The 230,686-nt window shown below is 40.2% G+C and carries 230 protein-coding genes, 1 pseudogene and 2 riboswitches (2 of these 233 running past the window's edge); of the genes and pseudogenes, 159 read left to right on the top strand and 72 right to left on the bottom strand.

Features of this window, described 5'->3' with window-relative positions; all coding sequences use genetic code 11:
• Both E2L03_RS09525 and E2L03_RS09530 read right to left on the bottom strand, forming a co-directional pair.
• A protein-coding gene (locus E2L03_RS09525; protein WP_038477149.1) for an amino acid ABC transporter substrate-binding protein crosses the window boundary here: on the bottom strand, positions 1–723 show its 5' portion. The gene continues 324 nt to the left of window position 1, outside the view; only the first 723 of its 1,047 coding nucleotides appear in the window; it begins with the start codon at positions 721–723; its stop codon lies off the left edge, out of view.
• 284 nt (positions 724–1,007) lie between these two features.
• Complete coding sequence (locus E2L03_RS09530; protein WP_038477154.1) at positions 1,008–1,862, bottom strand: glycoside hydrolase family 16 protein; 855 nt, start codon at positions 1,860–1,862, stop codon at positions 1,008–1,010.
• Between the two features lie 341 nt (positions 1,863–2,203).
• On the opposite strand from E2L03_RS09530, the gene E2L03_RS09535 reads away from it, so the two are divergent.
• From E2L03_RS09535 to E2L03_RS09570, 8 genes are read left to right on the top strand one after another with little or no spacing between them, the layout of a single operon-like run.
• A complete protein-coding gene (locus tag E2L03_RS09535) occupies positions 2,204–3,247 on the top strand; it encodes a ring-opening amidohydrolase (RefSeq protein ID WP_134259065.1) in 1,044 nt (347 codons plus the stop codon).
• On the top strand, positions 3,244–4,257 hold the full coding sequence (locus E2L03_RS09540; protein WP_055736669.1) for an amidohydrolase family protein: 1,014 nt from the start codon (positions 3,244–3,246) through the stop codon (positions 4,255–4,257). The genes E2L03_RS09535 and E2L03_RS09540 overlap by 4 nt, the downstream gene beginning before the upstream one ends.
• A 14-nt stretch (positions 4,258–4,271) precedes the next feature.
• A complete protein-coding gene (locus tag E2L03_RS09545) occupies positions 4,272–5,102 on the top strand; it encodes an ABC transporter permease (protein ID WP_055736670.1) in 831 nt (276 codons plus the stop codon).
• On the top strand, positions 5,099–5,881 hold the full coding sequence (locus E2L03_RS09550) for an ABC transporter ATP-binding protein (RefSeq protein WP_134259066.1): 783 nt from the start codon (positions 5,099–5,101) through the stop codon (positions 5,879–5,881). Before E2L03_RS09545 ends, E2L03_RS09550 begins: the two co-directional genes overlap by 4 nt.
• A gap of 20 nt (positions 5,882–5,901) precedes the next feature.
• On the top strand, positions 5,902–6,942 hold the full coding sequence (locus tag E2L03_RS09555) for an ABC transporter substrate-binding protein (RefSeq protein WP_134259067.1): 1,041 nt from the start codon (positions 5,902–5,904) through the stop codon (positions 6,940–6,942).
• Positions 6,943–6,956: 14 nt separating this feature from the next.
• The gene (locus E2L03_RS09560; RefSeq protein ID WP_134259068.1) at positions 6,957–8,582 is read left to right on the top strand and encodes a PucR family transcriptional regulator; all 1,626 of its coding nucleotides are present in this window, start codon (positions 6,957–6,959) and stop codon (positions 8,580–8,582) included.
• A gap of 4 nt (positions 8,583–8,586) precedes the next feature.
• Positions 8,587–9,771 (top strand): amidase, encoded by a 1,185-nt coding sequence (locus E2L03_RS09565; protein WP_241741815.1) that lies wholly within the window; start codon positions 8,587–8,589, stop codon positions 9,769–9,771.
• Positions 9,768–10,643 carry a fumarylacetoacetate hydrolase family protein gene (locus E2L03_RS09570; protein ID WP_124741438.1) on the top strand — a complete coding sequence of 292 codons (876 nt, stop codon included), beginning with the start codon at positions 9,768–9,770 and terminating at the stop codon, positions 10,641–10,643. The genes E2L03_RS09565 and E2L03_RS09570 overlap by 4 nt, the downstream gene beginning before the upstream one ends.
• A gap of 181 nt (positions 10,644–10,824) precedes the next feature.
• Here E2L03_RS09570 and folE2 read toward each other — a convergent pair whose 3' ends face one another.
• Positions 10,825–11,715 (bottom strand): GTP cyclohydrolase FolE2, encoded by an 891-nt coding sequence (gene folE2, locus E2L03_RS09575; RefSeq protein ID WP_134259069.1) that lies wholly within the window; start codon positions 11,713–11,715, stop codon positions 10,825–10,827.
• A gap of 530 nt (positions 11,716–12,245) precedes the next feature.
• On the opposite strand from folE2, the gene E2L03_RS09580 reads away from it, so the two are divergent.
• The 9 genes from E2L03_RS09580 (at position 12,246) to E2L03_RS09620 (ending at position 22,664) form a co-directional block, all read left to right on the top strand.
• Positions 12,246–13,235 carry a ZinT family metal-binding protein gene (locus E2L03_RS09580; protein WP_134259070.1) on the top strand — a complete coding sequence of 330 codons (990 nt, stop codon included), beginning with the start codon at positions 12,246–12,248 and terminating at the stop codon, positions 13,233–13,235.
• A gap of 63 nt (positions 13,236–13,298) precedes the next feature.
• On the top strand, positions 13,299–14,852 hold the full coding sequence (locus E2L03_RS09585) for a metal ABC transporter solute-binding protein, Zn/Mn family (RefSeq protein ID WP_134259071.1): 1,554 nt from the start codon (positions 13,299–13,301) through the stop codon (positions 14,850–14,852).
• A gap of 158 nt (positions 14,853–15,010) precedes the next feature.
• Positions 15,011–15,727 (top strand): metal ABC transporter ATP-binding protein, encoded by a 717-nt coding sequence (locus tag E2L03_RS09590; protein WP_038477179.1) that lies wholly within the window; start codon positions 15,011–15,013, stop codon positions 15,725–15,727.
• Positions 15,664–16,500, top strand: a complete 837-nt coding sequence (locus E2L03_RS09595) for a metal ABC transporter permease (protein ID WP_166740259.1) — start codon at positions 15,664–15,666, stop codon at positions 16,498–16,500. Before E2L03_RS09590 ends, E2L03_RS09595 begins: the two co-directional genes overlap by 64 nt.
• A gap of 151 nt (positions 16,501–16,651) precedes the next feature.
• Positions 16,652–17,098, top strand: a complete 447-nt coding sequence (locus E2L03_RS09600) for a hypothetical protein (protein ID WP_055736679.1) — start codon at positions 16,652–16,654, stop codon at positions 17,096–17,098.
• 333 nt (positions 17,099–17,431) lie between these two features.
• The gene (locus tag E2L03_RS09605) at positions 17,432–18,292 is read left to right on the top strand and encodes a D-alanyl-D-alanine carboxypeptidase family protein (RefSeq protein ID WP_134259072.1); all 861 of its coding nucleotides are present in this window, start codon (positions 17,432–17,434) and stop codon (positions 18,290–18,292) included.
• 131 nt (positions 18,293–18,423) lie between these two features.
• Complete coding sequence (locus tag E2L03_RS09610) at positions 18,424–19,542, top strand: sensor histidine kinase (RefSeq protein WP_055736681.1); 1,119 nt, start codon at positions 18,424–18,426, stop codon at positions 19,540–19,542.
• A 142-nt stretch (positions 19,543–19,684) separates the two neighbouring features.
• Complete coding sequence (locus tag E2L03_RS09615; RefSeq protein WP_134259073.1) at positions 19,685–20,374, top strand: response regulator transcription factor; 690 nt, start codon at positions 19,685–19,687, stop codon at positions 20,372–20,374.
• Between the two features lie 364 nt (positions 20,375–20,738).
• Entirely contained in the window at positions 20,739–22,664 is a 1,926-nt protein-coding gene (locus E2L03_RS09620; protein WP_134259074.1) for an endonuclease MutS2, read from the top strand.
• A gap of 203 nt (positions 22,665–22,867) precedes the next feature.
• On the opposite strand, the gene E2L03_RS09625 is transcribed toward E2L03_RS09620, so the two are convergent.
• Positions 22,868–24,232 carry an FAD-dependent oxidoreductase gene (locus tag E2L03_RS09625; RefSeq protein WP_134259075.1) on the bottom strand — a complete coding sequence of 455 codons (1,365 nt, stop codon included), beginning with the start codon at positions 24,230–24,232 and terminating at the stop codon, positions 22,868–22,870.
• Between the two features lie 300 nt (positions 24,233–24,532).
• Positions 24,533–24,635, top strand: a riboswitch (TPP riboswitch).
• Positions 24,636–24,698: 63 nt separating this feature from the next.
• Between E2L03_RS09625 and E2L03_RS09630 the strand changes: the two genes are divergently transcribed.
• Complete coding sequence (locus tag E2L03_RS09630) at positions 24,699–25,964, top strand: acetylornithine deacetylase (RefSeq protein ID WP_134259076.1); 1,266 nt, start codon at positions 24,699–24,701, stop codon at positions 25,962–25,964.
• Between the two features lie 16 nt (positions 25,965–25,980).
• Here the strand turns inward: E2L03_RS09630 and E2L03_RS09635 are convergent, their stop codons facing one another.
• The 5 genes from E2L03_RS09635 to E2L03_RS09650 all read right to left on the bottom strand — a co-directional run bounded on the left by E2L03_RS09635 (position 25,981) and on the right by E2L03_RS09650 (position 28,409).
• A complete protein-coding gene (locus E2L03_RS09635; RefSeq protein WP_134259077.1) occupies positions 25,981–26,487 on the bottom strand; it encodes a cupin domain-containing protein in 507 nt (168 codons plus the stop codon).
• A gap of 108 nt (positions 26,488–26,595) precedes the next feature.
• Positions 26,596–27,099: a class I SAM-dependent methyltransferase gene (locus tag E2L03_RS09640; RefSeq protein WP_241741813.1), complete on the bottom strand. Its 504-nt coding sequence runs from the start codon at positions 27,097–27,099 to the stop codon at positions 26,596–26,598.
• Positions 27,069–27,209 carry a hypothetical protein gene (locus E2L03_RS20745; protein ID WP_241741812.1) on the bottom strand — a complete coding sequence of 47 codons (141 nt, stop codon included), beginning with the start codon at positions 27,207–27,209 and terminating at the stop codon, positions 27,069–27,071. The genes E2L03_RS09640 and E2L03_RS20745 overlap by 31 nt, the downstream gene beginning before the upstream one ends.
• Positions 27,210–27,223: 14 nt before the next feature.
• On the bottom strand, positions 27,224–27,688 hold the full coding sequence (locus E2L03_RS09645) for an HIT family protein (RefSeq protein WP_124741447.1): 465 nt from the start codon (positions 27,686–27,688) through the stop codon (positions 27,224–27,226).
• A gap of 13 nt (positions 27,689–27,701) precedes the next feature.
• On the bottom strand, positions 27,702–28,409 hold the full coding sequence (locus E2L03_RS09650; RefSeq protein WP_134259078.1) for a tubby C-terminal domain-like protein: 708 nt from the start codon (positions 28,407–28,409) through the stop codon (positions 27,702–27,704).
• Between the two features lie 116 nt (positions 28,410–28,525).
• On the opposite strand from E2L03_RS09650, the gene E2L03_RS09655 reads away from it, so the two are divergent.
• The 7 genes from E2L03_RS09655 (at position 28,526) to E2L03_RS09685 (ending at position 34,116) form a co-directional block, all read left to right on the top strand.
• Positions 28,526–29,095, top strand: coding sequence for a hypothetical protein (locus E2L03_RS09655; RefSeq protein WP_134259079.1), 570 nt, complete (start codon positions 28,526–28,528; stop codon positions 29,093–29,095).
• 19 nt (positions 29,096–29,114) lie between these two features.
• Positions 29,115–29,912 (top strand): SDR family oxidoreductase, encoded by a 798-nt coding sequence (locus E2L03_RS09660; protein WP_038477216.1) that lies wholly within the window; start codon positions 29,115–29,117, stop codon positions 29,910–29,912.
• A 77-nt stretch (positions 29,913–29,989) separates the two neighbouring features.
• Positions 29,990–30,196 carry a hypothetical protein gene (locus tag E2L03_RS09665; protein ID WP_038477219.1) on the top strand — a complete coding sequence of 69 codons (207 nt, stop codon included), beginning with the start codon at positions 29,990–29,992 and terminating at the stop codon, positions 30,194–30,196.
• A 102-nt stretch (positions 30,197–30,298) separates the two neighbouring features.
• On the top strand, positions 30,299–31,357 hold the full coding sequence (locus tag E2L03_RS09670) for a tetraprenyl-beta-curcumene synthase family protein (RefSeq protein WP_134259080.1): 1,059 nt from the start codon (positions 30,299–30,301) through the stop codon (positions 31,355–31,357).
• A gap of 53 nt (positions 31,358–31,410) precedes the next feature.
• Complete coding sequence (locus E2L03_RS09675; RefSeq protein ID WP_124741452.1) at positions 31,411–31,890, top strand: GNAT family N-acetyltransferase; 480 nt, start codon at positions 31,411–31,413, stop codon at positions 31,888–31,890.
• A 13-nt stretch (positions 31,891–31,903) separates the two neighbouring features.
• Positions 31,904–32,809 (top strand): aminoglycoside 6-adenylyltransferase, encoded by a 906-nt coding sequence (locus E2L03_RS09680; RefSeq protein WP_124741453.1) that lies wholly within the window; start codon positions 31,904–31,906, stop codon positions 32,807–32,809.
• Positions 32,810–32,898: 89 nt separating this feature from the next.
• Entirely contained in the window at positions 32,899–34,116 is a 1,218-nt protein-coding gene (locus E2L03_RS09685; RefSeq protein ID WP_134259081.1) for an MFS transporter, read from the top strand.
• A 109-nt stretch (positions 34,117–34,225) separates the two neighbouring features.
• Here the strand turns inward: E2L03_RS09685 and E2L03_RS09690 are convergent, their stop codons facing one another.
• Complete coding sequence (locus E2L03_RS09690; protein WP_134259082.1) at positions 34,226–34,984, bottom strand: methyltransferase domain-containing protein; 759 nt, start codon at positions 34,982–34,984, stop codon at positions 34,226–34,228.
• Positions 34,985–35,206: 222 nt separating this feature from the next.
• On the opposite strand from E2L03_RS09690, the gene E2L03_RS09695 reads away from it, so the two are divergent.
• From E2L03_RS09695 to E2L03_RS09705, 3 genes are all read left to right on the top strand, one after another.
• A complete protein-coding gene (locus E2L03_RS09695; protein WP_038477233.1) occupies positions 35,207–35,827 on the top strand; it encodes a DJ-1/PfpI family protein in 621 nt (206 codons plus the stop codon).
• 138 nt (positions 35,828–35,965) lie between these two features.
• Positions 35,966–36,910 (top strand): helix-turn-helix transcriptional regulator, encoded by a 945-nt coding sequence (locus E2L03_RS09700; protein ID WP_134259083.1) that lies wholly within the window; start codon positions 35,966–35,968, stop codon positions 36,908–36,910.
• 65 nt (positions 36,911–36,975) lie between these two features.
• On the top strand, positions 36,976–37,464 hold the full coding sequence (locus E2L03_RS09705; RefSeq protein WP_055736697.1) for a DinB family protein: 489 nt from the start codon (positions 36,976–36,978) through the stop codon (positions 37,462–37,464).
• Positions 37,465–37,528: 64 nt separating this feature from the next.
• On the opposite strand, the gene fosB is transcribed toward E2L03_RS09705, so the two are convergent.
• Entirely contained in the window at positions 37,529–37,978 is a 450-nt protein-coding gene (gene fosB / locus E2L03_RS09710; protein ID WP_371836655.1) for a metallothiol transferase FosB, read from the bottom strand.
• Between the two features lie 82 nt (positions 37,979–38,060).
• Here fosB and E2L03_RS09715 point away from each other — a divergent pair, with 82 nt between their 5' ends.
• From E2L03_RS09715 to E2L03_RS09725, 3 genes are all read left to right on the top strand, one after another.
• Positions 38,061–39,200 (top strand): GNAT family N-acetyltransferase, encoded by a 1,140-nt coding sequence (locus tag E2L03_RS09715; protein WP_166740260.1) that lies wholly within the window; start codon positions 38,061–38,063, stop codon positions 39,198–39,200.
• Positions 39,201–39,368: 168 nt separating this feature from the next.
• Positions 39,369–39,788: an RrF2 family transcriptional regulator gene (locus E2L03_RS09720; protein WP_038477249.1), complete on the top strand. Its 420-nt coding sequence runs from the start codon at positions 39,369–39,371 to the stop codon at positions 39,786–39,788.
• A gap of 75 nt (positions 39,789–39,863) precedes the next feature.
• Positions 39,864–40,781, top strand: coding sequence for an NAD(P)/FAD-dependent oxidoreductase (locus E2L03_RS09725; protein WP_124741457.1), 918 nt, complete (start codon positions 39,864–39,866; stop codon positions 40,779–40,781).
• Here the strand turns inward: E2L03_RS09725 and E2L03_RS09730 are convergent.
• Both E2L03_RS09730 and E2L03_RS09735 read right to left on the bottom strand, forming a co-directional pair.
• Positions 40,778–41,092, bottom strand: coding sequence for a branched-chain amino acid transport AzlD family protein (locus tag E2L03_RS09730; RefSeq protein WP_038477256.1), 315 nt, complete (start codon positions 41,090–41,092; stop codon positions 40,778–40,780). The two genes, E2L03_RS09725 and E2L03_RS09730, sit on opposite strands and share 4 nt — an antisense overlap.
• A 4-nt stretch (positions 41,093–41,096) precedes the next feature.
• Positions 41,097–41,771, bottom strand: a complete 675-nt coding sequence (locus E2L03_RS09735) for an AzlC family ABC transporter permease (protein ID WP_134259085.1) — start codon at positions 41,769–41,771, stop codon at positions 41,097–41,099.
• A 100-nt stretch (positions 41,772–41,871) separates the two neighbouring features.
• On the opposite strand from E2L03_RS09735, the gene E2L03_RS09740 reads away from it, so the two are divergent.
• The 8 genes from E2L03_RS09740 to E2L03_RS09775 all read left to right on the top strand — a co-directional run bounded on the left by E2L03_RS09740 (position 41,872) and on the right by E2L03_RS09775 (position 48,183).
• The gene (locus tag E2L03_RS09740; RefSeq protein ID WP_241741811.1) at positions 41,872–42,420 is read left to right on the top strand and encodes a helix-turn-helix domain-containing protein; all 549 of its coding nucleotides are present in this window, start codon (positions 41,872–41,874) and stop codon (positions 42,418–42,420) included.
• A 108-nt stretch (positions 42,421–42,528) separates the two neighbouring features.
• Entirely contained in the window at positions 42,529–43,104 is a 576-nt protein-coding gene (locus E2L03_RS09745) for an LOG family protein (protein WP_095149678.1), read from the top strand.
• On the top strand, positions 43,101–43,862 hold the full coding sequence (locus E2L03_RS09750; protein WP_134259087.1) for an alpha/beta fold hydrolase: 762 nt from the start codon (positions 43,101–43,103) through the stop codon (positions 43,860–43,862). Before E2L03_RS09745 ends, E2L03_RS09750 begins: the two co-directional genes overlap by 4 nt.
• Positions 43,863–44,231: 369 nt before the next feature.
• Entirely contained in the window at positions 44,232–45,308 is a 1,077-nt protein-coding gene (locus tag E2L03_RS09755; protein WP_134259088.1) for a hypothetical protein, read from the top strand.
• A 109-nt stretch (positions 45,309–45,417) separates the two neighbouring features.
• Positions 45,418–45,969: an NADPH-dependent FMN reductase gene (locus E2L03_RS09760; RefSeq protein WP_166740262.1), complete on the top strand. Its 552-nt coding sequence runs from the start codon at positions 45,418–45,420 to the stop codon at positions 45,967–45,969.
• Positions 45,970–46,109: 140 nt separating this feature from the next.
• Entirely contained in the window at positions 46,110–46,583 is a 474-nt protein-coding gene (locus tag E2L03_RS09765; protein WP_038477274.1) for a metal-dependent hydrolase, read from the top strand.
• A 131-nt stretch (positions 46,584–46,714) separates the two neighbouring features.
• A complete protein-coding gene (locus E2L03_RS09770) occupies positions 46,715–47,440 on the top strand; it encodes an ABC transporter ATP-binding protein (RefSeq protein ID WP_095149682.1) in 726 nt (241 codons plus the stop codon).
• Positions 47,437–48,183 carry an ABC transporter permease gene (locus tag E2L03_RS09775; protein ID WP_038477277.1) on the top strand — a complete coding sequence of 249 codons (747 nt, stop codon included), beginning with the start codon at positions 47,437–47,439 and terminating at the stop codon, positions 48,181–48,183. Before E2L03_RS09770 ends, E2L03_RS09775 begins: the two co-directional genes overlap by 4 nt.
• Positions 48,184–48,218: 35 nt before the next feature.
• Here E2L03_RS09775 and E2L03_RS09780 read toward each other — a convergent pair whose 3' ends face one another.
• From E2L03_RS09780 to E2L03_RS09790, 3 genes are all read right to left on the bottom strand, one after another.
• Complete coding sequence (locus tag E2L03_RS09780) at positions 48,219–48,461, bottom strand: hypothetical protein (protein WP_038477279.1); 243 nt, start codon at positions 48,459–48,461, stop codon at positions 48,219–48,221.
• Between the two features lie 66 nt (positions 48,462–48,527).
• Positions 48,528–49,262 (bottom strand): NADPH-dependent oxidoreductase, encoded by a 735-nt coding sequence (locus tag E2L03_RS09785; protein WP_038477282.1) that lies wholly within the window; start codon positions 49,260–49,262, stop codon positions 48,528–48,530.
• Between the two features lie 109 nt (positions 49,263–49,371).
• On the bottom strand, positions 49,372–50,670 hold the full coding sequence (locus tag E2L03_RS09790) for an alpha/beta hydrolase (protein ID WP_134259090.1): 1,299 nt from the start codon (positions 50,668–50,670) through the stop codon (positions 49,372–49,374).
• A gap of 183 nt (positions 50,671–50,853) precedes the next feature.
• On the opposite strand from E2L03_RS09790, the gene E2L03_RS09795 reads away from it, so the two are divergent.
• The gene (locus E2L03_RS09795) at positions 50,854–51,462 is read left to right on the top strand and encodes a DUF998 domain-containing protein (protein ID WP_134259091.1); all 609 of its coding nucleotides are present in this window, start codon (positions 50,854–50,856) and stop codon (positions 51,460–51,462) included.
• Positions 51,463–51,513: 51 nt separating this feature from the next.
• Here the strand turns inward: E2L03_RS09795 and E2L03_RS09800 are convergent, their stop codons facing one another.
• From E2L03_RS09800 to E2L03_RS09810, 3 genes are all read right to left on the bottom strand, one after another.
• Positions 51,514–52,227, bottom strand: coding sequence for a TspO-related membrane protein (locus E2L03_RS09800; protein WP_134259092.1), 714 nt, complete (start codon positions 52,225–52,227; stop codon positions 51,514–51,516).
• A 109-nt stretch (positions 52,228–52,336) separates the two neighbouring features.
• On the bottom strand, positions 52,337–53,194 hold the full coding sequence (locus E2L03_RS09805; protein WP_134259093.1) for a phosphotransferase family protein: 858 nt from the start codon (positions 53,192–53,194) through the stop codon (positions 52,337–52,339).
• A gap of 157 nt (positions 53,195–53,351) precedes the next feature.
• A complete protein-coding gene (locus E2L03_RS09810) occupies positions 53,352–54,596 on the bottom strand; it encodes a hemolysin family protein (protein ID WP_206698867.1) in 1,245 nt (414 codons plus the stop codon).
• A 222-nt stretch (positions 54,597–54,818) separates the two neighbouring features.
• Here E2L03_RS09810 and addB point away from each other — a divergent pair, with 222 nt between their 5' ends.
• Both addB and addA read left to right on the top strand, forming a co-directional pair.
• Entirely contained in the window at positions 54,819–58,265 is a 3,447-nt protein-coding gene (gene addB, locus E2L03_RS09815; RefSeq protein WP_134259094.1) for a helicase-exonuclease AddAB subunit AddB, read from the top strand.
• Positions 58,258–61,929: a helicase-exonuclease AddAB subunit AddA gene (gene addA, locus E2L03_RS09820; RefSeq protein WP_166740263.1), complete on the top strand. Its 3,672-nt coding sequence runs from the start codon at positions 58,258–58,260 to the stop codon at positions 61,927–61,929. Before addB ends, addA begins: the two co-directional genes overlap by 8 nt.
• A gap of 58 nt (positions 61,930–61,987) precedes the next feature.
• Here addA and E2L03_RS09825 read toward each other — a convergent pair whose 3' ends face one another.
• Entirely contained in the window at positions 61,988–63,205 is a 1,218-nt protein-coding gene (locus E2L03_RS09825) for a CynX/NimT family MFS transporter (protein WP_055735572.1), read from the bottom strand.
• Positions 63,206–63,548: 343 nt separating this feature from the next.
• On the opposite strand from E2L03_RS09825, the gene E2L03_RS09830 reads away from it, so the two are divergent.
• Complete coding sequence (locus E2L03_RS09830) at positions 63,549–64,025, top strand: NUDIX hydrolase (RefSeq protein WP_134259096.1); 477 nt, start codon at positions 63,549–63,551, stop codon at positions 64,023–64,025.
• On the top strand, positions 64,013–64,447 hold the full coding sequence (locus E2L03_RS09835) for an NUDIX hydrolase (protein WP_038477303.1): 435 nt from the start codon (positions 64,013–64,015) through the stop codon (positions 64,445–64,447). Before E2L03_RS09830 ends, E2L03_RS09835 begins: the two co-directional genes overlap by 13 nt.
• Before the next feature lie 69 nt (positions 64,448–64,516).
• Here the strand turns inward: E2L03_RS09835 and E2L03_RS09840 are convergent, their stop codons facing one another.
• Entirely contained in the window at positions 64,517–64,969 is a 453-nt protein-coding gene (locus tag E2L03_RS09840) for a MarR family winged helix-turn-helix transcriptional regulator (protein WP_055735575.1), read from the bottom strand.
• A 90-nt stretch (positions 64,970–65,059) separates the two neighbouring features.
• Between E2L03_RS09840 and E2L03_RS09845 the strand changes: the two genes are divergently transcribed.
• The 4 genes from E2L03_RS09845 (at position 65,060) to E2L03_RS09860 (ending at position 67,752) form a co-directional block, all read left to right on the top strand.
• The gene (locus E2L03_RS09845; RefSeq protein WP_038477309.1) at positions 65,060–65,494 is read left to right on the top strand and encodes a GNAT family N-acetyltransferase; all 435 of its coding nucleotides are present in this window, start codon (positions 65,060–65,062) and stop codon (positions 65,492–65,494) included.
• A 20-nt stretch (positions 65,495–65,514) separates the two neighbouring features.
• Complete coding sequence (locus tag E2L03_RS09850; RefSeq protein WP_134259097.1) at positions 65,515–66,921, top strand: DHA2 family efflux MFS transporter permease subunit; 1,407 nt, start codon at positions 65,515–65,517, stop codon at positions 66,919–66,921.
• Positions 66,922–67,020: 99 nt separating this feature from the next.
• Entirely contained in the window at positions 67,021–67,290 is a 270-nt protein-coding gene (locus tag E2L03_RS09855) for a hypothetical protein (RefSeq protein ID WP_055735578.1), read from the top strand.
• 279 nt (positions 67,291–67,569) lie between these two features.
• Positions 67,570–67,752, top strand: coding sequence for a hypothetical protein (locus E2L03_RS09860; RefSeq protein WP_035393082.1), 183 nt, complete (start codon positions 67,570–67,572; stop codon positions 67,750–67,752).
• A gap of 105 nt (positions 67,753–67,857) precedes the next feature.
• On the opposite strand, the gene E2L03_RS09865 is transcribed toward E2L03_RS09860, so the two are convergent.
• A complete protein-coding gene (locus E2L03_RS09865) occupies positions 67,858–68,562 on the bottom strand; it encodes a 3D domain-containing protein (protein ID WP_038477320.1) in 705 nt (234 codons plus the stop codon).
• A 544-nt stretch (positions 68,563–69,106) separates the two neighbouring features.
• Complete coding sequence (locus tag E2L03_RS09870; protein ID WP_078440232.1) at positions 69,107–69,820, bottom strand: DUF554 domain-containing protein; 714 nt, start codon at positions 69,818–69,820, stop codon at positions 69,107–69,109.
• 387 nt (positions 69,821–70,207) lie between these two features.
• On the opposite strand from E2L03_RS09870, the gene E2L03_RS09875 reads away from it, so the two are divergent.
• The 5 genes from E2L03_RS09875 (at position 70,208) to E2L03_RS09895 (ending at position 75,096) form a co-directional block, all read left to right on the top strand.
• Positions 70,208–71,515, top strand: a complete 1,308-nt coding sequence (locus tag E2L03_RS09875) for an ABC transporter substrate-binding protein (RefSeq protein WP_038477326.1) — start codon at positions 70,208–70,210, stop codon at positions 71,513–71,515.
• Between the two features lie 82 nt (positions 71,516–71,597).
• Positions 71,598–72,539 (top strand): carbohydrate ABC transporter permease, encoded by a 942-nt coding sequence (locus E2L03_RS09880; protein ID WP_206698866.1) that lies wholly within the window; start codon positions 71,598–71,600, stop codon positions 72,537–72,539.
• Positions 72,540–72,550: 11 nt separating this feature from the next.
• A complete protein-coding gene (locus E2L03_RS09885) occupies positions 72,551–73,402 on the top strand; it encodes a carbohydrate ABC transporter permease (RefSeq protein ID WP_038477329.1) in 852 nt (283 codons plus the stop codon).
• Positions 73,403–73,452: 50 nt separating this feature from the next.
• Positions 73,453–74,067 carry a YesL family protein gene (locus E2L03_RS09890; RefSeq protein ID WP_095151115.1) on the top strand — a complete coding sequence of 205 codons (615 nt, stop codon included), beginning with the start codon at positions 73,453–73,455 and terminating at the stop codon, positions 74,065–74,067.
• A 21-nt stretch (positions 74,068–74,088) separates the two neighbouring features.
• Positions 74,089–75,096, top strand: coding sequence for a LacI family DNA-binding transcriptional regulator (locus E2L03_RS09895; RefSeq protein ID WP_038477332.1), 1,008 nt, complete (start codon positions 74,089–74,091; stop codon positions 75,094–75,096).
• Between the two features lie 65 nt (positions 75,097–75,161).
• Here the strand turns inward: E2L03_RS09895 and bglS are convergent, their stop codons facing one another.
• The 6 genes from bglS to E2L03_RS09925 all read right to left on the bottom strand — a co-directional run bounded on the left by bglS (position 75,162) and on the right by E2L03_RS09925 (position 81,388).
• Positions 75,162–75,920 (bottom strand): beta-glucanase, encoded by a 759-nt coding sequence (gene bglS / locus E2L03_RS09900; protein ID WP_078440230.1) that lies wholly within the window; start codon positions 75,918–75,920, stop codon positions 75,162–75,164.
• Between the two features lie 108 nt (positions 75,921–76,028).
• Complete coding sequence (locus E2L03_RS09905) at positions 76,029–76,544, bottom strand: type 1 glutamine amidotransferase domain-containing protein (protein WP_197196494.1); 516 nt, start codon at positions 76,542–76,544, stop codon at positions 76,029–76,031.
• 77 nt (positions 76,545–76,621) lie between these two features.
• A complete protein-coding gene (locus E2L03_RS09910; protein ID WP_134259099.1) occupies positions 76,622–78,040 on the bottom strand; it encodes a sodium/glutamate symporter in 1,419 nt (472 codons plus the stop codon).
• A gap of 223 nt (positions 78,041–78,263) precedes the next feature.
• Positions 78,264–79,229: an N-acetylglucosamine kinase gene (locus E2L03_RS09915; protein ID WP_038477341.1), complete on the bottom strand. Its 966-nt coding sequence runs from the start codon at positions 79,227–79,229 to the stop codon at positions 78,264–78,266.
• 77 nt (positions 79,230–79,306) lie between these two features.
• A complete protein-coding gene (locus tag E2L03_RS09920) occupies positions 79,307–80,158 on the bottom strand; it encodes a MurR/RpiR family transcriptional regulator (protein WP_038477344.1) in 852 nt (283 codons plus the stop codon).
• Positions 80,159–80,239: 81 nt separating this feature from the next.
• Positions 80,240–81,388 carry an exo-beta-N-acetylmuramidase NamZ family protein gene (locus E2L03_RS09925; RefSeq protein ID WP_134259100.1) on the bottom strand — a complete coding sequence of 383 codons (1,149 nt, stop codon included), beginning with the start codon at positions 81,386–81,388 and terminating at the stop codon, positions 80,240–80,242.
• A gap of 188 nt (positions 81,389–81,576) precedes the next feature.
• Here E2L03_RS09925 and E2L03_RS09930 point away from each other — a divergent pair, with 188 nt between their 5' ends.
• The 14 genes from E2L03_RS09930 (at position 81,577) to E2L03_RS09995 (ending at position 96,126) form a co-directional block, all read left to right on the top strand.
• The gene (locus E2L03_RS09930) at positions 81,577–82,839 is read left to right on the top strand and encodes an AAA family ATPase (protein ID WP_134259101.1); all 1,263 of its coding nucleotides are present in this window, start codon (positions 81,577–81,579) and stop codon (positions 82,837–82,839) included.
• A gap of 118 nt (positions 82,840–82,957) precedes the next feature.
• Positions 82,958–83,332, top strand: a complete 375-nt coding sequence (locus tag E2L03_RS09935; RefSeq protein ID WP_038477350.1) for a GntR family transcriptional regulator — start codon at positions 82,958–82,960, stop codon at positions 83,330–83,332.
• 5 nt (positions 83,333–83,337) lie between these two features.
• On the top strand, positions 83,338–84,210 hold the full coding sequence (locus E2L03_RS09940) for an ATP-binding cassette domain-containing protein (RefSeq protein ID WP_134259102.1): 873 nt from the start codon (positions 83,338–83,340) through the stop codon (positions 84,208–84,210).
• A gap of 5 nt (positions 84,211–84,215) precedes the next feature.
• Positions 84,216–84,941: a hypothetical protein gene (locus tag E2L03_RS09945; RefSeq protein WP_134259103.1), complete on the top strand. Its 726-nt coding sequence runs from the start codon at positions 84,216–84,218 to the stop codon at positions 84,939–84,941.
• A 180-nt stretch (positions 84,942–85,121) separates the two neighbouring features.
• The gene (locus E2L03_RS09950) at positions 85,122–85,823 is read left to right on the top strand and encodes a GntR family transcriptional regulator (RefSeq protein ID WP_243839523.1); all 702 of its coding nucleotides are present in this window, start codon (positions 85,122–85,124) and stop codon (positions 85,821–85,823) included.
• A 57-nt stretch (positions 85,824–85,880) separates the two neighbouring features.
• On the top strand, positions 85,881–86,930 hold the full coding sequence (locus tag E2L03_RS09955) for a Gfo/Idh/MocA family protein (RefSeq protein WP_166740264.1): 1,050 nt from the start codon (positions 85,881–85,883) through the stop codon (positions 86,928–86,930).
• 22 nt (positions 86,931–86,952) lie between these two features.
• The gene (locus tag E2L03_RS09960; RefSeq protein WP_124741486.1) at positions 86,953–87,960 is read left to right on the top strand and encodes a TRAP transporter substrate-binding protein; all 1,008 of its coding nucleotides are present in this window, start codon (positions 86,953–86,955) and stop codon (positions 87,958–87,960) included.
• Positions 87,961–87,968: 8 nt separating this feature from the next.
• Positions 87,969–88,502 (top strand): TRAP transporter small permease, encoded by a 534-nt coding sequence (locus tag E2L03_RS09965; RefSeq protein WP_124741487.1) that lies wholly within the window; start codon positions 87,969–87,971, stop codon positions 88,500–88,502.
• 8 nt (positions 88,503–88,510) lie between these two features.
• The gene (locus E2L03_RS09970; RefSeq protein ID WP_206698865.1) at positions 88,511–89,791 is read left to right on the top strand and encodes a TRAP transporter large permease; all 1,281 of its coding nucleotides are present in this window, start codon (positions 88,511–88,513) and stop codon (positions 89,789–89,791) included.
• Positions 89,792–89,874: 83 nt separating this feature from the next.
• Positions 89,875–90,699: a citryl-CoA lyase gene (locus E2L03_RS09975; RefSeq protein ID WP_134259106.1), complete on the top strand. Its 825-nt coding sequence runs from the start codon at positions 89,875–89,877 to the stop codon at positions 90,697–90,699.
• Complete coding sequence (locus tag E2L03_RS09980) at positions 90,699–92,141, top strand: aldehyde dehydrogenase family protein (RefSeq protein WP_055735720.1); 1,443 nt, start codon at positions 90,699–90,701, stop codon at positions 92,139–92,141. Before E2L03_RS09975 ends, E2L03_RS09980 begins: the two co-directional genes overlap by 1 nt.
• Positions 92,142–92,154: 13 nt before the next feature.
• The gene (locus tag E2L03_RS09985) at positions 92,155–93,150 is read left to right on the top strand and encodes a zinc-dependent alcohol dehydrogenase (RefSeq protein ID WP_243839520.1); all 996 of its coding nucleotides are present in this window, start codon (positions 92,155–92,157) and stop codon (positions 93,148–93,150) included.
• On the top strand, positions 93,147–94,910 hold the full coding sequence (locus E2L03_RS09990) for a thiamine pyrophosphate-binding protein (RefSeq protein ID WP_134259107.1): 1,764 nt from the start codon (positions 93,147–93,149) through the stop codon (positions 94,908–94,910). Before E2L03_RS09985 ends, E2L03_RS09990 begins: the two co-directional genes overlap by 4 nt.
• A gap of 16 nt (positions 94,911–94,926) precedes the next feature.
• A complete protein-coding gene (locus E2L03_RS09995) occupies positions 94,927–96,126 on the top strand; it encodes a CaiB/BaiF CoA transferase family protein (protein WP_134259108.1) in 1,200 nt (399 codons plus the stop codon).
• Between the two features lie 98 nt (positions 96,127–96,224).
• On the opposite strand, the gene E2L03_RS10000 is transcribed toward E2L03_RS09995, so the two are convergent.
• Together E2L03_RS10000 and E2L03_RS10005 are read right to left on the bottom strand one after the other, a co-directional pair.
• Positions 96,225–97,508: an ArgE/DapE family deacylase gene (locus tag E2L03_RS10000; RefSeq protein ID WP_055735604.1), complete on the bottom strand. Its 1,284-nt coding sequence runs from the start codon at positions 97,506–97,508 to the stop codon at positions 96,225–96,227.
• Between the two features lie 100 nt (positions 97,509–97,608).
• Entirely contained in the window at positions 97,609–99,357 is a 1,749-nt protein-coding gene (locus tag E2L03_RS10005) for a glycoside hydrolase family 13 protein (RefSeq protein ID WP_134259109.1), read from the bottom strand.
• 208 nt (positions 99,358–99,565) lie between these two features.
• On the opposite strand from E2L03_RS10005, the gene E2L03_RS10010 reads away from it, so the two are divergent.
• The 5 genes from E2L03_RS10010 (at position 99,566) to E2L03_RS10030 (ending at position 105,754) form a co-directional block, all read left to right on the top strand.
• Positions 99,566–100,822 (top strand): sugar ABC transporter substrate-binding protein, encoded by a 1,257-nt coding sequence (locus tag E2L03_RS10010; protein WP_038477384.1) that lies wholly within the window; start codon positions 99,566–99,568, stop codon positions 100,820–100,822.
• A complete protein-coding gene (locus E2L03_RS10015) occupies positions 100,819–102,099 on the top strand; it encodes a sugar ABC transporter permease (protein ID WP_038477387.1) in 1,281 nt (426 codons plus the stop codon). Before E2L03_RS10010 ends, E2L03_RS10015 begins: the two co-directional genes overlap by 4 nt.
• A 3-nt stretch (positions 102,100–102,102) precedes the next feature.
• Complete coding sequence (locus tag E2L03_RS10020) at positions 102,103–102,945, top strand: sugar ABC transporter permease (protein ID WP_035393052.1); 843 nt, start codon at positions 102,103–102,105, stop codon at positions 102,943–102,945.
• Positions 102,946–103,022: 77 nt separating this feature from the next.
• Positions 103,023–104,675: a glycoside hydrolase family 13 protein gene (locus tag E2L03_RS10025; protein WP_134259110.1), complete on the top strand. Its 1,653-nt coding sequence runs from the start codon at positions 103,023–103,025 to the stop codon at positions 104,673–104,675.
• 38 nt (positions 104,676–104,713) lie between these two features.
• Positions 104,714–105,754, top strand: a complete 1,041-nt coding sequence (locus tag E2L03_RS10030; protein WP_038477393.1) for a LacI family DNA-binding transcriptional regulator — start codon at positions 104,714–104,716, stop codon at positions 105,752–105,754.
• A 16-nt stretch (positions 105,755–105,770) separates the two neighbouring features.
• Here the strand turns inward: E2L03_RS10030 and spoIIP are convergent, their stop codons facing one another.
• Positions 105,771–106,862: a stage II sporulation protein P gene (gene spoIIP, locus E2L03_RS10035; RefSeq protein WP_134259111.1), complete on the bottom strand. Its 1,092-nt coding sequence runs from the start codon at positions 106,860–106,862 to the stop codon at positions 105,771–105,773.
• A 158-nt stretch (positions 106,863–107,020) separates the two neighbouring features.
• On the opposite strand from spoIIP, the gene E2L03_RS10040 reads away from it, so the two are divergent.
• The 6 genes from E2L03_RS10040 to E2L03_RS10065 all read left to right on the top strand — a co-directional run bounded on the left by E2L03_RS10040 (position 107,021) and on the right by E2L03_RS10065 (position 111,845).
• Positions 107,021–108,367 (top strand): TrkH family potassium uptake protein, encoded by a 1,347-nt coding sequence (locus E2L03_RS10040; protein ID WP_124741494.1) that lies wholly within the window; start codon positions 107,021–107,023, stop codon positions 108,365–108,367.
• Between the two features lie 15 nt (positions 108,368–108,382).
• A complete protein-coding gene (locus E2L03_RS10045) occupies positions 108,383–109,048 on the top strand; it encodes a potassium channel family protein (protein ID WP_038477398.1) in 666 nt (221 codons plus the stop codon).
• 129 nt (positions 109,049–109,177) lie between these two features.
• Positions 109,178–109,444, top strand: a complete 267-nt coding sequence (locus tag E2L03_RS10050) for a hypothetical protein (protein ID WP_166740265.1) — start codon at positions 109,178–109,180, stop codon at positions 109,442–109,444.
• A 169-nt stretch (positions 109,445–109,613) separates the two neighbouring features.
• The gene (locus tag E2L03_RS10055; RefSeq protein WP_134259113.1) at positions 109,614–110,768 is read left to right on the top strand and encodes a DUF418 domain-containing protein; all 1,155 of its coding nucleotides are present in this window, start codon (positions 109,614–109,616) and stop codon (positions 110,766–110,768) included.
• A 73-nt stretch (positions 110,769–110,841) separates the two neighbouring features.
• Positions 110,842–111,333, top strand: coding sequence for a GNAT family N-acetyltransferase (locus E2L03_RS10060; protein WP_038477411.1), 492 nt, complete (start codon positions 110,842–110,844; stop codon positions 111,331–111,333).
• Between the two features lie 50 nt (positions 111,334–111,383).
• Positions 111,384–111,845 carry an NUDIX domain-containing protein gene (locus E2L03_RS10065; protein ID WP_038477414.1) on the top strand — a complete coding sequence of 154 codons (462 nt, stop codon included), beginning with the start codon at positions 111,384–111,386 and terminating at the stop codon, positions 111,843–111,845.
• Positions 111,846–111,968: 123 nt separating this feature from the next.
• On the opposite strand, the gene E2L03_RS10070 is transcribed toward E2L03_RS10065, so the two are convergent.
• Complete coding sequence (locus tag E2L03_RS10070; protein WP_134259114.1) at positions 111,969–112,535, bottom strand: flavin reductase family protein; 567 nt, start codon at positions 112,533–112,535, stop codon at positions 111,969–111,971.
• Positions 112,536–112,704: 169 nt separating this feature from the next.
• On the opposite strand from E2L03_RS10070, the gene E2L03_RS10075 reads away from it, so the two are divergent.
• Positions 112,705–114,390 (top strand): M3 family oligoendopeptidase, encoded by a 1,686-nt coding sequence (locus E2L03_RS10075; RefSeq protein ID WP_134259115.1) that lies wholly within the window; start codon positions 112,705–112,707, stop codon positions 114,388–114,390.
• A 45-nt stretch (positions 114,391–114,435) separates the two neighbouring features.
• Here E2L03_RS10075 and sda read toward each other — a convergent pair whose 3' ends face one another.
• A complete protein-coding gene (gene sda, locus E2L03_RS10080) occupies positions 114,436–114,588 on the bottom strand; it encodes a sporulation histidine kinase inhibitor Sda (RefSeq protein ID WP_078440228.1) in 153 nt (50 codons plus the stop codon).
• Between the two features lie 162 nt (positions 114,589–114,750).
• The gene (locus E2L03_RS10085; protein WP_038477423.1) at positions 114,751–115,104 is read right to left on the bottom strand and encodes a YolD-like family protein; all 354 of its coding nucleotides are present in this window, start codon (positions 115,102–115,104) and stop codon (positions 114,751–114,753) included.
• Positions 115,105–115,255: 151 nt separating this feature from the next.
• Here E2L03_RS10085 and E2L03_RS10090 point away from each other — a divergent pair, with 151 nt between their 5' ends.
• Complete coding sequence (locus E2L03_RS10090) at positions 115,256–118,300, top strand: efflux RND transporter permease subunit (RefSeq protein WP_134259116.1); 3,045 nt, start codon at positions 115,256–115,258, stop codon at positions 118,298–118,300.
• A 66-nt stretch (positions 118,301–118,366) separates the two neighbouring features.
• Here E2L03_RS10090 and E2L03_RS10095 read toward each other — a convergent pair whose 3' ends face one another.
• The gene (locus E2L03_RS10095; RefSeq protein WP_134259117.1) at positions 118,367–118,834 is read right to left on the bottom strand and encodes an Asp23/Gls24 family envelope stress response protein; all 468 of its coding nucleotides are present in this window, start codon (positions 118,832–118,834) and stop codon (positions 118,367–118,369) included.
• Positions 118,835–119,208: 374 nt separating this feature from the next.
• On the opposite strand from E2L03_RS10095, the gene E2L03_RS10100 reads away from it, so the two are divergent.
• From E2L03_RS10100 to cysI, 8 genes are read left to right on the top strand one after another with little or no spacing between them, the layout of a single operon-like run.
• Positions 119,209–119,913 carry a phosphoadenylyl-sulfate reductase gene (locus E2L03_RS10100; protein ID WP_038485278.1) on the top strand — a complete coding sequence of 235 codons (705 nt, stop codon included), beginning with the start codon at positions 119,209–119,211 and terminating at the stop codon, positions 119,911–119,913.
• Positions 119,913–121,046 (top strand): sulfate adenylyltransferase, encoded by a 1,134-nt coding sequence (sat, locus tag E2L03_RS10105; protein ID WP_055735619.1) that lies wholly within the window; start codon positions 119,913–119,915, stop codon positions 121,044–121,046. Before E2L03_RS10100 ends, sat begins: the two co-directional genes overlap by 1 nt.
• A complete protein-coding gene (gene cysC / locus E2L03_RS10110; protein ID WP_038477432.1) occupies positions 121,043–121,648 on the top strand; it encodes an adenylyl-sulfate kinase in 606 nt (201 codons plus the stop codon). The genes sat and cysC overlap by 4 nt, the downstream gene beginning before the upstream one ends.
• 10 nt (positions 121,649–121,658) lie before the next feature.
• A complete protein-coding gene (cobA, locus tag E2L03_RS10115) occupies positions 121,659–123,044 on the top strand; it encodes a uroporphyrinogen-III C-methyltransferase (protein ID WP_134259118.1) in 1,386 nt (461 codons plus the stop codon).
• Positions 122,992–123,759 carry a sirohydrochlorin chelatase gene (locus tag E2L03_RS10120; protein ID WP_236702354.1) on the top strand — a complete coding sequence of 256 codons (768 nt, stop codon included), beginning with the start codon at positions 122,992–122,994 and terminating at the stop codon, positions 123,757–123,759. Before cobA ends, E2L03_RS10120 begins: the two co-directional genes overlap by 53 nt.
• Positions 123,756–124,385, top strand: coding sequence for a precorrin-2 dehydrogenase/sirohydrochlorin ferrochelatase family protein (locus E2L03_RS10125; RefSeq protein ID WP_095149718.1), 630 nt, complete (start codon positions 123,756–123,758; stop codon positions 124,383–124,385). The genes E2L03_RS10120 and E2L03_RS10125 overlap by 4 nt, the downstream gene beginning before the upstream one ends.
• 13 nt (positions 124,386–124,398) lie before the next feature.
• The gene (locus E2L03_RS10130) at positions 124,399–126,219 is read left to right on the top strand and encodes an assimilatory sulfite reductase (NADPH) flavoprotein subunit (RefSeq protein ID WP_134259119.1); all 1,821 of its coding nucleotides are present in this window, start codon (positions 124,399–124,401) and stop codon (positions 126,217–126,219) included.
• 13 nt (positions 126,220–126,232) lie between these two features.
• On the top strand, positions 126,233–127,957 hold the full coding sequence (gene cysI, locus E2L03_RS10135; protein WP_038477444.1) for an assimilatory sulfite reductase (NADPH) hemoprotein subunit: 1,725 nt from the start codon (positions 126,233–126,235) through the stop codon (positions 127,955–127,957).
• A gap of 119 nt (positions 127,958–128,076) precedes the next feature.
• Here cysI and E2L03_RS10140 read toward each other — a convergent pair whose 3' ends face one another.
• Positions 128,077–128,217 (bottom strand): lmo0937 family membrane protein, encoded by a 141-nt coding sequence (locus E2L03_RS10140; RefSeq protein WP_124741506.1) that lies wholly within the window; start codon positions 128,215–128,217, stop codon positions 128,077–128,079.
• A gap of 220 nt (positions 128,218–128,437) precedes the next feature.
• Between E2L03_RS10140 and E2L03_RS10145 the strand changes: the two genes are divergently transcribed.
• From E2L03_RS10145 to E2L03_RS10185, 9 genes are all read left to right on the top strand, one after another.
• Complete coding sequence (locus E2L03_RS10145) at positions 128,438–128,872, top strand: stage II sporulation protein P (RefSeq protein WP_134259120.1); 435 nt, start codon at positions 128,438–128,440, stop codon at positions 128,870–128,872.
• Positions 128,873–129,017: 145 nt separating this feature from the next.
• The gene (locus E2L03_RS10150; protein ID WP_134259121.1) at positions 129,018–129,635 is read left to right on the top strand and encodes an NUDIX hydrolase; all 618 of its coding nucleotides are present in this window, start codon (positions 129,018–129,020) and stop codon (positions 129,633–129,635) included.
• Between the two features lie 123 nt (positions 129,636–129,758).
• On the top strand, positions 129,759–130,622 hold the full coding sequence (locus E2L03_RS10155) for a M23 family metallopeptidase (protein ID WP_055735628.1): 864 nt from the start codon (positions 129,759–129,761) through the stop codon (positions 130,620–130,622).
• A 74-nt stretch (positions 130,623–130,696) separates the two neighbouring features.
• A complete protein-coding gene (locus tag E2L03_RS10160; RefSeq protein ID WP_055735629.1) occupies positions 130,697–132,484 on the top strand; it encodes a S9 family peptidase in 1,788 nt (595 codons plus the stop codon).
• On the top strand, positions 132,481–133,707 hold the full coding sequence (locus E2L03_RS10165; RefSeq protein ID WP_055735630.1) for an MFS transporter: 1,227 nt from the start codon (positions 132,481–132,483) through the stop codon (positions 133,705–133,707). Before E2L03_RS10160 ends, E2L03_RS10165 begins: the two co-directional genes overlap by 4 nt.
• Positions 133,708–133,794: 87 nt before the next feature.
• A complete protein-coding gene (gene gdhA / locus E2L03_RS10170; protein ID WP_055735631.1) occupies positions 133,795–135,156 on the top strand; it encodes an NADP-specific glutamate dehydrogenase in 1,362 nt (453 codons plus the stop codon).
• 118 nt (positions 135,157–135,274) lie between these two features.
• Positions 135,275–135,808 carry a dihydrofolate reductase family protein gene (locus E2L03_RS10175; RefSeq protein WP_236702356.1) on the top strand — a complete coding sequence of 178 codons (534 nt, stop codon included), beginning with the start codon at positions 135,275–135,277 and terminating at the stop codon, positions 135,806–135,808.
• Positions 135,809–136,066: 258 nt separating this feature from the next.
• A complete protein-coding gene (locus tag E2L03_RS10180; RefSeq protein ID WP_038477462.1) occupies positions 136,067–137,434 on the top strand; it encodes a sodium-dependent transporter in 1,368 nt (455 codons plus the stop codon).
• Between the two features lie 355 nt (positions 137,435–137,789).
• Positions 137,790–138,203 (top strand): PaaI family thioesterase, encoded by a 414-nt coding sequence (locus tag E2L03_RS10185; RefSeq protein WP_038477465.1) that lies wholly within the window; start codon positions 137,790–137,792, stop codon positions 138,201–138,203.
• A 39-nt stretch (positions 138,204–138,242) separates the two neighbouring features.
• Here the strand turns inward: E2L03_RS10185 and E2L03_RS10190 are convergent, their stop codons facing one another.
• Positions 138,243–138,455, bottom strand: coding sequence for a hypothetical protein (locus tag E2L03_RS10190; RefSeq protein ID WP_038477468.1), 213 nt, complete (start codon positions 138,453–138,455; stop codon positions 138,243–138,245).
• A 132-nt stretch (positions 138,456–138,587) separates the two neighbouring features.
• Here E2L03_RS10190 and E2L03_RS10195 point away from each other — a divergent pair, with 132 nt between their 5' ends.
• The 7 genes and pseudogenes from E2L03_RS10195 to E2L03_RS10225 all read left to right on the top strand — a co-directional run bounded on the left by E2L03_RS10195 (position 138,588) and on the right by E2L03_RS10225 (position 149,703).
• Entirely contained in the window at positions 138,588–139,643 is a 1,056-nt protein-coding gene (locus tag E2L03_RS10195; RefSeq protein ID WP_055735632.1) for an MBL fold metallo-hydrolase, read from the top strand.
• A complete protein-coding gene (locus E2L03_RS10200; protein WP_166740266.1) occupies positions 139,630–139,917 on the top strand; it encodes a DUF3006 domain-containing protein in 288 nt (95 codons plus the stop codon). The genes E2L03_RS10195 and E2L03_RS10200 overlap by 14 nt, the downstream gene beginning before the upstream one ends.
• Before the next feature lie 159 nt (positions 139,918–140,076).
• The gene (locus E2L03_RS10205; protein ID WP_241741810.1) at positions 140,077–147,141 is read left to right on the top strand and encodes a DNRLRE domain-containing protein; all 7,065 of its coding nucleotides are present in this window, start codon (positions 140,077–140,079) and stop codon (positions 147,139–147,141) included.
• Between the two features lie 56 nt (positions 147,142–147,197).
• The gene (locus E2L03_RS10210; RefSeq protein WP_134259123.1) at positions 147,198–148,037 is read left to right on the top strand and encodes a YxiH-YxzG fusion protein; all 840 of its coding nucleotides are present in this window, start codon (positions 147,198–147,200) and stop codon (positions 148,035–148,037) included.
• A 583-nt stretch (positions 148,038–148,620) separates the two neighbouring features.
• Positions 148,621–148,968, top strand: coding sequence for a YcnL family membrane protein (locus tag E2L03_RS10215; RefSeq protein WP_134259124.1), 348 nt, complete (start codon positions 148,621–148,623; stop codon positions 148,966–148,968).
• Between the two features lie 193 nt (positions 148,969–149,161).
• Positions 149,162–149,269, top strand: a pseudogene (locus E2L03_RS10220) (DUF2750 domain-containing protein); the annotation flags it as partial.
• Between the two features lie 11 nt (positions 149,270–149,280).
• Positions 149,281–149,703 (top strand): hypothetical protein, encoded by a 423-nt coding sequence (locus tag E2L03_RS10225; RefSeq protein WP_134259125.1) that lies wholly within the window; start codon positions 149,281–149,283, stop codon positions 149,701–149,703.
• Positions 149,704–149,871: 168 nt separating this feature from the next.
• Here the strand turns inward: E2L03_RS10225 and E2L03_RS10230 are convergent, their stop codons facing one another.
• Entirely contained in the window at positions 149,872–151,131 is a 1,260-nt protein-coding gene (locus tag E2L03_RS10230) for an Nramp family divalent metal transporter (RefSeq protein WP_166740267.1), read from the bottom strand.
• Between the two features lie 214 nt (positions 151,132–151,345).
• On the bottom strand, positions 151,346–152,050 hold the full coding sequence (locus E2L03_RS10235) for a DUF3270 family protein (protein ID WP_055735640.1): 705 nt from the start codon (positions 152,048–152,050) through the stop codon (positions 151,346–151,348).
• A 153-nt stretch (positions 152,051–152,203) separates the two neighbouring features.
• Between E2L03_RS10235 and E2L03_RS10240 the strand changes: the two genes are divergently transcribed.
• Positions 152,204–152,881, top strand: a complete 678-nt coding sequence (locus E2L03_RS10240; protein ID WP_038477539.1) for a DUF421 domain-containing protein — start codon at positions 152,204–152,206, stop codon at positions 152,879–152,881.
• 22 nt (positions 152,882–152,903) lie between these two features.
• Here the strand turns inward: E2L03_RS10240 and E2L03_RS10245 are convergent, their stop codons facing one another.
• Together E2L03_RS10245 and E2L03_RS10250 are read right to left on the bottom strand one after the other, a co-directional pair.
• The gene (locus E2L03_RS10245; protein WP_134259127.1) at positions 152,904–153,977 is read right to left on the bottom strand and encodes a metallophosphoesterase; all 1,074 of its coding nucleotides are present in this window, start codon (positions 153,975–153,977) and stop codon (positions 152,904–152,906) included.
• Between the two features lie 97 nt (positions 153,978–154,074).
• Complete coding sequence (locus E2L03_RS10250) at positions 154,075–154,194, bottom strand: YjcZ family sporulation protein (protein WP_124741530.1); 120 nt, start codon at positions 154,192–154,194, stop codon at positions 154,075–154,077.
• Between the two features lie 166 nt (positions 154,195–154,360).
• Here E2L03_RS10250 and E2L03_RS10255 point away from each other — a divergent pair, with 166 nt between their 5' ends.
• On the top strand, positions 154,361–155,077 hold the full coding sequence (locus E2L03_RS10255; RefSeq protein ID WP_166740268.1) for a sulfite exporter TauE/SafE family protein: 717 nt from the start codon (positions 154,361–154,363) through the stop codon (positions 155,075–155,077).
• Positions 155,078–155,107: 30 nt separating this feature from the next.
• Here E2L03_RS10255 and E2L03_RS10260 read toward each other — a convergent pair whose 3' ends face one another.
• Complete coding sequence (locus E2L03_RS10260; protein WP_055735643.1) at positions 155,108–155,644, bottom strand: GNAT family N-acetyltransferase; 537 nt, start codon at positions 155,642–155,644, stop codon at positions 155,108–155,110.
• Positions 155,645–155,814: 170 nt separating this feature from the next.
• Positions 155,815–155,893: riboswitch (ZMP/ZTP riboswitch) on the top strand.
• 41 nt (positions 155,894–155,934) lie between these two features.
• Between E2L03_RS10260 and E2L03_RS10265 the strand changes: the two genes are divergently transcribed.
• Both E2L03_RS10265 and E2L03_RS10270 read left to right on the top strand, forming a co-directional pair.
• A complete protein-coding gene (locus E2L03_RS10265; protein WP_124741532.1) occupies positions 155,935–156,777 on the top strand; it encodes a bifunctional 5,10-methylenetetrahydrofolate dehydrogenase/5,10-methenyltetrahydrofolate cyclohydrolase in 843 nt (280 codons plus the stop codon).
• Positions 156,778–156,830: 53 nt separating this feature from the next.
• Complete coding sequence (locus tag E2L03_RS10270; protein ID WP_078440221.1) at positions 156,831–157,751, top strand: phosphotransferase enzyme family protein; 921 nt, start codon at positions 156,831–156,833, stop codon at positions 157,749–157,751.
• Positions 157,752–157,928: 177 nt separating this feature from the next.
• Here E2L03_RS10270 and E2L03_RS10275 read toward each other — a convergent pair whose 3' ends face one another.
• The 4 genes from E2L03_RS10275 to E2L03_RS10290 form a co-directional block, all read right to left on the bottom strand.
• Positions 157,929–159,233 carry an acyl-CoA thioesterase/bile acid-CoA:amino acid N-acyltransferase family protein gene (locus tag E2L03_RS10275; RefSeq protein ID WP_055735646.1) on the bottom strand — a complete coding sequence of 435 codons (1,305 nt, stop codon included), beginning with the start codon at positions 159,231–159,233 and terminating at the stop codon, positions 157,929–157,931.
• A gap of 107 nt (positions 159,234–159,340) precedes the next feature.
• Positions 159,341–159,640 (bottom strand): biotin protein ligase-related protein, encoded by a 300-nt coding sequence (locus tag E2L03_RS10280; RefSeq protein WP_038477557.1) that lies wholly within the window; start codon positions 159,638–159,640, stop codon positions 159,341–159,343.
• 35 nt (positions 159,641–159,675) lie between these two features.
• A complete protein-coding gene (locus tag E2L03_RS10285) occupies positions 159,676–159,987 on the bottom strand; it encodes a hypothetical protein (RefSeq protein ID WP_166740269.1) in 312 nt (103 codons plus the stop codon).
• 84 nt (positions 159,988–160,071) lie between these two features.
• Complete coding sequence (locus E2L03_RS10290) at positions 160,072–160,944, bottom strand: LysR family transcriptional regulator (protein ID WP_055735647.1); 873 nt, start codon at positions 160,942–160,944, stop codon at positions 160,072–160,074.
• 106 nt (positions 160,945–161,050) lie between these two features.
• Here E2L03_RS10290 and E2L03_RS10295 point away from each other — a divergent pair, with 106 nt between their 5' ends.
• The 6 genes from E2L03_RS10295 (at position 161,051) to E2L03_RS10320 (ending at position 165,522) form a co-directional block, all read left to right on the top strand.
• Positions 161,051–162,037, top strand: coding sequence for a YeiH family protein (locus E2L03_RS10295; RefSeq protein WP_134259129.1), 987 nt, complete (start codon positions 161,051–161,053; stop codon positions 162,035–162,037).
• Between the two features lie 137 nt (positions 162,038–162,174).
• Positions 162,175–162,474 carry a lmo0954 family membrane protein gene (locus E2L03_RS10300; RefSeq protein ID WP_038477569.1) on the top strand — a complete coding sequence of 100 codons (300 nt, stop codon included), beginning with the start codon at positions 162,175–162,177 and terminating at the stop codon, positions 162,472–162,474.
• A 19-nt stretch (positions 162,475–162,493) separates the two neighbouring features.
• A complete protein-coding gene (locus E2L03_RS10305; protein WP_035394879.1) occupies positions 162,494–163,099 on the top strand; it encodes a hypothetical protein in 606 nt (201 codons plus the stop codon).
• Positions 163,100–163,148: 49 nt separating this feature from the next.
• Positions 163,149–163,856, top strand: coding sequence for a cell wall-active antibiotics response protein LiaF (gene liaF, locus E2L03_RS10310; protein ID WP_134259130.1), 708 nt, complete (start codon positions 163,149–163,151; stop codon positions 163,854–163,856).
• Complete coding sequence (locus tag E2L03_RS10315) at positions 163,853–164,899, top strand: sensor histidine kinase (protein WP_124741536.1); 1,047 nt, start codon at positions 163,853–163,855, stop codon at positions 164,897–164,899. The genes liaF and E2L03_RS10315 overlap by 4 nt, the downstream gene beginning before the upstream one ends.
• The gene (locus E2L03_RS10320; protein WP_055735652.1) at positions 164,896–165,522 is read left to right on the top strand and encodes a response regulator; all 627 of its coding nucleotides are present in this window, start codon (positions 164,896–164,898) and stop codon (positions 165,520–165,522) included. Before E2L03_RS10315 ends, E2L03_RS10320 begins: the two co-directional genes overlap by 4 nt.
• Before the next feature lies 1 nt (position 165,523).
• Here E2L03_RS10320 and E2L03_RS10325 read toward each other — a convergent pair whose 3' ends face one another.
• The gene (locus E2L03_RS10325; protein WP_055735653.1) at positions 165,524–166,153 is read right to left on the bottom strand and encodes a copper homeostasis protein CutC; all 630 of its coding nucleotides are present in this window, start codon (positions 166,151–166,153) and stop codon (positions 165,524–165,526) included.
• A gap of 79 nt (positions 166,154–166,232) precedes the next feature.
• Here E2L03_RS10325 and E2L03_RS10330 point away from each other — a divergent pair, with 79 nt between their 5' ends.
• The 4 genes from E2L03_RS10330 (at position 166,233) to E2L03_RS10345 (ending at position 170,713) form a co-directional block, all read left to right on the top strand.
• Positions 166,233–167,033, top strand: a complete 801-nt coding sequence (locus E2L03_RS10330) for a GNAT family N-acetyltransferase (protein WP_134259131.1) — start codon at positions 166,233–166,235, stop codon at positions 167,031–167,033.
• A 177-nt stretch (positions 167,034–167,210) separates the two neighbouring features.
• On the top strand, positions 167,211–168,014 hold the full coding sequence (locus E2L03_RS10335) for an ABC transporter permease (RefSeq protein WP_055735655.1): 804 nt from the start codon (positions 167,211–167,213) through the stop codon (positions 168,012–168,014).
• A gap of 14 nt (positions 168,015–168,028) precedes the next feature.
• Positions 168,029–169,633 carry a teichoic acids export ABC transporter ATP-binding subunit TagH gene (gene tagH / locus E2L03_RS10340; protein ID WP_124741537.1) on the top strand — a complete coding sequence of 535 codons (1,605 nt, stop codon included), beginning with the start codon at positions 168,029–168,031 and terminating at the stop codon, positions 169,631–169,633.
• Between the two features lie 21 nt (positions 169,634–169,654).
• Entirely contained in the window at positions 169,655–170,713 is a 1,059-nt protein-coding gene (locus E2L03_RS10345) for a M20/M25/M40 family metallo-hydrolase (RefSeq protein ID WP_134259132.1), read from the top strand.
• A gap of 23 nt (positions 170,714–170,736) precedes the next feature.
• On the opposite strand, the gene E2L03_RS10350 is transcribed toward E2L03_RS10345, so the two are convergent.
• Complete coding sequence (locus E2L03_RS10350; protein ID WP_134259133.1) at positions 170,737–171,786, bottom strand: hypothetical protein; 1,050 nt, start codon at positions 171,784–171,786, stop codon at positions 170,737–170,739.
• A gap of 105 nt (positions 171,787–171,891) precedes the next feature.
• Between E2L03_RS10350 and E2L03_RS10355 the strand changes: the two genes are divergently transcribed.
• From E2L03_RS10355 to E2L03_RS10405, 12 genes are all read left to right on the top strand, one after another.
• Positions 171,892–172,587, top strand: coding sequence for a GNAT family N-acetyltransferase (locus tag E2L03_RS10355; RefSeq protein WP_134259134.1), 696 nt, complete (start codon positions 171,892–171,894; stop codon positions 172,585–172,587).
• A gap of 151 nt (positions 172,588–172,738) precedes the next feature.
• Positions 172,739–174,805, top strand: a complete 2,067-nt coding sequence (locus E2L03_RS10360) for a BglG family transcription antiterminator (RefSeq protein ID WP_055735659.1) — start codon at positions 172,739–172,741, stop codon at positions 174,803–174,805.
• Positions 174,806–174,825: 20 nt separating this feature from the next.
• Positions 174,826–175,302: a PTS sugar transporter subunit IIA gene (locus tag E2L03_RS10365; protein WP_038477594.1), complete on the top strand. Its 477-nt coding sequence runs from the start codon at positions 174,826–174,828 to the stop codon at positions 175,300–175,302.
• 1 nt (position 175,303) lies between these two features.
• Positions 175,304–175,588, top strand: coding sequence for a PTS sugar transporter subunit IIB (locus tag E2L03_RS10370; protein ID WP_035394863.1), 285 nt, complete (start codon positions 175,304–175,306; stop codon positions 175,586–175,588).
• Between the two features lie 67 nt (positions 175,589–175,655).
• A complete protein-coding gene (locus tag E2L03_RS10375) occupies positions 175,656–176,915 on the top strand; it encodes a galactitol-specific PTS transporter subunit IIC (RefSeq protein WP_038477596.1) in 1,260 nt (419 codons plus the stop codon).
• A gap of 33 nt (positions 176,916–176,948) precedes the next feature.
• On the top strand, positions 176,949–177,986 hold the full coding sequence (locus E2L03_RS10380; protein ID WP_134259135.1) for a zinc-binding dehydrogenase: 1,038 nt from the start codon (positions 176,949–176,951) through the stop codon (positions 177,984–177,986).
• 47 nt (positions 177,987–178,033) lie between these two features.
• Positions 178,034–178,207 carry a hypothetical protein gene (locus tag E2L03_RS20400; RefSeq protein WP_208394350.1) on the top strand — a complete coding sequence of 58 codons (174 nt, stop codon included), beginning with the start codon at positions 178,034–178,036 and terminating at the stop codon, positions 178,205–178,207.
• Positions 178,208–178,210: 3 nt separating this feature from the next.
• A complete protein-coding gene (locus E2L03_RS10385; protein ID WP_038477602.1) occupies positions 178,211–179,269 on the top strand; it encodes a galactitol-1-phosphate 5-dehydrogenase in 1,059 nt (352 codons plus the stop codon).
• 426 nt (positions 179,270–179,695) lie between these two features.
• Complete coding sequence (abc-f, locus tag E2L03_RS10390) at positions 179,696–181,288, top strand: ribosomal protection-like ABC-F family protein (protein ID WP_134259136.1); 1,593 nt, start codon at positions 179,696–179,698, stop codon at positions 181,286–181,288.
• Positions 181,289–181,631: 343 nt separating this feature from the next.
• The gene (locus tag E2L03_RS10395; RefSeq protein ID WP_095149759.1) at positions 181,632–182,639 is read left to right on the top strand and encodes an ABC transporter substrate-binding protein; all 1,008 of its coding nucleotides are present in this window, start codon (positions 181,632–181,634) and stop codon (positions 182,637–182,639) included.
• 89 nt (positions 182,640–182,728) lie between these two features.
• On the top strand, positions 182,729–183,589 hold the full coding sequence (locus E2L03_RS10400; protein WP_038485311.1) for an ABC transporter permease: 861 nt from the start codon (positions 182,729–182,731) through the stop codon (positions 183,587–183,589).
• Positions 183,586–184,815: a quaternary amine ABC transporter ATP-binding protein gene (locus E2L03_RS10405; protein ID WP_134259137.1), complete on the top strand. Its 1,230-nt coding sequence runs from the start codon at positions 183,586–183,588 to the stop codon at positions 184,813–184,815. Before E2L03_RS10400 ends, E2L03_RS10405 begins: the two co-directional genes overlap by 4 nt.
• 44 nt (positions 184,816–184,859) lie before the next feature.
• Here the strand turns inward: E2L03_RS10405 and E2L03_RS10410 are convergent, their stop codons facing one another.
• The 6 genes from E2L03_RS10410 to E2L03_RS10435 all read right to left on the bottom strand — a co-directional run bounded on the left by E2L03_RS10410 (position 184,860) and on the right by E2L03_RS10435 (position 190,132).
• Complete coding sequence (locus E2L03_RS10410; protein ID WP_051667358.1) at positions 184,860–185,288, bottom strand: PaaI family thioesterase; 429 nt, start codon at positions 185,286–185,288, stop codon at positions 184,860–184,862.
• Between the two features lie 284 nt (positions 185,289–185,572).
• Entirely contained in the window at positions 185,573–186,499 is a 927-nt protein-coding gene (locus E2L03_RS10415; RefSeq protein ID WP_134259138.1) for a S66 peptidase family protein, read from the bottom strand.
• An 80-nt stretch (positions 186,500–186,579) separates the two neighbouring features.
• Positions 186,580–187,230: a hypothetical protein gene (locus E2L03_RS10420; protein WP_134259139.1), complete on the bottom strand. Its 651-nt coding sequence runs from the start codon at positions 187,228–187,230 to the stop codon at positions 186,580–186,582.
• 16 nt (positions 187,231–187,246) lie between these two features.
• Entirely contained in the window at positions 187,247–187,858 is a 612-nt protein-coding gene (locus E2L03_RS10425; RefSeq protein ID WP_038477621.1) for a response regulator transcription factor, read from the bottom strand.
• A complete protein-coding gene (locus tag E2L03_RS10430; RefSeq protein WP_166740271.1) occupies positions 187,855–189,006 on the bottom strand; it encodes a sensor histidine kinase in 1,152 nt (383 codons plus the stop codon). Before E2L03_RS10430 ends, E2L03_RS10425 begins: the two co-directional genes overlap by 4 nt.
• Before the next feature lie 160 nt (positions 189,007–189,166).
• A complete protein-coding gene (locus E2L03_RS10435; RefSeq protein WP_038477627.1) occupies positions 189,167–190,132 on the bottom strand; it encodes an alpha/beta hydrolase in 966 nt (321 codons plus the stop codon).
• 201 nt (positions 190,133–190,333) lie between these two features.
• Between E2L03_RS10435 and E2L03_RS10440 the strand changes: the two genes are divergently transcribed.
• Positions 190,334–190,930: a GNAT family N-acetyltransferase gene (locus E2L03_RS10440; protein ID WP_134259140.1), complete on the top strand. Its 597-nt coding sequence runs from the start codon at positions 190,334–190,336 to the stop codon at positions 190,928–190,930.
• 31 nt (positions 190,931–190,961) lie between these two features.
• Here E2L03_RS10440 and E2L03_RS10445 read toward each other — a convergent pair whose 3' ends face one another.
• The 5 genes from E2L03_RS10445 to E2L03_RS10465 form a co-directional block, all read right to left on the bottom strand.
• Positions 190,962–191,348, bottom strand: a complete 387-nt coding sequence (locus tag E2L03_RS10445; RefSeq protein WP_197196477.1) for a TIR domain-containing protein — start codon at positions 191,346–191,348, stop codon at positions 190,962–190,964.
• Between the two features lie 89 nt (positions 191,349–191,437).
• A complete protein-coding gene (locus E2L03_RS10450; protein ID WP_134259141.1) occupies positions 191,438–192,589 on the bottom strand; it encodes a 2-methylaconitate cis-trans isomerase PrpF family protein in 1,152 nt (383 codons plus the stop codon).
• Between the two features lie 12 nt (positions 192,590–192,601).
• A complete protein-coding gene (locus E2L03_RS10455; RefSeq protein ID WP_134259142.1) occupies positions 192,602–193,036 on the bottom strand; it encodes a tripartite tricarboxylate transporter TctB family protein in 435 nt (144 codons plus the stop codon).
• Entirely contained in the window at positions 193,033–194,526 is a 1,494-nt protein-coding gene (locus E2L03_RS10460) for a tripartite tricarboxylate transporter permease (RefSeq protein ID WP_134259143.1), read from the bottom strand. Before E2L03_RS10460 ends, E2L03_RS10455 begins: the two co-directional genes overlap by 4 nt.
• Positions 194,527–194,540: 14 nt before the next feature.
• Positions 194,541–195,656, bottom strand: coding sequence for a Bug family tripartite tricarboxylate transporter substrate binding protein (locus E2L03_RS10465; protein ID WP_038477641.1), 1,116 nt, complete (start codon positions 195,654–195,656; stop codon positions 194,541–194,543).
• 142 nt (positions 195,657–195,798) lie between these two features.
• On the opposite strand from E2L03_RS10465, the gene E2L03_RS10470 reads away from it, so the two are divergent.
• From E2L03_RS10470 to E2L03_RS10485, 4 genes are all read left to right on the top strand, one after another.
• Complete coding sequence (locus E2L03_RS10470) at positions 195,799–196,668, top strand: LysR family transcriptional regulator (protein WP_124741549.1); 870 nt, start codon at positions 195,799–195,801, stop codon at positions 196,666–196,668.
• Positions 196,669–196,758: 90 nt separating this feature from the next.
• The gene (locus E2L03_RS10475; protein WP_134259144.1) at positions 196,759–197,835 is read left to right on the top strand and encodes an isocitrate/isopropylmalate dehydrogenase family protein; all 1,077 of its coding nucleotides are present in this window, start codon (positions 196,759–196,761) and stop codon (positions 197,833–197,835) included.
• A complete protein-coding gene (gene tcuA / locus E2L03_RS10480; RefSeq protein WP_055735676.1) occupies positions 197,832–199,340 on the top strand; it encodes an FAD-dependent tricarballylate dehydrogenase TcuA in 1,509 nt (502 codons plus the stop codon). The genes E2L03_RS10475 and tcuA overlap by 4 nt, the downstream gene beginning before the upstream one ends.
• 203 nt (positions 199,341–199,543) lie before the next feature.
• The gene (locus E2L03_RS10485; protein WP_055735677.1) at positions 199,544–200,392 is read left to right on the top strand and encodes a protein kinase domain-containing protein; all 849 of its coding nucleotides are present in this window, start codon (positions 199,544–199,546) and stop codon (positions 200,390–200,392) included.
• 14 nt (positions 200,393–200,406) lie between these two features.
• Here E2L03_RS10485 and E2L03_RS10490 read toward each other — a convergent pair whose 3' ends face one another.
• Positions 200,407–200,616: a hypothetical protein gene (locus tag E2L03_RS10490; RefSeq protein WP_038477653.1), complete on the bottom strand. Its 210-nt coding sequence runs from the start codon at positions 200,614–200,616 to the stop codon at positions 200,407–200,409.
• 56 nt (positions 200,617–200,672) lie between these two features.
• On the bottom strand, positions 200,673–201,455 hold the full coding sequence (ytvA, locus tag E2L03_RS10495; RefSeq protein ID WP_038477656.1) for a YtvA family blue-light photoreceptor: 783 nt from the start codon (positions 201,453–201,455) through the stop codon (positions 200,673–200,675).
• Positions 201,456–201,593: 138 nt separating this feature from the next.
• On the opposite strand from ytvA, the gene E2L03_RS10500 reads away from it, so the two are divergent.
• From E2L03_RS10500 to E2L03_RS10515, 4 genes are all read left to right on the top strand, one after another.
• Positions 201,594–202,088: a hypothetical protein gene (locus E2L03_RS10500; RefSeq protein ID WP_038477659.1), complete on the top strand. Its 495-nt coding sequence runs from the start codon at positions 201,594–201,596 to the stop codon at positions 202,086–202,088.
• On the top strand, positions 202,089–202,718 hold the full coding sequence (locus E2L03_RS10505; RefSeq protein ID WP_038477661.1) for an HD domain-containing protein: 630 nt from the start codon (positions 202,089–202,091) through the stop codon (positions 202,716–202,718).
• Between the two features lie 131 nt (positions 202,719–202,849).
• Entirely contained in the window at positions 202,850–203,521 is a 672-nt protein-coding gene (locus tag E2L03_RS10510) for a class I SAM-dependent methyltransferase (protein WP_124741555.1), read from the top strand.
• A gap of 4 nt (positions 203,522–203,525) precedes the next feature.
• Positions 203,526–205,616: a glycosyltransferase family 2 protein gene (locus tag E2L03_RS10515; protein WP_134259145.1), complete on the top strand. Its 2,091-nt coding sequence runs from the start codon at positions 203,526–203,528 to the stop codon at positions 205,614–205,616.
• Here the strand turns inward: E2L03_RS10515 and E2L03_RS10520 are convergent.
• Positions 205,613–206,305, bottom strand: a complete 693-nt coding sequence (locus E2L03_RS10520; RefSeq protein WP_176463598.1) for a hypothetical protein — start codon at positions 206,303–206,305, stop codon at positions 205,613–205,615. The two genes, E2L03_RS10515 and E2L03_RS10520, sit on opposite strands and share 4 nt — an antisense overlap.
• A gap of 182 nt (positions 206,306–206,487) precedes the next feature.
• Here E2L03_RS10520 and E2L03_RS10525 point away from each other — a divergent pair, with 182 nt between their 5' ends.
• Entirely contained in the window at positions 206,488–207,708 is a 1,221-nt protein-coding gene (locus E2L03_RS10525; protein WP_095149767.1) for a multidrug effflux MFS transporter, read from the top strand.
• Between the two features lie 75 nt (positions 207,709–207,783).
• On the opposite strand, the gene E2L03_RS20405 is transcribed toward E2L03_RS10525, so the two are convergent.
• A complete protein-coding gene (locus tag E2L03_RS20405) occupies positions 207,784–207,921 on the bottom strand; it encodes a hypothetical protein (RefSeq protein ID WP_158318491.1) in 138 nt (45 codons plus the stop codon).
• Between the two features lie 174 nt (positions 207,922–208,095).
• Here E2L03_RS20405 and E2L03_RS10530 point away from each other — a divergent pair, with 174 nt between their 5' ends.
• Positions 208,096–208,938, top strand: coding sequence for a methyltransferase domain-containing protein (locus E2L03_RS10530; protein WP_166740273.1), 843 nt, complete (start codon positions 208,096–208,098; stop codon positions 208,936–208,938).
• Positions 208,939–208,952: 14 nt separating this feature from the next.
• Here the strand turns inward: E2L03_RS10530 and E2L03_RS10535 are convergent, their stop codons facing one another.
• Entirely contained in the window at positions 208,953–209,423 is a 471-nt protein-coding gene (locus tag E2L03_RS10535) for an NUDIX hydrolase (RefSeq protein ID WP_055735683.1), read from the bottom strand.
• A gap of 246 nt (positions 209,424–209,669) precedes the next feature.
• On the opposite strand from E2L03_RS10535, the gene E2L03_RS10540 reads away from it, so the two are divergent.
• From E2L03_RS10540 to htpX, 3 genes are all read left to right on the top strand, one after another.
• Positions 209,670–209,873, top strand: coding sequence for a hypothetical protein (locus E2L03_RS10540; protein WP_124741557.1), 204 nt, complete (start codon positions 209,670–209,672; stop codon positions 209,871–209,873).
• Between the two features lie 69 nt (positions 209,874–209,942).
• Positions 209,943–210,584 carry a pentapeptide repeat-containing protein gene (locus E2L03_RS10545; protein WP_134259147.1) on the top strand — a complete coding sequence of 214 codons (642 nt, stop codon included), beginning with the start codon at positions 209,943–209,945 and terminating at the stop codon, positions 210,582–210,584.
• A gap of 96 nt (positions 210,585–210,680) precedes the next feature.
• Positions 210,681–211,589 (top strand): protease HtpX, encoded by a 909-nt coding sequence (htpX, locus tag E2L03_RS10550; protein WP_038477683.1) that lies wholly within the window; start codon positions 210,681–210,683, stop codon positions 211,587–211,589.
• Between the two features lie 34 nt (positions 211,590–211,623).
• Here the strand turns inward: htpX and E2L03_RS10555 are convergent, their stop codons facing one another.
• Both E2L03_RS10555 and E2L03_RS10560 read right to left on the bottom strand, forming a co-directional pair.
• On the bottom strand, positions 211,624–212,553 hold the full coding sequence (locus E2L03_RS10555) for an aldo/keto reductase (RefSeq protein ID WP_134259148.1): 930 nt from the start codon (positions 212,551–212,553) through the stop codon (positions 211,624–211,626).
• A 62-nt stretch (positions 212,554–212,615) separates the two neighbouring features.
• On the bottom strand, positions 212,616–213,446 hold the full coding sequence (locus tag E2L03_RS10560; protein WP_051667362.1) for an N-acetylmuramoyl-L-alanine amidase family protein: 831 nt from the start codon (positions 213,444–213,446) through the stop codon (positions 212,616–212,618).
• A gap of 378 nt (positions 213,447–213,824) precedes the next feature.
• Between E2L03_RS10560 and E2L03_RS10565 the strand changes: the two genes are divergently transcribed.
• The 3 genes from E2L03_RS10565 (at position 213,825) to E2L03_RS10575 (ending at position 215,944) form a co-directional block, all read left to right on the top strand.
• Positions 213,825–214,283 (top strand): GNAT family N-acetyltransferase, encoded by a 459-nt coding sequence (locus E2L03_RS10565; RefSeq protein ID WP_055735687.1) that lies wholly within the window; start codon positions 213,825–213,827, stop codon positions 214,281–214,283.
• 85 nt (positions 214,284–214,368) lie between these two features.
• Complete coding sequence (locus E2L03_RS10570; RefSeq protein ID WP_038477692.1) at positions 214,369–214,941, top strand: TetR/AcrR family transcriptional regulator; 573 nt, start codon at positions 214,369–214,371, stop codon at positions 214,939–214,941.
• A 61-nt stretch (positions 214,942–215,002) separates the two neighbouring features.
• Positions 215,003–215,944 (top strand): NAD-dependent epimerase/dehydratase family protein, encoded by a 942-nt coding sequence (locus E2L03_RS10575; protein WP_134259149.1) that lies wholly within the window; start codon positions 215,003–215,005, stop codon positions 215,942–215,944.
• Here E2L03_RS10575 and E2L03_RS10580 read toward each other — a convergent pair.
• The 4 genes from E2L03_RS10580 to E2L03_RS10595 form a co-directional block, all read right to left on the bottom strand.
• Positions 215,939–216,589 (bottom strand): DUF6944 family repetitive protein, encoded by a 651-nt coding sequence (locus tag E2L03_RS10580; RefSeq protein ID WP_095149774.1) that lies wholly within the window; start codon positions 216,587–216,589, stop codon positions 215,939–215,941. The genes E2L03_RS10575 and E2L03_RS10580 overlap by 6 nt on opposite strands.
• Before the next feature lie 105 nt (positions 216,590–216,694).
• Complete coding sequence (locus tag E2L03_RS10585; protein ID WP_038485324.1) at positions 216,695–217,078, bottom strand: thiol-disulfide oxidoreductase DCC family protein; 384 nt, start codon at positions 217,076–217,078, stop codon at positions 216,695–216,697.
• 42 nt (positions 217,079–217,120) lie between these two features.
• A complete protein-coding gene (locus E2L03_RS10590) occupies positions 217,121–218,134 on the bottom strand; it encodes a Gfo/Idh/MocA family protein (RefSeq protein ID WP_038477701.1) in 1,014 nt (337 codons plus the stop codon).
• 77 nt (positions 218,135–218,211) lie between these two features.
• Entirely contained in the window at positions 218,212–219,114 is a 903-nt protein-coding gene (locus tag E2L03_RS10595) for a helix-turn-helix domain-containing protein (RefSeq protein ID WP_051667364.1), read from the bottom strand.
• 111 nt (positions 219,115–219,225) lie between these two features.
• Between E2L03_RS10595 and E2L03_RS10600 the strand changes: the two genes are divergently transcribed.
• The 5 genes from E2L03_RS10600 to E2L03_RS20410 all read left to right on the top strand — a co-directional run bounded on the left by E2L03_RS10600 (position 219,226) and on the right by E2L03_RS20410 (position 224,218).
• Positions 219,226–219,978 (top strand): sugar phosphate isomerase/epimerase family protein, encoded by a 753-nt coding sequence (locus tag E2L03_RS10600; RefSeq protein WP_134259150.1) that lies wholly within the window; start codon positions 219,226–219,228, stop codon positions 219,976–219,978.
• 12 nt (positions 219,979–219,990) lie between these two features.
• A complete protein-coding gene (locus E2L03_RS10605) occupies positions 219,991–221,097 on the top strand; it encodes a Gfo/Idh/MocA family protein (RefSeq protein WP_055735691.1) in 1,107 nt (368 codons plus the stop codon).
• Between the two features lie 119 nt (positions 221,098–221,216).
• Positions 221,217–222,782: an acetate--CoA ligase gene (locus E2L03_RS10610; RefSeq protein ID WP_243839521.1), complete on the top strand. Its 1,566-nt coding sequence runs from the start codon at positions 221,217–221,219 to the stop codon at positions 222,780–222,782.
• Between the two features lie 263 nt (positions 222,783–223,045).
• On the top strand, positions 223,046–224,020 hold the full coding sequence (gene manA, locus E2L03_RS10615; protein ID WP_055735722.1) for a mannose-6-phosphate isomerase, class I: 975 nt from the start codon (positions 223,046–223,048) through the stop codon (positions 224,018–224,020).
• Positions 224,021–224,047: 27 nt separating this feature from the next.
• Positions 224,048–224,218: a hypothetical protein gene (locus tag E2L03_RS20410; RefSeq protein ID WP_158318492.1), complete on the top strand. Its 171-nt coding sequence runs from the start codon at positions 224,048–224,050 to the stop codon at positions 224,216–224,218.
• Positions 224,219–224,225: 7 nt separating this feature from the next.
• Here E2L03_RS20410 and E2L03_RS10620 read toward each other — a convergent pair whose 3' ends face one another.
• The gene (locus tag E2L03_RS10620; RefSeq protein ID WP_134259151.1) at positions 224,226–225,743 is read right to left on the bottom strand and encodes a BCCT family transporter; all 1,518 of its coding nucleotides are present in this window, start codon (positions 225,741–225,743) and stop codon (positions 224,226–224,228) included.
• Between the two features lie 215 nt (positions 225,744–225,958).
• Between E2L03_RS10620 and E2L03_RS10625 the strand changes: the two genes are divergently transcribed.
• The 7 genes from E2L03_RS10625 to rfbB all read left to right on the top strand — a co-directional run.
• Positions 225,959–226,801, top strand: a complete 843-nt coding sequence (locus tag E2L03_RS10625) for an ABC transporter ATP-binding protein (RefSeq protein WP_038477717.1) — start codon at positions 225,959–225,961, stop codon at positions 226,799–226,801.
• Positions 226,734–227,522, top strand: coding sequence for an ABC transporter permease (locus E2L03_RS10630; protein WP_055735695.1), 789 nt, complete (start codon positions 226,734–226,736; stop codon positions 227,520–227,522). Before E2L03_RS10625 ends, E2L03_RS10630 begins: the two co-directional genes overlap by 68 nt.
• Positions 227,523–227,537: 15 nt before the next feature.
• Positions 227,538–228,509, top strand: coding sequence for an ABC transporter substrate-binding protein (locus E2L03_RS10635; protein WP_134259152.1), 972 nt, complete (start codon positions 227,538–227,540; stop codon positions 228,507–228,509).
• A gap of 98 nt (positions 228,510–228,607) precedes the next feature.
• Entirely contained in the window at positions 228,608–229,108 is a 501-nt protein-coding gene (locus E2L03_RS10640; RefSeq protein WP_134259153.1) for a DUF1648 domain-containing protein, read from the top strand.
• 106 nt (positions 229,109–229,214) lie between these two features.
• A complete protein-coding gene (rfbA, locus tag E2L03_RS10645) occupies positions 229,215–230,084 on the top strand; it encodes a glucose-1-phosphate thymidylyltransferase RfbA (RefSeq protein WP_038485333.1) in 870 nt (289 codons plus the stop codon).
• Positions 230,085–230,087: 3 nt separating this feature from the next.
• Positions 230,088–230,633, top strand: coding sequence for a dTDP-4-dehydrorhamnose 3,5-epimerase (gene rfbC, locus E2L03_RS10650; RefSeq protein ID WP_038477729.1), 546 nt, complete (start codon positions 230,088–230,090; stop codon positions 230,631–230,633).
• Positions 230,634–230,645: 12 nt separating this feature from the next.
• A protein-coding gene (rfbB, locus tag E2L03_RS10655; RefSeq protein WP_134259154.1) for a dTDP-glucose 4,6-dehydratase crosses the window boundary here: on the top strand, positions 230,646–230,686 show its beginning. 946 nt of this gene lie beyond the right edge of the window; 41 of the gene's 987 nt are visible here — the first part of the coding sequence; the start codon lies at positions 230,646–230,648; its stop codon lies off the right edge, out of view.

Genomic DNA, 230,686 nt, shown 5'->3' on the forward strand with positions numbered 1-230,686 from the left:
TGATTTTACGACAGGTGCAAGAGGTTCCTTTGAAATGACATCTGGCAAAATAACATGATCATCTGGATTCGATAAAGTGTCTAAACGAGCAGCAAGGCCTGACCGATCTGTTGTCCATGCATCAGCACTCCCACTTTCATATGAATCCACAACTTGATCTTGTCCGTCGAAAGGAAGGGGCTCATAATCGATGCCTAATAAGCGGAATTGGTCGGCTAAATTCATTTCCGTAGTCGTACCAGTGTCAACACCAATACGGGCACCTTCAAGATCTTCTAATGACGTAATACCACTATCCGCACGCACCATGATACCTTGTCCGTCATAAAAGATCGTTGGTCCGAAGTGTAAGCCCATAGCATCTCGCTCTAACGTATTAGTAGTGTTTCGTACTAGAATATCAACTTCATCGGTTTGTACAGCAGTTAAACGATCTTGGGCAGATAATGGACGGAAAGAAACGGCGTCTGCATCCCCAAAAACTGCTGCGGCAATGACTCGTGCAAAATCAACATCAAAACCTTGGTAATCTCCACTGGAATCTAAGTACCCAAACCCAGGTAAGTCTCCGTTAACCCCGGCAATGACTTCTCCTCGGTCTTTGACACGATCAAGTATAGGCGTCCCGCCACTATTTTCATCTGCATCTGCGCCTTCGTCACTACATGCTGTAAAAGCTAGAAGAGACAGTACGGCTGCGGAGCCGATTAAATATTTTTTCATAAACATCCCCCTGATTGAATATTTTCAAAAATTAAAATAGATGGTACATACGTTTCATCATACAGAAAGTAAGAACTAAAATAGTGATGATCGTTACATTATCTGACAAATTTTTTGACTTTTCTTTGTCTGTGTTGCTTTTCAGCATCCTCCCTATGAGTTTGTCTTACTCGTATTTATGCATGTTTCGTTCGAAATATACCGTTATGATTTGTATTTTCTAGTACATAAAAAAATCGTAAATCCAAGGGTTACTTGAATTTACGATTCTATATGATTTATCGTTACCGCTCATACACACGCACATAATCAACTGCCATGGAAGATGGAAACGGTGTTGATCCGTCTGGATTTCCACCATACCAACCACCAACAGCTAGGTTGAGAATTAAATGGAAGTCTTGATCAAATGGTGCAGGGTAAGATCCACCGGTAGAATACCAGTCGTTAATCGTTTGATAGTGGTTCCCGTCAACATACCAGCGAATTTCTCCTGGCTCCCATTCTACTGCATATTCGTGATATCCCGTCGCATCGGTACCAGCAGGGAAATAGTAATCCCCAGCTTGAAATTGATTCTCCGGCCAAGGACCACCATAATGAATAGCGCCTCCTACTTTATTAGGTGTTCCCCCTGCATTCTCCATAATATCAATTTCACCAGATGCTGCCCAACCACCGTACTGGTCATTCTCAGGCATCATCCAAAAAGCTGGCCAGAAACCTTGTCCAGCCGGTAAACGCATGCGTGCTTCAAAACGGCCATAGGTTTGACTGAAACGACCTTCTGTTAACACTTTTCCTGATGTATAGCCGTATGTGCCATATTGATCAGAAACGGATTCTTGGTGCGCTTCAATAATTAATTCCCCATTTTCCACACGAACGTTCTTCGGATCATCGCTATAGTATTGTAGTTCTTCATTTCCCCAGCCAGGCAAATTCGGCTGTCCGTTGCCAATATCATGCCGCCATTTAGATGGGTCAAGCGAATTGCCGTCAAATTCATCACTCCAGACTAAGTTCCATCCTTCTTGTTCAATGGATGGTTCTCCTTGAGTCTCTTCTGCACCGGCATATGAAGTGGCGAACAAAGTGGTGCAAGCAGCTATCGATAGTGCTCCTATTACTTTCTTCATGTCATCTCCTCCTTAATGATTTAAGGTGTCTGCTTTTCGTGAGAAGTGTTTCTAGTTTTAAGTATAAAAGCTAGATGTTTCTTACACAGTTGGGAAAAAAAGAACGAGGTTGGGAAAATCCTGGCGAATCAGAATGGCTAATGTAGAAAAATGGTTTCTGTATGTTCGATCGTTAGATTTTGTAACGGACTTGTGGCTTGGATATAACAAGGTGCGCTACTATTAGTGAAACTTCCTAATAATGAATCGATAAATTTGGAAATGGTTCACCATTACTTCGTTTCCTCGTGTTGCTAGAATGAAAGAAATTCAATCAACAGCGAAAAAAAGAGGTGACTGGAATGAACTACGATATGATTCGATGTGACATGAACCATCCAGGAGATGTGACGGCTTTACAAGAGTTACTTGATACAAATCAAGTATATGCGCAGGAGATTAAAGCGATTATAGCTCAAACCGAGGGAGACGGTTATGCAAGAGGTTATGCAACGCTTGCTTTCCAACAATTATTATCAGAACGTTTAGACATTAGTCAAGAAGAGGTGTTTGCTTCCATTCCTATGATGATGATTGGAAAGACAGGCGGTTTAATGACGCCACATTTTACCCTTTTCTTAAAAAAAGAAAGTAATCAAGTAGGTGATGGCACGAAACGATTTAGCTTTGGCGTCCAGTCAACGAGACCATTACGAAAAGAAGAAATTGGAACATTAACTCAAGTCGACCTTGTACGTGAAGCAGTAGAAGTGGCTATGAAAGAAGCGAACATAGAACAGCCAGAAGATGTTAAATGTGTTGAAATAAAGTGTCCTTGGGGTGAGGGTGGAAGTTTATCAAAGGCTGCAGCTGCATTAGGCTCTGCCGTAGCACTAGGAGAAGTTGATCGCTCAAAATTAACAGAAACAAGTGTAAACCGAGATCATTCACTCTATTCTACAAAAACGAGTGTCTCTGCTGGACAGGAGCAAGTCGCAGTAAGAGTAATTGTGATGGGGAATTCAGCCACTTCTGTAAGTGAGCTAAAGATTGGTGCAGGTGTGATGGGTGATGCCCTTGATTTAGTCGGTTTGCAACAGGCATTCGAAGATGTTGGATTAAAAGCCGACGGATTTCTTACAAAAGCCCAGCAAGAAAGAGTTATACAGGTCTTTGTTAATGCTGGAGCAGATGCTCTTCCAGATATTCGTGGTCAACGTCATACCATGCATACCGATGCATTAAGTATGCATGCAGGGATTTTAGCAAAAGCCGTTGCCAATGCAGTGGTGGGAAGCTATGTTGGCGAAACAAGAATTCTTTGCTCAGCAGGTTCAGAGCATCAAGGCCCACAAGGTGCTAATCTCATTGCCCCTATCGTTCGAATTGTAGGGGGTGTAGCATGAAGACCATTCAATCAGGTTGGAAAAATTATCATGCTCACCTTGATAAAGGCTTTCTTATTCCTCCAAACCGGTACGAAGATGCGCCTGCACCGGTTCGAGCTGAGTGGACACGTGACGCGAAAGTGATGATGACGAAACAAGATATAAAACGAGCAGCAAGCCAAGCGCTAGAAAAAATGACCGTGCACGGTACTACTTACGTGCGTACCCATGTAGATGTTGATCCGTTAGTTGAGCTTCGAGGAATTGAAGCGATGCTAGAAATCAAGCAAGAATGGAAGGATCGAGTGGTTCTCGACATTGTTGCATTTAACCAAGAAGGCTTTGATCGCTTCCCAGAAACAACAGTATTGCTAGAAGAAGCCCTTAAGTTAGGTGTAAATGGCATAGGTGGTCATACGAGCATGGATAAGGATGCCAAAGCTCATATTCACAATATTTTTGCACTAGCAGAGAAGAAAAATTTAGATTGGATTGAATTTCATACTGATGAAACAGGCAATCCACAAGATTTTAATCTGCCCTACCTAGCAGATATCACGAACCGCCTCGGCTATAAACAGAAGGTAACAGCGATTCATTGTTGTTCCCTAGCGAATGTAGAGGATGAGCTGGCTGAACGAACGATTGAGAAAGTAGCACATGCTGGTATGACGGTAACAACTTGTCCAACGGCCATTGCAACGAGGAATTTAACAAGAGTAAAGGATCTGGCAAAAGCAGGGGTACCTATACAGCTTGGTTCAGACAATTTACGTGACTACTTTAATCCATTAGGTAGTGGGAACATGTTGCAATATGGACAATTGCTTGCTTACGTGCAGCGTTTCTACGAAAAAGAAGAACTCGAACAGCTGCTATCTTGGTTAAGTGCAACTCCGCTGAATCAACAGGTGGCTATAGCCATAGAGAAGCTTAATCGTAATGTGGACTACGAGGTTGATCGTCTTAGTGATTTGCTCGCAGATGTTCCGGTGATTGCGTCAACGGAAAAAACGATTTACTCATGAGAGGTGGAGGGACAATGCAAACAAAAACAGAGACAACGTGGATGAAACAAGCAAAGCAAAAAAACGTCAAACGTATACAAATACCACATTCATTGTGGGCAGGATTTACATTAATCGGTTTTTTCCTTGTTTGGCAGTTGGCAACAATGCTGTTAGCCATTCCCCAATATTTGTTGCCTTCTCCACTAATCATTTTCACACGTGTGCTAAGCGAATCACAGGTACTACTCTCTCATGCACTAACAACACTGGCAGAAGTAGGGTTAGGCTTTGCGCTAAGTGTTTCCATTGGTATCCCTCTTGCCATAGCCATTGTATACTCTCGTTATTTGGCAAACGCTCTGTACCCAATTCTAATTGCCATTCAATGTATTCCCATGGTATCGATTGCACCTATTCTGGTTATCTGGTTTGGTTATGGGTTAACAACAAAAATTTTGCTCGCTTGTTTAATCTCTTTTTTCCCTATTGTCATCAATGCTGTAACTGGTTTTCGTTCATTAGATAAAGATATGCATGATCTGGGGCGGTCAATTGGTATTTCGGAGTGGAAAAATTTCTTCTATTTACGTTTACCGAATGCTCTTCCCCATCTATTCGGAGGGATAAAGGTCGGCGTTACATTAGCAGTAGTAGGGGCAGTTGTTGGAGAGTTTGTTGCTTCAGAACGTGGTCTTGGTTATCTACAGCTCACTGCAAACGCAAGACTTGATACACCCCTTGTGTTTGCGACATTATTCACACTTGCCCTTATAGGGATGATGCTGTTTGGAGCGGTTCAATTACTTGAAAGATGGCTGATGCCTTGGTATAGCGCGAATAAAGCGGGGGGTGATCGATCGTGACAACGAGCCTCGAGCTGCAACACATCGGGAAAGTTTATCAAACAAGAACAGGTGAAGTACAAGCACTGTCTCATGTGCATCTGTCAATTGCTCCTCGTTCGTTTGTTTCCATTGTTGGTCCAAGTGGTTGTGGGAAAAGCACGGTGATGCGTATTATCGCAGGTCTTGAACAGCCTTCAACAGGATCCATTAAAAAGAATGGGGAGGATCTTAAAAACCATCGTGACGATATGGCGGTCGTGTTCCAGAAAGATGTCTTGTTAGCATGGCGGTCTGTCCTTGATAACGTGCTGTTTCCAATTGAAATAAAGCATGGGAAGAAACAAAAAAAAGCAACTGTTGATAAAGCCATGCAGCTACTGAAAAGCGTCGGGTTAGAAGGATTTGAACAGAAATACCCCCATGAATTATCTGGTGGGATGAAACAGCGAGTAGCCATTTGTCGAGCACTTATTCAAGATCCGCAGCTGCTATTAATGGATGAACCTTTTGGCGCTCTTGATGCGCTAACACGGGAGCAAATGATGTACGATTTGCTGCGCTTATCCGATACGTATCAATTTACTACCGTTTTTATTACCCACAGTATTGAGGAAGCTGTGTTTCTATCAGATAAAGTAGTTGTGATGTCAGGGCGGCCTGGTTCTATTGTAAAAGAAATTCCGTCAACACTTTCTCGCCCCCGGACTGGGGATACAAGAAAAGAATCGGAATTCACTGAACACGTCTCAGCCATCCGATCAATTTTCCAAACCCAAGGCATTTTGGCGGAAGCATAAGAAGAAGAGGAGGAAAAAGGATGAAACGGTTTATTCCTTATACAGTAGCAGGTTGCTTCCTAGGTTTTCTAGTAGGGTGTGGAAATGAAGGGGGAAGCTCTTTAGCTAAGCCTACGGTAAATGCTGACACAGGTGAAATTGGAGAGCCGGAGGTGGGAGATGTTACACTCCGCTTGAATTGGCGATTCAAAGGGGAGTTTGCTCCTTTCTATGTTGCACAAGAAAAAGGCTTCTTTGAAGATTATGGACTAAATGTCGATGTACTTGAAGGAAATGGCTCAACAAGTGTTATGCAAACAGTGGCTCAGGGGCAAGATGATTTAGGGATTACGTCTACCGTTGAACCAGCACAAGGTGTAGAAGAAGGAATGCCCATTACAATGATTGCAACATACATGAATTCTTCTCCTATAATGATTGCTTCTCACCCGGATACTCCAGTGGCAACGCCAGCCGATCTTGAAGGGAAGTCTATAGCAATGGCCATTGCTTCAACCTTCACGAATATTTTTCCTCGTTTTCTAGATCAAGAGAATGTCGATGCCACTCAAGTAGAGGCAGTGCAAGTGGAGGCTTCTGCTCGAAACGGTCTGTTTCTAGGAAAAGAAGTCGATGCTGTTGCCATCTTCTCAACAAATGAACTACCTGTATTTGAACAAGAGCTTGGCTATGAGTTGACGCCGCTTTATTTAAGTGAGTATCAATTTGATTTAGCTGGATTAACTGTGATCGGCAACAATCAGTTTTTGAATGACAATCCTAACACGGCAGCACGATTTCTTGCAGCAATGGACGAGGCATTCCGCTACACATTGGATCATGTAGACGAAGCCGTCGCCATATCTGCGGAGCGATTTCCAGATGCTGTTGATGAAGAGGTTGTGAGAAAACAATTACTGTTGCTGGAAGAGATTGCTCAGTTTGATTCCGTGCCATATGGCTGGATAGAAGAAGAAAATATTGCAGAAACATTAACGATTTTAGAGGGAAGTGGGTTAATTTCAGACAAACAGGACGCAGAAGCTTATTTTACGAATGAATTCTTTCAGCTTGATCAGTAGCGAGGTGAATAAAGTTGAGCTCCTTTCATAAAAGAGGGTTAACGATTGAGCGCCTGCTTGAGCTTGAGCCTTTGCATGGTGCTCGGTTAATAACGGGTGACCAAAATAAGCAAAAGCGCATCTCGAGAATTAACATCATGGGTTCACCAGATATTGATCAGTTTGTGCGCCCGGAAGAATTCGTAATGACAACAGGTTATTTGTTTAAGGACAATACGATTCATTTAAAAAAGCTGATCGATGCCCTTCACGACAGAGGGGTAACTGGGATGGGTATTAAAGTGGAACGGTTTATTGATGTTATTCCAGAAGATCTTTTGTGCCGTGCACGAGAGTTGTCTTTTCCAATCATTGAAATTCGACCACAAACCATTTTCTCTGATGTCGTTAGGGTAGCAATGGAAGAAGTATTTTATCAGGAATCAGAGCATCTAGTCACATTGTATCATCGCGTACAAGTCTTTATGGATCAGCTCAATCGCGATCATTCTTTACCTGATTTATTAAAAGGAATTGAACAGATGATTGGCAATCCAATTGTTGTACTCGATTTTGAGGAACAGTTTACCGCACCACTGTTTGAGCAAGTGTTAGAACCGAAAGAATGTCTCCACCTTAATCATACGTTAGAAGCAAAAGCAGGTATTGGGAAAACAACGATTTCAATAAGAGACGAATCGTTTCAATGTTACTGTGTGCCTCTTGTTTCTGAAGGTCTTATTCAATTTGTCCCTTATATAGCATGTATTGAGACGAATGTTGATCTCACTGAAGTAGATTGTATGACACTAGATAAAGTGAGTTCAATGCTGAGCATCGAGCTGACGAACCAAACAGCTAGAAAACGAATTGAACAAAAATACTTAAACCAATTTGTTAAAGAATTAGTTGTTGGAGACATTGTTTCGGATTATGACATCGACTTACGCGCCCATTCATTCGATTTAGACTTAAAAGATAAGTGGTTTCAAACGGTTATTTTAGATTTGGAGGAAGGCGTATTTTCTGATGTTACAGCATTCCAGCTTTTCTTAAAGAAAATAACGATGCAGTCGCACGGTCAAGTATTAGGTACATCCCTTGATAAAGCTTTTGTCATGCTGATCTGTGTCGATCGAAAGACAAGTATACCAATTATGCTGCAAATGATTGAAACGGCTGTACAGCGAATTGTAAAGAAAGATGGGCAGCCCCCCCTTTATCAACTTTACGGAGGAAGAGCTGTTCAATACATTGGGCACATTAAGCAAAGCTTTAATGAAGCTTACCATGTAAAGACCATCGCGAAACATAACCAGTTAACAACGTCTGTCTTGAACTATGACGACTTACATGTCTATCAGCTTTTATACCATTTGCCACAAACATCAGAAGTCGCTCATTATCTTGAAGGAATCATTGGTCCGTTACGAAGCACACGAAATGATGTGCTTTATTTCGAAACATTAGATGTGTTTTTTCAGAAAAACAAGAACGTTCGTGCCACTGCTGATGCGTTATACGCACACTACAATACAATTGTGTATCGTCTAGAGAAAATTTCAGCATTACTTGGAATCGATTTGCAAGATGCGGAAGCATGCTTAGAGCTTCAGCTCGCATTAAAACTTCGATTTACTCACTTATCTAAAGGAGGATGATGAAATGATTGAATCACGAGCATTTATGCAAAGAGGCTGGAACGTAAAGGAAAACAAAAGCGAAGGAAGAGTACATACGTATACATTTGCTGTGAAGGATGTGTTCACCATTCAAGGTCATGCGTCTAGTGCCGGGAATCCAGACTGGCTTGCTACACATGAAACAGCGACTACCCATGCTCCAGCTATTAGGCAACTCCTTCATGAAGGAGCAACCCTTGTTGGTGCGACAATAACAGATGAATTAATGTTTAGTTTAAACGGAGAAAATAGTCATTATGGAACACCCGTTAATCCTGTGGCAAATGACCGTATTCCAGGTGGGTCCTCTAGTGGATCGGCTGTTGCTGTAGCAGACGGGTCCGTTGACTTTGCACTAGGCACAGATACGGCAGGCTCGGTTCGGATTCCGGCAAGTTACTGCGGTATTTACGGTTTTCGACCTACTCATAACGCTGTTTCAATAGAAGGTGTTATTCCACTTGCTTCTCGTTTTGATACAGTTGGCTGGTTTGCCCGCTCTGCTTCTTTGCTAGAAAAAGTAGGAAGTGTCCTCTTACCTGAAAGCGATAAGCACCTAACTTCCTTTTCAACAGTATATGTTCCTGAAGAAGCATTACAACTTGTGCAGCCGAAAGTGGCGGAAGCCTTCTTAGCAGAACTAAAAGCAATGGTGGGCCATTTGCCAATCGTCTCAATCCGTTTAACAACAGATCGGTTGGACACTTACATGGAGACTTTTCGCACGTTGCAAGGCTACCAAATTTGGCAAACACATAGGGAGTGGATCGAAACGCATCAGCCAACGTTTGCTGATGATATTGCAACACGGTTTCGGTGGACTAGTACGATAACGGAAGAAGACCAAAAAAATGCAGAAAAGCAAGTAAGTACAATTAAAGCTCAGTTACAAGAACTGTTACAAAACGGTGGTTTGTTAGCAATTCCGACATCACCAGATGTGGCGCCTAAGATTGGAACGGATCCAAGTGATTTAGAAGCTCACCGCAAAAATACATTTAAATTAACGGCAATTAGTGGATTGGCCGAAATCCCACAAGTAACCATTCCTTGCTTAACCATTCATGACTTACCAGTAGGTCTGTCTTTTCTAGCAAACAAGCACAATGATTTGGCACTTTTGCAATTTGCACGAAGCGTACAAGAAAAAGAAGAGGTGTTGTTATGAAACTTGTATCTTATAAAGCGAATGATGAAGAGCAAGGAGCGATTGAAATTGGTGGAAAACTAATTCCGCTTCTTGCCTTGAACGACCACTTTCATTTTCATTATGAAACAACCGTTTTTTCCTTACTGGAAAAAGGACAATATGAGTCTCTGAAAAACTGGTATGTACATGAGGGGAAAGAAGCGCTAGCAAATCCTCATTTGCCTTTTCTAGAAGAATGGGTACCTGCCCCCCTCTATAGACACCCACGAAAAATCTGGGGAATTGGTATGAACTACAGGAAAGGTGATGAGGATCAATTTGCTTCAAATACGGTTGCTCCTGTTAGCTTTATGAAACCAGACACTAGTTTAATAGGTCCAGAAGATCTCATTCAAATACCTCCTTTATCTAATAATACGACAGCAGAAGCAGAACTGGCACTCGTCATAGGAAAAACGTGCAAAGAAGTGTCTGAAGCTGATGCACTTGACTATGTAGCTGGGGTTGCAGCCGCCCTTGACATGACTGAAGCAGACATCCACGCCGAAAACTTACGCTATCTGACTCGAGCAAAAAGCTTTAACACGTTTTTTAGCTTCGGTTCAGAACTTGTTAGTTTAGATGAATATCCATGTTTAGATGATATTTACGTTACGACACTACAGAACGGGGAGGAGCAGCATACCAATAGGATAGGAGCCATGCGATATAACCTAGCCTATATTGTTTCTTTTCATTCAGAAGTGATGACCCTTTTGCCCGGAGATATTCTCCTAACTGGTACACCTGGAGCGGTCGTCTTGCGGGATGGCGCTGTTGTAGCCTGTCGTATTAGTGGATTCAGTAAACAGTTGGAAAATAGGGCTATAAACAAAGAGGTGCATGCTTAATCTCTTATTTTTCTTAGCCATGTGTCAGAAAACAAATATGAAAAAAGACCTCATAGGAAAGCAGGTAGCTCTACTCTATGAGGTTTTTTAGAGAGAGGTTCTTCTCTGTAAGGTTGTCGGCAAAAACGTTTTTCGTTTAATTATTGACGTTTAAGAATTCGTCTTAAAAATACGTAAAGAACTATTTTTTATAGGTGATTTTTGCGACTGCATCATGCAGATGGATGGATTCTTGGTTTTGACAGGTGACCTTAAAGGCGGTTACCCAGTCATACTCATAAAGATCGGCAGCAACAAGTCTTACTAAATCTTCAACGAAGCGAGGATTCTCAAATGCTTGCTCCGTAACCACTTTTTCGTCTGGCCTCTTTAAAATGGGGTGAATCCTTGCACTAGCATTTGATTCCGCTGCTACTAACAATTCATTCTTCCAGTCTATTTTATCTTCGTCAAAGTCTTCACATAGTTCTACACTCATTTTTACTTCCCCACGCTGGTTATGAGCGCTATACTCACTGATTTCTTTTGAACAAGGGCATAGAGTCGTTACTAAACATGCTAGGGTTAATTCTGTTTTAAACCCTAGTGTTTTAGAGTAGTTAAGCGAGATCTCGATCTCAGAATGATTATGGGCTGATTGTAATGAGGTTGGCGCCTCTCTTGAATAAAACCAAGGAAAAGCAACGTGAATATGAATCATGTCTTGATTTAAACGATCAGCTAACGATCGTGCTAGATTTTTTAGTGACGCAAGAGATAAGGTTTGGTTTTGACCATTGAATTCTTCAAGGGCTGTTAGAAAACGACTCATATTTGTGCCTTTTGCATAGCGATTTAATTGTGCACCCATTGAAAAAGTTGCGACGGTTGTTTGATTGACTGGGCTTGATGTGCTTTTTATTTGTACAGGTCGTTTAACATTGGCAACCCCTACAAGATTAACGTCGAACAGAAAGTCCTTATGTGTATTTTGTAAATCCTGCATATGTTCTTTTTCAGTTGGTTTGGTTTTAACGCTTGGTGAGACTGAACCAAATAACGCATGACGCTCTGCTTTCAAAGGTATTTCCATAATAAGCGCTCAACTCACTTTCGTTCTACATTGTTTGTTTCTTAATTGTATCTACAGACATCCGTGCGTTCGAAGGTTATGTTTCTATCGTGACATTAACCATGGAGGAATCTTAATTGTTAGCCTGTCATAAGTGTATCTTACAAATCGTAAACATTACGATTTAATTATAGGATAAGTCTCTTTGGAAAAGCAAGAAAAATCTAGATTGTTCGAAGTAGAGAAAGAAATAGACTACTTGAATATGGGGAGGATATCTAGTGCTTGGATCATAACCGTTTGAAGCACAAACGGTTTTACCATTTTTTTAGCTATCTACAGGGTAAGTAGTCTGCTAATCATTCTAGAGAAACGACCATCTCAAAAAATAGTACTTCTTGCTTTCAGATGGTTTAATCCAATTCATTCAAAAGAAATAGTGAAAAAACGAGTGACAAATAAAATTAAAAAACGATCTTGACAAAGTCTATGCTAACAATATAATCTATAAAACGTAATGATTACGATTAACGTTAAAAAAGGGAAGGGTGATGAGGTTGAAGAAATCAATCATATTCGTTAGTGTTTTAGCGCTAAGCGCCACACTAGCTGCTTGTCAGGATTCAACTGAACAGACAAATAATGACACTGAATCCGAACAAGAACATACTACTGACGATTCTTCTAATGAGACTGAATCAAATGAAACAGGAGAGATTGCTATAGAAGGTTTAGGTCATCACTATCATACAGGTGACACCATCGAATTAACGGCATCAACTTCTGAAAATGTTGATTATGACCATTGGCACTGGTATACAAAAGAACCTGGTCAAACAGAATGGGAAGTAGCGTCTGGACAACAATCTGAAACATTTAGCGATGAAGCAGCGACTGATGGTTTAGAGATTAAAGCAACGCTTTATGACGATGATCACAATGTATACGCAGAGTCAGAAGTTGTAACCATCATAATTGATGATCACCACGGTCATGATGAGGAGAGTCGACAGATTTATCAAGGCTATTTTGATGATGATCAAGTGGAAGATCGTGATTTATCAGATTGGGAGGGCGATTGGCAATCCGTCTATCCATATCTTGTGAACGGTGATTTAGATGAAGTCTTTGAACATAAAGCAGAAGAAGGAAGTATGACTGCAGAAGAGTATAAAGACTACTATACAACTGGATATGAAACAGATGTAGAAAGAATTATTATTGATAATGGTCACGTTACATTCTTTGAAAACGATGAAGAATACTCTGGGGAATATGAGTATGATGGATACGAAATTTTAACTTATGAAAAAGGGAATCGTGGTGTTCGTTTTGTATACGAACTAGCTGAAGGGGATGACGAGATGCCTCAATACATTCAATTCAGTGATCATATTATTTTTCCAACACCTTCAAGTCATTTCCACTTGTATTGGGGAGATGACAAAGAGGAACTTTTCGAAGAAGTAACCCATTGGCCAACGTATTACCCGTCTGAATTAGATGCTGATGGCATTGTACGTGATCAACTAGCGCACTAATAATCTTTGAGAAGAAAAGCGTTTCGCTTTTCTTCCTATTTTTGTTTAAAAGGAGTAGCAGGGATGAATAAAAAAGTATATCGATCGATACTGGCAAGTTGCGCAGCAATAGCGGTTCTCTCCGGTTGTCAATCGCAAGACCGTCAAAACAACACTAGTGACGATTCTCAGATTTCAGTAGTAGCCTCTTTTTTACCAATGTATGAGTTTACAAAACAAGTGGCTGGTGACCGTGCGAATGTTCAATTGATGGTATCAGAAGGCCAAGATGCGCATCATTATGAACCAAGTGCTCAAGATGTTGCAACTATGAACGAAACAGATGTGTTTGTTTATAGCAGTGAGGAAATGGAATTCTGGGTTAATCGTTTATTTAATGCAATAGAAAATGATGATTTAATCGTTGCTCGTGCAGCTGATGGGCTTGATTACGGAGAGCAACATCACGAAGGGTCCGAAGAAGCTGAAGTGACGATGAACGGCATAGCAGACCACTACCATACTGGGGATAAGATCGACATCACTGCCACGCTATCGGCGGATGTAAACTTTGATCATTGGCACTGGTATCAACGAGCCAATTCTGATGAAGAATGGACAGCTTTGGCAGGGCAATATGCAGAAATATTACAGCTGGATGCTCCTGAGGAGAGTTTCGAACTAAAAGCAGTTATCTATGACAATCATCACAATGTTTATGCTGAATCAACATCTAAGGAGATTCGCATTGATAATCATGGAAGTGATGGGTCAGACCATGAAGATCATGATCATGACCACGACTATAGTGAAGAAGATAATGAGCAGGTAAATTCGAATGAAGAGATTGATATAATTGGTTTAGCAGATCATTATCATACTGGAGATGTGGTTACATTAGTTGCAGACGTAAACAATCGTACAGATTTCGATCAGTGGGAATGGTTTATAAAGGAAGAACATCACGATTGGGAAGCTGTACCAGATCAGAATACCGATCATTTTGAATACAAGACAACAGGGGAAAGTTTTGAAGTGAAAGCGGTTCTCTATGATGAGGAAGACAATGTACATTTAGAATCAGAAGCTGTTTCTGTACGAATTGATGACCACGATGATGTAGATCCTCACATTTGGCTGGATCCAGTATTGGCACAAGATCAAGTTCGCATAATTCGTGACGCATTGATTGAGGCTGATCCTGATGGTCGAAATGTTTATGAGGAAAATGCAGATGCGTTCATTGAGGAGTTAAAAAGCTTAGATGAAGAGTATCGTTCCACATTAGAAGATGCGGAAAACCGTGTATTCGTGGTACAGCATCAAGCATTTGGCTATCTTGCTGACCGCTACAATTTAGATCAAGTTGCCATAGGAGGGTTATCTACAGAAGTTGAGCCAAGCCCTTCCCGTATGTCAGAAATTGCTGATTTAGTACAAGATCATGGTGTGCCAGTTATTTATTATCAACAAGGGGCTAGCTCTGCAATTGCCCAAACTGTAGCAACTGAAACAGGAACAGATACGGCTGTACTATATGACTTAGAAGTTTTATCAGAGGAACTGCTCGAAAATGACTTAGGTTACATTGAAGCAATGCGACATAATTTAGAGTCATTGCAAATTAGTATCTACTAATCTTGTCCTAAACAGCGAGCCCATTCTAGAATAGGATTTTGGCAAATAAACTTGGTCCAGTAAATGGATAGAGTTTCTGTATCTGAATGCCTGTGTTTCACTTTTTTAACTAGAATGGTGTCCTGTACACCGTTATTGAAAAAGAAAGGTAGATAAGCATGGTCTATATTAAAGTCGAGAATCTCGCTTTTTATTATGAGAAAGAGCCCGTTTTAACAAACATTTCGTTTGAATTAAATCCAGGAGATTTCGTTATGCTTACTGGAGAGAATGGAGCTGCGAAAACAACGTTAATTCGAAACATCTTGGGTTTATTAAAACCATCAATAGGAAACGTAACGTTATCTTCTACAAACCACTTAGGCGAAAAATTACTTGTTGGGTATGTACCTCAACAAGTAGCCTCCTTTAATGTCGGATTTCCTAGTACGGTATGGGAGTTAGTTAGTTCTGGCCGTTATCAACGAGGCAAATGGTTTACAAGATTAACTAAGAATGATAAAGCCCAAGTTGAACGTTCCCTTAAATCAGTTGGAATGTGGGAAATGCGACATAAAAAGATAGGAGAGCTATCTGGGGGGCAAAAGCAACGCATATCGATCGCTCGGGTTTTTGCTACCGATCCAGATTTGTTTATTCTTGATGAACCAACAACAGGGATGGATAGTCAATCAAGAGAAGAATTTTATAAATTGCTTAAGCACAATTGTGATAAGCATGGCAAGAGTATACTAATGGTTTCACATGATCATGAGGAACTTAGGAAATATTGTAACAAACATATTGAATTAGTTCGGAAGGAGGGGTTACCTTGGAGATGTTTTTCTATGGATTCATGCAAAGAGCTTTCCAAGCCTCACTACTCATCTCATTAATCGCACCATTATTAGGTCTCTTTCTGATTTTAAGAAGACAATCTTTAATGGCAGATACGCTTGCACATGTTTCTTTAGCAGGAGTCGCGTTAGGCTTGTTGCTCAGTATTAATCCAACATGGACAAACATTTTCTTGGTAATGGTCATTGCCATTGTATTAGAGTATTTGCGAATGGTTTATCGTAGCTATTCGGAAGTCTCCATTGCGATTTTAATGTCTGCTGGAATGGCATTAGCACTATTTTTAATGAGTCTCAATCAAGGTGGTACTACACTAAACATCAATCAATTTTTGTTTGGATCGATCGTAACCATTAGTTCTCAACAAGTATGGATGCTAGTGGCATTGGCAAGTATCATTTTAATTCTATATGCTGTCCTGCGCAAAGCCATGTACGTAATGGTTTTTGACGAAGAAACCGCCTTTACAGCAGGTCTACCAGTGAAAACAATGTCTATAATGTTCAACGTATTAACTGGAGTAACGATCGCTGTTATTATGCCAATCGTTGGAGCTCTATTAGTGTCAGCAATCTTAATTTTACCAGCAGCAATTTCAATGAGGCTAAGTAAACGTTTTTCAACCACCATCTTATTAGGTATTCCTATTGCTTTAATCGGTATGCTTAGTGGTCTTTTCACTTCTTATGAATATGGAACGCCTCCAGGAGCAACCATAACGTTAATTCTCATCGTAATTTTAGGATGTGTGATTGCTTCGCAACGAGCTTTAAGATTCTTTAGATCCAGTCACAATCCACTTCGTCGTTAATTATATACGCAACCCAATGAGTTGGCGCCTATACGTCCATTCTTTGGGTTTTACTTTTTCTAAAAGCATTGTATTTTCCTATAAGGAGCAGGAGGTATTGAAACCCTTTTATGGAATTGACCGTATGAAAGGTTGAAAGAGGGTGCGATAGATGAAGCGGAATGTTGTTATTATTCTTATCATTTTTTTTATTGTTATTGGTGGCTATTCTCGTTATTTAGAGAGGGAGCCAGCACCGTCAACTGTAGGTGAAGAAATGGCTGAGCGATTTAATGAGATTACCATTGAGCAGATTGAGGTGAATCAGTACAAAGAGGGAGTCGTAAATGTAGGGTATTTACATAATCCAGATGAGATTGAGACATTGCTCCAAAAAGTCAATGCGTTAGATGTACAAAAAACGAAGCAAGTGGTGAATCAAAAAGCGAAAGACTCTTATTTGGTTTACGTAAAAGTTGATGGAGGAGGAAGTTTCTCAATGGATTTCAATGATCCGCGAGTGACGTTGCCGTCAGGTATATATACGTTACTTGGAGAGAACGAGGCGACAGCTTACATTGAAAACTTAGATTCAATTGAATGGTACCGAAATGAATAGAGGGTTAAAAGGGTCACACTGAAAAAGACAACCGGTAGGGCGTTCTTTCCAACATACGCTGTCCATATATTTTCTTATTTTAAAGAGAAAGGCCGGTCTTCTTACAAATAAAAAAAGCTTGCTCAGGGGGGAGAGCAAGCTTTATAAAGAGTAAGTATGTGGTACTATACCCATTCTGTCATGTTTTAAACCTAGAACGTTCATGTTACGTTCTTTTTTTATTTGTAGGAGTGTAGACACTCTTCCTAAAACCATTCTTTATGATTCTTAAGGTTTTCTTTTTATCTTCTTATCGTTTAGTGGGTAGACTTCTTTTTGAAGGAGTTGACGAAGATGAGAAAAAAATGGCTGGCAATTGGAATTCCTATTAGCTTAGTGTTACTAACGTATTCCTTTTTCTTTTCAACAGCTGAAAAAACATTGTTACTAGATGTAAATGAGGATAAATTAGTAATCGACTCAGGTATTGATGAGGCTGTGCCTGTTGCAAGTATATCAAAAATGATGACAGAGTATCTCATATTAGAATCAATCGAACAGGGTATTATTGATTGGAGTGACCCTGTTCAAATAAGTGGTGAGGCAGCTTCAAAAGAAGGAGCAAACATTTCTTTATCAGAAGGAGATGTTGTTCCCATTCATGATTTATATATGGCGATGCTACTCCCCTCTGCGAATAATGCAACGGTTGCGTTAGCCGAACATTTAGCCGATAGTGAAAAAGAGTTCGTGAAAAAGATGAATGAAAAGGCGGAAGAAATGGGGTTAACCAAATCTACGTTTGTTAACGCAACAGGACTAACAGAGTCAAATTCACAAAGCAATCAAATGAGTGCCCGTGATATTGCTGTGTTGGCGCAGTTGATCATTACTCGATTTCCTGAGGTTCTGCAAGATACAGCCAAGTCTTCTCATACCCTGTTATTTTCAGGTGAACGGGTTCATACAACCAATCATATGTTAACCAAATCAGACCTTGCTTTTGATGGGCTGGATGGCTTTAAGACAGGCTATACAAATGAAGCGGGATATTGCTTTGTTGGAACGGCAAGCAGAAATGGGCAACGGTTTATAACCGTTGTATTAGGAACCGAAAACGATCAGGCACGATTTGTAGAAACAAAAAAGCTCTTATCGTTTGCTTTTGGTGAGCCGTATCGTCCTCCTTTAGAAGCTTCTCTTGACAGAGAATAACCCATTTAGAAAGTGGTATGGCGTCGGTTGTTAGATGGTATGATAAAGAGAATACCAGAGCGTCGGGATCGAGTGTAAAACGATAGAGTGTTTCGGATAAGGAACAAATGGGTTAAAGGGAGGCAATGGCGTTGGATAGTCGGTATGTGGCTTTACTTTTTAAGATGGTAATGTTGTTATTTATAAGTGGGTTTATTACAAGCGTGGCTATTGCTGGACTTTACTTTACGTACCAGGTGTCGAACTTACATTATTATGTGAATGTGTTTGATCGATTTGCAGCGGCTTTTAACGCAACACTGAACTTTTATATCTATGAATTATTCAATTTAATAAATGTATTATTCTTTCTTGGAATTGTCTTATCTATAGTGGTCATTGGACACAGGTACATACATTATTTCGTGAAGATTGAAAAGGATCTTGGTCAGATGGCAAGTGGCGAGCTTTCTCAACGGATCGAGGTAAAAGAAAATCATGAATTAGGTCAATTAGCTAGGCAAGTGAACCAATTAATAGAAAGGTTAGAAACCACTGTACATGAAGAAAGAATTGCTGAGCAATCAAAAACAGAATTGATTACAAATGTATCCCATGACTTACGAACACCTCTTACTTCTATCATGGGCTACCTCGATTTAATCGAGAGAGATCAATATAAGGATGAAGTTACCTTACGCTATTTTACAGACATCGCTTATGATAAAGCGAAGCAAATGAACACAATGGTTAACGACTTATTTGAATACATTCGGACGAAAAACCCTAAGTTACTGTTAAATAAAGACTACATCGACCTGAAAGAAGTGATCAAGCAAATCGCTTCCCATTTTCATCTACAAATGGCAGAAGCGAAATTGAGCTTTAGGATGAATCTTCCGGATCAAGAAGTGAAGCAATATGTGGATGGAGAAAAGCTCTCTCGGGTATTTGAAAACATTATCGGTAATGCAATCAAGTATGGAGCGGATGCACCGTTTATTGATATTACTCTTCACCAAAGAGAGAAAGAAACAGAAATGGAAATTCGAAATTACGGGGAACCTATTGCTCAGTCTGAGATCCCATTTATTTTTGAAAGGTTTTACCGTGTGGACCAATCTCGTTCAAAAGATACTGGAGGTTCTGGATTAGGGTTAGCCATTGCAAAAAACATTGTTGAGCTACATGAAGGTGAAATTGATGTAACGAGTAATTCAGAAGGAACGGCATTTTTCATCACCTTGCCTATTATGGATAAGGAAGCGTAAAGATTCTCTCATAGACGAAGGAACACCTCCTATATGGAGAGGACAAAAATATATGAACCCTTACGAACGACCGAGTCTGTCGAATCGTATGGAGTGCTTGTAGACGATATCCATCAACTCGTAAAAAAGGATGTGAGCCGCATTGTCTAAACAAATTTTAATTGTAGATGACGACCAAGACATAGCAAACCTCATTAACTATTCTCTGAAAAATGAAGGCTTCAACACAATTATGGCTAGCAATGGTGTGGAAGCAATGAAACAACTGGAACAGCATCCTGTTGATTTAATCGTATTAGATGTGATGATGCCTGAAATGAATGGATTGGAATTTTGCCAAACCGTCAGGCGCAGCCATAGTCTGCCTATCCTGATGATTAGTGCTAAATCAGAAGATATGGATAAAATTACAGGAATTATGACAGGTGCTGATGATTATGTTATTAAACCTTTTAACATTCTTGAGCTCGTTGTTCGTGTGAAGGCGTTAGTACGAAGAGCGTACTACTATCACGGCGCTCCAAAAGAAGGTGGCATCCTTGAGTTAGGCAATTTAACCATTGATAAAAAGAAATATCAAGCTAGAGTGCATGGAAATGAACTGAAATTAACCTCTAAAGAATTTGATATATTATATCTCCTTGCTAGTCAAGCGGGACAAGTGTTTGACTCAGAGACTATTTTTCAAAGCGTTTGGAAGGAAAAGTACTATGATTCAAATAACACTGTGATGGTGCATATAAGCAACTTGCGAGACAAGCTTGAAAAAGCGTTAGGGTATAAAGTCATTCAAACCGTCTGGGGAGTCGGCTACAAAATTGAATCTGTTTAAGGCTCAATAAAAAAAGAAGTCCCTTGACTTCCACATGAGAAAAGACCTATAGTAGGTGTGTAGTAAATAATTGCACGTATAAAGGAGACAACTTTTATGTATCTGGTGGTTCTTAACTAATCCATGAATTGGATAGCTTGAAATGCGATTTTTCAGCGTACTGGTGACGCTTATTTTGTCATGGCATTTCAAGGAGTTAAGAACACGTTTACTAGTAAGAGTTGTCCTACTTGAAGTCTACCTACAATAGTTAGGTACTTTTCTAAGAGGCCGCTGTGAACGATTGTTCAGAGCGGTCTCTTTGTTGTCTCTTGAATAATCGTTCACATGGTTCCTTATACAGCAATAAAAGGAGGAAGCCTAAATGAAACAACAAACTTTAGAAGCGATAGGATTTTACGATGTCCTTAAAGACATTGCTGAACAAACCCGTATGGATCGGGCGCGTGAAACAATTCTTCGGATGACGCCCTTAGTAAATCAAAGTCAAATGACGCATAAGATGACTGAAATTGAAGAGGCTATGCGTATTCTAACACGCAGCGGCAGTGTTCCTATTCACGTTGTGGATGATATTGCCCAAATGATTATGCAAGCAAAGAAAGGATTGTTTATTCGTGCGGACCAATTTACAAGAGTGATATCGTTTTTAGAACACTGTAGCAAGTTAAAGCGGTTTATGAATGATAAACAAGAGATTGCACCACTAATTAGTAGCTATGCGTTTTCGATTGATGATCTATCATCAGTAGAGGAACAACTTACTTCTGCCATTCGTAATGGTCAAGTAGATGAGTATGCGTCAAAAGAATTGAGTTACCTTCGTCGTCAAAAGAAAGTGGCTTTAGAACGATTAAAAACGAAAGTAGAGCATCTTGCGAGTGGAGGAAAATACAAAAGCTTCTTGCAAGATAAGATGGTCTCCACACGCCAAGGGCGATACGTTCTTTCAATAAAAAAAGAATACCGTAATAAAGTAAACGGTACAGTTCTGGACACATCCGCTTCTGGTTCAACTTTGTTTATTGAACCGGCTGAAGTGAGTGATATCCAAGAAGAAGTAAGTATGTACACGTATGCAGAAGAGGCAGAAGTAGAACGAATCCTATTTGAACTAACAGAAGCGTTACTAGCACAAGAACAGACCATTTCAATTGCAATGGATGTCATGCATGAGTATGATGTGTTGTTCGCTAAAGCAAAATATTGTCGGGAAATAGAAGGAATAAAACCTTCTTTATCCAACGATCGAACCATTAAGCTCGTACGTGCTAGACACCCAGCCTTAGGACAGAAAGCAGTGCCGTTGACGTTAACCTTTGGTGGAGCAGTTGATCGAGCGTTAGTAATAACTGGACCGAATACAGGTGGGAAAACCGTCACGTTGAAAACCGTTGGGTTATTGACTGCAATGGCTCAGGCAGGGCTGCTGATTCCTGCAGAAAAAGGTAGTCAGATCGGTATTTTCCAATCCATTTTTGTGGATATTGGTGATGGGCAAAGTATTGAGGATAATTTAAGCACATTTAGTTCAAGAATGGTTTCCATTATAGAGATATTACGAGAAGCCAATGATCGATCTCTTGTCTTGCTTGACGAACTTGGTTCTGGTACTGATCCAAATGAAGGAATGGGTTTAGCCATTACGATTCTAAACCAGTTATATAAAAAGGGTTCAACACTTTTCGCTACGACCCACTATAGCGAAATGAAAACTTTTGCCGATGATACAGATGGCTTCATTAACGGCTCAATGGAATTTGATGTAGAAAGCTTACAACCAACGTATCGATTATTAATCGGTGAAAGTGGGAAGAGTCAGGCTTTTGAAATCGCACTTAAATTAGGCTTACATCCAAGTATCGTTGAGGAAGCACATCAACTCTCATATGGACAGAAGCGTTCCTATCAAGATCGTTTTTCTGCTGAGGCCCTTCAAAGCGATGCGTTTCGTAAACAAGTTATTTTCAATCGTCACGCAAACAAACAAAAGAAAACCCTCTCTTCTGATGTGGAAGCATTCCAACAAGGGGACAATGTAACGATTCAAGCAACGAATGAAACGGCAATCGTTTATAAAGGCCCTGATGAAAAAGGAAACTATATCGTGCAAGTGAAGGACGACAAGCGAATCATTAACCATAAGCGCTTAACGTTGCATATTTCAGCGGAAGAGCTGTACCCTGCAGACTATGACTTCGATATTATCTTTAAAAGCAAAACCTATCGGAAAGTGAAAAATGATCAGAGTCGCAAGCATTTAGATGGTATATGGTTAGAGGAGGAATAAAGTGAGCCTTATAGGACGTTCTACGTTATCTATGGGGTGTGATTCGAAAGGTAGATGTAGCCAAAACTCTATTAGAAAATAGAATGAAGTGTAAAAAACGAAAGACGAATGTCTTAGTGATGGGCTCCCTTCAATGAATTCTTGTTAAAGTCTACTTGATAGGGTGCTAATCATAGAGAACATTCGTCTTTTTGCTTCGTTTTTTATTGAGTTTGTAGGTGAACCTGATCTCGTTCAGCCAACGTTTTTAACGCAACGGTGTTAAGAAGATTAACAGGCTTATTATAATGTGGCTGGAAGAAGAAATCGCTAAATGCTAGGTCTTCTACAGTCATTTCTTGCTGGATGCAGACAGATAAGGTATTCATGAGTTGAGTCTGGTCACTTTTACTCATAATCTGACCGCCAATTAGACGCATTGTCTCGTTTTCATACACGAGCTTAAGCCTGACTTCTGTTGCAGTTGGCATAAAGGTTGGTCGCTCATGATCAATAAGTGTTGTAGAGCGAACATCTAAACCGTACGTTGCCGCTGCATCTTCTGTAAGACCGGTTGATGCCATATGAAGGTCATAAAGCTTTAAACCAGATGTTCCTTGTGTACCACGATAACGAATGGTGGGTTGCACAATATTGTAAGCAACAAGTGTGCCCATTTTAGTTGCGTTCGTTGCAAGTGGTATATAGGCATGGTGCTGTGCAGCATTGTGAAATACTGAGCAATTGTCCCCAGCCGCAAAGATCGAAGGGTCACTCGTTTGCATATAGTCATTTACAAGTAGTGCCCCATTGGATAATGTATCTAGTTCGTCTTTTACTAATTCCGTTTGAGGTCGAAAGCCAACACAGAGAATAACTAGGTCAACATCATGGGTAGCCTTGCTTGTTTGAACAGACTTTACATAACCGTCATCATCGCCAACGAATGATTCTACTTTCTCATTAAGTGCCAATTGAATACCGTGATTCGTTAACGTTTGTTCAACTTCGTCTGTAAATTCACGATCCAAATACTTGTTTAAAACGCGATCAGAACCCTCGATAAATGTGACATGCTTGCCATATGCTTCAAAGGCTTCAACTAGCTCCACACCAATATAACCAGCACCGATTACAGCAATGTTAGTAGCATGAGCCGCTTTCTTAATAATGTCTTGTGCTTGTGCATAGTTTTTGCAAAGCTGAATATGTTTTAACCCAATTCCTGAAATAGGTGGGACAATCGGCGTTGACCCAGTAGTATAAACTAGTTTGTCATAATGATCTTGCTTCGTTTCATTTGTTTCAAGGTTTTCAACAACAATGGTTTTTGCCTGTCGATTAATCGACAAAACGTTGTGATGAACGTGCATCGTTGCACCAAGGGCTTCTAACTCTTCTGGAGACGAATAGAATAGGTCTTCTGCATTCTTTACAACACCGCCAACATTTAGTGCAATCCCACAGGAAAGAAAGGAAACGTTGTTGTTTCGTTCGTAGACTGTAATGTCTGCATCAGGATGAAGACGGAGCAAATTTTTAACGGTTTGTGTCCCGGCATGTGTACAACCAATAACAATAATTTTCATAGAAATAGCCTCCTAAAATATATTGTGAAATACTGAACAATCGTTTTTATACAGGAAGGAGAGAAACCATTCTCACCAACAGTTTAACTTTGTGAATAAGTGAGCAAAGAAAAGTGAAGTTCATTTCAGCTGCTTACAATGTAAGAATAACATATTGTGAAATGGTGAGCAAGTGAAAGTTTGAAATTATTTAGCGGAATGAGTTATAGCCTGTAAGTTCGATGCGAGGGTTAAATAGATGTGAAAAGAGTTGTTGTTTTGGTACACTAGGGAAGAGAATACCGCAAACGAACTACATACACCTACCACTAGGGGTGCGTCATGCTGAGAGAGACGATGAAGTCTTAACCCTTATAAACCTGATCTAGATGATGCTAGCGGAGGGAAGTGGTTGAGCAATAGGTATGTTCTGTTCAACACTTCTTTTCATTAAGGAGTGTTTTTTTATTTAAGGAGGCTGAGAAAAATGAACGAACTAATGGATCAAGTGGACATGCGCGAGGACGAGCTTATTGAACTAGTGAAAGCGTTAATTTCATTTCAAACACCAGCACCACCAGCACGAAATACAGTAGCCATTCAAACGTATATTGCCAATTATTTAAAAGAAATGGGGATGTCGATTGATCAGTGGGATGTGTATGAAGGTGATCCGAATGTTGTCGGGACGTTAAAAGGAACAGACAGGGAGGCCTTTCAAAGTTTAATCTTAAATGGACATGTTGACGTGGCTGCTGTCGAAGAAGATGAAGAATGGGATACCTCCCCTTTTACTGCAGAAGTAAAAGATCGGTCGATTTATGGTCGTGGTGCTGCAGATATGAAAGGCGGACTTGCTGCCTGTTTGTTTGCGTTAAAGCTAGCTTATGACCATGGCATTGAATTAAAAGGGGACGTTATTTTACAGTCCGTTATCGGAGAAGAAGTAGGGGAAGCAGGGACAAAGCAATGCTGTGAACGGGGGTATAAAGCAGATTATGCCATCGTAGCTGATACGAGTCACTGTTCGATTCAAGGTCAGGGTGGTGTCATAACTGGGTGGATTACGATTAAAAGCCCAACTACGCATCACGACGGGACAAGGCGCCAGCTTATTCATGCTGGGGGTGGTGTAAATGGGGCGAGTGCCATTGAAAAAATGGCAAAGCTGATTACAGCTTTACAAGAGTTAGAGCGACATTGGGCAATTACAAAATCGTATCCTGGATTTCCGTCAGGAACAAACACCATTAATCCTGCGGTGATTGAAGGAGGAAGGCACCCTGCATTTATTGCGGATGAATGCCGTTTATGGATTACGGTTCATTTTTATCCAAATGAGTCGATTGAAGAGGTAACAAAAGAAATTGAAACACATCTTCTAGCGGTAGCAAAAGGAGATGTTTGGTTACGTGATCATTTACCACAATTTGATTGGGGTGGAGAGTCAATGATTGTTGATCGAGGAGAAGTGTTTCCAGCGTTCTCTGTTGATGAAAAGCATCCAGGGTTTTCAGTCGTTTCAGAAGCGCATGAAGCGGTCTTTAAAGAGCAACCAAAGGTCGATATGTCACCGACTGTGACAGATGGCGGGTGGTTGGCGGCTTATGGTATACCAACGATCTTATACGGACCGGGAACATTAGCCAACGCCCATGCAGTAAATGAAAAAATTGACATAGACGAACTGATTATGTACACGAAATCCCTTTTATCCTTTATGGTACGTTGGTGTAACACACAAAAAAAGTAGCGGATTTGCTACTTTTTTATGTCCATAATGTCAGTAAAGGACCGTTCTCTCCAAATATAGGATCGTGACTTGGTTTAGGGACGGCTGCAATTTGTTGAATATGTTTATCTTTCTCTATTGGATCACCTGTACAAAGATTATAGGCAGTCCCGTTAGGATAGGCCCCAACAACTGTGAATGAATGACTACCCCGAATAAACTTATGACCGGTTCCAGCAGGTAAGAGTAGTACATCGCCAATAGCTACATGAAGCTCCTCACCTGATGCCCCTCCTATGTGTAACATTGCGTCTCCTTCTGCTACTACAAGGACCTCGTGGGCATTGCTATGATAATGGTGGTAATCAAAGACACTGCCTCGCCACGTATTCCTCCAATGATTCCGTTCAAGCACTTCTTCAATAGCATCCGTTTTGTCAAAAACCGCTGGATAACGAACAAAAGGATAATGGGGGTGGTTAGGAATACGACCATCATCGGGAAAAAAATGTTGCTGTAAAGTGATCTCGCTTATATCGCGCATAACAATGCCCTCCAATTTGCATTTCTTACTCTATACCACTTCTATAAGAAGGCAAACGTTACAAAGTTCAATCAATTGTTAGAAGGGAGCAAAAGAAGGACGTAAAGGTTATTCCTTTCGTAAAACAATTGACTGAAAGGCCAAGTCTCCACCAATGACGTTACTTGGAATTACGTTGAACGATTCGATGGAAAAAAAGGCAGATAAAAGAGACTGGAGAGGCTCATGTTCATAAAATGAGAAAAAGCGTTTAGGCTCATAAACATCCTCTTTCCATATTCCTTCAAATGTTCTCCCACCATACACACCTAAATAAAACAGACCATTTGGTTTTATCACCCTCTTTAATTCACTTAACACCTCACCTAATTCTGCTTTCGGAACGTGTAACAGGCAATTGAATGCATAGAGAGCATCAAACTGTTCATCAGGAAACTGGAGTTGATAAAAGCTCATTTCTGCTGCCTCAAGATCTTTGCTTTTACAAATGGCAATCATTTCAGGGGACAAGTCCGTACTAAATGTATGGAAACCATGTTGATGAAAATACAAACTATCATGTCCAGGACCTGCACCGATCTCTAGTAAGCTTGTCTTCTTTTCACATTGCAATACTCGTAGAAACCTTCTCTTTCATTTGTTTTCCAATCATCTGTTATAACAGAATCTCGGTGTTTCGCCTGTTTGTTGTAGGCTTCTTTTAATTGTTGTTGTGTGTTCATATCATGGCTCCTTATTAATAAGCGTCTTTCATCAAAATATGTAAATGCTTCGTTAGTTCTGCTCGTAAACCACCGTGTTTGTTTTCTTGGAACTGTTCGTTCTCATCCGTCCAGTTCTGTTTTGGGTATTGCCAAACTGGATAAGGAATGCGCTCTTCAGGCTCCCAGCTGTATCTTGGGAAAATATGAGCATGTAAAAAGGCATCTGTATTGCCATAGATTGAATAATTTACTCGAATGGGCTTACATACATGAAGAATAGCATCGCCAATTAAGCTCATGTCTAGTAGATAATCGCTTCTTTTTTGATACGGCAACGCTTCAAGAGAGGGGTATTCTTCATCTGGTAACAGTACGCAATAACCGGGGAGGAACTGCGTGTCACCTATAACCGCAAAGCCAGTGCGCATTCGTGCCATCACCATCGGATTTTGCTGCTGTTGTGCTGCTTTAATACGATTTTGTTTCCAATGATCCATTGTGTCATCTCCTTTATTTATGATGAATAAATTGAAAGGCAACATAAACGGCTAACAAGAAGTAGTGTTCTTCTTTATCTCCTTTTGAAGAGAGGCACAGTTCATACAGATATCGATTAACATGTTGACCGGTACCGATTAGAAAATCGTCACAGGTGATGCGCAATTCTTGACCAATAAGCTCAGTCGTCAATTTAAATGTGCTGTCATTTAGTTGAACAAACATACAACTCTGTCCATTCCTCAAAGCAGATAGAGCTGAGTCAAGCTGAGCAATTCCTTCCTTGATATCATTTTTGTAGATATCCCATTCTTTTCGTTTATCATGTTGTTGGAAAGACAGATACGTGCCGTTTTCAAATGAAAAATGAAGTTGGAGGTGGTGACTACCTTGTCCACGAGCAAGTGATTCGAGGAGACGGTGCCATTTCTTTTTGTAGGATCGTTCAACATAACCAATTTTTTCGCCTTGAAAGAAAAGTGGCTTTTTATTCGTTGATACGCGATCAAACAATCGAACAGAAAAGACAGCTCTATGATGATGTGGGACATAGTCTTGATCTTTTCTGCCTTGCCACCGAAGAAACAAGGTTAATAGGAAGGCAACAAACAGAAAGAATCCTGTGGCGAAAACTTGGATCCACTCAAGCTTCCCAGTGAAAGCGAAGCGAATGGGAATAGCGACTACACCTACAAGGAAAAATGCGTAAAGAATATTCATAATAGATGACGCCCTCCTAAGCTGAGGAATGCTTCTTACCAGTATACATAAAAAAGACAGGTAAATGATAACATTACGAATAGTGAATGTTATACTAAAGTAGGAGGGATGATGGAATGCATGATGAATATGATAATAAACGAGTCAAAGAGATAGATGAAGAGATTTGTGCTTTGCTACACAAACGTAAGGTGATGACAAACAATAATCCAGGCTGTCCGCCTATGGATCAAATGGAAGAATGGGCACAAACCTATCAACTTGAAAAGGAAATGATTGCGAGTATTTTTCATGTCGCCGCTAACGAGGAAGAATATAGGCCAATAATTCAACCTAAGGGCTATGTAAACACCATTCCTCAATCGTTGTTACATGAAGAGGACGACATCCTTTATAGCATACCAGCGTTGCAAATCTATCAAAATGCAACAGTGTTACTCCTGCAAATGGTCTGTCGTCCAGAGAAGGTCAATCTTCATGAGCCACTGAGGGTTTTTACAATCAACGTAAAAGGGTCAAAGCCATACAGAGCCCAAATGACAGAGGGAAATGGTGGGGATGCGATGCAAGGCTATCGGTTTGTTGTTAGCCCTGCGATACAAGAAGAAGTAACGATTGTAGTAGAGGAAAAAGAATGGAGCAAAAAAACACCGCTGACAACTTTTGAGTGGATCGTAAAAGCTTGAACAAAAGGAGAACAATCGAATGCCATTTAAGCGAGAAACGTTGCCATTGCAGAATAAAACCGTGTTGATAACAGGGGTTAGTCGTAGAAAAGGGATCGGATATGCCATTGCTAGGCAATGTGCTGCTTACGGTGCATCCATTGTTATCCAGCATTACCGTATTCACGACAAAGAGCAAGACTGGGGAGCTGATTCATTAGAAGCTGTTTTAGGTGGCATAAAAGAACAGCTGACAGAAGGTGCAACGCTAACGGAGTTTTCAGCAAATTTTGAGGAAGCGAGTGCCCCTGCACAACTTTTCGAGAACATCGAGCATGTACATGTTGATGCACTCGTATGTAATCATGCCATGAGTGGGAGTGATGGTTCTTTAATGGCGATAAATAGTGAATCCCTTTCTCGTCATTACGTGGTCAACACCCAATCTAGCTTGTTGCTTGCCCAGCATTTTACAAAGCAGTTTAAACCGGAGACGGGGCGGGGAAAAGTGATCTTTATGACGTCTGGACAAGAGCTAGGTCCCCTGCGCGGCGAAATTGCGTACGGATCTGCAAAAGGTGCCATTGCCGGGATAACTGAGACCATTGCAGATGAATTAGCCGACTACAACATTACAGTGAACACTGTCAACCCAGGCCCTGTTGATACAGGTTATATGACGGACGAACTTTGGCAGGCCTTGAAGCCTAAATTTCCATTTGGGCGCATGGGTGAAAATGATGATCCAGCACGACTTATTGCTTGGTTATTAACAGATGAAGCCAACTGGATTACCGGTCAAATTATTAATTCAGAAGGCGGCTTTCGTAGAGGATGAAAATGTTACAAAAAATTTAGAATGGTTGCGCTTCTAATCGATTATAATGGATTAAAAATAGGAAAAGAGGCACGTACATGAACGATAAAGTTGTCTGGTATGGTCGCTGTTTGTTTATAGTAGGCATTGTATTATTCGGTCTTACTCAAATTGCGTTGGCAATGGACATACACGATCCCACCTTATTTACAGGAGCGATGATTGCTTATTATGCGAGTATCATCTTCTTTATTGTTGGTCTTATTACTATACTAACGGATTTATTTCAAAGCCAAAATGAGTAGACCTTTTCCCCTTTGAGTAAAAAAGGGGATTTTGTTTAGTTTTTAAAGCATTAAATGCTACAATAAAAAGAAATTGGAAGGTATGAAGCTGGAGGAGTTTGTATGCAATCAGTCCCAACAAATGCAATTAAAGTAGTGTCGCGTGCTAAGAAGGAAACCATTCCCCAAGCCCATGAAGAGCTACGTCACTGGAAAAGTGAAGCCATGAAGATACAAGACGAATCGATCCGTGAACAAGCAGCATGGACTGTTAGCGATAAAACGTTTCACGCTGAAGGAGGCAGTATTATCGGTCTTCTGTCTGGCGCAAATAAAGATCGCTATATTCAATTTATGGTAGGGTATCAGTCGATTTGTGATTTTTTAGATACGCTTTGCGACAAAAATGACAGCACGAACCCGGATGATTTTCGTTCCATTCACAATGCACTATTAGATACATTAGAGCCTGAAAAAGAGTTTAGTGATTACTATCAATATCGACCAGGCTTTCATGATGACGGCTATTTACAAAAGCTGGTGACCCGTTGCCGTGAAGCGGTGCAGCAATTCCCTGGTTTTGACGTGATGAAAGATGACATGAAGGAAGTTGCGCGTTATTATATTGATTTCCAAGTGTACAAACATGTGGAAGAAGAGAAGCGTGAACCGTTGTTAAAAGCGTTTTATGAAGAAAATCAGCACCTTGTTCCAGGGATGCGTTGGTATGAGTTCGCTTGTGGTGCGGCATCAACCCTCGCACTTTATACACTTGCAGCCTATGCTGCTGCCTCTGAGCGAACAAAAGAAGAGTCGAAGCATATAAAAGAAGCTTATTTTCCGTGGGTCCAAGGCTTACACATTATGCTTGATTATTTTATTGATCAAGAGGAAGATCGCTTAGAAAATGAAATGAATTTTGCTGCATACTATGAGTCAAAGGAAGATATGATGGAGCGGTTTCGCTTTCTAGATGAACAAGCGAACTTGAAATTAAAAGGCTTGCCTGACGAGAAATTTCATATGCTTTTGAAGAAAGGCTTGTACGCACTTTATTTATCTGATGGCAAAGTAGCGAATAATCCTGAACTGAAAAAAGATGCAAAGGAAATTATTAAGCTAGGTGGAAAGTCAGCGGCGTTTTTCTTCCAAAATCGCTGGATGTTTAAGCGCGCGATTTAACAATGAAGGCATCTCGGAAATTGACGAGGTGCCTTTTTCAAGGAGGTAACAAGATGGTGATCAGAGAAATTAATCAAGACAATCGAACAGACGTTGAAGCGTTTTTTAGGCAACAATGGGGTTCTTCGCTAATGGTCGTTGCTAGCGGTGTTTATGATTGTAGTGAACTGGATGGCTTTGTTGCACTAGATGAAACTGGAAACATTATTGGATTACTCACGTTTGCGTATCACAACGGACAACTGGAACTAATGTCGTTGGATAGTGTAAAGGAAGGTGTTGGCGTAGGGACTTCTTTATTGGAAACCTTCGAGAATGATGCCAAAGAAAAGAACATAAAAGCGATCCATCTTGTGACAACAAATGATAATGTACATGCTCTTTCATTTTATCAAAAAAGAGGCTATGTACTACATAAGCTTCATAAAGAAGCCGTAAAGAAAGCACGTTTGCTTAAGCCTGAAATTCCGTCTATTGCAGAAAATGGTATTCCTATACGGGATGAAATTGAGTTAATGAAGCCACTTGCTTAAGGAGGAAGTAACGATGCGATCAGAAAAGGAAATGATGAATCTTATTCTTTCAATCGCCAGTGAAGATGAACGTATTTTAGCTGTGTATATGAATGGATCTAGAGTAAACAGGAACGCACCGAAAGACCTTTTTCAAGATTACGACATTGTTTATGTTGTAGAGAATACGGCACCATTTGTGGAAGAGCGTGAGTGGTTGGATCAATTTGGTAAGCGTTTACTTATGCAAGAGCCAGCTCAACACGATGAAGCTCTAGGGAAAAACGTGAATGCTGACCGCTCTTACACGTACTTGATGTTGCTTGCCGATGGAAACCGAATTGATTTACATGTTGAGACGATTGCGTCAATGAGAGATGAATACGAAAACGATTCATTAACGATAGCGTTATTAGATAAAAGGGGGATTTTGCCTGATATCCCACCAGCTTCCGATAGAAATTATCGGGTGAAAAAGCCAACGGAAGCGGAGTTTTTAACTAGCTGTAACGAGTTTTGGTGGTGTCTACAAAATGTTGTGAAAGGGATTTGGCGAGATGAGCTACCTTATGCAAAAGAAATGTTTGATGGTGTGGTGAGAGTGCCGTTGAATCATATGACCTCTTGGTGGATTCAACAAAATCAAAACGCGCCAGTGGCAACAGGAAAAATGGGTAAATATTTTAAGTGTTTCTTACCTGAAACATTATGGGAACAATACAAACACACGTATAGTGGTCCTTCCTATGAAGATTTCTGGCGCTCTCTTTTTATCGCATGTGATTTATTTAGTACGTTAGCGAGAGATGTAGCTAGCCAATTAACCTATCCGTATAACGAAGAAGAAGAAAAGCATATGCTTCTATATATACGCCAAGTTCAGTCGTTGTCAAAAGAGGCGACGGAGATTTTTAAAAGAACGGCTAGTGAACAAGAATAGTAAAAAGAATTAAATTTTTGATTGTTCTGTTTTCAAAAGAGCGTTACACTTGTGTACATATAAGAGGGTGAGGAGATGGTTTATAGGGGATGAGTTCAAAGTCTAGAGTTGTGGCAATCGCGCTTATTACAGCAGTAGCCGTATTAGGGGACGCGATGTTGTTTATTGTGTTACCGCTAAATTGGGAGGAATTTGGTTTAACAGCGGTATGGCAAGTAGGTGTACTTTTATCCATTAATCGATTTGTTCGCTTGCCCATTACACCTCTTATCGGACTTTTTTATAAAAAATTTGATGTGCGGGTTGGTATGGTAGTAGCTGTAAGTCTAGCAGGAATTAGTACGCTGTTTTACGGCTTTTCAAGCGGGTTTATTGTTTTAGTTATCATGCGCATTTTATGGGGCGTTGCATGGTCCTTTATCCGTCTTGGCGGATTATTGACAGTTGTTTCATTGTCTCAAGATACGAACCGGGGCAATTTAATGGGTCTCTACAATGGTCTTTGGGGATTAGGTGGTTTAACAGGGATGTTGGCAGGTGGCGTCTTTGTAGATATTTTTTCGATAACGGCTGTTACGACGATTTTTGCCCTCGGCTCGTTTTTACTTCTCCCATTTATTTATATGCTGATCCCGAAAATAGAAGGAAATGAGGCGGCTCAGGACGCAGCTGACAAGTATAAAAACCTTGATTTAACATTCCTCACTCCTTACATTCGTTTAGTTATCGCAACAAGTGCCACAATGGGTTTTATCGTTTTAGGTATCTTTGCGTCTTCTTTAAGCACACTAATTGGTCGAAGCTATGATGAGCAATGGTCGATTTTGGGTCTAACCATTGGCGTTCTTGGATTAGCAGGCGCAATACAGGCATTTCGCTGGGCGTGGGAACCCTTTATTGCTCCGCTGTTTGGCCGTATGGTTGATCGCTCAACTAATAAACAAACCCTCATACTTGTCCCTTTATTCATTAGCATTGTCACGTTTTGGTTTTTAGGTTTTCTTGACATGATTGTTCCTCTGCTCATTGTTATTTTTATCTTCCAGTTTGCATCCACTATGTTTGTTACCGTTACGGACACACTTGCTGCGGGAGCCGCTTCAAAAACAGACTCTGTCAAGATGATGACTGTTCACACCGTTATGGTTGATCTAGGGGCTGCACTAGGGCCGCTGTTATCGTTTTTAATTCTTTTCTGGTTTGATTTAAGTATGGTGTTCTATGTTGCGAGTATTCTTATGGCAGTGTTAGCGGCTGCTTGGGTTCTATATGGTATAAAACAAAAAAAGACCTTGAGTCGTGTATAGTCCTCAAGGTCTTTTTAGCTTTCTTTCCTCTTATTATCGCAATATCTGTCATTATTTCCGGGGCAATAAGAAAAGCTAATGTATGAAATTGACAAGATTTTCGCTTACATTACAGCAATCGCGCTTCAATCAGAAATCGATGCTGAATAAAATCAATATAGCCTTTATGCTGAATATGCTCATGCATCTGCTGAAGTGGATGTTTATATTTCTCAACAGAAAAGTCAGGAATTTGCCAAGGAATGGCTTTTAAATAGTAAATCACTGCTCCGATATCATAAAATCGCTGCACACCGATCTTTTCTAGTGCTTTTTGAATGTGAAACGGCTTATTAGAGAAAGCTGCTAGTGCATGGTCTAAATCCCATTTTGAATACAAAGGATCTACCTTGGCTCCCAGAGCTTTATTTAAGTCAGAACAGTCTTTTCCACCGACTTGTTGAGTTAAAAACGTTCCGCCAGATTGCAACAATCGTTCTAGTTCGTTAACAGAGAACGAATCATGTTGATTTAAAATGAGGTCATAATAAGAAGATGGTATGGGAATGTTCTCATCGGTTTGAGAAAAAACAACCGTAACGCCAAGGGGACTTAAGCGTTGACGAGCGATCATTAGATTAGGCGCGTAGCCTTCTGTTGCGTAAGCAATAGGTGGATAAGGATGAAGTCTAGAAAAAAATTCTCCACCACCAGTCCCCATATCGAGGACGGCGTTTGCTTGTTGCATGGCGGCATACGCTAGTCCTCCATATGACCATGGTAATAAGCTACTATTAAAGCGATTTAATGAAGTTAAACGGGAAAAATCCCAACCACTAAAAGCTTCTTCTTGTTCTTGTAAATAGGTAGTAAATAATGATTTTTCCATTTCTCTTTTCCTCCATTCCGTTAACTAAACGTTTTAACTGAATAGAGGGAGGTCCGCGAATGAGTCCATAAAGTTGTTAGGTTGGATGAGAGTAAGGGTAGATAATATCGCCTCCAATAAAGTAAGTATGTTAAGTTGGGAACCACATTGTCAAGAATAATCTGAATAAAATCACTTGTGCAATATACCCCTATGAGGTATATTGATCTAAGAGGTGAGTATATGAAGCGAACGTATCAAGTTGCCATACTTTTATTTGATTATGTGGATGCACTCGATTTTGCTGGACCGTACGAAGTATTTACGATGAGTGTCTTTTCAGAAGGCGATGTAAGAAAGCTTTTTATGAATCAATTAGCGTTAAAGGACAAGCCCTTTCAAGTATTTACAGTATCAAAAGAAGGGGAGTCTATTACGGCCCATAATGGGTTAAAAGTGATACCTGATTATTCATTTAAAAACTGCCCTGCTTTTGACGTCCTACTCGTTCCAGGTGGTCCTATAAAAGCAATGAAAAATGTAATGGAAGATCAACAGATTATTGGATGGATAGGGGCTCAACCCCATGCACTGATTGCTTCTGTCTGTACAGGATCGTTTTTTCTAGGTAAAGCGGGACTACTGGACGGTAAAGATGCTACTACAAATCAATCCGCTTTATCTTTATTTGGAAGAACGTTCGAGAAGGTAAACGTTGTTACAGGCAGGCGCTACATTGACACTGGTTCCGTCGTTACATCAGCTGGCATCACAGCGGGAATCTCGATGACCCTTTCTTTAGTCGAAAGACTGTATGGGAAAGAAATGCGAGACAGAACTATACAGATCTTAGAGTTGGAGTAGCTAAGGGGAAATTCACTACCTGTTTTACTTTAACCACAACATCGGTTTGCTTCCTTGGCATATGAGAAATAATTGTTTCTTATCCTAGCACGAAGTATGATACATGCAAGTAGACATTACTTGAAAAAGGGTGAAAGCATGTCAAAGACAACAAGATTAATTGAATTACTGTTTTACATAAATAAACGACATAAGTTTACAGCGCGTGAGCTTGCTCAGGAATTTAATGTGTCCTATCGGACTATTCTTAGAGATTTAGATGAACTAAGCGGGTTAGGGCTACCTTTATATTCCGAGGTTGGTCATGGAGGTGGCTATTATGTTATCGCTGAAAAAATGCTTCCGCCGTTGTTTTTAAAAGAAACAGAAGCAATTGCGCTCTATTTTTCTTTTCAATCGTTGGAATTTGTTCCTACTCTGCCATTCAAAACGGAAACCGACTATGCGCTGGAAAAACTGTATCAGCATTTCTCTCATGAAGCTCGAAAGAGGATTAAAAAAATGAATGGTCGTATTGCGTTTTGGAGTCCTCCTCGTCATAAACAGGCGCGTTATTTAGACGTGTTATTAGAAGCGGCAGTGGAGCGCACACCAATTACAATTACCTATGAAAAAGAAGATGGGCTGGTGGAAAGAATGATCCAGCCGATTGGGCTTTACAGTTCTCATGGGTTTTGGTATTGTCCGTCATACTGTTTTACAAGAAACGCGATCCGTTTATTTCGAGCAGATCGTATTAAACAGGTCGAGAGGACGAGGACAGAACCTGTTGATCTCCCGTTTCAGACAGTTCAAGAATGGCTACTGGAAGCTGAAGAAACAGGTGAAGAGTCATTCCATTTTTTAGTGAAATTGTCGCGAAAAGGGGTAAGAAAAGCCCAATCAATTGTTGACGTAGAACGATTTGTAAAAGTAGAAGAAGATGGAAACGGTTGGATTGAAGCATCTGTTCCGGAACAGGAGCTTCCTTATTTTATTCAAGTAATCTGGACACTTGGCTCTGAAGCCGTTATTAAAGAACCACAAGTAGCGATTGATAGGATAAAAGAAAAAATGCAAGCCATGTGGACAAACTATGTGTAACGTGACACTCATTGTCACTATTATGAGCTAAACTAAAAGAAAGTTACGAAAGGAGATTGATAAGAATGAATGCTGTTAGCCAAATGAAAGAAACCGCATTTCACGAGTTAGAGGTTGGAATTCGGTCGATTGAGGGATTAATACACAAAGTAAGAGAGGAAGACTATTCGTATCGCCCAACTGAACAGATGCGCACATTGGAAGAGTTGATGCGCCATTTAATAGCCATTCCCGAAGTCGATTTATGTATTATGCAGGAACAAACTCAGGAGCAGATTCAACAAATAGAACAGAAATACGATTCGCTTCCTACTAGGCAAGCAATGATTGATGAAATGTATAAAGGGTTAGAAGCCTATAAGACGTATGTATTTCAGTTAGAAGATGAAGACTTTCTGACAAAAACAACGACAGCCTTTTATCTTGAAAAAGGAACGACACAAATTCAGTGGTTAATGGAAGTAGTGACTCACGTCTTTCACCATCGTGGGCAACTTTTTACTTATTTAAAGCAAAAAGGCTATGAGGTAACGATGTTTGACCTATATGTGTGACGATGGAAAAAAGCAATGAACCCCTTCATTGCTTTTTTACCCATGACGCTACACAGCCTTGTAATTAATAAAAAGTGAGATGGCTTTTGTCTTTTCGATAGTAGTCGAGTCGGTCTTGCAATGTCCCGGTGTGGTATTCGAATTTATGCCCATCAGGGTCGGTGAAATAAATGGATTGTTTGTCTTGTTCATCTCGGGTTCTTCCTTTTAAAATGGAGACTTCTAAGGCGTTAAGTCTATGGACTGTGCTTTCAAATGCTTCTTCTTCAATTGAAAAAGCAATATGAGTGTAGGATTGGGCGATTTCGTTACGAGGGATGGCTTCTTCGACATTCAGGGCGAGCCATGTACCGTCTAAATCAAAGTAAGCTAGTTTTTCGCCTTTAACGAGTAAGGTTGCACCTAATACTTGTTCATAAAAAGTAATGGATTTCTCAAGATTTGAAACGGAAAAAGTAAGATGATTAATTGGCATAAGAACCTCCAAGTCAATTGTTTTCCTAAATGGATCCATTTAGCGTATACTAAAAATTAATTTTTATGAATCTTCATCATTATAAATGCATACCTGTGATAAATACAATGGAGGATGTAAAGTGACTGAAATCGTACGTGAATTAACTGTGGATGAGTGGGATTCCATTGTCCACCTTTCAAAGGCTGTTGGATGGGATTATCATAGAAAAGAAGTAGAGATTATATTTAAAAACGGCACAGTGTTTGGAATTCAAGACAATGGAAAACTTGTGGCTTGTGGAGCGCTTATTTCTTACGATGAAAAAAAGATTGGGTCGATCGGAATGGTAATAGTTCTTCCGTCCCATCAAGGAAAGGGACTTGGTCGTAAACTAACAGAAGCGTGTATAAATAAAAAAACACAAACTCAATCACTTATGTTGATTGCAACAAAAGAGGGGGAACCCCTTTATCGAAAAGTAGGCTTTCAAACGACGGGTAGGATAGTGAAATATACAAATCCTTCCGCTACATTCTTTAACGATCTCGTACAAGCCCAGCCTTTTGAACGATTCATGTTTCAAGATGTAGTCGATTTAGATGCAATGGCATTTGGAGAGAGAAGAGAAGGATTCTTACAGGATCGTATAAAGCAAGCTAGTAAAGCCTATGTACTCATTAAAGATGAAGGAATCGTTGGATATGGATTAGCTATAGATACACCTTACAATCGAATCATCGGGCCACTCATTTGTAACACAGAAGAAGGAGCTATTGATCTCATTCGTGCCCTATTATTAGGATATTCGGGTCGAGTTCGAATTGATATGCCTGAAAAACGAGAACGTGTGGAGGCTTTTTTACAAAAAGCTGGCTTTTCTCTCTCTGCTACTCCACCTTTAATGGTGAAAGGAGAACTGCCCGATCGCAACGGAACATTGATAGATGGGGATAAAAGTGGTGATTGCTGGTCATTAAACGTAACAAAATCCGTTGACGTAACTGATTTTGAGCCGCTTTATCAAGACTCGTTCAAAAAAGAAGCAACCTTTATGAAGCTATTTCGGTGTCAGCTTTATCAATTACATCAGAAACGCAGTGTCTCGATAGTAAACGATACCTTTTCAATTCGCTTTGAATCAGGTAAAAAGCAGACAAGAACATTGAATAATTTAAACGAATTAGAGCGAGTGCTCAATGAAGAATTTCATTTACCGCAATTACCGGTTGAGCCATGCATTGAATTTTTACAACAACAAAACCTAGCCCTTTTTAAGTAAAGGAAGCTGCATCACTCATTACGGGTGAAAGACTTATTAAAGGAATGATTTCGAAACTGTGTGATCCTTCCTTAACTAAAGGTACAACTAATTGACAGCACCCCATTTCACATGCTACTGTATATTACAGATAAATAAGGTCTGTAATAACGATTAAGGATGAGGGGCATGAAATATTCGAAAGCAACAAACTACGCTTTGCATACAATGGTTTATTTAACGACGATGCCTCGTGGTAAGGCAACAGGTGTTGATGTACTAGCAAAGCGACAAGATGTCTCACCAACTTACTTATCCAAAATTTTAACAAAGCTTGTAAAAGCAGGGTTGATTGAGTCAACGCCTGGCGTGAATGGCGGCTATAGTCTGAGCCGGAATGGAAAACAAATCTCTTTTTTAGATATCATTCATGCGATTGAAGGACAGTCGGTATTATTTCGATGCTCCTCAGACCATGAAGATGCAGTTCAAAGAAAAGGGTGTTTGATTGAAAAAGCAATGTCGCGAGCAGAAGACCGATTGAAAGAAGAGCTAGATAAAACAACCATTGCAGATATCGCTAATGAGGTAGAAAAGAGCCGCGGGTAGCGGTACTCTTTTTACAGAAATTAAAGATAAAAATAGTCTTCGATATCTATAATATCGATAAAAGGAGATGAAAGAATGATCGATACAGTGATTATAGGTGGCGGTCCAGCTGGATTAAGTGCAGCGCTAGTTTTAGGAAGAGGCAAACGGAGCGTTACGCTGTTTGATGATGCTAATCCGCGAAATCAAGTAACACAGCATTCACACGGCTATTTGACCCAAGATGGCGTGACACCAACGCAATTTAGACAAAAAGCATTAGCAGATTTACGTAACTATCCTTCAATTAAATGGGAACAACAACAAGTGAAGGCGATTGAGAAGCAAGGCGATGGCACGTTTAAAGTCAAAACCGAAAAAACTGAGTTGGTCACTCGCAAAATTTTGCTTGCAACAGGATTAAAAGACGTTTTGCCTGATGTTCCAGACATTCATGACTACTATGGAACCAGTTTATTTCCATGTCCATTTTGTGATGGGTGGGAGCTTAAGGATCAACCTTTGGTGGTCATCTCTGAAAACGATCATGCAAGCATGTTTACGACACTCATTACGAACTGGAGTAGAGATCTTGTTTTAGCCACGAATGGCAAAAGCGTCCTTTCAACTGAACAGAAGGAAGCTTTTGCTGCAAGAAACATTCAAGTAATAGAAGAGAAGATTCAGGCACTTAAAGGAAAAGATGGTCAACTACACCAGGTTCAATTTACAAATGGACTTATACTAGAGCGTTCGGCAGGCTTTGTGACATGTACGCTTAAGCAAGCTTCCCTTCTTGCAAATCGTCTTGGCTGCAAAGAAAATGAAAATGGTGGGTATGAAACAGATGGTTTTGGTCAGACAACAGTATCAGGGGTGTATGCAACCGGTGATATGACAATGAATCAAGCCCCGCAACTTATACTTGCAGCTGCAGATGGAAGTATGGTAGCCGCAAGTATCGTTAAAGCGCTGGCATTTGAAGATTTTGAAACCAATGTGGCTGTTCATTAGAAAAGTAACGTACGAAAAACAATGCCGCAGATAACACCAATAATTACGGATAGTAAAAAATGGTTTGTAAAAAAATAAACAATGCCCGTGGAAAGACATACGAGTAATGTTGGTACAGAAAGAATGGCAGTAGATGAAGGGTTGAGCACTTGCTGTGCTAGAAACGTTGTTAAAATAGCGATTGGCACATATTGAAAATAAAGCTTTGCAAATGGAGATAAGGTAACACGTCCTAACCATTCTAATCCAATGTAGCGGATACTGAAGACTAGCACACCCATTAATACAATGAGTAGCCATTGATCAAACATAAGTCTACACTCCTTTCTGTGTATAAATACCAACGAGTGGGGCAAGCAAGCCGACAAGTATAATGGTAAAGCCATTATTTGGTGCGATCCATTCAGCAATCATTGTGATGATACAAGCAGCCCCAACAGTTAGCCAAGCAGCCTTGTGTGTTAAAGCAGGGAGGAGCAGAGCGGTAAACGCTGCTGGAAATGCAAGATCAAGCCCAAAACGAATGGGGTCTATTTGATCGCCAATCCATACACCTATAAAGGAAGAACTTACCCAGGCAGCATAAAAAAATAAAGTCGTTGTTAAGAAATAACGAATATCTGTGCCGTGTTTATTGAATCGAGCTTTGGCAAGAAGGTAAGGTTCATCGCTTATACCGAAAAGGCTAAAGAATCGCCATGGTTGCTTCACTTTCTTTAAATCTCTTGCTAAATCCATTCCATAAAGAAAGTCGCGCAAGTTTAATAGAAAGGCAGCGAGTAGAATGGCTGGTATAGTAGCACCGGTAGCATACATGGCAACGGCAACTAGTTGCACAGAACCAGCAAATATAAGTATGGACATAACCGTAGCTGTTAAAATTGTAAAATCTGCTTGATGAGCGAGTACGCCGTATGATAGGCCATAAGAAGCAATCGCAAGTGCGATCGGCAACCCGTCAGCGATAGCGTCTTTCAATGAATTCCTCATAACCTAGACCCCTTTAGGTGAGATGTTATATACTTAAAGTAACCTTATTGTATATTATAATATACTTTAAGTCTATTATAATTATATGGTGGCGATGAAATTGGAAGAAAAAGTTGCTCAACAGATCGGTGATCGAGTACGTCAATTGCGGATAAAAAAGGGTATCAGTCTTGAAGCGTTCGCAAGTAAAAGTCATATAAGTAAGTTGACATTAATGAAGATTGAAAAAGGAGAAGGGAACCCTACTCTATCTGTTGTTTGGAAAATAGCGAATGGATTAGGTGTACCGGTTGCTTCCTTATTAATGGTCGAAGAAGGGATTGAGCTTTCTCGAAAAAACCAATCCCTTGAATTAGCTAGTTCTGATAAACAGTTTATCGTTGAACCGATGTTTCAAAAAAACCACTATGAGCTTTACCGAGGTTATTTAAAACCAGGAGCGATTTACCAATCAGACCCTCATCCTCAAGGCGTGCTTGAATGTGTAACGGTTATGACAAATGAGCTTATTGTACGTATAGGAGATGAAGCTTATCATTTACTGGAACATGACGGCATCCGTTTTAATGGAGACAAGGTTCATTTGTATGAAAATCCAACTGAGGAACTAACAGTACTTCATTTTGTCATTACGTATGAAGGATGGTAAATGATACCATCCTTTTTGACATACGCAGGAAAAATAAGAATGATGTCGAAAAGAATAGTGATGGAGAGAATTTTTATTAAATGAACGTAATAGAGAGGGTTTAATCAAATGAAAAAAAAGATAGCTGTTTTTTGTGGGTCTGCCAGTGGGACAAATCCTATTTATATAGAAGAAGCGAAGCGTCTAGGTTCTTTACTTGCAGAGCAAAACCGTGGACTTGTTTACGGAGGAGCACAGGTAGGATGTATGGGGGCAATTGCCAATCAAGTGTTAGAAAAAGAAGGTCATGTACATGGTGTTATTCCTAAGAAATTGATGCGTGTAGAGGTTGCCCATCAACATCTCACTCAATTAGATGTTGTTGAGACCATGCATGAGCGAAAGGCAAAGATGGCAGAGCTTTCCGATGCATTTGTCGCTTTACCGGGAGGAGCCGGAACACTAGAAGAATGGTTCGAGGTTTTCACATGGGCGCAACTAGGTTATCACCAAAAACCATGTGGCGTTTTAAATGTAGCTGGATTTTATGATCCGTTTCTTTCAATGATTGATCATACGATTGAACAAGGCTTTATGAATCCTCAATATAAAGAGCTCATCATTGTCGCTGATTCCTCAGAATCGTTATTAAAACAATTGGACGATTATGAGCCAATCTCGATTTCAAAATGGAGTGAAGGATGAGTACGAGTGTCCTCGCTTTTCAAGAAGTAGGCGATCCGTTGCAGCCATTACTTTTTTTTATTCATGGGGGTGGCGTTAGTAGCTGGATGTGGGAAAAGCAATTAACTGCCTTTTCCTCAACCTATCATTGTCTAGCTGTAGATTTACCTGAACATGGAAAGAGTAAAGGACAGTTTTCCATTGGACAAAGTGCATTAAAATGTCTACAGCTTGCAAAAGAAAAGGCAGAGGGAAAGCCTATCCACCTCATTGGTTTTTCGCTTGGGGCTCAAGTAGTCATTGATATGATAAGTAAAGATCCTAATGTTGCTGAAACAGCGATGATTAACAGTGCACTTGTTAACACGACGTCTTTCGTTCGTACAGGAGGATTATTGGCTTTGCAAGCATCTTATCCACTTGCAAAGTATCGTACCTTCGCTAAAGCTCAGGCAAACGTGCTCTACATACCAGAAGAACAATTTGACCACTATTACGAAGAATCAAAGCAATTAAAACGTGATACATTGGTGCGGGTTATGCGAGAAAACTTGTCTTACCAATTGCCGAGCTCTTTTTCATCTGTAAAAACTAAAATGCTTGTAACAGTCGGTGAAAAAGAAAACCGAATGATGAAGCGGTCATTAACGGAAATAAAGTATACGAATGAATACTGTCAAGACCAAGTATTTACAGGTGTCGGCCATGGCTATAGTTTAGCAGATCCCCATGGATTTAATACCGTTCTACTTAATTGGGTAACAGGAGAAAGATGGTAGAGAGTGAATATTGCCCCCTGCTAATCCTGTAATCAATACATTCTCGGCTACGCCAGTTCCAGTTCCTGCATTCTAAAAGGAAAAAGGTCTCGATTAAACAAAGTTTTTACTGTATAAGAAGGGAGCATGTTCTTTCATCCTGAAGGAATGTGCTCGTTTTCGTCTCTTATACGAATTCTGCTCATAAGTTTCACAGGTGGTCAATCGACTTAACTAATAGCCAAAATCATCAGTGGAAATTGCTGAAACGTAGGAAGGGTTTTTACCTTTTGAAGCGAATAGGTAGTAATGAATGCGTTGTGTATTAATACAATCATCAACAAATAGCTAAGCAAATAAAATTATTTAACAGGGTGGATTTATTTACTTATGCATATCGAGATTATGGAACGATATCAGTTGGATCGTAAAAAGATTGAAGACGATGGAATTGAGTATTTAACTAGTCAAAAAAACAACATGGATTTTGAACAAGTGGTTTTGTTGGTAGATACTTTTTTTGATGAAAAGGAAGCCCGGAAACAAATGGCAGCCTATTGTATGAAGGTCACAGATTATGCGTGTGTGAAAGCAGCTTTTGAATATACATCGCTATACAACTTGGAAGAAGAGCAAGAGGTGTTATTTGAGCGGTACCAAGAGGATCCGATATTAAAAGACCATATCCTAGTGTATGACCTTGCGAGACAATCGAAGCAATCTAAAGGCAAAACGGCACACATTATGGAAACAGCACGAACACTTTATGGACAAGTTCAGGATGATTCGTTAAAACTTAAGCTTGATTTAATCTTACAATATGAATTACTACTTAATGACCAGCATACTGTCGAAAAGTTTTATGAAAGCATGATAATGAAACTAAGGAATTTAGATCCGAGCTATGTAAAGACCGTTTTACTAACAAGGCTCGTTCATTATCACTCCCGTTCATTGTTCATAGATTCAGATGATTGGGAGGAAGCAGAAAAGAATTGTCTTGCTAATATTGTTAATCCATTGGCACCCCCGTTTTTCAAAGGAAGTGCTCATCAAATCGCTGGTTCTATTTTGGCGTTTTCGAGTAAGCTAGAATGTAGTTTAAGTCATCTTTGGAAAGCAAATCACTACTATAACGTCTCAGAAAATGTCGAAGCTGCTAAGAGAGTTACGAGCAGTGTAATCCCTTTTTGTTTAAACTTACACAAAAAGCAGATACCTAGTAAAATTAACTTTCAAGAAATTGATAAAGTAGAACAGGCTCATTACTTTATTGTACATGATGAAAGGAGTAAAGCCGTTTGCCTGTTAGAAGATCTATTAACAACGGATTCATCTCATTTTAAAGCAAATTTGTATCTGGCTTTTTTAAAGCGAAATCTTTCTCATCTGATGAGGCTTGCATGTGACTACAATCGAAATGCGTTTGAATTAAACTTAATCAAGCTTTTTGCGAATAGACTGTAAGCACGTTCTAGCTTATCGGCATAACGATGAGCTTTTTTATTTGGATCCGATTAGAAAACTGTGTAAAGGGAATGGGAAGGTTGGAAAAGATGAAGGGAGAGGTTTACTAATGGACATCGTTCTTCTATGTGGAAGTCTTCGTAAACAATCGTATAACCGAAAGTTGTTGAACACGATTAAAGAGCATGCACCAAGTCATTGGACGTTTAATGAAATTGCCATTGAACGTATTCCTTTTTACAATGCTGATGTGGAAGAGAGTCACGTTCCAGATGTAGTGAAAGCACTGAAAGAAGGGATGAGACATGCGGATGGTCTCATCATCGTTTCACCAGAATACAACAATGGAATGCCAGCCGTTATAAAGAATGCGTTGGATTGGGCTGCTAGTCCACCACAGGATTCCCCTTTACCTAAAAAACCGATTGCACTTGCTGGAGCTTCACCACAAGGCGCAGGAACGGTACAGGCTCAAACACAATTGAGACAAACATTAATTGCCATTGATGCCTACGTGATGTCTGGTCCAAAACTGTTAGTTGGACAAGTTCATAAGCGTGTTGATATTGAAGCTGAATGTATCACAGAAGAGGAAACGGTGAAGCGGATTAAAAAGTATGTAAGGGCCTTTGACGAGTGGATAACCACATTTAGCGAATAATCAAAAGAAAGTCTAACGCTGCTCAGGTTAGACTTTTTGTCGTTGACGAATGAGGCTATTGGAGTGGCTTTTCATAAAAGTGCATACGTATGTTCGTGTTTGTGGTAAAATAAGTCGTTGCTACTGAAAAGGAGGTCAAGATGACAGGAAAAACACATCTTATTGGTGGGATCATTGCTTGTCAAGCAGCCGACATCTTTTTGTTTCAGAACGAAGGACAGATTGGCTATTATGCTGCTGGGCTGATTGGGGCTCTTATACCCGATATTTGTCACACGCATTCAAAGATAGGGAGGAGGCTACCAGTCTTATCAAAGATTGTTAGCACATTGTTTGGTCATCGAACATTTACGCATAGCTTGCTCTTTCTCTTACTCATTAATCTATTGTTTCTTTATTTTTTTCCGGAACAAGAAGGTTTGCGTCTAGGCTTTTTAATTGGTATGATTTCCCACTATATACTCGATGCACTCACCGTGCGAGGTATTCGTTTGCTTTACCCCGCAACATTCCGTTTTCGTCTTGCTCGTTTTAGGACAGGCGGTGTAATAGAAAGTATCTTGCTTGGGGTACTCGTTTTAACGATTTGCTTCCTTTACATTGGCTTTCAATAAAAATTCTCGTAAATCCCCTCTTATTTATATTGATTATTAATTAATATTTGTTATAATTAATTGATGGAAATCGCATAGAAGTAAGAAGATCGGAGAATAGTATGGATAACTCCTTTGAAAGGAAGCAATCAATGAACGACGACAAAGTAATTGAGCTTAAAGGCATTACATATAAGGTTGACGAGACAATGATTCTTAAGGGGATTACAGGTTCGTTGAATAAAGGAAAGATTACGAGCATCGTTGGACCTTCAGGAGCAGGGAAAACGACTCTCTTTCGTTTATGCAATGGTATGAGGACGCCAACAGCTGGAACCGTTACATTCAATAACGAAAAGATTGAAACTTACGAACCATCCGCGTTACGTAGAAAAATTGGCATTGTGTTACAACATGCTACCATGCTAACTGGTACAGTAAAGGAAAATTTATTACTGCCCCTTACGTTGGCGAATCAACAAATTAGTGATCGAACGATTAAACAATCATTAGAAGAAGTAGGACTTTCAGCGTCGTTACTTAATCAACAGGCAAAAGAATTATCTGGTGGTCAGAAACAAAAGCTGTCTATTGCCCGGACGTTGTTAAATCAACCGGAAGTTCTGCTGTTAGATGAAATTACGTCCTCGCTAGATCGTGTGTCGGTTCAAGAAATTGAACGTTTAATTGTCACAATTAACGAAAGCTACGGCACAACCATTAGCTGGATTACGCACCAAATTGAACAAGCAAAGCGTTTATCTCATAATAGCTGGGTTATGATGGACGGGGAATTAGTCGAACAAGGAACGGTGGAGTTGTTAACAAAACCTAAAGAGGACCGGGTGAAGGCATTTCTCCAGGAGGAGCCTGTATGAGTTTGACAACGCTAATTCTTACGCTCATTTTCGTGCTCATACCGTTGCTCATGTCTCAAGTGCTAAAGCTTGGCTTAAATCGTGATATCCTTGTGGCTACGATACGTTCAATTGTTCAGTTACTTGCTGTTGGCTATATTTTGCAATTTGTTTTTGACTCAGAAAGCTATTTGTATATTTCTCTTATGATTGTCTTAATGATTACGGCGGCAACACAAAATGCAAGAAAAAAGGGGAAAAGGATCCGTGGCATAACTTGGAAACTAATCGTGACGTTTTTAACCATTCAAACGCTAACTCAAGGTATTTTGTTAGGGTTACACATTACACCTGCTACAGCACAATACATTATACCGATTAGTGGGATGGTCATTGGAAATTCCATGGTCTTAGGCATCTTATTTTTAAATCGATTTACTGCCGAGGTAGAAGCAAAGAAAGATGAGGCAGAATTGATTTTAAGTCTAGGAGGAACACCAAAACAAGCTGTACAGAAGCAATTGATTTCTTCTATTCAGGCGAGTACTATTCCCACGATAGAGAGTCAAAAAACGATCGGGCTTGTCCAACTTCCAGGAATGATGAGTGGACAAATCATTGCTGGAGCTGATCCAGTTCAAGCTGTACTGTTTCAATTGCTCATTTTATTCCTATTGTTAACAACTGCGATTGTAACAAGTATTATGCTCGGTTTTTTATCGTACCCTTCATTGTTCAATGAACGGATGCAGTTCCTGCGTTAAAGAATAAAAAGAACATGGCCTAGGCCATGTTCTTTTTATTCTGCTTGTCTTTTGAATGATTCAATTAACTGTAAAGTTGGTTGTAAATCTTCAAGGGTAATCTGATCCGCATCTTTCTTGTGTTTAATGATGGCTTCTAAGGCATGGTAAAAATTACTGTAAATGTACAAGTGCTTGTTTTCATCAATAGAGTAACTATTCATGTACTCTTTGATTCTTTTTTTCATGGTCGTCTCGAGAAAGTGTAAACCGTCTGATTTCGTTTCGATCTCTTTCATTTACATCCCTCCTACTTATCCACTTCCCGCATGAATGTATTGTGAAACAACAGGTCAGGTGTTTAATTACTTCTTATTAAAGTGAAATCCTTGTTTATTGAGTGATTCAGTCGTCTGTGGAATTCCTTTATCATGGCTATAATAACGTGCAACTGTTTCCGTCCACGTTTTTTGAATAGGACGAGACTGCATGTATGTTTTCATTTTGTCTTCGTATGCTCGGATATGTGACAAGTGATCGTGTTGATAGGTTTCTTTATGGTAAAACGAATCAAGAGGCAAACGAGGCTTTAAGTCATTTTCTTCAGCAGGATGACCAATGACAAGCCCAACAATAGGAAAAACGTATGATGGCAAGTCTAAAACGTCAATAATGCGATCTGACTTTGTTCGAATGGCTCCAATTGGTACTATACCAAGCCCTAGAGACTCAGCAGCGGCAATGGCATAGCCCATCGCAATTCCTACGTCAGTTGTACCTACTAGCAAGGTATCAACGTTTTCACTAGCTTTAAATGTTTGCCCATTTTGTTCTAACGCTTGACTAATTCGATGAAAGTCTACATTAAACGAGAGAAATACAGGCGCTTGGTCAATCCACGGTTGACCAATGATTTCAGAAATCTGCTTTTTTTTCTTTTGATCTGTCACGCCCACAATGCTGAGTTGTTGCCCGTTTCCCCAAGTTGGAGCCGCTTGAGCCGCCTCAATAATTGTTTGAAGCTGTTCCTCTTCAATTGGGTTTGGTAAGTAATTTCGAACAGAATAGTGATTGGTCAATACTGATATGGTTTCATTCATTTGTGATCCCTCCTATAGCTGTTATAACAAAAAAAGAGAAGGAACGCATACCAGAAGGATTCTATGCTACAGATGCCAGTCGTTATCTACAAAAGAAACGACGAAGCGTTTACTTCGTCGTATGAATATGGTTTTCAAGAATGGCTGTTGTGAGAATGGTTAGTAATTCCTCAGATAAAGGTGTGTCATGACTCATAGCAGCGATACTTTCTTCTTCTATATCGTCTGAGACATGACGCAGTCCGTGTCCCATTTGATCGATCAAGTAAAGCTCACTAGTTTGATTTGCGTCATGTAGTAGCTGAGCATCATGAACAGGAATTTGCTGATCGTTATTTCCATGAATGATGTATGTGGGAAACGTAGCCTCCTCAATTAATTTAGCTGGATCGACCGCCATCCATGAGGACAAAAACGGTTGCACACTGTGATTGAAAAGGGATTCAAGTTCTAGGCTAACCTCTTGAACCATGTCTCCTTGGACAAGCTGTTCAAGGATGTCTGCAGATTCTTCTAGAAGTTCTGGTGTGATAAAAGGATCATTTTCTAATTGCTCAACTAATACTTTATCAATGGTTCTTCCAGCACCTGCAACGGAAGAATACGACTGAACCCCTTCTTGAATGGCTGCTGCTAAGCCGATTAACGCCCCCTCGCTATGTCCGATCAGGTGGACAGAAGAAAACGATTCCTGCTCTTTAGCATACCGGAGCCAAGCTTGAGCATCGGTAATATAATCATCAAAGCGTGTTTCGATACTATTCGGTGCCAGAGAAACGTTATCGCCGATCCCTCGTTTGTCATAGCGAATTGTGGCAATCCCATTGTCATTTAGATGTTCTGACAAAAGTTTCAAGTTATCATTTCGCCCAGGCATTAAATACGAGTTACCATGTTTATCTGTTGGCCCCGAACCAGGGAGGATAAGAGCAACAGGCATGTCCTTCGATTCGTTTGCTGGGAAATCTACCTTTGCTTTTATAACTTCAGATGCATCAAGGGAAATCTCTGTTAACAATTCCTCTTCCTTAAAACGCAGTTGGAAAGGAAGCTCTTGACCAAGCTGAGTAAACTCTCCTTGAATGTTATCTCCATCTCGTTTTCCAGTAAATAGAATTGTTTGATTTTGAATCGTTGTCTCCAAGGATAATGAATCTTCATCTGCATCTACGACGTCAAAAGGTTCATCCAATATTCCTTGAATTGGAATCGATAAAGTTGCCGTCTCGTTCTCGACAGAGACTTCGATCGAAAGCGGTTGCATAGGAATAACAATTTCACCTTCCCATGTACCTGCATACGCTTCTAATGGATTTATCTTAGGCTCTTCACTGGTTTCTTGTTGACAAGCAGTGAGAAAAACAACTAAAAAAATACTGGTTGTGTAGAAATAGGATGGTTTTTTCATCCAATAAAGCCTCCTTCACATGTACGAATGGCTATATGTACAGAATTAAAGCGTAATCAATAAGGCGTTCATTCGTCAAGTGTCTACTAGATAGATTCGGTGTGTATTGGTAGAGTCCTTGAAATTTACTAGAAGTTTACAGAAAAAAGACACGGGTAATAGTCAAAGAAAAGAGGTGTTTTCATGAAAATTCCTTTTCGTATCGGTGTAGGAAGCTGGATTGTCTTGCTTAGTTATTTCGTTTATGAGCCATTTGCTATTCGCGCTTCTATTGCCCCGTATTTTTATTTATCCCAGCCAATGAGCGATTTAGGAATAACAGAGTGCGGTGTGGGAACCTATCCGTGGGCTGACTATTTTATTTGTTCACCCCACGCACCAATTGTAAATAGTCTTTTTCTTTTAACTGGAATTGTTCTTTTAATAGGGTTGTGGGGTCTGAAAGAAAGGGTAAAGCTGAGCAGAATAGGAAAAGCTGGATTTGTCTTCTTGTTCCTATTTGCAGTGGGCTTTAGCTTTAGCGTCATACCTGCAAATGTAAGTTTTGAATGGCATACGTATCCTGCGCTCGTAATGTTCGTAGTCGCACCAGCTCTTTTTTTTATCAGTGTAAAACTAAATAAAGGAAAAAGGCTAACCATGATAAGCGCAGGGCTATTAACGATGATCAAAGTAGCCATTATGGCTGTCGCTTTTCTTCCAATTGAATGGGGCGGGTTACTTCAACGCTTGTTCTACTTCGTCTTTTATTGTTGGGGCCTTGGCATGATGGTTCGTTTGAAAGGAAAATAATAAGAAGAAGAAAAACCAAAGGCCTCAAGTAAAGTAGACCTTTGGTTTTTTTCATTTCTTGCGAAGTAGGATAAAGACAACTAGGGCAAGTTGGATGGCAATACAAATGACGGTTACGACGATAATACTTGGCATACTGTTCTCTACAACAATCGCTGAATAAGCCCAGATGAACACGAGAGGATAAAAGATATCTCGATATGCAAAAGCAATCATGACAGCAAGTAATGTACCAACCAGAAGCATAATAATCGTCCATGGTACTTCACTCAATCCTAAAAAGGTTGTGGTATTACTTTGTACAAACCATGTAAATACATTGACAATAGTAGCAACAGATACCCAGCCGAGATAGATAGAGAATGGTAAGCGATCGTACCAACGAAAATCAAAACGATTGATTTTGAAGTAAATGACAATTAATGTGAGTAGCAATCCAATGATAATAATGACCGATAGGAAGACCCATTCCTGTGTAAATGCAATAATCCATAAACTATTTAAAAGAAAATTTGCTGGCAACCAATACCCAATGCGAGTGTAAATCTCTCCGCTCCAACGATTCACAAAGAAGATACGCATAATCCAAATGAATAAGAGAAAATAAATCATTCCCCAAATGGAAAATGCAAATCCTGCGGGTTGAATCAATGCTTGATCTTGATTCGCAACAGTGCCAACATTTGTCGCAGACATATAATTTGTCACAATCATAAAAGCAAAAAAGAGTAAATAGATAACGCCTAAGCGTGTGGTTTGTTTCATGGTGGCCCTCCTTTTAATATTCCTATTTACCTCTATTCACTCTTTTATTTCGACATAAACGTCGGATTGAAAATATTTTTAATGAAACAGCCATAATCGTTCTATTGCGCTACTTTCCATATATCCACCTATGTAATTGTTCCTTGGAATCAGAGGCAACATTTTCAGATAAACGCGCACACGCAAGGATGGGAAGCCAATTTAATACTTCTTCTTCATCCAACTTCCCTTCCGCACAGTAAAGGTATAAGTAAAGTGTGGCTAGCGCTTGAGAAATGCTTGCGTACAGTAAGTAAGAGCGACAGGCATCAGCGCAGGGAAAGCCAATACTCGCATCTACCCAATCGATCATGCTTATTCCTTTTTTTGTTTTAATCAGATTAAAGAAGTGAAAATCTCCATGACAGAGACTCTGGGAAGTCGATGATTCGACGAGCTGTTGTAAAAGATTCAGGAGGTGATGCTTTCTGGAGGAAGAGAGATCATCGACTTGATGAATTTGGCGTTTTAGCTTCTGTGGCATTAATTCTATTTTTTCTGTCTTTTTTAGTGGGATTCTGTGTAGGTGATGTTGTTGCTTAACTGCAGTTAACATACATTGATCCAATGTGTATAGAGATTTCCAGCAATTTGTACCTAATGGTTCTCCATCCACATAGTCGAGAATTAAAGCGTGTTGTAGTTGATACGAGGTAATGCGGTGAACATCAGGAACAAAGAGATTAAGCTGATATGCAAAATGATGATTTCGATATTCTTTTTCAACTTCTTCAGCGGGTAAATGAGGATGGTATAATTTGATAGCGAAATTTCCTTGGCGGTAGAGAGTAGCTGTATTCCCAAACGCAAACGGCTTCCCTAACGTTGGGTGTGTAGAATCAGTCTCAGCATTTGGTTTCTTTTTTTCATTAAAAAGCAAAAGATCTTCTCTGGCTTGTGTTAATAAAGCAGCATAGGGATAGTCCATAATGTTGCACTCCTTTCGACTTATCTTCAGTTAATCATATAGCAGGTTATTTGGACATGGTTGTTTGACTACTGTTTCCACTTATAAAGCAGACCATGTATCCTCTAGAATTAATCGTAAAAAGAAACAGCCGAGTAGCTACTTCGGCTGTTATGGGTTATTGAGAAAGCATAGGGTCAATTTTTTTAGTGAGTTGTACGCGATTTACTTTTTTGTCGTCCATATCCAAGATCTCAAAGCGTAGTTCTTTATAATCTAGTTGTTCTCCTACTGTAGGCAAGTAGCCGAATTGCTGGATTAGGAAACTAGCTAAATTATCTTCTTCTTCTGGTATGTTGACATGAAACACATTATTTAATCGACGAAGGGAGATTTTGCCGTCGCAGACAAGCCGTGACTCTGACTGTTCTTCAATTAAAACATCGTCAACATCTGTTTCATCTTCAATATCTTGCCCAATCATCGCTTCAATTAAATCTTCGTGTGTAATGATGCCTTCTGTCCCACCGTATTCATCTAAGACAATAGCAAAATGCTTCTTTTCCTGTAACATTTTTTGGAAGACGCGGTTGACTGGATGAAATTCATAGACATAGAGAGGCTGTAAATCTGCCATTTCTTTAAGTGGCTTTGAGGGTTCTTGGCTCCATTTCAATACAAACTTTGAATGGAAGACACCGATAATATGATCAATATCTTCTTCGTAAACAGGGTATCGTGTATATTGGTTGTTCAAAATAATTTCTTTTGCTTCTTCGAATGTACTCTCAGCTGGTAATCCTTGTACGTCAATACGTGGTGTTTGTAGCACATCTGCCACATTTAATTGATCAAAATCGAGCATGCCCTTTAACCGATACACTTCATCATTTTTAAACGTTCCTTCTATGTGCCCAATGTCCACCATGGCCCGCATTTCCTCTTTTGAAAAAGTCGTTTCTGTTCCAGCATTTTTTCCTAGCATCCGAATGACAAGACGTGTAAATGCGTTAAGAAGAAAGGTAAAAGGCTTTAACAGCTTTAGTAATAGGTTGGTAAGCGGGTAAACAGCATAGGCAATTCTTTGTGGATAAGCAGCAGCCACAGATTTGGGAAGTACTTCTGCGAAAATGATAATTAAGACTGTTAATACACCCGTTGCAATTCCGACGTTTAAGCCATAATCAATGGCGACAATGGTTACAAGGGAAGGCAGAATAATATTTGGGACGTTGTTTGCAATAAGAATGCCTGGAATAAATTCTTCTGCGTTGTTTACTAGCTTTAATAAACGCTCGGACTTTTTATCTCCTTGAGCGGCTTTTGTTTGTAGTTTTATTTTATTTGTTGCAGTTAGAGCGGTTTCACTACCAGAAAAGAAACTTGATGCAATAAATAAAAGGATAATCGCAACGAATATCAAGATGTTTCCTCCAATTTTAAGTTGTCAATTGTAACAGACTTCAGTAATGAAACATTGTACCAAGAAAACATGCAGATGAAAAGAACGAACAACAGAATGTTATCATTAGTGTTCGTTATTTAAAAACGTTTATACCCAATAAGGTGAGGTTAAAAGGGATATAGTGTTGAAGTTGTTTCATGGTAAGATGGAGAAAAGTTTGAACGAAATGGAGTCGGTAGCGTGATTCACTTTTATCTAGGAAGAAGTGGCAGTGGTAAGTCGACGAAGCTAAAAAAAGACGCGATCGACCAACTGAATCGCTTCCCAATAGAAGGGCCTGAACAGCTGTTTTTGGTTCCAGATCAAATGTCATTTCAAGTTGAATATGAGCTGGCAAAGGAGTCAGGTGGTTTTTCGAAGTTAAGCGTTCTAAGCTTGCATTCATTAGCAGAGAGAATTCTTGTGGATTCGGATCAACCAGAACTGCCGTTACTTGATCGAACGGGTATGCACGTTTTACTTAGGAAAATCATTGAAGACCAAAAGGAAACGTTACGCATATTTAAGCGTTCAAGTCATGCAATCGGTTTTGTTAAAGAGATGGAGCAGGTCATTCAAGAGCTTCGTCAACAAGAGCTAACCGCAGATGCGTTCTATAAGGCAAGTCGTAATCAGTCACAATTGATGCAAGAGAAGATGCATGATATCTATGTTGTTTATAAAGCGTTTGAACAAGCTTTTCAACAGCAGTTTTCGGACAAAGAAGATCAATTAAAACGTGCTACGGACGTTATGGCAACGTCCACTATTATAAAAAATGCCATTATTTATGTGGACGGGTTTTATGATTTTAACATGCTAGAACGTCGCTTTTTAACGACACTGTTTAAAGAAGCATCGTCTGTACAGATCGCCTTCACTTTAGACAAGGATGCAACAGTAGATACGTTTTTCTACACGAATGAAACCTATCATAAATTCGTCGAAACACTTCAAGAACAAGGGTTATCGTATAAAATAAGTTGGTTTGAACCGTGCTTGGAATTTAAGAAAAAAGGTATTGCCTCATTAGAAGAAGGCCTCGTCTATCAAGATCGCGAAAAACGAGAGAATGATGGAAGTGTCGAGTTACTAGAAGCAGTAAATCGACGGGTTGAAATAGATGCACTGGCGCGATCCATTCGGTCTTATGTTCGAATGGAAGGCTATCGATATTCAGACATTGCCGTTGTCACAAGGGATTTAACTCTTTACAGTAGCTTAATTGAACGAATCTTTCCGATGTATGACGTGCCGTTTTTCATTGATCAGGCAAAGCCGATGATTCATCACCCATTGATTGAATGTATTCGCTCTTCCTTTGAAGCAATCATGCAACGCTATCCTTATGAAGCGCTTTTTCGCGCTTTTAAAACCGATTTATTCACTCCCCTTGATGAAGATTCAGTACGCTTTCGCGAACAAATTGATCAGCTAGAAACAATTGTTCTAGCGCAGGGAATTAAAGGGAAATTATGGTCAACAGAAGTAGATTGGCGAGTGAAAACGGTGCGACATGGCTATGAGGATGAGCCAACAGAAGAAGAAAGGGAAACGAATCGTGCTGTAAATGAATTAAAAAACCACTTGATTGCACCTCTAAATCAATTAGAGAAGCAGATAAAGCAAAGTAAAACCGTTGTCGAGATGAGTCGAGCTGTTTATACCTTCTTTGAGGCTTTATCTGTTCCTGAAAAGGTACAACAGTTTAAACAACAAGTGGACGCGGAAGGGGCTATTCAACTAGGTAGTGAATACGAACAAGTCTGGGAAGGCGTCATTCGAATTCTAGATCAGCTGGTTGAAATCGGTGGAGATGATGTCACAACTCCCCAATCGTTTTTCGAGACAATAACCGCTGGTTTTGAGAATATGCGCTTTCAAATGGTGCCACCAGCAATTGATCAAGTGACGATCGGTGATATGGAGCGATCCCGCTTGCCGAAAGCACGGGCAACCTTTGTCATCGGTGTAAATGAAGGTGTTATTCCATCGAAGCCACGAGACAATGGGATTGTTCGTGCGCAGGAACGCCATGAGCTAAAAGAAAAAGGTGTCTCTTTTGGTTATAGCTCGTTTGATCGAATGTGGCACGAACATTTTTATGCTTATATGGCGCAAGTAAATGCGTCAGAAAAGCTGGTTGTTTCTTATGCTTTAGCTGATGAAGAGGGCACCGCGTTACTACCTTCGCCTCTTATACGGCATATAAAGGACACCCTTGATTTTGTTCCGTTAACCTTTGTTCAAAATGAGGCTGATGCTGATAGTGAGAATCATTCTATTGAATCTGTATCTCATCCAAAGCAGGCTTTTATGGAACTCATCCGTCAGCTGCAAAAATGGAAGCAGGGTGAAACAATTGATTCCATTTGGTGGGACGTGTACCACTGGTTCATACAGCAGGAACAATGGCATAGCTCCTTAAAGGCAGCGTTAGAAAGTCTAGACTATGCATATAAAGAAGTGCCATTACCTATTGAAAAAGTAAGAGACTTATATGGTTCGGAGCTTGTGATGAGCGTCAGCCGTATGGAATTATTTAAGCAATGTTCATTCCGGCATTTTGGGCAATACGGTTTAAAGTTAAAAGAAAGAGATGTGTATAAACTAGAAGCATTTGACATCGGTGAATTGTTTCATATGGTACTGAAGTTAATGTCCCATAAGCAAAAGGATCGTAATAAAACATGGAAGAAGCTATCGTTCGACGAGTGCCGTGAAATGACGATAGCGGCAGTGGAAGAAGTCGCTCCTATCATTCAAAGGAAGATTTTACTGAGTACCAATCATTATCAGTATATTAGTGACAAGCTAGAGGAGATTGCGTTAAACGTAACAGAAGCAATCCGTCAACAAGCGTTACTCTCGAAGTTTGAGACCATTGGGCTAGAGGTTGCCTTTGGTCCACAGACGAACTTGTCTCTCCCTTCTTATCCACTTGAACACGGTATGAGTATGACTGTACGAGGGAGAATCGACCGGATTGATCAGGCAACCGTTGATGGACAATCTTATTTAAGTGTCATTGACTATAAATCAAGTGCAACAGCGCTTGCTTTCTCTGACGTAATAGAAGGGCTATCCTTACAAATCCCTGTCTATTTAACTGTCGCGTTAAAGGGTTCCGAAGCATGGTTAGAGCAATCATCCCAAATTGGCGGCATGTTCTATTTCCATATACACAACCCGGTGCTAGAAGATACAGAACAGGAAGAAGAAGAACGCCTAAAAGCATTTAAGTTAAGTGGGTGGATGCCTAAGGATCGTCAACTCGCAACGTTATTTGATCAGTCGCTAGAAGAAACAACGAAGTCAAATGTTGTGCCCATAGAATTTAAAAAAGACGGTACGTTTCATAATCGCTCAAAAGTTGTAACGGAGGATGATTTTCGTACACTCTTTGCTTACACTGAACAAAAAATTGTTGATATTGGCAACGAGATTGCTAACGGAAAAACAGAAGTAAAGCCGTTTCAACGTGAAAACGGTCATGTCGCTTGTAGCTTTTGTCCAATGCATGCAGTGTGTCAATTTGACCCGTCCTTACCTGGCTATGGCTATAATGAAATTTACAAAAAAACGAATCAACATGCACTTGAAGAAATGCGAGATCATCTCGGTGAAGGAGAGAATGAAGATGCCTAAATGGACATTACAAGAAAAGCCAGTAGATGTGAGCTGGACTGATGAACAGTGGCAGGCAATCTCTCTGACAGGTGGAAATATTCTCGTCGCAGCAGCTGCTGGTAGTGGGAAAACCGCTGTTCTAGTTGAACGAATTGTGAAGCGGGTTATTGATCCAGATGATGAAGTTGAGATGGATCGATTGCTTGTTGTCACATTTACAAAGGCAGCCGCAGCCGAGATGAAAGCGCGTATTGGTAAACGGATAGAAGAGGAGTTAAGCGTTCGTCCTACTCCTTATTTAAAACGCCAATACCGTTTATTAAACCGGGCGTCCATTTCTACTCTGCATGCCTTTTGTTCTGAGCTCATTCGAGCCCATTACTATGAAATCAATGTTGATCCGACGATTCGATTGGCAAATGACACGGAAAGAGAATTGCTTAAAGAAGAAGTACTTGAAGCGTTATTAGAGCGTTATTACGCTTTCAATAAAGAAGAGATGCCCGACTTCTATACAATGGCAGAAGCGTATAGCGGCGACCGGTCAGATACAAGCCTAAGAACGCTCCTGTTACAGCTATATACGCGTTCCAGATCCCATCCAGATCCGGATAGGTGGCTTGAGGAAAGCGCAAGGATGTATGAACAGCCGTATGGCGATGTAGGGGAAAGTCCGTGGGGGAAGGTGATTTTAGAAGAAGTGCTTAGCTTTGTCTCAGGTGCTATTGCTAATCATTCACGAGGTCTCCAGCTTGCTGAACAGGAGGACGGACCTGCCTTTTATCGTGAACGGCTAACAGAAGAGCTTGAAGCACTTCGAGGGTTTACGAATTGTCACACCTGGGATCAATGGCAACAGCGGCTACATGCTTTTACATGGAAACGGCTACCTAGTAAGAAAAAAGATGATCCATCTGATCCTCAAGTGGCCGAACGAGTAAAAGGACTACGGGACAATAGTAAAAAATTAGTCCAAAAGGCACAAGAACTTTTAATGACGGATTCAAAAGGAAATCAGATGCGGTTACAACAGATGCAAGGGCGCGTTCGAATGTTAACAACTCTTGTAAAAGAATTCGCTAAAGCGTATCGAGAAGAAAAGGCAGAGCGGTCGCTGATGGATTTCGACGACCTTGAACACTTTGCTCTCGATATACTCAGTGAACAATCCATTGCAGAACCCTCCGCCATTGCACGTCAATACAAAGCTCGGTTTCAAGAAGTGTTAACAGATGAATATCAAGATACGAATCAAGTCCAAGAAGCAATTTTACAATTAGTCGCAAATGGTGAGAACCGGTTTATGGTAGGGGATGTAAAACAGAGCATCTATCGATTTCGATTAGCTGAACCGGGTTTGTTTATAGAGAAACAAACAACGTATGAAAAGCTAGCGTTTCCTCTTGATACACTAAGTGAAGCAAAAGGAATTCGGATTGATTTAGCGCATAATTTTCGTAGCCGAAAAGAAGTGCTAGATGCTGTAAATTACGTTTTTGCAGAGACAATGGACAAGCATGTAGGTGAAGTGGAGTATGATCAAACGCAAGCGTTGCAGTATGGTAATCAGGATTATCGAAAAGAGGATGAAGGCTACGACGTTCATGTTGCTTTAGTAGAAAAAGAAGATGAGGAAAACACGAGTGGTTTTGAATTATCCGCAGAAAAAGAAGCGAAATGGACAGCAAATAAAATTAATGAGTTACGAGAGAGTGGCTATCTCGTTTATGATAAAAAGCAAAACCACATGCGCCCCATTGAGTACCGAGACATAACGATTTTAATGAGATCCCTTCCATCAGCGCCCGTTTTTGTAGACGTATTCAAAAAAGCGGGTATTCCACTTTTTTCAGATCGAGATGAAGGGTACTTTCGCCATGTAGAAGTGCAGATTATGCTGTCGCTACTGAAAATTATTGATAATCCATTTCAAGATATTCCGTTAGCATCGGTACTGCGCTCGCCAATTGTCGGGCTGAAAGATGACGAGCTAGCAAGTATACGCCTACATGATCAAGATGGGTTCTTTTATGAAGCGGTGCAAGCCACCCTAATGAATGAAAAGAAAAAAAGTGAATGGATGGAGAGGCTTACTCATTTTAATAAGCAACTTCAAAATTGGCGGACGAGAGCACGAACAACTGCAATATCTACATTTATCTGGGAACTATTCACAGAAACAGGGTACGATGTGTTTGTAGGTGGATTGCCGGGAGGAAAACAGCGTCAAGCAAATGTGCGAGCTTTGTATGATCGTGCAAAGGCGTTTGAAGATACATCGTTCCGCGGCATCTTTCGCTTTTTGCGCTTTGTTGAGCGGATGGAAGACCAAGGAGACGATTTTGAGAGTGCACGTACTGTTAGTGAGCAAGAAAATGTTGTTCGCTTAATGTCGATCCACAAAAGTAAAGGGCTCGAATTTCCAGTAGTCTTTGTAGTAGACATGTGGAAGCAATTTAACTTAATGGATACGCGACGTCAAACACAAATTCATCAAACACTAGGATTTGGCTCCACTTACTTAGATATAGAACGGCGTGTAAAGTATCCTACTATGGCAGAGACAGCCATAAAGAAATTGCAAGAAAGAGAACAAATCTCAGAAGAACTACGCGTGCTCTATGTAGCTCTAACAAGAGCAAAGGAAAAACTGTTTCTCCTAGGTAGTGTTAAAGACAGAGAGGCAAAGATGGAAGTGTGGATGGAACAAGCGGAATCTTCCCTTTCTCTACATGAGCGCAAGCAGGCTCGTCGGTTCTTTGACTGGGTCGTACCTGTTGTTCTCCAACATGAAGGTGTGAATCGTGTTTCGAACAAAAAACAACATCCGTCAAAGTGGACGTTAGATGATTTAGTAGAAGTCCCTACATTAGCGCTTACTCAACCTCAGTCCGTGAACCCAACTGTTCAATTACTAAAGCAGTTAGAGCGAGTGGACGGACGAACTGCTGGAATGGAGTCCGAAGTGGAGCGCCGGCTGGCCTTCCATTACCTATATCCTGAAGCGACCAAGACAGCCGCTAAACAAAGTGTGACCGAATTAAAACGAAAAACAAACTGGCATTCTCTTAATGATACGTATCAGAAGAACGCTTCCCATTCAATAAAGGAGCCAAGGTTTTTAAAAGGAGAACAGAAGCTAAGCTCTACTGAAAAAGGATCGCTTATGCATCGTATAATGCAGAGGCTATCATTTCAGACAAGCGATCCGTCTCACATTAAACAAGAGATTGAAGCCATTTCGAATCGGCTCTCGTTGAATCAAGAAGAAAGACGGGTTATCTCTTATCAACGTATTATTGAGTTTCATCAATCATCAGTAGGAACTCGTTTACTCCATGCGAAAAAAGTGAAAAAAGAGGTGCCTTTTTCATACATCCAACCTAAGGGTCGATTCTCCTCTCATGAGGAGGACGCAGAAGATGATGCCGTATTAATTCGAGGAATTATTGACGTGTTATGGTGGGATGAGAACGGTGAGTTATGTTTACTTGATTATAAAACCGATCGGATTCCATCTTCTAGTTTAGATAAACAAGAAGTCGAAAAGGTCTTAAAAGAACGTTATGAGCATCAAATCGCGTACTACAAGCAAGCAATCGAAACAATTTGGCGTGTTCCGGTAAAGGAATGCTGGCTGTATTTCTTCGACCGAGGTATGGACATTCAACTATTCAAATAAAGGCAACTGTTGTACAAAGGTAAAAGCGCCTGACTCATGGAGAAAGGTGCTTTATCATTTAAGAAGGTGTAGGGTTGTCAATTTTTTGATCCTTACCAGCAGCATAGCCAAATAAAGAAATGCCAATAGCCGCAACCATAAGAATAAAGAGTGGCACAGTCCAACTTTTTGTACTATCCGCGATGAACCCGAGAAGAAATGGTCCTGTAGCGGCAATCATATAGCCAATAGATTGGGCCATACTAGAAAGCTGTGAAGACTGTTCGACAGTATGCGTACGCAAGACAAAAAACATCATGGCTAAACTAAAGGTTGTCCCCATTCCCATACCTGTAACAACAAGGAATAGAAGAGTTAACGACGATGCAGTTAGAGTGACACCAGCAAGCCCTATTAAAAATAGTAGCCCTGATGCAACAGCAAGCCACGCTTGACTCTTTAATTTAGCTGCAAAAATCGGTACAAAGAATGTAGCTGGAATGAGCCCTACTTGCATTAACGCCATAAACCATCCTGCCTCACTTTCTGTAAAGCCTTTGTTTAGCAGAATGTCTGGTAGCCAAGTGAACAAGCTATATGGAATGAACGACTGAAGTCCCATAAATAACGAAACGCACCAAGCGAGCTTCGATTTAAAGATGGAAGAAGAAGGTTGGTTATCTACTTTTCCAGGAACTTTTTTTCGAGACGACAGCATAACAGGCAGCCGTAAGCAAATAAAAAGAACAGCAATTGCCGATAAAACAGCCCATAAAAGCAAAGCATGTTGCCAATTAAAAGCGTTTGACTCAGCTATTGGAACAGATAAGCCAGATGCAAATGCGCCAAAGAGATTCATAGAAACAGAGTAAATGCCCATCATAATACCAATTCGTAATGGAAAACTAAGTTTAATTAGTCCAGGCATTAGAACGTTTCCGACTGCTATACCAAGACCAAGTAAAAGGGTACCTACTAACAAGAACGGTGTATACCCGAGTGATCGGAACACAATGCCAATGGTTAAGACAATCATAGCGAATAAAAGCATGAATTCCATCCCTGTTTTCCGAGAAATTCTCGGTACAAGAGGTGAAAATAAACCAAACATTACTAGTGGCAATGTATTAACCAAACCAATGGTTACATTTGAAATGGCTAAATCCTCTCTTATAAACGGAATTAACGGTCCGAATGAAGTCATAGGAGATCGTAAGGTAGCGGCAATCAATAAGATAGACGTAAGGAGCAAAAACGTATAATAGTGTTCCTTGTTGTTGGTTCGCAGTTTTTGCATAGTAATCTCCTTCATAGTGAGTAAACATTATTAAGTCACAATGTATTATTTTACTCCTGAGGAGAAAGGGAAATCAAGCTTTCTTTTAGCGCAACCATTAATAGGAAATGTCAGTGTTTTAAACGAATAGCTCAGAGTTTTCGAAAACGCTATCAATGTTAACTCGTTTATTGAAATGACGAGTTAACAAAGAGTAAGGGGCTTTTTTTATGTTATAATTAAAACTATTCAGTCTAATAAGGAAGGAATGAGTGGGGTTTAGAGAAGAAGAGACCTGTGTGCAAAAAACAAACGAACATGACTATGAATTCGTTCAAATGAGCATAGATGTGGAGGAGATAAAATGACAATCCCTATTAGAACAACAGGAATCGCTGTCGTCGTTTTGCGAGAGCGAGCACATCGTGTAGACGTCTTATTGTTAAAGCGAAACTCAGCGATCTTAGACGAAGCGTGGACCTATATCGGTGGAGGAATCGAAGCTGGAGAGAAGGCGTATGAGACGGCTATACGAGAAATAAAAGAAGAAACCGGTTTGATACCATTGTCTTTATACACATCCAACACATTTGATCAATTTTATGATCCAGTGAAAAATTGGATCTATCTGGCTCCTGTATTTGTGGCATATGTAGCAGATTCAGCAGAGGTGCGGTTAAACAATGAACACAGTGAGTATCGCTGGCTGACTTTTGAAGACGCAAAGAGTATGTTGTCAATACCAGGGACAGGAGATGTTCTATCGTTTATTGAAGACCATTTTGTGTATAAAAAGCCAAAAAATTTTTTGAGAATTGAGGTGGAGGAATGTTCATTGTAAATGTAGAAGGGGCAGTTTGGAATGATGGAAAGTGGCTTGTTATTGAAAGAAGCTCAAAGGAAGCACATGCAGGAGGACTACTGTCATTAGTAGGTGGTAAAGTCGATGCATCTGGAATCGATAAAGATGTATTAGAAAAAACGATACAGCGTGAGTTTTTAGAAGAAGTTGGTTTGAAATTGAAAAATGATATGGTCTATGTGCGAAATACGACTTTTGAAGTGAACGGAAAACCTGTCATTGACATTGTGTTTCTATGTGAACGAGAAGAAGGAAGCCAACCTTCAATCGTAAGTGCAGATGAGGTTGCAGACATTCATTGGATGACCTTTGAGGAGATCCAATCACATAGCAAAGCACCAGATTATTTTATAGAAAGTATTTGTATGGCAGAGAAAGTAAGATTACGCCAAAGGGAGTGAGGAGCTTGTTGAGGAATTAAAAACGTTAGTTGTCTAAGAGAAAGGGATCCCTCCCTCTCTCTTAGAAGTTTAATAGCCACGTTTGTTGCCTTTTTTCACTTCATTCCAGTCCACATCAATATTTTTCCGCACGGTTTGAAGTAGGTTAAAGAGGGTTTCTACTTCGGTAGATGATAACCCCTTTAAAGCGACCGCCTCTGAATGGTTATTTTCTCTAAGTAAAAATTGATACACCTCTTTTCCTCGCTCAGTGGGGAAAAGCTTTTTTATTTTTCGATTGGATGGATCTTCTTGTTTATAGATAAAGCCTTGATTTTCCAGCTTCGTAATGGCTCTGGCTGCAGTCGTTCGATCGACTTTTAACATTTCGGCGATCTTTTCTTGAATAGACCCGGGGTGTTCATAAATTCGAATTAAATAAAGGTATTGGCCCTTTGTAAGATCAATTTCTTTAAATTCAATATTACTTATTGAATCGAGGGCACGAGCAATGGTCCCTATTTCGCGAAGAATTTCTTTCATAGAAAAACTCCTTTCATTTTTTGTTGCAAATACAACAAAAATACGTTACGTTAGATTGTGAGTACATGAGAAAGAAATGAGGATACGTTTATGAATAAACAGATTATTGTTAATCAAGAGCAGTTAGAGCTTGCTTTTTCTATTAGAAAGAAGGTTTTTGTTGACGAACAACATTGCCCAATAGAAGATGAATTTGACGCCTTTGATGATTTAACGTCCCCTTGCACACATGTTTTAGTTTATTATAACGAAAAACCAGTTGGAACGGGAAGAGTTCGTCAAGTAGAAGGAAAAGCAAAGTTAGAGCGAATTTGCCTACTTAAAGAATATCGGAAGCACGGGTTAGGTAAAGAGATTATTACGTTGCTAGAAGAGATCGCTCGAGAAATGGGTTGTGTGAAGGCTCTTTTACATGGTCAGACACATGCAGAAGGGTTTTATGAAAAGCTCGGTTACGTGACAACCTCTGACGTTTTTGAAGAAGATGGCATTCCTCACGTTAAAATGGAAAAGTCATTTCAATAAATGAAAAAGGAGGGGGATGTATGTCAGTTGAGTTATTAACACCCTTTCGAAAAAAGATGCTTGTTGTTTCCATACTCTCAGCATCTTTTTTATTTTTGCTCAATCAATTTTTGCTTATTACGGCTTTCCCACAAATTATGGAAGATTTTTCAATTAATGCGACCCAAGTTCAGTGGTTAACCACTTCTTTTCTGTTAACGACAACAACGTTAATTCCAACAATGGGTTATTTCATGGAAAGGTTTCAAGCACGTACGTTAACGTTCGTTGCTATTTCGTTCTTTATTTTGGGAACCCTATTAGCCATTTTCGCACAAACGTTTATGCTTCTCATTGTAGCAAGAGTTATTCAAGCAGTTGGTGCTGGGATGATGCTTCCCCTCGTACAAACTGTTCTCTTGCTCGTCTACCCAATTGAAAAACGTGGTTATGCGATGGGCCTGATGACCATGGTTGTGAATGTAGCACCAGCTATAGGTCCTTCCATTGCAGGCTATATCGTTGATTTATCAAGCTGGCGTTTCTTGTTTTGGCTCGTGCTTCCTCTGGCGATTGCCCTTTTCGTATTAAATAGTATATTCATGCAGAACATTACAGAGAAAGGGCAGGCGAGGTTAAGTATACCGTCGCTGTTTTTCTCAGCCATTGGCTTTGCCGGTACCATTCTGGCGATAAGTAATTTCAGTGTGTACGGACTAGCCAGTATGTATGTCATCATACCTGCAGTAATCGGCATGCTAGCCCTAACGACGTTTATTTGGATACAACTTATATCTGATCAGCCGATGTTAAATTTGCGGCTATTTCGTTTAAAATGGTTTGTCCATGGTACGTTATTGTCATTTGTCATTTCGATCTTACTGTTATCAACAGAAACACTCCTCCCGTTGTTTATTCAAGATGTACAAGGGCGGACTGCTTTTATTTCGGGCATGACCTTGTTGCCTGGCACATTGTTACTATCTGTAACTTCTTTTCTAGCTGGAAAATGGTTTGATCAATACGGTGGCAAAGTGCTCGGTATCATTGGCTATTCGGTTATGGCCGTGACATTTATGTGGTTTACGATAATGGGAGCAGACACAACTGTAATCGCTATGATTGTTTGTTTTAGCTTATTTATGGGAGCCGTTGGGATTGTGATGACACCGGCAACCGCTATCGCTATGAATGCTTTACAGCAAGAAGACCTTCCTCATGGGACAGCGATAGTAAACACCGTTAAACAATTTGGAGCTGCACTCGGCGTTACAATTTTAACAACCGTTGTAAGTATTCAAGCGGCACAGCCGGAATACTCTTATATTGAGGGTACGTTAAGAGGTCTCTCGATGGCTTTTGCTACAATGGGCGTTTTTTCTTTTATCGCATTACTGCTTGTGCTCTATACAAAGAATCGTAGTCGATCAAAAAATACACTTTTGTAGGAAGTACCCCACTAATGTTGTTGGGGTATTTTGTTTAATGAAAATCGTTACAGGTGGGAGTTAATCTATTATAGTAAGTAGTGAAAGGGGCGGAATAGAGTGAAGGAAAATGGAAATCGAGGCCTTTTAACGGCCATTTTAGTTTGTTTGATTTTACTTGTACTTGGTTTTGGTAATGGTGGTACTGACATGGGGTCTGATTTTCCTCAACAAATTGAAACCTTCGCAAATGAAGATCAAGTGCTATCATTAGGGGATGATAAAATCATTATACACACCAGCTACAATGAAATCATTGTGTTGCAGTGGAACATTGATACGCAAACGTTTGAAAAGATTCAAACCTATGACTATATGTTGGAAGAATAAGCAGTTAAACAAATGAGTTCGTTTCATATTGGATGAGCGGAGAACGCCTCCCCTTTAAAGCGTTTGGTAAGATAGCTATCTGTTCGTTCTAAAGCCTTATTTTGGAATCAGCCAACTCATAAATAGGCGCATGGTTTTCAATCATGTTTAAAAATTAGACAAAAAGGGTAGGGAAATTTAATTATTTTTAAAATATACTGTCTTTTTATCTGATTGTGTGCCACAATGTAGATACAGCAATCACTCTAGGCTGAATAAATAGTAGGGAGGTCCCGTACATTGTATAAAATTATACGAATGTTAAACGGGGCAACAGAAACCCTTAAAGACACGAACAGCCAACTAGATAAGGTTTTTATTGATCCTGTTGCCGCGCAATCTTTGGCAAGTAAATTGAACAATCATCTATACTCGAATGCTGAACGCTGGAAAGTAACGACTATTAATGGCGTTGATTATTAAGATACAAAGGCAATTACAGCTTATGTAATTGCTTTTTTGTTTCGCTGAAAAGATTATTTGTATAAAACAAGCTAGCCCTTACACAGGCTAGCTTGTTGTGATGATTTATTCATAAACGTGGATCGTTACGTTTTGACGACCAAAGTTTAATGCATCTTGACGTTCAGGCATAAAGAGGTCAATTTTGTTGCCATTAATTGCGCCACCAGTGTCACCAGCAATCGCTTCTCCATAGCCTTCTACGTATACTTTGCTACCAAGCGGTATAACGTTAGGATCAACAGCAATCACTTTTTGATTCGGATTCGCTCTTAAATCAATCCCAGTAGCTGTTACCCCAGAGCACCCTTCACAGAAGGCAGTGTAGGCCGTAGCTTCCACACTCATTGTTGTAGTGCCTTCAGTTTGTGTTGGCTCAGAACTAGTGGATTCAGTTGAATTCGTTGATTCAGTCGTTTCAGCTGGTGCTTCAGAAGAGCTTGTTTCATTTGAAGCACTTGTCGATTCTGAATTTGTTGACTCAGCTGCAGTCGATTCATTTGAAGTTGTTTGAGGTGCAGATTCATTCGATTGAATTTCACCTTTCACTTGACCTTGTTCACCTTCACCAGGCATTGTTAATTGTTGACCGATAAAGATTAAGTTCTTATCGTAAATGTCTGGATTTAATTCTACTATATTTTGTACGTCTGTTTGATGCTTGTTAGCAATTTGACTCAATGTATCTCCGCTTTTGACTTCATATGCAAATGCTGGAGTGGCAACAAGTATTGATCCTAAGACAGCAAGTGACGTGACTAATTTTTTCATACTGTAAAACTCCCCTTATAATGTAGTATTCATCCCCAAGTAATGGAACTATGAAAATGTGTAAGATGAGTCGTTCTTGTGTGTAATTCCATTTTTGTGCGGAATGTCTCTCGCAAGATCAAACTATACAGAACATAAGTTACTCTTTCAACCCATTTTCCGCGAAGTAATGAACTTGTAAAATGACTGTAATCCGCATAGGTACAGGGATTATGCGTGTAAATAAGGGGAACTATACTAGTAGTAGGACGTTCAGCTTGTTCGACAAAACTTGATATTACATAGATATTACAGGAGAAAAGTCATGGGAACGTGTGATTTCGTCTAAAACTGACATAAAGAGACGTACTCAACAAACTCTACTTAAATCGCGTATGCTGAGGTTTAACTAAAAGCAGGAGATGAATAAAGGAATGATAAGGTGAGAAAAAGAAAGTAAGGCGATTGAATGTGAGACTATTAATGAAGAAAAAGAAAATCGGTGCGTTGAGTTTTATAGAAAAGGTCATAAAAAAACACAACTCAGTAGAATTGTGTTAGATCATTAGAGTAACCGTTGAAAAGAAACAACAAGAAGAACAACGATCACGAGACTTGGAAGCAAGTTAGCAATTTTAACATTAATCACATTTAATAGGTTAAGCCCTATGGCAAGTATGAGAATGCCTCCAATACATGTAATCTCTGCGATTATCATGTCCATTAGCATATTCGGTACAAAAGCATCGATTTGATTGGCTAGCAACGTAATACTAGCTTGATAAAGAAAGACAGGAATGGCAGCAAAGAATACGCCGATCCCTAGTGTTGAAGAGATAATAAGTGCAGAAAATCCATCAATGGACGATTTCGTAAATAATAAACTATGATCACCACGAAGTGCTGCTTCTAGTGGGCCGATAATAGCCATTGCCCCTGTTGCAAAAATAAGTGTAGAGCTAACAAAAGCTTGAGCTACGTTACCTTGGCTGTTCTTACCAATTTTTGTTCCTAACCATTGACCAAGCTGATTTAAGCGTTCATCAATTTGGAGCCAGCTACCGAGTAATGCGCCACTTGTCAAACTTATAATGATAATAAGGAAATTTTCACCTGTGACGGCCATTTGAATCCCGATGACAATTAATGCAAGGGAGAGTGCTTGCATGATAAGCTTACTTATCTCCTCAGGTACGTTTCGAATTCGTACACCAATTAATGAAGCAACAGCAATGGCTGCTGCATTAATAATCGTTCCTAATAACATTTCACGCCTCATTCCATCTAGCAATGCTTCATTATAGCAAATTCGTTTAGCATGTTAAAGTGATTCTGAATGCTAAAGAGTATTCAGTTAATTGGAAGAAGGATAGAGAGGTTTTCCTTTATATATATGGAAAAAAACGCCTGATCCTTCAACAGTTTAGACGATGGATCATGCCATTCTGAACGTTCCGATAAAAAAGGTATTGCTAAATAGAAACCTGCCCTATATAATTATTTACGAAAGCGGTTTCGTAGAAGTCTTACAGCGAATATTACTTAATAAGTAGTTACAGTTGTATGTAGACATTCTTTGTAAGCGCTTAATTAAAACTCTTTTCCGAAAGCGCTTTCTGGTGTCTTTTATGCAGTACTCATTCAATGATTAGAGGGGGAAATGGCAATGAAAAAATGGTTCATTTACAGTGCAGCACCTTTGTTATCAGTTTCTTTATTGGCAGCTTGTGGAGGTTCAGACGGTGATGATGGCGGTAGTAGTGAAAGTGTAGAAGGGGAAACAACGAGCGAAACGATCGGTTCAGGGGATATTGAATTGGTTTTTTGGGAGTTTGGAAATACTGGCTACGATAAATTAATTGAGGAATATGTAGAAGAAAATCCAGACATTACCATTAATCTTCAAAATAGCGATATGAATGATATGCATGATAATTTGTTTACATCGATTTCTGCCGATACTGGCGCACCTGATATTGCGATGATTGAGGAAGCGCAAATTGAGCGGTACCGAACAGCGGAAGATTCATTCAACAACTTATATGACCTAGGCGCTGGAGATGTTCAAGATGAATTTTTAGACTGGGTCTGGAACAATAGTGAAAATGCGTCTGGTGATTTTGTGTTTGGTTTGCCAACAGATATTGGTCCGACCGTTATGTTTTATCGCACAGATGTGTTTGAAGAGGCAGGTTTTGACTCTTCGCCTGAGGCTGTTTCTGAATTAATTCCAACGTGGGATGCTTATGAAGAAGTGGCTGTGCAAATTTATGAAGAAACAGGAAAGCTTATGACGGATGCAGGTGAGCTTATTTACAATGCGAGAAGAGACCAAGCCTCCCAGCAATACTTCAATACTGATGAAGAGTTAATTATAGATGATCATCCAGAAATACGTGAAGCTTATGACTATACAGCTGATTTCTTTGATCAAGACTTAGCAGGAGATATTCCGCTATGGACACCAGAGTGGTTTGCAGGTATGGCTGATGGTTCTTATGCAACGATGCTTGCCCCAGCTTGGATGCAAGGGGTTATTAAAGACAATAGTCCTGAAGAAGGTATTTGGTCGATTACAACGATGCCAGAAGGAGCAGGAAACTGGGGAGGATCGTTTTTGACGATTCCGAGTGAATCTGAGCATGCAGAAGAAGCATATGCGTTTATTTCGTGGTTAACAGCTCCAGAGCAACAGCTAAAATCATTTTTAGATTATGGATTGTTCCCTTCAGCCCCAGCGGTGTACGAGATGGACGAATTCATTAATTATGAAGATGCATATTTCGGTGGAATTCCAACAGCACAAGTATTCTCAGAAGCAGCTCAGCAAGTTATTCCTGTTTATAAAGGACGCAACTACTATTCGATTGATGATGTCATAAAAGAAGCAATAGATAACGTATCTGCTGGTGATGATCGCGATGAAGAATGGTCGGCTTCTTTAGATACGATAGATCGTATTTTAGCCCGTTAATCTTTGCGATTTTAGGGTGGCTCTCATGTTAATGAGTCATCCTTTTTACTACTCTTAAAAAAACCAGTAGGGAGGTTTAACGTTGAAGGCAGCTCAATCAACTCAAATAGACCCAAACATAAAGCCAAAAGGCAATCGAGAGAAAAGACGTACAGCATTAGCTGCGTACTTCTTTGTTTCACCATTTTTTATTTTGTTTTTAATTTTTGGGCTTTTTCCGATGGTGTTTAGCTTCTACTTAGCTTTTTTCCGGTGGGATGGACTTGGAGAGATGACGTATGTGGGTCTAGCAAATTTTCAATTTATTTTCAATGATCCTGTTTTTTACTCTTCTATTCTAAATACTTTTATTATTGGTCTATTAGGAACGCTACCACAAATTATCTTTGCTATATTAATTGCCTTTGCTTTAAATTCGGCGTTAATAAAGTTTAGAAATACGTTTCGAACGATTATTTTTTTACCATACATTACGTCTGTCGTCGCAGTAGCGATTATTTTTGGAGTCGTTTTTAACAACCAGCCCTTTGGTTTTGTGAACTATCTTTTAAGCTTAGCTGATATTGACCCAATCAGATGGAACGCGGAATATTGGCCAGTGAAACTAGCAATTGCAACAATGGTGTTTTGGCGTTGGGTTGGATACAACACCATAATCTTTTTAGCAGGTATGCAAAGTATTCCGAAAGAATTATACGAAGCTGCCAAAATTGACGGAGCGACAATTAGTCAGCAAATACGTTTAATTACATTGCCGATGTTAAAACCAATTACACTTTTTGTCGTCTTTACTGCAACCATCGGAAGCTTGCAATTATTTACTGAACCACTTATCTTTCTTGGTCGTAATTTAAGAGAAGAAGGTATTACAATGGTCGCTTACTTATGGCGGGATGCGTTTGTCTATAATTCATTTGGCACTGCTTCTGCAGCGGCAATTGCTCTATTCTTTATTATTATCGTGTTAACCGTTGTGAATTTACTTATTACAAGTCGAATGGGACGGTCTAAAAAAGTCGGATAGGAGGTTAGGCAATGGGAAAGGAAAAGAATCATGGGAAACGAAAATTTTCTGTTCAAAAACTGTTTGTCTATCTATTTTTAATTGCTGGTTCACTCGCGTCCCTGTTTCCGTTTTATTATATGTTTGTTATGGCAACTCGTATTAACCGTGAAATTAATCAAGTGCCACCTCCATTTACACCGGGAGCAGATTTAGTATCAAACTTTCAAAAAGTCCTAAACAACATTGATTTCTTTGGGGCAATGTGGAATAGTTTTTTTGTCGCAACCGCTGTTACGGTTGGGACGTTGCTATTGTGTTCTCTTGCTGGATATACATTTGCGAAACTTGAATTTAAAGGAAAAGCCTTTCTCTTTACAGCTATATTGGTAACGATGATGGTACCACCACAGCTCGGTTTAATCCCGCAGTATTATATTATTACGTCCTTAGGATGGTTAAATGATTTTAAAGCAATCATCATCCCAGGACTTATTAACGCATTTGGGATCTTTTGGATGAGACAATATATTAAAGAAGCCGTACCATTTGAAATTATTGAAGCGGCTCGAATTGACGGTTGCTCGCATTTTCGTACCTATTGGAATATTGTTGTACCAACCGTGTTGCCAGCGTTCGCAACATTAGGCATTATTGTGTTTATGACCGTGTGGAATGATTTCCTTTGGCCGCTAGTAGTACTGAGAGATCCATCTATGCAGACTCTACAAGTAGCGCTTCGTTCATTAAATGATGCTCGTCAATTAGATTATGGTATGTTAATGTCAGGAACATTTTGGGCAACGGTTCCGTTACTAATTGTCTTTCTACTCTTTAATCGCTTGTTCATTCAAAGCTTGTCTGAAGGTGCAGTTAAGAGTTGAGTTGTAGGAGGCTGGCTATTTGTCAGCCTCAATCATGGAGGTGAAAAGTGTTGACAAGTATCGTAATAAAAGTGGCAGAACGGATTTATGCATTCGTCGCATTAAATGTTTTATGGTGCTTTTTTGTTTTGCTCGGACTTGGTGTTTTTGGTTTTATGCCGGCTACTGTTGCGCTTTTCCGAATGATGAGAGAGTGGAATAGCGGGAAGAAAGACCTGCCTCTTATGAAAAGTTTTTTAACATTTTATAAAGAAGCGTTTATACGAGCAAATCTATATGGTGCCATGTTTTTCGGCGTGTTCTATATTATCTATGTCAACTATCAGTTCGTTTCATACTTTTATGAAGCGTCCATTCATTTCTTTTTATATGTAGTCATTTTTAGTATCACTGCAGTAGCGGTCATGACATTTGTCAATTTATTTTCCGTTATGGCTCACTTTGATCATCGTCTCTTTCACTATTTGAAGCTTGCTTTTGGGATGGTTTTTGCTCATCCATTTAAATCGTTCTTGCAGTTGTTTTGGCTCATTGCTTATGCGCTAGTTGCGATGTTCTATCCAAAAGCATTTTTACTTATTGGCGTAAGCGTCTTTGCTTATGTGATCATGAGCATTAATTTTACTACTTTTAATCAATACAAAAAAAATACCCCTGTCCCGTAAAAAAGGTAGGAAGGAGAAGCAATGATAACGATATACGACATCGCAAAGAAAACGGGATTTTCTATTAGTACCGTTTCTAAAGTGTTAAATAAACGAAATGACGTAAGCGAAAAAACAAAAAAAATTATTAATGAGGCTGTAACGGAACTAGGTTATTTGCCGAGTTCAAATGCTCGCTCTCTTTCAACCAAAAAATCATGGACGATTGGGGTTGTGTTTGTCGAAGATGCTGGAAATGGTCTTGAGCATCCTTTTTTTAATGCGGTTATTGAAAATTTCAAGAAAACGGTTGAAATTGAAGGATATGATTTATTATTCGCTTCAAGAAAAATTGGTAAAGAGAAGCGATCGTATTTAGATCACTTTATGTATCGTGGTGTTGATGGCGTTGTTGTTGTCTGTTCTAGTCATACGCCAGAACTTCAAAGATTAATCAATTCCGATATACCCTCTGTTGTGATCGACTTGGATACACGCGGGGTCAGCGTTGTTTATAGCGACAACTTCTATGGTGCTGAATTGGCTGTGAATCATCTCATTACTCTAGGGCACAAAAAAATTGCCCATATTTCTGGACATAAAAAGCTCTATGTTGGAGAGGAACGGCTTCAAGGCTATAAGCAAACGATGGAAAAACACCAGTTGCTCATTCCAAAAGACTATATTGTTGATGGCGGTTATTTTACATACGAGGGGGGAAAAGCAGCGATGGAAACCTTGCTAGCTGCAAAAGACACTCCAACGGCCGTTTTTGTAGCAGGTGATTTAATGGCAATTGGAGCGATGGCAGCAATATACGAAGCAGGTTTAACCATTCCTAATGATATCTCCATTGTGGGATTCGACGATATCCAAATCGCAGAATACGTACATCCACCCTTGACAACGATACGGCAAGATACGAAATTGATTGGGAAAACAGCCGCTACATTAATAATGGACCAAATGGCAAATAAAAAGAAAGCGCATATGTCGGTCAAGATTCCTGTATCCCTTGTTACGAGAAACTCTTGTAGGGAGCGCAAATAGTTCATTCTTTGGCTGGCAGTTTCATCTATGAGAAGAATGTGCGTGCTTCAGCAACATGACAGCGGTTAGTGAACAGTTCGTGCAAACGTACTTGGCGTGTATCGAACCCACTCGTAGGTTGCTTGGGTGGCTTCACCTGTATACCGTCCTGCCCATTCGTCGATTCCATATGTGTTCCATAAATTCATCATTATTTTTCCTGGTGTTGTTGGGATGTTTTCCGTTCGAGTTGCAATTGGCACCCCATTGACATACCACGTGATGGAGTGCGGTTGCCAATCAAATGCATACGTATGAAAATCTTGGGAAGCATCAAAGCCTAAATCGTGTAAGATTTCGTTGTTCCCAACTCCGTTCGTGTAATAGTTAAATTGCACTTTTGTTGTATCTTTTCCTAAAAATTCAATGTCAATCTCATCCCACGGATCTCCATTATACGATGGACCTGTATAGGTGAAAAAAGAAGAAATCATACCCGGCACATTTGATGGCTTCATTGATACTTCATATAAACCATAGCCATAAAAGTCGTGAGTGGTGTATTCGGCACATTCATAAGAATAGGGGGCGGCCAAAGAAGGGTTACTTCGAATGGAGAGTTCTAACTGCCCGTTAGGGAAATTAACACGATCGGCCCGCCAGTGACAGCCGAAAAAGGGATCATTATTGCGCCACCCGTTTGACATTTGCCAGTGTTGTTGATCATGTTGAGTAAAAACAGTAAACAACTCTTGCTGCTGAGCAGTTGCATTTGCAGGTGGAAGAAGAAAGAAACAGAAAAAAATAAAAACGAAACTGACGAAGTAGTGCTTCATACAAATCATCCTCTCAAAAAAAATTATGACACTCAATCAGTGTACGGAGTGGTTGAACAGAATATGAATAAAAAAGCCTCCAAAACCAGAATAGGCATTGGAGACTCATTTTTTCACTTATAATTGATCTAACAAGTTAAGAGATTCCTTATTAAATGCTGGGATATCATCAGGAACTCGACTCGTGACGAGATGACGTGAGACAACTACTTCTTTATCTACAACAGTAGCCCCAGCGTTTTCTAAATCTTTTCGAACCGAAACAAAGCTTGTCACTTCGTGGCCTTTTAATAAATCAGTGTCTACGAGAAATTGGGGTCCATGACAAATAGCAAAGACTGGCTTTTCCTCTTTCATAAAGTGTGCAGCAAATTCCGCGTTCTTAGGATCTGCTCGAAGCATGTCTGGAGAAAACCCACCTGGCACAAGTAATGCATCAAAGTCTTCTGGTTTTACATCATTTACGTTTTTATCGGTAGTAAACGTCTCACCGTTTTTTCCTGTAATCTTGCTGTCTTCATTCGAATTGACTAACGTAACTGAGTGACCAGCTTCTTCATACGCTTTAACTGGATCGGTTAATTCAACTTCTTCTACCATATCCGTAACAAGTACTGCTACTTTTGCCATAATCAATCACTCCTAAATGAATGTTGTCTATTTTATGTTTACCCGATTTGGATTGTTAAAAACATCAATTTTTGAAAAGATTAGTCAGGTTTTTTATCGGAAGGCTTCATTTTGCCTGTATGGAAGACACCTAAGCACCAAAAAGCAATCATCAAAATAAGAGCTGCAATAAGTACAGGAACAGAACCGAACTGAATAATAAATGGAATCGCTGCTGCTGTTACGAGACCGCCTCCGACCATTGGTTCAAATAGGATTTGTTTGTAGCCAAATGCATCAAGGGCAGGTGTCTTATTTTCAGGGTCAACAATCCGCATGAGCATAATACCGGTTGCGGCAACACCCATACCTTGTCCAAAGTCACCGATCCCTCGTTCAAACCAATAGGTTGGGATCATTTTCGGACCTAGCCAAAGAAAGAATACAATATTACTAATAATACCAGCTAGTGCCAATAGGATAAACGGGACGATATGATCTCCTATGACCGTTAGAGAAAGGGAAGCAATTGCACTTATAATTAAAAGGTCGAGTGCAAGCCCTTGAATGCGTGAAATGGTCTTACGGTCGACTAGTTTTCGTTTATCAAATTTGGCTAAAAATACTTGTAATAGAATACCACCAATCATGGCCATAGGAAATAAAGGGACATACTCAAATAAGTAAACGTTAAATGTTTGGCCATATGTAACCTCTTCCAACCAAACGAATGCCTCCAGAATGAGATAGCCAATAAAGATGGCAACAGCAATAAATCCAACGTGAAGTGCTAACGGTTCAATCGAAACAGGAGAGGTTGTTTGAACACCAGAAGCTTCTCGATTCTGTTCTTCAATGACACCACTTTTTTGATCAACAGAAATATCCTTTGGATGATCGAGGGTGGTTGTTTTCCCTCTACGAGCCGCCCAATTCACTAACACCATTCCAATGATTACTCCTGAAAGCATGCCAATTGTAGCTAAACCAATAGCGAGGTCATAGCCTTCTTCAAAGCCGATGTCTTCAAAAGTTCCCGATAAGCCAGCTGCTGTTCCATGCCCCCCGACAAAACTAATTTCGATTAGGGCCCCTGCTGCTGGATTCAGTCCGAAAAGGGGCGTGAGAATTGTGATTGCGAGTAAAAGTCCAATCACATAGTGTGCCCAAGACATGGTATAACCTAGTGCGATTTGAGGTCCACCGGTTTGCCAAATTTCCTTTGGTTTCGGTAGCACGAAGCCAATAAATAATGAGGCAAAGACGACATTTATTAATAAGCCAGGAAGCTCTCCCCAAATATCAACAATAGAAGCAGTAAATAATCCACCGTCACTAAGAAAGTCGCCTCCAAATCGCCCAATGACTTCCGGTCCTATTAGAAGGGCTAAGAAACCTCCGATTAACGAACTAGGAAGAAATAAAGATTGAAACAAAGGAACTTTCAGCCGTATCCACTTTCCAATTACGAGCATGATCGCGATAATGACAATGGCCATTCCGATAACCTCAAGACTCATGTACAGATCCCCAATACTGAAAAATTAGCTCAAAAAATGCTTTTAATTCGTGAAAATAACGATACACAATTTTTAAGCCTAGTAATGACGCTTTTTACCCGTAATGGGTCGCAAGAAAACCTACACGCCGCTTTAGAGATCGGAACGTTCACGACAATGTGTTTAATTGATTTGCTCCGAAGGATGGAAGTTAATAGCAAAAATTCGGTGAAATGGGTGGTGGTTACATAGAGTCTGTGTCTTGATTTAGAAGGTGTAACGCATTGGTCACGATTGCTTTAGTAACGTTTTCATAAGGCTGGATAGCAGCAATTAGGGCACCGATCACCGGTGGGACGGTAGGAGTCAGAATGGACCAGGAAGAGGCTTTTTGGGAAAGTGTATGCTTAATCATCGAGACGATTGCTGGCTGATTCATGACACCTCCTGCTAAAACGATTGTCCAATCCTCAGCGTTGTGAACTTTGCTCATAAGAGAGGCAAGTTGTACAGCAATTCCATTTGCAGTGTCCATTAGAATCTGCTTTGCCATGACATCTCCCTCTTCATAGGCTTGAAAGACGTAAGGACAAAGCTTTGCAACTGCATCGCGACCATTTTCTTGATACACTGCAGGAATAACATTCTCTATGGCATCGGTTGAAAAGTGTTGGAGGATTAGCTTTTGTAGTGGTGACTTTCTTTCATTGTGAGTCAAAGCAGCCCGAATGGCTGAACGACCAATGGCAAATCCACTACCTTCATCACCTAGCAAGTAACCCCAGCCACCTAAACGGTGCTCGTTCCCTAATGCATCCAAAGCGTATGTGACAGAACCTGTTCCTGAAATGTGAATGATTCCAGGTCGTCCAAGTGTGGCGGAATAAAGAGCAGCAATCCCATCATGATGAACAGTAATGGTACTATGTTCTGGTAAAATAGGGCGTATTGAGGCCGTAATCGCTTGTTGATAACTGGAAGAACTACCGCCTGCTATTCCGCAGTAGATTGATTGAACATGGGCATAGGCAGTGGGGTGATGTTCTTTTAAATGAGTAAGCAATTCATGTAGTCTGGCTAGGCAAGTATCAAGCCCAGCTCGATTAGGATTAGTGGCACCGGTTCGTCGATACGCTAAGATGTGACCTTTTGAAGTGCCTAAAACTGCCACTGTTTTCGTTCCGCCACCATCAATTCCGATATAATACATAGCCTTCCGCCTTTCTTTACTTCAATGTGTAAAGGTTTTTGGGGAAATCGACGAAACCCGCTTGTTTGAATGAAGCCCTAACGTAAAAATTCAATCGCTGCACGGGTTTCATGTAAGTGAGTCACTGTTTCCTCATATTGATGAGAAGCGACACACATAAAGAGAATATCAATCACTTGCAGTTGCGCAATTCTTGAAGAGGTAGCGCCGCTTCGAAATGTCGGTTCCTTTGTCGCAGATGTATATAAAGGAATGTCTGCTTGCTCAGAAACAATCGATTGGCCATATTTGCATAAACTAATCGTCGTCATTCCTCTCGAATTAGCAATCTCCAAGAACTGTTTTACTTCTTTTGTTTGACCTGAAAAAGAGATTCCCACAGCGACGTCTTGCTCATCGCCTGTAGAAACAAGCGTTGCCGCCATATGAAGGTCAGAAAATGCGTATGCGGTCTTGTCAATACGGAGCAATTTTTGCATGGCATCTTGAGCAATAATGCTCGAAGCACCGATTCCAAAAAAATGAATCTTACGTGCTTTCCTTAATGCTTGAACAGCCTTTTCAAGCTGATGAGTGTCAAGAAGTTCTGCAGTTTCCTGAATCGTCTGTATGGTGTTGGTTGTCATTTTATCAATTATGGAAATGACCGATTCGTTCGGTTCAATATCACGTAAACCAGATTCCTTTGTTTTCTGAAGATCACCGGCAATTCGAAGCTTTAAATCAGGTAATCCCTTTAGCCCTAATGATTTACATAAACGGATGACGGCGGCGCCACTAGTATCGCTTCGTTTCCCAATTTCATTTGCTGTAAGTGAAATGACTTCTTTTGGATGTTGGATCATGTAATTGGCAATTTTTTTCTCGGATGGTGGAAGGGATGAACGCATTTCGGTAAGCATGACTAGACCGCCGGTCATAAAGGCCATTATAATCAACTCTTTCTATTTTTAAACTGATGCCTCTAGTATACTAAATTTTGAGTAATGAAGCATACAACCATTGAGGACTTAGGAATAGAGGAGGTAGCGACTTCGTTGTTTTAAGAATGCCTCGGATTGTTTTTTACTTGTAGTGAAAAAGGATGTCAGATCTCCGTTTTGTATGGCTCTTCGTAAGCTGTCTGTACCAGCAAGGAGATCAAACATATAATGACCACTTGTCGGCTTATTGAAGCGGAAATGCTCAGGGTAACGCTCAGCGATGAGTTGGATGATTTTAATTCCGCTTGAAAAAGGTTCATAGAGACTTGTATCGGTTAAATGAAGGTGAACCCCATGACATTGTGTACCATTATACTTTTGATAGGTTGGTACAAAGGAGGCTTGTCTGGCAATGACTCCTGGTAGATGAAGACGATTAATAGCTTGAGCAAGTTCAAATCCATTTATAAATGGCGCACCGAATTGTTCAAAAGGTTTGGCTGTGCCTCTGCCTTCTGATAGGTTGGTTCCTTCAATCAAGCAAGTTCCTGGGTAAAGGAGAGCCATGTCAAGGCTAGGTGCATTTGGTGAAGGCGGTACCCAAGCGTATCCTGTATCGTTGTGAAGCCTATCTCGTGACCAACCTTCCATTTTCACAATATGAAGGTCGCATTGGTAACCAAACTCATGCTTAAACAATAAGGCAAGTTCACCAACGGTCATGCCGTGACGATTAGGGATAGGCAAAAGACCTACAAAGGATTGAAAGCCTTCCTCAACTAAATTGCCTTCAACGTTAAGACCACCAATTGGATTTGGTCGATCAAGTACAATAAAGGTTTTATTCTGTTCCTGACAAGCTTCCATCATATAAGCCATTGAATAAATGTACGTGTAATAGCGAGAACCAATATCTTGTAAATCAAAAAGAACAACATCAATGTTTTCAAGCATTTCAGGGGTGGGTTTTCGAGTTTGACCGTAGAGGCTATAGACTAGTAAACCAGTATGAGGGTCAATGCTAAACTCAATGTGCTCGCCTTCTTTTGCATCTCCTCGAATGCCATGTTCTGGAGCGAAAAGAGAGACCAAGTTTACTTTTGAGTGTTGATAAAGAAGGTCGATCGTCGGTTGTAGCGATTGATTCACTCCTGTTAGATTGGATAGAAGACCAACCCGTTTTTTTTCAACTAATGAATAATCCCTTTCAAGAAAACAATCTAAGCCGAGTTTCATTTGTATCCCTCCATAGCGTTTTAACGTGTATTCCCTATTTAGAAACAAACAATCATCCTGGTATCTATAATCTCTCTTTCTAATTTATGCAGCTAATCGCTTCATCATTTATAAAAATAAAGTGACGCAAGCGAGTATGACAATGTATAGTAGTAGTGTATTTATGCGAAATGATCGGAGAGGTTAGAATGGTTTCTATTATTTCATTTGAAAATGAAAACAATCAGAGTGCATCTGGTTACCCAGCTTTATCAATGACAGTAAAAGGCATATTAGATCGATTAGAATCTACATACAATGAGACATATGAGGTATTCACAATAAATGAATATCATTTTGAATTATGGTCTCTATTTGAAGAGGACCTCATGACGAATAACGATCAGTTGGAGCATGTAGCGATGATTGTTGAAAAAATGGAGCGTTATTCGTTTACTTATGATGCAGAAGGTGATGAACCAATTTATAAAGTGAAGCAGGCGTTAAGCAATAACGTATATGCCTATCGTGATCAAGGCATTGCTTTTGCACAAATTCCAATAATGGATGGTGCACATTTAACAAATGTGGAATGTGTTTTTGCTACAAGCTCACTCGCTATGGAACGTTTTTTAGAAACAATAAAAGGACGATTATGGCAAAAGAGTCGTAACGAGCTGCTTATTTTTACAGATGGAATGGATGGTCTTAATCATGAGCATCAACCAATCACAAAGCGAGTAAAGCGGGAAGATGTGTTATTGAAACACGAGATAAAAGAAGAAATTTATCAAATGCTCGATTGTTTCTTTGAAGAAGATCGATCCTTTTTTGAAACCTATCAGATTCCTTATAAACGCGGCATTTTACTTTACGGACCTCCAGGAAATGGAAAAACAACCTTAGCAAAGTCCATTGCTCATACGGTAGATGCCCCAGCTGCTTACTGGCAGATTACAGAGTTCACGTCTAGTGAGTCCATTGCCCAAGTATTTCAAATGGCGAATCGTTTAGCTCCTATTATATTAATTATTGAAGATATCGATTCTATGCCAGATGGAGTTCGTTCCTATTTCCTTAATACTTTAGACGGGGCTACATCGAAAGAAGGCATATTCTTAATTGGGACAACAAATTATCCCGAAGAAATTGATCCGGGATTGATGAATCGCGCTGGCCGATTTGACCGGGGATACGAATTTGCGCTACCGGATGAATCACTGAGAGAACAGTATGTTCACGAGAAGAAGTTCGACAAACTCTTGTCACCAGAGGAAATTGCTGCAGTGATCAAGCATTCTGAAGGTTTTTCTTTTGCTCAATTAAATGAGCTTTTTGTAAGTTGTGCACTAGAAAGCCATCAAAAAGGAACCGTTGATCTCTACCGTTTGATCAAGCGGATGAAAGAAGATCATAAGAAGAGTAAGACAGGTAAGTGGCAAGAGGAAGATGGTCAATTAGGTTTTTATTAAAAGATACAATGCTTTGGCATAAATGAGCCAAAGCATTTTTTTTTGTTGACATGTCACATTTATACTGATACGGTTATATACATAACTATATAACCATAAGTCGATTATGGAGGTGCAAATGAATCATCTAACGAATAGCGATAAACCCTTGTATTTGCAAATTAAAGCGTTACTAGAGGATCAAATCGTGAATGACCAACTTAAAGAAGGGATGCAAGCCCCGTCAACTAATCAACTAGTGAAATTCTATGGCTTGAATCACGTTACGGTAGCAAAAGGAGTGAACATGTTAGTCGATGAGAACATTCTTTTCAAAAAGCGAGGCATTGGTATGTTTGTTTCAGAAGGAGCCAAAGAAAAATTGCTTTATAGTCGTAAGTTAGATTTTGTGGATAAATACGTGCTGAAAATGGTCGAAGAAGCAAATCGTCTAGGCATTAGTGAACAAGAAATCATTCAATATGTAAAGGAAATTAAGAAAGGGGAGTTGTGAAAAGCATGATTACAATTAAAAACCTTTGTTTCTCATATGGAAAAACACAGATCTTAACGAATGTTTCTAGCCAATTCGAAGAGGGCAAAATATATGGTCTATTAGGAAGGAATGGAGTAGGAAAAACAACGCTCCTTTCATTGCTAGCAGGTGCTCGAGAAGCAAAAGAAGGTATGATTTTATATAACAATAAGCCACTGTTTGAAAACCAAGACGCCATTTCAGCAATCGGATTATTCTATCAGCGAAATGATTTAGATCGTGATATGGATCATTCAAAGGTAGAAGACGTGTTTAAAAAAGCGAAGCAATTTCGTGAACACTTTGACTTGGATTATGCCTATGAGCTTGCACGAAAATTCAACTTAAAAACATCGAAACGAATGAATAAATTATCAAAAGGAAATGAAGCTGTGACCCAAGTAATTTTAGGCCTCGCCAGTCGTTTACCTGTTACGATTTTTGATGAAGTCTATCTTGGGATGGACGCACCTTCAAGAACGCTTTTTTACAGTGAACTGTTAGACGAGCAAGAACGGTTTCCGAGAGTGTTTATCGTATCGACCCATCTTGTTTCGGAAATGGAACATTTATTTGATGAAGTGAAAATTATAGAAAATGGTCAATTTACTCTCGACGAATCCTATCAAACAGCAGTAGAGAAAGGGAACACACTGACAGGAGATGCAGAAATAGTATCCAATCTCACAAAAGGATTAAAGGTTATACGGGAACAAGTACTTGGAACAACAAAAGCTGTTTCTGTCTTTGGTGAATTAGGAGAGCATGTTCGTGAACAATGCAATACACATAAGATAGCGATTAGTCAAATGCCTTTACAAGATTTATTTATCGCTTTAACAGAAGAAAGAGGGTGACTAGAATGAATCAATTAACAAAAGTCCTTTATCAAGAGCAATTTAGATGGTTCTTATGGTTTCTGCTCTTTGTACTATTGTTTCAAGGCGCGTTGCTTGCTTTAGCTTTTTATTTTGAAGGAACGATTCAGCCGTTTATCCTGTTATCGTTTGGACCTTCAAGAATTTTTCTGCTTGTCCTGGGGATTATATCGGCATATGCGTTTTTAGGTTACTATTATCAGCTTGGACAAACGCGAAAAAGATACTATAAAAGTACGATTGTCTCTTCCATTTTGTTAGCCGTCACAATGGCATTTATAGTGAAATTGCTTTCTCTGATAGAGGCATTTGTAGTTGGAAATCAGTCAGTTATTTCCGATCAAACCGAAGGAACGACTATAGCAAATGACAGTCAATCCATTACGATAACCATAGATATTTTTTCAGAGGGGCTCCAATTTCTTGACTCTTCCCTTTTGTTCATGCTCTTTTTTGTCTTGCAACTCTTGTTTTATTATGCAGTAGGCTGGTTTATCAGTGTAGGCTTTTATCGGTATGGATGGGTAATTGGCTTAGTATTTATTGTGTTTGCCCTCGGCTTTTTAGGGCTGAATCAATCTATGTGGTCTAGTTCGCTCGTTGATGATTTGCCTGCTGTTCTTCAATTCATTGGAACTGGTGCTTTAGTTACCATTGTGTTTTCCTTTATCTATCTCGTTGTGAAACGAACGCCAATAAAGTTAAAATAAAAGGAAAATCCCCCTCTGTAACGTTTGGTTAAAAAGGGGGATTTTTATTGCTATTGACCATGAGCTGCTGGTAGTGTAGGTATATAAAGGTAAAGCGACAAAGACATTCTAGCTATTGACATGTATACTAGTACCCATATATAATTTAGAGTATTCAGGACAAATAGTGAGTTGAATCGAGTGAAAAAATTATCTGTTGAGCGAAAGACGTTAGCTAGTGAAGCTTATCATTATCTTTATAAAGACATTATTACGCTGAAATACAAGCCTGGACAAATGATTTATGAAAATGATATTGCTAAGGAATTAGGCATTAGCAGGACACCAGTAAGAGAAGCGATCCATTTGCTTGCATCTGAAGAATTTCTTGCTATCAAGCCACAGAAAGGCATACAAGTTCAATACATTTCCAAGAAAAAAGTACAGGAATCTTATCGGGTAAGGGAAAGCTTAGAAGTGACAGCTTTTAAAGAAGTGGCGAACCTCTGGGATAGTAGCAATCGCATCTATAAAGCTGCAAAAAAAGATTTGCTTGCTATAATAGCTGAACAACGCTATGCCGCTGAAAACGATCAAGTAGATGATTTCTACCAGTACGACGAAGTGTTTCACGACAAAGTGTTAGACATATGTGGAAATCAAACGTTAACAAGTATTGTCCGTCAAGTGCGTGGACATGTGAATCGGATGCGTTATCTTGAATTTTTTGAAACGCGAGAAATGGACCGAATTATTGAGGATCATGACCAACTGGTCACACTAATTGAGCAAAACAACGTTTTAGAAGTTGAAAAGGTTTTAGTAAGCCACTTGCGCAATGTATCCAATTATTATGATGATATTATGAGGAAATATCCTGACTATTTTAACGCCCAATCGTAATTGGGTTTCCTTTTTAAGTATACTTGTATACTAGTATTGAATGGTGGTGAGGGAAAATTGAAATTGGCTGTACTCGGCTTAAATCATGGTTTTCAATTTGCTGAAGCAATTGTAAAAATGAAAGGGGTTTCACTAGTTGCTGTAGCTGGTATTAACGATTTAGCGAAACAACGTGCGAATTGTTTAGATGTTCCGTTATATGAGAATTATAAACAATTAATTCAAGAACAGTCGTTAGACGGAGTAATTATTACATTACCAAATCAACTACATCATGAAGCTGTAACGTATTGTGCTGATGCAGGCGTGCATTGTCTAGTGGAAAAACCAATTGCCGACACAACGGTTCAAGGTGTTGAAATGGTTCAGTATTGTAAGAAAAGGAAGGTAAACTTACTAGTAGGCCATCATCGTCGTTATTCGAGCAAGATAAATCTATTGAAGCAAACACTTGAAACAAAAAAAATTGGCGACATGATTGGTGTAAACCTCATGTGGGCATTAGCAAAAGATCGGCCATACTATGATGAGACATGGCGAATGAATGAAGGCGGCGGCCCGTTACTAATTAACGGGATACATGATATCGACAATTTACGTTATGTAACTGGCAGTGAAGTTGAAAGCGTTTACGCGACAGCTAAGAGTTTAATACGCGGCAACCGTGTAGAAGACTCGGTATCGGCTATACTGCATTTACATACAGGTGCGACTGTCAATTATTTTTTAACAGATGGTGTTCCTGCTCCTTGGTCGTATGAGTTCACCATGGGAGAAAATAGCAAATATCCATTTTATGAGGAAGATTGCTACTACTTTTTTGGAACGAAAGGAAGTATTGCTTTTCCTAGCATGCGTATGTATCGCTATGATGAGTCTGCGTATGGGTGGGAGCATGCTTTAGTTGAAGAAACATTGACAATAGACCAGTTCGTTGATCCTATTGTCGAAGAGCTTAAGCACTTTATCCTTGTTATAGAAGGAATTGAACAGGCTCGGGTTCCTGGTGAAGACGGAGTAAAAACGTTGGAAGTGATTGAAGCTATGCGTCTATCCATTGAAGAAGAGAGAAAAGTGAATATCCTTGCGAATACGCTAATAAAGTAGTCCGTTAAAAGGGGGAACAGGTATGAAACGTCAATTGTTGTTAGCCAGTTGCTTCATTTCACTGGCTGCGTGTAGTGTAACTGGTCATGCTGAAGAGCCAAAGATGATGAGAATTGCCAACACAACACCTGAAGATCGTTCTTTAAGCCAAGCACTCTATCACTTTGCTGACCGCTTAGAGGAAGAAACAGACGGCTCTATTCATGTAGAGGTCTATACGAATAGCCAAATAGGTGGGGATCGAGAGTTATTTGAAGGGATGCAATTTAATACCATTCAAGCAGCAACAATGTCTACGGGCCCGATTGCACAATTTGCACCAACGTTTAATGTGTTAGAACTTCCTTTTTTGTTTGAAAACGAAAGTGAAGCGTATGAATTACTAGATGGTCCAATCGGCGAAGAGCTGTTATTTGAGTTAGAAGCGCAAAAGGTAGTTGGTATTAACTATTTTGAAAACGGATTCAGAGTATTGACAAACAATGTAAAGGAGATTAAGGAGTTAGAAGACGTAAAAGGATTAGACCTTCGTACACTTGAAAATCAGTGGCATATGCAAATTTGGAGTGAATTAGGAGCTAATCCAACACCAATGAATTATAGCGAATTGTACATTGGCCTAGAGCAAGGAACGATTGCAGGGCAGGAAAATCCAATTGGAAACGTTGTAAACAGTCATTTCTATGAGGTTCAGCAATATTTGACGATGACCAATCATATCTACAATGCTAGTCCGTTTATGGTCAGTAAAGCGTTTTGGGAAATACTTACGCCTCAAGAAAGACAAGCCATTGAAGAAGTGGCAGACGAAGTGCAAGCCTCTCAACGTTTAGCAAATCAAGAAGAGGCACGGGTCAGTCGTGCTTATCTGGAAGAGAAGGGTATTACGATCACTGAATTAACTGATAAAGAACGAGAACGTTGGATTGAAGCAAGCAACCCGGTTAGAGAACGGTTTGGAAATCAAGAAGATCATCATGGTTGGGTTCAGCGTATTGAGCAAGCATTACAAGCTGACAGCCAGGAATAGGAGGGGCTATGAAGGTCTTCCAGTTAATTGAACGTCATGTAGAAGAAGTTCTGTTAGTCGTTATTTTATCTACCATGGTGATAGCTATATTTCTCCAGATTGTTATGCGGTTCGTTTTAGGAACCTCTTTAGGGTGGTCAGAGGAATTAGCTCGCTATAGCTTTATTTACCTTGTCTTTATTGGAATCAGTTATGGTGTCAAACAAGAAAAGCATATAAAGATTGACACGATTATATCGTTTTTAACTGAAAAGAAACAAGTCATCCTACACTTGATTGTCTATGGCCTTTTTCTGTTATTCGCTGTATTTATCATCATTTATGGCGGTGCGATGAGTATGGAAATCTTTCGGCTTGGACAAGTGACCCCGGGCCTTGGAATAAAAATGGGGTATGTGTACATGGCAGCGCCTCTTGGTATGGTTTTAACAGCCTTAAGGATTAGTCAAAAGATGAAGCAAGAATTTGAGCATTATTTGCATGCTAAACCATACAGACTGAATGGGGGAAAGAACATTCAGGAAGTTCACAATGAACAATAGGGGGAGGGATGATCGTGACGGCAGTGGTTTTATTTGGTAGTTTTGCAAGTTTGCTCGTTCTAAGTGCTCCAATCGGCATTGCGCTCATCTTAGCTTCATTACTCGCTTTAGTAGTAGCCGGAAATATGCCATTTGAGTTTGCTATCCAAAGTTTTATAACAGCCATCGATTCCTTTCCGATTATGGCTGTACCGTTTTTTATTTTGGCTGGAGAACTTATGGCTAAAGGAGGATTGTCACGACGGCTATTTGTGCTTGCAAAAACACTTGTCGGTAATTTTACCGGCGGATTTGCCATGGCTGCGGTGATAACGTGTCTTTTCTTCTCCGCAATTTCTGGTTCTGGACCGGCAACGGTAGCTGCTGTAGGTGGGATTATGATTCCAGCAATGATTGAAATGGGGTATGATAGACGGTTTGCAACAGCTCTGATCGCTGCCGCCGGTGCACTTGGTGTCATACTGCCGCCGAGCATTCCGTTAATTGTCTATGGTGTGACCAGTGGTGTTTCTGTAGGAGACTTGTTTATTGCGGCGGTGATCCCAGGACTTATCGTCACAATTAGTTTAGTCATCTACTCGTTTCTCTATGCAAAAGTAAAGGGACATAAGGGGTCAAAAGAAGGCTTCTCAATGAAAGAAGTAGGAAGAGCGTTTTGGGATGCGAAATGGGCTTTACTTGTCCCGTTTATTATTCTTGGTGGGATTTATAGTGGCTTTTTCACCCCAACAGAGGCAGCTGCTGTAGCTGTTGTCTATGGCTTATTAGCTGGATTCTTCCTTTACAAAGAATTAAAGTGGCATCAACTATTTGCTATTTTAAGAAATTCAGCGCTAACAACGGCAACGATCCTCTTTATTATAGCTGCAGCGACGGTATTTGGACGAGTGATGACCATTGAACAAATGCCAGGGCAAATTGCTTCCAGTATTCTTAGTATTTCCGATAACCAACTCATCATTATCTTGTTGATTACTGCGATGTTGCTAGTAGTCGGGACCGTAATGGATACAACGGCAGCAATTATTATTTTTACTCCTCTTCTGGTACCAGTAGGAATGGAGTTAGGTTATGATCCGATTCATTTCGCCATGCTCGTTGTTTTGAATTTAGCAATTGGCTTTATTACACCACCAATCGGTGTCAATTTGTTTGTAGCATCGAGTCTTTCAAATCTATCCATCGTCACTGTATCAAAAGCAGCTCTACCATTTGTCTGTATTTTAATTTTTAATTTACTGCTAGTCATTTTCATACCACAGCTCTCATTGTTTTTGCTAGATCGATAGTGGAACAAACGAAAGATGGTATGATACACTTATACTTGTATACAAGTATAATCTAAAAATTTAGTAAAAAAGGTTGTGAGGATATGGCAGGACGGAGCGCATTAGAAACGTATAAAAAAGGTGGCGCTTGGTGGGAAACGGAGATTAGCGATTGTAAGAAAAACAGCATTATCATTAGAGGCAAAAGAGTAGAAGACTTAATTGGAAATGTGACCTACAGCCAAATGCTCTATTTTCTTCTGGTCGGTGAAGAGTTAAGCGAACGTAAAGCTACATTGTTTGAAAGCGTTCTTGTTGCTGGCTCTGATCATGGTCCGCGTGCGCCATCCATTGCAGCGGCGAGAATGGCTGCTACATGTGGCGTTACATTTAATTCGGCAGTTGCGACAGGGATAAATATGCTTGGTGATGTGCATGGTGGTGCGGTGGAAGGGGCTATGTCCATTTTGTATGCTACAAAGGAGGCAGTTGACGAAGGACGGGGAAGCGTTACAGAAGAGCTAGATCGACTTTTACAAGCAGGAAAAAAACTGCCCGGCTTTGGACATCAATTGCATGATGACGATCCGAGGGTGAAGCGACTTATTGAATTGTCTCAATTATTGATTGAGGAAGGTGATATTTCAGGGGTGTACTTACGCTTGTTAGAAGACTTCCGTCAAATCATATCTCATCGAAAGAAACGTACCCTTACGATTAACGTTGATGGTATTTCAGCAGCCATTCAGTGTGAGCTAGGTGTACCATCTGAAGCAGCAAAAGGAATTTTTGCTTTATCAAGAGGCATGGGATTTGTTGCTCATGCGTATGAGGAATTACAAAAAGGCACGTTAATAAAAGGACCTTGTCCGAATGGAGAAGCTCTTGTGCGCTATACAGGTAAGAGCGCAAGGGAGGAAGGAGAATGATGACAGTGAAATCTGCACAGTCGTTTATAGATGGACAATGGGGTGCGACCTTAGAAGATCAAGGTGTAGAAGTAAGAAGCCCTTATTCAAACGAATTAATTGGCTATCAATACGAGACAAATGAACAAGGCGTAGAAGAAGCACTTGCTTCGGCATTTCGATATAAGAATGAGTTGAAGAAACTAGAAGCCGTTGATCGTTCTGCCATTCTTTATAAAGCGGCAACGTTAATGGAAGAGCGTCAAGAAGCGTTTGCTCAATTAATTTCTTTAGAAGTAGGAAAAGCGTTAAAAAATACCCGAGATGAAGTGGGGCGTTCAATAGAAACCCTCATTCAGTCAGCAGAAGAAGCAAAGCGCCAGTTTGGTGAAACGATTCCAGGCGGTGCATCTTCAAGAGGGAAAGGTTCGACTGCGCTTACATTCCGTGTGCCAGTTGGGGTGATAGCAGCAATTACGCCATTTAACGCACCGTTAAATTTAATTTGCCACAAAATTGGTCCAAGCTTTGCTGCAGGCAACGTAACCATATTAAAACCTGCACCACAAGCACCTTTTATTGCGAAAGCATTTGTAGAGCTACTGCTTGAAGCTGGTATGCCGAGTAAAGCCATTCAAATGGTGCTCGGGGGGAGAGAAATAGGCGAAATCATTGTTGCCGACTCTCGAACAAATCTTGTTTCGTTCACAGGTAGTGTGCCTGCAGGCCAACAAATTAGTAAGCTAGCTGGGATGAAAAAAGTGTTAGTAGAACTTGGTGGAAATGCTGGCACGATTGTCCACGAAGATGCGGATATAGAGCGGGCAGCAACCCTTGCAACAAAAACTGCTTTTAGTAACTCAGGTCAAAGTTGTATTTCTGTGCAGCGTGTCTATGTACATGAATCGGTCTTCCAGAAATTTAGCGAAAAGGTAAAAGAAAAAACAGAAGCTCTTCATGTAGGAGATCCTCTTGAGGAGAAAACGGATATCGGCTGTGTTGTATCAAAGGAAACAGCTAAACGTATTACGAGCTGGGTAAAGGAGGCTGTTGCTGACGGTGCTGATATTCTTTACGGTGGGTCTGCAAATGGAGCACAGGTACAACCGACGATTCTTGTCAATCCAAAGAAAGAAAGCAAAGTAGTTTGCCAAGAAGTCTTCGGCCCGGTGGTTAGTTTAATACCTTATCGTGACGTAGAGTGGGCCATTCATGAGGTTAATGAGTCAGCGTTCGGTTTGCAAGCGGGGGTGTTTACCCAGTCGTTAACAGTTGTAAGAAAAGTTGTTCAAACCCTTGATATGGGAGGCATCGTCGTAAATGGAACCTCAAATTTCCGTTTGGATCATTGGCCGTATGGAGGCGTTAAGCAGAGCGGAATCGGTCGGGAGGGTCCTCGCTTTGCCATTGAAGAAATGAGTGAAACGAAGATGGTTGTTCTACAAGATTTTTTAACACTATAAGGAGAGATGTACGGTGAAAGAGATCTACTTAGATCAACCACAAGTCATGCACGTTCGCGATGCTTTGCCACTTCCGTTATTACAAGATGGAGAAGTCAGAATAAAACTCCTTTATGGAGGCATTTGTGGATCGGATCTATCTGTTTTTAAAGGGAGATTACCGCACGCCCAGTATCCATTGCGTCCCGGTCATGAGGTAGTCGGTGAGGTAATAGAAAGTCGAGCAAGCCATATAAACGAAGGTAAGCGTGTCGTGATTACGCCAAACACGTTTTGCGGAAAGTGTGAGTTTTGTTTAAAAGGGAAGCCGAATATTTGTCTAGAGAAACAATCAATTGGCATTACATGTGACGGTGGATTTGCAGAAGAGCTTCATATTCATTCTCGTTATTGCCTACCCATACCTGATGAATTATCAAATGAAGCTGCTGTTCTCATCGAGCCTTTATCCGTCATTGTCCATGGTATGAAACAAATTACAATTCAGCCAGGTATGAGCGTACTAGTTGTCGGGTGTGGTACGGAAGGGTTACTTGCAGCTGCCTTAGCAAGACATGTTGGTGGAGAAGTGACAGCAATTGATATAAATGCAAGCAAGTTAGCTATGTTAAGAAGCTTTCATGATATGACGCTAGGTCATCCAATGGATATAGCAGGCAATCAATATGATGTTGTTATTGAAGCAGCTGGAACGAAACAATCAGTAGAATCGTGCTTCTCGCTTTTGAAGCCTGGAGGTGAGCTATTGCTCATTGGCATTACGCCAGAAGCAACAATACCGGTAGCGCAAGTTGTAAGAAAAGAGCAAAAAATAGTCGGAAGCATTATTTATGAATTTCCAACCGATTTCCAAACAAGCGTGACGTATCTTCTGGACGAACAGTTTGATCCAACGGTCTTTATATCAAAAATAAAACCGTTTTATGAATATGAAGAAGCGTATCAGATGGCGTTAAGCGGGAATTACGCCAAAATCGTATTACAATTTAAAGGAGCTGCTGTCTCATGAAGAAACTAGTATCTGAACAACTTGTAACGTATTTAGAGAGTCGTGGTGTAGAGTACGTTTTTGGTTTATGTGGACATACGAATATTGCCGTTTTAGCTGAACTTGATAAGAGTCCCATTACATTTATTAATGTGCGCCACGAACAAATTGCGTCTCACGCGGCTGATGGTTATGCACGAGCAAAGCGGAAAACATCTGTGGTTCTCAGTCACTTAGGTCCGGGCTTAACAAATGCGGCTACAGGTGTAGCCAATGCTGCCCTTGATTCCATTCCGATGGTCGTTATTGCCGGAGATGTGCCTAGTCATTACTACGGCAAGCATCCACATCAAGAGGTGAATATGCATGCTGATGGCGCACAATGGGAGATTTATCGGCCGTTCGTTAAGCGTGCATGGCGTGTGGATCGGGAAGACTTATTCCCGGAAATTATTCAAAAAGCATTCCAACTAGCAGAAAGTGGTCGGCCTGGACCTGTTCTTGTATCGGTTCCGATGGACATCTTCTCAAAAGAAGTTGATGAAGAGAAGTTTGCTCTATTAAAGCACCACACTCAAGTGGTTGAGAAACCTGCATTAGATGAAGAAACGGCTGAACGGATTGTTGAAACGTTAGCCAATGCAGAACGTCCTGTTATTTATGCAGGTGGAGGCGTGGTTTTATCCCAAGCTGAAGAAGAGTTAAGAGAATTTGTTGAGCATATGAATATTCCAGTTGCCCACTCGTTAATGGGGAAAGGTGTTTTACCTGATGACCATCCGTTAACAGTAGGGATGACAGGTTTTTGGGGAACGACATTTATTAATGATCAAACAAAGAATGCGGACTACTTATTTGGTATGGGGACACGTTTTTCAGAAGCAGATTCAAGCTCTTGGTATCAGAATGTCACGTTCAATTTTCCGAAAACAAAATTAATCCATATCGATATTGATCCAAGTGAGATTGGCCGAAATTATCCAGTCGAAATTGGTGCAGTAGCAGATTTGAAGCGTGCTCTTGTTGCTTTGAATCGAGTTGCGAAACAATTGTATCCAAATGGAATGGATCGCAATGAGAAGCTAAAAGAAGACATTCAAGAATATCGAAAGTCATTACGCGCTTCAATTCATGAAAATGTAACCAGCGATGCTTTCCCAATGAAACCGGAACGAATTTTAGCTGATGTACGTGAAGTGTTACCACGAGATGCTTATATTACAACAGACGTCGGTTGGAATAAAAATGGTGTTGGACAGCAGTTTCCAATTTATACACCAGGCTCGATTCTAACGCCAGGTGGCTATGCAACAATGGGATTTGGATCTGCCGCCGCACTAGGAGCGAAACTTGCACAACCAAATAAAGTAGTTGTTTCCCTTATTGGCGATGGTGGATTTGGTCAAAATCCGTCTGTGCTTGCAACAGCTGTAGAAGAGAATATCCCTGTTGTATGGGTGGTCATGAATAATAGCGCATACGGAACGATTGCTGGTTTAGAGATGGCACATTATGACACAACATACGGCACGTTGTTTAAGAAAGACGGCGAGAGCTACACACCTAATTTTGCCGAAATCGCAAAAGGCTTTGGTGTAAAAGGAGTAAAAATCACGTCTGCCGCTGAATTTAAGCATGAACTGAAGGCTGCGATTGAAGCAAACGAACCAGTCGTTCTTGATGTAGCAATGCGGAACGAGCCAGTACCAACTGATGGACAATGGAACATTAATGATATTTATTCACCTTATAGTAAAAAGTCCCACGTCAGTATTCCATAAAATAATAGAGGAGTGTATGAGAATGAGAACACCATTAGAGGGCGTTAAAGTACTTGACGTCTCCACAATGATTGCCGCTCCTTATGGAACTGCCCTACTTGGAGATTTTGGAGCTGATGTGTTAAAAGTGGAGATTCCAGGCAGAGGAGACACATCGAGAAGTGTGGGACCCTTTAAAGGGGATGAACCGCTTCGATGGCCTGGCTTGTCACGTAATAAGAAATCGTTAACTCTTGATCTTCATCAAGAAGAAGGAGTAAGGATTTTAAAGAAGTTAGCTGTAACGCATGATATTCTCGTTGAAAATTTTCGACCGGGAACATTAGAGAAATGGGGAGTTGGCTATGGTGTGCTGAAAGAACTAAACCCAAACTTAATTATGATTCGGGTTTCTGGGTATGGGCAAACAGGTCCTTACAAGAGTAAAGCTGGATTTGGAACACCTGCGACAGCGTTTAGTGGGTATACGTATTTACAAGGATTCACTGATCGACATCCAGTTAGTCCTCCTTTTTCATTAACCGATTACATTTGTGGAATATATGTAGCGTTTGCCGCGGTAACCGCTCTTTATCACCGTGATGCCCACGAAAACGGGGAAGGACAAATGGTTGATATTGCCCTTTACGAGACCGTTTTTCGGATGATGGAATTTCTTATAGCAGAATATGACCAGCTAGAGAAAGTACGTGAGCGTGCGCCTGGATTGGCAGGTCATTCTTCCCCCTCTGGAACGTTCCAAACGAAGGACGGTCACTGGGTTGTCCTCGTAACAAGTACAGATACAACGTTTAACCGTTTGGCAAAAGCGATGGATCGTGAAGATATGCTAACAGATCCGCGCTATCATACGAATGCCTGTAGACTAGAACATAACGATGAAACGAACGGAATTGTGGAGAAGTGGATTCAAGCGCAGGAGCGAGAATCCTTGCTTGAAAAACTGGACCATTTCGGTGTTCCAATAAGTCCCGTTATGAGTATTGCTGATATAGTTGAAAATGAACAGTATAAAGCGAGAGAGAACATTGTCGAAGTAAAGCATCCTCGTTTAGGTTCAATTAAAGTACCAGGCATTGTACCGAAGTTTGAAAAAACACCGGGGAGTATTCGATCCATTGCACCAGACCTTGGTGAAAATAATGAAAGTGTTTTACTGGAGCTTGGTTTTTCTAAAGAAGACATTAAAACGTTAGAACAAAAAAACGTGATTTAACGAATACCCACTTTATTTACTAACGGCAGCTTAAAACTGTACACATTTAAGGGTTTACGAAAAACAGGATGTGCGCCATTAGGGCCCATCCTGTTTTATTATTTTTTTTCAACGCCACACCAATTAGCTAAAAAAGTGGCATACACTTTTGTCACATCTTTTATGCTGTTTAAATCAACCCATTCATTGACTTCGTGAAATTGACCGCCAACCGGTCCATAACAAATCGTATCGATGTCGTAATAAAGCTGAAAGTGGCGTGCGTCTGTTGTAGACGGAAGTGTACGTCGCGTTGGTTTCGTTTTTGTCACACGTTCGTGAGCTGCATCCAGTTCTTGAAACAATGGAGAAGTGTCATCGCTTAACGTACCTTCGGCATGAAAGCCGTAGAAGTCAATAGTTGGTGGATTTTCTTTAAACCATATGTCATTCTTCGTCTCTTGCTTAATCCAGTCGAGTAATTCTTGTTTTCGTTCACTAATCTGTTCCCCGGGTAGTAAAGCGACGCGCCCTTCTATCGTGGCATGTACCGGTTCATTTGAAGCAAAATCGCCAGCTGTTACTTTACCAATATTTAAATCGATTGGATTATCTTGATCGGAAAAGGCAAGATGAGAGCGAGTTTGGTTCAAATAGCGTTCAAATGCCATTAGCGAAGATGTAATGGTATGAAGTTTTTCAATAACGTTTGTTTGGGTTTGCTTATATTCATCTTTTTTTATGGTACGTAAAGAAATTTCAAACCAAAGCGCTCCCACTTGACCAACAGATGCTTGTAAGCCAAACGGTTCTGGGATAAGCGCAGCATCGGCAGTATAGCCAGCTTCGAGGGCTGCTAAAGCACCATTTCCTGTGCGCTCTTCGTCAGGAACGACTTGGATCATAAAGTCATTTTTAGGCATATAGCCACATTCAATAACAGCACGATAGGCAAAAATCATAGCGGCAATGCCGCCTTTCATGTCCGCACTTCCCCGCCCGTAAAGGCGTCCGTCTTTTTCAAATGGTTCCCAAGGTGAAGAATCCCATTCTGTGGCAGGTTCAGCACTGACAACATCAGCGTGACCTTGGAAAATAAGGGTTTTCCCTTCTGAGGGGTTAATTCCCTTATGGGTACCAATAACAATATCACTGTACTCATATGTCCACTTTGGTGGAGAGTAACCGGGATGTTTTTCAATCTGTTGAATGGCTGGTGTAAATCGATCAACCTGTAATTTTAATTTCGTCGTTAAATAATCCGCTAAAAAGAGCTGTAAGCGGTGTTCTTTTCCACTTAAAGAAGGGAAGCGAATCATTGTTTTTAAAAATTCAAGCTCTTCTTGCCATAACTCCTCCACTTTGTGGTTAAGTTGTTCGTGTAGTGAACGCGAATCGACCATTTCAGTTAGTATCCCCTTTATATTTGAACGTTATCATTTGTTTCATACGTGTAAAAAAACTTGCCAGCGCATTCATACGCTTGGCAAGTTAATAAAGCAATTATGATGTGCGCTTTAATTGTAACACGCGGAAGCTTTCTTGTTCTAATAAGAAGGTGGTCGAACAAGCTTTTTCAGTAAAAAGATCCATCCATTGCTCTTGGTTTTCCTTAGGAAGTGTAATCGACTTGGTTTCTAAACTACGGTTGAATACGAAATATAAGGTTTCATCAGCTGTAGATGTTTGATAGTGAAGTACTGCTGGGTCGTCAGATTGATGAAAGAAAAGCTCGTCATACGTGCCAAATGCAGGATGATGTTTTCTTAATGCGATCAGTTGTGTTAGAAAAGCAAGCATGTCTTTGTCTTGCTTTGCTTCATCCCATATCATGCAAGCCCGACAGCCTGGGTCGTTTTCTCCAGCCATGCCAATCTCATCTCCGTAGTAAATACAAGGGGAGCCAGGGAATGAAAATAAAAGGGCGTACTGTAGCTTCACTAACGCTTTATTTTCTTTGCTAGTCGTTAAGATTCGTGCTGTATCATGACTGTCGAGCATATTAAATTGAACGGCGTTGACGGACGCTGGGTAGCTCATTAAATGTTTGGTTAACGCAACTTGTGCGTCGTGACTTGATTGTTGGTGTAAAGCATATCCCTGTATGGCATCCGTTAAAGGATAGTTCATAACCGCATCAAATTGATCCCCTTGTAACCACGGACTTGATTGATGCCAAATTTCCCCGAGAATATAAACGTCTTTTTTCAAATTCTTTACTTCGTTTCGAAACGAACGCCAGAAGTCATGATCAACTTCATTGGCAACATCCAGTCTCCATCCATCAATATCAAACTCTTCAACCCAATACGATGCCACTTTCAAGAGATATTGTCGCACATCTGGGTGTTTCGTGTTTAGTTTAGGCATAGAGGATACAAACGCAAATGTCTCATAGTTAGGACGGTCTCCATCTGGTTGAAGTGGGAGCTCAAAAGGATGAAACCAGTCTTTGTAACGCGAGTTTTCCCCGTGCTGTAACACATCTTGAAATGGAGCAAAATAATACCCACTATGGTTAAAAACGGCGTCAAGCATCACGCGAATGCCTCGTTTGTGACTTTCTTGAATAAGTGTGCGAAGCGTGTCTTCATCGCCAAAATGAGGATCAATAGATAAGTAATCAATCGTATCGTATTTATGATTTGAAAACGCTTCAAAAATAGGCGTGAAATAAATACCAGTAATACCTAGTTGCTGTAAGTAATCTAGATGCTGAATAACGCCGTCTAAGTCACCGCCAAAGAAGGTGTCTGGTTTTGGTGGTTCACTCCCCCATGGTAATGTCGTATCTGGGTCGCGAGAAGGGTTTCCATTTGCAAAACGTTCAGGGAAAATTTGATACCAGACTGTGTTTTGTACCCATGGAGGGGGTGAAAAAACTTCTGTATCATGTGCATAAGGAAGACAGAAATAGGCAGAAATCTCAGCAGGACGCTCGGTATAAAACCCACGTTCAGTATAGAATAAAGTCTCTGTCTCTGTTTTAATTTTAAATCCGTAGCGCATACGAGAATACGGCATAGAAACGCTCGTAGACCAATAGTCATACAGGTCATCGGTTTGAAGAAGCTTCATTTCTGTTTGTGTTGCTTGCCAGCTACCGTCTTTCCAATCGTAGGGATCTCCGTGAATAATAGTCACGTTTACACCTTCCCCTTTTGGCGTTTGTATTCGAATAATCGCTTCATGAGACGATGTTAAATAAAGATGGTGGTGTTGTTGTGTATGAATAATGCCAGTTCGATTCATCCTATACCTCCTGCTTGTTTTTAGTAAATCATATAGTTGATTTAGGATCTGTGTCAATCTTTTTTGCAAACGATTTCCTAATAGAAAATTTATATATTGCCTATTGGTGAAATTAGCCGTATACTATGGATGTAAATTGATATGTAAACGGTTTAACTTTTTATGCAAACGTTTGCCTTTGTTAACGATAGAGTAGGGGGGATTTAAGATGAAAAAATGGCAGTATCCAATTAGTGCAATAGCAGTTCTTGCCTTGTTCAGTGCATGTGGCCCTGATCGAGAAGGGGTTTTGGAAGAGCTTGAAACGGAACCAGCTACAGAAGAAAATAAACCAGAATCACTTCATATATGGGTTAATGATGATGAACGTGAACTTGTTGCCTATCGCGAAATTGGTGATAATTTTGAAGAAGAGACTGGAATCGAAGTGCGAATTACGCCGTTTGGTATGGGTGATCAGTTAGAAGCAATGTCGCTAGATGCACCTGCTGGTGGAGGGCCTGATTTATTTTATCAGCCAAACGATATGGTTGGAAGTATCACACTCCAAGGGTTGGCAGCTGATATCGAGTTGACTCCTGAGCAAGAGGCTGGTTATTTAGAAGGAACGTTGGATGCGCTTACGTATGAAGGGGAGCTTGCTGGCGTTCCTGCTGCTGTGGAGACCTATGCTTTGTTTTATAATACAGATATTCTTTCCGAACCACCTACAACGATAGAAGAGCTCGAAGCCATAGGGGAGGAATATACAAATGCAGGAACAAATGAATTCGGTTTTCTATTAGAGTCGAAGGAGATGTACTTTGCTTATCCATTCTACGATGCATACGGGGGGTACATTTTTGCTGAAGATGGTGGCGATTACGATACCCTTGATTTAGGCTTAGCCAACGATGGTGCCGTTGAAGGTGGAGAAGTCTTGCAACGGTTTCACCAAGAAGGGTATTTGCCTCAAAATCTCAATGCAGATATTTTAAACGGATTGTTTCTAGATGGTAGCGTTGGAGCAGTCTTTTCAGGGCCATGGAATATTGCTGAATACGGAGAAAATCTTGGAGATTCATTAAAAACAGCTCCACTTCCAACGGTTAATGGAAATCCGATGCGCTCACTTGGCGGTGTAAAAGCGTGGATGGTTAATGGGTATAGTGATCACATTAGTTGGGCAACAGAATTAGCTGTATTTATGACAAATGATGAAAGCGCTCAAATTTTCTTTGAGCATAAAAGGGAGATTCCAGCACGAGCAGAAGTGAACCTAGATGATGAGCTTTATGAGGGGTTCCAAGAACAGTTAGAACATGCTTATTTCATGCCTAATGTTCCAGAGGTTTCAGCGGTTTGGGGGCCAATGGGGGATGCGAATGTTTTTATATCTCAAGGACATGATGTAAGAGAAGTATTAGAAGAAACCGTGGAACTAATTAATGATGAAATACAAATTATGGGGGCTGGTCGAGAATGAAAGAAGTAGCGCCGATGAAAAATCACAACCCCAAACTAGCTGGCATTCTGTCTATTGTGCCTGGCATTGGACAACTATATAATCGTCAATGGTTAAAGGGGAGTTTACTTCTCCTTATTACGGCTGCGTTTATTTTTGTGTTTTACGATATTTTTAATATGGGCTTTTGGGGGTTATTTACCCTCGGCACATTAGATGGCGTTGATGATTCTCGGGTTTTAATTGGACAAGGAATAGTCGCTGTCTTTCTAACGGTATTTGCAGTAATTATGGTGTTGTTAACGATGAAAGATGCTCGTCGTGTCGCGAAGATGCGAGTGGAAGGAGAGGCGATTCCGTCTTTACGTGAGAGAACGAAGCATTCCTGGGATAAAGGGTTTCCGTACTTACTTGTATTGCCAGGCTTAGCATTACTATTACTTGCGGTGGTATTTCCGCTTCTTTATATGATTATACTTGCGTTTACGGATTACAATTTGTTCAATTCCCCACCGAGAAATGTTTTGAACTGGGTTGGTTTTCAAAACTTTATTGATTTAGCAACAATTCCAATTTGGCGTCAAACGTTTATCTCAGTACTATCGTGGACGATCGTTTGGACCGTTGTGGCAACCACTCTTCAAATTGCGCTTGCGCTTTTTCTTGCAGTGATTGTGAATGACAAGCGTATTAAGTATAAAAAACTTATTCGTACCGTACTTATTTTACCTTGGGCTGTCCCGAGTTTCGTTACGATTCTTATCTTTGCTGCTATGTTTAATGATGGATTTGGTGCTATTAACAGCGATCTTTTTGTGCCGTTGTTTGACTTTGCAGTGCCGTGGTTGTCTGATCCTTTCTACACGAGAATTGCGTTAATTATGATTCAAGTGTGGCTCGGCTTTCCATTTGTTTTTGCACTCTTTACTGGTATTTTACAAAGTGTATCTGATGACTGGTATGAAGCAGCTGATATGGATGGAGCAAGTCGTGTACAGAAGTTTCGGTTTATCACGCTACCACACGTCTTATTTGCAACAGCGCCACTATTAATTATGCAGTATGCTGGTAACTTTAATAACTTTAATCTTATTTATCTATTTAATGAGGGTGGACCACCAGTACGAGGGCAAAGTGCAGGAAGCACCGACATTTTAATTTCGTGGGTGTACAGCCTTGCATTTGAAAACTCTCAATATAGTATGGCTGCAGCAATCTCCATTATTATTGGAATTCTCGTCGCGCTTTTTGCCGTCTTCCAATTCCGTCGCAGCGCGTCATTCAAGGAGGACAGATAAATCATGAATCTTAAAACAAAGTCTAAAATCGAAGTCTTTCTTATGTATGCGTTTATCTTCTTTATGTTCGTAATTATTGCATACCCTTTACTATGGACGATTGGTTTATCCCTTAGTCCAGGAACGAATATCTATGGAGCAAGTTTGTTACCGGAAAATTGGTCATTAGAAAACTATCGTTGGTTATTTTTTGATGAACAAAGTCAATACACAACATGGTATATGAACTCGTTGTTTGTTGCTACGATTACATCCATTTTATCAACTATTGTTGTTTGTTTTACGGCTTATGCATTTTCACGCTATCAATTCGTCGGCAAGAAAAACGGTTTGTATCTGTTCCTTGTATTGCAAATCTTCCCAGTAATTATGGCCATGGTAGCCATTTATGTATTGTTAAATACAATTGGGTTGCTTGACAGTTTATGGGGATTAATCCTTATCTATGTTGGTGGGTCCATACCGATGAATGCGTTCTTAGTAAAAGGTTACTTTGATACATTACCAAAAGAATTGGATGAATCAGCTAAGCTGGATGGTGCAGGGCATTTTCGGATTTTCTTCCAAATTGTTTTACCACTTGCCAAGCCCATTTTAGCGGTTGTTGCTTTATTTAACTTTATGAATCCTTTAATGGACTTTATTTTACCTAGAATTGTTTTAAGAAGTCCGGAAAATTATACATTAGCACTCGGTTTGTTTAATTTCGTAAGCGATCAATTTGCAACAAACTTTACCCGATTTGCGGCTGGAGCGGTATTAATCGCTGTACCGATTTCCATCGTATTCTTATTCTTGCAGCGCTACCTCATTTCTGGACTAGCGTCAGGTGCAACAAAAGGATAATAAAAATTCAAGAAGGTGCAGAATGATTTTGCACCTTTTTCTACACAAAGAGAGAAAGTAGATAGGAGTCGATTAACATGTCCAAGCAATGGTGGAAAGAAGCTGTATGCTATCAAGTGTATCCTCGTAGTTTCTATGATGCGAATGGAGACGGAATAGGAGATTTAAGAGGTGTCATTGAAAAACTAGATTATTTGCAGTGGATGGGAATTGATGTTATTTGGATGAGTCCAATGTACGACTCGCCCAATGATGACAATGGCTATGACATTCGAAATTACAAAGAAATTATGGCAGAGTTCGGAACAATGGCTGACTTTGATGAGTTGTTAGAGCAAGTGCATGCGAGAGGGATGAAGCTTATCATTGATCTTGTCATCAATCATACGTCTGATGAGCACGAATGGTTTGTAGAATCTCGTTCTTCAAAAGAAAGTGAAAAAAGAGACTGGTATATTTGGCGTGACGCTAAGGAAGATGGAAGTGAGCCGAATAACTGGGCGTCCATCTTTAATGGATCTGCTTGGCAGTGGGACGAAAAAACAGAGCAATATTACATGCATATTTTCTCCACAAAGCAGCCTGATGTAAACTGGGAAAACAAAGATGTGCGCACAGCTCTTTATGAGACGATGAACTGGTGGATGGATAAAGGAATTGATGGTTTCCGTGTTGATGCAATTAGTCATATTAAAAAAGTAGACGGTTTCCCAGACCTACCAAACCCAAATGAAGAGCGCTATGTAGAATCCTTCGATGGTCATATGAATCGTCCAGGTATTCATGATTATTTGCAAGAAATGAAAGAAAACACACTTGATCATTACGATGTTTTTACAGTTGGTGAAGCAAATGGCGTTCGAATGGAAAATCCTGAAGACGTGGCAGCATGGGTTGGGGAGCAAAACGGTGTTTTTAATATGGTGTTTCAATTTGAACATCTTGGACTATGGAACAAAGAGAATGAACAGAAGTTAGATGTTCCTGCTGTGAAAGAAGCACTGTCTAAGTGGCAATATGGTCTTGAAGGTGTTGGCTGGAACGCTTTGTTTATTGAAAATCATGATCAGACTCGGGTTGTATCTTCTTGGGGAAATGATAAGGAATATTGGAAACGCTGTGCAAAAGCGCTTGGTACCATGTATTTCTTCATGAAAGGCACACCGTTTATTTATCAAGGTCAAGAGATTGGAATGACGAATGTTCAATTTGAATCAATTGATGAATACGATGACGTGTCCATGCGTAACTATTATAAACAAGAAATTGAAAAAGGGGTTCCGCATGAAGACATTATGCACGTGATTTGGGAATCGGGACGTGATAATTCCCGAACGCCGTTGCAATGGAATGCATCAAAAAACGGGGGTTTTAGTTCAGCCGATCAAACGTGGATGAAAGTAAACCCGAATTATAAAACCATTAATATTGAAAGTCAGCAGGACGACCCAGACTCCATCTTGCACTACTATGTGAAAATGATTGAAGTTCGTAAACAATTTGATACACTAGTATATGGAAACTATCAACTGCTTAAGACGGCAGATCATATAGTTGCGTATAGTCGAACAAGTCAAGATGAAACATTTTATGTAGTCGTTAATTTATCGGAGAAGGAGCAACCTTTTTCTACCATTAAGAATGCTGAACTTGTTTTATCAAACGTAGATACAGAAGTGAGTGATACACTTAAGCCGTATGAAGCCCGTGTGTTTCGTACAAAGAACTAAGTGTCACAGCTGGACAATGATAAAAGGGATGAAGTCTAGTGAGTACAATTAAAGATGTTGCAAAGTTAGCAGGCGTGGCACCGTCAACCGTTTCTAGGGTGATTGCCGATAGTCCGAAAATAAGTAAACGAACAAAAGAGAGAGTCAAAGAGATAATGGATGAATTAGGTTATTATCCTAATGTTCATGCCCGCAATCTCGTAAATAAAGAAACGAATGTCATTGGTGTTATTATGCCAAGTGCATCCTACGCTCCCTTTCAAAATCCTTTTTTTCCAGAGGTGTTGCGAGGTATTACAGCGCAAGCGAATAAAGATAAATATGGCTTATATTTATCAACTGGACAAACAGAAGAAGGGATTATGGAGGAAGTAAAGGAAATGGTATATAGCCGTCGTGTTGACGGTATTATCTTATTGTACTCTACTACGTCTGATCCAATTATTCCTTTCTTACTTAGAGAGAAATTTCCATTTGTTGTGATCGGTCGTCCACCAGAAGACTATGCAGACGTTGTCTCTTATGTAAATAACGATAATGTGAAAGCGGCTAAAATGCTAACTGAGTATGTGTTGCTATTAAAACATGAACGCATTGGCTTTATTGGTGGAAGAAAAGATGCTTATGTCACACTTGATCATAAGCATGGATACGAGCAAGCACTAAAGACAGCTGGTATTGATATTAATCCGATGTACTTTGTTTATCATGATGAAGTGTTTGAAGGTGGGGAACAAGCGGTTATCGAATTAATGGCGCAAGCAACACCACCGACAGCTCTTGTTGTAGCAGATGATCTTATGGCTCTAGGTGTCTTGCGAATGTTAACGAGTATGGGTTACCGTGTACCAGAAGATATATCTGTCGTCAGCTTCAACAATGTACTCATGTCAGAGCTTTCGGCACCACCATTAACAACGATGGACATCTTTATTTATGAATTAGGCTTTCAAGCGGCAACCCTTGTTCGGGAACAAATTGCCTCACCACCATTGGATGCTCAAGCTAGAATTGTCGGACATAAGCTCGTTCGCCGTTCATCAACAAGTAGAAGAATAACAAAAGAAAGCACGCTTTAAACGGCGTGCTTTCTTTTTATTCACCCATCTTCTCTTTGTAATAATCAGCTAACAAATCTGCTACGGCATCAGCGCTTCGTAAGCTTTCTTCCATTGTATTATCGACTCCACCAAACTCGATCAGCATAGCAGTATTGGCTAAGTCTTGATTGTAAATACCATTCCCCTGTGATTTGTCTTTTGTAAATACGCCACGACTTAAGCCGGGATAGGCTTCTTCAATGCGGTTATGAAGTTCTGTTGCGGCAGCTAGTTGAGCATCTGAATTCGCGTGTGCCGTACCGACAACGAAAAGAATACGGGCGAAGGTTTCATTGTTAATGGTCACTGCTGTGAGATCACGACGAGCAGAGTCGCGATGAAAATCAAGCAGTAAATCGTATTGCTGTGTCTCTAGTTTACCCTCGATTATCTGACGAGAAGCCGAATAATAATTGGTCATACTACGCTCTTGCATGTAGGCATTCATATTGGTTTTGTCTACATCAGCAACAATTCCATGGGTGGAGAGCCTGTCCGCAAAGTGTTTCCCAACGTTAATGATGTTTAAATCAGGATTGCTGGAAATGGCTTGATCCGCATTTTCGGCACCTTCTAATCCTAATTCTGGTAAAAATGATTCATAGCTGTGTGTATGATAGATGAAAACAGATGGATCGGTATGTTCAGATTCTTGTTCAGGCGATTCTTCTTCATTTGTATGTTCTTTTGCGAGTTCTGCTAATGCTTCTTCAGGGGGCAACGTTTCTCTTGGCATATTGGTAACATCTGTTCCTTGTCCCGCAACAGCAATGGTTGTATCAAATGCCGCCATAGCTGGAATTCCTTGTGAAAGCAATGAGAGAGGATGACTGAAGTCTAAACTTGTTGCGGTTGATACCATAACGTTGCTTAACGATTTTGCTTTAAATTCAGGAGGGAGTGCTTCTTTAAAAATAGGATTTTCAAGTGAAATCAAATGGAGTAAATCAACGCCTTCTAAAGGCGATATAATCGTATTCAGTCCACGGTTATACCAGGTTTGATTTGTTGCTAGAATGCTAATAATAAGAAGTGTGGATAGAAGCATAATAGAAATACTTCCTAACCATTTAAGGACTACGTTCACAACACAATCACCTTCCTCTACTTTACTCTATGAAACTAACAATTAAATTAGCACAAAATAAAAAGAGAAGAGGCATTGGAAATTTTTTATTGCAATCCTGATAGGTTAAGCCTAGTATAAGACGTATCTTTTATCGTGAACGAAAATGAGGAGTCTATATGAACCGAAAAAAAAGTAATCCCTTTCGTGTAATTCTCTTCGCTTATTTACTTTCCATGTTCGTATTTAGTGTTCTGTTTTATTTGCCTATGTTTCATGAACCTGGTGTTTCGTTGACGTATCGTGATGCATTATTTACGTCTGTTAGTGCAGTGAGCGTAACGGGCCTAGTGACCATTAATGTGGTCGAAACGTTTAACTGGGGTGGGATACTCATTCTCTCGCTTGCTATTCAACTAGGTGGAATTGGTATTATGACACTTGCCACTTTTGCTTGGATGATGCTGGGAAGACGAATTAATCTTTCACAGCGTTTGTTGATCATTGTCGACCAAAACCGAGTACAAAACCAGTTTTCCGGTCTTGTTCGTCTAATGAGCAGTCTTATAGTTATTGCACTATGTATTGAAGGAGCAGGCGCCCTTATATTAGGGACCTACTATTTACGTTTCTTTGACGAACCCTTTGAAGCTTACTTACAAGGTGCCTTTGCCTCGTTAAGTGCTTTTACAAACGCTGGTTTTGATGTAACAGGTCAATCGCTAGCTCCATTTGTGGATGATTACTTTGTGCAATGTATAACCATTTTACTTGTGTTTGCGGGTTCAATTGGCTTTCCAGTTATTTTAGAATGTATTGAATACATAAAGAGCCGAAAACGCACATTTAAATTTAGCTTATTTACGAAACTAACGACAACGACGTATTTTCTTGTGTTTGTAATTGGAGCCTTTGGGATCTGGTTTTTAGAGAGAGACTTAGCGTTTGCTACTTTAAGCTGGCACGAACAGCTATCACAAGCAGTCTTTTTTTCGGCAACAACAAGAAGCGCAGGTCTATCCACAGTTGATTTAGCTGCATTTCACATCCCTGTTCTCTTATTCATGTCGCTATTAATGATGATCGGAGCAAGTCCATCAAGTGTTGGCGGAGGCATCCGAACAACGACATTAGCGGTGATGGCCCTTACATTACGAAGCTTTGCCATGGGAAAAAAACATGTGCACGTATTTGGCCGGAGAATTCATGAAGAAGACCAACAAAAGTCATTCGTGGTGCTATCCATTTTTACAGGTCTTTTGTTTCTAGCCATTTTGCTTATTATGACTTTTGAACAAGACACACCGGTTACACTGCTGCAAGTCTTAGTTGAAACGGCTTCGGCATTTGGAACGTGTGGCTTATCTTTAGGGATCACATCTGAGTTGTCCTTACCAAGTCAAGTTGTACTAATGGTCTTAATGGTAATTGGACGAGTGGGAATTATCGCAGTCCTATTCTCATTTAAGGGCGATAGAAAAGGAGAACAGTATCAATATTCTACAGAACGGATCTTAATTGGATAATAAGGAAAGGAGTGGATGGAGTTGCGAAAAAAACAATTTTTAGTCATTGGTCTCGGTCGGTTTGGAACGAGCGTATCAAGAGAACTCTATAAACATGGGCATGATGTTGTTGCGGTTGATTCAGATGAAGAACGAGTAGAAGATGCAGACGGATTTACAAGCCGAGCCATTATCGCTGATACCACCCATGAAAAAACGTTGCGCTCTCTTGAGCCGGAAAGTTACGACGCCGTCATTGTTGCCATTGGAGATCATATTCAAGAGAGTATTTTAACGACTCTTTTGTTGAAAGAACTAGGCGTTCAGAAGTTATGGGTAAAAGCACGTAACCAACAACATCATCGCGTCCTTGAGAAAATTGGCGCAGATCGCATCATTCATCCGGAGCTAGATATGGGGATACGCATTGCCCACAGCTTAGATTCCGACAAAGTCATTGACTATGTGGAAATTTCGGTGGATCACAGTATTGTCGAACTTGTCGCCACAAAAAAAATCGCTGGAAAAACGTTGGCGAAATTAAATATACGTAAGCGCTACAAGTGTAATGTGCTTGGCATAAAATCAGGCGAAAACCTGACCATTACGCCAATGCCGGACGATATGCTGAGCGCAGGAGATGTGTTGATTGTTTTAGGAGGCAATCGTGATTTGAAAAAGCTTGAATCGGATTTGTTATAAGGTGGGGCGAGAAAAAAAGAAAGACATTCGATAGTGGATGTCTTTTTGATTGTCGTTTACTAACTTGGTAGGGACATAGATTTCAATGTTACCGTGTAGTAAAGTGAACTTTACGTTACTAAGGGGCAGGTGGCAGTGGCATTAATGGCGTTAGGGATGAATCAGCTATTGATGGTTTACCTATCCCCTCACTTATTCCCAAAGGATGAACGGGCAAAAACAATAATAGGAAAATCGATGGTGGTGAATTATTTCGTTCTCTTCAGTAGCATCGTTTTGTTATTTTTTGTAGCCGGATTTAGTGGGATTCATTGGGACGCCCAACAAGTTTTACTCTTTTTAGCGTCTATTTTGTTGGTAAGGATTCCATCGACGATGGTTTTTTATGCAAGATGAATCTAAGTAGGGCTAATGAAATTCTTCCTGAATGCACACTAGTTGTGACAGCTGTCATGTGAATGAAGTGACATCGATGAATAGGGAATGAAGGGAAACATTTGTAAACTAAGATCAGCGACATCGTGTAGAGTGAAGTACAAATAAACGGTGTGCAAGGAGCTTAGGGATGGAACAAAGTGAAAAGCGAATTCGTTTGATAGACGTCTTAAGAGGTTTTGCCATTATTGGCACATTAGGAACGAATAGTTGGTTGTTTGCTCAACCGGGAAATCTTCTTGGTGTCTTTGTAAACGCAAATTGGTGGGAGGATATACAGTCTTTCTTACAGGCGTCTCTTTCTGTGTTTGTAAATGGGAAGTTTCTAAGTCTGCTGACAATTTTATTTGGAATAGGCCTAGAGTTAAAATACCGTAAAACAAAAAAAGACGAATTACCATGGATACCGTTGTATCTATGGACGATGGCTCTCCTCTTTATTGATGGTTTTTTGCACTTTGTTTTTGTTTTTGAATACGATGTGCTCATGAGTTACGCCCTCACAGGAGGAATCGTAGCGTTCATGATAAGTAAGCGTGAAAAGCTTCTAAAGAAGATAATGATGATAACCGGATTCATGCATCTTTTTGGTGTGGTGTTGGTGTCGATTCTCTGGTTTTTTATTTTAAAAGATGATTCATTTCTTTTTGAAATGGAGCGTATGGGTGAAGAGATAAGCTCAGTCTATCAGAATCAATCCTATTGGCAACAAGTCCACTATCGCGTGGTTCATTTTATAGAATTGCGAGCGGAAGCCATTCTGATTCTTTTTATGAATATCACACTGTATTTAGTTGGCATTCACTTGTATCGCGCAGGTGCTTTTTTAAACAATGAACGTGGAAGAGTCATCCGTAAGAAACTAATGATCTATGGTTTGGGGATAGGAATACCCTTAAATTTATTGGCGCTTGTGTCAGGTGGTTATTTTGACCTTGCTACGAGGTATATCTTTGCCCCTGTTTTAGCATTAGGATATATTGGACTGTTTGCTTGGGTTCTTCATAAAAAGATGGTCCCGTGGATCATGAAGCGTTTTGAAGCTATAGGAAAAACAGCATTAAGCTGTTATATCTTACAAAACATTGTCGCATCTCTTATGTTTTATGGTTGGGGTTTCAATCTTGCCCCCGTTTCTTCTGTCTATGTTGTGCTTCTATGTTGGTTGTTCATAACAATAGTTATGATGGTAGCAGCAGAGCTATTTGTTACATATTTAGGAACGGGACCTTTGGAGTATGTATGGAAAAAACTATCGTCTGCTCCGTTTAAAAATAGAGATTAGCCCTCAGTAAAAAGTAACGTAATCACGTTTCTATTATCGCGTGCAGTAAGGTTGCATAGGGGGAGAGCAAAGAATGAGGATCTTGAGATTTCATGAAAACGATACAGAGGAAGTGGTTTCGCTCTTTTATGAAACCGTTCATTCTGTTAATGCAAGAGACTATTCACGAGAGCAAGTAGAGGCTTGGGCGGCATTAGAGGATATAAGTGAAAGAATAAACCTGTGGAAAAGGTCATTAAATGAAAACCTAACGTTTGTTGTAAAAGTGAACGATCGAATCGTCGGCTTTGCTGATCTAACGTTTAAGGGTTACTTAAACCGATTGTTTGTTCATAAAGAGTATCAAAGACAAGGGATAGCATCTCTACTAGTTGATAAACTTGAGAGGGAAGCAAAGGGATTAAAGCTGCAAGCAATTGAAACAGAGTCTAGTATAACAGCAAAGGTATTTTTTACACATAGAGGCTACGTGACTGTTCGCCAACAAACCGTTGAACGAAAAGGTGTGAATCTAACAAATTTTAAAATGAGAAAAGAACTAAGTGCGACTTCGTTTCATGAATAATCATAAATCGGAAAGCATTTTTTACTAGTGGATGGAAAGGAAAGGTGCTCATGGGTATTAGAAATTCAGCAAAAGGAATTATGATTAGCGAAGATAAGATCTTAGTAACAAAAAACCGAGATGCTGAAGGGGATTTTTATCTTTTTCCTGGAGGTGGACAGGAGTGGGGTGAACCGCTGCATAACACCTTAAAAAGAGAGTTTTTAGAAGAGGTCGGGAAAGAAGTAGATGTGAAAGAACTCCTTCACATCCGTGAATACATCGGGAAGAATCACGAATATGCTGCATTTGATTCCAACGTCCATCAAGTTGACTATTATTTTTTGTGTCATGCAGTAAAGGAGTGTCGTGATCAAGCACCTACTCAACCAGACAAAAATCAAGTCGGTATAGAATGGCTCCCTATAGATGCGTTGCTTGAATATAGGATATACCCTAAAAGTTTGAGAAGTTATCTCATTGAGTACCACAATCATAAAAAAACGATTGTTTATCTAGGAGACATAAATTAATCGTCTTGACTGAGACCCTCTTGGAATAAAGGTAGAGATCCAAGAGAGTGCGTTTGTCAAAGTAAGTAGATTTTTATTATGTAAGTTGTTTAAATCGTTCTTTCTGAAGGCGTCCTGTATTGGCTACAAATGATTGGGTGGTTGATGGAGCATTTGGGGTGCCTCTTTTGTAAGCGCTCGATATTCAGATCGTCCAATATACATTGGAATCGATAGTTGCTCAAAGTCGATTGTATTGCTTGAAGTAAATGCCTGCTCATGTCGATAGCTTTGTATGACTTCACCGACAATCCATTCATGAGTACCATAGGTATGCTCGCCTACTACGTTGCATTCATAAGCAAAATAAGCTTCTTTAATAATAGGAACAGCACACAACTCACTTAAGTGGTAAGGAATATTAAAAAGATCAAATTTGTTCTGTTCTCTGCCACTATATGTTCCACTAAGTTGAATCCACTGGGAATATTCGCTCGGGAGAAACTGTACTGCAAAGGTTTTACTTTGTGAGATTAGCTCATATGTAAACGCTTCTTTTCGTAAAGCGAACCCATAATGTCCCGGGTTTGTTCCCATAAAGGTGTGCCAGCCTGATGCCATTACATTGACTTGATCATTTGATTGACTCGTTATGACAGCTACCATACTTGGATAGGTATGCCATGAAGCTTTTGAAACAGGTTTTAACATGTGCCCTACTCCTTCTTTTATCCTCGTCTTGAGTTCATCATAAAAGGACTTTGCGTTTCGATCAACAAATAACGCTCCTTCATTTTTAAAAACGTAATAAGTAGCAATGCCTTGAACTAGTCCCTGCTCTGTATGAATGCTAAAATGGGTGGAAAGGAGTTGGTAGACGATGGCAACCTTTTATAAGGAACCTTTTTCACTTGAAGAGACGGATAAGCTTGAAGCACGGTACAACGAGTTGTTGAACATTCCGCTTGATTCAGTGGAGCAGGTGGAAGTATTTCTCCAAAAGGAATCGGACTTATCCGATGAACTGGAAGAAATGATGACAGGTCATTATGTTGAATTTAATAGTTATAACGACTCTAAGGAAGCAAAGCGTGTATTTGAGCATGATCAGCAAGTTGTGTTGCCAATTGTAAAGAAATATTCCGCTTTATTAGATGATGCGTTTCTCTCATCAAACGTTTTAGCTCAATTACCAGAAGAACAGTATGGCTACTTAGTAAAAAGAAGAAAAAGTGCACAGGCATTATTTCAAGAAGCAACAATTCAGCTAGAGGTAGAAGAAGATCAACTAGCCACTACCTATTTTGAACATACTGGATCAATAACCGCTGATTGGGATGGAAAAGAACTAACCCTTCCTCAATTAGCTGCTTATGCTGAAAGTGTTGACCGTGATCAACGAAAACGTGCTATGACAAAATTACGTGAGGCTTACATAAAAAAAGAAGAGCCTTTGCAGGAAATTTTATCAGAGCTTATTCAACTTAGGCAGAAAAAGGCTGAAAATGCTGGGTTTACGAATTTTGCAGATTATATGTTTCAGAAATATGATCGGTTTGATTACACACCAGCGGATTGCAAACGCTTAGCAGAGAATGTGGCGACGTATGTGAAGCCGGTTGTTGAAAAAATTCATAAGCGCCATCAGCAAGGATTAGGGTTAGATTCGTATTTACCATGGGATCGTAGCGCTATCAAGCCTGGTGAAGAGCCGTTAAAACCATTTGACACAACAGAAGAGCTTATTTCAAAGACAGAAAAAGTGTTAAATCAGCTTGACCCTTCTTTTGGTCAGCTTCTTTCTCAGCTTAAAGAAGGAAACACGCTTGATCTTGAAAGCAGGAAAGGGAAGTCGCCAGGTGGGTTCTGTTCGTCACTGCCACTTTCGCAGCTTTCTGTTATTTTTATGAATCATGCGAACCAGCATGAGGATATGATTACCCTTATCCATGAAATGGGGCATTGCATTCATAACGATAGGAAGAAAGAGCTTTCGTTAGCGGCTTATCGTGATACGCCGATGGAATCAAGTGAACTCGCAAGTATGTCTATGGAATTATTTACGTTGCCGTTCTGGGATGTTTACTATGAGAACCAGGAAGAGTATGAGCGTGCCAAACAGAAGCAGTTAGAATCAATTGTAACGTTCTTACCAATTGGAATGGTGATTGATTCGTTTCAACATTGGCTGTATGAACACCCGAACCATTCAAAGGAAGAGCGCAACAAGAAGTATCGTGAGTTGCTGACAAAACTTCAGTCGAATGTCGTTGATTGGTCTGGTTATGAAAAGTGGCAAGAAACTCAATGGCTTAGCGTGCTTCATATTTTTGAAGTGCCATTTTATTATATTGAATATGTTATTGCCCAGCTTGGAGCCATGCAGCTATACAAGCAATATAAAGAACACCCAGAAGAGACATTAAAACGGTATAAAGCCGCGCTTGCCCTAGGCAGTTCAACGTCATTAACGGATGTCTATAAAGCAGCAGGAATAGCGTTTGATTTCTCAGAAGACATGATTCGTTCGCTTATGGCGTTTATGGAAAAAGAATTAAAGTTATAAAAAGCCTACCACATAAAAGGGTAGGCAAAGAAGATCGTTCTACTACTAAGAACGATCTTTTTTCATATGTATATGTTTCAGGAGTCCTCGACGCCGAAGTTCTTGTTTAATAATGGAAATAAAGTCAGCATTCAAACAATGTTGGATCGCACGATCATATGCTTCTAGAAGAAGATCATCGGATAGTTGCTGTAACATGACGAGGCTCCCCTTTGTTTTAGGATTCTGCTTGTATACATGTAATTTATCACAATATATAGTGTTTATCAATATAATCTCACACTATATATACTTATTTTTTGTGCTTAATCGAAGTTCGACATAAAGCGACTGTCTTCCATCATAACAGTCAAATAGAGGTTAATGTTTTCGACAAACATCTTTGATCATACGAAGGTTTAACCATTCGTAGTCGTCTGATAAAAGGAGTTTAATGCGCTTGTTCAAATCATCGTACTTTGTGACCTTTCCATCTAGTGAGTGGTAACGACCATCATGCCAGAATGTTACGGTAGTGTCGTACTGTTGCCTAATCGCATCCATAATGATTTCACCTAGCTCCTGCCAGCTGTCTTCGGATAACGGCTCATGTAGTGGAATATAGCTTTCCTGTTGTTGTAGTTTAAGCCATCCTTCTTTGTGCTCTGGCAGCATCATCCGACTGCCTTCCCAAAGCAAATTTCCTCGTTTAACGAACAATTCTTCTTTACGCATAGCGAACGTCCTTTCGTCTTTTTCTTTTTATTATAGACGAATGTGCGTTCGTTATACAATGGTGATTGTTGGATATTTAGCAAATAGGATGTTTTTCAAGCTCCTATAAAGGGTATGAAGTGGTGATACTTACTTAGAAAAGAGGGAATGTATGCGCTGGATTATTGATCGACCAAAGCTAACGGTCTTATTCTTTACCATGCTAACGATTGTCGGAGCGATTAGCTTTACACAGCTTTCACAACGGGAAATACCAGAATTTGAACCACCAATTGGTCAAATTATAACCGCTTACCCTGGTGCTTCATCAGAAGAAGTGGAGCTGCAAATTACAAGTCAAATTGAAGGTATTTTAAGCGAGTATGAAGAAATCACTTCCTATGAATCGGTTTCTGCGCCTAGCTTATCTCTTATTACGGTTGAACTCGACGAAAGTGTCGGAAAAGAATCGACTATTTGGAATGACGTATCTCAAAAAGTAAATGGGCTCTCTTCTACGTTACCAGACGATGCTTTAAATCCTGAGGTAGAAACAGATTTAGGGGATCAAGGGCTCGCTACATATCAAATAACCTATAATGACGATGTAGACATGGATGAGCTCATACAGCTCATTGATCTGTATGAAGAAAAGCTGTCATCACTTGTTGATATAACAGGTGTTGACGTACAGGGAGTCGTGGAGAAAGAAATAGCGGTTAGGCTCGATGCGGAAGCAATGGAAGAAAATAACCTTTCATACGCACAAGTACTTGGAGTCTTGCAAGGTGAAGAAAATACATCACCGATAGGCGAATGGGAGACAGAAGGGGCCATCGTTCCTGTTAATATGGAGACCTATCAGGATGTGTCTTCCTTTAATAATCTGCCTGTTGGTGTAGATGAAGAAGGCAATATCGTTCGACTGCAAGATGTTGGAGTAATGGAAAAAAGCTATAAAGCACGTGAAGAAGCTGTCCAATTTAATGGGGAGCAAGCGTTGTCATTAACGTTTACGTTACAGTCAGGCAGTAGTGTACCTGCCGCACAAAATGAACTCAACGGGTACGTTGATGAACTCGAAAGCGAGTTACCCGCGGGAGCAGAAATGGAGCTGTTATATTCCCAAAGTGACCTCGTATCAGAGCTTTTTGCAGATTTAGCGTGGTCATTTGGATTTGCTTTTCTAGCTGTTCTCATTGTGTGTTCATTAGGCTTGCGAATAGGGTCTGCGATTAGTGTGGCGATTGCCGTTCCAGTATCGCTTAGCATTGGCTCACTGGCACTACCATTTGCAAATGTTGATTTGAATCAAATTTCGTTAATTGCCTATATCCTTGTGTTAGCTATCTTAGTCGACGATGCCATTGTCGTTAATGATAATATTGAGCGTCAATTAAGGCTAGGAAAACCAGCAAAAGAGGCAGCGAGAAAAGGAACGACAGAAGTACTCGGTTCTGTTATTACGTCAACCATTATTGTGGTGTTTACATTCTTTCCGATTTTATTCTTACCAAGTGGAGCAGGTGAATTTATTCGTCCGCTACCTGTTGTTGTTATTAGTGCCATCGTTGCATCGACGGCTGTTGGCTTAGTCGGTGTCCCTGTTTATCGTGTATGGAAGGAGAGACGAAAGCCAACAAAGCAAGATGGGCGATCAGCAGGTCTTGCAGGACCACTTTTAGAAAAAGGTGGAAACTGGTATGGGCGAAAATTAATGAAAGGCGTTGTAAACCATCCCTTTATTGTTGCTTTCACGGGTTTAATTGTTGGGACAGCTGCATATGCTCTTATCCCATGGATTCCAATTGAGTTCTTCCCAGATTCTGATCGAGAAGAGGTGTTTGTTGAGACGACGTTAGCTGATGGTACACCACTTGCACAAACAGAGGAAGAGGCGGAAGCCATTGCTAGTTGGTTAGGTCAGCATGACTTTGTTCGGTCTGTATCTACCTATTCAGGAACATCCATCCCACGTTTGTTTAACGCCAATGGTGGCAGCGAAGAAAGTCAAAACCTAGCAAACTTCCTAGTGTTCATTGATAAAGAAGAGATTGAAGCAAGAACAGCAATGGATCTGTGGAGCGAGACGTTACCTGAAGCTTTTTCTGTTATTGAAACGTACGAGGTATCCATTATTGAATCTGGTCCTCCAGTAGGTGCACCCATTGCGATTGACATTAGTGGACCATCTATTGATGAATTAATGATGAAAAGTGCCGAGGCTAAGGAGCTTTTACTGAATGTAGACGGCGTGTTAAACGTAGATGATACCATTGGGAATCCCGTTCAATCGTATGTAGTTGAATTAAATCGAGAGGCAATGGAGGAGAATGGATTAACAAGTGATGAGCTTTCTCAGTCGTTGGCAGTACTCGGCGAAGGCATTCCGCTTGGAACATTTGATGAAGACGGAGAGTTGCTTGATTGGCGTCTTGTCATTGAAGGGGATGAGCGTGAACTACTTGGGACGGTAACGATAGCTGGTGAAACAGGAAACCGAGTTCCGTTAGCTGACGTTGTTTCTCTCTCAGAGGAAGAGATCCAACCACGAATTCCTCGTCAACAAGGAGAGCGCACCGTTACCGTTCGTGCTTTTCCAGCAGAGAATCAATCAGCTGATGATATTATTGCAGAAGTTGAAGACGAGCTACTTGCGTTAGAAGAAAGTGACTACAGTGTGCAGATCGGTGGGGAAACGTCTGAGCGGACGGAAGTTTTTGTACAGATTGGCCAAATTTTTCTTATTGTAGTCTTTCTTATTCTGATAGCGATGGTCATTCAATTTTATTCATTAACGATTCCGTTCATTGTTCTTAGTGCAGTGTATTTGGCTTTTTCAGGAGCGATGATTGGGCTGTTTCTAACACAAACAGGTTTAGGCTTTATGTCGTTGATGGGTGGCGTTAGTCTAGCTGGAATTGTGGTTCGAAACGGGATTGTGCTCATTGAATTTATTGAACAGCGAAGAAAAGAGGGGCTTCTACCTAAAGAAGCGGTGATGCTTGCAGCGGAACAACGGTTTCGACCGATTGTATTAACCTCGCTTGTAACAATTGCTGGTTTAATCCCAATTGCGTTTGGAAACAGTACGTTGTTTCAACCACTAGGTATTACCATTGTGTCGGGTGCATTATTTTCAGCGATATTAACGTTATTTGTTGTTCCAGCCCTTTATCTAGTAAGAGTTCGTTGGAAAGAAGGAAAGCTTGAGTAAGAAAAGAGTAAAAAAGCTGTTTTAGTAGGTGAGTTCCTGCTAAAAACAGCTTTTTTGTTATGCGCTTTATTCAACTCGGTTTGAATCTGGTCGAGATTTTGAACTTGAACGGTTATCTTCAAATTCTTCACGTGTAAAAACATCGTCTACATTCATATTGAATTCAACAAGCTCTAATCCAGTCATTTGGTGAATATTTCTTGCTACACTCTCTTTAATATCCTTATAAATAGCTGGAATGCTCTTCCCGTACTCAACATATACTTCAAGGTCAATAGCGACTTGCTTTTCACCGACGTCTGCGCGAATGCCTTTTGTAATACTTTCTTCTCTGCCGAATGTCTCTTTCATTCCTTGGAAGAAGCTTCCGCTCATACCGAGAATACCGTCTGTTTCAATGGTTGCTAATGCGGCAATTTTTTTTATGACTTCATCATCGTACGTTAAATGATTACGATTTTCTTGTTGCGTATTCTGTTGTTCCTGTTCTATTTGTCCTGTTGTTTTTGCTGTTGAACCAATTGTTGAGGCCATAGAGTATCTCTCCTTTTTATCGTTCATCCTACCGAGTAGGAACGATGACTTATCCTGTGTGTAACCGTTCTTTAACAAGATTAAACATTTGAGTGATTGAACTCCCTACACACTTCTTGAAGAACATCTTCTTTTACTAACAGGAGGAGCTCTCCAACATCGGTCTGAAGGAGAGGCGCTAAAAGCTGCTCGCTGTTTCACTTGCATAGGAAAAAAACAGTCAGCTTACAGAAAGAATTATTAGAAAATAAGTAGTTGACAGTCTATTTAATCAAGAGTAGAATTTTCTTAAATCATATTAAATTACAAGGGATTATCGGAATAATGCGAATGGAAGAGAAGGAGGAGCACGATTGAGCTATCTCTATAAAGAAATGCAAGGTGAGGACTATGCGGTGCTGAATTCGAAGTTAAAGAGTCGGGATAGTATCGATATTTTACGTTTTGCTCACCAAACTTATGGAAAAAACCTTGTTTATGCGTGTAGTTTTGGAGCAGAAGCAATGGTCATGCTAGATTTACTGTCCAAAGTTCAAAAAGACGCACAGATCCTATTTTTAGATACAGACTTTCATTTTAAAGAAACGTATGAACTTATTGAAAAAGTAAAGCAACGGTATCCTCATATGCAAATTAAGTTAGCAAAATCCTCTCTTACCCCAGAAGAGCAGGAGAACCAATTTGGATCGAAGCTTTGGTTAACCAACCCTGATCAATGTTGTCAAATTCGAAAACTAGACGTGCTAGAGCGTGAGATGGCACCGTTTGATGCGTGGCTGTCTGGCTTACGTAGAGAGCAGTCACCCACAAGAGCGAACACTGAATTTATTAATCAAGATAATCGATTTAAAAAAGTGAAAATTTGCCCACTTATCCATTGGACGGAAGAGGAAATTTGGATGTACATTGAGCTCCACAAGCTTCCGTACAATCCGCTTCATGACCAGCATTATCCAAGTATTGGCTGCACTTATTGTACGAAGCCGGTTATGCCAGGTGAGGATAATCGAAGCGGGCGTTGGCAAGGCAATCAAAAGACAGAATGTGGGCTACACGCACCGACGAAAGGGGAAGAATAATGGTAGTAAAAGAGAAGGAACTTGTACAGTTATACGAGCCGACTTACACAATAAAAGGGATAGAGGCAGAGATTGAGCTGGATGCTTTTGCTTTATCGGACTTGGAGTTAATTGGGATTGGTGGGTTTTCTCCATTAACGGGTTTTTTAAATGAAGAGGACTATCATGCAGTTGTTGAGAGTATGCGCTTAGTGAATGGAGAGCCATGGAGCATCCCTATCACATTACCAGTTGATCAACAAAAAGCCGAAGCATTGAAACATCATACGAAAGCAAAGCTTGTCTATAAAGGCGACGTTTATGGTGTGATTACGATTGAAACCATCTATCAACCTGATAAAAAGCGAGAAGCGAAACATGTGTACCGAACCGAGGACACTGAGCATCCAGGTGTTGCAAAGCTCTTTTCTAGACCGAGTGTGTACGTCGGTGGCGATATTGTACTAATAAAGCGATTAGAACGCGAACAGTTTGGTTCATATTATCTAGATCCAGCAGAAACCCGAAAACAGTTTGCCGAAAAGGGTTGGAAAACCGTTGTTGGCTTCCAAACGCGCAACCCGGTTCACCGCGCCCATGAATACATACAAAAAGCAGCACTAGAAACGGTGGATGGGTTATTTTTAAATCCACTTGTTGGTGAAACAAAGGCAGGAGATATTCCAGCAGACGTTAGAATGGAAAGTTACGAGGTCTTACTAGCAAATTACTATCCTGAAGAGCGTGTTCATTTGTCTGTTTTTCCAGCGGCAATGCGGTACGCTGGACCAAGAGAAGCAATCTTCCACGCCCTCGTTCGAAAAAATTACGGCTGCACCCATTTCATCGTTGGACGTGATCATGCTGGTGTTGGAAATTATTATGGAACATATGACGCGCAGGAAATTTTTAAGGAGTTTCAGCCTGACGAACTAGGCATTAAACCTCTTTTCTTTGAGCATAGTTTCTTCTGCAAAGCATGTGGCAATATGGCTTCGTCTAAAACATGTCCACATGAGCCAACTCAGCATGTCATTCTATCTGGTACGAAGGTTCGTGAGATGCTAGCAAACGGAGAGCTGCCACCGGCGGAATTTAGTCGGAAAGAAGTCGTTGAAATTTTAATTCGTGGGCAACAGGAGGCAGGTGCATGAGTAAATCGGTTGACAATCTTGTTTGGCACGAAGCAACGATTACAAAAGCAGACCGCCAAGCGAAAAACAATCATAAAAGCTGTTTACTTTGGTTCACTGGCTTATCAGGATCAGGAAAATCGACATTAGCAAATGCTCTTGATCAAGTGCTGTATAACAATCATCTAAACAGCTATGTGTTAGACGGTGATAACATTCGCCAAGGACTGAATCAAGATTTAGGATTCACTGATGCAGATAGAGTGGAAAATATCCGTCGTATCGGTGAAGTGAGTAAATTGTTTGTTGATGCAGGCACGATTGTATCCACAGCTTTTATTTCGCCATTTGAAAACGACCGTCAGCGTGTGCGGGAGCGTTTCGCTGAAAATGAATTTATTGAAGTGTATGTCAAATGTGATTTAGAAGAGTGTGAAAAGCGAGATGTAAAAGGCTTATATAAAAAAGCAAGGGCAGGAGAAATACCATACTTTACAGGCATTAGCTCCCCTTATGAAGCACCGAGTCAACCAGAAATTATTGTAGACACAGCAAATGAAACGATTGAACAGTCGGTAGAAAAACTGGTGAACTACTTAAAAGGAAAACAGATTGTAAGGTAGGGGGCAACACATGAGTAGAGGAACCGTTTACCTTATTGGAGCAGGTCCTGGGGATATTGGGCTTATTAGTTATAAAGGAATGCAGCGATTGCGACAAGCTGATGTGGTACTGTACGACAGACTTGTTAACCCTTTGCTTCTAGAAGAAGTAAAGGAAGGAGCAGAGTTGATTTACGTCGGTAAGCTACCAAATCGCCACATTCTTAGGCAAGAGGCTATTCATGATGAACTGGTACGTCAAGCCGATCATCATCAAACCGTCGTTCGATTAAAAGGAGGCGATCCTAGTGTATTTGGTCGGGTAGGAGAAGAGGCGGCGTTTCTGGATCGCTATCAAGTCCCCTTTGAGATTATACCAGGTATAACATCTGGCATTGCAGTACCAGCTTATGCAAATGTCCCAGTCACCCATCGAACAAAAGGTACGAGCTTTGCTGTTGCAACCGGGCATAGTCAAAAAGAAAACTCACTTGAGCTGGATTGGTCAGGGCTTGCCAAAATCGACACGGTTGCTTTTTATATGGGGGTAAAAAATCTTCCGCGAATTGTGGAAAATTTTATTCAACACGGCCGACCTGAAAGTGAAAGTGTCTTATGTATTCAATGGGGGACGACGAGCAAGCAAAAAGTAGTGAAAGCAACGTTAGCGACCATTGTAGAAGAAGTAAATAGTCATGGGATTGGCAATCCAGCCATTACCCTTGTCGGCAAAGTAGCGGAGCTTTATAAGGGTAAAAGTTGGTTCGAGGATCAACCTTTGTTTGGACATTATCCACTTGTTTTAGCAGAAGGGTCTTCAAGCTTGGTAAGCGATTTAAGACAAGCTGGTGCCGAGGCATTCGCTCCTAAAGTGGCGCTTCAAAAGGATGAAAATAGCGTTTTGTTTTATTCTAGTGATGATGTAGAGGTATTTATTGAACAGCTAAGAGAAGAGGCGGTAGATATTCGGACCATTTCCCTCGACCTTGTTGCAGTGACATCAAGTGCACAAAATGCACTTAAGCACTATGGTCTTCTAGCCGCCCCGTTAGAAAGAAAAACGGAGGACGAATCAACGCTGTCAAATTTGGATGAAAAGTGGACAACTGCAACAAACGTTATTCTAGGACGTTTGCAAGAGGAGCAGTCTATTACCGATATTATTTTATCCTCTTCTCAACGGCTTCCACACTTATTTAGAATAGTTGAACAGTACCCTGAATTAAGAGAGGTTCCTATCTATAGTGACCAAGAGGAAGTAGTAAAAACGTTATGTACATTAGGGTTTCTTGGAGTAAGAGTGAGCGGGCAAACCCCAAGTGTATTAGGGCAGTGGTTACACGCAAGGCAAGGGAAGGTGATGAATGATGCAAGCTATTCTTTACGTCGGTCATGGCAGCCGAGTCCAAACTGGTAATGAGCAGTTTAAGACGTTTATTGACCGTATAAAGTCATCCTTTTCTCATTTTCAAACTTATGCCTTTATAGAATTAAGCGCGCCGACCATTCAAGAAGGGATTGATCGTTGTGTAAAGGCGGGAGCGACAAAAATTGCTGTAGTCCCGGTCTTGTTGTTAACAGCGTACCATGCAAACAAAGACATCCCAGATGAATTAAAAAAAGCAAAGCGACGGTACCCATCAATAGAGCTTACATATGGGCGCCCTTTTGGCATTCATCAAGATGTCATTCAAGTAGCTATGGATCGTCTTAAACAGGCAGGGTTACAAACCATGAATGGTACTCGTGAAGAGGGGACGACCATTTTAGTCATTGGTCGAGGATCAAGTGATGGCAACCAACCAAGTGATGTAGCAAAAATTGGACGACTTCTTTATGAACGTCTAGCGTGTGATAACGTGGAAATCGGGTTTCTTGCTGCGACAACACCGACTGTAGAGCAGGGGTTATTGAAGTGTGAGCGATTACGTGCAAAGAATGTTTACGTGTTGCCCTATTTATTATTTACAGGCGTACTAATGAATGAGCTAGCACAACAAATTAAAGTGAGAAATCAAGGTACAGATACAAACTACATTCTCTGTGATTTTCTAGGTTTTGATTTCGGTTTAGAAGGTGTACTAGAAGCGCGGGCAAAGGAAGCGATCGAAATGGAGCCAATGAGTCTATGAGCCATGCCCTTCCTTATATGATTCAAGTTTCACAACTATCGATTACAGTCGTTGGTGGAGGAATGGTTGCGAAGAAACGCACACAATCACTCATTGATGCTGGTGCGCATATTCATCTCGTTACCCCGCGTTTAAAGGGTGATTGGGATGAACTTATTCGTTCACACAACCTAACGTGGGAAGCGCGTAAAGTAACAGATGAAGAATGTCTTTTAGCAGATTGGGTTTTTCTTTGTACTAATAATTCAGCTTTACATGATGGGTATAAACAAAACAAAGTACCCCGCCAAATGGTTTATCGGTGTGATCTAGCCCAAGAAGGGAATTTCTATGTACCAGCGTCTATTGAACGAGGGCTGTTAAGTGTGAGCGTATCGACAGCCGGTGCAAGTCCTTCATACACGAAACATATAAAAGAAACACTTGAAGCCGTCTTGCCTTCACATGCAGCTGAGGATTTACAATTTTTACAGCAGGCGAGAAAAAGGATACTTGCTCAAAAAGGCGAAAGACAAGCTAAACTAAAAGTGTTAAAAGAATTAGCGTCAAAGGACCGTTTGAGAGATCCTAACCGGGAAGAGTGGTTAAACGAGGCGTGCGCGTTAGTAGAAAAAGAGAGAAGATAAGAGGTGGAAGAACTTGCAGTTGCAACCAACGAATAGCCCATTTACTCAACAACAAGTTGAATGGCTAAATCAATTACTACCAACCTTAACGCCTGAACAAAAAGTTTGGCTGAGTGGCTTTATGGCGGCGTCAGGAAGCACAGTCAGTCTCGAAGTAGCGGCTAGTACGGAGGTAAAGAGCGAGCCAACAAAAGAAGAGGCTATCGCGGCGAAGCGTGAGGTAACGATCTTATATGGCTCCCAAACAGGGAATAGTCAACAGCTAGCAGAGCTAGCAGCGACTCAGTTAAAAGAACAAGGCGTAGACGTGATCTTGTCGTCTATGCATACATACAAACCAAAACAATTAAAAGACGTCAAGCATCTACTTATTGTCGTAAGCACACATGGAGAAGGTGATCCGCCAGACCATGCGATTACGTTCCATGAATTTTTATACAGTAGGAAAGCGCCTAATGTAGAGGGATTAGCTTATTCCGTTCTCGCTTTAGGAGACTCTTCTTATGAATTTTTCTGTCAGACAGGAAAAGACTTCGATGAGCGTTTAGCAGCATTAGGTGGAACCCGATTATACCCTCGTGTTGATTGCGATCTTGATTTTGATGAAGAAGCAAATGAGTGGCTAACAGGTGTGGTGAAAAGCTTAGCTGAACAAAGTGGAGAACCTCAGGCGCAAACAGAAACAAAAGGACCAGCAACAACAAGCACCACCTATTCTCGTTCAAACCCTTTCCAAGCAGAGGTGCTTACCAATTTGAATTTAAATGGTCGAGGCTCAGCTAAAGAAACTCGGCACTTAGAATTGTCACTCGAAGGGTCGGGACTATCTTATGCACCTGGAGACAGCGTTGGTATTTTTCCAGAGAATGACCAAGCGCTTGTGGAAGCATTATTAGAGAAAACAGGCTGGGATGAAGAAGAGGCAGTTACCATTAACAAAAAAGGCGATGTAGTACCTTTAAAGAATGCACTTTGTTGTCACTTTGAAATTACGGTGCTCACAAAGCCTCTACTCGAAAAAGCGTCTTTGCTGACAGATCATCAAGGGTTGAAGACGTTGCTTCATCCAGATCATGCAGAAGAATTAAAAGCCTATTTAGAAGGAAGAGATCTTCTTGATTTATACGAAGACTTCGGCCCATGGAACGCAGGAGCAGCGGAATTTGCTGGGATTTTAAGAAAAATCCCACCTCGCTTGTACTCGATCGCAAGTAGTTACGAAGCAGAACCAGAAGAAGTCCATTTAACCATTGGGGCTGTGCGCTATGATGCAAACGGTCGTAGCCGTTCAGGGGTATGTTCTGTGGAATGTGCTGAGCGGAAAGAACCAGGCGATACAGTATCTATTTTCATACAAAAAAATGAAAGCTTCCGTTTGCCAAGTGAAGAAGCACCCATTATTATGATCGGTCCAGGAACAGGAGTAGCACCGTTTCGTGCTTTTTTAGAAGAAAGAGACGAGCGTGGTATTGAAAGCCCAGCTTGGTTGTTTTTCGGCGATCAGCACTTCACAACTGATTTTCTGTATCAAACTGATTTTCAACGCTGGTTAAAAGACGGTGTTCTCTCGAAAATGGATGTGGCATTCTCGCGAGATACAGCGGAGAAAGTGTATGTGCAGCACCGAATGAAAGAGCATGGGGCTGAACTATTCACATGGTTAGAGGACGGGGCTTATGTGTATGTATGCGGAGACGAAAAACGCATGGCAAAAGACGTACAAGATACACTGATTGCCATTATTCAAGACGAAGGTCAGAAAACAGAGGAAGAAGCCGTTGCGTATTTAACGGCTATGCAGCAGCAAAACCGCTACTTGCGAGACGTATATTGAGGGAGGGATACAATTGACGAATAAAGATGCAATTCAAGCACAGGATGGACCTCCGAGTGACGTAGAGCGGATAAAACAGGAAAGCAATTATTTACGAGGAACGCTAACAGAGGCGCTGGCAGAACCTATTTCGTCAGGTATTAATGATGATGATAACCGCTTAATGAAATTTCACGGCAGTTATTTGCAAGATGATCGGGACTTAAGAGAGGAGCGCAGACAGCAGAAGCTTGAGCCTGCTTACCAATTCATGGTTCGAGTTCGATTGCCAGGAGGGGTGGCAACACCTGATCAGTGGTTAAAAATGGATGAACTAGCGCACCAATATGGAAATGGTACATTGCGCTTAACAACGCGACAAACGTTTCAAATGCACGGCATTTTAAAATGGAATATGAAAAAAAGCATTCAAGGTATAAACGAGGCATTAATGGATACCATTGCCGCATGTGGAGATGTGAATCGAAATGTCATGATTACACCGAATCCTTATCAATCGGAATATCATCAAGAAGTATACGAGTATGCACGGAAATTAAGTGATGATTTATTACCGAAAACAAGAGCCTATCATGAGATATGGCTTGATGAGGAGAAAGTGGCAGAGACACCGAAGCAAGAAGAAGTGGAACCGATGTATGGGGCGCTCTATCTCCCTCGTAAATTTAAAATTGGTGTAGCGATTCCACCAGCAAATGATGTAGATGTGTTTTCTCAAGATATTGGCTATATTGCGGTTATTGAAGATGGGAAGTTAAAAGGCTTTAACGTGGCTGTCGGTGGAGGCATGGGGATGACCCATGGAGATCAACAGACCTATCCTCAGCTTGGGCGTGTCATTGGCTTTTGCAAACCAGATCAAATGGTAGACGTTGCAGAAAAGCTCATTACGATTCAGCGAGATTACGGGAATCGTTCTGAACGGAAATATGCGCGCTTCAAATATACAATTGATAAACGTGGTCTTGATTGGTTAGTAACAGAACTACACAATCGTTTAGGCTGGCAGCTTGACGTAGCGAAACCGTTTCAATTTGATCATAATGGCGATCGCTATGGTTGGACGAAGGGCATTCGGGGGCGTTGGCATTTTACATTATTTGTGCAAAACGGCCGAATTAAAGACGATGCCGACTATCAACTGATGACTGGATTGCGAGAAATTGCCAAGGTTCACACAGGTGATTTTCGTTTAACAGGAAACCAAAACGTCATTATTAGCAATGTGCCAACTGCGAAGAAAAAACAACTAACAGCGTTAATCGAACAGTATGGTTTATCAGACGGCACATATACGTCTGGATTACGGAGAAATTCAATGGCATGTGTTGCCTTTCCTACATGTGGCTTAGCGATGGCAGAATCAGAACGGTATCTTCCTTCTCTTGTAACGAAGCTAGAATATGTACTAGATGACGCGGGCTTAAAAGATGAAGATATCACGATTCGAATGGCAGGCTGTCCTAATGGCTGTTCGCGAGCCGCGATTGCAGAAATTGGCTTCATCGGTAAGGCCCCAGGGAAATACAATCTTTATTTAGGAGCCGGTTTTGCCGGTGAGCGTCTGAGTAAAATGTATAAGGAAAACATCGGCGAAGCTGAAATTCTGGATACGTTGTCTCCAATCATTCATGAGTATTCAAAAAGTCGCACAGAAAACGAGCGCTTTGGCGATTTCGTCATTCGTTCGGGTTACATTAAGAAGACAGAGGGAGGAACGGATTTTCATAAGTCATGAGGCGACACTTTTTACTAGGATGGAAGGTCTGTTTCTTAGCTGTTGGAAAAAGTGAGCATGAAAGAGAACGATTTAGTAGGAAACAAAACCCCGACACGATAAACGATGTCGGGGTTTTGTTATTTTCGACCTTTCACGAGCTGAACGATTAATACAATTAATGCAACAATCAGAAGTAAATTAATAAAGCCACCGGCAACATCAAGCACAAGTCCGACGAGCCATACAGCAAGAATGATGCCAAGAATGGTCCAAAGCATAATGAAGTCCTCCTTATTTGAAAGTCATATTACTATAATCCCCTATTGTGTAAACAGATAAACATTGGCTGTGATTTTTACTGCCTTGTTATCACGCCGTTTCAACCAATGGGTCATTTGGAGAAGAAACCTCACTTTAAACATAAAAGAAAAATGACATATTATGAACGTTACTTTCATAGAATACTAGGACAGCATTTATTTCTAAGGAGGACGAGTCGTGCACAAATGGTTGATAACGAGTCTGTTGATCATGCCTTTGTTTCTAGGAGGGGAACAGGAACAAGAAGACAACATCGAAGTAGAATGGACAAGCTCTATAGAAGTAGATTATCGAGTAGGAGAAGAGCAGTTATCAAAAGCATACTCTACCTTGGCTACGAACGAGGGTAGCCAAGCGAGAATTCTAATTGAGATTGATACAGCTTCTGCGCATGGTGAAGAACTGCTTTTGCTGGCAAAAGAACTTCACTTGGAATTGGAAGAAAAGGAACCCGGTTTAAGTCGGGGCATTATTGCTAAATCCGATTTATCTCCACAGCAGCGTCATGTGAAAGTGACGATTGGGGGCGTTGACAACACAAGCGAAGAATTAGAGAATTCATTGTCGTTAGTGAAAGAACTAGTAAATCAGCTTGAACAGAAGGCGTTATAAGGCGTTTGTCCGTTTAGCGGCAAACGTTTTTTTTTTTGCTTACTGTCCTGACGATTGACATTTCTCTATTGTAGGTACAAACTCAAATGGTAGAAAAAGGAACAATGGAACAAGATTTAATAATGAATAATGAGGTGGATGAAACGTGGAACCGAAATGGTTATTATGGGCAAAACAAATCCAAGGGATTGCGCAATCAGGAAGAGCTTTTTCAAAGGATCCGTACGATCAAGAGCGATACAAAGAATTACTAGATTTAAGTGCTGACATCCTAGCTACTTATGGAGATGTAGATACAGAGATTGTGAAAGCATTATTTGCTAGGGAATCGGGCTATCAAACCCCAAAAGTGGATGTCCGTGGCGTCGTCTTTCAACACGAAAAAATCTTGTTAGTTCGTGAAAAAGCAGAACAAAAGTGGTCGTTACCGGGAGGTTTTTGTGATGTTGGACTGTCGGCAAAGGAGAATGTTGAGAAAGAAATAGTTGAAGAGGCTGGGTTTCGGACGAAGGCAAGCAAGCTACTAGCTCTTTATGATATGCAAAAGCATGGACATCCTCCTCAGCCCTTTCATTATTATAAAGTGTTCTTACAATGCGACATTATAAATGGTATTGCAACAAAAGGTCTCGAAACCGATCAAGTGATGTTTTTTTCAAAAAACGAGTTGCCTGAACTATCGGCGAATCGGAATACAGAAGAACAGATTTTGTCTATGTTTTCTTTTATGAATGAGCCAAATCAACCTCCATATTTTGATTAAATAATTCGTGACGAAACTGGGAACAGCATTTACAAAAACAGTAGGGACTGCGAAAATAAAATGAAACCTTTTTCGGAGAAGCAAAGTAAAGAAAGTAGATTAATGTATGATGGAGTGTGAAAAATGAAAAAAACGGTTAATGTGACACCCTCCCATTTCATAGAAAACTTACAAAAGAAAGACTATCGTTCTATTTATGAGCAATTAAGTGTGAATTATCAAGGTGAACTAAGCTATGAAGCGCTTGAAGCTATCTGTGAAGAGGTAATGAAGGATCATCCAACATTCGAACTGGTTTCTAGGATGGCTTTACAGGAGTTTATGGAACATCAGTGGTTGGCAAAAGAAGAACGACTTGGTATTCGAGCCTGGTTTACAGAAGATGGACGTATTCATTTCCTTCATTTTATGCCAGTAAGCATGAATGCAAACAGCGACAATGTTCTTACAGCAAACACCTATCAATTTCCTTTTAAAGGAGAGTGGATGACATTTTGGGGCGGACAGAATGAAATCCTTAATTATCATTATCCGTTTGAATCACAGCGCTATGCCTATGATTTTGACGTTAACCGTAATGGCTTTACATTTGATGGTGCACCTGATCAAAACGAAAACTATTACGCTTTTGGCAAAGAAGTATTCGCACCTTGTAAAGGGAAAGTGGAAGCGGTTGTATCGAATCAAAAGGATGTGACACCGGGAACGGTGACAAACGAAACAGAACCGTTTGGAAACTATGTAATTCTAGCCCATGAGCATGATGAATACAGTCTCATTTGTCATTTAAAAGAAAATAGTATAACGGTTAGAGAAGGAGACAGAGTAGAGCAAGGTGCTTTGCTTGGACAATGTGGCAATTCTGGTCATACCTCTGAGCCTCATATCCATTTTCAAGTGATGAACGGTCGTGACCCGTATAGTGCGGTATCCATTCGTATAAAAAGTGAAAAGGAGCCTGTTCGAGGTACATTCGTTTGTGTGTAGGATGAGGCGTCCTTCCTTTAAAAAACTGAAAGTTAAAATGATTCTATCCAATGGGAATAAAAGGGGCGATCAACATGATACCATTTAAAAAGCCAGATGTACGTGCATTTCTAAAATCATATTCCATAAAAACATTTGCAGTCAGTCCTGATGCGCAAACCATTGTCTTTCAAGCAGACTTCACAGGAGCTCCAGAATTATGGGCGATGGAACGAGGGACAGGGTTTCCATACCAGTTAACAACGATTGGTCAAAGTGTATACGATCTCCGCTTTAGCAAGGATAGCAGCTACATCCTTGCCAGTTTTGATTATGATGGAGATGAAAAACCACAAATTTATGCACTTCCTTTAAAGGGTGGGGAACTTACACCAATTCGAACCCTTCCAGGAACACACTTTTTTGTTCATGCCCAGTCTGAAGATGGAAAACGATTGTATTATACATCCGATGAGTCGAACAAAACGTATTTTGATATTTGTGCGTACGATATTGAAACAGAACAAGAGCGTACATTGGTAAAAGGAGACGATGCAAGACTTTATCTATCTTCTTTGAGTCAAGATGAAAAAGTATTTACCTATGCTAAATTTTACAGCAACACATCGATTGTCGGATACTTATGGAACAATGGAAAAAGTGAGCCATTAATTCCGGGAGCTGACAATGAGCATGTGACAGGAGATAGTACGTTAGGAAAAGATGGAACCGTTTACTTTTCAACGAATGCGGGAGAGGAATTTAGCTATCTTGCTCGGTATAGCCCAGTGTCAAAGACGTTTGAAAAGTTGTTTCAACTCGATCAAGAATCAATAAAGAGTGTACATCTATCAGAGGACGAATCTTTTTTATATGTCGTGGCTTCAGCAGGTGTGCAAGATAAATGTTATTCCTTTACCGTTGAAACAGGTGCCTCAAATGAGCTTTCATTGCCTGTCACCATTGTAGAAAAGCTACTAATGACCAATTCAGGAGAACTCATTGTACTTGGTTCAACACCGACCAAACCAAAGAATATGTATCGATACACGCAGGGCGATTGGGTGCAGCTAACGGATGTACGTATTATGGGTTTAGAGGAAAAGGAATTAAGTGAGCCTGAAGTCATTCGCTATTCTTCATACGATGGTTTAGAAATAGAAGCGCTTCTTTATCAACCACATAACGAAAACAAGAATGGTTACACGGTGTTGCTTCCCCACGGAGGACCTCAATGGGCAGATGTATTAAGCTATGATGCACAGGCTCAAATTCTTGCTTACGAAGGCTACCAAGTGTTCTCGCCGAACTATCGAGGATCGACTCGTTATGGAGCGACATTTACGAAGCTTGTAGAGGGAGACTGGGGAGAAGGCCCGCGCCTTGATATCCTTGAGGGCTTAGATTATTTAGAATCAAAGGGTCAGCTACAACCAGATAAGGTTATTGTTTTAGGTGGGAGTTACGGTGGATACATGACTTTATTGCTTCATGGACGCCATCCAGAACGGTTTCAAGCAGCAGTGGATATTTGTGGGGTTTCCAATTTATTTAGCTTTATTGAAACGGTACCTGAATCGTGGAAACCAATCATGGATCGTTGGGTTGGTCATCCCGAGCGAGATAAGGACCGTTTGGTAAAAGATTCACCTATTACCTATCTGGAGAAAATGACAAAACCTATGCTCGTTGTGCAAGGTGCAAACGATCCTAGAGTAGTGAAGGAAGAATCAGATCAAATTGTAGAGGCACTTCAAAAACAAGGTACCGAGATTGAATACTTGGTATTTGATGATGAAGGGCATGGATTTACGAAAATAGAAAATCGCATTTCCCTCTATGAGACGGTAATTCGGTTTTTAAAGAGACATCTTCACGCATGAAGAGCTGGAAGCAACCAGCTCTTCTTTTAACGACAACAGGGCTTTCTGCTATTGGGGACTTTATTTATTTAATTGTTATGAACATCCTTGTGTTTCAATTGACTGGATCAGCAGTGGCAGTTGCTGGATTTTGGATTATCTCTCCACTTGTAAACATAGTAACGAAATTTTGGACAGGCAGCTTTATAGACTATAGGAGCAAACGGCAGATTATGATGGCAACGTACATCATACGTGCAATTGGTATAGCACTTATTCCTTTTGCACCTACTATGTTTGCTATCTATGTCATCCTAGTGGGGTTAAGTGTAAGCCAATCTTTCTTTTTCCCAGCTTCGCTAACCTATACGACAATGCTTGTTCCAATGGAAAAACGAAAACGCTTTAATGCAATACGTGCATTTGTATCGTCAAGTGCGTTTATTATCGGACCGGCAATTGGTGGGGCGCTTATTCTTTTGTTTTCCACTTCTGTAACACTGTGGATAAATGCGTGTTTGTTTTTACTTGCATTCGCTCTGTTAACCTGTTTACCAGAAGAGAGGAAGGGCGATATCCAGACGAAGCCACCCCGATTAACGCTAGCTTTAATCAAGTCAGATGTAATGGTAGTGTTTTCGTTTGTGAAAAAACAATCCTATGTGATGGGAATTTATATCGCCTTTCAAGTAACGTTTTTGTTTAGCTTTCCGATGGATGTTCAAGAAGTCGTGTTTATTCAAAATGCCGTTGGCTTGTCTGAACTCGACTATAGCTTGCTCGTTAGTATAACAGGCATTGGCGCATGTGGATCAGCTATCCTGCTGTCTGTATTTGCAAATCGGTTTCCGCTACGTTGGATGATCGCAAGTGGTATGGTCTTTACGACACTAGGATATGTTCTATATGCCGTCTCATGGTCGTTTACTTCCATCGCTATAGGTTTTGTCATTTTAGGTTTTTTTAATGTCATTGTTAATGCAGGAATGACAACCTTTTATCAAAATCATGTTCCTGTCACGATGATGGGGCGTGTCACAAGTATGGTTCAGTTAGGACAAAGTATTGGTCAAGTTTTTCTCGTAATTGTAACAGGGATAACCATTGATATGCTTTCTCTTCGCACAACCATTGTTGCTCTCTCTTTATTCATGACAATTGTAGCGATAGGGTTTGCTATTCAAGTTCTTCGAAAGAAGCATCGACGTTATTTTATTGAACAGGAAATCGTAAACAGAGCGTGAAAGGTTGGCAACCTTAAAAGGGGCTGCTGTTTGCGTTTAACCAGAATCAAAAAAGGGGAGAAGGTGTAGAAATAAGGAGGTCGTGTTATGACTACAATAAAAAAACAAGATGCCAAAGCTTATGTGGACCAGGTTATTGGTCAAGTGAAAGAAAAAAATCCGAGCCAGCCTGAATTTTATCAAGCGGTGCAAGAAGTAGCCAAGTCTCTCATTCCATTATTCGAGAAATCACCTCATTACATGGATTATGCCATTTTAGAACGAATGGTGGAACCAGATAGATTCATATCATTTCGTGTGGCATGGACCGATGACGACGGAAAGATTCATGTAAACCGTGGCTATCGTGTTCAGTTCAACAATGCGATCGGTCCTTATAAGGGAGGCCTTCGCTTTGACCCATCTGTAAATGAAAGTGTCGTAAAATTTCTTGGGTTCGACCAAATTTTTAAAAATGCGTTAACCGATCAAGCAATTGGTGGTGGAAAAGGCGGTGCAGACTTTGATCCAAGAGGAAAATCCGATATGGAAATTATGCGCTTTACACAAAGTTTTATGAACGAGCTGTCTAAGTATATTGGACCAAACGTGGATGTTCCTGCTGGCGATATTGGAGTGGGAGGACGCGAGATTGATTATATGGTCGGCCAGTACAAGCGATTGCGCGGTGCCTTTGAAAAAGGAGCTTTTACAGGAAAAGGAATAGAGGTAGGTGGAAGTTTGATGCGTACCGAATCTACAGGATACGGTGCGGTTTACTTTGCTGAAGAGATGCTCAAAGATGAACAGGACAAGCTAGAAGGAAAGCGCATCATCGTCTCTGGAGCTGGTAAAGTCTCTCTTTACGCCATGGAGAAGGCTGTCGATTTAGGGGCAGTAGTTGTGGCTTGCAGTGATTCAAGCGGGTATATTTATAAGGAAGAAGGATTAGATGTTAAAACGATTAAGCAAGTAAAAGAGCAAGAACGCAAGCCTCTTTCGGCTTATCTTGATCATGATCAAGATGCAACCTATAACGAGGAAGACCGGATGTGGAACCTGTCCTGTGATCTCGCTTTTCCTTGCGCCACTCAAAATGAATTAGACGAAGATGATGCTAAAGCCCTTGTTCAGAATGGTGCCATTGCTGTGATAGAGGGTGCGAATATGCCTTGTACAGAAAAAGCCATTACGTATTTTCAGAAACATACGATTCAATTCGGTCCTGGAAAAGCCGCGAATGCTGGTGGAGTAGCGGTTTCCGCTTTAGAAATGGCACAAAATAGTTCAAGAGTTTATTGGTCTTTCGAAGAGATTGATAACATGTTACAAGAGATTATGGCAAGTATTTATAAGAAAAGCGCTACTGCTGCAAAGGAATTTGACTTAGAAGGTGATTTCATAGCTGGTGCAAATATCGCCGCATTTAGAAAAGTCGCTGATGTAATGGTCGCCCAAGGAATTATTTAATTTTATCGGAAGCAGGAGATTAATGATACCCAACATCATTAATCTTTTTTAATGTGACATGAACTGTCATCATTTTCGGATAGACTAAACGTATCGAACGAAAAGGAGTTGGTAGAAGGTGACTAAACGAAAAGTCATGTTGTTTATTGCGACAAGTTTGGATGGGTACATAGCGACAAAAGAAGAGAAGCTAGATTGGTTATTTGCAGTAGAAGGAGAAGGTGATAATGGTTTTTCAACGTTTTATCAAACTGTAGACACTGTTGTGATGGGGCGTAAAACGTTTGATTGGATAAAGAACGAGATGGAGGAGTATCCCTATCAAGATAAAGAAAGCTATGTATTTACTCGTTCGAAAACTCGCGCGCATTCGTATGCTCAATTTACAAATGAGAATGTCAAATCATTTTTTACGACATTGAAGCAACAAGAAGGGAAGGCCATATGGCTAGTAGGGGGAGGCGACCTACTTAAGACTTGCTTAGAGGAAGAGCTCATTGATGAAATCATTGTCACTGTTGCGCCCAAAATGATTGGAGAAGGGATAGCGTTGTTTCAAGAAGGCGAGTATCATGTGAATTTACATTTGTTAGGAGTCCAAACGTTCAATCAGTTTGTTGAATTACATTATAAAGTAGAGAAAGAAACGTAAAGCGTAGAGGAGAGATGTTTTTATGACAAGATGATTTATGAAAAAGCCTAAGGTTCAATGAAAGTGTAGACATCACCTTGGAAGATAGCGACTTAGCGTATATCTCCCCTATGAAACGGCATGGCAGTATCGAACGCAAACCATAATTGGAGATTACTGGAATGGAATGCTTGTTGCTCTTTTTACAGCCGTAATGGTAGGCTTAATGACAAGAGAAAAGAATGAATGACTCTTGTTAGTTAGGAAGGGAGCTTTACTATGGAAAAACAACAATGGTCCTCAAAATACGGCTTTATCTTAGCCGCTGCAGGATCAGCAATTGGGTTAGGAGCGATATGGAAATTTCCGTACGTAGCAGGAAGTAATGGAGGTGGCGCTTTTTTCCTTATTTTTATTTTGTTCACCTTACTTGTAGGGTTACCGTTACTTATTGGCGAATTTGTTATCGGACGGAGTACACAAAAGAATGCCGTTGATTCATACAAAACGATAGCACCTGGAACGGCATGGCATCGTCTAGGAAACCTTGGCATGATTACAGCGTTTCTATTGCTGTCCTTTTACAGTGTAGTAGGTGGATGGATTGTTATTTATATTTGGAAGGTAGTTACAGGTGAATTAGCAGGGTTAGACGGCGAAGCATACGGCGCCATTTTAAATCAAACCATAGCAGATCCGTTTCTTGTGATTATCGGTCATTTATTCTTCATGCTATTTGTGATTATTGTAGTAGCGAAAGGTGTACAAGCTGGAATTGAAAAAGCAAGTGTCATTATGATGCCGGCATTATTTATTTTATTTCTAGTCATAGTCGTTCGCTCCGTGACGTTAGACGGTGCAATGGAAGGAATTGAATTTCTACTTATTCCTGATTTTAGTCAATTAACGAGTGATGGTGTGTTATTTGCAATGGGGCAGTCATTCTTTGCTTTAAGCCTAGGGATTTCAGTGATGGTCACATATAGCTCTTACTTATCGAAGGAAGAGAATTTAATTCAGTCGGCAAGTGCGATTGTGATTATGAACTTCATTGTTGCACTGCTAGCAGGGTTAGCCATTTTTCCAGCTGTCTTTTCATTCGGTCTAAGTCCTGATGAAGGACCAGCATTAATCTTTGCTGTCTTGCCAACTGTATTTAGCCAGATGCCTTTTGGAATGGGCTTCCTCCTTATTTTTCTTATCTTGTTTTTATTCGCTGCTCTTACTTCTGCATTCTCCATGCTTGAAATTATCGTGGCAGCACAAACAAGAGGTGATGTAAATAAGCGTAAAAAGTCTGCTTGGATCATTGGTCTTGCGATCTTTATCGTTGGTATACCATCTGCTTTATCGTATGGTATCTGGTCTGATTTCACGATCTTTGGTCAAATCTTTTTTGATGCGGTCGATTTTCTAGTGAGCAACATTCTATTACCAGTAGGGGCATTATTAATTGCGATCTTTATTCCGTTACGTATGAAAAAAGAAGTATTATATGCAGAGTTTAGCGCTGGGAATACAGCTGGTCGTAGATTATTTGCTGCGTGGCTACTGTTTATTCGAATCGTTGTACCAGTTGCGATTGTAGTCGTGTTTCTACATGCTTTAGGCATTTTTGATTGGTTAATTGATGTAATAAAAGGATGAGAAATGAAGCATTGATGCGACGGTATTTCTTTCATGAAAGATCGAACAGATTGTTTTAAAACGATAAGGTAAATGGATTAATGGCAATGAGTATCATCCATGGTACAATTCTCGGTCCCGCCCTAGGTGGGGCCAGATGTACCCTTATGAAACGACTGAAAAACCAGTAGAAGTGAGCAGCTACCTCTAGACCTTGGTCATGAAAATGCAGGAATGAGCGGCATTCTGCTGTAGATAGATTCCTCAATGTATTCCCTTAAAGGTCCATTTTGTATAGAGACAAACATGAGAATAAGAGTGGAAGCAGCTGAAGATAAACGGAAAAATGAAAACGTTTTAAAACGGAGGATTGTTTATGTCGAACCCTTTAATGGATGTCATTCATTTTAAAAAAGAACCGCCACCGTGTGATACCTTCACAGGAGTTGAAATAGTGGAAGCGCATGAGGGAATGGCTCATGCCATTTGGCGACCAACTGAACAAATGCTTAATGGAAATGGTGTTGTGATGGGTGGGTTTGTTTCATCAGCTGCGGATGTAGCAATGGCGTATGCAATCTCTTCCTTAATGAACGATAAGCAACTGTTTGCTTCTGTTACCCTTAATGTTGCTTTTCACCGCCCGGCTCTTCCTGGAGAAATTGAAGTAAAAGCAGTCGTTGAAAAATTTGGACGTACCATGAGTTATGTGACAGCTAATTTGTATCAAAACGATAAACTGGTTGCAAGCGCTGTTTCATCTGTTTTGGTACATGAAGTCAACGATTAAGCTTAGAAATAAAGAGTCGAGACGTGCACGACTCTTTTTTTAATAGAAAATGAAATAAAACAATGCAACTGCGCCACCGATGATTAAGTAGATTACGCGCATGTTTCCTTTCGGTTCTTTAAAAAACAAAAATAAGAAATAGGCCACGATGCTAGCAATGAAGAAGCGAATCAATGTAGGATCATTATACAAAACGGCAATAACGCCGATGACAAGAAGGAACGCACGAAACACATAGTCAATCAATTTCAAGGAAGACCACCTACTTTCTGTTACCAAGAGATATGGTATCAAGAAGAATAGAAAGTGTCAAAAGAGGGTGGTCTATTTAAATGGTGATTGATACACTTGGAGTAAATAAAAAAGGATAAAAACGGAGGAAACATGACTCGAAAATGGATTTTAACTATAGTGTGCCTCTTACTAGTAACGGCTTGTGCAGGAGCTGATACGCCATCTACATCACTCGCAGCCGATGCGCCAATTTTGGCTGTACATTACATAGACGTAGGTCAAGCAGAAGCCACTCTCGTAACATGGGAACAGGATGAACAAGCATTCAACATGCTGATTGATACAGGCGACTGGAATGACCAGACTACCATTGAGTACTTACATGAACAGGGCGTCGATGAGCTAGATCTAGTGGTAGGCACTCACCCCCACGCTGATCATATCGGTCAAATGGCAGACGTCATCAACGAATTTACTGTGTTGGAGGCTTGGATGTCCGGAGATGAAACAGATACCCTTGTTTTTGAACGGACATTAGATGCGGTGTTAGAACATGAGGTGGATTACCACGAGCCAAGAGCCGGTGAGCAAGTTGAAATAGGTGGTGTTACCATTGATGTACTTCATCCTGAAACCCTTAATGGCGATTTAAACAACGGATCCATTGTGATGAAATTGACATATGGAGAGGTGTCTTTTTTGTTTACAGGTGATGTAGAGCTACAAGGGGAAGAAGACATGCTCGATCGAGGTCAACATTTACAGGCAACCGTCTTAAGCATGCCGCATCATGGGTCAAATACATCGTCATCAGAGCCTTTTATAGAGGCTGTTCAACCTTCCTATGCGATTTACTCTGCAGGTGTTGACAACGCCTATGACCACCCAGGGGAAGAAGCTCTTGAAGTAGTGCGAGGAACAGGTGCTACGATTTATGGTACGGATGAAGTCGGAACCATTATTGTTTCTACAGACGGAACTACTGTAGCTATACAAAGTGAACGAGAAGAGGCAGATTGTGTCAATATCAACAAGGCAAGTGTAAAAGAGCTAGAGCAAATTGCGGAAATTGGACCAAGTCGGGCACAACAAATAGTAGACCTTAGACCGTTTGCAGCCCTTGATGAATTAACAGATGTAGATGGAATTGGTGAAGCAAGACTAAAGACCATTAAGGAAGAAGGGATTGCTTGTGTCGGACAGTAAGTATCATGGTGTTGTCGATCGCGTGACGAATGGGATCGCCGTCATTCTCGTTGACTCCTTACAAAAACAATTTGAAATGAGACAACAGGATTTACCAATTGATGCAAAAGAAGGCACTTGGCTTTCGCTCACTTTAGATAACTCCCACGCACATGTTTTAAACGCTACTGTTGACCATACTCAACAAAAAAAGAAACAACATACCATTCGAGAAAAATTAAATCAAGTAAGAGAACAGTCGTCTAAAAATAGCAAACGAAAGAGAAAGCACTAATGCATGAGCCTCAAAGGAATAAGCCTTTGAGGCTTTGTTGTGTATAGGCAACATTTTGTCGAACAAATGTGCTTGTCAAAAAGGAGAAGAACACATATTATAAAAATGTTACAAATGTAACCAATTTGTTACAAAAATTGAGAGAAAGTGGGTTTGAAGATGAGGCGAAAGGTACAAAAGCTTTTTATTTGGTTGCTTACCCTGCTTATTGTGGTTGGTGGCATGCCATTACAAGCAGTTGCAGAACAGGTTGGTGGACAAAATCAATCAGAGCAACAAGAGATGGAGAATCATGAAGACGAACGAGAAGAAGTAGTAGAAGAAACGAATGACGAAGAAGAAGATGGAGACGATCACCTTCTTTATGAAGATGCTGAACCAGACTTTGAGTTCGTCGAGGGTGAAAGTGATAAAAATTCTGAATTGGAAGATAATGATGACCCTGGGTCACAAGAAGAGCTAGTTGATGATCGTACAGAGAATACGAAACTTTTCTTGAATGAGGATGGCTCTTATACCCAAGAGGTGTATTTTGAACCTATTCATACGCTTGATGATGCAACAGAGGAATGGCAAGACATATCAAGTGAGCTAGAGAAGGTTTCGTCTGACGAAATTACGACAGAGAACACAAACCTCGCCTCAAGCTTCAAACCTTTCATGGAAGATGGAGAGTATGCCACATACACCCAAAATAATGACACCATTACGTTTTCGCTTCTTTCGGCAACGGATGAAGATGGAGAAGTGATTCCAGTTGAAAACCAACATGCCTCTTTTAACGAAAATGAAATTACCTACCAAGATATCTTTTCTAATATTGATTTAAGACATTTTACATTTGATCAAAGTACGAAAGAAGATCTTGTATTACATGCCTATAATGGCCTTCATACATTTACGTATCATATTAAAACCAAACTAGTGGCACAAGAAAATGAAGATGGTTCAATCACTTTTTCTACGACAGAAGGGGAAGCGACGTTTGAACTGCCAAAACCCTATATGGCAGATTCACAGTACGATGATGCAAAAGGAGAAACCGCTGAATCACAGGATGTGCGTTATACGCTAGAAGAAATGGAAGATGGCTATGAGCTAACAGTGGAAGCGGATCGTGACTGGTTAACAGACGAAGCTCGTGTTTATCCTGTTTATATTGATCCAACAACCTCTGTGAACGTGAGCTCAGATGCGTTTGTCATGAGCGCCTATCCGACAACGAACTATAGTTCAACGAGTAGTAAATGGGATTCCTCTCAGAATGCCCACGTTTTAAAAGTCGGGAAATACGATAACACGACAGGAACAACGTATGGCTACTTAAAGCAAAACATTAATGCTGTTAAGAATATGACTGTAACAAAAGCGACATTTAACGCTCATGTTATTCACCATTACTACGGCGACAATCCAAACGGCTTGTGGTTAGATACCGTTAATAGTGATTGGACACCGAGCACACTGAATTGGAACAATAAGCCTGGCTCTACAAATATTGCGAAAGTAGATGTTGGTCGAAACAAAAGAGCTAGTTTTGACGTAACAAACACGGTAAAAGCCTGGTTGAACGGGTCAAAAGCTAACTATGGCTTTAAGCTACACACAAATGGGAACGGAAAAGAATTTTGGAAAAAAGTCGTATCGACTACAAATTCAACAAATAAACCGCACATCAGTATCACATACACCATTCCAGCACCAGCAGCACCAACGTCTAAAACCTATACAACTGGGGATGGTGCAGGTCATGTGAACCTAAGCTGGAAGAAGATGCCGGGTGCAACAGGCTACAAAGTATGGGTGTACAACGGAAAGGATTATCAAGCCTTTAACGTTGGCGATGTAGCAAGCTGGTCAACAGAAGGAAAGAAAATTTGGCCAACAGCATCAGACATTGCGGCAGGAAAATTTGCGCTTTATACAAACGGAAAAGGGGCAGAGCTTGCAGTTGACCCTTCGCCTGTCTACAAGAACTCTGGCGGGAGTTATCCAACGAGTAAAAATTACTGGTTTCGAGTCAGCGCAATTTACGGACAAGGTGAAAGTGCTATGTCAGACGCACATAAGCCGAACATTCCAAACTTAAAGAAACCAGATAAACCAGCCTCAAAAAGCTATAGTAACGGAAACGGTACAGGCTACATTGATTTATCATGGCCAGCCATAAGTGGTGCAACAGGCTATAAGCTTTATCTTTACAATGGCACTAAGCATGAGATGGTCGATGTTGGAAATGTGACTTCCTACACTACAAAAGGAAAGAAAATTTGGCCAACAGCAGCAGAAATTAAAGCAGGCAAGTTTGCTCTCCATTTAACGGATAATGCTGGAGCAGAGCTACCGGTTGATCCATCACCTGTATACAAAAACTCTGGTGGGAATTATCCAAACGCAAAAGACTTTAATTTTAAGATTCAAGCATACAATGCTCATGGTGAGACGGTCCGCTCGGCAAGCGCCTTACCGTATATTCCTGATTTAGAAAAACCAAAAGCACCAAATGGTGTGGCCTACACGAATATTAAAGTGGAAAACACAGGCTACATTATGCTGGATTGGGAAGAAGTCGAGAATGCGACAGGCTATAAAGTGTGGATGTCAAATGGTAAATCGTTCACGAGCTTCGATGCCGGGGACGACACCCAATGGACGACCCAAGGAAAAGGGATCTGGCCAACTGCCGCAGACATTGCCGCTGGGAAATCAGCCTTATACACGAATGGGAAAGGATCAGAACTTGCAATTGATCCGTCACCTGTTTACAAGAACGCAGGCGGTAACACAACAGCAAAGAACTACTTTTTCAAAATAACCGCTTACAACAAGCATGGCGAAACGATTCAATCACCTGAATTCAAACCATCTATTGGACAGCCGACGGAATTTTTTGGTGAAGAAGATTATTGGTCGATTCTTTCTGTTCCATATGGAAAAGTGAACGCCGCAACAGGAAACTTGATCGTTTCGGAAGAAGACCTTTCTATTGGTGGTCGTGGACCGGGATTAGGGTTTTCACGAACGTACAACAGTCTAGCACCGACAACAGGCATGTTCGGTTACGGTTGGCATGCTGATAGTGAAATGACACTGAAGCTTTCTGGTAACCAAGCGCTATTCGTTGATGATGACAGTACGCTACACATTTTTACAAAACAAAGCGACGGCACGTACAAGCCACCAACAGGCGTATACCTTGAGCTAGAAGATAAAAACAACGCGTTGATTTTGACGACGAAAGACCAAACAAAAGCCCACTTCTCAAAAACGACAGGTAAGCTTGAAAAACTTGTTGATGGGCATGATAACACGACGACCTACACGTATAAAAACAATCGTTTAGAGACGATGAAAGATGCTTCAGGTCGAACCGTTACCTTCGTTTACAACGCTGATGGCACAGTAAAAGAAGTACAAGCACCAGGCTCTCGTAAACTTTTATACAGCTATGAAAATGGGAAACTCGTAAGCTATACTGATTTTGATGGTGCTGTTACGAAGTATGAGTATGCAGCAGATGGTAAATTACTAGCGGTTTACGAACCAACCCACACCGATGCAAAACCAGTAGTCAATCGCTTCCTTTATAACGGTGATATGCTGAAAGAAGCGATTAACCCGAGAAACGAATCATTCAAACTTGCTTACGATTTAACGAAACGGACGCTTCTTTTTACGCAGCCAAACAATCGTAAACTATCCTACACGTACAACGCAGCTGGGAACCCAATTCAGTACGTGGAAGATGTGGACAGCTTAAAGCTAACAACGAATTACAAGTACGTTGGAAATAATTTAACAGAAACAACCGACCCGAATGATATTGGATCAGGTAAGCCAACGGAATCCTTCCAGTATGATAAAGACGGCAATGTGATTAAAGCCGTTGATGATTACGGAACAGAAACGTATACGTATAACGACAACCATGACATCACATCAATGATTGATACAGAAGGTGACGAAGTAACGATTGCGTATGACGGTCTTGATGCTGTATCGGAAACCGATCAAAGTGGGAAAACCGCATCGGCGTCTAAGTATGCGAAAAACGGAAACCTAACCGAAGAAAGCCATGAACTCGCAACGGCAGCCAATCTTCTAGCAAACAGTCGCTTTGAAGACGGTACGACGAGCTGGACACGTATTGATAAACAGTCAAACGGTACGTATGTAGTTGAAAAGCAGTCTGCTGGAAAGCTAGCAGGTCCGAATTCGTTGAAAATGACGATGCAATCCGATGTGACCGAGCATGTGTACCAAGCAGCAACTCAAGTCGTTGATGCCTTACCAGATGTTTCCTATACATTAAGCTCACTAATTAAAACGGATACAGTAAACGCTCGTGCATTTCTAAATGTAGAAGCGCTAGATGCCAGCGGCAAACGAATTAAATGGATTGATAATCGTCACAGTCATCTTGTCGGTAAACAAAACTGGGCAGAGCGTCAGCTTTCGTTCGTAACACCAGCAAATACGGCAAAACTTCGCGTTTATTTAGAGCTAGAAAAAGTAAAACCAACAGCAAGTGGAAGCGCATGGTTTGACCAAGTACAGCTAGAACGAGCAGAAGTATCATCAAGCTACAACCCGATTCAAAACCCAAGTTTTCTAAACAATTTAACAAGCTGGAGCGGTTCTGGTGGCTCAGTTGACAGCGCTGGATTTGATGACAAGAAGTCCGTTAAAATTGTTAAAACAGCAGGACAAGCAGTCAGTGAATACAAACAAACGGTTACGTTAAACCAAGCAGCCAATGAACAAGCAATGGATTTAACGTTCACAGGTTTATCAAAAGCAGCCAATGTAAAGTCAACGAACTACGGCTTAAAAGCAAAAGTATTTTATACAGACGGCACGACCGCAGACTTTGGCCCAGCGACGTTCCCAGAAGGAACGAACGACTGGAATCGAACGGCATTAAAACTAACGAAGAGTAAGCCAATCACAAAAGTAGATGTTTCTTTCTTTATTCAAGGTAGTGGAACGGCTTGGTTTGACGACATGCGTTTGCTTGAAGGCAATGTCATTAAGAAACAAACGTTTGACAATCAAGGAAACTATGTCACGAAAGTAGAAGACGAACTAGGTTTCACAACATCAAGTGTATTTGACACGTACGGAAACGAAACAGAATCCACCGACGCCCTTGGTAAAAAGAAAACATTCACGTATGATCTAGCTAATCAATTAAAGCAGCTAAAGCTTGAAAACGGCACAAGCATTTCGTACACCCATGATAAAAATGGCAACATGCTGTCAAAGTCGATTGCGCCATCATCAGGACAAGCACAAGTCTTTAAATACGAGTACGACACAGCTGGAAAGCTGATGAAAACCGTTGGACCGTTTAACGATGTCGTAACGAACCAATACGATGCCAACAGCAATCTCATTAAAACAACAACACCGAATGGGCACACAACCGAATTAACGTACGATGGCACAGATCGAATGGCGACGAAAAGCTACAACGGTCAAATCGCCTACCGCTTTACGTACGATAAAAACGGCAACGAGCTAACGGTGAAAGACGAAAAAGCAAACAGAACGAAAGTCCGCACGTTCGATAAAAAAGACCGCATGGTTACGCTTGCTGAACGAACAGGAAAGCAAGAATGGAATTACTCAGAGACATCCGATAAACTAAATACATTCGTGTTCACCCACGGAACATTCAAACAAACGAACACGTATGAGTACAACAAAAAAGAACAAAACATTCGCATGAAAGACGGCGACGCGACGTACCATTTTGATTACGATGAAAAAGGTAACGTCAAAACGTTCTCATCTGGAAACCGCACAGGCGCAAGCTTCACATATGATCCACGCGGTCTCGTTACTGCCCTGACAGTCGGATCAGAAGCTGGCGCACCATTTTTAGAGGAATTCATGACGTACGACGCGAATGGAAACCGTACATCCATTAAAGATGGTAGCGGTAAGGCGATTTCGTATACGTACGGCGCTCTTGACCAGCTCATGAGCGAAACGTTACGCGACGGCACGAAAAACGAATTCACTTATGACGGCTTCGGCAACCGAACGTCAGTCAAAGCAACAATAAATGGGCAAACAACCGAAACAAAAGCAAGCTATAATGTCTATAATCAGCTGACAAGCATGGGCAACGAATCGTTTACGTACGATAAGAACGGCAACCGACTAACAGACGGCACGTACAGCTACACGTGGGATGCAGCCGATCAAGTGACAGCGGTCACGAAAAAAGGCGAAACCAAACCATTCGTCACGTACACGTACGATGAAGACGGACGCCGAATCCAAAAAGCGGTTGGTTCCACCATTACGAACTACCATTACGACGGTGACAGCCTCAACGTCCTTTATGAAACGAACGGTTCAAACGCCGTTACAAAGTCGTACACGTACTCCGACGCAGGTCAACTCGTCGCGATGAAAAAAGGAAGCGTCAAATACTACTACCACTACAACGCTCATGGCGATGTCATTGGTATCAGTGACAAAGACGGCAACCGACTCGCAACGTATGAATACGATGCGTGGGGCAATCCGCTGAAAGCCGACGAAACCGCAGCGGTCAAAGACAACACGTACCGCTATGCTGGCTACCAGTACGATCACGAAACCGGCATGTACTACCTCATGGCCCGCTACTACGAGCCAAAGCACGGTGTGTTCTTATCCCTAGACCCAGATCCAGGCGATGAAGACGACATCATTACGCAGAATGGCTATACGTATGCGAATAATAATCCGGTGATGTTAGTTGATCCGGACGGGCATTACTTCTGGCTAGCGGTAAACGCAGGATTTGCCGCATATGACGGATACAAAGCGTATAAAGCAGGTAAGGGCTGGAGCGGTGTTGGCGGTGCAGTTGCGTCAGCATTTGGACCAGGGAAATATGTTAAAGGTGCGAAAGCAGCGCTAGGTTTTGCGAAGAGAGGTTTCTTTAACAAGCAATCATGGGGTCATATAAAACAGAGGCATATGAAGGGGAGAGACAGCAAGTATAGCGATAAAGGTCTTTTTAAAAATAATCGAACTGCAAAGCGTACGTCACGTTCGACTTTAGCAAGAGGCAAGGCTAGACCAGGTAATAAGCCGGGTACAATAGTTTACGAAAAAAAATTCAAGAAAAATGTAGGCATTAAGAAGGATAACGGAAGACAGACAAAACGAGTTAGAGTTGTTGTGGGAAGCAAAGGTAGAGTAATTACGAGCTTTCCATACTAAAAATAATTTTTGCAGAGCCTTCTTTAAGGTGGGCTCTGAATTCTAGGAGAATAAATATGAAAACGGTATTTAACAAATTACTAAGTATCCATGAACGCCCAATCTTTATGGATTTTACTAGCAGTAATCTAATATCATATATTGTAGAACACGAAGATGAATATGTAATAATCAATCATTTGACGCATTATGAAAAAAAAGAGGTCTCTATTAAAAAAGAAGAGATTAATGGGTATTCAATTCGCTTTTTTCAGATGACTAAGAAAGGTCTTTACGTTTTGGTTTTCGCTAAGCCAGGTAAAGAAAAGATCGTTAGAGTCTATAATTCTAAAGGAGAAGTAAATTCGGCTTTTACTTTAGATGTCAATGATATCACATGTTACTACGTTGATGATAACGATCATTTATGGTTTGGTGTAGGCGATACAGAAATATACTCTGATGAGAATCCAGATGGAAGTGTTATTTACTGTTATAATCTTATCGGTAAACAAATCTATAAGATGGGCAACAAATTTGTTTACCAAATTGACTCCCCATCAATAGATGAGTGCTATGCACTCACAAAACATGGAAATGAATATTTTCTAGCGTACTATAGTGGTCTAAACATATTAGCTTACGATTCAAATGAAGTAAAAAAAGCGTGGGTGTTGGAAGGAACAGTTGAGATGAAAGGGACATGTGACGCTTTAGGCATATACGAAGAATGTTTTTGGATAGGAACAGAGAAAAATCATTTATATTGTATTCCGTCCGGTATTAGAGGAGAGGCTCATGAAATCATCCCCGTAGATAACACAGGTAAAAAAATTGGAACTGTGGAGAAAGTTACTTTTTCAGAAAAAGGTATTTACTTGTATTCAAATCATAATATATATCACATTGAGAAATGATGCTAATGATTAAATAGTTATCAATTAGTTAAGCCGCTTACGTGGATGAGGAGATGTTCTTTTCGATAGATTTTCTTCTTTATGCGCACTGTCTCGATGTCGCAAAGGGTAAGGATTTTCTCAATTTCATTTTATTATTTTAGTCGAAAAGCTTATCATATTATCTTTATAAAAGAGGCGCGTTTTTTACGGAAAAGCGAGCGGCATAACACAAAAAGCCTGCATGTGAAATGCAGGCTTTTTGAAGACGATTTAAAGTTCATACCCTTACGAGATTGAAGAAGGCTTCTATGAAGCGGATCGTATTTATTCTTCAGCGAGGATATTCTTATCACCTTAAACAAAAAAGTAGTAACGTGTTATTCGGACATCTTAACGAGTTAATTGCCAATGTTCTCCAGAAACACTTTTTAGTTTTTTTGATGATATTTTTTATTTTAATTTAATTACAGTCGATCGCGATCGACTTTTTTTGTGAAAACTTTAGAAAAACTTTAGAATCTAGAATTCTAATTGGCTGTATAATGGATATATATTGCTACAAATAGATAATAACCATTTAATCTAGAAAGCAGGAGCCCTAATGAGCCAATTTTGTCCCATTTGCGAAAAGCCCTTTACGGAAGAAGATCTCTACGATGCAAAGACCCCCTTCTCATTTAAATGTCGTGGTTGCCAATCTCGTGTATACGAAGTAAAAACATCACTATTATTACTTATACCAGCGTTAGGATTTGCTGGACTCCTTATTTTTTTAAGTGAGCAGATTCGCGAATGGTTACTGCCAATTCTTCCATTCATTGAAAATTGGCCAATAGCCTTAATTGCAATAGTCTTCTTATTTCCGATTTACTATTTTGGCGAAAATACACTTGTTAAATTAACGTATAAGCACGGAAAGTTTTTCAGCCGAAAAAAACGTGTTGCATAATGGTTAACGACAAGCCCGCATGTAAGTGCGGGTTTTTAGTGCACAAAATAAGCAGCTTCTCGGCGACCAATCGTTGAATTTCGATTTTATCTTACAGAGTCTAATGCAGGAAAACTATCAATCTCTTTAAGAGATTTTGTTCTAATAGGGGATTGTTTAGACGATTAACAGAATTTAAAAAGACTGGCTCCATGGAATGAATGAAGATGGCTTGTTAGTAGGCACGAATTGGAATGCTAAACTAATTGGTCTTGAGGTGGAACCTATGATTTTATATAAAGAGTTAAAAATTGAAACTTAAGCGAGGGAAAAATGGACATTCTCCAATTTAGTAATGAGGAATTATCGATCGCGCTTATACTCGATGATTATCATAAAGAAAAGGGTTTTCCAGCTGATGCTGATTTAACGATAAGGTTAAAGACGACCACATTAAATTTTTATTGCCATAGTGGACCTTATTATGTTCGAGCTTCTAGCTTGCGGAGATTTCATAAAGAGTTAGTGAAACTGACGGGCACAGGTTGGCTAAATCGCAAAACAACGGCATCATTTAGTGATGGCTTTGGAGAACTGATGCTAACATTTAATGAAGGTGATGAGGATTATGCTGTCGATATTGAACTAACGCAACATTTACATGAACAGCGGTACACGGCAACACATGCGCTTTCACTAGAATGTGTAGCTGACTGTAAAGAACAAATTGGTTCGTTTTTACAGGTGATGAAATGAGGGAGACGTTCTTGTCACTGGCAGGGCCTAATGTGACGCTCAAAAATTTCAATCTAGTTGTGCATAAAGCGTCTAGTGCCATCTTGTTACTTCCATTGAGACTAATGTAATACTTTATATGATAGTTGAGCTAAAGCCAAAAGCCTTAGTTGAGACTAAAGCTTTTGTTTAAAAGAAACTTATAAACACACGAATGGCGAGTAATGTCACGAGGCCAATTATGAAAAGCGTAATGATGTTACTTGAGGCGGAGTTATGAAACCGACCCATACGGTCTTTCTTGTTCGTCAACCTATAGAGTACGACTGTGAGAACTGGTAATAGTAAGCCGTTAATCGCTTGGGCCGAAATGATTAGTTCAATAGGTGATCCGCCAAAAGCCCACACAAGTGCAATGGGGATGAGGCCCGTAACAATTAAAATGATGCGGTTAACCGGTGCGTCTGGACTTTCTGATTGGTTAAACGCATGACCGAATAACATTGGTTGCACCGTTAAATTAAACAAGCCAGATGAAAAGCCGGCTGTCCATAGACCGATGGCAAAAAAGATGGTGGCAAATGATCCGAGAATAGGTGTCAGCTGCACAGCCATATCTCCAGCACTGTTAATGGTTTGTCCTGATCCATAGAATGCAGCTGCGGAAGATAGGAGAATCGCAATAGAGATGATAGCTAACAGGGTGAAATTTATTTTTAAATCATTGACTGAGATGCTGCGTATTTGTTCTTTTGTGTAAGCGGAGTGGCGATATTTGTCTTTCATAAAACCTGAAAGTGCTACAAGTGTATTCGGAACAAGAATGGTTGCAATTAGTGCAAGCACGATGAGTAGGTCTCCTTGCGGAATGGAAAACGTGAATCCTTGATTGATTGTTGCACCTGCGTTTGGCAGAGCAGCAAGTGCAGTTAAACAAAAGGTTAAGACAAGCATGATCATAACAATTCGGTTAATATTCTCAAGCACTTTGTAGACGCCAAACCAAGCAATCCCCATTGCCGAAACTGAAAGCAAACTAACCCAGGCAAGCATAGGAACGGATGGGAAAATAAGATTCATAGCCATAGAAGCACCAATGAAATTTCCTGCTTGAAAGGCGAGGGCACCGAGCCATAAGCCAAAGAAAATAAGTTTGGACCATAAGCTGCTTATTTCATCTCGAATGCCTTCTAATACGCTTGTCCCTGTTGCGACCGTCCAATTAATAACAGGTCGTTGGATAAAGTAGCCAACAAGACAAGCGAGGACAAGAATCCAAGCGACTTGAAATCCAAATTGGGCACCAGCAACGGATACGGTTGTCACAGTACCTGGACCGATAATACATGCAGCGACAATAGCGCCAGGCCCCCACGAACGATACCAAGGAATTGTCTGATTCTCTTCTAACGATGCTACAGTCACTTTCTCTCTAACTACATTCGTCAATCCAACCACTCTCCTCTATCTTGTGATTGTATCAACTAAAACCTAGAATTTTCTGTGTTTTTGTAAGGTAATCTACGATAAATCTTGCTTAAATATGGCTTCTTTTATGAATGGCTAAAAACAATAAACGGTAAGTGCACCCCTCCTTTGTTTTTATAGAGGTTCCTTATGCTATTAAAAAAAGCCGCTCAACAAAGGTCGAGTGGCTCTTGTATTACCATTGAAAGATGGCTTTTAACGTTAATAGTGAAACTGAAAATAGTAGAGACGCTATTAAAAAGGTTGGTAGGTGAGCATAATCTTCTTCAGGCAATTCTTTACTAATGACGTTAAAAATCATGGCGCCTGAACTAAAGGCGATTAATGAATCGACAAATAGACCAGTTGAAGGGCCAAATGTGCCAGCAATAGCACCTATGAGTGTTGTTGTTGCTAGAATGAAGCGACCGTATTGACGGTGAACAGTTTTATTACCATGACCAATGTGATAGGAGATACCGATAAAGTGAAGCCCAACAGCGACACCATAAAAAAGAGCTTCAACGGTTTTAACGTCTGATGCAAAGACAATATAAGAGATCATAAATGTATAAAAGGCGAAGAAAGAGATTTGTACGAAATAAGATGTATTCGGATGTTGCTCGTGTTTGGTTTTGGCAATTTTATAAACACTGTAATACACAAGTAATCCGAGTAAACCAAGAAAGTAAAGCTCTGAGTCTAATGCAAGATCTCCACCAAGTTGATCCTGCTCTTCATGCATGGTAGGCAAGATGTAGACAAAGACATAAGCAATCGCAACACCTCCTGATAAGGAAAGGATTTTCTGCTCTTTGAAAGGTGTACGATGAATGATGGGTAGTGCAAATAGTTGAATGAGGATAAGCATTACCCCGATAAGAATTGATTCTATTGTCATGTTGTTGCCTCCCCTTGCTTCATGCTTATCTATACCCACTTTTAAACCATCGAAGTTTACAGTTTTGTAAAGAAACCGTGTACAAATGTCTGGGTCTGAAATCGTCGATTTTGGTCTATGCTGTATACGAGTGGTATGAGAGGTGGTTAAAGTATGGGAAATTTGTTGCAGACAACGATAGAATTGACGGTAGGACTCTTTGCACTCCTTATTTTAACAAAAGTAATGGGGAAGACGTCTTTTGCGCAAATCACACCGTTTGATTTTATTTCTGCTTTAATTTTGGGTGAACTCGTTGGGAATGCCATTTATGATAACGAAACGAAATTAGGGACCATTCTGTATTCAGTATTAATTTGGGGTATGTTGTTATACATTATCGAATGGTCAACGCAGCGGTTCCGGAAGACGAGGAAGTTCTTTGAAGGAAATCCTTCTATTATTATTCAAAATGGACACTTAAATCGAAGGGAAATGAAACGGAATAAGCTCGACATGAATCAGCTTCAACATCTCTTAAGGCAAAAAGATGCGTTTTCTGTTCGAGAGGTGGCGTATGCGGTTTTAGAAACAGATGGACAAATAAGCGTTTTAAAGAAACAAAAATATGACCAACCGACCTATGAGGATTTTAAACTTAAAGAGGACCCTGTTTATTTGCCTGTTACCTTTATCAATGATGGTGTGGTTGACTGGGAAAATATCAAAAAAGCTGGATTAGACGAAAACTGGTTAGATAAGCAGCTCTATGAGCAACGGATTGATCATTATCGGGACGTGTTTTATTTAGAGTGGAAGTATGATGAAGGGATTTACCTTGAAAAGATGTGAAGAGCCCTCTCCACATCTTTCTTTATGTACAAGATTTAGGGATCCAACCGTAATAGCCATCTTTTTTGGCTAAATCATACCCACTGCATTGATCATCAAGTATCGAAACGTGATCACCTTGTTTTACTGTTAAAAAGGAAGCACTGACATCAGTTGTGCACTGCCACTGTTCATCTTGATAGGTTAGATACTCATTTTTAATCCAATAATTCGTCTTGTTCGCTGCACTGTAACAAAGCGTGAAATGTTCTTGTTTTTCTTGTTTTTCTACTAAATAATTCGGCCAATTAATGGTCCCTTGTTTGGATTCATCTGAAAAGGAGTGAACAATTTCTTTTATCTGTTTACACTCATCAACATAGGTTGCTTCAAACAACCCATCTAGGAGGGTGAGGGCATTTAGTTGCCCAATGGATTTGACCTGCAAGCCACCATCTAAACAAATAATACGTCTATCAAAGTCAATGATTGGATTCATGTGACTTTTTTCGCGGCTTAAATAGTTTGATATTGGCCAGTGTCCAACAATGACGGTCTTTTCTTCATCATGCCCATGTTCATAAAAGGATGGGAAGGCATAAGCGTTTGTTAAAGACGTTTCTCTCCAATCGTTCGTTCTCTCGATGCCAGCATGAATGATGATAAAATCCTCGGATTCAAGTGCATGAGGAAGCTGCTGAATCCATTCGAGTTCCGCCTGATAATGGTCTAGGCAAAATTGAGCGATCTCTTTAATAGAAGAAAACTGTTTCCACTCACGATTTTGTTCTCGAAGCATTTCATGAATAAGAGAGTACGGTTGTCTTTCTAAGTAGGGAATCAGTTGTTCGTTTTCTTTTAGAAGATGAAGGAGGATGGCGTCGTTATTTCCTAATGTTGTATAAACGCGATGCGTATGATGAAGATCCATTATATAGCGAATAAGGCCAAGACTATCTTGTCCTTTCTCACAGACATCACCATTAAGAATTAAGGTATCGCTAGCGGAGTACTGTAAGTTGGTGAGCAGTTTTTTAAACAACTTTAAGTTTCCGTGAATATCTGACACCATGTGGGTTCGTTGATTCTTTAAAGAAATGGTTTGCGTGTGTAACATCGAACATTCCACCTATCCACTTTTCTTTCTATTGTGGCAATGTAAATAAAAAAAGACAACCTCGAAAGGTCATCTTTTTACAATCTGGAAGAACAAATTAGCAATATCCGCCACCTACATAAGAAGCTCCGATGATGATAAGCAAGATGAATAATACAACTACTAATGCAAATCCGCCACCAGCACCAGCTCCGTAACCACCGCCTGCGTATGACACTTGGCATGCCCCCTTCCTGCGTTTCTCTATATCAAGGTATGCAGGTGTACCCTAATTGGTTTGTAGTTTCTTTAAAGAAATGAAAAAGTAGGGCAATCGCCTAGACATGTGCCTACGCATAGAATCATGTTAAAGTTAGTGCATTAGTGAATGGGAGGCAATTAAAGTGGTTAGTATTCTGTATCTTTTCATTGTCTTTTTCGCATCCGTTCTTCAAGCGGCAACGGGTTTTGGATTTTCTATTATCGCAACCCCATTTTTACTGTTTTTGTTTGCGCCAGATGTGGCGATTCAAGTGAATTTATTTGTGTCCATCCTTATTTCCCTTTTATTATTTATTCAAATTCGTAAAGATGTTTATCTGCCACTTATAAAAAGACTTGTTATCGGAAGTGTTATTGGCGCCCCAATAGGTGTCATCCTGGTACAACTTATCAATGAGACAGCCATAAAAATAAGTGTAGGAACTCTTTTACTTTTTGTTACTCTTCTTCTTGTGTTGCCGGTTAAAATGCAGCAAACAAATAGACGAGATTTGACTATAGGTGGACTTTCTGGAACATTAACGGCGAGCATTGGCATGCCAGGACCACCATTACTCGCCTATTTTGCTGGTGTTAAAATGACAAAAGAACAAACACGTGCAACAACACTGGCATTTTTCCTACTCATCTATCCCATTAGTATTGGATTGCAATGGATCACAATAAGCATAAATAGGGACGTGTGGGGGCTTGTAGGTTTGGCACTGCCAGCCGTAATTGCTGGATTAATCGTCGGACATTTTATCTTCAAGAAAATGAATCAAGCTTTGTTTCGTAATGTAACCTACATTCTTTTACTCGTCGCAGGTGTAGGGTTAATCATTGAGTCAATTTGGTGAAAAACTGTAACTAGGCACGAGTGGCAAGCTTTAGAGAAGTCGTTGATAGTGGGTCTGTAGCAATCCCATATAAATAATATCAATCCATTCCCCATTTCTAAAGACGGCTTCTTTTACCCTGCCTTCTTGAACAAATCCTATCTTCTTATATAAATGAATTGCCTTTTCATTTGTTGAGAAGACGCGCAAAGACAACCGGTGTAAATTTAATTCGAGAAATGCGTATGTTAATAGGAGAGACATTGCTTCTGTACCGTATCCTTTCCCCCACTTGCTTTTTTCACCGATATCAAGAATACATTCGGCATTCCGATTTTTGTAATCAATCCCGACTAAAGAGGTTACACCCACCGGAGTGTGTTGTTCAAGCTCTTCGATAATGTAGGATTTTGACTGTGGAGAGGAGAGCATTACGCTTTCGACAAAAGATTGGGTCTCCTCATATGTATAGACGTCCAAGGAAAGGTTAGTAGAAGCCATGACCTCATGGTCGTTTCGCCAACGGTGATAAAGTGATATGTCAGTGCTTTGCATTTTACGCAGTCGTAACCGGGTTGATTCAAACATGGTATTTCCTCCCTTTTTTATTGGCTCTATTGTAACATGAGAAAAAAGCAATCACGGAAAAATTCAGAAATCACGTACAAATAGATTGATAGAGTATATTTTTGTTCGGAAATGGAATGGTTTGAAGTGTTTTTTTTTGAAGGTGTATGCTAAAATGAAACGAAAACGTAAAGACTCTATGTAACTGGCGCAATGTGGATAACCACGAGGGAGCATAGAGCGTACTTGCCGTGCGCCTGGGCAAAAGGGTATCGCCCTTTTCACGTTCAAATAACGAAAGGATGGTTTGAATGAAAACGCCCTTACTATTAGATGGAGTAGAAGTATCAAATCGCATAAAGGCTGATCTCGCGAAAAGAGTAACAGCCTTGAATGAGAAAGGCATTACCCCGTCCCTCGCAACTATTTTAGTCGGCGAAGATCCTTCTTCCGCTACTTATGTGCGAATGAAAGGAAATGCTTGTCGTAAGCTAGGAATGGAATCAAAGAAAATTGAGATGCCAACAGAGACAACTACAGAAGAGTTGCTAGCAACGATTCAGCAGTTAAATGAGGATCATGCCGTTCATGGTATTTTATTACAACATCCTGTACCTGAACAAATTGACGAGCGTGCTGCATTTGATGCGATTGCGATTGAAAAAGATGTAGATGGCGTCACCACTCTTGGGTTTGCGCAAAATGCTTTTAATTTTGCCCAATACCCTTCGTGTACACCTGCAGCCATTATGGCGATTCTCGACCATTATGACTTACCAATTGAAGGGAAGCATGCTGTAATTGTTGGTAGAAGTCCAATTCTTGGTAAACCAGTATCCATGATGTTGCTCAATCGAAATGCAACAGTAACCATTTGTCATTCTCGCACAAGTGAGTTAGAAGCTCATGTCAAACAAGCGGACATTGTTGTTGCAGCTGTTGGTCGCCCTGAATTTATTAAAGGGGAATGGATCAAGCCGGGTGCCGTCGTTCTTGATGCTGGATATAATAAAGGAAATGTTGGCGATTGTGATTACGATGGTTGTGCAGCCAATGCATCTGCCATTACGCCAGTGCCCGGAGGCGTTGGTCCTGTAACAATTTCAATGTTGTTAAAACACACTGTTGATGCAGCAGAACGTTTAAATCAATAACAATTAAGATCAAGAGGGAAAGATAGATACCCGCTTGGTCTTTTTTTGATAAGATGAAAAAGGGTGATACAATGCAGGCGGTGTTAAAGAAAATCGCACAGTACTATCCATTTACTGCAGATCGTTTTGTATGTTTAGGTGGATTTAATCAGCATGTATTCAAGAACAATTCTTATGTTCTGAAAGTTTTTCGTGAAGATCAAGCTAGTATAGAACAGCTTGAGCACGAAGTGAATGTAACGGCGTTTATGAATCGTGCGGGTGTGCCGAGCGCGAAGATTGTCCAGTCTTTCAATGGGAGGGAAATTGAACATATTCTCTATAGAGGCGTTCATTACTTTTGTTTTGTACAAACGCATATTGCAGGTGATAGTATTCCCATAACAGATTTGAAGAGTACACAAGTTTATCAATGGGGTGCAAGTATTGGGGCCTTACATGAAACTGGGAAATTGTATCCGCATAAGGCAAAAGTACAGCATTGGCATGAAGAATCGCTTTTATCTGTAGCAGAAGGCTTGTTAGAGGAACCTTTACAGAGTAATTGGCGGAACTTGTATAATCAATTAAGCGCTTTATCAACAAATCATCAGTGCTACGGTCTCATCCATCACGATTTCCATCACGAAAACATCCGTTTTTCTAAAAACAAACTGTATATATTAGATTATGAAAGTGCTATCCATCATTGGTATATATATGATCTAGCCATTCCGATCTATCATGCTGCTTTATTTATTGAAAAAGATAAGCGGTGTCAATGGTATGAGTCGTTCTCTACAATGTTATTAGAAGGTTATGCTTCAAAAACGACTTTACAGAAGAAGTGGGTAGATAAACTACCTTACTTCGTTTATTATCGACAATGGTACTCTTATCTCTATTTTGAAAAACATCTAGAAAAAAATGAACAGGTTACCCAGATGTTAGAAAAGATGAAGTCTTATCTAGCAGCTGAGAAAACCATTATTTAGAAAAGGATGAAGGATTATTTTTTATGTTGTTGTAATGATAGGACTCATTTGCTACTTTGCTTATCAAATGAGGCAAATAAGAAGAGAAAATGAAGAACTGAAAAAACAGCAGACGCTCATCATTAACATGCTTGAATATCAACTTGAAAGAGATTCGCGTTAAAAAAGACCAGTTGCCTAAGAATAGTGCAAACTAGTCTTTTTCGTATGCTCAAATAAGAAATCTTGCACATAGCGCCACGTTTCTCTGGCGGCATCGGCATTTCCTTTTTTCGTACCACCAAAATCCATTATCATGCCACCTCCAACATGCATATAAGTTGAAGTTGGCATGCCTGGAAGCCCATAGGGGAAGGCAAGGAAATGGCCACCTTCGTCATAATAAAGGTGTTTGTTGTCCGTTCGTTTGCCATGAAGTTCGTGTTGAACCATTCGAGCATAGTCAGCAGATGGCCAACATTCGTCTTTTTCACCTGCTATGGTTAATAAAGGAGCGTTCACTTGCTCAACTGGAATTCGAATAGCATCTAAATCGGTTGCTTTTGCTTGTGAGACAGACCAGATTGGTAAGAAAGAAAAAGGCTTACGGGTAAGTATGCTTTTCCCGATGTTAAGAAAATGCTTTGCTGTGTAAGTAAATTTCAAGTAAGGGAGTGGTGCATTCTGTTGTGTCCAAGCTGGAATGGGTGCATATATCGTGTTACGTAATCCGGATGTTACGTAAGCTCCTGGAGCTCCGGCAATAACCGATTGATACTCGTCGTACGTGGAAGCAAGCAGCAAGGCGAGTTCGCCGCCGCGAGAGTAGCCAATTAGAGAAACAGTATTATCCACAGCATCATGGGCTTTAAGCCAAAGGGTAGCTTTTTGGAAATATTCTAATGGTATGTTTTCAAGGTCTTTCGATACGCCTTCCGTCCCAAAATAAGCAAGAGACAATACGGAATAACCTTTCATTGCGAGGAGTGCAGCGGCATGTTCATTTACACCACCATCGGATCCGCCTACTACTATTACCCCTGGGAAAGCTTGGACGGTATCGGGGTGAAAAAGGGTTCCAACTAGTTCTGCTTCGTGGACAGGCACGCGTTTAACAGTATCATCATAAAATTTTCTATGTACATGAGCTGTATCTAGTAGCTTTCCAGAAGAGTCTTCAAGTGTAAATGAGTAGGTAAGCGGTTCGGCGTTCTGTTTGTTAAAATAATCACCATGCTTTTTTCCAATTCGCTCCATTGACCAGACCAAGCCTTCTGCATCAATGCCTTTGTAACTTCCGGACAAGGGCGCTGTTGAAGCAAGGTGGAGATTCCCGTCTTGATTTGCTTCATATAGAGCACTAGCCTCGAAGATTGCACCAGTGTCATCTGTCGTTTGTGCTTTTATTGTTACGCTTTGCTTTGGCATTAAGTCGTAAGCAGATAATTGTAAGGGTTGATCAATAAGTGCACGAGTAGGTGTTACAACAATACGAGGGGTCATGGTTAAACTCCTTTCAAATGGTCTTTAATCCATCTATACGTTAGGAAAAGTAAAAAAGTTCCCAATACTAAAAAAGCCTAAGTGCTTGGACACTTAGGCCTTCTTAATTAGACTTCTACAGCAACGATTTGGTCACAGCAGATGGTAATGATGCGTACTTTTTTCTTATCACATTTACAGTGATCGTGAGAGTGGCAGTCAGCATTTGCTAATTCAACAGTATCGCCATCAATACCTACAAAGCTACCTGTTACTTTGTCTCCACCTTTTAAAATAACTTTTACATGTTCACCACGCGCGATGTTTCTGAAAAATGTTTCACAACCGCAGTCGCCTGAACCGTAGTTATTTGAACCATAATTTCCGCAGCCACAAGAATTGTAGCCATAATTATTTCCATAACCCATTTTCAAATTGCTCCTTCCGCATTCTCTTATTTTTTTTAAACTTCTACAGCTGCAATGTCGTCACAACAAATTGTAACGATTCTCGCTTTTTTACATTTGTCGTCACAATCAACGTTTGCTAGATTAACAACGTTGCCACGTACATCTACAAATTCACCTTTAATTTTACCGCCGCCTTTAAGAACCACTTTTACGTGTTCTCCACGAGCGATGTGTTTGAATAAAGTAGAGCAGTCACAACCGTTTGAATAAGAATAATCAGAGTAACTTCCTCCGTATCCATAACCCATTAGTGTCGCCTCCTTTCGCTTTGCTATGTTAATACTGTATGTAGAGAATTCTTTCATGCATAGGCAATAGAAAGGGGACAAACGCTCGTTTTTACTAGATTAGGTCAAATGCATAGAGGAGAAAGTCGGAATGTAGCGGAATCATTTTGAGGGTAATGCATGTTTGAGAAAGAGGTTTGTGTTTTTCGTAACAGGAACGCCTTGACGATGGATAAAGGAAAATTGTCTTGCTGTATTCATATGTAAATGATTTAACACTTGAAGAGAACCATTACGGAGTTCTTCTTGAATAGCCGATTCCGAAATAAGAGCCAAGCCTAGTCCGTTTTTAACCCCTTCCTTAATACCTTGAGTGGAACTGATGGTAATGGAAGAGTGTATCGTAAGTTGAAAGGTTTCGATTAATGCTTCAAAAGATTCTCTTGTGCCCGAACCCTCTTCACGTATGACCCACCGTTGATTTTGAAGGTCATGTACGGTTTGATAGTTCTCAACATCGTGGGTTGAACAGATGATAACAAGCTGATCATGTTTAAAAGGTGTTTGTTCAATGTTTTTTGCTTTAATGGTCCCTTCAACAAGGCCAAAGTCGACGTCGAAGTGCTGTACCTTTTGCATAATCGTATCCGTATTGGCAATTGTAATAGCAAACGTCAGATTTGGATAAAGCCCTTTTAAAGAGGCAATCATCTGTGGCAATAGATATTCGCCAATCGTGAAGCTAGCACCAATCTTTAATAGTCCTGAAGCTTCATGGTGACGGGCGTACAAGCTTTCATGGATAGTACGGTAAATGTTTTGGATCTTTAATGCTTCTTTATAAAAGAAATGACCATCCTCTGTAAGAAAGATTTGTCTCGTTGTTCTACGAATAAACTGAGTTTGGAACTGATTTTCTAGATTTTTGATCTGCACGCTCACAGTAGGTTGTGAAAGGGATCGTTTCTCAGCCGTCTTTGTGAAATTTTTTTCTTGGACCAGTGTAATAAACGTCTCTATTTCATCTATATTCATTGTTTGACCTCATTTTTATTAGTTTTTTTAATAAATGTTATTATACTTATTTATTTTACAAATAGCGAGGGGGTTCTTATGATTAAGTAGTTAGGGAGTGAACAACATGACTAAACAGAAGGCTATCGGAGTTGGGTTGACCGCATTACTTGCGACGATCGCCACTTTGCTAGCAAAAGTGCCAGGATTAACAATGGTGGGATCGTTGATTCTAGCAATTGTAATTGGAATGGTTGTAGGGAATTACACAAAGGCAGCTCAGAATGGTGGAGAGGGGATTGCGTTTTCTTCAAAAATTCTTTTGCGGATAGGAATTATTTTACTTGGACTACGGTTAAATTTTTTTGCTATTCAAGGTTTGGGTTTAACCGGTTTTCTTTATGCCATCGTTTTAAGTTCTATTGCTTTTTTTACTCTATATGGACTAAGCAGGAAATTAAAAATTGATCCTTCATTTGCCCTTCTGCTTGCAGGAGGAACAGCCATATGTGGTGCTGCGGCAATTGCTGCTATAGCGCCAGTAGTGAAAGCACAGGAAAAAGCAGTTGCCCTATCCATTGCGACAATCGCGTTGATAGGAACGTTGTTTACACTTATTTATACAGGTCTTTATCCACTTCTTGTACCAGAAGATAAACCGTATGGCATCTTTGCAGGTGGTACGTTACACGAGATTGCCCATGTCGTTGCTGCTTCTTCCATTGGGGGTACTGAAGCCGAAAATCATGCCATCATTGTAAAAATGCTTCGAGTTATGTTATTACTACCGCTGATGATCTTCATAATGTGGTGGTTTGAACGGAAGAAAAAGGTCGCTCAATCTTTTTCGTTTCGAAAGTTACCAATCCCATGGTTTGTCTTTGGTTTTCTGGCGATGAGTCTTGTGCAAACGTTTGGTTTCTTACATGAAGATGCTGTACAGTGGCTACTTGGCATTGCCTATTTCTTGCTTGCAATGGCTATGGCAGGTCTAGGCTTAAATGTGAAGTTTCGTGCTTTTCAAGAAATAGGACCCCGTTTGTTTGTAGCAGGACTAGGGGGCACAATCGTTTTAGTTCTTTTTGGCGCACTACTTATTCCACTCTTATTCTAAAATCAAACCATTACCATTCAGGTAGTGGTTTTTTCAATATCAGCCTCTAGACTGAGAGCTAAATCGTTCTTCAGCTCGTTTCTAAGGGTCGGTCAGAATCGTATGCTAGTAGTAACAAATCGACAGGAGGTGACGTAATGACAACAAAAGGATGGATCATTCTCGGTGCTGTTGCACTTTCCATCATCTTGCTTTCATCACTAGGAGCGATGTTAGGATTAGTAGCAGGTGCTGGACTTGCTTACTTAGGGTGGCGTCAAGCAACATTAAGTGAAGCCGTTGTGATGAAGGTACTTTGGTGGGTTGTACTCGTTATTGGTGTCCTAGTAGGCATTAGTAGTTTGCCAGGAATGATTGGAGTCGTAGCACTTTACTTATTGTTAAAGCTTTATGACAAATGGAAAGAAACAAAAGATTATTCTTATGATAAATTTTAATGAATGCAGGAGGTAGAAGATGTCAATCTTAAAGCAAATAAAAGAGCAAGTATCAGCTGATATTGAAGCAGTATTAGAGAAAAGTAAAAAGAAGCCGGTAATGGATGAAAAGAGAGGTCAAGAAGCTAAGCAGCTTGATAAGCAAATGAAGTTATGGAAAGAAACAGTAAAGAAGCAGCAAGAGCTTGAGCAGTATTTCTATAATGAGTGGCAAGAAGCAGAGACTATGTTAAAGAAGCGAAAAGAACAATTGGTCATTGCTGAACAATCGCAAGCAACGGATTTAATAGAACGAGCGAATTTTGAAATAAACGGCTATCAGGAGTTGGCTCGTGAGTACAAGGAGTCATACGAAGAACAGCGTGAGCGTGTGAATAAGCTCGAAGAAAAAGGAAGAGAGCTTTACTTTCTAAAAAAGAAAATGGAACGAATGAAGCTTACTGATTTTGCAAGAGCTGAAGAATCACGTGCTGAATCGCATGCGTCAAAATGGACGTATTATGCGGAAGAAAACGATGAATTTGAAGCATATGAGGAAGACAAAAGTGACCACGAGCCAAGACAGGTTCTTGATTTTGATAAAGAAATAAAAAAACTTGCTGAAAAGCAGGAGAACGAAAAGTAGTTTGTAGTATACTAAAGGCTGATTATAAACGCAGAGGAGGGCAAAGAGAGTGAAGCGAAACCGAACAGATTATGTTGCCTATATTTTCTTTGCCCTGCTTGCTGCAACGGCATTAGAGCTACTTATTAATGTAGCTCCGTTTATTGTATTAGTAGGATCTGCGGCGATGATTTATTATGGCTTAAAGCGAATGAGCAAGCAAAAAGGAAAAGTCCTGTTCTACGGAGGACTGGTCATCTTTATTTTAACGCTGTTGTCTTCGTTTTTCTTTTTACTACTGGTCTTTGGTGCATTGTTTTACATGCTTTACTTGTTTTGGGAAAAGGCAAGTAAACCAACTAAAATGGAAATAGCGATTAATGAACAAGCTTCGAATGATAGTCGAGAGGCGTTTGTTAAAAACACCTTCCTCGGAGATCAGCAATTAAACCATGAAGGGTTTCGCAGTGATGATATTAATATCCACACAGGTATTGGTACAACGGAAATTCATTTTGAAAACACCGTCCTCCCAAAAGGAGACACGATTGTCATTATCCGGGGTTTTATTGGGAGTACCAAACTCTATGTGCCTTATGATGCAGGTGTATCTGTGGAGCACGCTTGTTTATTTGGTCAGACAGATCTATTTGGAAACCATAAAATAGGGTTTAATCAAAACGTAAAAGTCGTAAATGACTCGTATCAAGATGCTCCTCGTCGACTGCGAATTTATACGTCCATTGTTGCGGGAGATATTGAGGTGATGTATCGATGAAGGCTGTCCGTTCTGTTGGTATGATTGTCTTTTTCGTGCCATTACTTCTAGTAGGCTTCCTTTTCTATTATGTTGAAAAAAACGGTTTAGTTAAATGGGAACAGCTATTGCTTCGAAATGAATTAACGTATAACGTGCCGATTTTCGTATGGCTTATTCTGTTTTTTATACTCCTTGCACTGATTGTCTACAGCATGCTTGCTGTTATTTGGAAAAAAGACGTTCGTGCGTTACATGCTACGTTAGTGCACGTTGCTAATGGCAATACGAAGGAAAGCAAACAGCAACTTAATCAAGTATCCAGTGATTTTAATGATGCTAAAATGCTCATTGCAGAACTTGAAACAAGAGTTCGTAATCAAGCAGACCGCTCTCAACGTGTGATGGAACAATGGGCGGAGAATGAGTCAAAGCTGAGATCGGAACTTGTCTTTAAAGAGCGACACCGTATTGCAAGAGAACTACATGATTCCGTTTCACAACAGCTTTATGCAGCATCGATGTTATTATCTGCAGCAGTTAATCAAAAGAATGTTGATGTTGTAGCGCTACAAGCTCGATGTGAACAGATTGAAAAAGTTGTGAACGATGCACAAAATGATATGAGAGCGCTCTTGCTCCAGTTACGACCCATTCAACTGGAGAATCAATCGTTTAAAGAAGGCGTGGAACAATTGACATCAGATTTAGCAGAGAAGCACCAGATTGATTTCTCGGTTCGGATTCGTTCTCTTTCTCTTAAACCAGGTGTAGAGGACCAGCTATTCCGCATCACCCAAGAAGCTATTGCTAACGCGTTACGTCACGCAGAAGCAAATGAGATTAGCGTGTTCTATGACCGGTATGATGACTTTGCTCTACTAAAAATTACCGACGATGGGAAAGGCTTTAATCAGACATCTTCGCCACACGGCTACGGTCTACATAGTATGGAAGAGCGTGCAGAAGAAATCGGTGGGATGTTACGAATGATAAGTGTGGAAGGGCAAGGAACGAGTATTGAAGTGAAAGTACCGATTATTGAAGGAGGGGAAACGACGTGATTGACGTATTGCTTGTGGATGATCATGAGACTGTACGCCTCGGTGTTGCGGCTTTTTTATCAACCCAAGAAGACATTTCTGTTGTTGGTGAAGCCAGTAATGGAAAAGAAGGGGTCGAACAAGCGCTGAAACTCAGACCAGATATTATTTTAATGGATTTAGTAATGGACGGGATGAATGGAATCGAAGCAACAAGAGAAATTATTACACAATGGAAAGAGGCAACGATTATTATTGTCACGAGTTTTCTTGATAATGATAAGCTTCGTCCTGCACTAGAGGCAGGGGCGAAAAGCTATGTTCTTAAGACGTCCACAGCGATGCAGATTGCTGATGCGATTCGAAAAACAGCACAAGGGATAGCTGTACTTGATGAAAAAGTTCAGGCTCAAATGATCTCTTCCTTCCGCACCGAGGAATCGTTGCACCAATCATTAACGAACCGCGAAAAAGAAATCTTAAAGCTTATGAGCGATGGGAAAACCAATCAGCAAATTGCCGATACGCTTTTTATTACGATTAAAACAGTAAAAACACATGTATCCCACATCTTATCAAAGCTGGATGTTGATGATCGAACGCAAGCGGTTGTGTATGCTTTTCAGCAGAAGTTATTTAAATAAGCTACCAAAGAATTCTAGTCCCGTGTAGTTCCTTTACACCTGTAGTAGCCGCAATATGAGAAGCATTATCTTTCGTTACACCTCCACCTGGCATGATGACAATGCGTTCGTCTGCATATGTCTCATAAGCGGCTAAAGTTGTAAGGTTTTCTTCAATTTCTTTATGAGGACCATGAGTTAAGATACGTTTTACCCTCCATCGGGAAAGCTGATCAATGGCTTCGAATGGGTTTGCAAGTTGATCAAACGCCATATGAAACGTAACCGTTTGTGGATCCACAAGCTGTAACAATCTTCGCATATGAGGCACGTGAAGTTTATTCTCTGGCGTTAAACAGCCAAACACAAATCCATCCACACCAAATTGTTTAAATGATGAAATGGATGCCTCCATTTCCCTTAGTTCAGCCTCATTGTAAATAAAGTCTCCTCCACGACAGCGAATCAGTGCCATAACCGTTACCCCATTTTCTTTGCATATCGCGACTACTCGTTTACATGTTTCTATTGAAACAGTAGTACCGCCCACATTTAAGTTGTCGCATAGTTCAATTCGTTGTGCTCCAAATTGAATGGCTTTACGAACGTGCGTATCATTCTCAAGACAAACTTCCTTTACCATGTGATTCATTTATCCAAACTCCTTAAAAAAACTAGCTTTACTAACAGAATACTTGTAAACTATAGAATACTTCAAGGGGGGGAGACAAATGATTAGACAATTAGATATGAACGATCAAGACATATGCTTAGACTTCGTAAAGAAAAAGCCAGCGGAGAACTTGTTTATTATTGGTGATATTGAAGCATATGGAATGGAAACAGATTTTCAAACGGTATGGGGAGAATTTAATAGAGACAATCAATTAGTCGCTGTTTTGTTAAAGTTCCATACAAGCTATGTTCCGTTTGCAGAAGGCTCCTACGATGCCAAAGGATTTGCCGAAATCATAAACAAGGATTCTTCCTTTAAAGGGTTGTCTGGTTTAAAAGACGTGACAGAACAACTTGAACCGTATTTAAAAAAGTCTCTTCTTAAAAGACAAATGTACTATGCAAAGTGCGCAAGGACAAAGAGTGAGAACGCCCCTTCATTAGAAAAGGTGCAAACAGCCCAACCCCAAGATGCAGCTGAATTACTCATGATGCTGGATCAAATTCCTGAATTTAGTCAGTCCATTCCGAAAACGGCTGAACAGAAACAACGCGAATTAGCGACAGGTTTCTCACGAGCATGCTTCGTACGTCAAGATGATAAAATCGTTTCATCCGCTTCCACTACTGCTGAAAATACTCACTCAGCAATGATTGTTGGTGTCGCCACTTTAGAGGATTATAAAAGAAACGGCTATGCATCGGCTTGTGTTCATCACTTATGTGAGCAATTGTTCACAGAAGGAAAAGAAGCTTGTTTATTTTACGATAACCTAAGTGCTGGGGTGATCTATAAGCACATTGGCTTTGAAGATATTGGTTTATGGATGATGTACAATGAGAAGTCAGAAGCATAAAGCAGAAGGCTTTAAGTATGAAAAACTTGTTAGGACTTTGCTAGCAAGTTTTTTTATTGTCAACGAACGGTAACATCCAAAATAGCGATTTAGAGTTGAAAGTGATATGATAGACAGGTGCAAAAAATGTCGTGCACAAGTTTGAATGGAATTTGAAAAGGTTAAGGAGTACGGATGATGAAAGCCTTATTACAATTGCTGAAAGAGCAATACGAAAATAAGCACTTAATTTGGAGACTTGCAGCGTTTGAACAGAAAAGTAAGTTTCGACTCCATTACTTAGGCGCTTTTTGGCAGTTATTTAGTCCGCTGATGCAAGTCGTGGTCTTTTTTGTTATTTTTGGACTGGGCATAAGACAAGGACAAGATGTTGGCGATACGCCTTTTTTCGTTTATTTAATGTGTGGACTAATACCTTGGTTTTTTATCAGTCCAACAGTACTGCAAGGATCTAACAGCATTCACAAAAAAATTAATATGGTATCAAAAATGAAGTTTCCTGTTAGTGTATTGCCGACCATTACAATTGCTGGTAATTCCGTTAGCTTCTTTGTAATGCTCGGTATATTGTGCATTGTACTTGCCATATATTCGGTTTTCTCAGGGTTGTATTTGCTCCAATTGCCGTATTATTTTCTTTGTTTATATGCATTTCTTTATGTGTTTACCATATTTTCAGCGACTCTAGCTACCGTCGTACGAGATTATTATCAATTTCTTGAAGCAGGAATGCGAATGATGTTCTTTTTAAGTCCAATCATTTGGGCCCCTGATTCAATGCCTGAACGTTTACTTCCAATTTTACAATTAAATCCGTTTTACTATATTTTAAATGGCTTTAGGGACTCATTTATAGGCGGAACGTGGTTTTTTGAAAATATTACGTACATGATTTATTTCTGGACAGTAATACTTTTAATTGGTTTCTTAGGTGCAACAGTCTTTAAGAAATTTAAAAACAGTTTTGTTGATTATTTATAAAGGGGATTTTGTGGATGAATCCTAAAATGAAATTAGACGGTGTAACAAAAAAATATACACTCTTTACAAGCAATAGTGAAAAGCTTAAAGCAATGTTCTTGCCAAAAATGCAAAAAGAAAATCGTGATTTTTATGCACTACGCGACATTTCTCTGGAAATTTTTGAAGGTGAAACCATTGGGATTGTAGGTATTAACGGGTCTGGGAAGTCAACCATTTCCAATATTTTAGCAGGAGTTATTCCTCCTACTGAAGGAACGTTAGATGTGAATGGTGAGACGTCGTTAATTGCTATTAACGTTGGCTTAAACAATCAATTAAATGGTCATGAAAACATTGAGCAAAAATGTCTCATGCATGGTTTCTCAAAAAAAGAAATTGAGCGCTTATTGCCATCAATTGAGGAGTTTGCTGACATTGGTGATTTCATTCAGCAGCCTGTAAAAAATTACTCGTCTGGTATGAAGTCACGGCTAGGATTTGCGATTTCTGCTCATACCAATCCAGATATTTTAATCGTGGATGAGGCGCTGTCTGTTGGGGACAAAACGTTCTATCAAAAGTGTAAAGATAAAATTGATGAATTTAAAGCAGAAGGTAAAACCATTATTTTTATTAGTCATAACATCAAAGAAATAAAAAACATCTCTGATCGGGTTCTTTGGCTTCATAATGGTGAAATGCGCTCGTTTGGCGATAAGGAAAAAGTGATTGAAGAGTACGAAGCCTATATTAAATTTTTTAATTCCTTGTCCAAGCAAGAGAAAAAAGAGCATAAAGAAGAGCTGAAAATGCAGCGCTCGGTTGCCAAAGTCGAACAAAGAGAGAGCGAAGAAGATGGAACAGCTCTAGCGCCACGGGGTACTGGGAAAAAGAAGCATGCTAAACAAAAGGAGCAAAAGAAACATTCCATTGTCTTTTTTAGTCAGCTTGTTCTCTATGCAGCTTTATTTATTGTTGCAGCTTATCTGGTGGCGGTCCGTCCACTTTTTGCTGCTGATGCTGAAGAAAGTTCAACGGCTGTTGAGTCTGATAACCAACCTTCAACAGTTGACGAAGAAGATGCGGCGGATCATTGGGTTGATTATGACGAACCAGTACAAGCAGTCATTCATTCAGACGGTACTTCGTTATATACGTCGTCTGAAGCGTCTACAGCTCTTATGACGTTACCCTTTGGAACTGAAATCTCTGTACTAAGAGAGAACAGCGATCAAGGGGTCGTCCAAATTGAGAATGATGGCGACGACTTGTTTATTGAATCCAACTCTTTTCATTTGTTAGAGGATGCTGAGGAAATGGAGCGAGAACGAATAGAAGAAGAGCTTGTGACCAATGTGGGCTCTTTAGATGAGATTGAATCAATATTGGCTCAACCTTATGAGCAGGTCATCCAATCGGTTTCGTTTCAAACAGCAGATGAATTTGGCTATGGGTATTATGCATACTCAGACGAACAAATGTTGAAAATAAACCAGCAAAACGAATTAGCGGCTATCATTCTTCCAATGGATGGGGGATCATTGGTGGAGGAGACACCCTTTTTCATAGTGGATGGAGAGCAGTTTTACTTTTTGTGGAATGAGGAGAGGAAAGAACTTCTCGTAGCTGACTTTTAAAAGGAAACGGACTGATGATCAATGAATACGTCGTTTTTGTTTGAACTTCTTAAAACCCCTTCACCTTCAGGGCATGAAGAGGCGATTCAAGAAAAATGGCTAACGTATATGCAAACCTATGTGGAGGATGTAACTACAGATTTAGCTGGAAACGCAATCGCAACGGTTAATCCAGATGCTCCATTTCGCGTACTCCTAGCAGGGCATTGTGACGAAATTGGTTTTATGGTGAAGTCCATTGATGAATCAGGCTTTATCTATGTAGAAGAGCTAGGTCGTTTAAGTCCCTTACCTGCATTAGGGATGGAAGTGGAGATCCATGGAAGGAACGGGGTACTTAATGGCGTGTTTGGGGCAAATGCTCAACACCATGGTGGAGCAAATGCAGACTTAACAATGGATGATCTTTTTATCGATTGCGGTGCTGAGAGTGCTGTAGAGATTCAATCAGTAGTAGCTATCGGTGATCCAATTACGTATAAAATAGAACCCTCTCACTTGCGTAATAATCGTGTAGTTGGTCGTGGTTTGGACAATCGAACAGGTGCATTTATCGTTGCTGAAGTCATGAAGCGACTTGCGTCCAGTCTCCCAGAAGTGTGTGTCCAAGGCGTCAGCACGGTTAATGAAGAGACAAATATGGGCGGTGCTTATTTTGCAGGCTCAGCTTTAAAACCGGATTTAGCAATTGCATTGGATGTCACATTTGCAACAGACTATCCAACCGCCGAAATAGGTAGAGTTGGTGATGTAACGTTAGCAGGAGGTCCAGTGCTTGCTAAAGGTGCTCCAATTAATAAAAAGGCAAATGAACACTTGCTACAAATAGCGAAGGAACGAAATATTCCGATTCAGTATGAATTAACACCGAGAAGAACAGGCACGGATGCAGATCAACTACGATTAACCGGTGAAGGTGTACCCATCGTTCTTGTATCGTTGCCGTTACGATATATGCATGCGCCTCGGGAAGTTGTGTCGTTACAAGACATGGAACAAGAAATTGATCTACTGGTGGCATTTATACAAAGCTTACGTCCTGACACAGACCTTCGTCCTCTTATTTGGAATGGACGCTAACTAGGAAAAAGCGCGGAGAACAGTTAGTCTCCGTGCTTTTTCTTTATAATGTCTGGGTTGTTCTCAATCAATGCGCGTGTACAATCCCAAAAATAATCAACAGTAGAAAGAGTCTTAAAGGCAGCTGAATAGAGGTCATCTTCAGTTGTTATACCAATGGATGACAAGACTTGTTTAAAGTAAGGGAGACGTTCCTCGTGTAGATGAGGAGCGTCCGTTGCCAAGATGATATGGCAGCGACAGAAAGTGGCGATGATCCAAAAGAAACTCTCTCGGTATTGATTCTTATCAATGAGTGACTGACTCCCTTCAACGACTATAGGTTTCGCTGATGGTGTAATATCACCGGAAAAGAAAAAAGGGGTCTTGGCTTGTTCGGCAGCAAGGGCAAATGTCTCTTCTAACAATTCCAAACTAGATTGAACTGTTGATTTAGCTATTGATTCTACACGCAGTTGCTTAAGAAGTGCTTCATAAACGTCGTCCATGTTAAACCGTTTCAGAACTGCTTGGACTGCTGTATAGCGTTTTCGTACAGTTGGGTTCTCAAGCGCTGCCGTTAAAAACAAATGCGCTAAAACTCCTGTTGGAAAGAGCCAGCTCATGACTTGTTCATGGAATGGAGCAGAAGTTGGTATGGCTGTTAATCCAGCTATGCTTTTTTCTTTTACTTGCTCACAACGACAGTACACCCATTCAATGTGATAAAATTCTCGCGCTACCTCTTTTTGTAAAGGGACAAGAACGTCGTCTACGTCGTTGAGGACGATCGTATGGGCGAAGCTATAACCTACATGATAGTCTGCGAGTATCGTTTCTTTATGAAGAAATAATGTGTAATCTAACGTCGTCACTTCGAGTAAAAGCCCTTTGTAGAGGAATTTACCCAACTTTTTATCTTGCTTATTTGTTGAGACAATTATAATGTCAATATCCGATGAAAGTGGCCATAGAGCAAGACGTGGATATGTTAGAACAGATCCAGCTAAATATGCCCCTTTAAAGCCACTTTGCTGGGAACCAACATGACGCACCCAGTCACGGGCAATTCCAATCGCTTCCTGCGTATTCATGAACAGTCCTCCTTTCAGAAGGGAGATTGTCATTCAGTTCGACAGCTACTGTGGTGATCCTGCAAACAATCTAAGATTACAGACGAAATAGGGAGGAAAGAAGAGATGAGCGAGTTACATCTGAAACAGATAAGTGAGGAACAAATAGAAGCCTTACTCCGATTGCAGGAAATAGTCTTTATGAATCTTAAACAGAAAGATCAACTCTCCACACTTACGAAGGAAGAATTTAAACGAATACTAACAGGTGAAGGCTATATGGTTGGTGTGTTTTGTAAGGAACAACTTATCGCCGCTAGAGCCCTTCTAAAACCGAGAAGTGAGGAGTCTGAACATCTGGGACTTGATGCAGGCTTAACGAAAGACCAATTGAATCAAGTCGTATATCAAGAGATTTCACTTGTTCACCCTGAATTTAGGGGGAACCGTCTCCAACAGAGAATGGGCAATTGGTTGATGCAGAATCTTGTTAATGAAGGGAGTTCATACTCGTTCATTTGTGCAACGGTAGCCCCCACCAATTTAGCTAGTTTAATTGATAAGTTCAAACAAGGGCTTGAAGTGGTTGCGTTAAAAGAGAAGTATGGAGGAAAACTTCGATTTGTTTTTTTAAAAGACCTTAATAATCCATCTAACTTTACCGTTTTAGAGGAGAAGGAAGTAGAATTGACGGCACTAGAGGAGCAACGCCATTTACTACAGAAGGGCTATCGAGGGAGTGAATTAAAAAATGAGGATGGACGCTATAGAATTCGCTATCAATTAAGAAGTAAGAACGAGAGCGGTTTTAACATGTTGTAAACAGGTTCACCATTTTCAAGTTATGGTTAAAGTTGGAATTTGGTTTGTAAAACACAATGATGTACAAAAGAAGTTCGATAAGTTGGGATGAAAGCGCATACTTTCCTTTGAGGATCGGTGCTACAATCACATTAAGAAAGGAGGGATTGCATTGGCACTGAATGATCGTAGCCAAAAAATTCTCAATGAGATCATCAGTAATAGGCAAATAACAAGCGGCGTATTAGAGAAAAAACATGATTTAAGTCGACGCCAGCTTGGTTATACCATTCAGAAGATTAATGAATGGCTTGTATCTGAAGATCTGCCTGAGATAGAACGAACAAGGCAAGGTCATTTCATTGTTGATCAGTCTGTTTTTTCAACATTATCACGCCAACCAGCGAGTGTAACAAACACAACACAGGATCAAGGGTTTCTAACGGAAGAACAGCGATGCCACTACATTCTGTTTATGTTACTCGCTAGTGAAGAGGAATTATCGTTATATCATTTTCAATCGGAGTTAGGATACAGCAAGAATACCATTCTTCATGATTTAAAACGTGTTCAAAATCGATTAAAAGACCATAACCTTGATATTCATTATTCACGTCGAAACGGCTATCGTTTAAAAGGAAAAGAGCTTCATATACGGAAGCTGCTCATCTATTTAGTCGATATAGCTGTGCATTCTAGTCAAGATACGACATGGTTGGAAGATGTAGCAAGTATAAAAAAAGAAGAAATTGAAGAGTTAAAAAGAAGAATTGATAGAGTGGAGAAACGTTTAGGTATTCGCTTTACAGATGAAAAATTGTTAGCTATGCCGTACATTTTTCTTCTTGTTTTAAAACGAATTACAAGTGGCTGTGGTCTTGAACCTTTTTCAATTGAATATGAAGAGCTATCCGATACAAAGGAGTATCAGGCAACGGAGTTTATTTTTCAAAACATGACAGACGTACCTAAGCAGGAGCGGCTATTTATAGCCCTACACCTTCTTACCGCAAATGTCCATTGGGCAGATTTAATAGTAGAGGATGATTCTATTCCTGATTTACTACCAGCCCTTTCGACTATGTTACGGTCCTTTGAAAAAAGCGCCTGTATTTATTTACAAGAGCGTGAAATGTTGTTGAAAAAACTTGTTCAGCATACAAAACCAGCGTATTATCGAATCCGCTATCAATTGACGGAGATAGAGACGGTTCAGAATCCGTTTAGCGTTGAATACCGGGAATTGCACCATCTTGTTAAACGTAGTTTAGGCCCTCTTGAAGAGCTGTTTGGCAAAGAGATTCCTGAGACAGAAGCCATCTACTTAACGATGCTCATTGGTTCTTGGATGACGCGTCAAGGTGAGAGCATTTCCAAAAAAACAAAAGCGATTGTCGTTTGTCCACAAGGCGTTTCTGTATCTCGCTTAATGTTAAAAGAATTAAAAGAACTCTTTCCAGAGTTTATCTTTCTTGATTCCTTGTCTGTGAGGCAATTCAATGTCTATGAATTATCGTATGACATTATCTTCTCCCAAACGCCTTTAGCAACCGATAAGCTGGTATACGTGACAAAAGCCTTTTTGAGTCGAGAAGAAAAACATCGATTAAAGCAACAAGTGATGCAAGATATTCACGGTTACAAGCCGATGACGATTCAAATTGATCAATTAATGGACATGATTAGCGGCTACGCTACTATTGAAAATGAAAGCGATTTAAAAGAAGCGCTTCATGCATATTTTTTTCCAGAAGATCGTAAAGCGTATCGGGACGAATCCTTTCAGAATGGACTAGAGACTTTTTTAACAACAGACATGATACAGCAAGAGGATACTGTACCAAATTGGGATGAAGCCTTAAAGCTTGCGGCTAAACCCCTTATTGAAAAAGGAATTGTAGAACCTCGCTATGTTGATGCGCTTGTCGCCAATAAAGATCGTGATCCTTATATTATCATTGGACCAGGTTTAGCGATTCCACATGCGGCACCAGAAGAAGGCGTTATCCAAACAGGAATGAGTCTATTACAGTTAAAAACACCTGTTCATTTTTCAGAAGAAGAACAGATAAGAGTATTAGTTGTTATCGCTGCTAAAGACAAACATCAACATATTCGAGCATTACGGCAGCTCATAAAGCTTGCCGCTACCAAAAAAGACCGGGAATTATTTTTAACAGCATCGTCGATAAAAGACATAGAAACGATGATTATGGCTTATTCGATGGATGAGGAGTAGAGAACAGAGGTGAAATCGTAATGCGTTTAGATGAATCAACGATCTTACTCGATATTGAGGCAACGGATCAGGAAAGCGTTTTAAAGCAAATGGCAGACAACCTTGTTCGTGAAGGACTTGTAAAAACAAGTTTCGTTCAAGCGATTATCGCACGGGAGAAAGAGTATCCGACGGGCTTGCCTACTGCTGGAGTGGCAGTTGCTATTCCTCACACAGATGTTGAACACGTCAATGAAAAAAGCATTAGCATTGGTCGCCTAAAAGAGCCGATTCCGTTTGGGATGATGGGTGGCGACCCTTCTGAGCAAGTGGAAGTTAAGATTGTATTTATGCTAGCTATGAAGGAAGCACATGCGCAATTATCGCTTTTACAACAATTGATGCAGTTGTTTCAAAATGAACGTAAGCTTATGCAACTTGTTCATGCAGCATCAAAAGAAGAAGTGAAAAAATTAATAGATGACAGTCTAGAATTGACTGCACAAGGAGGAAATTAGTATGGCAAAGAAAAAAGTATTGGTCGCATGTGGCGCAGGTATTGCAACATCAACGGTGGTTAATAGTGCAATTGAAGAAATGGCAAAGGAACATAAAATTCCAGTTGATTTAGTACAAATTAAAATTTCCGAAGTAGGTGCGCATCGTGATACAGCCGACCTACTTGTCACAACAGCAATGACTCAAACAGAATACCCGTTTCCTGTCATTAATGCCCGTTCTTTCTTAACAGGTATTGGAACCGATAAAACGAAACAAGAAATTTTAGACGCGCTAAAGGCGTAAAACAAAGAAGAATGAAAGCGGAATTTCTACCATTTAGAAATTCCGTTTACTTAAAGGAGGACCGACCATGGATGGATTTGTTAACTTCATTCAAGGATTTTTAGACTTAGGTGCAACGGTTATTCTACCGGTTGCTATCTTTATTCTCGGATTAGTATTTGGACAAAAGCCAGGTAAAGCATTTCGTTCAGGTTTAACCATTGGAATTGCTTTTGTAGGTATATTTCTTGTTGTCGACTTGCTTGTTAATAACTTAGGACCAGCTGCTCAAGGAATGGTTGATCGGTTAGGTGTTGAATTAAACGTTATTGATGTAGGATGGCCAGCTTCTTCATCTATTGCATGGGCATCAGTCGTTGCTGCATTTATTATTCCACTAGGGCTTGCAGTAAACGTTATTATGTTAGTCACAAAAACAACGAAAACAATGAACGTAGATATTTGGAACTTCTGGCATTATACATTTACAGCAGCAATGGTATATGTACTATCAGGAAACATTTTCATCTCATTACTATCTGCTATTCTATTCCAAGTTGTTTGTTTGAAAGTAGCAGATTGGACAGCACCTATGATGAGCAAGTTCTACGATTTACCAGGTGTATCCATTGCAACAGGTAGTACGATCTCTTATGCGCCAGGAATCTTTCTTGTAAAAGGGTTACAAAAAATTCCTAAAGTTAAAGATTGGAACGCCGATCCTGAATCCATTGAAAGACGATTTGGTATTTTAGGGGAATCAATGTTCATTGGCCTTGTGCTAGGTGCAACGATTGGTGCATTAGCTGGTTACAGCGTTGGTGAGATTGTTGAGATTGGTATTGCAATGGCAGCCGTTATGGTCTTAATGCCACGTATGGTGAAGATCTTAATGGAAGGCTTATTACCAGTATCTGAATCAGCACGCGAATGGTTAAATAAACGTTTTGGTGATCGAGAAATTTATATTGGACTAGACGCAGCTGTAGCACTAGGACATCCGGCTGTTATCTCAACTGCCCTTATCCTTGTTCCAATTACAGTGGCAATGGCAGTATTGCTTCCAGGAAACGCGCTTTTACCATTTGGTGATTTAGCAACGATTCCATTTATTGTAGCTTTCATCGTTGGTGCTGCCCGCGGAAATATTGTACACTCTGTTATCGTTGGTACCGTGATGATTGCCATTTCATTATATATCGCGACAGATATGGCACCTCTCTTTACAACGATGGCGCAAGATGCAAGCTTTAATATGCCTGCAGATTCAGCCATGATATCAAGTATTGACCAAGGTGGAAACATCGTGAACTGGATCATTGTTAGATTTTTCGGTCTGTTTTATTAACGGAACGGACTGCTATTAGGAGGATGAATCACTATGAAGGCACTGGTTAAAACAGATCACGGATTCGGGAACTTAGAGATACAAGAAAAACCAGAACCTATACCGGCGGCAGAACAAGTGAAAATTAAAGTACGATATGCGGGTATTTGTGGAACCGATCTTCATACGTATGAAGGACATTATAAAGTGGGTGTTCCTGTTACACTGGGACACGAATTTTCTGGGGATGTGGTTGAAGTAGGCGAAGCAGTTACATCAGTCGCTGTAGGCGATCGTGTGACCTCAGAAACAACGTATTCCATTTGTGGGGAATGTGCCTATTGCCAGACGAAAGATTACAACTTGTGTAGTCGACGAAAAGGGCTTGGCACTCAACAAGATGGCGGTTTTACGAACTACCTTATCGCACGAGAAGCGAGCGTGCACAAGCTACCTGAGGGAGTCGATTATAAGGCGGCATCAATGACAGAGCCACTAGCTTGTACGTATCATGCCGTTGAGAAAACGGAAGTTAAACCAGGTGATATCGTCGTCGTTCTTGGTCCAGGAGCCATTGGGTTGTTAACTGCTCAAGTTGCAAGAAGTAAAGGTGCCAAGGTTATTATTACTGGTTTAAATAGTGATAAGATTCGTTTAGAAAAAGCGAAGGAACTTGGAATTGATTATGTCGTAAATATTCAAGAAGAGAACTTGAAAGACGTTGTTGATAGCATAACTGATGGGTACGGAGCGGACATTGTGTATGAGTGCTCAGGAGCAGTACCTGCAGCGAAGCAAGGGCTCGATCTTCTTCGGAAAAAAGGACAATATTGTCAAGTTGGAATCTTTGCGACTCCGGAAATACCATTTGACTTAGAGAAGATTGTTCAAAAAGAGATTCGTGTGGTTGGCACAAGAAGTCAGAAGCATGCAGATTGGCAGCCATCCCTTGAATTATTAAACCGAGGAAATGTCAATGCAAAAGCACTTGTGACCCATGAATATAACATCACCCAGTGGGAAGAAGCTTATCAAGCCATCAAAAGTGGCGAGGCGATTAAAGTATTACTCACTCCTGTGGAAGAGGGATAACGACAATACGAGGAAGGAAGAGCTTGCTCTTCCTTCTCCCATAATGGATGGAGGAAACAAAGATGACAGATATGTTTTTAGATTTTATGCTTGGACCAATGCGAGGAATCGGTGATTTTTATTTTGAACATCAGATGGTTTTCAACACAGTGGTTGTTGGGATCGCGCTGTTTGCTCTTATTCGAAAGCGTAAAGGAAAACAAGCAAAGGAGCAATCATAGAGGATGGAGTCTTTAAAATTATATGGTGTTCAAGATATTCGTTATGAAGAAGCTCCAATGCCGACGCTTGTTCATAGCGATGATGTACGCATTAAAATCTCAACTGTTGGTATATGTGGATCAGATTTGTCTCGTTATAAAAAACTCGGTCCATACGTTCCTGGTACGATTTTTGGTCACGAGTGTACAGGTATCATTGTGGAAACTGGTTCATCTGTTTCGCATCTTCAAGAAGGGATGCGTGTAGCCGTTTGTCCAACCTTTCAATGTGGTACGTGTCATTATTGTCAAATAGGAGAACCAAGTAGGTGCAGCTCTTTGCACGTTGTTGGTGCTAAGCAGGATGGTGCCTTTGCGGAATATATTGTTTTGCCTTCCACTCAAGTACTTCCTTTACCAGATGAGGTTGATGACGAAACGGCTGCACTTATTGAACCGTCGGCAGTAGTAGCACACGGTTTCTATCGCACGAACATTCAGCCTGGTGCAACGGTGGCAATAATGGGTTGTGGTAGCATAGGACTGTTAGCGATTCAATGGGCAAAAATCTTTGGAGCACGTCAAATCTTTGCGATTGATATTGATGATGAAAAGCTAGAGATAGCGCAACGTATGGGGGCAGATGTGCTAGTTAATTCAAAAGAAAAATTAGCTCATGAACAAATACGAGCGTTAACAGGTGATTTAGGTGTAGATGTTGCAATTGAATCAGCAGGATCTCCTATTACGTCAGCTCAAGTGCTGGCTCTCCCTAAAAAGGGAGGAGAAGTGGTTTATTTAGGCATTCCTTATGGAGATGTGCCAATTGAACGCTTTTATTTTGAACAGATTGTGCGAAATGAATTAAGTATACATGGATCTTGGAATGCCCTCTCTGCCCCTTTCCCTGGTCGAGAATGGCAAGCAACGATTCATTATATGAAAACAGGCGCCATAAATGGTGCTCCAATGATTAGTCATCGACTTCCCCTCAACCAAGGACCTGACGTATTTAAGAGAATGACATCTGGAGAAAAGGGCTTCGTAAAAGTTTTGTTTTATCCGCAAGCGCAAACGATTTAGTAAGCTGTACAAGCCACTGATGTAGAAACGCCCAAAGCGGTGTAAGGGTATATCTTTGTATGGAAAAGGGATCTTATCGAACAAGGTAAGACCCCTTTTCATCATCGGATTTTTCCACGTTACCATAAAGAGCAATTGACAAAGCGTTTTGCCTATGGCATTATTAGAGCCATCTTATAAGAAAGGAAATTGGTGCCTAATACAATGAAGCAGTAATCGAGTCGACCCAACGTAATGGAATAATCATTTATTCACTCGAATGAGAGTTGGATATTTTTTTCATGAACGTTAGAGTAGGATTCGTCTGTCTTCATAGATTAGGGTAAAAAAATGCAACCGCCACTAGAAACGGTGGGGTAGTGTCTTTTTGTTGACTAATTTCTCACGGGCGAACTCTCTCTAACTATATTAGAGGGGGTTTTTTGTATGTTATTGCTACAAACAACAAAAATAGAAAAACAGTTCGGTGCCAGAGTCATTTTAGATAGTGATCCATTATTTATTTATAAAAGCCAACGCATTGGATTAGTTGGTAAGAATGGTGCTGGAAAGACAACATTGTTGCACGTTCTAGCAGGCTATAGTAAAGCAGATTTTGGGCAAGTAACTCATTATGAAAAAACAGCCTATATTCCACAACTTCATCAGCAGTCAGCTTCATTATCACCGAAAGAAGCAAATCAATGGCAAGTGCCAGCACACGCTCATAAAAGTGGAGGAGAGCAAACACGAGCAAAAATTGCCAAAGCCCTTGAAGCAAATGCGTTGCTGCTACTAGCAGATGAGCCGACTAGTCATTTAGATTTGGAAGGGATCGAGCAACTTGAACAAGTATTTACCTCATTCTCAGGAGGTCTTTTAGTTACGTCACATGACAAAACATTCCTTAATAATGTGTGTACGTCAATTTGGGAGATTGAAGATGGAAAAATAAACGTATATGAGGGGAACTATGACGCCTATCAAGCTCAAAAGCAAAAAGAATTAGACGAAGCGCACAAAGCCTATCAATCGTATCAATCTGAAAAGAATAGGCTCTTACAAGCTGCACAACAAGCACAGCGTCGTTCCGATCAGATTAAAAAGGCACCGTCAAGAATGGGGAATTCTGAAGCACGTTTGCATAAGCGTAGCAGCGGTGTTCAAAAAGCAAAAATAAACCGGGCAGCTGAGGCAATGGTAACACGAGCAAATCAACTGGAAAAGAAAGAAAAGCCAAAAGAAGAAACAAAGATTCAGTTTGACCTAAGTCGCTTTCCGATTGTTCATAGTAAACAGCTTGTTGAATTCAAAGCTTTTCAAGTGTGTATAGAGGGACGATTTCTGAAGGAAGTGAATGGGGTTGTGCCAGCAGGTAGTCGTATTGCCATTTTAGGAAAAAATGGGTCAGGAAAATCGACGCTTTTACAGCAAATTGAGCGTCGGCAAATGACACTTGCTAAGCCAGCAAAGCTAGGCTATTTCTCACAGCACCAGCATGATATTTTAGATGATGAAACGATTCTTGAGAATGTAGGGAAAGGCAGTCCTTATTCAGAAACATTTATTCGAACCGTCTTATCTCGGTTAGCTTTTAAACGAGAAGACGTTTTTAAAAAAGGAATGGACTTAAGTGGTGGTGAGCGAGTTCGTACTGCTTTAGCAAAAGTGTTTTTAAGTGATGTAAACCTTTGGCTTTTAGATGAGCCAACGAATTATCTGGATCTAACGACGAAAGATTCTCTTAAAGAAGTGATGAATCAATTTCCAGGTACCATCCTCTTTGTTACACATGATCGGACATTAGTGGAGGATGTTGCGACCCATCAGCTATCCTTCGATGATAAACACGCAAAGATTCGGGAGGTTACTAGAGAGGAGGAAGAATTAGAAAAACCAGACGAGTCTTTATTGACCATCGACTTTAAACTATCAGAGCTGTTGTCACGTTTATCAACTGTGACAGATGAGAGCGAGAAGAATCAACTAGACCAGCAATTTCAAGAACTGTTAAAGAAAAAGCAAGCATTGAAAAGGTAGCTATAGTAAGAGACGAAGCAATCAGTTAGTGTTGTTTCGTCTTTTTTGGTTTAACTTCGACAAAATCCGGGAAAGGGTACTCACGACCTCGTTTAGAGAATTTTTGAAAAAAAGGAGGTTAAAGTCGAATCGTGTCGTAAATGATTGAATCATTGATGATTTGTAAGGGAAAAAAGCCCTACTATTCAATCTCCCCTGTATATGACGAAAAACTCTATAAAACACAAAAAAATCAAGTTTGTGAATAAGTAAACGCTTTACTATAATAAGAAGCAATCTATGCAATCTTAATAGCATCAACACCTATACAAGGTGGAAAATAAAATAAAAAAGGGGTAAATAAATGAAAAAGAAAAGTTTAGGTACGAGTGTAAGTCTAGTAGCGGCAATCGCCCTGCTGTCGGCATGCGGTGATGGCGCTGACAGTGCAAATGAACTCTCGGTCATTACGTTTGCCGATGCAGGGTGGGAGAGTATTCGAATTCATAATGCTATCGCTCAGACTATTATTGAAGAAGGATATGAAATGGATACAGATACAACAATGGGATCTACTGCAGCAACTGTACAAGGGTTACGTGATGGTGATATTAATGTCTATATGGAAGTATGGACAGATAACATTCGAGACCTTTACGATGAATCCATTGAATCAGGCGACATCATTGAAGTATCAACAAATTTTGATGACAATGTTCAAGGCTTATACGTTCCAACCTATGTCATAGAAGGAGATGAAGAAAGAGGGATCGAGCCTTTAGCGCCAGATTTACGTCGAGTGGATCAGCTTGTGGACTATCCAGATGTTTTTCCTGACCCAGAGGATTCTTCTAAGGGACGAGTGTTGAACGCTCCAAGTGATTGGGCGATTTATGATGATATCTCAACGAAATTCGAAACATACGAACTTGGAGAAACGTTTAATTTGTTCGCCCCTGGTTCAGATTCAGGTATGGTAACAGATTTAGTGCGAGCTTATGACGCTGGTGAAGGTTGGGTTGGTTATTACTGGGAACCAACTGGCATTACAGCGAAGTACGATCTAACATTACTTGAAGAAGATGAATACAATCAAGATCAATGGGAAGAAGACCGTTCGACTGAATTTCCGCCAAACGATGTAACGGTTGCTGTGAATCAACACCTTCCAGACCAAGCACCTGATGTTGTTGAATTTCTTGAAAATTACGAAACGAGCAGTGCTTTAACAGAAGAAGCATTACTATATATGGAAGAAGATGGATTGACTGAGGAAGAAGCAGCTATGCGTTGGTTAGAAGAGCATGAAGACGTATGGACAAGTTGGTTACCAGAAGATATCGCTGAAAAAGTAGTAAATGCGATTAAATAAAGAAGCGGCTAGCTGTACGCTAGCCTGCTTAGTGTTTTCGAATTTTCCGAAACGAGGTGAATGGATACACCAACGTGTATCGTGAGACGATGAACAATTTTCCAGATATTCGTTTAAATCTAGGGGACTATATAGATGCATTTATTAGCTGGCTCACAGAAGCCGGTGCAGGTGTATTTGATTTTATTTATTTTATAAGCGTCAATACCATTAACGGTATAAATGATTTCCTCGACTTATTTCCATGGTGGCTATTTATATTCATTGTGATTGCACTTGGTTGGTTTTTTCAAAAATGGAGTTCTGGTCTCATCTATGGTGCTTTTATTTTTATCATTGGCGCATTTGGGCTATGGTCTGAAATGATGACGACTTTAGCCATCATAATAGCCGCTGTCTTAATATGTTTAATTATAGGAATTCCACTCGGTATTATCATGGCCTTTAGTCATCGTTTTTCAATCGTGATGCGTCCTATACTTGATGCCATGCAGACGATGCCAAGTTTTATTTATCTAATCCCAGCTATCTTCTTTTTCGGACTTGGGAATGTATCGGCTATTTTCGCAACGATTATTTATGCAGTACCGCCAGTTGTGCGTTTAACTGAATTGGCTATTAGAGGCGTCAGTCCTGCAATGGTTGAATCTGCTCAATCGTTCGGCTCTTCAAAAGCTCAAACATTATGGAAAGTTCAACTGCCGCAAGCCGTTCCAACGATAATGGCTGGTGTAAACCAGACGACTATGATGGCACTAGCGATGGTTGTTATTGCTTCGATGGTTGGAGCAGGTGGATTAGGAGCACAAGTACTAGTAGCCATTAATCGCGTTGACATTTCACTAGGTGCAGAAGCGGGACTTAGTATTGTATTTCTTGCCATTATCATTGACCGAATGACAAATGGATTTGCAAATAAAATTCAAAGACATAGGAGAGTGACGTCATGACCATTCAAATTTCACTTAAGAATGTCTCAAAAATCTTTGGACCAAAGCCGAAATCTGTGATTCCTATGATTAAAAAAGGGATGACAAAGGAAGAAATACTAGCAAAAACAAACCATACTGTTGGTGTTTATGATGCTTCTATGGATATAAAGAAAGGAGAGACCTTTGTTATTATGGGTCTTTCTGGAAGTGGTAAATCAACGCTCATTCGATGCTTTAATTTATTAAACAAACCTACAGATGGAGAAATTGTATTAAATGGAGAAAACATTGTCGCTTACTCAAACAGCCAATTAAAAAAAGTGCGTCAAAATAAAATCGCAATGGTTTTCCAGCATTTTGGACTGTTTACCCATCGAACCATTTTATCAAATGTCGAGTATGGATTAGAAATTAAACAAATGTCTAAAGCAAAAAGGCGCGAAATTGCGATGAAAAATATCGAAATCGTAGGGTTAAAGGGGTATGAACATAAGTATCCAGATGAGCTATCAGGAGGCATGCAGCAACGGGTAGGGCTTGCTCGAGCATTAACAAATGATCCTGACATTTTATTGATGGATGAACCGTTTAGTGCACTTGACCCACTCATTCGTAGAGAGATGCAAAGTGAGCTTCTTGACATTCAAGAACGCCTTCAAAAGACGATTATTTTTATTACCCACGACGTAAATGAAGCCTTTAAAATTGGTGACCGAGTAGCCGTTATGAAAGATGGAAAAGTAGTTCAAATTGGAACCCCAGAAGAAATTATGGAAAGCCCTGCAAATGATTATATTTCCGAATTCATAAAAGACATTGACCGTTCAAAAGTGTTTCAAGCCTCACATATTATGATGAAACCAAACGCGGTGGTATCTGTAGAAGACGGTTTGAATGTGGCAGTAAAAGAAATGAAGCGAAATGGGCTATCAAGTGTCTTTGTTGTTGACGATCATCAGTTGTTAAAAGGCATTCTTACAATCGATCAAGCTATTAAAGGCATTAAAGAAAAGAAAGCTTTAAGTGACGTTATGTCAAAGGATATTCAACGAGTTAGCAAAGATTGCTATGTGACGGACTTAATACCTAAAGCACTAACATCTGCTTTTCCGTTAGCTGTGGTTACAGAGGAAGGGCAATTAGAAGGGATTATTTTGCGAGTGCATGTATTATCTGGATTAATCTCTGAAGAAGTAGACGAAACAGAAGAGTACCATCCAAGAGAAGAATTAAGCCCGGTATAAGATCAAAAACAGCGTGTTCCTCTCAACACGCTGTTTTTTTGTTGCTAGTTAACTTTTTTTTTCCTTACAGATACAGTACAACGCGAAATACAGATGGTTTCTCCTTCTTCATTTGTTAGTTCAATATGCCAGACCATTGTAGAGCGACCTTTGTGAAAGGGAGTGGCCGTAGCGATAAGGAGACCGTCAGCCATAGTACGAATATGATTCGCGTTTATTTCCATACCAAAACAAACATGGGTTTCTTGATCAATGTTAATGGCTGTAGCAATAGAAGCGGCTGTTTCGGCAAGCACAACAGAGGCGCCACCGTGGAGAACCCCATAGGGCTGATGCACATTTGGCCCTACTGGCATGGTCATAACGACTTTATCTAGGGAAATCTCCTTATATGTAATGCCAAGATGTTCAATTAAGGTATTCTTTGCAAGTTTGCTTAGTTGTGAAAGTTGATCGTCAGTAAAAGTAGTCATGTCTAGCCTCCATTCTATTTTTAAAGCGCTTACATAAAAGTATACAGAAATTGGCTCTATGAAGAAAGAGGTTTACTAACGTATGAGGTTACGAGTGATTAGTTTAAAAAGCAATTTGAGACATTATAAGGATCTTAGACCATACCTGCATAGTGAGTTCACTGCTGTTGCTGAAAAAAGAAAGATGAATCTAGCCCAAATTAGAAGTCCCTTTTTTATAGGTAGGGAGGGTATTCACAGGGCCTATTCACCTTTCGTTTCGCTGTCTCAGCCGTGTTTTTTTATTAGCGGTCGGCTACAGTATTATCTAGGACGGTAATGGTTCCATTGGTACCATCAACTCGAACATTCGCACCAATAGGTAATGTTCCTTTGTAATAATTGTGCGCCGATTGAACATTGGTCACTAAAGGTTTGCCTAAAGGGACAATAAACGTTTCGATTAAGTCTTGGTAACTTGTATTGTAGGAAATTGGACAATCGGTACACGTCCCCATCAGAATAGCTTCACAATCCTCAAATTTCCCTGCTGCTTCTAAGTGAGCTAAATAGCGATAAATCGTATTCGTTGCTTCGTGTGTATCTTCAAGAAAGATGACTTTTCCCCTCGTATTGATTTCATAAGGTGTACCCAACGAATCAACAAAAGACGTTAAATTACCGCCAATGAGTTCACCTGTTCCGACTCCATCAACCTTTCCTTGCAAAGGTATCCCAGGGGGGTTGAGGAATAAGTATGGCGCATTCCCATTCATTGTCGCTGAAAAAAATTGATCAAAATTATAAGCCGGTGTACTATCACGAAAATCAATTAAAAGTAACCCTTGAAATGTAATAAGATTGGCAAATTGATAGAGTGCATTTAAAAGGATTGTTATATCACTGTAGCCAGAAATAATCTTAGGATTATCGCGAATTTGTGTGAAATCAAGATAAGGGATCATACCTGCGACGCCTACACCTCCTCGGGTCGGCAATATCCATTTTACGTCTGGATTTAACACCATACTCATAAAATCATTCGCTCTACTTTCGGCAGATCCAGCTAAAAATCCTGTTCGATTGAACACACTTTCGCCTAAAAGGATGTTAAAACCAAGCTGTTCTAAATAATCAATTCGAGTACGAATGGTGTCAGCTGAAAGTGGACTACCTAACGTAACAATACCTACCGTGTCACCTTGATTGAGTCGTGGCGGCGCAGTGCTCATGTGTTGATTTCCCTCCTCGTATCGCTTCTATAATGAAGTATATGGATCGAGAGAAGAAATAGACAGACAAAATAAGACTGCTAAAACGTTTTTGTCTTTTGTGGAAAAAAGGTGTATGACCATGAATAGATCATATCGACGACAAAGACAATGCCCCAAATCATGGAAATACTATAAATGGTTTCATTTGGATAGGGGGTAGATTGAATCGGTGTCTCCCCGTTTAACCAGGACCAATCTTGAAGATAAGAAAAGGCTTCAACAATGGATTCTGTTCCTAATGAAAAGAAAATTACTTGTGCACTTAAGAAAATACCGATATGAATAAAAGCAGTATGTCGATAGTGCTTTGCTTTGTATACGGGATCTTTTTGTTTTTCAACTGCGCGATGATCGTCAGCTGTTAGTAAGTTGACTCCACGCCATTGACCAATTTTTTTCTTCATCCAACGATCAAGTTTTCGAAAATCTTGGTAACCAAAAGTAACGGCGTAAAGAACAAAGATGGTAATAATAATTTGTAAAGAAGAGATTTCTCCTGTTTCTCGATAAAGTAACCAAGCGAGTACCGCTTCTAAAACCGTAATAAAAATAAATAAAAATATAAAGAGGGTGCTTAAGGCTTTGCGGTTGAACCAATATCGTGTTAAACCGAACAACAACAAACAAAGTAAAGAGAGAACCTCTAGAGTAATAAAAACAATTCCTCCATAGTTCACAATTAAACTCATTCCAACATAACTCCTTTCATGATGTTAACCAACCTTTCTCATTTGCTTTTTGCGCTGCTTCAAATCGATTTGTTGTTTGTAATTTTTGCATAGCAGTAGATAAATAATTTCGGACTGTACCAATAGACAGAAAGTGTTCTTTTGCCATCATTTCGGTCGTTTTTCCAATCAAAATGGAAGATAGTAGTTGTTGTTCCCGCTCTGTTAAAGGATTGTGTTGAAGTTGAAACAATTGCTGGTGAAGTGCTTGTGAAACAACGGTGTCGCCCCTGTACACCCGACGTATGCCATGAACAAGATCTTCAATCGCTTCATCTTTTAGCAAATAGCCATTTACACCAATCCGCATGGCAGATTCGATATAGCCTGCACGAGAAAAAGTGGTAAGTAACGCAATTTTACCGTTAAAACCGATGTCTTTTAGTTTAGCTGCTGTTTCAAGACCTGTTCCTTCAGGCATTTCAATGTCCATCAAGAGAACATCTACCTTTTGAATGATGGGAGATGCTAGTACCTCTTTTCCAGTCCTAGCTTGACCAATGACGTTCATATCGGCCTCTAAATGAATGAGAGAAGTTAATGCATCCCTCAGAATCGTTTGATCCTCAGCAATGAAAATGTGAATCATAGAGCGTTCCCTCCTTTATCAATTATTGGCAAGAGTAGAGTGATCGTAACACCATTCCCAGTGGTAGGTTGATTCCATTCGCTTTTCCCATTAACGAAAGCCATTCGTTCTTGAATAGATTGTATACCTGTGCCATCAAGATCTCGTTCTTGCGGCAGTCCAACGCCGTCGTCTTTTATTTCACACGTCAGGGTAGCATCTTTCAGTGAAAAATGGACATGAACGCGATCGGCTCGACTATGCTTGTAACAATTTAACAGAGCTTCTCGAATGCTAAGCGCTAGCATGGACTCTGTTACTTCTGATAACTGGGGAATGGAGTGCTGACCAGTAATGAAGTAGTTGATATAGGTTCCTTTGAAAAGTGAATCACCGTGTAGTAGTTCATCTTGAATGCGTATGTGCTTTAATTCTGATACTACCTCTCGTACTTGTTTAGAAGCACCCTTTATTTCCTCTAGCACAGCTTTCATTTCAAGTTTTGCTCGTTTCGAGTCTTGATCCATTAGGCGAATGGCTAGCTCACTTTTAAATTTAATCACTGCCATGGTATGACCAAGAGTGTCATGTAGATCCCTTGCTATTCGGTTTCGTTCTTCTTCTTTAATTAGGGACTCAATTTCTTTATTAACAACAGCTAGATCCCTCTCCAAACTTTGTGTACGCTTAATCATTCGAATAACGTATGGTAATGCTAGCTGAAGAAAGAGAAAGGGGAAGAACATCGTTGTAAGAAAAGCAAAAGGGTCCCCATAGGAAATGCTAGATACGGTTACGTAACTCAATACCAATCCGATTTGGGTAAGCAAAATATAGGGTGTAATCTTTACATTCCCGCTGGCATCTGAAAAAACAAATAAGTAGATAAGCAGATTTGGACTTGTTTGAATAGCTAAAAAGGTGAACAGCAAAATGCCTAGTAAACTACTTAGAACATGTAGCCACTTCTTGAAGTTCAATGTGATAACATATAAGAAGAGGATAAGGATAAAGGCAAGTATGCGAATGAAATAAGAAAGTTCAGACTCATCTTGAAGCAAGATAAACAATAAAAAAGCAAATATACTTAAGTCTAAAAAAAATAATTTGAGCTGATTACGTGGGTAAAAAAACAAAAGCAAGCCATCCTCTCTAGGGTCATCATTCACTCCTTTTAGTATAGCTTGAGTATCAGTATAAAATGTAGCTTTAAGTGAAACTAGACACGGCTGTCATTAAAAATAAATGACATGTGTCATTTAAGTGGTTGAATGAATTTTATGAGAAAATGAAAACAAAACCTTGTTCACCAATTAGGTCAACAAGGTTTTAAGAAAAGTATATCGGATCAGAAATAAATGGTTCATGCTTAATGAAATGACGGTCTAGAAAGTTCAATACCCGTTCTTCGTATTCACTTTCGAAATGAAAGTAACTACGGATATGTCCGCCTTTTTCAGGGAGCCAAAGTTCGCTTCCAGAAGCACTCTGATGAATAGCTTCAGATTCGGAATAAGGAATGGCGCCGTCTTGCATAGAGTGAATCAGAAACAACCCTTTATCTTCTGGATACGACTGAGCAGCGTATAACGGGGTGACATCAGTTGGGTTAAACCCAGGTACCATGACACCGATGGCACGAGTGGTTCCTGTTGCAAATGATTTTGGTAACCCAGTCCAATATTGAAAACTTTCAGCAGCATATTCACTTAAGTTGGCAAAGGGAGAGTCCGCAATAACCGCCTTCACTTGTTCAGACTCTGCTCCTGCCATAATGGAAGTTACGGCGCCCATAGACCAACCCATCAAGGCGATATCCTCTACTTCGTATGTGTCACTTACATAATCAATGGCGCTTAATAAGTCTGTTTTTTCATTCCCACCAAATGTTGTCGGTGCTTGCTCAGACATACCTGAGTTTCGAAAATCAAACATAAACACGTGGTACCCTTCTTTATTTAGACGGCTGGCTAATTGCAGTGGGCTAAATGGCATTTCAGTACGATTGTATCCATACCCATGAGCAAAAATGACAGCTTTATCCGTATTAAACAAGGAATTATGCTCCGATGGAATCCACCAACCACTTAAGGAGATTTGGTCAAATTTATTTGAGAATTGAACTTCCTCATAGGCAAGATCGTAATGACTAGGATTGCTTTCAAGGAGTCGGATTGCTGGATTCGTTGCTTTATAGCCAACGAACACAAGTGCACCTGACAATAGGACGAGTAGAGCCGCAAAGGTGGTGACAGCGTTCATTAGCCAACTTTTAAAATTGAGGCGTTTCTTCATCCTTTCCACTCCCTAGATGTAGTTCGTTCTTTAGATGGTTTAGAGATAACCAGTTTACTAGATTGGATTGTAGCATTATTATACGTGCTTCGAAAGTTGATTACAAATGCTATCAAATAAATTAATCGTGAGAAAACCCGCTTTTTAGCGATCAGAACGTGAGATTACATTTTCATAACAAGAAGAAATGGAGAGAATGCAATGGAGCGACAAGAACGAGAAAGTGAAAAATCAAATCAAACCTTACCGAACGAGTCGAATCGACAAACTCAGTCTATTCGAACAGTCCAAGAGGAGTTGAAATTAGAAAGACTTCGCAAAGAACATGAAACAACGTTATATTCGTTTGAACAATCGAATCGCATATATTTTGAAACGATGGTACCGAGTCGCGGAGAAACCTTTTATCAAAAAGAAGTATTTCGTCATAGCTTAGTGCAATTATTAAAGGAAGAGGAAAGAGGGCAAGGTCTTTTCTATCTGATTTTCAACAAGGAAGGAACACTTATTGGTCGTCTTAATCTAACGATCAGTGGTGAAACGGCAGATGTAGGGTATCGGATAGGAGAAGCATTTTCAGGTCGAGGTTATGCTAAAAAAGCCCTTGCGTTAGCAATAAAAGAAGCGCAGCGTCATCTTCATTTGCAAAAAATAACAGCGAAAACCACTTCGGCTCATATAGCGTCTCAAACAGTACTAGTAAAAAACGGTTTTTATGAAGTAAGGCGTGACAAAGAAATATTTATGTGGAAAGGGAAGGAACAGCAGTTTGTTTACTACGAGCGATTATTAACCTAGCTAAAGTACCTTAAAAAAGGAAATGGGCTCGTTACGTTGAACGAACCCATTCGTCAATAATGGCAGGAAGATCGTTTAACTCACTTTCACGATGTGTAACACCGCTAAGATAATAGAACGTTGAAGGGTCGACGACTGTTCCTGGGGGAGAGTAAATCAAAATCGGCTTATGATGCGCAAGTGCAAGCCCTAATTCCACGTGGCTTCCCTTTCCTGCAGGCAAAAGTAAAATAAAAAGATCGGCTCGTTCAACAGCTTGCTTTTCAAGCTCGCCAATCGCTTTTAACTCATGAACTTCTGAGGCACGCTGGTGCTGAGTCCAGTCGTATGTTTGCGTGTAGCCAAGCTTTTTTAAAGAAGTAGCTAGCATGCGGACAGCTTCCACGTTACGAAACGATGATGCCAAGTAAAATCTCATCAGAACACCCCTTTAGAACAAATGATAGATGTTGACCCTAAGGGCGTCAATGTAAACAAGTGCTATTCATCCTAACATGACAGACAAGCTCATGAGGACTGCCAAAAAATAGAACGAGGGACATACGTATAGCCTTCCATTAACCTTCGAGACGTTCGTGCAACAGCAGCTTGTTTAATAATCGGCTCTCCATATTCCTGTTCTTCCACTTCTGCAGAAAACCCCATCGTGCCAGACGGATGACCAATCGTTATACTGGAGGATGGTTTAGCATGATTCACATCTGCTACTACAGTCCCTTTTAGCTTCGAGGCGATAGCCGTGCATAAACCACCCGTTACAGGAAAGGCATGATGCATTTTTTGCATAGACATAGCACGACTAACAAATGAAACCTCATCTTTTCTAATCATCGCATTTGCTGTGGTTTGATACGCACATGGTTCACGTACAAGAATCAGCTTAGGGCTTGCTGGTGTAACCGCTGTTGCTTCACCTCTCTTTTTAACAAATCCGAGCAGTTTGGCACCCTCGCTCCGAATTTCTTCAAGCTGGTAAAGTTGCTCAACGGTTAATTGTGCCGGCAATTCCGTTCCCTTTAGCCCAATGGACTGAGCATGCATAAAAACAACAGCAGTCGTCACATCGAGAATGCTTACTTCAACATCTCCAGTTGAAATAGAGAGAGTGTCTTTGCGATTTCCTGTTGGAAACAGCGAGCCTGTTACGGCTCCCGCCGCGTGCTCGAATTCAAGCAAAATCTCGGCTCCAGTACCAGGAACACCATCAATGGAGAAATCACCTGTAAAAACAGATCGTCCATTAAAGACAGGAACATGAGCGATAATGATTTTATTTGTATTCGTATTGTAAATGCGAACCTTTGTAATTGGTTCGACTGGAGGAACGAGGCCTTCATCAATCGCATAAGGGCCAACGCCACTTAAAATGTTCCCGCAATTTGTCCCGTAATCAATTGTTTTTGTGCCAATTCCCACCTGTCCAAATGTATAAGCAATATCCGCATCCTCTCTTGTAGAGACCGATACCATTGCGAATTTGCTTGTTAAAGCATCTGCCCCACCTAATCCATCTATTTGGCGCTTATCATTTCCATAGATCGAAAGAATGACTTGGTCACGAACAACAGGATTGCTAGGTAGTTCATGTTCTAATATATAGACACCTTTACTTGTGCCTCCTCGTATGATGGCTGCACGGATACGTTCAAATTCTCTCACATCTATCACTCCTTAAAAACCTAGAATATTTGTTGGCCAATAAACACCGAGCAAACGGCTGGCAGTGGAAATAGCGACAAGCACACACACTACAGAAATGAGCGATTTCCACCAAACCATCGTTGTTTCTATGAGCAGAAAGCTAAGAATAAACAAGCTGGTTGCGATAAACATACCAAAGACGTAAATAACCCCGATATAACCAACGATCCAGCCGATGTATCGCAACGGTTTGATAAAAGCAATCCGTTCGTGTTCGTGACGAATTTTATTGTATTGAATTAGCAAAACGATAAGATAAATAATGGACAGTATGGTCCCGGCTACCGATACATAAAGTGGAAAAAACTGAGCAAGTCGAGAAAATTCTAAAGCAAGAATGGCGGCGCTCCCAAAGACAATGCAGAGAAATAGTGTAAAAACAATATTTAAAATGTCTTTATTCATAGCGACATATCTCCTCCTTTTGACTCAACGGATTTACTAAACCGTTTCATTAACATCCCTCCAGTTAAGAGGAAGGCGATAACAAGACCAATTCCAATAACAATAGGGTTTGTAAGCCATTCCCATCCATAGCGCTCAATGGAAATCCAATAGTATCTTTCAGCTGAAATCGCAAGGACAAACCCAATTAATAATGGAGGTCTTGGCCAGTCTAAAATGGTCATCAGATAGCCTAATAGACCGATCGCGATAAAAACGATAATATCGCCCCATGAGAAATTAGATTGATAGGCACCTAGAATAAGCAACACAAGTAAAAACGGCACAATCTTTTCACTTGGAATAAAGCTAATTTTCGATATAGGTCGTATTAAAGCCATGCAAAGTAATGCCCCGAAAATATTTGCGAAAACAAGTGTCCAGACAATGGATAACGTAACAGGCAAGTCGGCACCAAGCATTCTTGGACCTGCTTCTAGTCCCATAAGTGTTAAACCACCTAACAGAATAGCGGTTGTCCCTGATCCAGGTATTCCAAATAATAAAGTAGGTACTAATGAGCCTCCTTCTTTTGCATTGTTCGCACTTTCTGGCGCAATCACTCCTCTTATATCCCCTTGACCAAAGGTATTGTTTTTGACTGTTTTTTGGGCAGCACCATAAGCAATCCAGTCGACAACACTACCTCCAAGACCAGGAACAAATCCAATTAATGTGCCAATAACAGCACTACGAAACACTAAAAACTTATTTCGAAGAGAGTCTATAACACCTTTCATAATTCCGCCTTTAATCGGTCGATTGTTTGTAATGCTTCCTTTACTTGAAAGCATTGTGATCATAATTGGAAAAGCGAAGATAGCAAGAGCTACGACAGGCAATGAAACACCATTCGATAAATACAAAGAACCAAATGTATAACGATACTCAGCCACGGCTGGCGCACTGCCAATAGAGCCTATTAAAAGACCGAGTAAGCCAGAAATGATGCCTTTAATAGGTGATTTTCCAGCGAGTAAACCAGCCATACTTAAGCCAAGCATGGTTAACATAAATAATTCTGGAGAGCTAAAAGCTGAAATTAATGGGCGGGCGAAAGGAATCATTAAGTATAAAGAAATCCCACCAACAACTCCACCTACCATTGAGCAAAAGAAGGATGCTCCCATAGCTCGAGAAGCCTGCCCTTGCTTAGCTAATGGATAGCCATCCATAATCGTAGCTTGAGAACCTGATGTACCAGGGATGCCAAGTAAGATAGAAGGAAAGGTATCACCAGTGTGTACAACGGCGACCATACCAATTAACAAGGCCATACCAACAAAAGGATCTAAACCGAATACGAAGGGAAGGAGTAAAGACATCCCAACTGTTCCACTTAATCCAGGGAGTAAACCGACAAAGATTCCAATAAAAATGCCTAAGAACATAAATCCAATACGTGATGGATGCAAAACAATCAGTAACGCTTCCCAAGCAGCCTCTAGCATGAACAGCACTCCTTTTACAGACGATTAACATCGACGTCATAATTTTCTAACAAAAACTCTCGTACCCAATTAATCGTACTTTCGTTGACGTCTAGCATCGCGTTAATGCGATCTTGTAAATCGTCTCCAATAAACGGTTGATAGTTCTCTAATATTTCTTCGGATTGGGCTTGAAACTGTTCGTCTTCTATTAAGGAAACCATGGAGGAGTGAAGCTCCTGTTTATGGGCTTCTGGTGCGTCATCATGAACCCAAACGGCTTTCTGTAAAGTAAATCCAGCACCGACAAATTGTTTGTATGCTTCCCAGGCCTCACCAGAGGGAACCTCATCATGTAAGTCAATGTACAGCTCTTCAATAGTAGGTAAATCTGGGAACTGAGGATCACGAATAAGCTCGCCATTTTCATCGATTTGACCAAGACTATAAAGGGGAACCGCTCTACCCTCTTCAACAAGTGGCACAACATTTCGGTTATAGGCAGTTGTGGTTTGATAATCAATATTGCTTTCACCTTGTTCAAAGGCTACGCGTGAAGGACCTTTCCCTTCATAGCCAAGAACGGCTTTCACATCTAAATTTAAAACCTCGAAAGAAAGAAGAGTGATAAGGTCTAAACCAGTTGGAGACATTCCTGCATAGAAAAGTTCTCCTGATGTCTTAACAAGTTCATGCACACCTTGAGCGGCTTTTTCCGGATTGGTGTAAACAACGCCACCTGATGGAGAACCAATAATCGGCGTCATATTCGATAAATCGTATTGAACCGATCCTTGACCGAGAATATAAGGAATATGGGATGATCCACTTGTTGTTAAAATGTTTCTGCCATTTGGTTTACGTGTTTGTGCATATTCGTTCGTACCTGTAATGCTGCCTCCTCCAGGAATATTCTCAACTTGAACACGAGGAGAGCCACTAATATGTTCCGAGAAATAGGGGGTCATAAACCGAGCAAATACATCAGTTCCTCCTCCAGCTTGAAAAGGAACAACAAAGGATATCACACTATCCTTGTATAAAGCGCCAGTTGTGGATTGGTCACTTGCATCGTTTGCTTCTATGGTATTGCATGCGGTAAAGAGTAAACAGGATGAAACAATAAAAAATGGTAGGTATTTTGTCTTCACAGCTGAAACCCCCTTGAATTGGTTCTTGAATCGAATTGTAAGCGATTGCAAAACATAAGTAAAATAGTTGTATTTTATAAAACACTATAAATTTTTTCTATGAGCGGTATAATGAGGACAATTTAAAAAAGGAGTGAAAGTGTTGGATCAAAAAGATTGGCATCTCATACATGAGCTTTATAAAAATAAAAATATTACAAAGACAGCAGAAAAGTTGTTTGTTTCACAACCATCGATTAGCTATCGTTTAAAACGTATTGAGCAAGATCTAGGGGTTTCGCTTTTCTTTAAAACAAAAAAAGGGATTGGCTTCACATCTGAAGGGGATTATTTGGCACAGCAAGCACGTGACATGATTCAATCGTATCAGCAAATGAAAGATCAGCTGCTGAATATGCAAAATGAAGTGAGTGGCACGTTACGAATTGGTGCCTCTAGTAATTATGCACAATATTTACTACCACAAATGTTGAAAGCGTTTTCTGATCAATATGAAAATGTCCGGTTTCAAGTTCGGACAGGGTGGAGTACACAGATTCTTGATCTGTTGCAAAACGATGTGGTTCATGTAGGTATTCTTCGTAGTGATTTTTCATGGCCAGGCATCAAGTTGCTTTTGAAAGAAGAACAACTCGCGCTCATATCGAAAACGAAATTGAAGATTGAGAGCCTGCCGATGCAACCGTATTTAAGCTATCGAACGGATACGTCATTAACGGAGTCTATTAAATCTTGGTGGAATGACCGCTTTGAAGATCCTCCCTATACAGAGATGGATTTAGATCGATTTGAAACGTGCAAAGAGATGGTGAAACAGGGGTTAGGATACTCTATTGCTCCAATGATTTCTTTATCTGAAAAGGACCAACTGTATATTAAACCATTACATTTTAAAAACAAGAAGCCTGTTATTCGCCGCACATGGTTACTTGCCAGTGAAGAAGCTTCAAGATTAGCAGTTGTGGAACGCTTTATTCAATTTATACAGACGATGGAGCTAGATCATAAATAATTTTTATTGAAAATGCAAGAAAATTAATATTTTATTTCATGATCTAACGCTAGTAAGCTAAAAGCATGAACGAAAAGGGGAGGTGCTTTTGTGCTTACGTTAGGTGTACTACATGGTGATGGGATTGGTTACGAAATAGTTGAATCTGCTAAAGCTATAGCTTCCGCAGCTGCTTTGCATGCAGGAGTAGCAGTTCAATGGAAACCGTTACAAATGGGAGAAGAAGCGATCAAACAATTTGGTACAAGTATGCCAGATGAAACAATTTCTTGTTTATCCGAATTAGACGGATGGTTAATGGGTCCTCACGATTCACTTTCTTACCCAGTTGACTTACAGGAACTGAGAAATCCAAGTGGAGAACTAAGGCATCATTTTGATTTATACGCGAATATACGACCGATTCAATCGAATCCATTTGTTCATGGGGTGATAAAAGAAGCAGACCTCGTGATTTATAGGGAAAATACAGAGGGGTTTTATGTTGATCGAAATATGTATCAAGGTGTAGGGGAAATGATGTTGACGCCAGATGTTGTGCTGACGACAGGCGTATTTACTAGAAAAGCTATTGAACGAATTGCCCATGCTGCATTTCAAAAAGCCCAGCAACGACGTAAAAGGGTAACGATTGTGCATAAAGCAAATGTAATCAAATTAGGGAGCGGTTTCTTTTTATCTCTTTGTCAGGAAGTGGGCAAACAGTACCCAGATGTCATAGTGGATGATTATCATATTGACGCGATGTGCGCCCATTTCGTTAGACGTATGGCTGATTTTGATGTGGTTGTGACTGAGAACATGTTCGGGGATATCCTTTCAGATTTAGCAGGTGAACTTGTTGGAAGTTTAGGGTTAGCAGGCTCCATTAATGCAAGCGCTTCAAAAGTGATGGCTCAAGCTGCACATGGTTCGGCACCTGATATTGCTGGGAAGGGCATTGCCAACCCTATTGGGATGATTGACTCTACTGCACTGTTGTTTGAATGGCTTGGTGAACAAAAGAAAGACCGTGATTTAACTTTACTGTCTTCCATAATGCGCGAGTCTGTAACAGCCACATTGAAAAGTAGCATAGCAACACCAGACCTTGGAGGTCAAGCGACGACAAAAGAATTCACTGATCACGTAATAAACCTCATGACAGAAGGGACGACATGTAAATGAATAGAATACATCAGAAACAACAATGGCCAGTCGTTGTTGTTGGCGCAGGGAACGCAGCTTTATGCGCAGCGATTGCAGCAAAAGAAAGTGGTCAAGAGGTACTCGTTCTTGAGCGCGCGCCGAAACAAAAACGAGGCGGCAATTCATATTTTACAGATGGTGCAATTCGGACCGCATATGGGGATTGGAATTCTTTAAAAGAAGTATTGTCAGATGACTCAAAGGTAGAAGATAAATTGATTCAAATGCCAAATTACGGAACAGATGAATTTATGGACGACCTGCAACGTGTGACAGAAGGACAAACCGATTCTCAATTAGCACAACAGCTTGTGACTCGCTCATTTGAGACGATTAAGTGGATGAAACGTAACGGTATTCATTTTGAATTAAACGAAAACCAATATTACATGAATGGTGATAAAAAACAGTTTTGGGGTGGGCTCCCGTTAAAAACAACGAATAAAGGTGTTGGACTTATTTCGTCATTGCTAAAGAGAGTAGAAGAACTAGGGATCTCGATTACCTATAACACTCGATTAAAAGATCTGCATAAGCCATCACCAAATGAATTTACATTAATCGTCGACACTGCGCAGGGAGAAGAGACAATTACTGCAAAAACCGTTATCTTAGCGTGCGGTGGCTTTGAAGCTAACGCAGCAAAGCGGAAGGAAGAATTAGGTGACGAATGGGAACATGCCATTGTACGTGGAACGGAATATAACACAGGTGATGGCTTAGAATTAGCTTTAAAACTAGGTGCCGTAAAATATGGTCAATGGGAAGGTTGTCACGCGCATACAACGGATTATTATGCACCGACGACGGGGGATTTCTCTAAACCTGGAGACATTTACAAAAAATCTTCCTATCCATTAGGTCTAATTGTTAATACCGCTGGAGAACGATTTGTTGACGAAGGAGCAGATTTTAGAAATTATACTTATGCCAAATATGGAAAAGAAACGTTGAAACAACCGAAACAGAAAGCGTTTCAACTATTTGATGGAAACGTTTTTCAAAATTTGCGAAAAGAATATCGGCTTGAGGAAGCCTCGGTTTATAAAGCGGATACCATTGAGGAACTAGCTCAAAAAATGGGTGTTGACGGAGATGTATTGGTTAAAACGATCAATAACTATAATCAAGCTGTACAGCCTGGAGAATACAATCCGGCCATAAAAGATGGTAAAGGAACGAAGGGGATACACCCGGCAAAGAGTAATTGGGCACTACCATATGATCAAGCTCCGTTTTTAGCATTTCCTGTTACTTGCGGTATTACGTTTACATTTGGAGGTGTAAGAACAAGTCCAAATGGTCATATTCTTGATCAACATGGAGACGAAATTCCGGGGTTATTTGCAGCAGGTGAAATGATTGGAGGACTGTTTTATCATAATTATCCGGGTGGTTCTGGTCTAATGTCTGGTGCGGTATTTGGTAAGCTTGCAGGTGAGCATGCAGGAAAGTATATAAGTGAGCAGTCAGTCGAAATCTAGCTTTTACAGAGGTAACTAGCGATAAGGAAACGCTAGTTGCTTTTTTTTTGAGAAGCTTGCTATCCCTTTATCCTGTTGAGATAATAAAAGGGTGATGACTTAACTAGGAGAAGGGAATGTCAGAAGATTTCTATTAGGAAGAAAAGAAATTATGACAGAGGATAGTAAACGATTTTTAAAGACTAAATAAATGGGGGAATCATATGTTGCAAGAAGTAAATGGGTATGCCATACAGTTGAAAAAAGCGCATGATTTTAGTTGGCTACAAAGCTACGGTAAGGTCTTTGCCGTTTTTGATCAACAAGACTCTGGCAATATCAGCTTTGGGATTGAAACGGAGAAAAAGCGCTATTTTATAAAGTATGCAGGAGCAGAAACCGTTTATGGTATGAATTCAACAGAAGAAGCCATTCAACGGCTAAAAGAAGCAAGGCGAGTGTACGAAGATTTGCATCACCCTACATTAATTGAGTACGTTGAAGCCATTGAGCGACCAAATGGCTATGCTCTTGTCTTTAGTTGGGCAGATGGCGAAAACTTGCACCCACATTGGAAATTTCCTCCACCAGAAAAGTACACCCATCCTGATTCACCCTTTTATCGTTTCAAGCAGCTATCCTTTGAAAAAAAGAGAAAAGCGTTTATACAAATTTTATCATTCCACCAACTTGTAGCAGATAAAGGCTATGTATCTATCGATTTTTATGATGGAAGTTTATTGTATAACTTTAAAACGGATACGTTGAGTATATGTGACATTGATTTCTATCGTAAGACACCATATGTTAATAAAATGGGACAGATGTGGGGATCAACACGTTTTATGTCACCAGAAGAGTTTGTTAGAGGGGCTAAAATTGATCAACAGACGATGGTGTTTACAATGGGTGCAATGGCATTCGCGCTATTTGGAGGAGAGCAAGATCGTTCGAGAGAAAAATGGGATGCTTCAGAAACGCTCTATCAAGCATCTTTAAAAGCCGTGCACACAAATAGACAAGAGCGTTTCGCAACAGTTCAAGACTTCCTTACTTACTGGGAAAAAGAATAAGAGTGTATACGCTCTTATTCTTTTTCCTGTTCCTTTCTTTCTTCTAATGCATCTAAACGGGCAAGAATTTGATCAAGCTTCTGATCAATCTCGTCAAATTCAGGACCAGCACCTTGCCTCATTTCTAATTCTTTCAATTTCATTCGGTTATTTATGAGAGTAGTAAAAACAGGGAATAGAATAGCAGCCAAAGGGATAAGCACCCACCAAGGAAAATCACCCATATTGTAGCCTCCTTATTATATACGTACTCTCTCTACGGATACCATTCAATAATGTTTCATGTTTGATTAAAATAATGACGAAGAAATGATTTTACAGAGCTTGCTGTTTTCATGCCTTTTAATGTAGTTTCTTGAAGACCCACTGATTGTTTAGCGAGAATCGGAGACATGCCTGTTAAGATTGTATCTGTACCTACAAGCTGGATAATATCGCGTAAGCGGAAAATGCCTTCAACAACGTACTCATCAAATTCCTCTAATCCAGATACATCAACAATTAATGTTGATAAGTCTTGCTCGGAAATTTCCTTTGTAACGGTTTCAAACATATGATCAAAGCGTGCTTTCCCAAACTCACCCACTAGTGGGATAACCGCAATGCCGTTTACAAGTGGAACAATAGGCGTCGAAATCGTGTCAATTCGCTGTACAGATTCAAAATAATTTAATTCAACTTCTTTTTGAACCGTAACGTCTTTCTGAATGCCTATAAAGTATTTTACATCTGGTCGATCAAGGGTGACGCACTCAATATTTAATTCGTTCCAAAAATAACTTCCGTCTTTTCGATAATTGATAATTTCTACTGAGATTGATTCTTCATTGTCTATAGCTGTCCTAATTTGGTTTACTTTTTCTTGATCGGTCTCTTCCCCTTGAAGAAAACGACAGTTTGTTCCAAGAACGTCAGCCTCTTCATATCCAGTCATATCTGTAAACCCTTGATTTGAGTAAACAATGGGGTTATCTTTCTGAGATGGGTCTGTTACGAGTACCCCTACTTTCGTCCGGTCTAGCAGTCGTGTTAAAAGCTGAGATTTATTAAACAAATGATCCATACCATTCCCTCGATTCTATTCAGAGTAGATAAAAAATAATTCCCCGAAAATGAATGATTTAAACTATGACTGATGGACGCATATTGATTGAAAATCATGTAAAATAGAGAGGAATGTTAGTAGAGTGAGGTACTTAAGATGAAAGACTTTCTTCAGCAAGTAAACGTTAGTGCACAGCTTCCTAAAAAGAAAGCCGTGTTTCAACTGAACCGAGTGAGAATTGGCGTCCCGTTCTTTTACATAGGCATTTTGCTTATTTTTATTTGTATTCCGCTACTGGTTCAATCGTTTTCAAATAGGGAGGGAGCGCTAGGAGATTTAGCATTGCCCATCTACCTAGTCTATTTTATGTTTGTCTTCTTCCCTATTTTTTCTGGCGCTGTTTATTTTTTAATAGCTGCCATCTCTGCAATCGCTTTGTCAGTAGCAAAATTACTAGATCGGAAATTAACATTTCTAATGATGTATAAGTTGGCTTCATTTGCTGCTACATTTCCACTTATCGGCTATGGGATTCTACTTTTACTTAATGAATCATTGGCAACACGTTGGATTTGGCCGAGTGTGATCTTTATTTTCTTTATAGTATGTCGTTCCATTTTTTACTATCCAAAGCAAAGAAGGAGGATTTAGATGATACTTCAACACACAGAGAATTGGGTAAGACAAAGGTTAGAGAAGGATACAACTGGACATGACTGGTTTCATACAGAACGAGTAAGGAATGTAGCCAAAACAGTCGCCCATGTGGAAGAGGCAGATGTATTTATTGTTGAAATGGCTGCATTGCTCCATGATACGATTGATGACAAACTTGTAGCAAACGAAGAACAAGCGGTACAAGCAGTAGAGCAGTTCTTGGAAGAACAACAATTAGAAAAGAAGCAAGTGGATCATATTCTTGAAATTATACAGTCTATTTCGTTCAGCAAAGGGATGGAGCTACGCACGATAGAGGCGAAAATTGTGCAAGATGCTGACAGAATTGATGCGATGGGTGCAATCGGTATTGCTCGTGCGTTTCAATATTCTGGCTCTAAGCAGCAAGCTATCTACGACCCAGCCATTGCAGTTCGTGAACAGATGACGAAGGAAGAGTACCGTAATGGGCCATCATCAGCGATCAATCATTTTTATGAGAAGTTATTAAAGCTAAAAGACGGATTACATACGAATGCTGCCATAGAGATAGCAGAAAAACGCCATCATTATATGGAACAATTTTTAACACAGTTTAGCCTTGAATGGGAAGGAAAGGCTTAAAGGAAACATGTAGAAATAGAACAGTAAATATGGTTTAAAGTCAAACATCTGCCTAGTGTAGATGTTTTTTTCATGAGAACAAGCAACATGAACATATACTAAAGCACCTGACTAAAGGAAGGGGCTAGAGAATGTCAAATGAAAAAGGCATTCAGTATTACCGCGTGCTAAACCATGCGTTACTTCATTTAATTCCTGTTACCGATACAAGGGTGTTAGATATTGGTTGTGCAGCTGGCTATTTAGGAGAAGCAATAAAAGCAAAGACTGGTGGTGAAGTCGCGGGCGTTGAGCTTGTGCAAGAAGCAGCAGAGGAAGCAAAAAAGAGGCTTAACCAAGTGGTTTGTGCAAACATTGAAACGGAAACATTACCATTTTCACCAGGTTCGTTTGATAGCATTGTTTTTGGAGATGTGCTTGAGCACATGCTTGATCCATGGGGAGTTCTGGAGACAGCTTCGGCCTTATTAAAGCCAGCTGGTTCAATTTATGCAAGCATCCCAAATGTTGGTCATATCACGATTATGGAACAATTGTTAAGCGGTACGTGGACGTACACAGAATCGGGATTACTTGATAAAACTCATTTTCGTTTTTTTACAAAAACAGAGATTTATGCACTTTTTAATAGCCAAGGATTTGATATTAAATCCATTAGTCAATTGATGAACACAGGTGAACGGGAGAATCGAATGATTCGAGCGTTACAATCGGTTGGAGAAGCATTTCAACTTCCTGTAGAAGATTTACTTGAGCGGGCGACTGCATTTCAATACATTGTCCACGCTCAAAAAAAGGAATAAGTTGATGCAGTTAACATACAGTCACACAGCTGCTAATCAACATGCTATTTATGATGTTAATGGGATCATTTCAAGCGGTTGGCAATACCTGATGATGACGTATCAAGGAAATCAGTCTGTTCCAGTTCGCCTTTATTGGGATATTGAAGGAACGTTTCAACTGAATCATAGTGAGGAAGTGGGCTTATTTGATTGTAAAAAAACAGATCTGCATGTTTTTCCAGTCTATATAGCACCACAAACGAAGCGGCTACAGCTCTCATTGGAGTTTGAGATAGCCAGTGAACATAGCATTGAGTTAAAGCAAGTTGAGCAAATGTCATTAGCAACCTTTCTCTCTCTAGCTTGGTCAAAGAAGTATCAATCTTTTTGTTTTGATCTAAACGCTAACAGTTATTCAATGAGCTACAATCGGTATCGCGGACTAAAGTTATTAGAAAATAAACGTGAGCTAACGTCGTTAGAGAATCTAGCAAGTGCTGAAATTAGTGAGGAACAAGCATGTTACTTACTGGATGAAAACGAGCCACCGCTATTCACATCGGGGGAACTTGTGTCAGTCGTTATTCCCGTATTCAATGTGAACAGTAACTATTTACTAGAGTCTGTCCAATCAGTAAAGGGACAGTCGTATAGATCGGTGGAATGCATCGTTGTTGTACATAGCGACATTCCTCAAGAACTAGAAGATCTGTTAAAAAGAGAAGGAAATGATATTCAGCTAGTCATCATCAAGGGAGAAGACCCCGGAACGTTTGCTCATTTAGTCAATCAAGGCATAAAGCAAGCAAAAGGTACACGTTTACTCATTCTTCATCCGGATGATCTTTTGAGTACGAACAGTGTTGCGTGGTTTATGCAAGAAGATGCGGACATCGTCTATTGCAATGAAGTGTATGTCAATTCACTAGGTCAGTTTATGACTAGTTATCAAAAGCCTAATTGGTCGCCCGAACTATTATTGGCGCACAACTATTTAAGCAAAGGCGTCTTATTCAAAATGAGCGTCATTAAAGCGGTGGGTGAGTGGAATTCCCGCTTTGAACACGCAGCTGAATACGATTACTATTTGCGAAGCACAGAACAGGCTTCTTCCCTCGTAAGAATAAAAAGATTCGGATATAAACAACGATTAGCTAACGACTTAACTCAATGGGCAACAGTGACCACTACGCCAACAAGTGAACGGGGAAAGCAAGCAATAGAAGAAGCGCTTATTCGTAGAAAGTTACATGGCAATGTGACGATAAAAGATGCTGAAGCCAATTTGTATTCGGTTTCTTATCACCTACAGAGAGAAGAGAAAATTAGTATTATAATTTGTACTAGGGATCAACCACAATTACTCGATCGCTGCTTAACATCTATTTTTGAAAAAACGGATTTTCCAAATTACGAAGTCATTGTGGTAGACAATGGATCTAGGGAAGAGAAGACGTTTCAAATATTCAATACGTGGAAATCAAAGGAGGAAATGAGGTTTAAGGTTGTGCGAGACGAACGGCCGTTTAATTTCTCAGCCTTAAACAATCAAGCTGTGCGTCAATCGTCAGGCACGATACTAGTCCTTCTGAATAATGATATTGAAGTTATCTCGCGTTCATGGTTAAACGATATGGCAGGCTATGCCATTCAAGAAGATATCGGTGCTGTTGGAGCTTTGCTTTATTACGGTAGCGGCCATGTGCAACATGCAGGAGCAGTTTTTAATGATGTAGCGCCCATTCATTCTTATTATAAGGGGTGGTTAACAAACGATTCGGTTTCAAAACTCGTTCAACTTCAACGCAATTTTTTAGCTGTTACAGGAGCGTGTTTAATGGTAAAACGAACACTGTACGAAGCCGTTGGTGGTCTTGAAGAAGCATTTGAATCTTCCTATAACGATATGCATTTTTGTATGGAACTTTATCGTTTAGGAAAAAGAAATTTATTTATCCCGGAAGCATCATTGTACCATCACGAATCGATTTCAAGAGGTCGCTTGCAAACCATTGAAACTCAGAAAGAATGGATGAAAGAATTGGGCCAGTTTCGTTCATTGTGGGGCTATTATTTTCAGGAAGATCCTTATGTGGGAACCCATACCTATTAAGAGAGGCGTTGCGATTCCTCTCTTTTCGTATGGTCTGAAAAATTCTCCTCTTTTTCCTCACTATGAGCAATCGTTTCTTTTTGTTCTTTCGTATACCCGTCTCTATGGTCATCTTGATCGGGGTCTGAATGATCTTCACGTTCCCGTTTATCTTTATCACGGTTTTGCATCGTTTTTTCTTGAGAGCTTGTGTAAGAACGCTCTTGATTCTTTACATAATCAGATCGCTGCCCGTGCCAAATTAAGTCAAAAATCGCTCTTCCGTTCGTTGGTTGCCCATCTGGAAGATAAACGGGTATAAGGTCAAAAAAGACAAAGTAAAAAACATAAAACATGAAAGTGCTCCAAAACATATTGTCGGGAATAAGTTGTGCTGCTAAGAGTGCGTTCACAATTACTCCTACGATAGTGCTCGATAAAATAGGAGAAGCGTAGATAAACCCATGCCAAAAACGATTTCTTGGGTTGAGTTCTTCATACTCCATCCAGCTATACATAAAAAAATAACGGCGTACCTCTATGGTTTTTAGGGAAAAAAGCTTAGGTCCACTTCCAACGACTAATTTTTTATTCGAAGCTCCTAATAAAACCGCTGTTAAGTAGTAACCGGACTCACGAATGACGGTGACAATAGGTAAAATAATGATTGCAGACATAATCAGCTGTGCTAAGTCAATGAATGTAAACATTATAATGTACTCCTTTCATTAGTACCCCTACTAACGTACCCGAATGAGAGTAAGAGCAATCTTCTTTTTTAAAAACCAGAAATTAGTTCTTTCTTTTCAGCTACAACAGTGGCAAAATAGAAAGGAATCTACTGACGGTGGCTTTATGAAATCGATTTCATTTTTTGGAGAGAAGGGGTAGCTTGGAACAAACATCCATTATAGGACGTAAACGGTTTGGCTTAGCCTTATTGCTTGGAACATTGGCAGCCTTCGGACCGTTAACGATTGATATGTACTTGCCTAGCTTTCCTTCTATTGCTTCAGACCTTCAAGCACCAGCTTCACTTGTGCAGTTAAGTTTAACTGCCTGTTTATTAGGGTTAGGAGCAGGTCAACTCGTTGTTGGACCAATGAGTGACGCAAAAGGAAGGAAAAAACCGCTTGTAATCTCAATCTTTTTTTATGTTCTTGCTTCTCTAGCGTGTGCGCTTGCACCAAATATAGGGACGTTAATTGTGGCAAGGTTTATGCAAGGCTTTACTGCTGCTGCTGGAATTGTGATTTCCCGGGCAGTTGTTCGTGATTTGTTTAATGGAAGAGAATTAACAAAGTTCTTTTCTTTACTCATGCTCATTAATGGGTTGGCCCCTATTCTAGCGCCTGTTTTCGGAAGTGGAGTGCTATTAATACCGGGAGCAAACTGGAACTGGATCTTTATCTCGTTGGCGCTACTTGGTTTGATCATCGTGCTTATTGTTATCAACCGATTAACGGAAACATTGCCAGTAGAAAAGCGAACACAAAGTAGTATCGGTCATACATTGCGAACATTCAAAAGCTTACTCTTAGATCGAACATTTATGGGGTTTGCTTTTACTCAAGGTTTAATGATGGGTGGGATTTTTGCCTATGTATCAGGAACGCCTTTTGTTTATCAAGGGATTTACGATGTGTCACCGCAAGTGTTTAGCTTACTATTTGGTGTAAATGGTCTAGGAATTATTGTAGGAACCCATTTAGTTGGTAGGTATGCAGGTATTATTCCTGAGCGCTCCTTTTTACGCTTTGGCTTAGTAACCGCTACTGTTGCAAGTAGTGTCTTACTGATTATGACCATAATTAATGGGCCGTTGTTTTCAATTGTTGTTCCTATTTTCTTGTTCGTATCAATGATCGGAATGATCGGGACAACATCATTTTCATTAGCAATGGAGTCACAAGGTGGCAGAGCTGGAAGTGCTTCGGCATTACTCGGATTATTACCTTTTGTCATTGGTGCTATTACGGCACCCCTTGTCGGTATAGCTGGTGAAGATACGGCAGTACCAATGGGGGTTATTATGTTTCTTTCTAGCGTTTCTGCTTTAGCAGCTTTCTACTTGCTAGCTAAAGGAGGAAAAGACGTACAAGAGCTCAATTAGCGTACGGAAAAATAAAGAGGCAGGAGGATGGCGTATCCTTCTGCCTTTTGCATGTTAGAAGCATTGATAGCTCCATTATTTCATAGATTGACTATTCTTTTTTGAAAGTTCTTGAAGAAATTTCTTTTCCTCTACTGTTAGCTCTCGATTTAACTTCGCTTCCATATCTTTTTTTAATGAAACAAATAATAATTTTGCTGTTTGATCGAGCATAAGAGGCCTCTTTTCATTCATGCTTTACAGTATATTCGTACTAATTTTAACAGATTGCAACGAAAATAGAAAGATTTTCACTGCTTTTTTAGTCTCAAAAAGAGAGCGTAATATTCTTTTTTTAGAATACATGTGGTACAGTAAATAGTTGAAAGAAGGTGACGTATGGGGGAATTGAAGAGTAAACGAGACATGGCCTCGTCTTTACTAAGACAATTAGAAGGGCGATTAAGATGCCCTTATTGTCAGGAAACATTAGTAGTAGTAGGTGTGTATAAACTAGTTTGTGTTGAAGCTCATTCATTTGATTTATCGAAGCAGGGAACCCTTTATACCCTAACTCAATCAGGATCAAGTCAGTATGACAAACCTTTATTCCAAGCAAGACGGTCCATTATACAACAGAAACAATTGTATGCGCCAATGCATGAAAGACTGGTACAAGAGCTTGATGAGGGGAATCTATTACTTGATGCAGGAACTGGTGAAGGATCTCATCTAAATGAGATTAAAAGGCGATTTCCTACTATTCTTCCAGTAGGACTTGATATTTCAAAAGATGGTATTCAACAAGCCGCTAAGGCGTATCAGAATCATGTGTGGATAGTTGGGGATCTTGCAAACGTTCCTCTTTGTAATCAAACCGTCGACATCATTTTAAACATATTATCGCCATCAAACTATGGCGAATTTAAGCGTGTGTTAACATCTGGAGGTAAGCTAATTAAGGTTGTTCCAGGAACTCGCTATCTACAGGAATTACGTGCCTATACTGCTGAAGCGTCAGAACTGCAGTATTCAAATGCAAAAACGATTGACCTGTTTAACCATCATTTTAAAAACACGAAATTGCATACTCTTTCCTATCAAAAAGAGGTTACATCAGAGGAGCGTCAGTGGATTGCTGAGATGTCACCACTTGGCTGGACCGTTCAAAAAGAAGCAAGGTGCGACTATATCAACAATGGATGTTCGTTTATCACAATTGATTTAACGATCTTAATAGCAAGAGCGTAATCCGATTGCTGAATTTATGTGGATTCAGACGATCGGATTGTTGCTAGTATGGATTGGTAGTAAGGCAAGATATAGTCCTTATATTCATCCTTTAATGTTGAAGGAAGGTTTTTTACAAATCGAACTTCTTTCGATTCATTAGAGTTCACTTTGAGGGTACCACTAAAATGATTCGTCCAATAAACAGCAGTGACGGAGTATAGTTCATCACCGTTGTCGAATGTAAAATGGTATGCTTCACCTGAGAATACGCCAAGAAGTTGAAGATCTTTTACATCCAGTCCAGTTTCTTCTTTCACCTCTCTTATTGCTGTTTGTTCTAAAGACTCTCCTAATTCCATTAATCCCCCTGGTAACCCCCAGCCCCCGTCATTTCGGTTTTCAAGCAGAAGTTCCCCTTGGTTATTCACAATTAGCACAACGGAACCAGGCAAAATTAAAGGTTGTGTTCCCACTTTTTGTCGTAAGGATTGAACATAGTCCAATGCAATACCTCCTCTTTTAAGTAAAAGAAACCATGTCTATTTTTCATTTTATTGATTTTGATAGAAAAATCGCAGTATAACCTTTTGTTTCTTTATAAAGACTTCATTCTCCTTCCAAGAAGTCTATTTAATTCTATTTGATGAAAAATCGAAGAATTAGGTATACATATCAGGACCTTTGTCCACGCAATCCCCTATCCCAATGCATAAGGTATACAAGACCCTTAGGTTTGGGAGGTGAATCTTATGAGTTATTATGAATCTGGTAGAGACGGCCACTACAAACCTGCAAAAGGCTTTTCTGCAAGAATTTGTCCAGGTTGTCGCTGTAAAAAACGATGTAAATCTTGTAACGAACGACCAGTAGAACAACCAGTAGAACGGCCTGTAGAGCGTCCAATTCGCCCAATCATTGATTTAAGTGACCTTATAAAAACAGAGGAGAAGTAATTCTATACAAGGCTAAGCCGTTGTGTAACAATGAGCTTAGCTTATTTTATTGACAGGTGGTGAAACGAAATGAAGAAGGAAACTCCTAGAATTCCAGAAACCCTTGTAGAACAATCACTGCAATGGGTGTTGGATGAAGAAGACCGAGAACTTGTCTGTTCGAACATAAGTCAAGAAGACCTGAGTGATTTATTTTTAGAAAAGCTAATCCTTTCTAAATGTGTCGTTACTCGTTGTACATTTGCACGCTCGCACATGATGAAAGCGGATTGTACCGATGTACGATTTGTAAATTGTGACTTCTCAAATGTAGATCTATCAGAAAGTCTATTTCATCGCGTTGAGTTTATTGACTGTAAATTTATTGGTAGCCAATTTACTAACGCTCATATGTCGCATTCTACTTTTACCAATTGCGTCTTAAACGTAAGCAATTTTATTGATGTCACGCTAAAAGGAACGCAGTTTGTTCGCTCTTCGTTAAGACAAGTCAACGTGGCCCACGCAAAATTAAAACAATTGACTCTTGATACGTGTGATATTGATGAATGCTCCTTTCACGAAACCTCTTTAAAAGGAGTCGACATTAGCACTTGTACATATCATTCTTTTCAAGCCTCACAAGACCTACTTGCAGGATTAATCGTCTCGAAAGAACAAGCCATTGGGTTTGCTCGATTATTAGGGCTTACCGTTAAAGATGAAATGTAACAGAAATGTGAACATCGCTTAAATTGCGGAGATTCTATTCTGCAAGAAGGGTAGCCATGGTAAACTAGATAAAAGAAGTTATTTTGGAGGGGTAGTATGGGGAAACGAATTATGTTGTTCATCGGAACAAACATTCTTGTTCTAACAACGATCTTTATCGTTTGGTCACTCATTATACAATTTACTGGGATTGATGGGTCGTTTGTTTCAAGCGATGGTTCAATTCAATTTGCGGTTATTTTATTATTTAGTGCAATTGTTGGTTTTGCTGGTTCATTCATTTCATTAGCTATGTCTCGTTGGATTGCTAAAATGATGATGAAAGTGAAAGTTATTGATCCAGATGGACCAATGTCAAGAGAAGAACGTGCTGTTGTAGAGAAAGTCCATCGTTTATCGAGAGCTGCAGGACTTGTGCACATGCCTGAAGTTGGGATTTACCAAAGTAGTGAAGTGAACGCATTCGCAACAGGACCGTCAAAGAAACGTTCATTAGTTGCGGTCTCGTCAGGATTATTACACACAATGGATGAGGACGCCGTTGAAGGTGTTATTGCCCATGAGGTGGCTCACGTAGCCAATGGTGATATGGTAACAATGACGTTGTTACAAGGAATTGTAAACACATTCGTTGTCTTTTTCTCTCGTGTTATTGCGATTGTGTTGTCTCGTTTTGTTCGTCCTGAACTGCAGTTTATCGTTCAATTTGCATCCATTATTATCTTACAAATTTTATTCTCAATATTAGGTAGTCTTGTTATTAGTGCGTATTCGCGTCATCGAGAGTACCATGCTGACCGAGGTGGTGCAGATTTGGCTGGGCGAGACAAAATGGTCCATGCCTTGCGTTCACTTCAACAGTACGTAAATCGAGCGAAAGCAAACGATCATACCGATGACACAGCTGTGCAAACAATGAAAATTAATGGTGGGAAATCAATGATGAAATTAATGTCTACTCATCCTGATTTAAATGATCGAATTGCTCGTTTGGAAGAACGTTAGGAAAAGAAGCCGTCGATTATACGACGGCTTCTTTTTATGGGATACGATTTCCTGCAGCGGCATATAATTCTGTCCATTCTCCACGTGTTAACGGGATTGAGGATCCTGCACATGCTTCTTTTACTCTGGTAGGTTTGGTTGAACCAACAATCACTTGAATGTTGGCTGGGTGTCTTGTTATCCAAGCTGTGGCAATAGCTGTTGGAGTAACTTGATAGGTCTCAGCTAAGCGTTCTAAAACAGTATTTAATTCAGGGAAATCTTTTTTATTACCAATAAACGTGCCAGCAAAGAACCCATTTTGATACGGTGACCAAGCTTGAAGCGTTATGTCGTTGAGGCGACAGTAATCAAGCGTACCTGCATCGCGGTTAACAGCTTCGTCTGTCTTCATATTGAGAGACATACTTGAATCAAGTAAGGGTGTATGCGCAATACCAAATTGTACTTGATTCACAACAAGCTGCTGCTCAACGGATCGTTGTAATAGCTGAATTTGATAAGGGGTATGATTCGACACACCAAAATGACGGACTTTTCCACTTGTATGAAGGTGATGAAAAGCTGCAGCTACTTCATCAGGCTCCATAAGTGGATCAGGTCGATGTAATAACAAAATATCGAGATAGTCGGTATTTAAGCGTTTTAAAATTCCATCAACAGAAGTAAGAATATGATCTTTTGAGAAATCGTAGTAACCGGTCGCACCTTTACGAATCCCACACTTACTTTGTAAAATAAGCTTTTCCCGGGAAATGTCTGTATGTGATAAAGCTTTGGCAAATAAGGATTCACATTCTCCTTTGCCATAGATATCGGCATGGTCATAAAAATTAATACCTTGTTCATAAGCGGTTTCGAGCAATTGTTGAATACCGCGATCATCAAGTGAATTAATACGCATGTTGCCTAAGATTAAGTTGGAAACTTCTAAGTTTGTTCCTGGTAAGGTGAACGTCTTCATCTTACACTCTCCTTTCTTTCCTATATTCATAGTTTAAGTGGAGAGAAGAAAAGAGTACAGTATTATTGTTCGACAATGCCTTTTGCAATGGCATGGGCAATGGTTTTTTGGTACGCCTCATCACTTAATTTAACCGCTTCTTCAGAATGTGTGATAAACCCTACTTCAACAAGGACGGCTGGAATTTTACTGTTACGTAGAACGTGAAATGTTTCTGATTTAACACCTCTATCTATTTCACTTGTAGCTTGAAGTAATGCTTGTTGTGTAGACTGAGCCAACACTTGACTACTTGAACTAGAAGGATGATAAAAGGTTTCAATTCCTCTCGCTTCTGTATTGGTATGGCCATTTGCATGAATACTAACAAATTGATCGGCTCCCCAAGAAGAAGTGGCGGAGACTCGTTCTTCTAAGGAAAGAAACACATCTGTTTCCCTTGTCATATTGACAACATACCCTAACTCCTCTAATCGCTGTTTTGTCTTATGAGCAATAGCTAGTACGATATCTTTCTCCATTAACCCATTTGCTGCAGCACCACTATCGTGGCCGCCGTGACCAGGATCGAGCATAATGCGCTTTGGTTCTACCTCTGAACTCGTAGACGCTGCTTGTACATCAATTTTTTTGATCCAATCCAGACTAACGTAGCCTGAGCCATTAACAAGACGACCCCAGCCTTGCCCTTCATCAATAAACTCGACGATATCGCCGTTGTATTTTACACCAATAACCTCGGCAGATGTAGATGGGCCACTTCGTACATTTAACGTTGTATTAACAGTCACCTCGCCTTGTTCGACTGCATAGGCCGGTGTGATGGCAAGCAAGATACAAGCAAGGGTGAAAATAAGTAGAAAACCATTGAGTTGCCTTCTATTTGTGTTCATAAGAATGTCCTCCTCACCAACGGTATAGGAGACATTCTGACCAAACTAGTAATCTTTTAAACACAGGATTGAAGTGAATCTTGCAAAATAGGGTAATTTCACCAACCGTATTGGTTTTAAGTAGATACGTAAGAAATGTCTATTGGTGGAACTATGACTGAGCCACAATTGATGAATGGTTGATTATACGAATCGCGAGCAGTGACATACGTAAATGTTTTATTCTTTTAGCCTGAAATGGAATCGCGTTAATTGCAAACCTAGTATAAAATTGAGAAAAACCATAAAGAAGGGATTTGAAGGAAACAACATCTGTTAAAAGAGCGTCAAGAAAATGGACAGTTGAAGAATTTGTTGCCATTTAGTTGGGGGTAGAAGATGATACGTGAACTACAAGTGAAAAATAATGAGCAATCAAAAGCTTTATACCGACTGCAAAAGGTAGCTTATCAAATTGAGGCAAATATGCTAGATTTTCATGAAATTCCTCCATTGATGGAGTCGTTTGCACAATTTCTTAAGACGACAGAGGTTTTTTATTTATACATAGAAGAGGATTCTATTCTAGGAGCAGTTTCCATTGATGATAATTCTGACAAAGTGATTGAAGTCACAAGGATGATGGTCGACCCGAGGTGTTTTCGTAGAGGCATTGCAAGGAGGCTACTACAGCATATTGAAACACTTCCGAATGAGCCCTGTGTGTTAAAAGTGGCAACAGGCGCAAAAAATGCACCGGCTATTCAGCTTTATCAATCTCAAGGCTATCAGCTTATGGAACGTAAAGTTGTTAAAGGCGGCGTTGAATTAGTGTATTTTGAAAAAAACGTAAACTAACCTTTAATTTTCAGAAAAATATTGACAACAGTTAATCGTAACGATAAAGTATTATTTAACCAGTGGTCAATTAGGTGGGGTAAGAATGACGCCAAGACGAACAACAGTGAACGAATTGACAAAAGAGATGATCATAGAAGTTGCTAATCAACAGTTTCAAACAAAGGGCTATCAACATGTGTCGATGCGTTCACTTGCAAAAGAACTTCAGTGTAGCCACGGTGCACTTTACTATCATTTTAATAATAAAGCTGAGCTTTTTTATGAGGTTGTGTCTCGTTATTTTGAGCTATTAAATGGCATGATAAAAACGGTACATACCAAACCAATTAGAAATGAAGAGAAACTAATGGAACTGCTTTTTAGTTACCTGAAGTTTGGGCTGCACTATCAAGTTCATTATGAATTCATGTTTATGATAAAAGATCCAGCTATTGACGCACTATCCAAACGAGCGGCAAATGAAAGCTATGCTCTCTTTTCTGAAGCGTTAGGAAATTTCTCTAATAACGATGCGTCAATCGGAGATGTCTATTCAACATTTGTATCTCTTCATGGATTTGTTGCACATTATATACATCGTGTGAACGACTTCACGGAGGTAGAAGAAGCTGCTAAGAAACATGTTCAATTTCTAACGAAAGCGATTTTGTCATAAGAAAGCCGTGTAGGCTTTTTTATACCATTAATTGACCAGTGGTCAGAAAAGGGGATGTAGGATGAAACAAGTAACGGTTTTAGGGGCAACAGGAGGAGTTGGCTATGCTTTAACAAAGGAATTGTTAAGTCGAGGAATAGAAGTGGTCGCATTTGCAAGAACAAAAAGCAAACTAACTGCTTTGTTTGGGGAGGAAAAAAAGGTAAAACTTATTTCAGGAAATGTATTAAATGAAACCGATCTCATTGAAGCGATTAGAGGATCAGATGCCGTCTATCATGCCGTTAATTTCCCTTATCAGCAATGGGAAAAAAAGCAGATGGTCTTTCTTAATCGGTTAATAGCTCTTGCTGAAAATATAAACATAAGCTTAATACTTTGTGACAATATTTATGCTTATGGTGATAAAGATAGCTATGTAGCAGAAACGTCAAAAAAAGAGCCTTCCACGAAAAAAGGAAACATTCGTTTGGAAATGGAGCAACGGTTATTGGAGAGCACTATACCGACACTTATCGTTCATCTGCCTGACTTGTATGGTCCCAATGCAGTAAATACGCTGTTGCATGAAACACTGCGCAATGCTGTGATAGGAAAGAAAGCCAACTACATTGGCTGTCCAACAGTCGAACGAGAATTTCTTTATACGCTTGACGCGGCTAAGGCGATTGTCGAACTCTCCTTGCGTAGCCGTGTGTACAATCAAGTTTGGAATGTAAGCGGTGTGTTAATAAGAGGGAAAGATCTATTTCAGCTTATTCGGAGAGAAACTAGGACCACAAAAGAGTTTCGCGTTGTAAAGAAAAGAATGATCCAGTTTTTAGGTATTTTTTCACCTCAAATGAGAGAGCTTGTTGAAATGATGTATCTAACTGAACGTCCTGTTTATTTGAACGGTGAGAAATTAGCTAAAGAGTTGGACTCTTGGCTGACAACATCCTTTAAAATTGGCTTGAGAGAAACGATTGATGGATTAAGGAACGAAAGCATTCACACATTATAAAAAGCGCTCGCCTCCCTCATAAAAAAGCCCAGTTAAGACTGCACCGATTGCTTGAAGGATTGTGCCAATTTCGTAAAAGGCTTCGCCATTTCCTTCGCGAAGCTCTGTGATGCCAGCAAAGGCTTCAAAGCCGTTCCCAAAAAGTTGTAACAGCGCAGAATAGATTGTGTAGACTTGAAAGCGCGTAGGATTTTCCGGTGGATCAACACCAAAAAGAGCATAAGAAGTACCAAGCGCTTCTGTGAGTGAACCTTTGACTTCGGTCTGTAAGACTTCCGTTTCTGTTAAGTTGCCAATATCCGCATAGAGAGCAAACAACGTACCAATTGTAATAATATAGCTTCCATATTTATCGGGTCCGCCTGTTACAAACCCTTCTGCGACTAATGCATTACCTGTTGCTTCAAGAGTGTTGCCATAAATAGAGAAATTCGAACGAAGTGCGTCTTCTAAGTCTGCTTGTGTTGTGGATGCGATCGCATTGAAGATCGTTCCAACTGCAGTCACCCATAACCCAAAAAAGATAAGAGAATGATTGTCTTCAAGTTGATTGTCATTGGCAACTTGAGGTTGATCAGGGTAGCGCCTTTTCTTTTCATCTCGAAGTAAATCAAAAAGAGACGAAGAGCGGTTATCTGTAGACAAGGAATAACCCCTCCTTGTGTTTATAGGCTGATGAGCTATTATATGCAAAATAGGAGGAAGGGTAACGATAAAAAACGGTTTGGCACAAAATGTGCTAACCGTTTTTTAAATCGTATCAGGGCGTCTATATTCAGTTTGACCAAACCATGCGTGTCGTCGATGGGAAACAAATTGATAGACGATCTGACCGATTGCTTCAACTGCTGCTGGTCTCATTAACACGGCAACCCATATTAGACTAGGTAATGACGAAAGGATTTCACGAATGGCTGGGAAACCAACGAGCACATGGCCGTGTTTTGTTAATACATAGATTTCTTTTTCCATATCAGCAAAAAAAGTACGAGCTTTTTGCCTTGTTGAAGGTCGGACTTCTTGAACAGGGATCCAACGTAGACAATTGTCTCGATCCAAAAAACGTAAACTTTTTTTGATGTTCTGGCATAAAGGGCACTGTGCATCGTAGAAAACGGTATGTTGCTGGCTCATAATTTTCACCTCATCCATCCTGTTTCCCTTAGGGTGTTTACTTTAAACAGTCGTATGCTTTTTATTCCCTAATTCAATCCGTTTACCAGCTTCTGATGATTGAATAGCTGCCTCGTTTATACGTGTAAGTAAGCGCATATCCTCTCGAGTTATGCGTGGTTCTTCTCCGTCCTCAATGTGCGCAACCCATTGGCTCATAGCACTTGGAGCTTGCTCAGGTAAATCAGGCGTGATCCAGCCATTTTCATCTAGATGAGTAGATTGGATGCGTAATGAACGCTCTTCAACGAGAATCGTTCCATCTGTACCATGTAGTTCAAGAATAAATGGACTCTTTGATGCGATAAAACCAGCTTCAATTGTTGCGGTCGCTCCTGAAGTATAGCGAACAATTACCGTTGCATGATCATCTACAGGTCTATCTGTGTAGGATGCCATATCGGCATAAAGGGATACAGCATCGCCACCAAATCGGTTCGTTAAATAAATGGGATGCGCGCCAAGGTCAATTAAAGCACCGCCGCCACATTGTTCTTTATTGAAAAAGTGAGCAGGGAGCCATCCGTCAGGGTTTGATTCTGTAGGAAGCGCTCCACCATGCTCAAGGCGACAGCGAATCGAGGTTAGCTTCCCAAGTAGACCTTTTTGTACCGCTTGTTCTGCATAGAGATAGGTTGGATCATTTAAACGTGGTAAAGACAGCATTAACGAAACGTTGTGCTCATCCACACTAGCAAAAATGTCTTCAACATCTTCCTCCGTAAGCGCTAACACTTTTTCGGAAAAAATATGCTTCTTTGCTTTAGCTGCCGCAAGAATGACTTCTTTATGCATGGCGGTAGGTGTATCGACGATAACGGCATCAACATCTTCTCTTGATAAGGTGTACTCTAGACTGTTTTCAAAATCGACACCAAGCTCATCGGCCCATCTTTTTCCTCTGGCAGGGTCTTCATCCCAAACGACTGTAATAGCAATTGATGGATTCTTACTTGCTTCTCTAGCATAGTCATCAGCATGAACATGCCAACGGCTTAATAAGGCAACTCGTATCATTATAACTCCTCCTCGTTTTGAATTACCATTCATACTAGCTATCGATATCAAAACTGTCAAGACAAAAAAGTTTTATTTTATAATGACTTACTTGTAACTTTTTTGAAGCGCAAGGGAGATATGTGCTTTGCTTGCTTAAACTGTGAAATAAAATAACTTGTGTTTGTATAGCCAACAGAAGTGGCAATATCCGTAATCGATAAATCTGTAGTTGTAAGTAGTTTTTCGGCTTCAGTAATACGAACGTAGTTAAGTAATTCAGTAAACGATCGCCCAGTAGTGGCTTTAATTTTTCTTGAGAAATAGCTATAGCTTAAGTTACAGGCATTTGCTGCTTCTTTTGCTGTTAAAGGAGTATGGTAGTGACTTTCAATCAATTGAAAGGTTTGTCGCATAAGCTGAAGGTCATCTTCACTCAAATCATCGTTTATGCCGACGGTTATGCCAACATTCCGCCAATGTCTTAGGACAGCTAAGAAGATGGAACAAATATGAATACGGATAGCAAAATCAAACCCGAAGTCTTGCTTCGAAAACTCAGTCATAATGTTCGTAATGCTTTTAGGAATACTTGTATTAGCAATTTCTCCTTTTTGTAGAAGGGTTTGTGGGCTTGATTTACCCATTGTAAACGGTAATACATATTTAGATTCAAATAAAGAACGAGATGTAGAATATAACACTTCAGGTTCAAGTTTGATAACGATGTATTTTACGTTTTCCCCTTTCTCAGCGTAAATGCCATGGACCTCCTGAGCATTGATAATAATTAAATCACCAGGTTTGAGCCTAAATGATTGGCCGCTAACAAACACATACGCAGTTCCAGAGAAGCCATAAAGTAATTCGATGGCATCGTGAAAATGGGGACTTGCAATACGTCGATCTGGGAGGCTTTCTTCAATGTGACAATGAATCGGTTGTTTGATTTCATTTTCAAGTAATTTTTTTTCCTTGTATGCTTTACTTTGATCAAACATAAAAAGGCTCCTTCATGACAAAAATTTTATATAATTGAATAGTTTTAGTATATAATCAATTAGTGAGACATGGTAGTCTAATATTAGATTCAGTACATTGGAGGTGGATTGATGCCAAAAATTGGGCTGCAACTTTATTCTATAAAAGAACGATGTGCAGAGGATTTTTTTGGTGCGTTAGAGAAGGTTGCGGAAGCAGGCTATGATGGCGTTGAATTTGCAGGGTATTATGAGAAAACAAGCAAAGATCTCTTTAATACGTTAAAAGGTATCGGTTTACAAGCAGCAGGCAGTCATATATCAATTGAACAGCTTGAATCAAATCTAAACCATGTAATTGAGTACTCACACAAAATTGAAAGCCCTTACATCATTTGTCCAGGTTTACCTGATTCGTACCGAGATAGCGCCGATGCTTATAAACGAACGGCAGAGTTATTTACTAAAATAGGTGAGAAAACATCAGAGGCAGGCATCGCATTTGGCTATCATAATCATGATATTGAATTGAAGAAATTCGAAGGCGAATACGGGTTAGATTTGCTCTTTCGCTATTCAGATCCAAAAGCTGTATTTATGGAATTGGATACCTTCTGGCTAGAAGCAACAGGGTTAAAATCTGTTGATTGGATTCGCAAATATAAAGAACGTGTGAAGTTACTTCATATGAAAGATATGAATAATGCCGAAGACTTGAAAAATGTAGAGGTTGGATCAGGCATAATGGATTTTCATGCTATTCACCAAACGGCAAAAGCATACCAAGTTGACTGGTATACAGTGGAGCAAGAGGAATTTGATAAGGATGAGTTTGTCTCAATAAAAGAAAGTGCTACATTTTTGCAACAACTACTTAAAGCATAGAGGTGATGATGAATGGAAAACCGCACAATTCGAATTGGAATAATTGGTTGTGGTGGTATTGCGAATGGGAAACAAATGCCAAGCCTGGTTAAGCAAAAAGGAGTTGAACTTGTTGCCTTTTGCGATATTGTGAAAGAAAAAGCAGAGAAAGCGGCTGCTGATTATGGTGTTGAAGGCGCAGATGTTTACACGGATTACCAAGAATTATTAAAAGATACATCAATAGAAGTTATTCATGTATGTACACCGAATAAATCTCATGCACCTATTTCCATCGCTGCTCTTGAATCAGGGAAACATGTTCTTTGTGAAAAGCCTATGGCTAAAACAGCTGCTGAAGCAAGGGAAATGGTTGAAACGGCAAAACGTACAGGTAAGAAATTAACAATTGGTTACGACAACCGCTATCGTCCAGATTCACAGTACTTAAAGCAGCTAGCAGAAGAAGGCGAATTTGGGGATATTTATTTTGCCAAGGCTCATGCGATCCGTCGTCGGGCAGTTCCCACTTGGGGCGTGTTTTTAAATGAAGAAGAACAAGGCGGGGGCCCGTTAATTGATATTGGTACACATGCACTTGATCTAACGCTTTGGACACTGAATAACTACAAAGTTAAAAGTGTTGTTGGAAACGTGTACTATAAATTATCAGATACAGAAAATGCTGCAAATGCGTTTGGACCTTGGGACCCTAAAGAATTTACTGTTGAAGATTCTGCCTTTGCTTTTATTACAATGGAAAATGGAGCAACGGTCACATTAGAAGCAAGCTGGGCGTTAAATACGTTAGATGTGGATGAAGCGAAAACGACCCTTTGCGGTACTAAAGCAGGTGCAGATATGCGCGATGGTCTGCGAATAAATGGTGAGAAATTGAGCCGCTTGTATGTAACAAAGCCGGACCTACAAGCTGGAGGTGTTGCGTACTACGATGGTGGCAGTGAAACGCAAGCAGACAAAGAAGCTAGACTGTGGATAGATGCGATTCGAAATGACACAGAGCCAGTTGTGAAAGCGGAGCAAGCGCTTGTTGTAAGCGAAATTCTAGAAGCGATTTACGAGTCAGCTAAAACTGGGAAAGCGATTTACTTTAATGAGAAAAATCAAGCTCTCGTCTAACGAGTAGAGCAGGTCGGGTTTAAACCGACCTGTTTTTTTCTTTGTAAACATGAAGAGTGTTTTATTCTTTAAAAAAAACTGAATTATTTATATAATGAATACAAAGAGGGGTGATAAGAGTGGTACAGGACACATTAGTTATTCCTGAACAGTACAATGTAGCCGTTGAAGTGGAGAAGAATGCGAACATGAATCAGAAAGCAATACTATGGCGAGGTCAGAATGGCAAGCAGGTTGAATGGACATACAAGAGATTAATTGAATCCATGAACCAATATGCGAATACGTTCGCGTCTCTTGGATTATGTAAAGGAGACCGGGTTCTATTGTTATTTCCGCGTGTTCCAGAGGCGTACGCCACTTATTTAGCCTGTATAAAAGCTGGATTGGTTATCATTCCTTGCTCTGGTATGCTCCGTGCAAAGGATTTAACCTATCGAGTCCAACATGCAGAAGCCGCTGCTGTTATTGCTTATACTGGCTTAACAGAGGAAGTTGACAAAATGGATCCTACTCCGACATTGAAGGTTAAGCTAGTCGTTGGCAATCAAAAAAGTGGTTGGGAAGATTTACGTTCGTTAGCAAAAAATGAAAGCGTTTCCTTTGAGTGTAGCACGCACAAAGATGATCTTGCTTTTCTACCCTATACGTCTGGTACAACGGGAAATCCAAAAGCAGTTGTACATACACATAGCTGGGCTTATGCCCACCTTCGAACGGCTGCAACTGAATGGCTTGGAGTGAAGTCACATGATGTTGTATGGGCAACGGCTGCACCTGGATGGCAAAAGTGGGTATGGAGTCCGTTTTTATCCGTTATTGGAAAAGGAGCAACAGCCTTTATCTATGACGGATCATTTGATGCCAAAACGTATTTATCTCTTATCGAGGAGCATAACGTTTCTGTTTTTTGTGCTACACCGACCGAGTATCGAATGTTAGCAAAAGAAGAGACGTTACCTTCGTATCGTTTGTCTTCCATTCGTGAAGCTGTTTCAGCAGGGGAACCACTTAACCGAGCTGTAATCACTACCTTTAAAGAGTTGTTTGATATTACCGTTCGAGACGGTTATGGACAAACGGAAAACACGCTGTTAATCGGCACAATGATTGGTATGGAAGCGAGACCTGGATCAATGGGGAAGCCTACAGTAGGGAATGGCGTTACTATTATTAATGAAGATGGACGAGAAACAGAAGTAGAAGAAATAGGCATGATTGCCGTTCATAAAGATTCACCAGCGCTGTTTAAACGATATGATAAAGATGAAGAAAGGACGAAAGCATCTTTTTTAGAAGATTATTATGTAACAGGTGATCAAGCAAGAAGAGATAAGGACGGCTATTTTTGGTTTGAAGGAAGAGGGGACGATATTATTATCTCTTCTGGGTACACAATTGGTCCGTTTGAGGTGGAAGATGCGTTAACAAAACATCCTGCAGTAAAAGAATGCGCAGTTGTCGCAAGTCCTGATGAAATAAGAGGGAGTATCGTGAAAGCATATGTTGTGCTTAATAAAGAACCGGCTTCATTAGACGAACTCACCAGTACATTGCAAGAGTTTGTGAAGCAAGAAACAGCGCCATACAAATACCCTCGTCAAATTGAATATATTAAAGAACTGCCAAAAACAATATCAGGAAAAACAAGAAGAGTAGAGTTACGTATGCGGGAACAAGGATAAGGAGTAGTGACCCTAATTAGGGCTGTGTGATAAGGGTGAGAACCTTCGAGCATAGCTCTTTTTTTAATGATTGAAGAAGAATAAAATGAATTCAAGCTTTCACTTAAACCGAGCTTTGATCATGTTAAGCAGATGTATCCGAACGACATCGAGGTTGAGTAACTGTGGATTTTTCCGTTTTAAAGCGAAGGAGAAAGCTCTCTACAGATGATGAGGAAACAAGTATGGCAAAGACAAAGAATATGGTAGTCTTAAAGAGAGAAATGGTAGAAGGAGTGAGTGAGTTGACAACAGAACCATTATTTTTTTCACCCGTTCTGCAAGAGAGAATTTGGGGAGGACAAAAGTTAGCCCAATTCGGGTATGATTTACCTAGTTTACATACAGGAGAGTGTTGGGGAATATCCGCGCATCCAAATGGATTAAGTACAGTTCGTAATGGGCACTTTAAGGGAAAGTCATTGCTTGAGCTATGGGAAAATCATGAGGAGCTTTTTGGAGGTAACACAAAAGGAAGTTTTCCACTATTGGTTAAACTGTTAGATGCCTCGGCGGATTTGTCTGTTCAGGTTCATCCGAACGATGCCCAAGCGGCGGAGCTTGAAGAAAATGAAGCATATGGAAAAACCGAGTGTTGGTATGTCATTGAAGCAGAAGAAAATGCGGAACTTATTATTGGTCATACAGCACAATCAAAAGCGGAATTTAATGAAAAAATTGAAGCCGGAGAATGGAATGAATTATTTAATCGGATTCCAATTCAATCTGGAGACTTTTTTCACGTTCCTAGCGGGACAATTCATGCGATTGGAGCAGGGACCCTTATTTTAGAAACGCAGCAAAGTTCAGATACAACCTATCGTGTATACGATTTTGATCGTACAGATGAAAAAGGAAATAAGCGTCCATTGCATCTTGAGAAAGCGAAGCAAGTAACGCGAATCCCAGATAAAAAAGCACAAACACAAACAAAAACAGTAAGAAAAGATAAGGGTTGCACAATCACAGAACTGATTGCATCAGCCTATTTTACAGTGTACCACGGTCAAATTACATCTCATTGGAATGCGTCTATTGCAGCCGATTACCTCTTATTATCTGTAATTAAAGGATCTGGAGAATTAATGGTGCGAGATAAGTCTTATCCATTAAAAAAGGGAGACCACTTGCTTTTACCAGTAAATGCAACAACGTTTGAGATAAATGGAGAGCTAGACATCATCGCTAGCCATGCGTAAAAAATGAAGTGATAGGGGGATATAAACATGAATGGCTCGCTTATCATCGGCATGTTAGTCGGGATTGTCTTAGGGTTTATAGCAGCTGGATCCCTCGGTGCTTTAATAGGGTTATGTGCAGGTATTCTTTTTCATATTGCGAACGGGCTTGATTCCTTAAATCAATTCATAAAAGAAAAGGAAAAAAGAAGCGAATGAGGGTGCCTCATTTCGCTTCTTTTTTCTGTTGCATGTTTAATAATCGTTTTGCCGTTATGGGTGCTAGCCAGAGTGTTGGCAGCATAAACAGAGAGACCGGAACAGCTGTAAGAACGATGAAAGACTGAAGCGAGTCAATGCTACCTTCACCAATATAAAGAAGTGCTACAGCAACGGCTCCGAAAATGATTGCCCAAAAAATACGGATAAATCGATCTGGTGTTTCCTTCCCAGTTAGAATAATTGAAATGGAATAAGAAATTGAATCTGCCGTTGTTGCTACAAATATGCATGTGACAAAAATGAATAAAAATGCAAACATAGCACCTAGTGGTAGCTGATTAACAATGGCAAAGATGGAAGCAGGAAGCCCACCTTCATTTAATGGATTACTAACAGATCCAGGTTCATTGATTTCGTAAAAAATTCCTGTACCTCCAACGACAGTAAACCAGAAGTTTGTCACAACAGGTGCTAAAAATGCAACCGTTAAGAATAGCTCACGTATGGTTCTTCCGTCGGATATTCTAGAAATGAAGATTGCCATAATCGGCCCATATCCAATAAACCACCCCCAGAAGAATAGAGTCCAGCCTGAAAGCCATCCTTCATCTCCTCTATACAAGCTCATTGGTAAGAAGTTTTGCACGTAAGAGCCATAGCTCGATACAAATGAATCAATAATAAAACGGGCTGGCCCCAGAATTAAAATGGCAATAGCAAGAATCACTGTAATCATGACGTTAAAGCGACTTAACCACTGAATTCCTTTGTGGATTCCAGTTGCTGCTGATACTGCTGCAATCCCCACCAAAAAGAAAATCATTGCAAAATGAATAGCGAACGTATCTGGGAAGCCAAAAAGCATATTTAATCCATATCCAGCTTGTAATCCTAGAAATCCAATTGGCCCGATTGTACCTGCACAAGCGGCTAAAATTGAAAAGACATCAATTAGTGTGCCTAAGACACTTTTGTGCATAATCTTTTCTCCAAAGATTGGATATAACAACGCTCGTGGTTTAAGGGGCTGTCCTTTCTTTTTTGCATACATGAGAACAACAACGCCAAGAGTACCTAAAATACTCCAAGCAAGAAAGCCCCAATGCAAGAAGCCAGTCGATAAGCCAGCCTGAATGGCTGTAGCTGTACTACCGGTCTCACTATACATAGGTGGCGTATCTAAATAATGATACATAGGTTCGGCTGCTGCCCAAAATACCCCACCGCCAGCGAGAAGGGTAATCATGATCATTGAAAACCATTTAAAGAAAGAAAACGTTGGCTTGGAAGAGTCGCCTAATCGTACCTTCCCTAGTTCGGTCAAGCTCATAAAGACGGCGATTAGAAATGTAAGAATCATCAGTACTTGCCAAAACGCACCAAAGTTTAACGATGACCAGGCAAATGCTGTATTAATTAGATTACCGACGAAGTCTGCATTTGCGAGTGAAGCAATAACAAATACAAGTAAGAAACCACCAGATATCGCAAAAACAGGCCAGTCTAGTTTTAAATTTCTCAATTGTTCCTCCTAAATTCAGTCATAAGTTTCGAATCTTACCATATATCCATAGCTGTGACAAGCAACTATAAGAGATCCCATTATGTGGTACGAAAAACACGATTTTGTTCGATGTAGACGATTCTAATTGACGATTTTCTTGACTTCCCTTACACTTAAAAAAACTATAATTCTTATTATATTAGTAGGTATTATTGGTATTTGGGGGTGGAAAGATGCAAATTCAATTAAAACATGTAGAGAAATCTTTCGAAAAAAATAAAAAACAATCGCTACATGTATTAAGCGATATTAATCTAACCATTAATGAAGGAGATTTTATTTCATTATTAGGTCCTTCTGGTTGTGGAAAATCAACGATCCTTAATCTAATTGCCGGACTTGATACACCCTCTACTGGAGAAGTCATTGCAGGTGGGAAACAGGTGAAAAAACCAGGCAATGACAGAGTGGTTGTCTTTCAAGAAGCTGGCCTTTTTCCATGGATGAACGTCCTTGACAATGTGACGTACGGTTTACGACTGAAAGGGATATCAAAAGCAGAAAGTGAAGAAAAGGCGATCGAGGGATTGAAAACGGTGCATTTAGGGAATTTCACTAAATCGTTTCCACATGAGCTTTCTGGGGGAATGAAGCAGCGGGTGGCGATTGCTCGGGCACTCGTTATGGATCCAGATATTTTATTAATGGATGAACCGTTTGCTGCGTTAGATGAACAAACACGAATGGTCTTGCATAAAGAATTGCTAGAAATTTGGGCAAATACAGGTAAAACCATTCTATTCATTACTCATAATATTCGGGAAGCGGTGATGCTTTCCAATCGAATTGTTCTTATGGGGACGCGTCCAGGAAAAATAAAACGAGAGTTCCCTGTTCAAGCTGCACTCCCAAGAGATCCTGCTGACAGCAATTTAGTTGATTTAGAACGAAGAATATTAGCTGAACTTGAAGAAGAAATGGAGAAAGTGTTAAAGGAGGAGTTTGGAGATGACTACAGCTATAAGACGGATCGTATTCATCGCGATGATCGTGGCTATATGGGAGATAACATCTAGGGTAGGTAACTTCCCACCAGGCTCATTTCCACCTTTACTATTTCCGTTAGATCCCGGTGGTACAACGGTTATAAATACATTTGTAAGTGGACTCATTTCTGGACAGATTTTAACAGCCACAGGAATTACATTAGGACGATTGTTACTCGGGTTTACCATTGCCATTATTGTCGGTCTTACATTAGGATACTTAATTGCTCGATATAAGCTCGTTGATGATACCCTTGGCTTTTTAGTAACGGCACTTCAATCAATACCAAGTATTGTCTGGCTCCCACTTGCTATTATTTGGTTTGGATACGGAAACGCCTCTTTACTATTTATCGTTACAATAGGGGCTACATGGACGGTCACAGTTAGTTCGAGCACGGGCTTTAAAAATGTTCCGACTCTCTATATGAACGTTGCCAAAACCCTCGGATCAAGAGGAAGTCATTTATTGCGAACGGTCATTTTACCCGCTTCAGTCCCTCATCTCATTTCAGGTGTACGGACAGCATGGGCATTTGCGTGGCGTGCTATTATGGCCGGCGAACTATTTGTAGCTGCTGGTGGTCTTGGCTATTTATTAACAGTTGGCCGTTCGCTTGGTCAAATGGATTTAGTGCTTTCTGTGATGATTGTTATTGGTATTATTGGAACTATTGTTGATAACCTTGTTTTTTTACGTGTAGAGAGATCGGTACAGAAGAAATGGGGACTAAAACCAGGTTTACATTAAAAGGAGAGACATGCTATGAAAAAAGTAATACAAGGATCTTTACTTGCTTTAGGAGCTGGCATTACACTTACAGCTTGCGGTAATAGTGCGACGGAAGGGGAAGTACGCATTGCTTATTTTCCTAACTTGACACATATTTCTACCATTGTTGCGTTAGAAAATGGCTATTTTGAAGAAGAATTTGGTGAAGATGCTCGTTTTACAACAATGACTGTACCAGACGGAGCGCAATTTATGGAGGCAATGTCGGCAAATGAAATTGACATCGGTACAGTGGGACCAGTACCAGCAATGAATACGTACACAAGAAATCCAAGCCATTCCATTATTGCAGGAGCTGTGAACGGTGGAGCCGTTATTATGGCTCGTGCTGATTCAGGGGTAGAGTCTGTTGCAGATTTAGCAGGAAGAAATGTTGCCATCCCGACCATTGGCTCCACTCAAGATATCATGTTACGAAAAGAATTAGCAGATGCAGGTATTGACGCAGACGATATTAATTTTGTTCCGCAAGCACCGGCAGATACATCGATTTTATTTTCACAAGGTGACGCAGATGCTGCTGCCACTCAAGAGCCTTGGGGGAGCTTTCTTGCAGATAATTTAGACGCTGCTTTTCTAGTTGATGCAGACGAATTTGCTTGGGGAGAGGATTCCACTAATACGGTGGTAACCGCAAGTCATGAGTTTTTAGAGATTAATGAAGATTTAGCACGTGCCTACTTACGTGCACATACAGATGCGGTAGAGTTTGTCGCTAACAATCCTGATGAAGCGGCACAAATCTTCGTAGACCATATTCAAAGAGAAACTGGGAACGAATTAGACTACGACGAAATACGTCTTTCTCTTGAACGCTTATTCCCAACTGTGGACGTAAATGAACAGGTGCTTCAAGAAATGGCTGCTATTAGTGAAGAAGCAGGGCAAATGGCTAGTACGGACATTGATGGTCTTGTAGATTTACAGTATTTAGAAAATGAATAACGAATAAAAACGCTTTGGCGAAAGCTAAGGCGTTTTTATTTTATAAAAATGAAACGTTGAGCAAACGGAGGCGTACATTAGGTAGGGGGGAGTTGTATATGATTAAAAGAGAGGTATCAAATGTTCGGGCAACGAGACTTGAAAAAGGGATGACGACGATAGCCGCTTTATTATTAATAGTTCTTTGGGTTCTGTTTATCATTATCTATCCTAAGTTGCCGACGGAGGTACCCATTCATTCAGCTTCGTTTACTTCACAGGCTTATACATATGGCAACAAAGGATTATTCTTCTTACTGCCAGTTCTCACAACAGGTCTTTCACTTATGCTGTTTGCAGTACGTTTTGTTCCTTCACTCTTTAATTTTCCAATTAAAGTAACAGAGGAGAACAGTACGATCCTTATACAGTTAACACGAAATATGGTCGCTCAAACGAATGTCATCATAGTGATGTTATTTTTATGTGTATTGATCGATTTTTCATTTGTTGCATTTGATCAACCGATAGCTGGACTTGACTTCCTTTTAATTGGATTGCTTGTGTATTTAGTGGCACTTATTTTCTATTATTTCGTTATCGTCCTAAAGAAAGGCTGACGTCAAATCCAAGTGAAAACGAAAAAATCTGCATAAATGATGCAGTTTTTTTGTTTTGCTTGCATAGATTCCTCTATATGGATTTTTTCTAAGGGCGGTGGTTAATCTGAAAGGAATTATACTGGCAGGAGGAAGTGGAACAAGGCTTTACCCTATAACGAAAGCTACGTCCAAACAGTTACTTCCAATCTATGATAAACCAATGATTTATTACACCTTGTCGTTACTTATGCTCGCAGGCATTCGAGAATTTCTAGTTATTTCCACACCGGCAGATACTGGTCGCTACAAGCAAGTGTTAGGGGATGGTGCTCAGCTCGGCATTTCAATTCAGTATGAAATTCAACCAGAACCTGGAGGATTAGCGCAAGCGTTTATTATTGGTGAGAGGTTCATAGGGACATCCAATGTCACCCTTGTATTAGGGGATAATTTGTTTTACGGGCATGGTTTACCAGATCGGCTAAAGAGGGCAATGCAACAAAACAAGGGAGCAACCGTATTCGGCTATTACGTAAGCGATCCAGAGCGCTTCGGTGTTGTTGATTTTAATGAGGAAGGTGAAGCCATTTCCATTGAAGAAAAACCTGCTCACCCGAAATCAAATTATGCAGTAACAGGGCTTTATGTCTTCGATCATCGTGTTGTTGAGTATGCAAAAGCAATCAAGCCATCAGCTCGAGGCGAATTGGAAATTACAGATGTAAATGTCATGTATTTAAATCAGGGGCAATTACATGTAGAGAAATTAGGAAGAGGAACAGCGTGGTTAGATACTGGCACCCATGAATCGCTGCTCGAAGCTTCGCAATTTATTCATACTGTGGAAAAACGTCAAAGTTTAAAGATTGCATGCATTGAGGAGATTGCTTTTCGAATGAAGTATATATCAAAAGAAGATTTACTTACACTTGCACAACCGTTAAAGAAAAATGAATATGGCCAGTATTTGTTGCGGATAGCAAAAGGAGGGTGAACAATGGAAATACATCAAACAAAACTAGAAGGTGTCTATTTACTAGAACCAAATGTGTATGCAGACGATAGAGGGTATTTCGTAGAAACGTATAACGAAAATGTGTTTAAAAAGGCAGGCATTAAAGAAGCGTTCCTACAGGATAATCAATCATTATCGAAACAAGCTGGGACGCTGAGAGGTCTCCATTATCAGTTAAACCCTAATTCACAACAAAAAGTCGTTCGATGTGTTACAGGAGCGATCTTTGATGTAGCCGTTGATATTCGACAAGAATCACCAACGTACAAACAGTGGGTAGGGGTCGTTTTAAGTGAGCACAATCAGAGACAGCTCCTCGTGCCAAAGGGATTTGCCCACGGTTTTTGCACGCTAGTTGATGATACAATCGTTGCTTATAAGGTCGATCAATTATACTCCCCACAGAATGATCGTGGCATACGCTGGAATGATCCAGAACTTGCAATTGAGTGGCCTTGTAGTCAACCGATCTTGTCTAAAAAAGACCGTGCGCATCCGTTGCTTCACAAAGCAGAAAATAATTTTTAAAGGGGAATGATCATGAATCTACTTATTACAGGAGGAGCAGGCTTTATTGGTAG

The sequence above is a fragment of the Shouchella oshimensis genome (assembly GCF_004375095.1).
Classification (GTDB): Bacteria; Bacillota; Bacilli; order Bacillales; family Bacillaceae_D; genus Shouchella; species Shouchella oshimensis.

Coding starts and splice junctions, on each gene's coding strand:
- E2L03_RS09530 (WP_038477154.1), bottom strand. CDS start 1,862: ATGAAGAAAGTAATAGGAGCACTATCGATAGCTGCTTGCACCACTTTG.
- E2L03_RS09535 (WP_134259065.1), top strand. CDS start 2,204: ATGAACTACGATATGATTCGATGTGACATGAACCATCCAGGAGATGTG.
- E2L03_RS09540 (WP_055736669.1), top strand. CDS start 3,244: ATGAAGACCATTCAATCAGGTTGGAAAAATTATCATGCTCACCTTGAT.
- E2L03_RS09545 (WP_055736670.1), top strand. CDS start 4,272: ATGCAAACAAAAACAGAGACAACGTGGATGAAACAAGCAAAGCAAAAA.
- E2L03_RS09555 (WP_134259067.1), top strand. CDS start 5,902: ATGAAACGGTTTATTCCTTATACAGTAGCAGGTTGCTTCCTAGGTTTT.
- E2L03_RS09565 (WP_241741815.1), top strand. CDS start 8,587: ATGATTGAATCACGAGCATTTATGCAAAGAGGCTGGAACGTAAAGGAA.
- E2L03_RS09570 (WP_124741438.1), top strand. CDS start 9,768: ATGAAACTTGTATCTTATAAAGCGAATGATGAAGAGCAAGGAGCGATT.
- folE2 (WP_134259069.1), bottom strand. CDS start 11,715: ATGGAAATACCTTTGAAAGCAGAGCGTCATGCGTTATTTGGTTCAGTC.
- E2L03_RS09580 (WP_134259070.1), top strand. CDS start 12,246: ATGAGGTTGAAGAAATCAATCATATTCGTTAGTGTTTTAGCGCTAAGC.
- E2L03_RS09585 (WP_134259071.1), top strand. CDS start 13,299: ATGAATAAAAAAGTATATCGATCGATACTGGCAAGTTGCGCAGCAATA.
- E2L03_RS09590 (WP_038477179.1), top strand. CDS start 15,011: ATGGTCTATATTAAAGTCGAGAATCTCGCTTTTTATTATGAGAAAGAG.
- E2L03_RS09600 (WP_055736679.1), top strand. CDS start 16,652: ATGAAGCGGAATGTTGTTATTATTCTTATCATTTTTTTTATTGTTATT.
- E2L03_RS09605 (WP_134259072.1), top strand. CDS start 17,432: ATGAGAAAAAAATGGCTGGCAATTGGAATTCCTATTAGCTTAGTGTTA.
- E2L03_RS09620 (WP_134259074.1), top strand. CDS start 20,739: ATGAAACAACAAACTTTAGAAGCGATAGGATTTTACGATGTCCTTAAA.
- E2L03_RS09625 (WP_134259075.1), bottom strand. CDS start 24,232: ATGAAAATTATTGTTATTGGTTGTACACATGCCGGGACACAAACCGTT.
- E2L03_RS09630 (WP_134259076.1), top strand. CDS start 24,699: ATGAACGAACTAATGGATCAAGTGGACATGCGCGAGGACGAGCTTATT.
- E2L03_RS09635 (WP_134259077.1), bottom strand. CDS start 26,487: ATGCGCGATATAAGCGAGATCACTTTACAGCAACATTTTTTTCCCGAT.
- E2L03_RS20745 (WP_241741812.1), bottom strand. CDS start 27,209: ATGAACACACAACAACAATTAAAAGAAGCCTACAACAAACAGGCGAAA.
- E2L03_RS09645 (WP_124741447.1), bottom strand. CDS start 27,688: ATGGATCATTGGAAACAAAATCGTATTAAAGCAGCACAACAGCAGCAA.
- E2L03_RS09650 (WP_134259078.1), bottom strand. CDS start 28,409: ATGAATATTCTTTACGCATTTTTCCTTGTAGGTGTAGTCGCTATTCCC.
- E2L03_RS09655 (WP_134259079.1), top strand. CDS start 28,526: ATGCATGATGAATATGATAATAAACGAGTCAAAGAGATAGATGAAGAG.
- E2L03_RS09660 (WP_038477216.1), top strand. CDS start 29,115: ATGCCATTTAAGCGAGAAACGTTGCCATTGCAGAATAAAACCGTGTTG.
- E2L03_RS09665 (WP_038477219.1), top strand. CDS start 29,990: ATGAACGATAAAGTTGTCTGGTATGGTCGCTGTTTGTTTATAGTAGGC.
- E2L03_RS09670 (WP_134259080.1), top strand. CDS start 30,299: ATGCAATCAGTCCCAACAAATGCAATTAAAGTAGTGTCGCGTGCTAAG.
- E2L03_RS09675 (WP_124741452.1), top strand. CDS start 31,411: ATGGTGATCAGAGAAATTAATCAAGACAATCGAACAGACGTTGAAGCG.
- E2L03_RS09680 (WP_124741453.1), top strand. CDS start 31,904: ATGCGATCAGAAAAGGAAATGATGAATCTTATTCTTTCAATCGCCAGT.
- E2L03_RS09685 (WP_134259081.1), top strand. CDS start 32,899: ATGAGTTCAAAGTCTAGAGTTGTGGCAATCGCGCTTATTACAGCAGTA.
- E2L03_RS09690 (WP_134259082.1), bottom strand. CDS start 34,984: ATGGAAAAATCATTATTTACTACCTATTTACAAGAACAAGAAGAAGCT.
- E2L03_RS09695 (WP_038477233.1), top strand. CDS start 35,207: ATGAAGCGAACGTATCAAGTTGCCATACTTTTATTTGATTATGTGGAT.
- E2L03_RS09700 (WP_134259083.1), top strand. CDS start 35,966: ATGTCAAAGACAACAAGATTAATTGAATTACTGTTTTACATAAATAAA.
- E2L03_RS09705 (WP_055736697.1), top strand. CDS start 36,976: ATGAATGCTGTTAGCCAAATGAAAGAAACCGCATTTCACGAGTTAGAG.
- fosB (WP_371836655.1), bottom strand. CDS start 37,978: ATGGATCCATTTAGGAAAACAATTGACTTGGAGGTTCTTATGCCAATT.
- E2L03_RS09720 (WP_038477249.1), top strand. CDS start 39,369: ATGAAATATTCGAAAGCAACAAACTACGCTTTGCATACAATGGTTTAT.
- E2L03_RS09725 (WP_124741457.1), top strand. CDS start 39,864: ATGATCGATACAGTGATTATAGGTGGCGGTCCAGCTGGATTAAGTGCA.
- E2L03_RS09730 (WP_038477256.1), bottom strand. CDS start 41,092: ATGTTTGATCAATGGCTACTCATTGTATTAATGGGTGTGCTAGTCTTC.
- E2L03_RS09735 (WP_134259085.1), bottom strand. CDS start 41,771: ATGAGGAATTCATTGAAAGACGCTATCGCTGACGGGTTGCCGATCGCA.
- E2L03_RS09745 (WP_095149678.1), top strand. CDS start 42,529: ATGAAAAAAAAGATAGCTGTTTTTTGTGGGTCTGCCAGTGGGACAAAT.
- E2L03_RS09750 (WP_134259087.1), top strand. CDS start 43,101: ATGAGTACGAGTGTCCTCGCTTTTCAAGAAGTAGGCGATCCGTTGCAG.
- E2L03_RS09755 (WP_134259088.1), top strand. CDS start 44,232: ATGCATATCGAGATTATGGAACGATATCAGTTGGATCGTAAAAAGATT.
- E2L03_RS09760 (WP_166740262.1), top strand. CDS start 45,418: ATGGACATCGTTCTTCTATGTGGAAGTCTTCGTAAACAATCGTATAAC.
- E2L03_RS09765 (WP_038477274.1), top strand. CDS start 46,110: ATGACAGGAAAAACACATCTTATTGGTGGGATCATTGCTTGTCAAGCA.
- E2L03_RS09770 (WP_095149682.1), top strand. CDS start 46,715: ATGAACGACGACAAAGTAATTGAGCTTAAAGGCATTACATATAAGGTT.
- E2L03_RS09775 (WP_038477277.1), top strand. CDS start 47,437: ATGAGTTTGACAACGCTAATTCTTACGCTCATTTTCGTGCTCATACCG.
- E2L03_RS09780 (WP_038477279.1), bottom strand. CDS start 48,461: ATGAAAGAGATCGAAACGAAATCAGACGGTTTACACTTTCTCGAGACG.
- E2L03_RS09785 (WP_038477282.1), bottom strand. CDS start 49,262: ATGAATGAAACCATATCAGTATTGACCAATCACTATTCTGTTCGAAAT.
- E2L03_RS09790 (WP_134259090.1), bottom strand. CDS start 50,670: ATGAAAAAACCATCCTATTTCTACACAACCAGTATTTTTTTAGTTGTT.
- E2L03_RS09795 (WP_134259091.1), top strand. CDS start 50,854: ATGAAAATTCCTTTTCGTATCGGTGTAGGAAGCTGGATTGTCTTGCTT.
- E2L03_RS09800 (WP_134259092.1), bottom strand. CDS start 52,227: ATGAAACAAACCACACGCTTAGGCGTTATCTATTTACTCTTTTTTGCT.
- E2L03_RS09805 (WP_134259093.1), bottom strand. CDS start 53,194: ATGGACTATCCCTATGCTGCTTTATTAACACAAGCCAGAGAAGATCTT.
- addA (WP_166740263.1), top strand. CDS start 58,258: ATGCCTAAATGGACATTACAAGAAAAGCCAGTAGATGTGAGCTGGACT.
- E2L03_RS09825 (WP_055735572.1), bottom strand. CDS start 63,205: ATGCAAAAACTGCGAACCAACAACAAGGAACACTATTATACGTTTTTG.
- E2L03_RS09830 (WP_134259096.1), top strand. CDS start 63,549: ATGACAATCCCTATTAGAACAACAGGAATCGCTGTCGTCGTTTTGCGA.
- E2L03_RS09835 (WP_038477303.1), top strand. CDS start 64,013: ATGTTCATTGTAAATGTAGAAGGGGCAGTTTGGAATGATGGAAAGTGG.
- E2L03_RS09840 (WP_055735575.1), bottom strand. CDS start 64,969: ATGAAAGAAATTCTTCGCGAAATAGGGACCATTGCTCGTGCCCTCGAT.
- E2L03_RS09845 (WP_038477309.1), top strand. CDS start 65,060: ATGAATAAACAGATTATTGTTAATCAAGAGCAGTTAGAGCTTGCTTTT.
- E2L03_RS09850 (WP_134259097.1), top strand. CDS start 65,515: ATGTCAGTTGAGTTATTAACACCCTTTCGAAAAAAGATGCTTGTTGTT.
- E2L03_RS09865 (WP_038477320.1), bottom strand. CDS start 68,562: ATGAAAAAATTAGTCACGTCACTTGCTGTCTTAGGATCAATACTTGTT.
- E2L03_RS09870 (WP_078440232.1), bottom strand. CDS start 69,820: ATGAGGCGTGAAATGTTATTAGGAACGATTATTAATGCAGCAGCCATT.
- E2L03_RS09875 (WP_038477326.1), top strand. CDS start 70,208: ATGAAAAAATGGTTCATTTACAGTGCAGCACCTTTGTTATCAGTTTCT.
- E2L03_RS09885 (WP_038477329.1), top strand. CDS start 72,551: ATGGGAAAGGAAAAGAATCATGGGAAACGAAAATTTTCTGTTCAAAAA.
- E2L03_RS09895 (WP_038477332.1), top strand. CDS start 74,089: ATGATAACGATATACGACATCGCAAAGAAAACGGGATTTTCTATTAGT.
- bglS (WP_078440230.1), bottom strand. CDS start 75,920: ATGATTTGTATGAAGCACTACTTCGTCAGTTTCGTTTTTATTTTTTTC.
- E2L03_RS09910 (WP_134259099.1), bottom strand. CDS start 78,040: ATGAGTCTTGAGGTTATCGGAATGGCCATTGTCATTATCGCGATCATG.
- E2L03_RS09915 (WP_038477341.1), bottom strand. CDS start 79,229: ATGTATTATATCGGAATTGATGGTGGCGGAACGAAAACAGTGGCAGTT.
- E2L03_RS09920 (WP_038477344.1), bottom strand. CDS start 80,158: ATGGCCTTTATGACCGGCGGTCTAGTCATGCTTACCGAAATGCGTTCA.
- E2L03_RS09925 (WP_134259100.1), bottom strand. CDS start 81,388: ATGAAACTCGGCTTAGATTGTTTTCTTGAAAGGGATTATTCATTAGTT.
- E2L03_RS09930 (WP_134259101.1), top strand. CDS start 81,577: ATGGTTTCTATTATTTCATTTGAAAATGAAAACAATCAGAGTGCATCT.
- E2L03_RS09935 (WP_038477350.1), top strand. CDS start 82,958: ATGAATCATCTAACGAATAGCGATAAACCCTTGTATTTGCAAATTAAA.
- E2L03_RS09940 (WP_134259102.1), top strand. CDS start 83,338: ATGATTACAATTAAAAACCTTTGTTTCTCATATGGAAAAACACAGATC.
- E2L03_RS09945 (WP_134259103.1), top strand. CDS start 84,216: ATGAATCAATTAACAAAAGTCCTTTATCAAGAGCAATTTAGATGGTTC.
- E2L03_RS09960 (WP_124741486.1), top strand. CDS start 86,953: ATGAAACGTCAATTGTTGTTAGCCAGTTGCTTCATTTCACTGGCTGCG.
- E2L03_RS09965 (WP_124741487.1), top strand. CDS start 87,969: ATGAAGGTCTTCCAGTTAATTGAACGTCATGTAGAAGAAGTTCTGTTA.
- E2L03_RS09970 (WP_206698865.1), top strand. CDS start 88,511: ATGATCGTGACGGCAGTGGTTTTATTTGGTAGTTTTGCAAGTTTGCTC.
- E2L03_RS09975 (WP_134259106.1), top strand. CDS start 89,875: ATGGCAGGACGGAGCGCATTAGAAACGTATAAAAAAGGTGGCGCTTGG.
- E2L03_RS09980 (WP_055735720.1), top strand. CDS start 90,699: ATGACAGTGAAATCTGCACAGTCGTTTATAGATGGACAATGGGGTGCG.
- E2L03_RS09990 (WP_134259107.1), top strand. CDS start 93,147: ATGAAGAAACTAGTATCTGAACAACTTGTAACGTATTTAGAGAGTCGT.
- E2L03_RS09995 (WP_134259108.1), top strand. CDS start 94,927: ATGAGAATGAGAACACCATTAGAGGGCGTTAAAGTACTTGACGTCTCC.
- E2L03_RS10000 (WP_055735604.1), bottom strand. CDS start 97,508: ATGGTCGATTCGCGTTCACTACACGAACAACTTAACCACAAAGTGGAG.
- E2L03_RS10005 (WP_134259109.1), bottom strand. CDS start 99,357: ATGAATCGAACTGGCATTATTCATACACAACAACACCACCATCTTTAT.
- E2L03_RS10010 (WP_038477384.1), top strand. CDS start 99,566: ATGAAAAAATGGCAGTATCCAATTAGTGCAATAGCAGTTCTTGCCTTG.
- E2L03_RS10015 (WP_038477387.1), top strand. CDS start 100,819: ATGAAAGAAGTAGCGCCGATGAAAAATCACAACCCCAAACTAGCTGGC.
- E2L03_RS10020 (WP_035393052.1), top strand. CDS start 102,103: ATGAATCTTAAAACAAAGTCTAAAATCGAAGTCTTTCTTATGTATGCG.
- E2L03_RS10025 (WP_134259110.1), top strand. CDS start 103,023: ATGTCCAAGCAATGGTGGAAAGAAGCTGTATGCTATCAAGTGTATCCT.
- E2L03_RS10040 (WP_124741494.1), top strand. CDS start 107,021: ATGAACCGAAAAAAAAGTAATCCCTTTCGTGTAATTCTCTTCGCTTAT.
- E2L03_RS10045 (WP_038477398.1), top strand. CDS start 108,383: ATGGAGTTGCGAAAAAAACAATTTTTAGTCATTGGTCTCGGTCGGTTT.
- E2L03_RS10055 (WP_134259113.1), top strand. CDS start 109,614: ATGGAACAAAGTGAAAAGCGAATTCGTTTGATAGACGTCTTAAGAGGT.
- E2L03_RS10060 (WP_038477411.1), top strand. CDS start 110,842: ATGAGGATCTTGAGATTTCATGAAAACGATACAGAGGAAGTGGTTTCG.
- E2L03_RS10065 (WP_038477414.1), top strand. CDS start 111,384: ATGGGTATTAGAAATTCAGCAAAAGGAATTATGATTAGCGAAGATAAG.
- E2L03_RS10070 (WP_134259114.1), bottom strand. CDS start 112,535: ATGTTAAAACCTGTTTCAAAAGCTTCATGGCATACCTATCCAAGTATG.
- E2L03_RS10075 (WP_134259115.1), top strand. CDS start 112,705: ATGGCAACCTTTTATAAGGAACCTTTTTCACTTGAAGAGACGGATAAG.
- sda (WP_078440228.1), bottom strand. CDS start 114,588: ATGTTACAGCAACTATCCGATGATCTTCTTCTAGAAGCATATGATCGT.
- E2L03_RS10085 (WP_038477423.1), bottom strand. CDS start 115,104: ATGCGTAAAGAAGAATTGTTCGTTAAACGAGGAAATTTGCTTTGGGAA.
- E2L03_RS10090 (WP_134259116.1), top strand. CDS start 115,256: ATGCGCTGGATTATTGATCGACCAAAGCTAACGGTCTTATTCTTTACC.
- E2L03_RS10095 (WP_134259117.1), bottom strand. CDS start 118,834: ATGGCCTCAACAATTGGTTCAACAGCAAAAACAACAGGACAAATAGAA.
- E2L03_RS10100 (WP_038485278.1), top strand. CDS start 119,209: ATGCAAGGTGAGGACTATGCGGTGCTGAATTCGAAGTTAAAGAGTCGG.
- sat (WP_055735619.1), top strand. CDS start 119,913: ATGGTAGTAAAAGAGAAGGAACTTGTACAGTTATACGAGCCGACTTAC.
- cysC (WP_038477432.1), top strand. CDS start 121,043: ATGAGTAAATCGGTTGACAATCTTGTTTGGCACGAAGCAACGATTACA.
- cobA (WP_134259118.1), top strand. CDS start 121,659: ATGAGTAGAGGAACCGTTTACCTTATTGGAGCAGGTCCTGGGGATATT.
- E2L03_RS10120 (WP_236702354.1), top strand. CDS start 122,992: ATGATGCAAGCTATTCTTTACGTCGGTCATGGCAGCCGAGTCCAAACT.
- E2L03_RS10125 (WP_095149718.1), top strand. CDS start 123,756: ATGAGCCATGCCCTTCCTTATATGATTCAAGTTTCACAACTATCGATT.
- E2L03_RS10140 (WP_124741506.1), bottom strand. CDS start 128,217: ATGCTTTGGACCATTCTTGGCATCATTCTTGCTGTATGGCTCGTCGGA.
- E2L03_RS10155 (WP_055735628.1), top strand. CDS start 129,759: ATGAAAAAAACGGTTAATGTGACACCCTCCCATTTCATAGAAAACTTA.
- E2L03_RS10160 (WP_055735629.1), top strand. CDS start 130,697: ATGATACCATTTAAAAAGCCAGATGTACGTGCATTTCTAAAATCATAT.
- E2L03_RS10165 (WP_055735630.1), top strand. CDS start 132,481: ATGAAGAGCTGGAAGCAACCAGCTCTTCTTTTAACGACAACAGGGCTT.
- gdhA (WP_055735631.1), top strand. CDS start 133,795: ATGACTACAATAAAAAAACAAGATGCCAAAGCTTATGTGGACCAGGTT.
- E2L03_RS10180 (WP_038477462.1), top strand. CDS start 136,067: ATGGAAAAACAACAATGGTCCTCAAAATACGGCTTTATCTTAGCCGCT.
- E2L03_RS10185 (WP_038477465.1), top strand. CDS start 137,790: ATGTCGAACCCTTTAATGGATGTCATTCATTTTAAAAAAGAACCGCCA.
- E2L03_RS10195 (WP_055735632.1), top strand. CDS start 138,588: ATGACTCGAAAATGGATTTTAACTATAGTGTGCCTCTTACTAGTAACG.
- E2L03_RS10205 (WP_241741810.1), top strand. CDS start 140,077: ATGAGGCGAAAGGTACAAAAGCTTTTTATTTGGTTGCTTACCCTGCTT.
- E2L03_RS10210 (WP_134259123.1), top strand. CDS start 147,198: ATGAAAACGGTATTTAACAAATTACTAAGTATCCATGAACGCCCAATC.
- E2L03_RS10215 (WP_134259124.1), top strand. CDS start 148,621: ATGAGCCAATTTTGTCCCATTTGCGAAAAGCCCTTTACGGAAGAAGAT.
- E2L03_RS10225 (WP_134259125.1), top strand. CDS start 149,281: ATGGACATTCTCCAATTTAGTAATGAGGAATTATCGATCGCGCTTATA.
- E2L03_RS10235 (WP_055735640.1), bottom strand. CDS start 152,050: ATGACAATAGAATCAATTCTTATCGGGGTAATGCTTATCCTCATTCAA.
- E2L03_RS10240 (WP_038477539.1), top strand. CDS start 152,204: ATGGGAAATTTGTTGCAGACAACGATAGAATTGACGGTAGGACTCTTT.
- E2L03_RS10245 (WP_134259127.1), bottom strand. CDS start 153,977: ATGTTACACACGCAAACCATTTCTTTAAAGAATCAACGAACCCACATG.
- E2L03_RS10260 (WP_055735643.1), bottom strand. CDS start 155,644: ATGTTTGAATCAACCCGGTTACGACTGCGTAAAATGCAAAGCACTGAC.
- E2L03_RS10265 (WP_124741532.1), top strand. CDS start 155,935: ATGAAAACGCCCTTACTATTAGATGGAGTAGAAGTATCAAATCGCATA.
- E2L03_RS10270 (WP_078440221.1), top strand. CDS start 156,831: ATGAAAAAGGGTGATACAATGCAGGCGGTGTTAAAGAAAATCGCACAG.
- E2L03_RS10275 (WP_055735646.1), bottom strand. CDS start 159,233: ATGACCCCTCGTATTGTTGTAACACCTACTCGTGCACTTATTGATCAA.
- E2L03_RS10280 (WP_038477557.1), bottom strand. CDS start 159,640: ATGGGTTATGGAAATAATTATGGCTACAATTCTTGTGGCTGCGGAAAT.
- E2L03_RS10285 (WP_166740269.1), bottom strand. CDS start 159,987: ATGAAAGAATTCTCTACATACAGTATTAACATAGCAAAGCGAAAGGAG.
- E2L03_RS10290 (WP_055735647.1), bottom strand. CDS start 160,944: ATGAATATAGATGAAATAGAGACGTTTATTACACTGGTCCAAGAAAAA.
- E2L03_RS10295 (WP_134259129.1), top strand. CDS start 161,051: ATGACTAAACAGAAGGCTATCGGAGTTGGGTTGACCGCATTACTTGCG.
- E2L03_RS10300 (WP_038477569.1), top strand. CDS start 162,175: ATGACAACAAAAGGATGGATCATTCTCGGTGCTGTTGCACTTTCCATC.
- E2L03_RS10305 (WP_035394879.1), top strand. CDS start 162,494: ATGTCAATCTTAAAGCAAATAAAAGAGCAAGTATCAGCTGATATTGAA.
- E2L03_RS10315 (WP_124741536.1), top strand. CDS start 163,853: ATGAAGGCTGTCCGTTCTGTTGGTATGATTGTCTTTTTCGTGCCATTA.
- E2L03_RS10325 (WP_055735653.1), bottom strand. CDS start 166,153: ATGAATCACATGGTAAAGGAAGTTTGTCTTGAGAATGATACGCACGTT.
- E2L03_RS10330 (WP_134259131.1), top strand. CDS start 166,233: ATGATTAGACAATTAGATATGAACGATCAAGACATATGCTTAGACTTC.
- E2L03_RS10335 (WP_055735655.1), top strand. CDS start 167,211: ATGAAAGCCTTATTACAATTGCTGAAAGAGCAATACGAAAATAAGCAC.
- tagH (WP_124741537.1), top strand. CDS start 168,029: ATGAATCCTAAAATGAAATTAGACGGTGTAACAAAAAAATATACACTC.
- E2L03_RS10345 (WP_134259132.1), top strand. CDS start 169,655: ATGAATACGTCGTTTTTGTTTGAACTTCTTAAAACCCCTTCACCTTCA.
- E2L03_RS10350 (WP_134259133.1), bottom strand. CDS start 171,786: ATGAATACGCAGGAAGCGATTGGAATTGCCCGTGACTGGGTGCGTCAT.
- E2L03_RS10355 (WP_134259134.1), top strand. CDS start 171,892: ATGAGCGAGTTACATCTGAAACAGATAAGTGAGGAACAAATAGAAGCC.
- E2L03_RS10365 (WP_038477594.1), top strand. CDS start 174,826: ATGCGTTTAGATGAATCAACGATCTTACTCGATATTGAGGCAACGGAT.
- E2L03_RS10370 (WP_035394863.1), top strand. CDS start 175,304: ATGGCAAAGAAAAAAGTATTGGTCGCATGTGGCGCAGGTATTGCAACA.
- E2L03_RS10375 (WP_038477596.1), top strand. CDS start 175,656: ATGGATGGATTTGTTAACTTCATTCAAGGATTTTTAGACTTAGGTGCA.
- E2L03_RS10380 (WP_134259135.1), top strand. CDS start 176,949: ATGAAGGCACTGGTTAAAACAGATCACGGATTCGGGAACTTAGAGATA.
- E2L03_RS20400 (WP_208394350.1), top strand. CDS start 178,034: ATGGAGGAAACAAAGATGACAGATATGTTTTTAGATTTTATGCTTGGA.
- E2L03_RS10385 (WP_038477602.1), top strand. CDS start 178,211: ATGGAGTCTTTAAAATTATATGGTGTTCAAGATATTCGTTATGAAGAA.
- abc-f (WP_134259136.1), top strand. CDS start 179,696: ATGTTATTGCTACAAACAACAAAAATAGAAAAACAGTTCGGTGCCAGA.
- E2L03_RS10395 (WP_095149759.1), top strand. CDS start 181,632: ATGAAAAAGAAAAGTTTAGGTACGAGTGTAAGTCTAGTAGCGGCAATC.
- E2L03_RS10400 (WP_038485311.1), top strand. CDS start 182,729: ATGAACAATTTTCCAGATATTCGTTTAAATCTAGGGGACTATATAGAT.
- E2L03_RS10405 (WP_134259137.1), top strand. CDS start 183,586: ATGACCATTCAAATTTCACTTAAGAATGTCTCAAAAATCTTTGGACCA.
- E2L03_RS10410 (WP_051667358.1), bottom strand. CDS start 185,288: ATGACTACTTTTACTGACGATCAACTTTCACAACTAAGCAAACTTGCA.
- E2L03_RS10415 (WP_134259138.1), bottom strand. CDS start 186,499: ATGAGCACTGCGCCGCCACGACTCAATCAAGGTGACACGGTAGGTATT.
- E2L03_RS10420 (WP_134259139.1), bottom strand. CDS start 187,230: ATGAGTTTAATTGTGAACTATGGAGGAATTGTTTTTATTACTCTAGAG.
- E2L03_RS10425 (WP_038477621.1), bottom strand. CDS start 187,858: ATGATTCACATTTTCATTGCTGAGGATCAAACGATTCTGAGGGATGCA.
- E2L03_RS10435 (WP_038477627.1), bottom strand. CDS start 190,132: ATGAAGAAACGCCTCAATTTTAAAAGTTGGCTAATGAACGCTGTCACC.
- E2L03_RS10440 (WP_134259140.1), top strand. CDS start 190,334: ATGGAGCGACAAGAACGAGAAAGTGAAAAATCAAATCAAACCTTACCG.
- E2L03_RS10445 (WP_197196477.1), bottom strand. CDS start 191,348: ATGAGATTTTACTTGGCATCATCGTTTCGTAACGTGGAAGCTGTCCGC.
- E2L03_RS10455 (WP_134259142.1), bottom strand. CDS start 193,036: ATGAATAAAGACATTTTAAATATTGTTTTTACACTATTTCTCTGCATT.
- E2L03_RS10460 (WP_134259143.1), bottom strand. CDS start 194,526: ATGCTAGAGGCTGCTTGGGAAGCGTTACTGATTGTTTTGCATCCATCA.
- tcuA (WP_055735676.1), top strand. CDS start 197,832: ATGAATAGAATACATCAGAAACAACAATGGCCAGTCGTTGTTGTTGGC.
- E2L03_RS10485 (WP_055735677.1), top strand. CDS start 199,544: ATGTTGCAAGAAGTAAATGGGTATGCCATACAGTTGAAAAAAGCGCAT.
- E2L03_RS10490 (WP_038477653.1), bottom strand. CDS start 200,616: ATGGGTGATTTTCCTTGGTGGGTGCTTATCCCTTTGGCTGCTATTCTA.
- ytvA (WP_038477656.1), bottom strand. CDS start 201,455: ATGGATCATTTGTTTAATAAATCTCAGCTTTTAACACGACTGCTAGAC.
- E2L03_RS10500 (WP_038477659.1), top strand. CDS start 201,594: ATGAAAGACTTTCTTCAGCAAGTAAACGTTAGTGCACAGCTTCCTAAA.
- E2L03_RS10505 (WP_038477661.1), top strand. CDS start 202,089: ATGATACTTCAACACACAGAGAATTGGGTAAGACAAAGGTTAGAGAAG.
- E2L03_RS10510 (WP_124741555.1), top strand. CDS start 202,850: ATGTCAAATGAAAAAGGCATTCAGTATTACCGCGTGCTAAACCATGCG.
- E2L03_RS10515 (WP_134259145.1), top strand. CDS start 203,526: ATGCAGTTAACATACAGTCACACAGCTGCTAATCAACATGCTATTTAT.
- E2L03_RS10520 (WP_176463598.1), bottom strand. CDS start 206,305: ATGTTTACATTCATTGACTTAGCACAGCTGATTATGTCTGCAATCATT.
- E2L03_RS20405 (WP_158318491.1), bottom strand. CDS start 207,921: ATGCTCGATCAAACAGCAAAATTATTATTTGTTTCATTAAAAAAAGAT.
- E2L03_RS10540 (WP_124741557.1), top strand. CDS start 209,670: ATGAGTTATTATGAATCTGGTAGAGACGGCCACTACAAACCTGCAAAA.
- E2L03_RS10545 (WP_134259147.1), top strand. CDS start 209,943: ATGAAGAAGGAAACTCCTAGAATTCCAGAAACCCTTGTAGAACAATCA.
- htpX (WP_038477683.1), top strand. CDS start 210,681: ATGGGGAAACGAATTATGTTGTTCATCGGAACAAACATTCTTGTTCTA.
- E2L03_RS10555 (WP_134259148.1), bottom strand. CDS start 212,553: ATGAAGACGTTCACCTTACCAGGAACAAACTTAGAAGTTTCCAACTTA.
- E2L03_RS10560 (WP_051667362.1), bottom strand. CDS start 213,446: ATGAACACAAATAGAAGGCAACTCAATGGTTTTCTACTTATTTTCACC.
- E2L03_RS10565 (WP_055735687.1), top strand. CDS start 213,825: ATGATACGTGAACTACAAGTGAAAAATAATGAGCAATCAAAAGCTTTA.
- E2L03_RS10570 (WP_038477692.1), top strand. CDS start 214,369: ATGACGCCAAGACGAACAACAGTGAACGAATTGACAAAAGAGATGATC.
- E2L03_RS10575 (WP_134259149.1), top strand. CDS start 215,003: ATGAAACAAGTAACGGTTTTAGGGGCAACAGGAGGAGTTGGCTATGCT.
- E2L03_RS10585 (WP_038485324.1), bottom strand. CDS start 217,078: ATGAGCCAGCAACATACCGTTTTCTACGATGCACAGTGCCCTTTATGC.
- E2L03_RS10590 (WP_038477701.1), bottom strand. CDS start 218,134: ATGATACGAGTTGCCTTATTAAGCCGTTGGCATGTTCATGCTGATGAC.
- E2L03_RS10595 (WP_051667364.1), bottom strand. CDS start 219,114: ATGTTTGATCAAAGTAAAGCATACAAGGAAAAAAAATTACTTGAAAAT.
- E2L03_RS10600 (WP_134259150.1), top strand. CDS start 219,226: ATGCCAAAAATTGGGCTGCAACTTTATTCTATAAAAGAACGATGTGCA.
- E2L03_RS10605 (WP_055735691.1), top strand. CDS start 219,991: ATGGAAAACCGCACAATTCGAATTGGAATAATTGGTTGTGGTGGTATT.
- manA (WP_055735722.1), top strand. CDS start 223,046: ATGGTAGAAGGAGTGAGTGAGTTGACAACAGAACCATTATTTTTTTCA.
- E2L03_RS20410 (WP_158318492.1), top strand. CDS start 224,048: ATGAATGGCTCGCTTATCATCGGCATGTTAGTCGGGATTGTCTTAGGG.
- E2L03_RS10625 (WP_038477717.1), top strand. CDS start 225,959: ATGCAAATTCAATTAAAACATGTAGAGAAATCTTTCGAAAAAAATAAA.
- E2L03_RS10630 (WP_055735695.1), top strand. CDS start 226,734: ATGACTACAGCTATAAGACGGATCGTATTCATCGCGATGATCGTGGCT.
- E2L03_RS10635 (WP_134259152.1), top strand. CDS start 227,538: ATGAAAAAAGTAATACAAGGATCTTTACTTGCTTTAGGAGCTGGCATT.
- E2L03_RS10640 (WP_134259153.1), top strand. CDS start 228,608: ATGATTAAAAGAGAGGTATCAAATGTTCGGGCAACGAGACTTGAAAAA.
- rfbC (WP_038477729.1), top strand. CDS start 230,088: ATGGAAATACATCAAACAAAACTAGAAGGTGTCTATTTACTAGAACCA.